219 protein-coding genes, 2 tRNA genes and 1 riboswitch (2 of these 222 only partly in view) are annotated in these 227,262 nt (G+C 55.9%); of the genes, 128 read left to right on the top strand and 93 right to left on the bottom strand.

Annotated elements, in window-relative coordinates:
• A protein-coding gene (locus M2418_RS08410; protein ID WP_192488686.1) for an NADP-dependent isocitrate dehydrogenase crosses the window boundary here: on the bottom strand, positions 1-52 show its beginning. The gene continues 1,163 nt to the left of window position 1, outside the view; only the first 52 of its 1,215 coding nucleotides appear in the window; its start codon is at positions 50-52; its stop codon lies beyond the left edge, outside the window.
• Positions 53-262: 210 nt separating this feature from the next.
• On the opposite strand from M2418_RS08410, the gene M2418_RS08415 reads away from it, so the two are divergent.
• The 4 genes from M2418_RS08415 (at position 263) to M2418_RS08430 (ending at position 3,220) form a co-directional block, all read left to right on the top strand.
• Positions 263-796, top strand: a complete 534-nt coding sequence (locus tag M2418_RS08415; protein WP_259145969.1) for a hypothetical protein — start codon at positions 263-265, stop codon at positions 794-796.
• 92 nt (positions 797-888) lie between these two features.
• A complete protein-coding gene (locus M2418_RS08420) occupies positions 889-1,734 on the top strand; it encodes an RNA methyltransferase (RefSeq protein WP_259145971.1) in 846 nt (281 codons plus the stop codon).
• Positions 1,715-2,518: a glutamate racemase gene (gene murI / locus M2418_RS08425; RefSeq protein WP_259145973.1), complete on the top strand. Its 804-nt coding sequence runs from the start codon at positions 1,715-1,717 to the stop codon at positions 2,516-2,518. The genes M2418_RS08420 and murI overlap by 20 nt, the downstream gene beginning before the upstream one ends.
• A gap of 63 nt (positions 2,519-2,581) precedes the next feature.
• Positions 2,582-3,220, top strand: coding sequence for a LysE family translocator (locus M2418_RS08430; protein WP_259145974.1), 639 nt, complete (start codon positions 2,582-2,584; stop codon positions 3,218-3,220).
• A gap of 71 nt (positions 3,221-3,291) precedes the next feature.
• On the opposite strand, the gene M2418_RS08435 is transcribed toward M2418_RS08430, so the two are convergent.
• Entirely contained in the window at positions 3,292-3,459 is a 168-nt protein-coding gene (locus M2418_RS08435; RefSeq protein ID WP_192488691.1) for a Thivi_2564 family membrane protein, read from the bottom strand.
• Positions 3,460-3,585: 126 nt separating this feature from the next.
• Here M2418_RS08435 and M2418_RS08440 point away from each other — a divergent pair, with 126 nt between their 5' ends.
• A complete protein-coding gene (locus M2418_RS08440; RefSeq protein ID WP_250981742.1) occupies positions 3,586-4,011 on the top strand; it encodes an OsmC family protein in 426 nt (141 codons plus the stop codon).
• 10 nt (positions 4,012-4,021) lie between these two features.
• Here the strand turns inward: M2418_RS08440 and M2418_RS08445 are convergent, their stop codons facing one another.
• From M2418_RS08445 to M2418_RS08455, 3 genes are read right to left on the bottom strand one after another with little or no spacing between them, the layout of a single operon-like run.
• Positions 4,022-4,528, bottom strand: coding sequence for a peptide deformylase (locus M2418_RS08445; protein WP_250981741.1), 507 nt, complete (start codon positions 4,526-4,528; stop codon positions 4,022-4,024).
• 40 nt (positions 4,529-4,568) lie between these two features.
• Positions 4,569-4,913 carry a hypothetical protein gene (locus tag M2418_RS08450; protein ID WP_250981740.1) on the bottom strand — a complete coding sequence of 115 codons (345 nt, stop codon included), beginning with the start codon at positions 4,911-4,913 and terminating at the stop codon, positions 4,569-4,571.
• Positions 4,913-7,225, bottom strand: a complete 2,313-nt coding sequence (locus M2418_RS08455; RefSeq protein WP_250981739.1) for an FdhF/YdeP family oxidoreductase — start codon at positions 7,223-7,225, stop codon at positions 4,913-4,915. Before M2418_RS08455 ends, M2418_RS08450 begins: the two co-directional genes overlap by 1 nt.
• Positions 7,226-7,626: 401 nt before the next feature.
• Between M2418_RS08455 and mgtE the strand changes: the two genes are divergently transcribed.
• Entirely contained in the window at positions 7,627-9,051 is a 1,425-nt protein-coding gene (gene mgtE, locus M2418_RS08460) for a magnesium transporter (protein WP_250981738.1), read from the top strand.
• A 182-nt stretch (positions 9,052-9,233) separates the two neighbouring features.
• Entirely contained in the window at positions 9,234-9,620 is a 387-nt protein-coding gene (locus tag M2418_RS08465) for a MerR family DNA-binding transcriptional regulator (RefSeq protein ID WP_192488697.1), read from the top strand.
• A gap of 51 nt (positions 9,621-9,671) precedes the next feature.
• Here M2418_RS08465 and M2418_RS08470 read toward each other — a convergent pair whose 3' ends face one another.
• Positions 9,672-10,643, bottom strand: a complete 972-nt coding sequence (locus M2418_RS08470) for a DUF1624 domain-containing protein (protein WP_259145977.1) — start codon at positions 10,641-10,643, stop codon at positions 9,672-9,674.
• Positions 10,644-10,706: 63 nt separating this feature from the next.
• On the bottom strand, positions 10,707-11,399 hold the full coding sequence (locus M2418_RS08475) for a DUF599 domain-containing protein (RefSeq protein ID WP_259145979.1): 693 nt from the start codon (positions 11,397-11,399) through the stop codon (positions 10,707-10,709).
• Between the two features lie 623 nt (positions 11,400-12,022).
• On the opposite strand from M2418_RS08475, the gene cobU reads away from it, so the two are divergent.
• Positions 12,023-12,544: a bifunctional adenosylcobinamide kinase/adenosylcobinamide-phosphate guanylyltransferase gene (cobU, locus tag M2418_RS08480; protein WP_259145980.1), complete on the top strand. Its 522-nt coding sequence runs from the start codon at positions 12,023-12,025 to the stop codon at positions 12,542-12,544.
• A gap of 44 nt (positions 12,545-12,588) precedes the next feature.
• On the opposite strand, the gene M2418_RS08485 is transcribed toward cobU, so the two are convergent.
• Positions 12,589-13,305: a hemerythrin domain-containing protein gene (locus tag M2418_RS08485; RefSeq protein ID WP_259145982.1), complete on the bottom strand. Its 717-nt coding sequence runs from the start codon at positions 13,303-13,305 to the stop codon at positions 12,589-12,591.
• A 70-nt stretch (positions 13,306-13,375) separates the two neighbouring features.
• On the opposite strand from M2418_RS08485, the gene ccoN reads away from it, so the two are divergent.
• Genes ccoN through ccoP form a run of 4 tightly spaced genes read left to right on the top strand, consistent with a single transcriptional unit; the run spans position 13,376 to position 16,772 of the window.
• Positions 13,376-14,998, top strand: coding sequence for a cytochrome-c oxidase, cbb3-type subunit I (ccoN, locus tag M2418_RS08490; protein WP_259145984.1), 1,623 nt, complete (start codon positions 13,376-13,378; stop codon positions 14,996-14,998).
• 11 nt (positions 14,999-15,009) lie between these two features.
• Positions 15,010-15,741 (top strand): cytochrome-c oxidase, cbb3-type subunit II, encoded by a 732-nt coding sequence (gene ccoO / locus M2418_RS08495; RefSeq protein WP_259145985.1) that lies wholly within the window; start codon positions 15,010-15,012, stop codon positions 15,739-15,741.
• 11 nt (positions 15,742-15,752) lie between these two features.
• On the top strand, positions 15,753-15,905 hold the full coding sequence (locus tag M2418_RS08500; RefSeq protein WP_250981733.1) for a cbb3-type cytochrome c oxidase subunit 3: 153 nt from the start codon (positions 15,753-15,755) through the stop codon (positions 15,903-15,905).
• A 3-nt stretch (positions 15,906-15,908) separates the two neighbouring features.
• Positions 15,909-16,772 carry a cytochrome-c oxidase, cbb3-type subunit III gene (gene ccoP, locus M2418_RS08505; protein ID WP_250981732.1) on the top strand — a complete coding sequence of 288 codons (864 nt, stop codon included), beginning with the start codon at positions 15,909-15,911 and terminating at the stop codon, positions 16,770-16,772.
• A 46-nt stretch (positions 16,773-16,818) separates the two neighbouring features.
• Here the strand turns inward: ccoP and M2418_RS08510 are convergent, their stop codons facing one another.
• Positions 16,819-17,169 (bottom strand): VOC family protein, encoded by a 351-nt coding sequence (locus M2418_RS08510; protein WP_192488705.1) that lies wholly within the window; start codon positions 17,167-17,169, stop codon positions 16,819-16,821.
• 13 nt (positions 17,170-17,182) lie between these two features.
• Positions 17,183-17,587: an SRPBCC family protein gene (locus tag M2418_RS08515; protein ID WP_259145987.1), complete on the bottom strand. Its 405-nt coding sequence runs from the start codon at positions 17,585-17,587 to the stop codon at positions 17,183-17,185.
• A gap of 130 nt (positions 17,588-17,717) precedes the next feature.
• Here M2418_RS08515 and ccoG point away from each other — a divergent pair, with 130 nt between their 5' ends.
• The 5 genes from ccoG to gndA all read left to right on the top strand — a co-directional run bounded on the left by ccoG (position 17,718) and on the right by gndA (position 23,837).
• Positions 17,718-19,304 carry a cytochrome c oxidase accessory protein CcoG gene (gene ccoG, locus M2418_RS08520; protein WP_259145989.1) on the top strand — a complete coding sequence of 529 codons (1,587 nt, stop codon included), beginning with the start codon at positions 17,718-17,720 and terminating at the stop codon, positions 19,302-19,304.
• Complete coding sequence (locus M2418_RS08525; protein WP_250981728.1) at positions 19,301-19,801, top strand: FixH family protein; 501 nt, start codon at positions 19,301-19,303, stop codon at positions 19,799-19,801. Before ccoG ends, M2418_RS08525 begins: the two co-directional genes overlap by 4 nt.
• Positions 19,798-22,119, top strand: a complete 2,322-nt coding sequence (locus M2418_RS08530) for a cation-translocating P-type ATPase (RefSeq protein WP_259145992.1) — start codon at positions 19,798-19,800, stop codon at positions 22,117-22,119. The genes M2418_RS08525 and M2418_RS08530 overlap by 4 nt, the downstream gene beginning before the upstream one ends.
• Positions 22,116-22,271: a cbb3-type cytochrome oxidase assembly protein CcoS gene (gene ccoS, locus M2418_RS08535; protein WP_192488710.1), complete on the top strand. Its 156-nt coding sequence runs from the start codon at positions 22,116-22,118 to the stop codon at positions 22,269-22,271. Before M2418_RS08530 ends, ccoS begins: the two co-directional genes overlap by 4 nt.
• Positions 22,272-22,406: 135 nt before the next feature.
• Complete coding sequence (gene gndA, locus M2418_RS08540) at positions 22,407-23,837, top strand: NADP-dependent phosphogluconate dehydrogenase (protein ID WP_192488711.1); 1,431 nt, start codon at positions 22,407-22,409, stop codon at positions 23,835-23,837.
• Between the two features lie 131 nt (positions 23,838-23,968).
• Here gndA and M2418_RS08545 read toward each other — a convergent pair whose 3' ends face one another.
• Entirely contained in the window at positions 23,969-25,015 is a 1,047-nt protein-coding gene (locus M2418_RS08545) for a LacI family transcriptional regulator (protein ID WP_259145993.1), read from the bottom strand.
• A 528-nt stretch (positions 25,016-25,543) separates the two neighbouring features.
• Between M2418_RS08545 and M2418_RS08550 the strand changes: the two genes are divergently transcribed.
• The 15 genes from M2418_RS08550 to lipA all read left to right on the top strand — a co-directional run bounded on the left by M2418_RS08550 (position 25,544) and on the right by lipA (position 41,547).
• Positions 25,544-27,994 carry a glycoside hydrolase family 2 protein gene (locus M2418_RS08550; protein ID WP_259145995.1) on the top strand — a complete coding sequence of 817 codons (2,451 nt, stop codon included), beginning with the start codon at positions 25,544-25,546 and terminating at the stop codon, positions 27,992-27,994.
• 152 nt (positions 27,995-28,146) lie between these two features.
• Positions 28,147-29,181, top strand: coding sequence for an L-glyceraldehyde 3-phosphate reductase (gene mgrA, locus M2418_RS08555; RefSeq protein WP_259145997.1), 1,035 nt, complete (start codon positions 28,147-28,149; stop codon positions 29,179-29,181).
• A 167-nt stretch (positions 29,182-29,348) separates the two neighbouring features.
• Entirely contained in the window at positions 29,349-29,696 is a 348-nt protein-coding gene (locus tag M2418_RS08560; RefSeq protein ID WP_192488715.1) for an RcnB family protein, read from the top strand.
• Between the two features lie 188 nt (positions 29,697-29,884).
• Positions 29,885-30,775 (top strand): VOC family protein, encoded by an 891-nt coding sequence (locus tag M2418_RS08565; RefSeq protein WP_259145998.1) that lies wholly within the window; start codon positions 29,885-29,887, stop codon positions 30,773-30,775.
• Positions 30,775-31,623 (top strand): 3-deoxy-8-phosphooctulonate synthase, encoded by an 849-nt coding sequence (gene kdsA, locus M2418_RS08570; protein ID WP_259146000.1) that lies wholly within the window; start codon positions 30,775-30,777, stop codon positions 31,621-31,623. Before M2418_RS08565 ends, kdsA begins: the two co-directional genes overlap by 1 nt.
• Before the next feature lie 144 nt (positions 31,624-31,767).
• Positions 31,768-33,042 (top strand): phosphopyruvate hydratase, encoded by a 1,275-nt coding sequence (gene eno, locus M2418_RS08575; protein ID WP_259146002.1) that lies wholly within the window; start codon positions 31,768-31,770, stop codon positions 33,040-33,042.
• A 172-nt stretch (positions 33,043-33,214) separates the two neighbouring features.
• Positions 33,215-33,532 carry a septum formation initiator family protein gene (locus M2418_RS08580; RefSeq protein ID WP_259146621.1) on the top strand — a complete coding sequence of 106 codons (318 nt, stop codon included), beginning with the start codon at positions 33,215-33,217 and terminating at the stop codon, positions 33,530-33,532.
• A 151-nt stretch (positions 33,533-33,683) separates the two neighbouring features.
• Positions 33,684-34,730, top strand: coding sequence for a pyruvate dehydrogenase (acetyl-transferring) E1 component subunit alpha (gene pdhA / locus M2418_RS08585; RefSeq protein WP_192488718.1), 1,047 nt, complete (start codon positions 33,684-33,686; stop codon positions 34,728-34,730).
• Between the two features lie 18 nt (positions 34,731-34,748).
• Positions 34,749-36,167 (top strand): pyruvate dehydrogenase complex E1 component subunit beta, encoded by a 1,419-nt coding sequence (locus tag M2418_RS08590; protein WP_259146003.1) that lies wholly within the window; start codon positions 34,749-34,751, stop codon positions 36,165-36,167.
• Positions 36,168-36,182: 15 nt separating this feature from the next.
• The gene (locus M2418_RS08595) at positions 36,183-37,526 is read left to right on the top strand and encodes a pyruvate dehydrogenase complex dihydrolipoamide acetyltransferase (protein ID WP_259146005.1); all 1,344 of its coding nucleotides are present in this window, start codon (positions 36,183-36,185) and stop codon (positions 37,524-37,526) included.
• A gap of 60 nt (positions 37,527-37,586) precedes the next feature.
• Entirely contained in the window at positions 37,587-38,237 is a 651-nt protein-coding gene (locus M2418_RS08600) for an SGNH/GDSL hydrolase family protein (RefSeq protein ID WP_192488721.1), read from the top strand.
• 89 nt (positions 38,238-38,326) lie between these two features.
• A complete protein-coding gene (locus M2418_RS08605) occupies positions 38,327-38,593 on the top strand; it encodes a YdcH family protein (protein WP_259146006.1) in 267 nt (88 codons plus the stop codon).
• A gap of 89 nt (positions 38,594-38,682) precedes the next feature.
• Positions 38,683-40,128, top strand: a complete 1,446-nt coding sequence (gene lpdA / locus M2418_RS08610) for a dihydrolipoyl dehydrogenase (RefSeq protein WP_259146007.1) — start codon at positions 38,683-38,685, stop codon at positions 40,126-40,128.
• A 66-nt stretch (positions 40,129-40,194) separates the two neighbouring features.
• Positions 40,195-40,443, top strand: coding sequence for a GlsB/YeaQ/YmgE family stress response membrane protein (locus M2418_RS08615; protein ID WP_259146009.1), 249 nt, complete (start codon positions 40,195-40,197; stop codon positions 40,441-40,443).
• Between the two features lie 132 nt (positions 40,444-40,575).
• Positions 40,576-41,547 (top strand): lipoyl synthase, encoded by a 972-nt coding sequence (gene lipA / locus M2418_RS08620; RefSeq protein ID WP_259146011.1) that lies wholly within the window; start codon positions 40,576-40,578, stop codon positions 41,545-41,547.
• 113 nt (positions 41,548-41,660) lie between these two features.
• On the opposite strand, the gene M2418_RS08625 is transcribed toward lipA, so the two are convergent.
• A complete protein-coding gene (locus M2418_RS08625) occupies positions 41,661-41,843 on the bottom strand; it encodes a hypothetical protein (protein WP_192488726.1) in 183 nt (60 codons plus the stop codon).
• Between the two features lie 192 nt (positions 41,844-42,035).
• On the opposite strand from M2418_RS08625, the gene M2418_RS08630 reads away from it, so the two are divergent.
• Together M2418_RS08630 and M2418_RS08635 are read left to right on the top strand one after the other, a co-directional pair.
• On the top strand, positions 42,036-42,605 hold the full coding sequence (locus M2418_RS08630; protein ID WP_405049407.1) for an AAA family ATPase: 570 nt from the start codon (positions 42,036-42,038) through the stop codon (positions 42,603-42,605).
• Between the two features lie 9 nt (positions 42,606-42,614).
• Entirely contained in the window at positions 42,615-43,064 is a 450-nt protein-coding gene (locus tag M2418_RS08635) for a type II toxin-antitoxin system RatA family toxin (protein ID WP_250981711.1), read from the top strand.
• Here M2418_RS08635 and M2418_RS08640 read toward each other — a convergent pair whose 3' ends face one another.
• Together M2418_RS08640 and M2418_RS08645 are read right to left on the bottom strand one after the other, a co-directional pair.
• A complete protein-coding gene (locus M2418_RS08640) occupies positions 43,065-43,568 on the bottom strand; it encodes a CinA family protein (RefSeq protein WP_259146013.1) in 504 nt (167 codons plus the stop codon).
• Positions 43,565-44,755: a bifunctional 2-C-methyl-D-erythritol 4-phosphate cytidylyltransferase/2-C-methyl-D-erythritol 2,4-cyclodiphosphate synthase gene (locus tag M2418_RS08645; protein ID WP_250981709.1), complete on the bottom strand. Its 1,191-nt coding sequence runs from the start codon at positions 44,753-44,755 to the stop codon at positions 43,565-43,567. The genes M2418_RS08640 and M2418_RS08645 overlap by 4 nt, the downstream gene beginning before the upstream one ends.
• 316 nt (positions 44,756-45,071) lie before the next feature.
• Here M2418_RS08645 and dusB point away from each other — a divergent pair, with 316 nt between their 5' ends.
• The 9 genes from dusB to M2418_RS08690 all read left to right on the top strand — a co-directional run bounded on the left by dusB (position 45,072) and on the right by M2418_RS08690 (position 57,268).
• Positions 45,072-46,058, top strand: coding sequence for a tRNA dihydrouridine synthase DusB (gene dusB, locus M2418_RS08650; protein WP_312945989.1), 987 nt, complete (start codon positions 45,072-45,074; stop codon positions 46,056-46,058).
• The gene (locus M2418_RS08655) at positions 46,055-47,203 is read left to right on the top strand and encodes a nitrogen regulation protein NR(II) (RefSeq protein ID WP_192488732.1); all 1,149 of its coding nucleotides are present in this window, start codon (positions 46,055-46,057) and stop codon (positions 47,201-47,203) included. Before dusB ends, M2418_RS08655 begins: the two co-directional genes overlap by 4 nt.
• Complete coding sequence (gene ntrC, locus M2418_RS08660) at positions 47,200-48,651, top strand: nitrogen regulation protein NR(I) (protein ID WP_250981708.1); 1,452 nt, start codon at positions 47,200-47,202, stop codon at positions 48,649-48,651. The genes M2418_RS08655 and ntrC overlap by 4 nt, the downstream gene beginning before the upstream one ends.
• Positions 48,652-48,785: 134 nt before the next feature.
• On the top strand, positions 48,786-51,041 hold the full coding sequence (locus tag M2418_RS08665; protein WP_250981707.1) for a PAS domain-containing sensor histidine kinase: 2,256 nt from the start codon (positions 48,786-48,788) through the stop codon (positions 51,039-51,041).
• Positions 51,031-52,395 (top strand): sigma-54 dependent transcriptional regulator, encoded by a 1,365-nt coding sequence (locus tag M2418_RS08670; protein ID WP_259146014.1) that lies wholly within the window; start codon positions 51,031-51,033, stop codon positions 52,393-52,395. The genes M2418_RS08665 and M2418_RS08670 overlap by 11 nt, the downstream gene beginning before the upstream one ends.
• Positions 52,396-52,447: 52 nt before the next feature.
• Positions 52,448-53,824, top strand: a complete 1,377-nt coding sequence (trkA, locus tag M2418_RS08675) for a Trk system potassium transporter TrkA (protein WP_259146016.1) — start codon at positions 52,448-52,450, stop codon at positions 53,822-53,824.
• A gap of 198 nt (positions 53,825-54,022) precedes the next feature.
• Positions 54,023-54,265 (top strand): RNA chaperone Hfq, encoded by a 243-nt coding sequence (gene hfq, locus M2418_RS08680; RefSeq protein WP_027673217.1) that lies wholly within the window; start codon positions 54,023-54,025, stop codon positions 54,263-54,265.
• A 180-nt stretch (positions 54,266-54,445) separates the two neighbouring features.
• Complete coding sequence (gene hflX / locus M2418_RS08685; protein ID WP_259146019.1) at positions 54,446-55,777, top strand: GTPase HflX; 1,332 nt, start codon at positions 54,446-54,448, stop codon at positions 55,775-55,777.
• 297 nt (positions 55,778-56,074) lie between these two features.
• Entirely contained in the window at positions 56,075-57,268 is a 1,194-nt protein-coding gene (locus tag M2418_RS08690) for a GGDEF domain-containing protein (protein ID WP_259146021.1), read from the top strand.
• 48 nt (positions 57,269-57,316) lie between these two features.
• Here M2418_RS08690 and mazG read toward each other — a convergent pair whose 3' ends face one another.
• Together mazG and M2418_RS08700 are read right to left on the bottom strand one after the other, a co-directional pair.
• On the bottom strand, positions 57,317-58,150 hold the full coding sequence (gene mazG, locus M2418_RS08695) for a nucleoside triphosphate pyrophosphohydrolase (RefSeq protein WP_259146023.1): 834 nt from the start codon (positions 58,148-58,150) through the stop codon (positions 57,317-57,319).
• Positions 58,151-58,181: 31 nt separating this feature from the next.
• On the bottom strand, positions 58,182-58,769 hold the full coding sequence (locus M2418_RS08700; protein ID WP_259146025.1) for a deaminase: 588 nt from the start codon (positions 58,767-58,769) through the stop codon (positions 58,182-58,184).
• 229 nt (positions 58,770-58,998) lie between these two features.
• On the opposite strand from M2418_RS08700, the gene cysG reads away from it, so the two are divergent.
• The 5 genes from cysG to M2418_RS08725 all read left to right on the top strand — a co-directional run bounded on the left by cysG (position 58,999) and on the right by M2418_RS08725 (position 63,980).
• Complete coding sequence (cysG, locus tag M2418_RS08705) at positions 58,999-60,471, top strand: siroheme synthase CysG (protein WP_259146026.1); 1,473 nt, start codon at positions 58,999-59,001, stop codon at positions 60,469-60,471.
• A complete protein-coding gene (locus M2418_RS08710) occupies positions 60,464-60,778 on the top strand; it encodes a DUF2849 domain-containing protein (protein ID WP_250981700.1) in 315 nt (104 codons plus the stop codon). The genes cysG and M2418_RS08710 overlap by 8 nt, the downstream gene beginning before the upstream one ends.
• 8 nt (positions 60,779-60,786) lie before the next feature.
• Entirely contained in the window at positions 60,787-62,457 is a 1,671-nt protein-coding gene (locus M2418_RS08715) for a nitrite/sulfite reductase (RefSeq protein WP_259146028.1), read from the top strand.
• A gap of 12 nt (positions 62,458-62,469) precedes the next feature.
• The gene (locus M2418_RS08720; protein ID WP_259146030.1) at positions 62,470-62,976 is read left to right on the top strand and encodes a DUF934 domain-containing protein; all 507 of its coding nucleotides are present in this window, start codon (positions 62,470-62,472) and stop codon (positions 62,974-62,976) included.
• A 191-nt stretch (positions 62,977-63,167) separates the two neighbouring features.
• A complete protein-coding gene (locus M2418_RS08725) occupies positions 63,168-63,980 on the top strand; it encodes a ferredoxin--NADP reductase (protein ID WP_192488744.1) in 813 nt (270 codons plus the stop codon).
• A 53-nt stretch (positions 63,981-64,033) separates the two neighbouring features.
• On the opposite strand, the gene M2418_RS08730 is transcribed toward M2418_RS08725, so the two are convergent.
• Positions 64,034-65,302: an MFS transporter gene (locus M2418_RS08730; RefSeq protein ID WP_259146031.1), complete on the bottom strand. Its 1,269-nt coding sequence runs from the start codon at positions 65,300-65,302 to the stop codon at positions 64,034-64,036.
• Positions 65,303-65,443: 141 nt separating this feature from the next.
• On the opposite strand from M2418_RS08730, the gene M2418_RS08735 reads away from it, so the two are divergent.
• The gene (locus M2418_RS08735; protein ID WP_259146033.1) at positions 65,444-65,947 is read left to right on the top strand and encodes a hypothetical protein; all 504 of its coding nucleotides are present in this window, start codon (positions 65,444-65,446) and stop codon (positions 65,945-65,947) included.
• 5 nt (positions 65,948-65,952) lie between these two features.
• Here the strand turns inward: M2418_RS08735 and M2418_RS08740 are convergent, their stop codons facing one another.
• The 6 genes from M2418_RS08740 to M2418_RS08770 form a co-directional block, all read right to left on the bottom strand.
• A complete protein-coding gene (locus M2418_RS08740; protein WP_259146035.1) occupies positions 65,953-66,264 on the bottom strand; it encodes a flagellar basal body protein in 312 nt (103 codons plus the stop codon).
• A 203-nt stretch (positions 66,265-66,467) separates the two neighbouring features.
• A complete protein-coding gene (locus tag M2418_RS08745) occupies positions 66,468-68,282 on the bottom strand; it encodes a methyl-accepting chemotaxis protein (RefSeq protein WP_310503184.1) in 1,815 nt (604 codons plus the stop codon).
• A 167-nt stretch (positions 68,283-68,449) separates the two neighbouring features.
• A complete protein-coding gene (gene gcvP / locus M2418_RS08755) occupies positions 68,450-71,314 on the bottom strand; it encodes an aminomethyl-transferring glycine dehydrogenase (protein ID WP_259146036.1) in 2,865 nt (954 codons plus the stop codon).
• Positions 71,314-71,676, bottom strand: a complete 363-nt coding sequence (gcvH, locus tag M2418_RS08760) for a glycine cleavage system protein GcvH (protein WP_259146037.1) — start codon at positions 71,674-71,676, stop codon at positions 71,314-71,316. Before gcvH ends, gcvP begins: the two co-directional genes overlap by 1 nt.
• Before the next feature lie 28 nt (positions 71,677-71,704).
• Entirely contained in the window at positions 71,705-72,844 is a 1,140-nt protein-coding gene (gene gcvT / locus M2418_RS08765; protein WP_259146039.1) for a glycine cleavage system aminomethyltransferase GcvT, read from the bottom strand.
• 153 nt (positions 72,845-72,997) lie between these two features.
• Positions 72,998-73,085: riboswitch (glycine riboswitch) on the bottom strand.
• Positions 73,086-73,206: 121 nt separating this feature from the next.
• Complete coding sequence (locus tag M2418_RS08770) at positions 73,207-73,398, bottom strand: DUF3008 family protein (protein WP_259146041.1); 192 nt, start codon at positions 73,396-73,398, stop codon at positions 73,207-73,209.
• 142 nt (positions 73,399-73,540) lie between these two features.
• On the opposite strand from M2418_RS08770, the gene M2418_RS08775 reads away from it, so the two are divergent.
• Positions 73,541-73,963: a hypothetical protein gene (locus M2418_RS08775; RefSeq protein WP_259146042.1), complete on the top strand. Its 423-nt coding sequence runs from the start codon at positions 73,541-73,543 to the stop codon at positions 73,961-73,963.
• Between the two features lie 84 nt (positions 73,964-74,047).
• Positions 74,048-75,049 (top strand): copper chaperone PCu(A)C, encoded by a 1,002-nt coding sequence (locus M2418_RS08780; RefSeq protein ID WP_259146044.1) that lies wholly within the window; start codon positions 74,048-74,050, stop codon positions 75,047-75,049.
• Positions 75,050-75,157: 108 nt separating this feature from the next.
• Here M2418_RS08780 and M2418_RS08785 read toward each other — a convergent pair whose 3' ends face one another.
• On the bottom strand, positions 75,158-75,448 hold the full coding sequence (locus tag M2418_RS08785; protein WP_192488753.1) for a hypothetical protein: 291 nt from the start codon (positions 75,446-75,448) through the stop codon (positions 75,158-75,160).
• A 152-nt stretch (positions 75,449-75,600) separates the two neighbouring features.
• Here M2418_RS08785 and crcB point away from each other — a divergent pair, with 152 nt between their 5' ends.
• The 5 genes from crcB (at position 75,601) to M2418_RS08810 (ending at position 79,159) form a co-directional block, all read left to right on the top strand.
• Positions 75,601-75,978: a fluoride efflux transporter CrcB gene (gene crcB, locus M2418_RS08790; RefSeq protein WP_250981688.1), complete on the top strand. Its 378-nt coding sequence runs from the start codon at positions 75,601-75,603 to the stop codon at positions 75,976-75,978.
• A gap of 71 nt (positions 75,979-76,049) precedes the next feature.
• Positions 76,050-77,042, top strand: coding sequence for an RluA family pseudouridine synthase (locus M2418_RS08795; protein ID WP_192488755.1), 993 nt, complete (start codon positions 76,050-76,052; stop codon positions 77,040-77,042).
• Positions 77,039-77,698 (top strand): HAD-IA family hydrolase, encoded by a 660-nt coding sequence (locus M2418_RS08800; RefSeq protein WP_259146045.1) that lies wholly within the window; start codon positions 77,039-77,041, stop codon positions 77,696-77,698. The genes M2418_RS08795 and M2418_RS08800 overlap by 4 nt, the downstream gene beginning before the upstream one ends.
• A gap of 12 nt (positions 77,699-77,710) precedes the next feature.
• Entirely contained in the window at positions 77,711-78,505 is a 795-nt protein-coding gene (locus tag M2418_RS08805) for an ATP12 family chaperone protein (RefSeq protein ID WP_259146047.1), read from the top strand.
• Positions 78,506-78,580: 75 nt separating this feature from the next.
• On the top strand, positions 78,581-79,159 hold the full coding sequence (locus M2418_RS08810; RefSeq protein ID WP_310503185.1) for a hypothetical protein: 579 nt from the start codon (positions 78,581-78,583) through the stop codon (positions 79,157-79,159).
• Positions 79,160-79,458: 299 nt separating this feature from the next.
• Here M2418_RS08810 and fghA read toward each other — a convergent pair whose 3' ends face one another.
• From fghA to lipB, 9 genes are all read right to left on the bottom strand, one after another.
• Positions 79,459-80,292: an S-formylglutathione hydrolase gene (fghA, locus tag M2418_RS08815; protein WP_259146049.1), complete on the bottom strand. Its 834-nt coding sequence runs from the start codon at positions 80,290-80,292 to the stop codon at positions 79,459-79,461.
• Between the two features lie 24 nt (positions 80,293-80,316).
• Entirely contained in the window at positions 80,317-80,979 is a 663-nt protein-coding gene (locus M2418_RS08820) for a DUF1345 domain-containing protein (protein WP_259146051.1), read from the bottom strand.
• A 21-nt stretch (positions 80,980-81,000) separates the two neighbouring features.
• Positions 81,001-81,441 carry a YaiI/YqxD family protein gene (locus tag M2418_RS08825; protein WP_250981683.1) on the bottom strand — a complete coding sequence of 147 codons (441 nt, stop codon included), beginning with the start codon at positions 81,439-81,441 and terminating at the stop codon, positions 81,001-81,003.
• Entirely contained in the window at positions 81,438-81,896 is a 459-nt protein-coding gene (locus M2418_RS08830) for a GNAT family N-acetyltransferase (RefSeq protein WP_259146624.1), read from the bottom strand. The genes M2418_RS08825 and M2418_RS08830 overlap by 4 nt, the downstream gene beginning before the upstream one ends.
• Positions 81,896-83,023, bottom strand: a complete 1,128-nt coding sequence (locus tag M2418_RS08835; RefSeq protein WP_250981682.1) for an S-(hydroxymethyl)glutathione dehydrogenase/class III alcohol dehydrogenase — start codon at positions 83,021-83,023, stop codon at positions 81,896-81,898. Before M2418_RS08835 ends, M2418_RS08830 begins: the two co-directional genes overlap by 1 nt.
• A 162-nt stretch (positions 83,024-83,185) precedes the next feature.
• The gene (locus tag M2418_RS08840) at positions 83,186-83,893 is read right to left on the bottom strand and encodes a hypothetical protein (RefSeq protein WP_259146054.1); all 708 of its coding nucleotides are present in this window, start codon (positions 83,891-83,893) and stop codon (positions 83,186-83,188) included.
• A 388-nt stretch (positions 83,894-84,281) separates the two neighbouring features.
• Positions 84,282-85,193, bottom strand: coding sequence for a DMT family transporter (locus M2418_RS08845; protein WP_192488894.1), 912 nt, complete (start codon positions 85,191-85,193; stop codon positions 84,282-84,284).
• An 87-nt stretch (positions 85,194-85,280) separates the two neighbouring features.
• Complete coding sequence (locus M2418_RS08850; protein WP_192488763.1) at positions 85,281-86,345, bottom strand: NAD(P)-dependent alcohol dehydrogenase; 1,065 nt, start codon at positions 86,343-86,345, stop codon at positions 85,281-85,283.
• Positions 86,346-86,422: 77 nt separating this feature from the next.
• Positions 86,423-87,145 (bottom strand): lipoyl(octanoyl) transferase LipB, encoded by a 723-nt coding sequence (lipB, locus tag M2418_RS08855; protein WP_259146056.1) that lies wholly within the window; start codon positions 87,143-87,145, stop codon positions 86,423-86,425.
• A gap of 191 nt (positions 87,146-87,336) precedes the next feature.
• Between lipB and M2418_RS08860 the strand changes: the two genes are divergently transcribed.
• Positions 87,337-87,421, top strand: a tRNA-Leu gene (locus M2418_RS08860).
• A 262-nt stretch (positions 87,422-87,683) separates the two neighbouring features.
• Here M2418_RS08860 and M2418_RS08865 read toward each other — a convergent pair.
• Positions 87,684-88,988, bottom strand: coding sequence for a DUF6161 domain-containing protein (locus M2418_RS08865; protein WP_259146058.1), 1,305 nt, complete (start codon positions 88,986-88,988; stop codon positions 87,684-87,686).
• 172 nt (positions 88,989-89,160) lie between these two features.
• On the opposite strand from M2418_RS08865, the gene recX reads away from it, so the two are divergent.
• Positions 89,161-89,751: a recombination regulator RecX gene (gene recX / locus M2418_RS08870; RefSeq protein WP_405049397.1), complete on the top strand. Its 591-nt coding sequence runs from the start codon at positions 89,161-89,163 to the stop codon at positions 89,749-89,751.
• A gap of 11 nt (positions 89,752-89,762) precedes the next feature.
• On the opposite strand, the gene M2418_RS08875 is transcribed toward recX, so the two are convergent.
• Positions 89,763-90,170: a c-type cytochrome gene (locus tag M2418_RS08875; protein ID WP_250981677.1), complete on the bottom strand. Its 408-nt coding sequence runs from the start codon at positions 90,168-90,170 to the stop codon at positions 89,763-89,765.
• 192 nt (positions 90,171-90,362) lie between these two features.
• Between M2418_RS08875 and M2418_RS08880 the strand changes: the two genes are divergently transcribed.
• Positions 90,363-91,259, top strand: coding sequence for a LysR family transcriptional regulator (locus M2418_RS08880; protein WP_192488767.1), 897 nt, complete (start codon positions 90,363-90,365; stop codon positions 91,257-91,259).
• Positions 91,260-91,298: 39 nt separating this feature from the next.
• On the opposite strand, the gene M2418_RS08885 is transcribed toward M2418_RS08880, so the two are convergent.
• Together M2418_RS08885 and M2418_RS08890 are read right to left on the bottom strand one after the other, a co-directional pair.
• Positions 91,299-92,174: a methylenetetrahydrofolate reductase gene (locus M2418_RS08885; protein WP_405049398.1), complete on the bottom strand. Its 876-nt coding sequence runs from the start codon at positions 92,172-92,174 to the stop codon at positions 91,299-91,301.
• A gap of 84 nt (positions 92,175-92,258) precedes the next feature.
• Positions 92,259-92,972, bottom strand: coding sequence for a formyl transferase (locus tag M2418_RS08890; protein ID WP_405049408.1), 714 nt, complete (start codon positions 92,970-92,972; stop codon positions 92,259-92,261).
• Positions 92,973-93,242: 270 nt separating this feature from the next.
• Between M2418_RS08890 and M2418_RS08895 the strand changes: the two genes are divergently transcribed.
• Positions 93,243-93,404: an entericidin gene (locus tag M2418_RS08895; protein WP_192488769.1), complete on the top strand. Its 162-nt coding sequence runs from the start codon at positions 93,243-93,245 to the stop codon at positions 93,402-93,404.
• Between the two features lie 96 nt (positions 93,405-93,500).
• On the opposite strand, the gene M2418_RS08900 is transcribed toward M2418_RS08895, so the two are convergent.
• Complete coding sequence (locus tag M2418_RS08900; RefSeq protein WP_259146061.1) at positions 93,501-94,214, bottom strand: ParA family protein; 714 nt, start codon at positions 94,212-94,214, stop codon at positions 93,501-93,503.
• 291 nt (positions 94,215-94,505) lie between these two features.
• Between M2418_RS08900 and M2418_RS08905 the strand changes: the two genes are divergently transcribed.
• Positions 94,506-95,189: a phosphodiester glycosidase family protein gene (locus tag M2418_RS08905; RefSeq protein ID WP_259146062.1), complete on the top strand. Its 684-nt coding sequence runs from the start codon at positions 94,506-94,508 to the stop codon at positions 95,187-95,189.
• A gap of 9 nt (positions 95,190-95,198) precedes the next feature.
• On the opposite strand, the gene M2418_RS08910 is transcribed toward M2418_RS08905, so the two are convergent.
• The gene (locus M2418_RS08910) at positions 95,199-95,549 is read right to left on the bottom strand and encodes a hypothetical protein (RefSeq protein ID WP_192488771.1); all 351 of its coding nucleotides are present in this window, start codon (positions 95,547-95,549) and stop codon (positions 95,199-95,201) included.
• A gap of 697 nt (positions 95,550-96,246) precedes the next feature.
• Here M2418_RS08910 and M2418_RS08915 point away from each other — a divergent pair.
• Both M2418_RS08915 and M2418_RS08920 read left to right on the top strand, forming a co-directional pair.
• Positions 96,247-97,650: an L-serine ammonia-lyase gene (locus M2418_RS08915; RefSeq protein WP_259146063.1), complete on the top strand. Its 1,404-nt coding sequence runs from the start codon at positions 96,247-96,249 to the stop codon at positions 97,648-97,650.
• Positions 97,651-97,772: 122 nt separating this feature from the next.
• Positions 97,773-98,210: a DUF1489 family protein gene (locus M2418_RS08920; RefSeq protein ID WP_192488774.1), complete on the top strand. Its 438-nt coding sequence runs from the start codon at positions 97,773-97,775 to the stop codon at positions 98,208-98,210.
• 234 nt (positions 98,211-98,444) lie between these two features.
• Here the strand turns inward: M2418_RS08920 and M2418_RS08925 are convergent, their stop codons facing one another.
• The 3 genes from M2418_RS08925 to M2418_RS08935 form a co-directional block, all read right to left on the bottom strand.
• A complete protein-coding gene (locus M2418_RS08925; protein ID WP_405049399.1) occupies positions 98,445-99,050 on the bottom strand; it encodes a transglutaminase-like cysteine peptidase in 606 nt (201 codons plus the stop codon).
• 574 nt (positions 99,051-99,624) lie between these two features.
• The gene (locus tag M2418_RS08930) at positions 99,625-100,236 is read right to left on the bottom strand and encodes a PilZ domain-containing protein (RefSeq protein WP_192488776.1); all 612 of its coding nucleotides are present in this window, start codon (positions 100,234-100,236) and stop codon (positions 99,625-99,627) included.
• 113 nt (positions 100,237-100,349) lie between these two features.
• Positions 100,350-100,904 (bottom strand): PAS domain-containing protein, encoded by a 555-nt coding sequence (locus M2418_RS08935; protein WP_259146064.1) that lies wholly within the window; start codon positions 100,902-100,904, stop codon positions 100,350-100,352.
• A 336-nt stretch (positions 100,905-101,240) separates the two neighbouring features.
• On the opposite strand from M2418_RS08935, the gene M2418_RS08940 reads away from it, so the two are divergent.
• Positions 101,241-101,990, top strand: coding sequence for a rhomboid family intramembrane serine protease (locus M2418_RS08940; protein WP_259146065.1), 750 nt, complete (start codon positions 101,241-101,243; stop codon positions 101,988-101,990).
• 133 nt (positions 101,991-102,123) lie between these two features.
• Entirely contained in the window at positions 102,124-102,558 is a 435-nt protein-coding gene (locus tag M2418_RS08945; RefSeq protein ID WP_250981670.1) for a CBS domain-containing protein, read from the top strand.
• A gap of 142 nt (positions 102,559-102,700) precedes the next feature.
• Here the strand turns inward: M2418_RS08945 and M2418_RS08950 are convergent, their stop codons facing one another.
• From M2418_RS08950 to folE, 3 genes are all read right to left on the bottom strand, one after another.
• On the bottom strand, positions 102,701-103,651 hold the full coding sequence (locus M2418_RS08950; protein ID WP_259146066.1) for a patatin-like phospholipase family protein: 951 nt from the start codon (positions 103,649-103,651) through the stop codon (positions 102,701-102,703).
• 113 nt (positions 103,652-103,764) lie between these two features.
• Entirely contained in the window at positions 103,765-104,220 is a 456-nt protein-coding gene (gene hisI / locus M2418_RS08955; protein WP_250981668.1) for a phosphoribosyl-AMP cyclohydrolase, read from the bottom strand.
• 38 nt (positions 104,221-104,258) lie between these two features.
• On the bottom strand, positions 104,259-104,885 hold the full coding sequence (folE, locus tag M2418_RS08960; protein ID WP_259146067.1) for a GTP cyclohydrolase I FolE: 627 nt from the start codon (positions 104,883-104,885) through the stop codon (positions 104,259-104,261).
• A gap of 277 nt (positions 104,886-105,162) precedes the next feature.
• On the opposite strand from folE, the gene M2418_RS08965 reads away from it, so the two are divergent.
• The 3 genes from M2418_RS08965 (at position 105,163) to thrS (ending at position 108,128) form a co-directional block, all read left to right on the top strand.
• Entirely contained in the window at positions 105,163-105,624 is a 462-nt protein-coding gene (locus tag M2418_RS08965) for an iron-sulfur cluster assembly scaffold protein (protein WP_259146068.1), read from the top strand.
• A 3-nt stretch (positions 105,625-105,627) separates the two neighbouring features.
• A complete protein-coding gene (yidD, locus tag M2418_RS08970; RefSeq protein WP_250981665.1) occupies positions 105,628-105,990 on the top strand; it encodes a membrane protein insertion efficiency factor YidD in 363 nt (120 codons plus the stop codon).
• A 122-nt stretch (positions 105,991-106,112) separates the two neighbouring features.
• A complete protein-coding gene (gene thrS, locus M2418_RS08975) occupies positions 106,113-108,128 on the top strand; it encodes a threonine--tRNA ligase (protein ID WP_259146069.1) in 2,016 nt (671 codons plus the stop codon).
• 107 nt (positions 108,129-108,235) lie between these two features.
• Here thrS and M2418_RS08980 read toward each other — a convergent pair whose 3' ends face one another.
• A complete protein-coding gene (locus M2418_RS08980; RefSeq protein WP_192488786.1) occupies positions 108,236-109,213 on the bottom strand; it encodes a hypothetical protein in 978 nt (325 codons plus the stop codon).
• A gap of 108 nt (positions 109,214-109,321) precedes the next feature.
• Between M2418_RS08980 and M2418_RS08985 the strand changes: the two genes are divergently transcribed.
• From M2418_RS08985 to M2418_RS08995, 3 genes are all read left to right on the top strand, one after another.
• Positions 109,322-109,897: a nitroreductase gene (locus M2418_RS08985; RefSeq protein WP_250981663.1), complete on the top strand. Its 576-nt coding sequence runs from the start codon at positions 109,322-109,324 to the stop codon at positions 109,895-109,897.
• 4 nt (positions 109,898-109,901) lie between these two features.
• Positions 109,902-110,501 carry a flavin reductase family protein gene (locus M2418_RS08990; RefSeq protein WP_259146070.1) on the top strand — a complete coding sequence of 200 codons (600 nt, stop codon included), beginning with the start codon at positions 109,902-109,904 and terminating at the stop codon, positions 110,499-110,501.
• 272 nt (positions 110,502-110,773) lie between these two features.
• The gene (locus M2418_RS08995) at positions 110,774-111,913 is read left to right on the top strand and encodes a DUF2336 domain-containing protein (protein WP_259146071.1); all 1,140 of its coding nucleotides are present in this window, start codon (positions 110,774-110,776) and stop codon (positions 111,911-111,913) included.
• Between the two features lie 22 nt (positions 111,914-111,935).
• On the opposite strand, the gene M2418_RS09000 is transcribed toward M2418_RS08995, so the two are convergent.
• On the bottom strand, positions 111,936-112,373 hold the full coding sequence (locus tag M2418_RS09000) for a hypothetical protein (RefSeq protein ID WP_259146072.1): 438 nt from the start codon (positions 112,371-112,373) through the stop codon (positions 111,936-111,938).
• A 119-nt stretch (positions 112,374-112,492) separates the two neighbouring features.
• Between M2418_RS09000 and M2418_RS09005 the strand changes: the two genes are divergently transcribed.
• Positions 112,493-112,948, top strand: coding sequence for a GNAT family N-acetyltransferase (locus M2418_RS09005; RefSeq protein WP_259146073.1), 456 nt, complete (start codon positions 112,493-112,495; stop codon positions 112,946-112,948).
• Positions 112,949-112,996: 48 nt separating this feature from the next.
• Here the strand turns inward: M2418_RS09005 and M2418_RS09010 are convergent, their stop codons facing one another.
• Positions 112,997-114,202, bottom strand: a complete 1,206-nt coding sequence (locus M2418_RS09010) for an AI-2E family transporter (protein WP_250981658.1) — start codon at positions 114,200-114,202, stop codon at positions 112,997-112,999.
• A 232-nt stretch (positions 114,203-114,434) separates the two neighbouring features.
• Here M2418_RS09010 and M2418_RS09015 point away from each other — a divergent pair, with 232 nt between their 5' ends.
• The 3 genes from M2418_RS09015 (at position 114,435) to M2418_RS09025 (ending at position 117,296) form a co-directional block, all read left to right on the top strand.
• Positions 114,435-116,159 carry an ABC transporter ATP-binding protein gene (locus M2418_RS09015; RefSeq protein WP_259146074.1) on the top strand — a complete coding sequence of 575 codons (1,725 nt, stop codon included), beginning with the start codon at positions 114,435-114,437 and terminating at the stop codon, positions 116,157-116,159.
• A gap of 204 nt (positions 116,160-116,363) precedes the next feature.
• Positions 116,364-116,624: a hypothetical protein gene (locus M2418_RS09020; RefSeq protein ID WP_259146076.1), complete on the top strand. Its 261-nt coding sequence runs from the start codon at positions 116,364-116,366 to the stop codon at positions 116,622-116,624.
• Between the two features lie 27 nt (positions 116,625-116,651).
• A complete protein-coding gene (locus tag M2418_RS09025; RefSeq protein ID WP_259146630.1) occupies positions 116,652-117,296 on the top strand; it encodes a cobaltochelatase CobT-related protein in 645 nt (214 codons plus the stop codon).
• A gap of 317 nt (positions 117,297-117,613) precedes the next feature.
• On the opposite strand, the gene parE is transcribed toward M2418_RS09025, so the two are convergent.
• Positions 117,614-119,695, bottom strand: coding sequence for a DNA topoisomerase IV subunit B (gene parE, locus M2418_RS09030; RefSeq protein WP_259146077.1), 2,082 nt, complete (start codon positions 119,693-119,695; stop codon positions 117,614-117,616).
• Between the two features lie 175 nt (positions 119,696-119,870).
• Here parE and M2418_RS09035 point away from each other — a divergent pair, with 175 nt between their 5' ends.
• The 4 genes from M2418_RS09035 to M2418_RS09050 all read left to right on the top strand — a co-directional run bounded on the left by M2418_RS09035 (position 119,871) and on the right by M2418_RS09050 (position 124,077).
• Positions 119,871-120,752 (top strand): alpha/beta hydrolase, encoded by an 882-nt coding sequence (locus M2418_RS09035; RefSeq protein WP_259146078.1) that lies wholly within the window; start codon positions 119,871-119,873, stop codon positions 120,750-120,752.
• Positions 120,753-120,989: 237 nt separating this feature from the next.
• Positions 120,990-121,760, top strand: coding sequence for a triose-phosphate isomerase (tpiA, locus tag M2418_RS09040; RefSeq protein WP_250981653.1), 771 nt, complete (start codon positions 120,990-120,992; stop codon positions 121,758-121,760).
• Positions 121,761-121,863: 103 nt separating this feature from the next.
• Entirely contained in the window at positions 121,864-122,295 is a 432-nt protein-coding gene (gene secG, locus M2418_RS09045) for a preprotein translocase subunit SecG (RefSeq protein WP_192488795.1), read from the top strand.
• Positions 122,296-122,439: 144 nt separating this feature from the next.
• Positions 122,440-124,077 carry a CTP synthase gene (locus M2418_RS09050; protein WP_310503186.1) on the top strand — a complete coding sequence of 546 codons (1,638 nt, stop codon included), beginning with the start codon at positions 122,440-122,442 and terminating at the stop codon, positions 124,075-124,077.
• A 992-nt stretch (positions 124,078-125,069) separates the two neighbouring features.
• On the opposite strand, the gene M2418_RS09055 is transcribed toward M2418_RS09050, so the two are convergent.
• The 4 genes from M2418_RS09055 to bcp all read right to left on the bottom strand — a co-directional run bounded on the left by M2418_RS09055 (position 125,070) and on the right by bcp (position 129,180).
• Positions 125,070-125,480: an NUDIX domain-containing protein gene (locus M2418_RS09055; protein WP_259146079.1), complete on the bottom strand. Its 411-nt coding sequence runs from the start codon at positions 125,478-125,480 to the stop codon at positions 125,070-125,072.
• A gap of 59 nt (positions 125,481-125,539) precedes the next feature.
• On the bottom strand, positions 125,540-127,039 hold the full coding sequence (locus M2418_RS09060) for a DEAD/DEAH box helicase (protein WP_259146080.1): 1,500 nt from the start codon (positions 127,037-127,039) through the stop codon (positions 125,540-125,542).
• Between the two features lie 271 nt (positions 127,040-127,310).
• Positions 127,311-128,585: a M23 family metallopeptidase gene (locus M2418_RS25685; RefSeq protein ID WP_310503187.1), complete on the bottom strand. Its 1,275-nt coding sequence runs from the start codon at positions 128,583-128,585 to the stop codon at positions 127,311-127,313.
• Positions 128,586-128,706: 121 nt separating this feature from the next.
• A complete protein-coding gene (gene bcp / locus M2418_RS09070) occupies positions 128,707-129,180 on the bottom strand; it encodes a thioredoxin-dependent thiol peroxidase (protein WP_259146081.1) in 474 nt (157 codons plus the stop codon).
• A 116-nt stretch (positions 129,181-129,296) separates the two neighbouring features.
• Here bcp and M2418_RS09075 point away from each other — a divergent pair, with 116 nt between their 5' ends.
• Positions 129,297-132,692, top strand: coding sequence for a DUF3971 domain-containing protein (locus M2418_RS09075; protein ID WP_259146082.1), 3,396 nt, complete (start codon positions 129,297-129,299; stop codon positions 132,690-132,692).
• A gap of 370 nt (positions 132,693-133,062) precedes the next feature.
• Here the strand turns inward: M2418_RS09075 and tyrS are convergent, their stop codons facing one another.
• The gene (gene tyrS / locus M2418_RS09080) at positions 133,063-134,316 is read right to left on the bottom strand and encodes a tyrosine--tRNA ligase (RefSeq protein ID WP_250985854.1); all 1,254 of its coding nucleotides are present in this window, start codon (positions 134,314-134,316) and stop codon (positions 133,063-133,065) included.
• 141 nt (positions 134,317-134,457) lie between these two features.
• Between tyrS and M2418_RS09085 the strand changes: the two genes are divergently transcribed.
• A complete protein-coding gene (locus M2418_RS09085) occupies positions 134,458-135,579 on the top strand; it encodes an anhydro-N-acetylmuramic acid kinase (RefSeq protein ID WP_259146083.1) in 1,122 nt (373 codons plus the stop codon).
• Between the two features lie 35 nt (positions 135,580-135,614).
• Entirely contained in the window at positions 135,615-136,097 is a 483-nt protein-coding gene (locus M2418_RS09090; protein WP_259146084.1) for a hypothetical protein, read from the top strand.
• A 79-nt stretch (positions 136,098-136,176) separates the two neighbouring features.
• Here the strand turns inward: M2418_RS09090 and M2418_RS09095 are convergent, their stop codons facing one another.
• A complete protein-coding gene (locus M2418_RS09095) occupies positions 136,177-136,929 on the bottom strand; it encodes an SDR family NAD(P)-dependent oxidoreductase (RefSeq protein WP_259146086.1) in 753 nt (250 codons plus the stop codon).
• A 108-nt stretch (positions 136,930-137,037) separates the two neighbouring features.
• Between M2418_RS09095 and M2418_RS09100 the strand changes: the two genes are divergently transcribed.
• A complete protein-coding gene (locus M2418_RS09100) occupies positions 137,038-137,940 on the top strand; it encodes a LysR family transcriptional regulator (RefSeq protein ID WP_259146087.1) in 903 nt (300 codons plus the stop codon).
• Positions 137,941-137,996: 56 nt separating this feature from the next.
• Here the strand turns inward: M2418_RS09100 and M2418_RS09105 are convergent, their stop codons facing one another.
• Positions 137,997-138,860, bottom strand: a complete 864-nt coding sequence (locus M2418_RS09105) for a DMT family transporter (protein WP_259146088.1) — start codon at positions 138,858-138,860, stop codon at positions 137,997-137,999.
• Positions 138,861-138,945: 85 nt separating this feature from the next.
• On the opposite strand from M2418_RS09105, the gene M2418_RS09110 reads away from it, so the two are divergent.
• Both M2418_RS09110 and M2418_RS09115 read left to right on the top strand, forming a co-directional pair.
• The gene (locus tag M2418_RS09110; RefSeq protein ID WP_259146089.1) at positions 138,946-140,364 is read left to right on the top strand and encodes a PLP-dependent aminotransferase family protein; all 1,419 of its coding nucleotides are present in this window, start codon (positions 138,946-138,948) and stop codon (positions 140,362-140,364) included.
• Between the two features lie 116 nt (positions 140,365-140,480).
• Complete coding sequence (locus M2418_RS09115) at positions 140,481-141,566, top strand: MerR family transcriptional regulator (protein ID WP_259146090.1); 1,086 nt, start codon at positions 140,481-140,483, stop codon at positions 141,564-141,566.
• 73 nt (positions 141,567-141,639) lie between these two features.
• Here the strand turns inward: M2418_RS09115 and M2418_RS09120 are convergent, their stop codons facing one another.
• The gene (locus M2418_RS09120) at positions 141,640-144,027 is read right to left on the bottom strand and encodes a penicillin-binding protein 1A (protein WP_259146091.1); all 2,388 of its coding nucleotides are present in this window, start codon (positions 144,025-144,027) and stop codon (positions 141,640-141,642) included.
• A gap of 186 nt (positions 144,028-144,213) precedes the next feature.
• Between M2418_RS09120 and M2418_RS09125 the strand changes: the two genes are divergently transcribed.
• Complete coding sequence (locus M2418_RS09125; RefSeq protein ID WP_259146092.1) at positions 144,214-144,435, top strand: hypothetical protein; 222 nt, start codon at positions 144,214-144,216, stop codon at positions 144,433-144,435.
• A gap of 180 nt (positions 144,436-144,615) precedes the next feature.
• Here the strand turns inward: M2418_RS09125 and M2418_RS09130 are convergent, their stop codons facing one another.
• The gene (locus tag M2418_RS09130; RefSeq protein WP_259146093.1) at positions 144,616-145,371 is read right to left on the bottom strand and encodes an SDR family oxidoreductase; all 756 of its coding nucleotides are present in this window, start codon (positions 145,369-145,371) and stop codon (positions 144,616-144,618) included.
• 70 nt (positions 145,372-145,441) lie between these two features.
• Between M2418_RS09130 and M2418_RS09135 the strand changes: the two genes are divergently transcribed.
• The 3 genes from M2418_RS09135 (at position 145,442) to M2418_RS09145 (ending at position 148,934) form a co-directional block, all read left to right on the top strand.
• Positions 145,442-146,068 (top strand): TetR/AcrR family transcriptional regulator, encoded by a 627-nt coding sequence (locus M2418_RS09135; protein WP_259146095.1) that lies wholly within the window; start codon positions 145,442-145,444, stop codon positions 146,066-146,068.
• A 137-nt stretch (positions 146,069-146,205) separates the two neighbouring features.
• A complete protein-coding gene (locus tag M2418_RS09140; protein WP_259146096.1) occupies positions 146,206-147,807 on the top strand; it encodes an EAL domain-containing protein in 1,602 nt (533 codons plus the stop codon).
• A gap of 65 nt (positions 147,808-147,872) precedes the next feature.
• Positions 147,873-148,934, top strand: a complete 1,062-nt coding sequence (locus M2418_RS09145) for a YwqG family protein (RefSeq protein ID WP_259146097.1) — start codon at positions 147,873-147,875, stop codon at positions 148,932-148,934.
• Positions 148,935-149,168: 234 nt separating this feature from the next.
• Here M2418_RS09145 and M2418_RS09150 read toward each other — a convergent pair whose 3' ends face one another.
• Positions 149,169-149,846: an alpha/beta hydrolase gene (locus M2418_RS09150; protein WP_192488811.1), complete on the bottom strand. Its 678-nt coding sequence runs from the start codon at positions 149,844-149,846 to the stop codon at positions 149,169-149,171.
• A gap of 212 nt (positions 149,847-150,058) precedes the next feature.
• On the opposite strand from M2418_RS09150, the gene M2418_RS09155 reads away from it, so the two are divergent.
• The 7 genes from M2418_RS09155 to sufA all read left to right on the top strand — a co-directional run bounded on the left by M2418_RS09155 (position 150,059) and on the right by sufA (position 157,244).
• On the top strand, positions 150,059-151,228 hold the full coding sequence (locus M2418_RS09155) for a cysteine desulfurase family protein (protein WP_259146098.1): 1,170 nt from the start codon (positions 150,059-150,061) through the stop codon (positions 151,226-151,228).
• 144 nt (positions 151,229-151,372) lie between these two features.
• Positions 151,373-152,842, top strand: a complete 1,470-nt coding sequence (gene sufB, locus M2418_RS09160) for a Fe-S cluster assembly protein SufB (protein ID WP_250985867.1) — start codon at positions 151,373-151,375, stop codon at positions 152,840-152,842.
• A 72-nt stretch (positions 152,843-152,914) separates the two neighbouring features.
• Positions 152,915-153,670: a Fe-S cluster assembly ATPase SufC gene (gene sufC / locus M2418_RS09165; protein ID WP_192488814.1), complete on the top strand. Its 756-nt coding sequence runs from the start codon at positions 152,915-152,917 to the stop codon at positions 153,668-153,670.
• 23 nt (positions 153,671-153,693) lie between these two features.
• Complete coding sequence (gene sufD, locus M2418_RS09170; protein WP_259146099.1) at positions 153,694-154,968, top strand: Fe-S cluster assembly protein SufD; 1,275 nt, start codon at positions 153,694-153,696, stop codon at positions 154,966-154,968.
• Positions 154,961-156,211: a cysteine desulfurase gene (locus M2418_RS09175; RefSeq protein WP_250985869.1), complete on the top strand. Its 1,251-nt coding sequence runs from the start codon at positions 154,961-154,963 to the stop codon at positions 156,209-156,211. The genes sufD and M2418_RS09175 overlap by 8 nt, the downstream gene beginning before the upstream one ends.
• Before the next feature lie 11 nt (positions 156,212-156,222).
• Positions 156,223-156,603 carry an SUF system Fe-S cluster assembly protein gene (locus M2418_RS09180; RefSeq protein WP_192488817.1) on the top strand — a complete coding sequence of 127 codons (381 nt, stop codon included), beginning with the start codon at positions 156,223-156,225 and terminating at the stop codon, positions 156,601-156,603.
• A 254-nt stretch (positions 156,604-156,857) separates the two neighbouring features.
• Positions 156,858-157,244: a Fe-S cluster assembly scaffold SufA gene (gene sufA / locus M2418_RS09185; protein ID WP_192488902.1), complete on the top strand. Its 387-nt coding sequence runs from the start codon at positions 156,858-156,860 to the stop codon at positions 157,242-157,244.
• A 790-nt stretch (positions 157,245-158,034) separates the two neighbouring features.
• On the opposite strand, the gene M2418_RS09190 is transcribed toward sufA, so the two are convergent.
• The 4 genes from M2418_RS09190 to M2418_RS09205 form a co-directional block, all read right to left on the bottom strand.
• A complete protein-coding gene (locus M2418_RS09190; protein WP_259146100.1) occupies positions 158,035-158,652 on the bottom strand; it encodes a GntR family transcriptional regulator in 618 nt (205 codons plus the stop codon).
• Between the two features lie 119 nt (positions 158,653-158,771).
• Positions 158,772-159,977, bottom strand: a complete 1,206-nt coding sequence (locus M2418_RS09195; RefSeq protein WP_192490940.1) for an ABC transporter permease — start codon at positions 159,975-159,977, stop codon at positions 158,772-158,774.
• Complete coding sequence (locus M2418_RS09200; protein ID WP_259146101.1) at positions 159,967-160,686, bottom strand: ABC transporter ATP-binding protein; 720 nt, start codon at positions 160,684-160,686, stop codon at positions 159,967-159,969. The genes M2418_RS09195 and M2418_RS09200 overlap by 11 nt, the downstream gene beginning before the upstream one ends.
• A gap of 16 nt (positions 160,687-160,702) precedes the next feature.
• Positions 160,703-162,007, bottom strand: a complete 1,305-nt coding sequence (locus tag M2418_RS09205) for an efflux RND transporter periplasmic adaptor subunit (protein ID WP_259146102.1) — start codon at positions 162,005-162,007, stop codon at positions 160,703-160,705.
• 303 nt (positions 162,008-162,310) lie between these two features.
• On the opposite strand from M2418_RS09205, the gene M2418_RS09210 reads away from it, so the two are divergent.
• Positions 162,311-162,589: a hypothetical protein gene (locus M2418_RS09210; protein WP_259146103.1), complete on the top strand. Its 279-nt coding sequence runs from the start codon at positions 162,311-162,313 to the stop codon at positions 162,587-162,589.
• Here M2418_RS09210 and M2418_RS09215 read toward each other — a convergent pair.
• The gene (locus tag M2418_RS09215) at positions 162,568-163,512 is read right to left on the bottom strand and encodes a sensor domain-containing diguanylate cyclase (protein WP_259146104.1); all 945 of its coding nucleotides are present in this window, start codon (positions 163,510-163,512) and stop codon (positions 162,568-162,570) included. The two genes, M2418_RS09210 and M2418_RS09215, sit on opposite strands and share 22 nt — an antisense overlap.
• 397 nt (positions 163,513-163,909) lie before the next feature.
• Between M2418_RS09215 and M2418_RS09220 the strand changes: the two genes are divergently transcribed.
• Entirely contained in the window at positions 163,910-164,122 is a 213-nt protein-coding gene (locus M2418_RS09220) for a hypothetical protein (protein ID WP_192490944.1), read from the top strand.
• Positions 164,123-164,327: 205 nt separating this feature from the next.
• Positions 164,328-166,145, top strand: a complete 1,818-nt coding sequence (locus tag M2418_RS09225) for a PAS domain S-box protein (RefSeq protein ID WP_259146105.1) — start codon at positions 164,328-164,330, stop codon at positions 166,143-166,145.
• A gap of 71 nt (positions 166,146-166,216) precedes the next feature.
• Here M2418_RS09225 and M2418_RS09230 read toward each other — a convergent pair whose 3' ends face one another.
• Both M2418_RS09230 and M2418_RS09235 read right to left on the bottom strand, forming a co-directional pair.
• Positions 166,217-167,206, bottom strand: a complete 990-nt coding sequence (locus M2418_RS09230) for an NAD(P)H-quinone oxidoreductase (protein ID WP_259146106.1) — start codon at positions 167,204-167,206, stop codon at positions 166,217-166,219.
• A gap of 8 nt (positions 167,207-167,214) precedes the next feature.
• Positions 167,215-167,766: a hypothetical protein gene (locus M2418_RS09235; RefSeq protein WP_259146108.1), complete on the bottom strand. Its 552-nt coding sequence runs from the start codon at positions 167,764-167,766 to the stop codon at positions 167,215-167,217.
• Between the two features lie 150 nt (positions 167,767-167,916).
• Here M2418_RS09235 and M2418_RS09240 point away from each other — a divergent pair, with 150 nt between their 5' ends.
• The 5 genes from M2418_RS09240 (at position 167,917) to M2418_RS09260 (ending at position 172,899) form a co-directional block, all read left to right on the top strand.
• Positions 167,917-168,846, top strand: a complete 930-nt coding sequence (locus M2418_RS09240; protein ID WP_259146109.1) for a LysR family transcriptional regulator — start codon at positions 167,917-167,919, stop codon at positions 168,844-168,846.
• Positions 168,847-169,039: 193 nt separating this feature from the next.
• Positions 169,040-169,948 carry a glycine betaine ABC transporter substrate-binding protein gene (locus tag M2418_RS09245; RefSeq protein WP_405049409.1) on the top strand — a complete coding sequence of 303 codons (909 nt, stop codon included), beginning with the start codon at positions 169,040-169,042 and terminating at the stop codon, positions 169,946-169,948.
• A 91-nt stretch (positions 169,949-170,039) separates the two neighbouring features.
• The gene (locus M2418_RS09250) at positions 170,040-171,164 is read left to right on the top strand and encodes an ABC transporter permease (RefSeq protein ID WP_259146636.1); all 1,125 of its coding nucleotides are present in this window, start codon (positions 170,040-170,042) and stop codon (positions 171,162-171,164) included.
• Positions 171,161-172,099: an ABC transporter ATP-binding protein gene (locus M2418_RS09255; RefSeq protein ID WP_259146111.1), complete on the top strand. Its 939-nt coding sequence runs from the start codon at positions 171,161-171,163 to the stop codon at positions 172,097-172,099. Before M2418_RS09250 ends, M2418_RS09255 begins: the two co-directional genes overlap by 4 nt.
• Before the next feature lie 29 nt (positions 172,100-172,128).
• Positions 172,129-172,899 carry an ABC transporter permease gene (locus M2418_RS09260; RefSeq protein WP_259146638.1) on the top strand — a complete coding sequence of 257 codons (771 nt, stop codon included), beginning with the start codon at positions 172,129-172,131 and terminating at the stop codon, positions 172,897-172,899.
• Positions 172,900-172,942: 43 nt separating this feature from the next.
• On the opposite strand, the gene M2418_RS09265 is transcribed toward M2418_RS09260, so the two are convergent.
• Together M2418_RS09265 and M2418_RS09270 are read right to left on the bottom strand one after the other, a co-directional pair.
• On the bottom strand, positions 172,943-174,148 hold the full coding sequence (locus M2418_RS09265; RefSeq protein ID WP_259146112.1) for a cytochrome-c peroxidase: 1,206 nt from the start codon (positions 174,146-174,148) through the stop codon (positions 172,943-172,945).
• The gene (locus M2418_RS09270; protein ID WP_259146113.1) at positions 174,148-176,811 is read right to left on the bottom strand and encodes a TonB-dependent receptor plug domain-containing protein; all 2,664 of its coding nucleotides are present in this window, start codon (positions 176,809-176,811) and stop codon (positions 174,148-174,150) included. Before M2418_RS09270 ends, M2418_RS09265 begins: the two co-directional genes overlap by 1 nt.
• Positions 176,812-177,288: 477 nt before the next feature.
• Here M2418_RS09270 and M2418_RS09275 point away from each other — a divergent pair, with 477 nt between their 5' ends.
• The 4 genes from M2418_RS09275 (at position 177,289) to M2418_RS09290 (ending at position 180,200) form a co-directional block, all read left to right on the top strand.
• Positions 177,289-178,704, top strand: a complete 1,416-nt coding sequence (locus tag M2418_RS09275; RefSeq protein WP_310503188.1) for a cytochrome ubiquinol oxidase subunit I — start codon at positions 177,289-177,291, stop codon at positions 178,702-178,704.
• Positions 178,694-179,698 (top strand): cytochrome d ubiquinol oxidase subunit II, encoded by a 1,005-nt coding sequence (gene cydB / locus M2418_RS09280; protein ID WP_250985885.1) that lies wholly within the window; start codon positions 178,694-178,696, stop codon positions 179,696-179,698. The genes M2418_RS09275 and cydB overlap by 11 nt, the downstream gene beginning before the upstream one ends.
• A complete protein-coding gene (locus tag M2418_RS09285) occupies positions 179,698-179,823 on the top strand; it encodes a DUF2474 family protein (protein WP_250985886.1) in 126 nt (41 codons plus the stop codon). The genes cydB and M2418_RS09285 overlap by 1 nt, the downstream gene beginning before the upstream one ends.
• A gap of 98 nt (positions 179,824-179,921) precedes the next feature.
• A complete protein-coding gene (locus M2418_RS09290) occupies positions 179,922-180,200 on the top strand; it encodes a hypothetical protein (RefSeq protein ID WP_250985887.1) in 279 nt (92 codons plus the stop codon).
• A gap of 424 nt (positions 180,201-180,624) precedes the next feature.
• Here M2418_RS09290 and M2418_RS09295 read toward each other — a convergent pair whose 3' ends face one another.
• From M2418_RS09295 to M2418_RS09310, 4 genes are all read right to left on the bottom strand, one after another.
• Positions 180,625-180,963: a hypothetical protein gene (locus M2418_RS09295; protein ID WP_259146115.1), complete on the bottom strand. Its 339-nt coding sequence runs from the start codon at positions 180,961-180,963 to the stop codon at positions 180,625-180,627.
• Positions 180,964-181,120: 157 nt separating this feature from the next.
• The gene (locus M2418_RS09300; protein ID WP_259146116.1) at positions 181,121-181,429 is read right to left on the bottom strand and encodes a type II toxin-antitoxin system RelE/ParE family toxin; all 309 of its coding nucleotides are present in this window, start codon (positions 181,427-181,429) and stop codon (positions 181,121-181,123) included.
• The gene (locus M2418_RS09305) at positions 181,430-181,708 is read right to left on the bottom strand and encodes a type II toxin-antitoxin system ParD family antitoxin (protein ID WP_259146640.1); all 279 of its coding nucleotides are present in this window, start codon (positions 181,706-181,708) and stop codon (positions 181,430-181,432) included.
• Between the two features lie 283 nt (positions 181,709-181,991).
• Positions 181,992-182,067 (bottom strand) — tRNA-Lys (locus tag M2418_RS09310).
• A gap of 178 nt (positions 182,068-182,245) precedes the next feature.
• On the opposite strand from M2418_RS09310, the gene M2418_RS09315 reads away from it, so the two are divergent.
• Together M2418_RS09315 and M2418_RS09320 are read left to right on the top strand one after the other, a co-directional pair.
• A complete protein-coding gene (locus tag M2418_RS09315) occupies positions 182,246-182,992 on the top strand; it encodes a cytochrome c biogenesis CcdA family protein (protein WP_259146117.1) in 747 nt (248 codons plus the stop codon).
• Between the two features lie 44 nt (positions 182,993-183,036).
• Positions 183,037-183,984: an AEC family transporter gene (locus M2418_RS09320; RefSeq protein WP_259146118.1), complete on the top strand. Its 948-nt coding sequence runs from the start codon at positions 183,037-183,039 to the stop codon at positions 183,982-183,984.
• Between the two features lie 232 nt (positions 183,985-184,216).
• Here the strand turns inward: M2418_RS09320 and M2418_RS09325 are convergent, their stop codons facing one another.
• Positions 184,217-185,419: a UbiH/UbiF family hydroxylase gene (locus tag M2418_RS09325; RefSeq protein ID WP_259146119.1), complete on the bottom strand. Its 1,203-nt coding sequence runs from the start codon at positions 185,417-185,419 to the stop codon at positions 184,217-184,219.
• 204 nt (positions 185,420-185,623) lie between these two features.
• Here M2418_RS09325 and pcsA point away from each other — a divergent pair, with 204 nt between their 5' ends.
• From pcsA to M2418_RS09375, 10 genes are all read left to right on the top strand, one after another.
• Positions 185,624-186,349, top strand: a complete 726-nt coding sequence (gene pcsA, locus M2418_RS09330; RefSeq protein ID WP_250985892.1) for a phosphatidylcholine synthase — start codon at positions 185,624-185,626, stop codon at positions 186,347-186,349.
• A 165-nt stretch (positions 186,350-186,514) separates the two neighbouring features.
• Complete coding sequence (locus M2418_RS09335) at positions 186,515-188,089, top strand: ABC transporter ATP-binding protein (RefSeq protein ID WP_259146120.1); 1,575 nt, start codon at positions 186,515-186,517, stop codon at positions 188,087-188,089.
• Positions 188,079-189,167: an ABC transporter permease gene (locus tag M2418_RS09340; RefSeq protein ID WP_259146121.1), complete on the top strand. Its 1,089-nt coding sequence runs from the start codon at positions 188,079-188,081 to the stop codon at positions 189,165-189,167. Before M2418_RS09335 ends, M2418_RS09340 begins: the two co-directional genes overlap by 11 nt.
• Entirely contained in the window at positions 189,167-190,087 is a 921-nt protein-coding gene (locus tag M2418_RS09345) for an ABC transporter permease (protein ID WP_259146122.1), read from the top strand. Before M2418_RS09340 ends, M2418_RS09345 begins: the two co-directional genes overlap by 1 nt.
• A 106-nt stretch (positions 190,088-190,193) precedes the next feature.
• Complete coding sequence (locus M2418_RS09350) at positions 190,194-191,267, top strand: BMP family ABC transporter substrate-binding protein (RefSeq protein WP_192490962.1); 1,074 nt, start codon at positions 190,194-190,196, stop codon at positions 191,265-191,267.
• A 325-nt stretch (positions 191,268-191,592) separates the two neighbouring features.
• Positions 191,593-192,315 carry a FadR/GntR family transcriptional regulator gene (locus M2418_RS09355; protein ID WP_259146123.1) on the top strand — a complete coding sequence of 241 codons (723 nt, stop codon included), beginning with the start codon at positions 191,593-191,595 and terminating at the stop codon, positions 192,313-192,315.
• A 165-nt stretch (positions 192,316-192,480) separates the two neighbouring features.
• The gene (gene glmU / locus M2418_RS09360) at positions 192,481-193,842 is read left to right on the top strand and encodes a bifunctional UDP-N-acetylglucosamine diphosphorylase/glucosamine-1-phosphate N-acetyltransferase GlmU (protein WP_259146124.1); all 1,362 of its coding nucleotides are present in this window, start codon (positions 192,481-192,483) and stop codon (positions 193,840-193,842) included.
• Positions 193,843-193,944: 102 nt separating this feature from the next.
• Positions 193,945-195,771 (top strand): glutamine--fructose-6-phosphate transaminase (isomerizing), encoded by a 1,827-nt coding sequence (glmS, locus tag M2418_RS09365; RefSeq protein ID WP_259146126.1) that lies wholly within the window; start codon positions 193,945-193,947, stop codon positions 195,769-195,771.
• Complete coding sequence (locus M2418_RS09370) at positions 195,768-196,271, top strand: GNAT family N-acetyltransferase (RefSeq protein WP_259146127.1); 504 nt, start codon at positions 195,768-195,770, stop codon at positions 196,269-196,271. Before glmS ends, M2418_RS09370 begins: the two co-directional genes overlap by 4 nt.
• Before the next feature lie 37 nt (positions 196,272-196,308).
• Complete coding sequence (locus M2418_RS09375; protein WP_250985899.1) at positions 196,309-196,962, top strand: DUF502 domain-containing protein; 654 nt, start codon at positions 196,309-196,311, stop codon at positions 196,960-196,962.
• Between the two features lie 251 nt (positions 196,963-197,213).
• Here M2418_RS09375 and M2418_RS09380 read toward each other — a convergent pair whose 3' ends face one another.
• Positions 197,214-197,501 carry a hypothetical protein gene (locus M2418_RS09380; RefSeq protein WP_259146128.1) on the bottom strand — a complete coding sequence of 96 codons (288 nt, stop codon included), beginning with the start codon at positions 197,499-197,501 and terminating at the stop codon, positions 197,214-197,216.
• A 15-nt stretch (positions 197,502-197,516) separates the two neighbouring features.
• Complete coding sequence (gene recG, locus M2418_RS09385) at positions 197,517-199,622, bottom strand: ATP-dependent DNA helicase RecG (RefSeq protein WP_259146644.1); 2,106 nt, start codon at positions 199,620-199,622, stop codon at positions 197,517-197,519.
• 318 nt (positions 199,623-199,940) lie between these two features.
• Here recG and M2418_RS09390 point away from each other — a divergent pair, with 318 nt between their 5' ends.
• Complete coding sequence (locus M2418_RS09390; RefSeq protein WP_259146129.1) at positions 199,941-200,237, top strand: succinate dehydrogenase assembly factor 2; 297 nt, start codon at positions 199,941-199,943, stop codon at positions 200,235-200,237.
• Between the two features lie 144 nt (positions 200,238-200,381).
• Complete coding sequence (gene mfd, locus M2418_RS09395; RefSeq protein ID WP_192490971.1) at positions 200,382-203,879, top strand: transcription-repair coupling factor; 3,498 nt, start codon at positions 200,382-200,384, stop codon at positions 203,877-203,879.
• 4 nt (positions 203,880-203,883) lie between these two features.
• On the opposite strand, the gene M2418_RS09400 is transcribed toward mfd, so the two are convergent.
• The 4 genes from M2418_RS09400 to M2418_RS09415 form a co-directional block, all read right to left on the bottom strand.
• The gene (locus M2418_RS09400; protein ID WP_259146130.1) at positions 203,884-204,885 is read right to left on the bottom strand and encodes a hypothetical protein; all 1,002 of its coding nucleotides are present in this window, start codon (positions 204,883-204,885) and stop codon (positions 203,884-203,886) included.
• 168 nt (positions 204,886-205,053) lie between these two features.
• Positions 205,054-205,998 (bottom strand): DMT family transporter, encoded by a 945-nt coding sequence (locus M2418_RS09405; protein WP_259146131.1) that lies wholly within the window; start codon positions 205,996-205,998, stop codon positions 205,054-205,056.
• Between the two features lie 56 nt (positions 205,999-206,054).
• Positions 206,055-206,726: a DsbA family oxidoreductase gene (locus tag M2418_RS09410; RefSeq protein WP_259146132.1), complete on the bottom strand. Its 672-nt coding sequence runs from the start codon at positions 206,724-206,726 to the stop codon at positions 206,055-206,057.
• Positions 206,727-206,875: 149 nt separating this feature from the next.
• A complete protein-coding gene (locus M2418_RS09415; RefSeq protein ID WP_259146133.1) occupies positions 206,876-208,705 on the bottom strand; it encodes an extracellular solute-binding protein in 1,830 nt (609 codons plus the stop codon).
• Positions 208,706-208,981: 276 nt separating this feature from the next.
• Here M2418_RS09415 and M2418_RS09420 point away from each other — a divergent pair, with 276 nt between their 5' ends.
• Entirely contained in the window at positions 208,982-209,629 is a 648-nt protein-coding gene (locus M2418_RS09420; RefSeq protein ID WP_192490976.1) for an invasion associated locus B family protein, read from the top strand.
• A 144-nt stretch (positions 209,630-209,773) separates the two neighbouring features.
• Here the strand turns inward: M2418_RS09420 and hspQ are convergent, their stop codons facing one another.
• The 4 genes from hspQ to M2418_RS09440 form a co-directional block, all read right to left on the bottom strand.
• On the bottom strand, positions 209,774-210,103 hold the full coding sequence (gene hspQ, locus M2418_RS09425) for a heat shock protein HspQ (RefSeq protein WP_192490977.1): 330 nt from the start codon (positions 210,101-210,103) through the stop codon (positions 209,774-209,776).
• 49 nt (positions 210,104-210,152) lie between these two features.
• On the bottom strand, positions 210,153-211,091 hold the full coding sequence (locus tag M2418_RS09430; protein WP_259146134.1) for a DMT family transporter: 939 nt from the start codon (positions 211,089-211,091) through the stop codon (positions 210,153-210,155).
• Positions 211,092-211,252: 161 nt separating this feature from the next.
• Positions 211,253-212,662, bottom strand: a complete 1,410-nt coding sequence (gene glnA / locus M2418_RS09435) for a type I glutamate--ammonia ligase (protein ID WP_192490979.1) — start codon at positions 212,660-212,662, stop codon at positions 211,253-211,255.
• A gap of 74 nt (positions 212,663-212,736) precedes the next feature.
• On the bottom strand, positions 212,737-213,075 hold the full coding sequence (locus M2418_RS09440; RefSeq protein WP_007753933.1) for a P-II family nitrogen regulator: 339 nt from the start codon (positions 213,073-213,075) through the stop codon (positions 212,737-212,739).
• Between the two features lie 347 nt (positions 213,076-213,422).
• Between M2418_RS09440 and M2418_RS09445 the strand changes: the two genes are divergently transcribed.
• Positions 213,423-214,898: an NAD(P)H-hydrate dehydratase gene (locus M2418_RS09445; protein WP_259146137.1), complete on the top strand. Its 1,476-nt coding sequence runs from the start codon at positions 213,423-213,425 to the stop codon at positions 214,896-214,898.
• 92 nt (positions 214,899-214,990) lie between these two features.
• On the opposite strand, the gene M2418_RS09450 is transcribed toward M2418_RS09445, so the two are convergent.
• The 3 genes from M2418_RS09450 to znuA all read right to left on the bottom strand — a co-directional run bounded on the left by M2418_RS09450 (position 214,991) and on the right by znuA (position 217,731).
• Positions 214,991-216,028 carry a GlxA family transcriptional regulator gene (locus tag M2418_RS09450; protein ID WP_192490981.1) on the bottom strand — a complete coding sequence of 346 codons (1,038 nt, stop codon included), beginning with the start codon at positions 216,026-216,028 and terminating at the stop codon, positions 214,991-214,993.
• A 193-nt stretch (positions 216,029-216,221) separates the two neighbouring features.
• Positions 216,222-216,461, bottom strand: coding sequence for a hypothetical protein (locus M2418_RS09455; RefSeq protein WP_259146138.1), 240 nt, complete (start codon positions 216,459-216,461; stop codon positions 216,222-216,224).
• A gap of 238 nt (positions 216,462-216,699) precedes the next feature.
• Entirely contained in the window at positions 216,700-217,731 is a 1,032-nt protein-coding gene (znuA, locus tag M2418_RS09460; RefSeq protein ID WP_259146139.1) for a zinc ABC transporter substrate-binding protein ZnuA, read from the bottom strand.
• A 102-nt stretch (positions 217,732-217,833) separates the two neighbouring features.
• Between znuA and M2418_RS09465 the strand changes: the two genes are divergently transcribed.
• From M2418_RS09465 to M2418_RS09480, 4 genes are read left to right on the top strand one after another with little or no spacing between them, the layout of a single operon-like run.
• Entirely contained in the window at positions 217,834-218,832 is a 999-nt protein-coding gene (locus tag M2418_RS09465; protein WP_259146141.1) for a metal ABC transporter ATP-binding protein, read from the top strand.
• Positions 218,825-219,652 (top strand): zinc ABC transporter permease subunit ZnuB, encoded by an 828-nt coding sequence (gene znuB, locus M2418_RS09470; RefSeq protein WP_259146142.1) that lies wholly within the window; start codon positions 218,825-218,827, stop codon positions 219,650-219,652. The genes M2418_RS09465 and znuB overlap by 8 nt, the downstream gene beginning before the upstream one ends.
• The gene (gene zur, locus M2418_RS09475) at positions 219,649-220,053 is read left to right on the top strand and encodes a zinc uptake transcriptional repressor Zur (RefSeq protein ID WP_192490985.1); all 405 of its coding nucleotides are present in this window, start codon (positions 219,649-219,651) and stop codon (positions 220,051-220,053) included. The genes znuB and zur overlap by 4 nt, the downstream gene beginning before the upstream one ends.
• Before the next feature lie 19 nt (positions 220,054-220,072).
• Entirely contained in the window at positions 220,073-220,579 is a 507-nt protein-coding gene (locus tag M2418_RS09480) for a GNAT family N-acetyltransferase (RefSeq protein WP_259146145.1), read from the top strand.
• A 23-nt stretch (positions 220,580-220,602) separates the two neighbouring features.
• Here the strand turns inward: M2418_RS09480 and M2418_RS09485 are convergent, their stop codons facing one another.
• From M2418_RS09485 to M2418_RS09515, 7 genes are all read right to left on the bottom strand, one after another.
• Complete coding sequence (locus M2418_RS09485; protein WP_259146146.1) at positions 220,603-221,130, bottom strand: gamma carbonic anhydrase family protein; 528 nt, start codon at positions 221,128-221,130, stop codon at positions 220,603-220,605.
• Positions 221,131-221,199: 69 nt separating this feature from the next.
• On the bottom strand, positions 221,200-221,889 hold the full coding sequence (locus M2418_RS09490; protein ID WP_259146148.1) for a fumarylacetoacetate hydrolase family protein: 690 nt from the start codon (positions 221,887-221,889) through the stop codon (positions 221,200-221,202).
• A 54-nt stretch (positions 221,890-221,943) separates the two neighbouring features.
• Complete coding sequence (glp, locus tag M2418_RS09495; protein ID WP_259146149.1) at positions 221,944-223,158, bottom strand: gephyrin-like molybdotransferase Glp; 1,215 nt, start codon at positions 223,156-223,158, stop codon at positions 221,944-221,946.
• 2 nt (positions 223,159-223,160) lie between these two features.
• Positions 223,161-223,652, bottom strand: a complete 492-nt coding sequence (gene moaC, locus M2418_RS09500; protein WP_259146150.1) for a cyclic pyranopterin monophosphate synthase MoaC — start codon at positions 223,650-223,652, stop codon at positions 223,161-223,163.
• 12 nt (positions 223,653-223,664) lie between these two features.
• Positions 223,665-224,480, bottom strand: coding sequence for an indole-3-glycerol phosphate synthase TrpC (trpC, locus tag M2418_RS09505; RefSeq protein ID WP_259146151.1), 816 nt, complete (start codon positions 224,478-224,480; stop codon positions 223,665-223,667).
• Positions 224,481-224,509: 29 nt separating this feature from the next.
• Positions 224,510-225,523 (bottom strand): anthranilate phosphoribosyltransferase, encoded by a 1,014-nt coding sequence (gene trpD, locus M2418_RS09510; RefSeq protein WP_250985490.1) that lies wholly within the window; start codon positions 225,521-225,523, stop codon positions 224,510-224,512.
• Between the two features lie 21 nt (positions 225,524-225,544).
• On the bottom strand, positions 225,545-227,262 hold the 3' portion of the coding sequence (locus M2418_RS09515; protein WP_259146154.1) for a SurA N-terminal domain-containing protein. The gene runs 175 nt beyond the window's last position; only the last 1,718 of its 1,893 coding nucleotides appear in the window; its start codon lies off the right edge, out of view — the gene reads right to left on this strand; the stop codon is at positions 225,545-225,547.

Genomic DNA, 227,262 nt, shown 5'->3' on the forward strand with positions numbered 1-227,262 from the left:
TTTCGTCGCCGTCGAGATCGACAACCGGATTTGCAACCTTGATCTTTGCCATGAATTCCTCGCCATGAATGAGGCGGAACAAGTCCGCGGTATCGGAAAAATATCCGGTGCGGCTATAGCATCGCATGCGCCGTCCGCAAAGGCTTGGAGCATGTTTTTCTGCATGGCTGCCCAAATGAAGTTGGGTGGGTGACAAATGACAGGATGGGAATACAGTCTGGCGAATCATTCCTTCATCGTCGATTTGCGACCGGACATTTTTATGCGCACTTTTTTCACTGCCACCCTCGTTTTTCTAGCCTCAAGCTGCGCATTCGCCGCAGATGCGACGGCGCCCGTGCGTCAGGTGATGGATATCACCGTCAAGAACTGGTCCGGTGAGCAGGAAGAGTGGAAATACATTTTTGACGAGGACATGCTGAACAGCCTGTTCAGTAAGAAATTCGTCGAAACCTACCATCAGGCGGCAAAGAAGCCGGCCTATGACACAGAAAACAACGAGCCGGGCGATCCCTTTGGCTACGACGTGGTGACCAGTTCACAGGATGGCTGTCCAATACAGGAACTGGCGATCGCACCCGCTCAGCCAAAGGATGGCGGCGTCAATGACGTCAAAGTCAGTTTCAAGCTGTGGTCCTGCATGGACGAAAACGACATGAAGAACATGGTCAACGAAGTGCATTTTGATGTCATCGAAGAAAACGGCAAACCTGTCATCGATGACATTCACCGGGTTGGCGACGACGGCACGGATTCCCTGGTTGTCGAGATGGATGGCATCATCAAGGGTGAATAGTGCCGGTCTTCAATTGGCCTTTTTCCGCTGCACACTTTGATTTGCGCTGCATTTTGTGCCAGTGAAGCGCCCGTGTAATCTGGAAGAAGAATATGGCTGGTACCAATAGCGAGCTGGAACTTGTGGCAGAAGGCCCGGCAATCATCCTCGTTGAACCGCAACTGGGCGAAAACATCGGCATGGTTGCCCGTGCCATGGCTAATTTTGGCCTGGCGGAACTGCGTCTGGTCAACCCGCGGGATGGCTGGCCAAGCGAGAAGGCCCGTGCTGCGGCCTCCAAGGCAGATCATGTGATCGACGGCACGCGGGTGTTTGCGACGCTGGAAGAAGCGATTGCCGACCTGAATTTTGTTTATGCCACCACTGCCCGTGAACGTTACGGCTTCAAGCCGGTGCGCGCACCTGTTGATGCCGTTGCGACGCTGCGCGGTAATTTCGTTGGCGGCGAAAAGACCGGCATTTTGTTTGGTCGTGAGCGCTGGGGTCTGACCAATGAAGAAGTGGCGCTTGCCGACGAGATCGTCACATTCCCGGTCAATCCAGCCTTTGCATCGCTGAACATCGCGCAAGCGGTGCTGCTGATGTCCTATGAGTGGATGAAGTCTGGCATGGAAGACGTGTCTTCGACGCTTTTCCAGCCGATCGAGCAGCGGCCGGCGACAAAAGAAGAGCTGCATGGCCTTTACGAACAGGTGGAAGAAGCGCTGGATGCCCGCGGTTATTTCCGCCCCGAAGGCAAAAGGCAGCGCATGACTGAAAATCTTCGTGCCGTTCTGTCCAGACGCGCGCTGAGCTCGCAGGAGATCAGCGTTTTGCGTGGCGTGTTCGGCACCTTTGACCGTTACACGCGCAACTCGCCGCGTGGAGCTTTTTATCAGCCTCCCAACAACAATGCCGGCGGCAAGGGCGTTTCGGAAGATGACAGCACAGACGCATGAGCTGAAACCAATTCTGGTTTTTGATTCCGGAATTGGTGGCCTGACGGTTTTGCGCGAAGTTCGCGTTCTGATGCCGGAGCGCGAATTCATCTATATTGCCGATGATGCCGGTTTTCCCTATGGCGGCTGGGAAGAAGAGGCGCTGAAAGAGCGCATTCTGGCGTTGTTTGCCCGGTTGCTTGTCGAGCACGATCCCGAGGTCTGCGTCATTGCCTGCAATACCGCTTTTACGCTGGCCGGTGCGGCACTGCGTGAAGCATTTCCTGCCATGACCTTTGTCGGTACCGTACCGGCGATCAAGCCTGCAGCAGAGCGCACACGCTCCGGCCTTGTATCGGTTCTTGCCACGCCCGGCACGGTCAAACGTGCCTACACGCGTGACCTCATCCAGTCCTTTGCCACCCAGTGCCATGTGCGACTGGTCGGTTCTGAAAATCTGGCCCGGATGGCGGAAAGCTGGATCCGGGGTGAGCCGGTATCGGATGAGGCGGTGATGGCTGAGATCGCACCGTGTTTTGTCGAGCAGGAGGAGCGCAAGACCGATATCGTCGTGCTGGCCTGCACCCATTACCCGTTCATGTCCAATCTGTTTCGTCGCTTAGCACCTTGGCCAGTGGACTGGCTGGACCCGGCTGAAGCCATTGCACGGCGGGCACGCCATCTGGTGCCGCTGGTTCAGGGTGCCGAACATCCCGATGGTTTTGATGTGGCGATTTTCACCTCGGGCAATCCAGATTTTGCTACCCGTCGCCTGATGCAGGGCTTTGGTCTGCGCGCCCAATAAACGGCGCTTGAACTTCAGTTAAAATGGTGGCTTGGTGGCGTTTCTCTGGAGCGAGGATTTGCCATGCCGTTTGAAAACTGGATTGCGTTTGCTGCTGCGTCAATAGTCATGCTGGCCATTCCCGGGCCAACCATTCTTCTCGTCATTTCCTATGCGCTTGGCCATGGCCGAAAGGCCGGTACGGCAACGGTTGCCGGTGTGGCGCTGGGTGATTTTACGGCGATGACCGCCTCCATGCTGGGTCTTGGTGCCTTGCTGGCCACGTCTGCTGCATTGTTTACGGTGCTGAAATGGGTGGGTGCGGCCTATCTGATCTATCTCGGTATCAAGCTGTGGCGTGCGCCTGTTATTGGTGGCGATGCCTCACAGGGCGATGTGACGGGCAAGGAAAGGCCGATGCGGATATTCCTGCATACCTATATCGTCACTGCGCTCAACCCGAAAAGCATCGTGTTTTTTGTGGCGTTTCTGCCGCAGTTTCTGGTGCCGACGCTGCCATGGCTGCCGCAAATGGTTATCTTTGAAACGACGTTCCTGGTGCTCGCCATCATCAATGCGGCACTCTATGGGCTGCTGGCGTCTGCGGCGCGTAACACCATTCGCAAACCATCAGTGCAAAAGGTGGTCAATAGAACAGGCGGAAGCCTGCTGATTGGCGCCGGCTTGCTGACGCTGGGTTGGAAGCGGGCGGCAAATATCTGAAATTCAATTTAAATAAAAAAGAACAGGCGGTGTTATTGCCGCCTGTTCTTTTTGTTTCCTGTCGCGATCGATCAGAATACGGCGAGATATTTCAGAAGCGAAATAATACCGATAATGATGACGATAACCTGGACGATCTGCTTCGCGCTGCCAGCAATTGGCAAGCGAGCGACCAGCCATAGAATCAGCACGATAACAAGAAACGTGATCAAAATGCTGATGAGGGTGGATGTAACCATTGGTCCCAGCTCCTTTAATTGTCCAACGGTTCTTGACCGTTGCGTATCAAATGCGTTCATCACCACATTGGTTCCATTGCGGACAATACAATTGAAAAAAATCCTATCGGCCGACGGAGACAACACATGACCCAGGTAAAAGTGAAAACAAGGCCCACGGGCGCAACGGCCGTTCTGGCAAGAATGGGCCAGCCGGACCTGACAACGCCAACCGGCGGCACGCTTGGCGTCACCACCAGCGCTTCCGATCCGGGCTTCAATCCGATTGATCTGCTTTATTCATCGCTGGCGGCCTGCATGGTGCTGAGCGCGCGCATCGCAGCCAGCAAGCTCGGCATCCTCGACAGGTTTGAGAACGTGACGGCTGAAGTAACCGGCGAGAAGGCAAAAACGGAACCGTCCCGCATCGAGACCTTCCATATCGCGCTTGATATCAAGGGTAATTTTAACGACGACGAGCGTCAGGCCATCGGCCATATGGCGGAAGATATCTGCACCGTCAGCAACACGCTGCGTGGTGCTGTGTCCTTTGACCTAACGGTTAAAGCGTAATCGTCTCTGCTTATGATTTTGGTGCGTGAGCGGCCTTTTGCCATTTGCGCACCAGACGGTCTCTCTTGAGGCGCGACAGTTTCTGCAGCCAGAAAATACCATCAAGCTGATCGATTTCATGCTGGATGCAGATGGCATGAAATCCCTCTGCCTCTTCTTCGTGAAATGCCCCGGTGATATCCTGATAACGTACGCGAACGGCCGCTGGGCGTTCCACTTCCTCCGTATAGCCGGGCATCGAAACGCTGCCCTCAGTGTGACGCATGGTGTGTGCGGACTGCGAGAGGATTTCCGGGTTGATATAATTGCGGACGCCGTCCTGTGGCGACAGTTCCAGCACAAACACCCGCTGAAATACACCAATATGGGCAGCCGTGATGCCGACGCCGGGCGCGGCGCGCATGGTATCCAGCAAGTCGGTGCACAGCGTTTTTACCGCATCGTCAAACACCGTCACCGGCTGGCAAGGTGTAGAAAGCCCGCTATGCGGGTAGGGCAGAATGGGCCTGATTGCCACTGTATGCTCCGGTTTTGCGCCTGATAAAACCCAGAAGGCGTCAGGCTTGCGGTGTCATGTTTTCGATGTCATGCGAGGTTCCAGAGGTGGCATAGGCGACCTCGGTCAGTTCCTTACCAACAGCTGATAATTCCACAAAGGTTCTTTGTGTCCGGTCATCACGTTTTGTCACGGCAAGGAAGCGGCCAGACATGGCGGTGATTTCACGTAACACCAGCGCATGGGCAATGCCGAGCTTTTTCGACAGGCTGCGGCTGTCGGAACCGATGCCGAGGTGAATAGCGCACAGAAGTGCGGCCCCGGTGGTGTCCAAACCATCCAGGGCCGTTTCCATGACCTTTTCCACCATCGCCATGAAGCGTTCGGCGGAAGTATCTTCAGACATTATGCAGCCTCGGTATCAGCCTCGATGCGCAGACGAACCGACACCAGAACCGACTTCGAGGTTGGGGTGAAGCTGCCTTCGCCGTAGCTGTGCAGTGGCACAAGCACGTTCAGTTCCGGGTAATAACCGGCAATGCTGCCTTCTGGAATGTTGTAAGGTACAAGGCGGAAGTTTTCGGCAATTCGCTCAATGCCATCGCCATATTCTCCGACAACATCAACGCGCTGCTTGGCCTTCGCGCCCAGCTTTTCCATGTCCTTTGGGTTCATGAACACGACCTGGCGTTCACCGTAAACGCCACGGTAACGGTCATCCATGCCGTAGATGGTGGTGTTGTACTGGTCATGGCTGCGGAATGTCTGCAGCACGAAGATGCCTTCTTCGCCAAGCGCCTGCTGGTGCTCGGTTTTTGCCGGCAATTCGCCGGTAAAGAAGGTTGCCTTCTTGGCTGGTGTGTTCCACTCGCGCTCTGCGGCGGCGTTGCGCAGGTGGAACCCACGCGGCACGCGCACGCGCTCATTGTAGTTCTCAAAGCCCGGCAGGACACGCTCGATCATGTCACGGATCAGGTCGTAATCTTCGGCCATGGCGCGCCAGTTGACATGGGCGTTGCCAAGCGTTGCTTCGGCAATCCCGGCAACGATTGCAATTTCCGACTTCAGCTCTGGCGAGGCCGGCGTGTTGATGCCGCCGGAACCGTGAACCATGCTCATGGAATCTTCCACGGTGATGATCTGCGAGACGCCCTTGGAATTACGGTCGATTTCCGTGCGGCCAAGGCATGGCAGAACGTAGGAGACCTGACCCGGCACCAGATGCGAATGGTTGAGCTTGGTGGCGATGTTGACCGTCAGGCGTTGCTTTTCAAACGCCTTGATGATCAGCGGGCTGTCCGGTGTGGCGCGCAGGAAGTTGCCGCCCAGCGCGATGAAGGTTTCGGCAGTCCCGTCCAGCATGGCGCTAATGGCTTCAACCGTGTTGTGGCCGCGATTGCGCGGCATTGGCACGCCTAGTTCTTTCTCAAGCGCGTCCAGCAGGGCAGGTGGTGCCTTTTCATCGATACCAACTGTGCGGTCGCCCTGCACATTGGAGTGGCCACGCACCGGGCAAAGGCCCGCACCTGGACGACCGATATTGCCGCGCAGCAATATGAAGTTGGTGATTTCGCGGATGGTGATGACAGAATGTTTGTGCTGAGTAATGCCCATCGCCCAGGTGGCGATAACGGCATTCGACGTCATATAGATGTTTGCGGCTTCTTCGATCTGCTCGCGGGTCAGGCCAGACTGGTCGAGAATGGCATCCCAGCTGGTGGCATCCACGGCGGCACGGTAGGCGTCAAACTCGACAGCGTGTTCGTTGATGAAGTCGTAATCGATGATGGCGGGCTGGCCAGCGGCACGTGCTGCGTCATCGGCGGCAAAGATAACCTTGCTCATGCCGCGCACGGCAGCCATGTCGCCGCCCTGGCGTGGCTGGTAATAGTTGGTGGCGATCTTGGCGCTGCCGCCGGTGATCATCTCAACCTTGTCCTGCGGGTCGGTAAAGCGCTCAAGGCCCTTTTCGCGGATCGGGTTGAAGACAACGATGCGGGCACCGCGAAGGGCTGCACGGCGCAGGTCACCCAGCATGCGCGGGTGGTTGGTGCCGGGGTTCTGGCCAATGCAGAAAATAGCATCGGCATGTTCGAAGTCTTCCAGCAGAACTGTGCCCTTGCCAACGCCGACGGAAGCCTTCAGGCCAACGCCGCTGGCCTCATGGCACATGTTGGAACAGTCAGGGAAGTTGTTGGTGCCGTAAAGGCGGACCATCAGCTGATACAGGAAAGCTGCTTCGTTGGACGCGCGGCCGGATGTGTAGAATTCGGCGCGGTTGGCATCTGGAACGCTTTTCAGCACCGAGCCGATTTCGGCAAAGGCTTCGTCCCAGGACACGGCGACATATTTGTCGGTGGCGCGGTCATAACGCATCGGGTTGGTGAGGCGGCCTTGCAGCTCAAGATCGTAATCGCTCCAGCCACGCAGTTCAGTGACGGTGTGTTTGGCGAAGAAGTCGGGCGGGACGCGCTTTTCAGTTGCTTCCCACGCCACGGCCTTCACGCCATTTTCGCAGAATTCGAAGGAGGAACCGTGCTCCGGGTCACCCCAGGCGCAGCCTGGACAGTCAAAGCCATCGGGCTGATTGGCTTTGAGAAGGGTACGGGCGCCGGATATTGGTGCGCCGGATTCCAGCAGTCTCTTGCCAACACTTTTCAGTGCGCCCCAGCCGCCAGCTGCGGAGGATGCCTTGCCGATGAAATCCATCTTGCCCATGAACGTGGTCTTTCCCAAAAATTATTCTTTAGCTCTTTGTTTTTTTGCATGTCGTTATCGCAAAACCGCTGAACACTTTTGCGCGACATGCTTCAGCGCAATTCCTGCGCCTTCTGGTCGCATTGCCTCATTGGCAATCTCTTGTTGTATTCTCCAGATTCCCCCATGTGTACCATATGTCAACTTGTATCTTAGTCTGAGTTTTTCAACTCTTGGTCATCGGCGTCGCGATTTCGTCGCAGGAATCTGTTTAAAGCGGTTGTTTATGACCGCATGATATTGTCTCTCCGATCAAAATTTTCCTTGGCATCCATCTTGCCTGATCGTTGACAATGCGGTTTTAAGAGCCATTCTCCAGCCAGCCCGTAATTCGGGACATTCACGTAAAACAGGGGGCGCCAATGACTGATGTTGACGACGATCGTCACGAGCCTCTCGATGTGACACCTTCCAATAAAGCCTCTGACATTTATTCGGATGACGGCTCTATCCGCTCCGACTTTTTGACCATGGTTGGTGCAGCAATCGCCGATCGTGACCTGCTGTTCCTGCGTAAAAATGTCGCAAGGCTGCACGAGTCCGAATTGGGCGATCTGCTCGAATCAATCCTGCCGGAACAACGCCATGCGCTGGTGCGGTTGCTGGGTGACGACTTCGACATGACCGCCTTGACGGAGGTCGATGAGGCCATTCGTCTGGATATCGTTGAGCAGATGCCGAATGAGCAGATTGCTGCCGGTATCGGTGAACTGGATTCGGATGACGCGGTCTACATTCTGGAAGACCTTGACCACGCGGACCGCGAAGAAATTCTCGCCAAGCTGCCGTTTACCGAGCGTGTCAGGCTTCGCCGTGCGCTGGATTATCCGGAAAGCTCTGCCGGTCGTCGTATGCAGACCGAGTTCGTGGCCGTGCCGCCATTCTGGACGGTTGGCCAGACCATCGACTACATGCGCGAGGAAGAAGAACTTCCCGAAAGCTTCACCCAGATTTTCGTGATCGACCCGACTTTCAAGCTGGTTGGCGCGCTTGATCTCGACAAGCTGCTGCGGTCCAAGCGGCAGGTGAAGGTCGAAACGATCATGCATGAAACCAACCACCCGATTGCGGCGGAGATGGACCAGGAAGAGGCCGCGCAGCTGTTTGAACAGTATGACCTTCTGTCCGCTGCCGTGGTGGATGAGAACGGCCGTCTGGTCGGCGTACTGACCATTGATGACGTGGTTGACGTTATCCAGGAAGAGGCGGAAGAAGACTTGCTGCGCCTTGGTGGTGTCGGTGACGAAGAACTGTCTGACTCCGTTGCCAGCACGTCCCGCTCACGTATGCCGTGGCTTGCCGTCAACCTGTTTACCGCATCGATGGCGGCCTCCGTCATCGGCCTGTTTGACGCGACCATTGAAGAGATCGTCGCGCTTGCCATTCTAATGCCGATCGTGGCGGGCATGGGCGGCAATGCCGGTTCGCAGACCATGACGGTGTCTGTGCGGGCGCTTGCCACCAAAAACCTCGATATTCACAATGCCAGACGTATTATCCGTCGTGAGGCGGGCGTTGGTATTCTCAATGGCCTGCTGTTTGGCTGTACCATCGGTACGTTGGCTGCCCTTTGGTTTCACGATATCCAAATCGGTGGCATTCTGGCAGCGGCCATGATGATCAACATGTTTGCCGCGGCACTGGCCGGAATTCTCATTCCGATCGTGCTGGACCGTTTTGGCGCCGACCCGGCGGTGTCTTCAGCGGTGTTTGTGACCGCAGTGACCGATACGGTGGGCTTCTTCTCGTTTCTCGGTCTTGCGACCTGGTGGTTCGGCATACATTAGCGACGCTCACGTGCAGGAATTGTTTGCACAATTATGGGTTTCAAGTCCTTGTTTTTGCAAGGGCTGGTATTCTTGTGTTGAAGGCGAGACGTCGCGATTATGTTAGGTGAGGATCAATTGTAAAATTGACTTTTACGTGAAGGTCAATATACTCAATTGCCTGACATGAAGCGGATCGGCACGTGAATAAATATTATAGCATCACAGAGCTTACACGGGAATTTGGTGTTTCGACAAGAACGCTGCGTTTTTACGAAGACGAGGGGCTCATTCATCCTGAACGTCGTGGTCGCACCAGATTGTTCAGAATGGCCGACCGCAGGCTTATTCAGGAAATTCTCAGAGGCCGTCGTATCGGCTTCACCATCGCAGAAATCCGCGAAATCATTCAGGTCTACAAGGAGCCGCCGGGCGAATCCGGCCAGCTTGAGATGCTGATGAAAAAGGTCGATGAGAAGCGCAATGAACTGCGCCAGAAGCGCAAGGACATTGAAGAGACGCTGGCGGAACTCGACAATGTCGAAGAAGCCTGTCTGACCCGACTTGCGGAAATTGGTGTCGGCACCTGACCGTTTCGAAATTCGGATAGTGTGAAGCCGCTGTTTGTCACAGCGGCTTTTTTATTGCTGTACTTCCTGGGCGCACATAAATGAGATGTCGCCCATCTTTACCTGTTCCTGCTCGTTGACCTTGTTGGCCATCATATTGTCGAAGATACCTTCGGCCTGTAGCTTTTCCAGCTTGCAGCCACAGAAGCTTTCACAAATCTCAGTGCCGTTTTCGCTGTTGACGCATGAGCGCATGCAGAGGTTCTTGTATTGCTCTACCATGTCGACCGGTGGGGGCGGTGCAATCAGCGATGCGAGATAAACAATACCAACCAGAATGGGCTGGTGGATCAGGTAAAAGGCAAGGCTGTGTTTGCCGGCAAGGGCCAGCGGATTGCGCGGGTGGCTTGGGGTGCGGAAACGATCAAGCCAGCCAGCGGGTAGGGCGATTTTTGCAGCGCTGAGGCCGAGCAGAAACGGCGCAAGCCACGGCAGCAGCGGCACATAATCATTGGAGCGCGGCATGACCGGCGAAAGGCCGATCCAGAGCAGCCATGGCGTGCTGAAAATATCCGCCGTCAGATAAAACGGTGCGGCAAGTGCCGCCGCGGCAACGATCAGCGTCACGACGACAGGCAGTCGCAGGAACAACAGGCCAACAAGGCTTGCGGCGGCGATATTATGCAATATGCCGAAAAAGATCATGCCATCAGGCGTCGCAATGGCCGTTGCAACGGTGATTACCACGGCAGCAGCAGCGATCATGGCAAAGCGTTTGCGGAAAGACGGCCAGTTTATGCCTTTGGAATGGGCGAGATACAGGCTGAAACCGGCCAGAAACAGGAAGCTGCTGGCAATACCGCGCGCATAGATCTTCCAGAGGCCCTGGGTTGCGGTGCCCGACTCGAGATAACCGAACAGCTCCAGATCCCAGGTGAAGTGGTAGGATGCCATGGCAATCAGGGCAATGCCGCGCAATGTATCGAGTGCGCCGATCCGGCCTTTCGGGGCGGGTGGCGTTGTCCCGGTGATCGCTTCGGTCATTCTCTCATCCCTGATTTTGTCGTTCTGCAAAGATTACCGCAACGCCTTCAAAGTGAGGCAATTTCAAGGCTGTTCATCTTCCATGATCGCCAGACGTGCTTCGGAGAAAAATTGACGGCGTGTCAGTACCGCGATGATGAAGAGCGTGCCACCAATGAACACGTAAGGGCCGATGAACCAGCCGAGATAACCGATCGACAGAAAAATGGTACGTAGACCATCATTGAAGTTTTTGGCGGCGATGATGTTCATGCGGATGACGTTTTCGGCGGCCTGTTCTGCTGCGCGTCGGTCACCCAGACTGTCCTCGACCATCGGAATGGCGCCAAACAGAATGGTGCAATAGTTGAAAAGGCGGTAGGACCAGCCAAATTTGAAAAAGGCATAACCGAAGATGGTCGTCAGTCCGATGACCTTCATTTCAAAGGCCGTGCGTCCGGCATAATGCACAAAGGGCATGTCCTTGAACACGGATTCAACCTGATCTGTCGCACCCAGAAGCGCAAAACAGCCACCAATCGCAAAGATCGAGGTCGAGGCAAAAAAGGCGGTGCCATTCTGCAGGCCGGCCATGATCTGCGTGTCGATCATTTTCAGGTCACGGCGCAGCGAATTGTAGATCCATTTGCGGCGGCGCTCGGCCATGGCCTGGTTGAGGCTGAGGCGCGCAAAACGCGGCTTGCCTGATGTCAGCCAGGCGTAACTGCTCCAGGAGAGGATGAAGATTACAAAAGCCGTATAGTCGATAATTGTCATGATGTTGTGAGACCGCCAATCGAATCCGTGCCGCTTCAGACCGGGCGATAATGGCCGCATGCGGTCCGTCAGGCAATGTGCTGACATCATCTATCTCAACGGACTGAAAAAACGGTGTCTATTTTGTCGGTGAGATGGTTCGCGATAAAAATGCAAAAAACGACAAAGTTTTTTCGAATGTGAGTCGCTTGCTAACTCTCCGGTAAGAATGTCTGGTTAATTGTAGTCGTGCAGACGGCGAGGCCGTCAGTCCGGCTCCGGAAAAGGTATTGCGTACCGGTCGCCGTTGCCTCTGTTCGAGGTGTTTTCAGGAGGCGTGCAAGCTTGATGGCTCGCGCGCTTTTTGATTTTTATCTACTCCCAGATGTCATTGACACGCGCCCAGCCTGATCCTAGATTTTGGTTGTCCGGACCTTTTGCTGCTGGCCTTCAGTTTCCTTGCGGTTTGTAATGGTGCAAACCGGGGAAATGACAGCAAGCAGACAAACCGGCGTGTTGAGCATGATCGACCGGGGGACGCCTCCTATCTACGAATCGTCCCTTTTCATGGCTTGATGCAATGGCCCTGCGCCTACGCGCATTGGGGTCCGGACATAATTTCATACATTGCAGAGCGGATTTTCATGTCGCACCAAAATCGAACGGTTCTTGTGCTGGGTGGTGCGCGTTCCGGCAAATCCTCCTTCTCCGAACAACTGGTTCTCTCAAGCGGCCTCGACGCCCATTATGTGGCGACCGGGCGTGCCTGGGATGATGAAATGCGAGAGCGCATTCGTGAACACCAATCCCGGCGTGGCGCTGTCTGGACCAGCCATGAGGAGCCGGTTGATCTGGTGGGTCTGCTGCAAAAGATTGATGATCCCAAACGGATCATTCTCATTGATTGCCTGACATTGTGGGTCACAAACCTGATGATGGACAACAGGGATATGCCAGCCGAATTCGAGGCTCTTTGCCGTCATCTTTCCGTCGCCAAGGCGCAGCTGGTGTTTGTGTCCAATGAAGTCGGACTTGGCATCGTGCCTGACAATCGTATGGCGCGAGAGTTTCGTGACCATGCTGGCCGCCTGCATCAAAATGTGGCCGAAGTTGCCAACGAAGTTTATTTCATCGCGGCTGGATTACCCCTTAAAATGAAGGGGTAAGGTCGGGTTCCTCATATTTTGAATCGGGTACTTAAGTTTTTGATTCAATGCGTCTGTTCGTTTTCCAGTTCTTCGAGAAGACAGTCGCTTTCAAAGGCTATATGTCGACGCGTTGCTTCAAAAAAACCACGCAGCATGTAGCCGACCGCCTCCATGTTGACCGGATTGCCCGAGCCGACCTTCAGCAGGGCATCAGTCAGTTCTTCGGCAAAACATTCATCCTCGAAATGCTCAAAGCGCAGACGTTCCAGCGTTTCAGAACGAGCGCGCTGGCCGGTGCGGTGTTCGATCCAGGGAAACAGCACGGTTTCCTCATAATGGTGAGCGCCGCGGATGACGGGTCCAAGCGCCTTGGCGGCATAGATGCATTTTTGCCGGTTGACGTTGGAGGGCAGGGAATCTGCGATCTCTTCCAGTTCCCGGCACAGTGCCAGCTGTTCCGTATGCGCCCGGCGCAGCCAGTCCAGTTTGGGGAAATCCTTTTCCGACCGCGAAAGCGGGGTGATGGTTTCCTGTTCAGGTCGCCCTGAAAGATTACCTTTCTGTGCCATGGTCATGACCTCGTTCTTGCCCTTCAAGCGCAAGACTGGCTGCGCTGCCACGCCTGTCGTGCGGCACGATGTCCCGAAGGACGCATCCAGTTGCGAAAATGCCGCTATTTCCAGTTCGTTTCTATTTCTCCCACAGTCTGCCGCGTCTGCCTTGATTTGGATCAAGGTAAGTTTGGCCCGCGAATGGCACTTCTCCAAACGACGCGACATGCCGCACGACTCTGCACAGGGCAGATGTCTGGCCGCGTCGGATCAGCCAGGACGTTGGGGGAAACCAACAATGAACTACACTTTGGAATTCGTGATAGTGGCTCTGGGAGCCTTTATTGCGTTGCTAGGGGCGGCATTCGCCCATGATAATCAGTTTGCATCCCACATGTGGGTGCTGTTTTTCGTGCTGCTCATCGGCGCGATCGTGTTGTTGCGACGCACATCCTTTGCGCCGATCGATGCTGCCGCCAAGCAGCGTCAGCAGTCGGAGTATTTCGATGAAGTCATCAAATACGGTGTCATTGCCACCGTGTTCTGGGGCGTTGTCGGTTTCCTCGTCGGTCTGATCGTTGCGCTTCAGCTGGCATTTCCCGACCTGAACATTGAGCCATGGTTCAATTTCGGTCGTGTACGCCCGCTGCACACCTCGGCGGTTATCTTTGCCTTTGGTGGTAACGCGCTTATCGCGACGTCTTTCCATGTGGTTCAGCGCACATCGCGTGCACGCCTGTTCGGCGGTAACCTCGGCTGGTTCGTTTTCTGGGGCTACAACCTGTTCATCGTCATGGCCGCGACCGGCTACCTTCTCGGCATTACGCAGGGCAAGGAATATGCCGAGCCGGAATGGTACGTCGATATCTGGCTGACAATTGTCTGGGTCTGTTATCTCATTGCGTTTCTGGGCACGATCCTGAAGCGCAAGGAACCCCACATTTACGTGGCCAACTGGTTCTACCTCGGCTTCATTGTCACCATTGCCATGTTGCATATCGTCAACAATCTGGCGGTGCCGGTGTCGTTCCTCGGCGTGAAGAGCTACTCGGCCTTCTCGGGCGTGCAGGATGCTTTGACACAGTGGTGGTACGGCCATAACGCCGTGGGCTTCTTCCTGACCGCCGGCTTCCTGGGCATGATGTATTATTACATTCCCAAACAGGTTAACCGTCCGGTCTATTCCTACCGCCTGTCGATCATCCACTTCTGGGCCCTGATCTTCATGTATATCTGGGCTGGCCCGCACCACCTGCACTATACGGCGCTGCCGGACTGGGCGCAGACACTGGGCATGGTGTTCTCGGTCATGCTGTGGATGCCTTCGTGGGGTGGCATGATCAACGGTCTGATGACGCTTTCGGGCGCATGGGACAAGATCCGTACCGACCCGGTCGTTCGCATGATGGTTATGGCGGTTGCCTTCTACGGCATGGCAACATTTGAAGGTCCGGTCATGTCGATCAAGGCCGTCAACTCGCTCAGCCACTATACCGACTGGACCATTGGTCACGTTCACTCCGGCGCGCTTGGCTGGAACGGCATGATCACCTTCGGCGCTCTCTACTACATGGTGCCAAAGCTGTGGAACCGCGATCGTCTGTATAGCCTGCAACTGGTCAACTGGCACTTCTGGCTGGCCACACTGGGTATCGTTGTCTACGCGGCTGCCATGTGGGTTGCCGGTATCCAGCAAGCTCTGATGTGGCGCGAATATGATGCGCAGGGCTTCCTGGTTTACTCGTTCGCAGAATCTGTGGCGGCCATGTTCCCATACTACGTGCTGCGTGCCGGTGGCGGTCTGCTGTTCCTCAGCGGTGCAATCATCATGGCCTACAACATTACCAGAACCATTCTCGGCCATCAGCGCCAAGAGGGTGTTCGCCAGGATGCCGCGCCTGCGCTGCAACCGGCTGAGTAAGGAGTTTGACGATGTCTATTCTTGATAAACACGGCGTCATCGAGCGTAATGCAACATTGCTTCTGGTGGGATCGCTCGTTGTGGTCTCCATCGGCGGTATCGTTGAAATCGCACCGCTTTTCTACCTCGAAAACACCATTGAAAAGGTGGAGGGCATGCGGACTTACTCGCCGCTCGAGCTGGCCGGACGCAACATCTACATTCGTGAAGGGTGCTACACCTGCCACAGCCAGATGATCCGTCCGTTCCGTGACGAGGTCGAGCGTTACGGTCACTACAGCCTTGCCGCTGAATCGATGTACGACCATCCGTTCCAGTGGGGTTCCAAGCGCACAGGGCCAGATCTCGCCCGCGTCGGTGACCGTTATTCAAACGAATGGCATGTGCAGCATCTGGTCGAGCCACGCTCTGTCGTGCCGGAATCGGTGATGCCCAGCTATTCCTTCCTGAAGGAAACACCGCTCAAGATCACCGACGTTTCAATGGAGCTCAAGGCCAACCGTGCCGTGGGCGTTCCATACAGTGACGAGATGATCGAAAACGCCGCTGCCGATCTTGCCGCTCAGGCTGATCCGAATGCGGATACTTCAGGTATCGAAGCGCGCTATCCCAAGGCAAAGCTCGGTGACTTCGATGGCGACCCAGCCAAGCTGACGGAGATGGATGCTCTGGTTGCCTATCTGCAAATGCTCGGCACGCTGGTCGATTTCTCGACCTACGACGATGCCGCTGGCTACCGCTAAGGAGAGATGACATGGAAACCTACACAGCCATGCGTCACTTCGCGGACAGTTGGGGCTTGCTGGCCATGACACTGTTCTTTCTTGCGGTCGTCCTCTTCACATTGCGTCCCGGTGGCGGAAAGCAGGCCAAAGACGCAGCCAATATTCCTCTCAAGGAGGACTAGGATATGTCGGAAAAACACATTGACGAAATTAGTGGCGTGGAAACCACCGGTCACGAATGGGATGGCATTCGTGAGTTGAACAACCCCATGCCACGCTGGTGGGTATGGTGCTTTTACCTGACGATCATCTGGGCAATCGGTTACACGATTGCCTATCCGGCATGGCCTTTGTTGACCGAAAACACCAAGGGCCTGCTTGGCTGGAGCAGCCGCGCTGACTTTGCCGGTGAAATGGTGGAAGCCAAGACGGCGCAGAGCGTCTACCTCGACAAGATTGCCGCATCGTCGCTGGCCGACATTCAGGCCGACAATGAGCTGTTGCAGTTTGCCGTTGCCGGTGGTTCTGCCGCGTTCAAGGTCAACTGCATCCAGTGCCATGGTTCAGGTGCTTCGGGTGGTGCAGGCTTCCCCAACCTCAACGATGACGACTGGCTGTGGGGCGGTAGCGCGGACGACATCTACACAACGATTACCCATGGTATTCGTTTTGCCGATGATGATGATACACGCCTGTCGGAAATGCCGGCCTATGCCGACATGCTGCAGTCGCAGGAGATCAAGCAGGTTGCAGCTTATGTCGTCAGCCTGACCGGCACCCCGCGTGATGCCAGCATGGTTGAACCAGGCAAGCAGATCTTTGCCGACAACTGTGCTTCGTGTCACGGCGAAGATGCCAAGGGTAACCGCGAGTTTGGTGCACCAAACCTTGCCGATGCCATCTGGCTGAAGGTTGAAGGCGAAGACGGCATTGCCGCACAGGTCCGCGCACCAAAGCATGGCGTGATGCCTGCCTGGGGCGAGCGCCTTGGCGATGCCACCGTCAAGCAGCTGGCACTGTTCGTGCACTCGCTGGGTGGTGGTGAATAACCACCCGTCCAGACAATGACAAAAGGGCCGCTTTCGCGGCCCTTTTTTAGTTTGCGGTCCAGACGGCCAGTTCGTAACCGTCCAGATCCCTGAAATGGAAACGGCGACCACCGGGAAACTCGAAAATATACTCGACAATGGTGCCGCCAGCTTTTTTGATAGCTTCCAGCGTTGGTTCCAGATTATCGGCGTAAAGAATGACCAATGCGCCACCGTCAGCCTTGACCGGTGCCGTTGTGGTAAAACCGCCCGTCATGTTGCCATCGGAAAACTCGCAATATTGCGGGCCGTAATCCTTGAACTGCCAGCCGAATACGGTGCCATAAAAGGCCTTGGACGCTTCGATGTCGCTGACGTTGAATTCGACGTAATTGATGGTGTTGTTTTTACCGGCCACGGCAGGTCTCCAATCAGGTTGTTTCCAGCAGTTTTTTTAGCGATATCAGATCCTTGTAGACGAGATCCGCATCATTTTTAAAGTCGTCATCACTCATGCCCGGCAGCTGCAGGACGGTAAAGGCTATTTCACAGCCGTCGCCGTTTGGCGTGACCCTGAGGGCATTATAGACTTCCAGGCCATCCGGCATGGTGACGACATGGTCGATAACGCCGAGGTCATTTGGTTTTGCGAATCGCACCGTGACATTGCCGAGCGGCCCCGAAGCGATCCAATCGTCACCCTGCGGCGTAAGGCCGCTGGCTAGGCCCGCGGCCCATAACGGCATTTTTGAATGATCGGACGCGAACGCATAAACGGCCGTCCATGGGCGATTAATCGTCAAATGCACGATCTTTGCGGTCATACTATCGGGCATTGCGGCCTCCTTGCTGCGGGGCGACGTTCAAACCTGCCACATGCGCCACTTTGTCCATGCTTGACTTAAGTCAAGGATGAAACGGCTGCGAAATGAGAAAAGGCAAATACAGAAATCTGGATATTGCCCCATGAACCTCTACAACGCCGAGCAGGATAGCAGTCGGCCCGCGAATGTCGAACAGCTTGACGCTTTACCTGTCAATTCCGCCAAAATTCGTCAGCCACTGTATGAAGCCCGCAAGAAGATCTTTCCGAAGCGGGTTGAGGGGCAATTTCGCCGTTTCAAATGGATCGTGATGCTGATCACGCTCGGCATCTATTATCTGACGCCATGGATCCGCTGGGACCGTGGTGCCTATGCACCGGATCAGGCTGTTCTGATCGATATTGCCAACCGCCGGTTCTATTTCTTCTTTATCGAAATATGGCCGCAAGAATTCTTTTATGTTGCCGGCCTGCTGGTCATGGCCGGCTTCGGGTTGTTCCTCATCACGTCGGCCGTTGGCCGCGCATGGTGCGGTTATACCTGTCCCCAGACCGTCTGGGTCGACCTCTTTCTGGTGGTCGAGCGGGCGGTCGAAGGTGACAGAAATGCCCGCATGAAGCTGGATGCCGCGCCGTGGAGCTTCGACAAGATCCGCAAGCGCCTGCTCAAACATTCGATCTGGCTTGTCATCGGTGTTGCGACCGGCGGTGCCTGGATTTTCTATTTTGCGGATGCACCAACACTTGCCATGGAGTTCATGACGGGCCAAGCCGCCATGGTAGCTTATTCGACCGTCGCTACGCTGACTGCCACCACCTATATTTTCGGCGGTCTGATGCGCGAGCAGGTCTGCACCTACATGTGCCCGTGGCCACGTATTCAGGCTGCAATGCTCGACGAACATTCACTTGTGGTGACCTATAATGACTGGCGCGGCGAACCACGCTCACGTCATTCGAAAAAGCTGATTGCCGCCGGGGAACCGGTGGGAGATTGCGTGGACTGCAATGCCTGCGTTGCCGTCTGTCCCATGGGCATCGATATCAGGGACGGGCAGCAGCTGGAATGCATCACCTGCGCGCTGTGCATAGATGCCTGTGACGGGGTCATGGACAAGATTGGCAAGCCTCGCGGGCTGATCGCCTATGCCACACTCAGCGAATATGAAGCCAATATGGAGCTGGCAACCGGCAACAGCACACATCCGATCAAGCCATCGAATATTCGGGATCAGGATGGCAAGTTCGTGGATGCCATCAGGCACTTCAACTGGCGTATCATCTTCCGTCTGCGTACCCTTCTTTACATGGGCATCTGGTCGGCTGTCGGCCTGGCCATGCTGTTTGCGTTGGCGACCCGTGATCGTCTGTCGGTCAACGTGCTGCATGACAGAAACCCGCAATATGTACTGGAATCTGATGGTTCGATCCGTAACGGCTACACGGTTCGTTTGTTGAACATGGTGCCGCAGCCGCGCCAGATCACGCTATCGATCGAAGGCGTGCCGGAAGCGCTCATGAAGATCAACGGTGTGCAGGATGCGCCATCGCGCTCGTTTACCGTGATGGTCGAGCCGGACGAAGTCACGACGCTGAAAGTGTTTGTGACGCTGCCGGGCAAGGCAATCACCTCGACCTCAGAAGATTTCGATTTCATTGCGGTCGACAATGAAATTCACGAAACTGCCCATTACAAGGCCGTCTTTATTGCTCCGGGAGCTAAGAAATGAGTGCTGAACAACAAAAACAACAGGGTTTCGTTTTTACCGGCTGGCATATGCTTGCAATCATGGTTCTGTTTTTCGGAACCATCATCTCGGTCAACATCACCATGGCCTGGAATGCGGTGACCAGCTGGAGCGGTCTTGTCGTGCCCAATACCTATGTGGCAAGCCAGCAGTTCAACGGCAAGGCGGCGGCTGCCAAGGCGCGTGCTGCCTCCGGTATCATCGGTAAGCTTGAGGTCAAGAACGATATTGCCCGCTACGAGATTTCGCATCCCGAACGCGGTGCCATCGATACCGACAGCGTGACCTTGCATTTCCGCCGTCCGGTTGGTGAAAAACAGAATTTCGACATGGAACTGCAAAAGGCCGAAACCGGTGTATTCTCGGGCCAGCATGACATTCCCGGTGGTCACTGGATCGTTGAGGCGATTGCCATGAAAGACGGCAAGGTCATCGTGCATGAGGGTGAACGCATTGCTGTAACGGGAGACGTGCAATGAGCTGCTGTGCACCGGGTACAGAAAGCGCGCTGGAGCAGGCCGGTTTCAACCGCACCCTGCCTTCATCGGAAGAGTTGTTCCTGGCAAGCCGGGACCTGGGGCAGGGGCTGCGCCAGACCGATCTCGGCGTTCCCGGTGTTTATTGCGGTGCCTGTATCACGACCGTCGAAGGCGCTTTGAGAAAGCTGCCGCAGGTTGAGAAGGCACGCGTCAACCTGTCTTCAAAGCGTGTTTCCATCGTCTGGAAGGAAGAAATTGACGGCGTGAAGACCGATCCGGTCATTCTTGCGCAGGCGGTGGCCTCGACCGGATATGAAACGCATCTGTTCACATCGTTGCAGGACAGCTCTGATGAGTTGCGCAACCAGTTGATCCGTGCGGTTGGCCTTTGCGGTTTCGCCGCCGTCAACATCATGCTGTTGTCTATTTCTGTCTGGTCGGGCGCCGATGCCTCGACCCGTGACATGTTCCACTGGATTTCGGGTCTGATTGCGGCCCCGGCGCTGATCTATGGTGGCCGTTTTTTCTACCAGTCGGCCTTTAATGCCTTGAAACATGGCCGTACCAATATGGACGTGCCGATTGCTCTGGCCATCACGCTTTCCTATTCGGTGTCGGTCTGGGAAACCATTCACAGCGGCCCACACGCCTGGTTTGATGCCACCGTGTCGCTGCTGTTCTTCCTGCTGATTGGCCGCACGCTGGATCACGTCATGCGAGACCGTGCGCGTTCGGCCGTTGCCGGGCTTGCACGGCTATCACCGCGTGGTGCCACGGTGCTGATGGAAGACGGTTCGCGGGAATATCTTCCAGTGACCGATATCGTGCCCGGCCATCACATTGCCATTGCTGCTGGCGACCGGGTGCCGGTTGACGGCCGTATCCTCAGCGGTACCAGCGATCTCGATGTGTCTATCGTCAATGGCGAAAGCGCCCCTTTGACAGTCCGTCAGGGTGACGCGGTTCAGGCCGGTACACTTAATCTGACCGGTGCACTGGTAATCGAGGCAACCGCGCTGGCAAGGGATTCGTTCCTGTCGGAAATCATCGGCCTGATGGAAGCTGCCGAAGGTGGTCGGGCGCGTTATCGCCGTCTGGCTGACCGGGCTGCCCAATATTATTCGCCGGTGGTGCATTTGCTGGCGCTGACGGCCTTTATCGGCTGGGGTGTGTTCGGCGGGGACTGGAAACAGGCCATGCTGATTGCCATTGCCGTTCTGATCATCACATGCCCTTGTGCGCTTGGTCTTGCCGTACCTGTCGTGCAAGTGGTTGCGGCTGGTCGGCTGTTCAAGCACGGCATCATGGTCAAGGATGGTTCGGCGATGGAGCGCCTTGCCGAAGCGGATACGGTTTTGTTCGACAAGACCGGTACGCTGACACTTGGTCGGCCACAGCTGGTCAATGCCAGTGAGATTGCACCTTCGCTGATGAAGACCGCCGCCGGCATTGCCGTCAATTCGCGGCACCCGCTGTCGCAGGCTTTAGCCCGTTCGGTGGATGGCCCATTGCCGGTGTTTGCCGGCGGTCGTGAAATTCCCGGTGCCGGTGTTGAGGTGGAAACCCCTGATGGTCTTTATCGTCTCGGCAGCAGGCGTTTTGCGCTGCCTGACACGGCAGGTGATTCGAACAGTGACTTTGCCTCGTCTGAAGTGGTGCTGTCGCTTAATGGCCGTGAACTGGCGCAGTTCCGCTTTGAAGATACGGTTCGTCCTGGCGCGGCGGAAGCCGTTTCGAGACTGCTTGGCGACCACATGAAAAGCGAAATCGTCTCAGGCGATCGTCCGGCAGCGGTTGAGACACTGGCGCGGCGGATCGGCATCACGCAGTGGAATGCCGGACTTGCTCCAGCCGAGAAAGCCGCCCGCTGCACCGAGCTTGCCGAACAGGGCCGGAAGGTGCTGATGGTGGGCGATGGCATCAACGATGCCCCGGCACTTGCCGCAGCCCATGTGTCGATTGCGCCGGCAACGGCGGCGGATATTGGCCGTCAGGCCGCAGATTTCGTGTTCATGCAGGACAATCTGAGTGCGGTGCCGTTTGCGGTCGAGGCATCACGCAAGGCCGGACGGCTGATCCGCGAGAACTTTGCACTGGCCATCGGCTACAACATCATTGCCGTGCCAATTGCGCTTGCCGGTTACGCCACGCCGATGATTGCCGCCATTGCCATGTCGACGTCGTCGATTATCGTGGTAGCCAACGCATTACGTCTTAACAGCCTTGCAAATACTGCACAGGCCGATATTGCCAGCAGCAATCGCAATATCAAAACGGACGATGCTAACGGCGTGGAAAAAGGAGCGCGTTTCGCATGAACATGCTTTCGTTTCTTATTCCAGTTGCCTTGTTTCTCGGCGGTTTGGGACTTTTTGCTTTTCTCTGGTCGCTGAAAAGCGGCCAGTATGAAGACATGGATGGGGCCGGCTGGCGGGCGCTGGATGACGGAGACGACCACCCTGCGAAGTAAAATTTGCCTGCCTTATTTGAAGGCAAAGATGATTTTCGTCATCAAAATATAATCGTTTCGTTCATGTCCAGCCTTGCCGTTTTCCATTTACAGTGCCACAACATGCGCCATTGAACGAAAGATGGAGGCACATCCGTGGAACAGGCAGAAATCGGTTTGATCGGTCTCGGTGTCATGGGCTCTAACCTTGCCCTGAACATTGCAGAAAAGGGCAACAAGATTGCCGTATTCAACCGCACCCCGGAGGCAACACGAAAATTTTACGCTGAAGCCGGTGAATTGCAGGGCCAGATCATTCCTTGCGAAACAATCGAGGAATTCGTCGCTGCTATTCGTCCGCCGCGTCCGATCATCATCATGATCAAGGCCGGTGACCCGGTTGACCAGCAGATGGAAATCCTGAAGCCGCATCTGGCTAATGGCGACATCATGATCGATGCCGGTAACGCCAATTTCCGCGATACGATTCGCCGCTTCGACACCCTGAAAGACACTGACCTGACCTTTATCGGCATGGGCGTGTCCGGTGGTGAAGAAGGCGCACGTCATGGTCCTTCGATCATGGTTGGTGGCACGGAAGACAGCTGGAAGCGCGTTGAGAAGGTTCTGACCTCGATCTCCGCCAAGTACAATGATGATCCGTGCGTTGCATGGCTCGGCAATGATGGCGCAGGCCACTTCGTCAAGACCATACACAATGGCATTGAATATGCCGACATGCAGATGATTGCCGAAATCTACGGCATCCTGCGCGACGGCCTCAAGATGAGTGCAGCTGAAATCGCTGACGTGTTCGCGACCTGGAACAAGGGCCGCCTGAACTCCTACCTCATCGAAATCACTGAAAAAGTGCTGCGCGCAGCAGACCCGATCACCGGCACGCCGATGGTAGACCTTATCCTCGATAAGGCTGGCCAGAAGGGTACTGGCAAGTGGTCGGTTATCGAAGCGCAGAACATGGGTGTTGCTGCAACGGCTATCGAAGCTGCTGTTGCTGCGCGTATCCTGTCTTCGCAGAAGGACGAGCGCGTTGCAGCAGAGAAGATTTTCGGCCTGCCGGACGTTCTGCCAGCACCTGCTGACAAAAAGGCGTTTATTGCTGATCTGGAAAGCGCGCTTCTGGCCGCCAAGATCGGTGCTTACGCGCAGGGCTTTGCCATCATGTCTGCGGCGTCCAAGGAGTTCAACTGGAACCTGCCAATGCCAACCATCGCCCGTATCTGGCGCGCAGGTTGCATCATTCGTTCGCAGTTCCTTGATGAAATCACATCGGCTTTCACCAAGGATCCGGATGTTGCAAACCTCATCGTGACACCTGCCTTCGCGCAGATGGTCAAGGACACCGACAAGTCGCTGCGTTCGGTTGTTTCCTACGCCACCCTGTCGGGTCTGCCGGTTCCGGCACTGGCATCGGCGCTTGGTTACTTCGACGCTTATCGCCGCGGCCGTGGCAGCGCAAACCTCATCCAGGCACAGCGCGACTTCTTCGGCGCACATGGCTTTGAGCGTACCGACGGCGTGGATAAGCCACACGGCCCATGGGGCAGCGGTGCTGACATATTCTAATATGATTTCTCCTGGGGGCGATTATCGCTTCCGGGAGAATGACCTGTTGGAAAGTCGACTTTAGATACAAAAATGGCCCGCTTGTCGGGCCATTTTTATTGCGATTTTGGAGATGTTGAACTGTCGCGGTTTCAGTCTGGGAAAGCGCGCGACCAAACCGGTTTGCTGAGACTTTGCAGCTGGGCCGGTGGATTGCCGCCAATGCTGGCCAGAACCGCTTTGGCAAGCTCGCGGCCCGCCTCACGCACATCTTCATTGATGGTGTAGATTTCCGGGCGGATCCAGTTCAGGAACTCCGCGGATTGTTTTGAAATCATGTCGAAGTCGACACCGAGCTTTTTGCCGGCTGCTTCAAAGCCGGCAATCAGCGCAATGGTGGAGCTGCCGCTGATCGAGATGAAACCATCCGGCGGGGTGGCTGAGCGCATCAGCTGTTCGCCGTGATTGCGGGTTTCCTCAAGATTGGTTTCGATGGTCACATGATCCAGCGGTACTTCGCTGATGCCGAAGTCCTTGATTGCCCGGTCAAATCCAGCCCGCGCATGATCGTGGAAGGACAGTTTTTTCGGCGGCAACAGGATGGAGATGCGTTTGCGACCCTTTTCGACCAGCTTCTTGACGGCTTCGTAAGCGAACGCCTCGTTGTCGAAGTCGTGGTAGGGGTGGACGATATTCATGTCCGTTCTGCCGTGGGTGGAAAAGGGCATCTTGCGGTCGGTCAGCAAGCGCACGCGCTCATCCTTCGGCTCGATACGCGAAATGATCACGCCATCGGCAGAGCCGGTGTCGAGAATGTAGCGGATCGGTCCCATCGGGTCCTTGCTGTGGGAATGCGGCATGACCACAAGATGATATTGTGTTCCGGCCAGTACTTCGGAAATGCCGAACACCATCTGGCTGGTGAAGCCCATCAGCTCTTCTTCGATGCTCAGCACCAGAGCGATAACGTTGGTTTTGCCGGTTCTGAGGCGAACGCCGGCGCGGTTTGGCTGGTAGCCGATCTGATCGGCAATAAGACGGACACGTTCCTTGGTATCGGCGCCAATATCCGGCGCATCTTTCAGCGCTCGCGACACCGTGGTTATACCCAGCCCGGTCATCTGGGCGATGGTTTTGAGAGTGGGTCTCTCATTTGGCGCCAGTGTGATAGCTGCCGGTGGTGTCACGCTTTCGTTCATTTGGAATCAGTGGCCGTATAGGTATTGAATGAGAGTGAAAGCCATGAAGCCGGTTCCAGTAGAGAACGCGGAGCAAGGCGCGACGTATTTCCATGCCTGTCATCACGCACTGCCGAACCTCATTTCAGACGTATGGCATTCGGGCAAACCGAAAATCATCCGATTTTCCGGTCCGCGACGCTAAGTAAAACAGGTTAGTTTGTTCCCGAAAAATTCGGCTTTGCCGAAGCCGCCCATATTTCGCAGGGCCAGTTGCAAATACTGTATAATATTTTTTTCAATTTGAAAATATAAACAGCCGCCTAACCGATATGATCGTCCGCCGTTGCTGTTGATTTGCAACACATATTCGCTCGTGGACGCGGCGGCTGGCGGAACCCGTCCTTGCTGTTTGCATTTTTATCTGTAACGTTTCCGCCCGGTTGGCCAACGATGAGGAGGACGTCGTAGGATGGCTTTGATGTCCATAACTGTTGTTAGTCACCTGGCACCGGGCCATCCGTTGATGATTCTAGTACAGGACTTCCCATGACTTCGCACGAATCCGCAAACATGATCGATCTTTCCGGCGAGTGGTCTCTGACCTCCGCTGATGGCGCCCACAAGACGATCATGAGCTTGCCGGGAGACGTCCATTCTGCACTGCTTGCGGCCGATCTCATTCCTGACCCGTATCGTGGCCGCAATGAAAATGACGTGCAATGGGTGGCGCAGCAGGACTGGATTGTGGAGCGTCGTTTTACCATCAATGAGGTGGATGCATCCTGGTATCTGGATATCGATAATCTCGATACGGTGGCCGTGGTGTTTTTGAATGATGCGCCGGTGCTGAGTGCCGACAATTGTTTCCGCCGGTATCGACCGGATGTCTCAAAGGCACTGCAGCAGGGTGAAAATGTCATTCGTATTCATTTCCATTCCAGCATCCGGGCAGGTGAGGAACGGCAGGCCAAACAGCCGTTTTACGTGCCGTATCACACTGGCAATTCGCCGATTGCCAATGGCAACATGCTGCGCAAACCGCAATCGCATTTCGGCTGGGACTGGAACCTCGCCATTGCACCTTTGGGTTGCTACGGCACGATTGCGCTGAAAAAGCTGGACAGCGCGCGCGTCGAACATGTCGTGACGCACCAGTTGCATGTCGACAGCGGCGTTGAGGTGCATGTGGCGGTAACATTGTTTGCGGCAGAACCGGTCATCGTGCCGCTGCATCTGTCACTGGGTGATGACAGATTGCGTCTGGATATTGGCGTTTCAGCTGGCGAGACCGTGGTGCGGCATGTGTTCCATGTCGAAAACCCCAAGCTGTGGTGGCCAGCGGGCAGTGGAGAACAGGCGCTTTACGAGTTGAAGGTTGAACTGCCCGACGAGACTATTGTCAGGCAAATTGGTTTGCGCACAGTGGAATTGCTGACCGACAAGGATGACGCGGGCAGCCGGTTTGCCTTCCGCATCAATGGCCGTGAGATTTTCTGCCGAGGCGCCAACTGGATACCGGCCGACGCGTTGTTTTCGCTGACGTCGCAGGACAAGACAGAAGATTTGTTGTGCTCGGCCGTTGAGGCCAACATGAACATGATCCGTGTCTGGGGCGGCGGATTTTACGAGGCGGACTGGTTCTATGATCTGTGCGACCGGCTTGGACTTATGGTGTGGCAGGACTTCATGTTCTCCTGCAACCTTTACCCATGCACCGACGATTTCCTCGAAAATGTCGACAAGGAAGTCGATTATCAGGTGCGCCGCCTGTCATCACATCCCTCCATTGTTTTGTGGTGTGGCGACAATGAGCTGGTCGGCGCGCTGACATGGTTCAAGGAGCCGCTGGAAAACCGCGACCGGTATCTGGTGGCCTATGACCGTCTGAACCGCACTATTGAGACCGCCTTGAAGAAAGCTGCGCCAGAGGCAATCTGGTGGCCATCCAGCCCGGCATCGGGATATCTCGATTATGGCGATGCATGGCATGCCGATGGTTCGGGCGACATGCATTACTGGTCAGTATGGCACGAGAACAAATCCTTCGACAATTATCGGTCGATCCGTCCGCGCTTCTGCTCGGAATTCGGTTTCCAGTCCTATACGTCGATGAATGTCATCCGCAGTTACGCCGATGACAAGGACATGAATATCTCGTCGCCTGTCATTGAGCATCACCAGAAGAATGTCGGTGGCAATGAGCGGATTGCCGGCACCATGTTCCGTTATTTCCGCTTCCCAGGGAGTTTCGACAACTTCGTTTATCTCAGCCAGGTGCAGCAGGCGCTTGCCATCAAGACCGCCGTTGAATTCTGGCGTTCGCTGAAACCTCACTGCATGGGGACATTGTACTGGCAGCTGAATGACACATGGCCGGTCGCCTCATGGTCGAGCCTTGATTATGGTGGTAGCTGGAAGGCGCTGCACTATCTGGCCCGACGGTTTTTCCAGCCTGTATCGGTGGCTGCCATTCCTGGAGATGATGGCCAGACACTTGCGTTCTCGATGGTCAATGACACCACGGAGAATGTTGCTATCGACATGAATGTCTATGTTATGGGACTGGATGGCGAACGCATTCCACTGCGCTCTGCCAATGGTGAATGCGGCACTAATGCTGCCGCGACACTGCTTGAGGTGAAACTGTCCGATATTCCGGCCGATGCCATTCTGGTCTGGGACTTTATTGCCTCCAACGGCATGACGGGCGAGGGACATCATGTGCCTGATACTTACAAGATGCTGGATTTCAGACCGGCCGGGCTGGAAATTGAAACGGCGACACTGGCCAGTGGTCAGGTGGAAATCAGCGTGCGGGCCAGTGGTCTTGCGTTGTTCGTGATGCTGGAAAGCGATGTACCGGGCCGTTATTCGGACAATGTGTTTGATCTCTCCGCCGGCGAAGTGCGCAAGATCATCTTCACGCCAACCCGGAAAAGCGAGGATAATTCTACCCCGCAATTCCGCATTTATGATCTCTATTCCAGCTACGTGTGAAAGCAATTTTTCGCCACAGGTTGAAATGAAAACGGCCTGTGACTAGTCTGTACTTGGTGAACCGGTGCCCGTTTGTATCGGTTCATTTTCATGACGCCACCGACCATTTTCCGGACGGGGGCGATTACCGAACATTAGAGGAGGAGAGGCGCATGGCCTGGCAACCGGCTGAAAACCGTTATGCAACCATGAAATACAATCATTGCGGCAAGACCGGATTGAAATTACCTGCCATTTCGCTCGGCCTGTGGCATAATTTCGGTAACGATACCCCACACTCGACCAAGCAGGATATCTGCCGCACGGCGTTTGATCTGGGCATTACCCATTTCGACCTGGCCAACAATTACGGCCCGCCTCCCGGCAGCGCCGAAACGGCATTTGGTGAAATCCTAAAAACTGATTTTGCCGGTTACCGTGATGAACTGATCATCTCGTCCAAGGCCGGTTACAACATGTGGCCAGGCCCTTACGGCGAGTGGGGCAGCCGCAAATATCTGATTTCGTCCTGCGACCAGAGCCTGAAGCGCATGGGTCTCGACTATGTGGATATTTTCTATTCCCACCGTTTTGACCCGGATACACCGCTTGAGGAAACCTGTGGTGCGCTTGATCATATCGTGCGCTCCGGCCGCGCGCTTTATGTCGGCATCTCGTCCTACAATTCCAAGCGTACCCGCGAAGCGGCTGCGATCCTGAAGGATCTCGGCACGCCATGCATCATTCACCAGCCGAGCTACTCTATGCTCAACCGCTGGATTGAAGAGGATGGTCTGGTCGATACGCTGGAAGAGCTGGGCATTGGCTCCATCGTGTTCTCGCCGCTGGCGCAGGGCATGCTGACCACCAAATATCTCGGTGGCATTCCAGACAGCAGCCGTGCAGCACAGGGCAAGTCGTTGAACCCGAAGTTCCTCAACGACAAGAATGTCGAGAATATCCGTGCGCTCAATTCGCTGGCTGAAAAGCGTGGCCAGACACTGGCGCAAATGGCCATTGCCTGGGTTCTGCGCAACGGCCGCATCACCTCGGCACTGATTGGCGCCAGCAAGCCGGAACAGGTGATCGATTGCGTCAAGGCGCTCGACAAACCGGATTTCACGGCGGAAGAACTGGCGTTCATCGATGCCCACGCCAAGGAAGCAGATATCAACCTTTGGGCCAAATCTGCTGAGTTGAAGAAGTAAGTCATGGATACGCCCGGGCCTTGAAATCCGGGCGTTTTCACATCAATCAATGCTTGAGGAATGGTTCTCAAGTGTTAATAATCATTACTAAAATGTAATTTAAAATTCAGTTTTCATTCATCCTTGGGGTCTTAGGTTCGAACCATCGAAACGCTGAGGAAACCCCAATGAAAAAACTTTTTGCTACGCTTCTTGCCGCTACTGTATTGGCCGCGCCTTTGGCTGCCGAGGCACAGAGCCGTTACGACAATGGTCCCCGTCATGACCGTGGCCGCAATGAGCGTGTGGTCATTGAACGGCACGTTGAAAAGAAGGTCATCGTCAAGAAGCGCAACTGGAAGCGTGGCGAGCGGCTCTCGTCTGCACAGCGCAACCATTACATCGACCAGCGCGAGTACCGCCGTTACAAATTGCGCGAGCCAAAGAGAAACGAGCGCTGGGTACGCGTTGATAACCAGTTCCTTCTGGTCAACGCATTGACCGGACTGATCGTTGGTCTGTCGGCTGCACGCTGATTGGTCCGCACAAATCTGACAGTTTTGGATCCCCGATGCGCCTGCGTCGGGGATTTTGTTATTCCTGCATTGCACAAATAATCGAAACGCGATGATATGCGCGCAGCACGTGTTCATACAAATGTCGCCAATGGGTATTCTATCTTGGCAGTTAATTGATCTCTCCCTTTTTAAATTTAGGAGATGCCGTGTTTTCTGCTGATTCTGCGATTACGCAGTCTGTTGACCATCTGGTGTTGCCGGTTTCCGGCCTGGAGTCGACGCGCGACCGTTTGGTATCGCTTGGTTTTACCGTTGCTGCGGATGCCCGACATCCGTTCGGCACCGAAAATGCCTGTGTGTTTTTCTCTGATGGTACCTATCTTGAGCCGCTGGCGATCGGCGACAAGGCGGTCTACAAATCCTCCATTGATGCGACCAACAGTTTTACCCGGCGCGACCAGCTGTTTCGCGCCGCCCGTGGTGCAGAAGGTTTCAGCGCCATTGTTGCCAAGACCTCCGATGCGGTGAGTGACCACGCCCGTTTTGAGGCTCGCCACATGTCGGCTGGCGGCATGCTGCAATTTTCACGACCGATGAAAAAGCCTGACGGCACGACGGGTGAGGGACGTTTCCTGCTGTCTTTTGCCGCCGAGGCGCGCATGCGGGCATTTTTCCTGTTTTCCTGCCAACGGTTGGTGGCGTTGCCGGTCGATCGTTCCGCCCTTGAAAAACATGCCAATGGCGTGAGCGGCATTGGTACGATCATCCTGTCTGCCAAACGGCCAGCAGATTACGCTGTGTTGATTACGGCGGTTTTCGGCAAACCTCCACAGCTGCTTGCTGACGGCGTGACGTTTGAAACACGCAATGCCCGCATCACCATTCTTACCACCGAAGTGGCACAGGCGCTGCCGGGAATGGAGGATGTTGTCATTCCCCATGAATTATACGGTGCCGGTATCGTCTACACAGTTGCCGATCTTGCCGTGACAGAGGCGCTTCTTGCTGCTAATGGCGTGGCATCTACACGCACGGGCGGCCGCATAACGGTAGCGCCTGCTTCTGGACAAGGCGCATTTTTTGCGTTCGAGGAGTAATGTCTGTCATGAAAAACAAACTGGACGTGGTCGCTGGTGAAGGCGCGGGACAGGTGGTGTTTTGCAACACCAAACAATTCTCGCTGATTGCCGGTCCGTGCCAAATGGAAAGCCGCGATCATGCCTTCATGATTGCCGGTACGCTGAAAGAACTGTGCGCCAAGCTCGGTCTCGGTCTTGTCTACAAGTCGTCCTTCGACAAGGCCAACCGCACATCACTGTCGGGCAAGCGCGGCATCGGCCTTGATAAGGCACTCGACGTGTTTGCCGACTTGAAAAAAGAATTCGGCTTTCCTGTTTTGACCGATATCCACACCGAAGAACAATGCGCCATCGTGGCACCTGTTGTCGATGTGCTGCAGATACCTGCTTTCCTTAGCCGCCAGACGGACCTGCTGGTGGCGGCCGCCAAGACCGGCCGTGTCGTCAACGTCAAGAAGGGCCAGTTCCTGGCGCCTTGGGACATGAAGAATGTTCTGTCCAAGCTGAATGAAAGCGGCAACCCCAATGTGATGTTGTGTGAACGCGGTGCGTCGTTCGGTTACAACACGCTGGTGTCAGACATGCGCTCGCTGCCAATCATGGCATCGCTTGGCGCACCTGTTATCTTTGATGCGACTCACTCCGTGCAGCAGCCGGGCGGGCAGGGTGGCTCCACCGGTGGCCAGCGTGAATTCGTGGAAACACTGGCGCGTGCGGCGATTGCCGTTGGTGTTGCCGGCGTGTTCATTGAAACCCATGAAGACCCAGATAATGCGCCGTCCGACGGCCCGAACATGGTGCATCTGAAGGATATGCCACGTCTGCTGGAAAAGCTTCTGGCCTTCGATGCTATCGCAAAGGCCTGATATGCCCAGCTTTTGCTGCACTTTAACTTAAAATTGAGCTTAATTGCGTGGCGGCGTCCCTCATCGGGATTGCCGTCATTGTAATTTCTTGCCCATCCGCTAAGACAGGCTCAGAACGACTGTTCCATTCCCAAGGGAGAGACCATGACCGCTATTACCGATATCATTGCACGTGAAATTCTCGACAGCCGTGGTAACCCGACCGTTGAGGTCGATGTTTACCTCGAAGACGGCTCCATGGGCCGCGCTGCTGTTCCGTCGGGCGCCTCGACAGGTGCACACGAAGCTGTAGAACTGCGTGATGGCGGCAAGCGTTACCTGGGCAAGGGTGTTGAAAAGGCTGTTGATGCAGTCAATGGCGAAATCTTTGATGCTATTGGCGGTTTCGACGCCGAAAACCAGATCCAGATCGACCAGATGATGATTGCCCTGGATGGCACACCGAACAAGTCCCGCCTCGGCGCCAACGCCATTCTCGGCGTTTCGCTGGCGATTGCAAAGGCTGCTGCCGAATCGTCCGGCCTGCCGCTGTACCGTTATGTTGGTGGCCCGAACGCCCATGTTCTGCCGGTTCCAATGATGAACATCATCAATGGCGGCGCACATGCCGACAACCCGATCGACTTCCAGGAATTCATGATTCTGCCAGTCGGCGCTGACAACATTCGTGATTCCGTCCGTATGGGCGCAGAAATCTTCCACGTTCTGAAAAAGGAACTGGCAGCGCAGGGCCACAACACCAACGTTGGTGACGAAGGCGGTTTCGCACCGGGCCTCAAGAGCGCGCCTGAAGCTCTCGACTTCATCATGAAGTCCGTTGAAAAGGCTGGTTACAAGCCGGGCGACGACGTTTTCCTTGGTCTTGACTGCGCATCGACCGAATTCTTCAAGAACGGCAAATACGAGATGGAAGGCGAAGGCCGCACGCTCGAGCCGGAAGCCATGGCTGATTACCTTGCCGAACTGGCTGCCAAGTACCCAATCATCTCGATCGAAGACGGCATGGCTGAAGACGACTGGGACGGCTGGAAGTACCTGACCGATAAGATCGGCTCCAAGGTTCAGCTGGTTGGCGACGATCTGTTCGTGACCAACTCTGCGCGTCTGCGTGACGGTATCAAGATGGGCGTTGCCAACTCGATCCTCGTCAAGGTCAACCAGATCGGTTCGCTGTCCGAGACGCTCGACGCTGTCGAGACTGCACACAAGGCCGGTTACACGGCTGTGATGTCTCACCGCTCCGGTGAAACTGAAGATTCGACCATTGCCGATCTCGCAGTTGCCACCAACTGCGGTCAGATCAAGACCGGTTCGCTGTCGCGCTCCGACCGTCTTGCCAAATACAACCAGTTGATCCGCATTGAAGAAATGCTCGGTCCACAGGCGTCCTATGCAGGTCGTTCGATCCTGCGCGGTTGATATCTGCGTCTGGTGACATGATTTTTAAAAAGCCCGTGCCTTCTGGTTCGGGCTTTTTTGTTCCCGTCTGGCTTGAAAATATCAGACCAAACTCGGCTCTATGGTCAACGGATGGTTAAGCAATCCGCGTTACTGTTGCGAAAAGGTAATGCGTTTCAAGGCTTTTTCCGGAATGTGGACACGACATCACAAGAAAAGAAAATTCGGGCGTTTCGTCGTGCCCGCTATCACAGTCGCTTTTCTCTCTTATTTTGGCTACCACTGCATCCATGGTGAATATGGACTGATTGCGACCGAGCGTTTTGAACGCCAGCGCCTGGCCAGAAGCGGTGAGCTTTCACGCCTGACCGAAACCCGTGTTGCCCTTGAACGTCAGGTTGAAGCATTGAGCGATGGTTCGCTCGAGCGGGACATGATTGACGAAATTGCGCGCTACCAACTGAATGTGTCCCGCAGCGACGAAATTGTCATCCTGAATGGATATTTTTGATTAACTCAATTCAAGTTAATCAACTTTTTCTGTTGAAAATCAGCTATTTAATTTGAATACGAGCCATGCATTTATGGCATTGCTGTGGCGCGCTTTCTTGCATATTGTACGCGCCACATGAACAAGCAACCGGCAACTCAGGGAGGGATCAATGGCGCCACGTAAAACCGCGTCCGTATCCGGCCGTAAGACGACGGCGAAAGCCGCCGCAAAGGACTTCACCGGAAAAAATGCAGCCGAATTCGGCAAAGACGAAGAGCTTCATGCCTACAAGGAAATGTTGCTGATTCGCCGTTTCGAAGAAAAGGCTGGCCAGCTTTACGGTATGGGCTTCATCGGCGGCTTCTGTCACCTTTACATCGGTCAGGAAGCTGTCGTTGTCGGCATGCAGATGTCCCAGCAGGAAGGCGACCAGGTTATCACCGCTTACCGTGACCACGGCCATATGCTGGCAGCTGGCATGAGTGCCCGTGGTGTTATGGCCGAACTCACCGGCCGTCGTGGTGGTCTGTCCAAGGGTAAGGGCGGCTCCATGCACATGTTCTCCAAGGAAAAGCATTTCTACGGTGGTCATGGTATCGTTGGTGCGCAGGTTTCGCTCGGCACTGGCCTTGCGTTTGCAAACCACTACCGCGGCAATGGCAATGTTTCCGTGACGTATTTCGGTGACGGCGCTGCCAACCAGGGTCAGGTTTACGAGAGCTTCAACATGGCAGCTCTGTGGAAACTTCCGATCGTCTACATCGTGGAAAACAACCGTTACGCCATGGGTACCTCGACTGCCCGTGCAACGGCACAGTCCAACTACTCGCTGCGCGGTGAATCTTTCGGTATCCCTGGTATCCAGGTTGACGGCATGGATGTTCGCGCCGTGAAGGCTGCTGCTGACGAAGCGCTTGAACATTGCCGCTCCGGTAAGGGTCCGATCATTCTTGAAATGCTGACCTACCGTTACCGTGGTCACTCGATGTCTGACCCTGCAAAGTATCGCTCCAAGGAAGAAGTGCAGAAGATGCGCTCCGAGCAGGATCCGATCGAACAGGTCAAGGCACGCCTCCTTGAAAAGGGTTGGGCAAGCGAAGACGAACTCAAGGCTATCGACAAGGATGTCCGTGACGTCGTTGCCGACAGTGCCGACTTCGCCCAGAACGATCCGGAGCCGGATGTATCCGAGCTCTACACCGATATTCTGCTCTGATCCGGGGAGAAAGAATCCATGCCTATTGAAATTCTTATGCCTGCACTTTCCCCGACCATGGAGGAAGGCACGCTTTCCAAGTGGCTCAAGAAAGAAGGCGACAAGGTTACCTCCGGTGACGTGATCGCTGAAATCGAGACCGACAAGGCAACCATGGAAGTGGAAGCTGTTGACGAAGGTGTTATCGGCAAGATCCTGATCGATGCCGGTACTGAAAACGTCAAGGTCAACACGGCGATTGCTGTTCTGTTGCAGGACGGCGAAAGCGCTGACGCCATTTCTTCTTCAGCACCGAAGAAGGAAGAGCCGAAGGCTGAGGCTTCTGCCTCTGACGCTGCTGGCGGCAAGGCACGCGAAGCAAGCGAAGAGCCATCTGCTTCCAAGGACGCTGCCAAGGTTCCTGCTGCTCCAAAGATTGAAGTTGCTGCTGACCCGGATATTCCGGCTGGTACAGAATTTGTGTCCACCACTGTTCGCGAAGCTCTTCGTGATGCGATGGCCGAAGAAATGCGCTCTGACGAAAAAGTCTTCGTCATGGGTGAAGAAGTTGCCGAATACCAGGGCGCCTACAAGATCACTCAGGGTCTTCTGCAGGAGTTTGGTGCAAAGCGCGTTATCGATACGCCAATCACCGAACACGGCTTTGCCGGTATCGGCGTCGGCGCTGCGATGACTGGCCTGAAGCCAATCGTCGAGTTCATGACCTTCAACTTCGCGATGCAGGCCATTGACCAGATCGTCAACTCAGCTGCCAAGACGCTCTATATGTCTGGTGGTCAGATGGGCGCGCCAATGGTGTTCCGTGGTCCGTCGGGCGCTGCTGCGCGCGTTGGTGCACAGCACTCGCAGTGCTATGCCGCATGGTACAGCCACATTCCTGGCCTCAAGGTCGTCATGCCGTACACGGCTGCTGACGCCAAGGGTCTGCTCAAGGCTGCTATCCGCGATCCAAACCCGGTCATCTTCCTTGAAAACGAAATCCTGTACGGTCAGAGCTTCGATGTTCCGAAGCTGGATGATTTCGTGCTGCCAATCGGCAAGGCACGCATTCACCGCCAGGGCAAGGATGCGACCATCGTTTCCTTCGGTATCGGCATGACCTATGCGGTCAAGGCTGTTGCCGAACTCGAAAAGCTCGGCATCGACGTCGAACTGATCGACCTGCGCACCATCCGTCCGATGGACCTTCCTGCCGTTATCGAGTCCGTCAAGAAGACCGGCCGTCTGGTAACCGTTGAAGAAGGCTTCCCGCAGTCATCGGTTGGTGACTTCATTGCAAACCAGGTTCAGCGCGCTGCATTTGACTATCTGGATGCGCCGATCCTGTCGATTACCGGTAAGGATGTTCCAATGCCTTACGCGGCCAATCTCGAGAAGCTGGCTCTGCCGAACGTGGATGAAGTCGTACAGGCCGTCAAAACCGTCTGCTACAAATAAGGGGAGGGCGTTTCGATGCCTATCAACATTACAATGCCTGCCCTGTCTCCCACGATGGAAGAGGGTAATCTCGCCAAGTGGCTGGTCAAGGAAGGCGACAAGGTTGCTCCCGGCGACGTGATTGCCGAAATCGAAACCGACAAGGCAACCATGGAAGTGGAAGCTGTCGATGAAGGCGTCGTTGCCAAGATCGTGGTTCCAGCTGGAACCGATGCGGTCAAGGTCAACGCACTGATCGCCATTCTTGCTGAAGAAGGTGAAGATGTAGCGGCTGCGGCCAAGGGTGGCGATGCTGCCCCGGCCAAGGCTGAGGCAAAGGCAGAAGCACCGAAGGAAGAAAAATCCGAGGCTGCGCCTGCTCCTGCCGCTAACGCTGCACCTGCTGCGGCACCGGCACCTGCTGCCAAGGCTGAACCGTCTGGCGAACGCGTTTTTGCGTCGCCACTGGCACGCCGTCTGGCCAAGGAAGCTGGTCTTGATCTGTCTACGGTTTCCGGTTCCGGTCCACGTGGCCGTATCGTGAAGTCTGACATTGAAAAGACCGTTGCGTCCGGTGGTGCAAAGGCTGCTCCGGCAACCGCTGCTGCTGCCGCTGCTTCGGCACCTACCGCTGCAAAGGGCATGAGCGAAGAGGCCGTTCTCAAGCTGTTCGAGCAGGGTTCTTACGAACTTGTGCCACATGACGGCATGCGCAAGACCATTGCTAAGCGCCTGCAGGAATCCAAGCAGACCATTCCGCATTTCTACGTTTCCGTGGATTGCGAACTGGATGCCCTGATGGCACTGCGCGCCCAGCTGAATGCTGCTTCCCCTGAAAAGGATGGCAAGCCGGCCTACAAGCTGTCGGTCAATGACATGGTCATCAAGGCGCTTGCCCTTGCCCTGCGTGACGTTCCGGATGCCAACGTATCCTGGACCGAAACCAACATGGTCAAGCACAAGCATGCTGACGTTGGCGTTGCCGTGTCGATCCCCGGTGGTCTGATCACCCCGATCGTTCGTCAGGCTGAGCTTAAGTCGCTGTCTGCCATCTCCAACGAGATGAAGGATCTCGGCAAGCGCGCCAAGGAGCGCAAGCTGAAGCCTGAAGAATATCAGGGCGGCACGACTGCCGTGTCCAACATGGGCATGATGGGCGTGAAGAGCTTCTCGGCTGTTGTGAACCCACCGCATGCCACCATTCTGGCTGTCGGTGCCGGTGAACAGCGTGCGGTTGTCAAGAATGGCGAGCTCAAGATCGCCAATGTCATGACGGTCACATTGTCCACTGACCACCGTTGCGTTGATGGCGCGTTGGGTGCTGAACTTCTCGGTGCTTTCAAACGCTACATCGAAAACCCGATGGGCATGCTGGTTTAAGAAAAGAGCAGAGCCGAAAACCGCATATGGTTTTCGGCTCGCTGTATTCAGGAGCTGCACGTGACGAAGACTGTTCTTTGCTATGGCGATAGTCTGACATGGGGTTATGACGCGGCCAATATGGGGCGTCATGCGATTGATGATCGTTGGCCGACTGTCTTGCAAAAGGCATTGGGCAATGACGTTGTTGTCATCGCCGAAGGCCTGAACGGCCGTACCACTGTTTATGACGATAACCTGTCTGACTTTGATCGCAATGGTGCACGCACCTTGCCAACGCTGTTGCACAGCCATGGTCCGCTTGATCTCGTCATCATCATGCTTGGCACCAACGATTTGAAACGTGGCCTTGCTGGCGGCGGTTTTGCCGTTGCTGCGACAAGCGGCGTTAAAAGGCTCGTCAGCCTGGTGCGCCGTCACGAATGGCATTTCGGCTCGGATGAGCAACCGGAAATTCTGATCGTTGCACCGCCACTGATCTGCGAAACCGCAAATTCCTATTTCGCGGCAATGTATGCGGGTGCGGTTGAGGAATCCAAGATGCTTGCCTCGCTTTACCGCGATCTGGCGGACGAGAAGGAATGCGGCTTCTTTGACGCCGGTTCGGTCTCTGTTGCCACACCAATTGATGGCGTGCATCTGGACGCAGAAAATACCCGTGCGCTTGGTCGCGGCCTGGAGCCGGTCGTGCGCATGATGCTTGGATTGTAATGCAATTTGACAGGTTTTGATAAGGATCAAGGAGCGAATGCAGCGGGCGTCTAGCCTGACCGTATCAACCGCAAAACGGAGGTTACGGCATGTCGAACACACCGCACCAACTGCCCGAGGAATTTGCTGAATATGTCAGCCTCATTCGCCATCTGCGCGAGCGTGACGGACACTTTCACAGGATCAGCGCCGCTTACGAGGCGCTAAACCAGAAAATTCACCGGGCGGAGACAGGTATCGAGCCATGTGATGATTTTCATATGGCCGATATGCGCAAGCGCAGAATGGTCCTGAAAGACGAAATATACGGGATGCTGACAGCGGCCGAGCCAATACCGGAAGATTTCGGACAATAGGCTTCAAGCCCAGGCTTTGCTCCCGACAAAAGGGTGGAATGCGAATGCCTCGCGCCACCTCAAAAATGAAACAAGGAGTGATAGCCTAAATGTCGAACGCCTATGACGTCATCATTATCGGTTCCGGTCCCGGCGGTTATGTCACTGCCATTCGTGCTGCCCAGCTTGGTTTGAAGACGGCCATTGTCGAGCGCGAGCATCTGGGGGGCATCTGCCTTAACTGGGGCTGCATTCCAACCAAGGCACTGCTGCGCTCTGCCGAAGTGCTTGATAATGCCAATCACGCCAAGAATTACGGTCTGAAGCTGGACGGCACCATCACCGCCGACGTGAAGGAAGTTGTTGCACGTTCGCGTGGCGTTTCCGCTCGTCTCAACGGTGGCGTTGCCTACCTGATGAAGAAGAACAAGATCGACGTGATCTGGGGCGAGGCAAAGCTGACCAAACCAAACGAGATCGTTGTCGGCAAGACGGCCAAGCCTGCCGTTCAGCCACAAAACCCTGTTCCAAAGGGCGTTCTGGGTGAGGGCACCTACACAGCCAAGCACATCATCGTTGCCACAGGTGCACGTCCGCGTGCGCTGCCAGGCATCGAGCCGGATGGCAAGCTGATCTGGACGTATTTCGAAGCGATGAAACCTGACTTCATGCCGAAGTCTATTGTCGTGATGGGCTCCGGCGCCATCGGTATCGAATTTGCGTCCTTCTACCGCTCCATGGGCGTTGACGTGACCGTTGTCGAACTGATGGCCAATGTCATGCCGGTCGAAGATGCGGAAATCTCCGCTTTCGCCCGCAAGCAGCTTGAAAAGCGTGGCCTGAAGATCATCACCGAAGCCAAGGTTTCCAAGGTCGAAAAGGGTGCAAACTCGATTACGGCGCATGTTGAAACCAAGGACGGCAAGATTCAGCAGATCACGGCTGATCGCCTGATCTCGGCTGTTGGCGTGCAGGGCAACATCGAAAACCTTGGTCTGGAAGCACTAGGCGTCAAGACGGATCGCGGTTGCGTGGTCATTGACGGTTACGGCAAGACCAACGTGCCGGGCCTTTACGCCATTGGCGACGTTGCCGGTCCTCCGATGCTCGCCCACAAGGCCGAGCATGAAGGCGTGATCTGCATTGAAAAGATTGCCGGTCTGCCGAATGTTCACCCGATGGACAAGAGCAAGATCCCAGGCTGCACATACTGCAACCCGCAGGTCGCTTCGGTCGGTCTGACGGAAGCCAAGGCGAAAGAACAGGGCCGCGAAATCCGCGTGGGCCGTTACTCCTTCGCGGCCAACGGCAAGGCAATCGCGCTGGGTGAAGACCAGGGCATGATCAAGACCATCTTCGACAAGAAGACCGGTGAGCTGATCGGCGCGCACATGGTTGGTGCAGAAGTGACCGAACTGATCCAGGGCTTCGTGGTGGCGATGAACCTTGAAACCACAGAAGAAGAACTGATGCACACGATCTTCCCACATCCGACCCTGTCGGAAATGATGAAGGAAAGCGTGCTGGACGCCTATGGTCGCGTTCTGAATGCTTGATTGAAATCTGCCGCTCCCTATCTGGAGTAAATCCTTTTGGGGAGCGGAACTTTAACGGAGTAGGTCATGGAAAGTGTTGGCTGGATTGGTGCAATTATCATTGGTGGTCTGGGCGGATGGCTCGCAGGCAAGCTGATGGATATTCGCTTCGGCATTTTCATGAATATTATCCTGGGTATCGTCGGTTCTGTTGTGGCTGTTGCCGTGCTGCGCCAGTTCGATGTTTTCGTGCAGGATAGCCGTCTGGGCTATTTCATCACCGCGTTTCTTGGTGCCAGCCTGTTGCTGTTTGTTGCCAAAATCGTCCGGCGGTAAATCAAGACAGGACAGGTTGTTTCACGGCAACGTGTCCTGAGACCCATTATTTTAGGCCCTTCCAGAAAATCCCCTTACAGTTTTTCTGGAATTGTTCTAATCAGCCGTAAAACTCGGTGAAAGCAGGTTTTCATGGTCACCATTCTCGACAGGACTTCGCAGGAAGAAAAGCGTGTTCGCCACCCGGAAAAGGCTCACAAGCCAGATACCGAGGTTGCGCGCAAACCTGAGTGGATTCGCGTCAAGGCGCCGACCTCGAAAGGGTATCAGGAAACCCGCGAACTGGTTCGTTCTCACAAGCTGGTGACAGTGTGCGAAGAAGCAGGCTGTCCCAACATTGGCGAGTGCTGGAGCAAGAAACACGCGACATTCATGATCATGGGTGAAATCTGCACCCGTGCCTGTGCTTTCTGTAACGTGTCGACCGGCAAGCCGAATCCACTTGATCAGAACGAGCCTGAGAACATCGGCAAGGCCGTCAAGCAGATGGGTCTGTCTCACGTCGTTATCACCTCCGTGGACCGTGACGATCTGGCTGATGGTGGCGCTGAACACTTTGAAAAGGTGATCTGGGCGATTCGTGCGGCATCGCCTGGCACAACCATCGAAATCCTGACGCCAGACTTCCTGAAGAAGCCAGGCGCGCTGGAGCGTGTTGTTGCGGCCAAGCCTGACGTGTTCAACCACAATATGGAAACCGTGCCGGGCAATTACCTGACGGTTCGTCCGGGTGCGCGTTACTTCCATTCGGTACGTTTGTTGCAGCGGGTGAAGGAACTGGATCCGACCATGTTCACCAAGTCCGGCATCATGGTTGGCCTTGGCGAAGAGCGTAACGAAGTGCTGCAGCTCATGGACGACCTGCGTTCTGCCGATGTGGATTTCATCACCATTGGCCAGTATCTGCAGCCGACCCGCAAGCACCACAAGGTCGAGAAGTTTGTCACGCCGGAAGAGTTCAAGTCTTACGAGACTGTGGCTTACACCAAGGGCTTCCTGATGGTGTCGTCCAGCCCACTTACCCGTTCTTCGCACCATGCCGGTGATGACTTTGCGCGTCTGCGTGCCGCACGTGAGAAGAAGCTTCTCGTTGCTGCCGAATAATCGGGACAACGGCCTGATCAGGACAATAAAAAAGCGCCTCAAGGGCGCTTTTTTTATGGGGTGCATTTCCGCTTGTCAGTCGGCTGCCACATCACAGGCGGCAGCCTTTTGCGTCATGCTGTGGTTTCTTCTTTCGCGGTGGACTCGCCACGCTTGCGCTTGCGAAGTGTCGGCTTGTTCTCGCGCGCTTCACATTTGGCAACATCGATAAGATAGGCCAAAACAGGCATGCCATTCATCGATGCCAGTTGCTTTGCGGATTCAAGAAGGTTGATGATATTTGAAAAATCGTCCATCGGCTCACTCGGCAGGTCAAACCTGAATTGTTGTTAAGGCAAGTATTCTTCGGATGTCCGATACAGAAACAAGTTGGGAGGCTTGCCTCGTTTGCACCCAAAAGATGTACTCATTGTGGCAAATCAATAGCAATCCTGTAGGCATGGTTGCAATAGTCAATTTCGGGAAGCTGCATTGAGGTGAGGGGTATGATGCAGAAAATTGATGAAGCGCAAAAAGCGGCAAGTCTCATTCGACAGGCATCCCGCATCATGGTGGTTGGCTGCTCAGGTGGCGGAAAAACAACGCTTTCTCTCAAGCTGGCCGCAAAATTCGGGCTGGAATATCAGTCGATCGATCGTGACATCAGGTGGTTACCCGGTTGGCAGCAGCGGGACAGGGTTGAGCAGCACGCATTGCTCGAAGAGCTGATTGCGCGGGATCGCTGGGTGATGGATGGCAGCAATCCATCGACCTTTGACATTCGTTTGCCACGCACCGACATCGTCATCTGGGTGCGCATGTCGCGCTTTGTGTGCCTGACCGGCATTGCCCGCCGCGTGGCACGTTATTATGGCACAGTCAGGCCGGCTATGGCGGATGGCTGTGCGGAGCCTTTGCCGGACGGGGAGTTCCTGGAATATATCTGGAACTTCGAGAAGAAATACGCGCCGGCTTTCTTGCGCAATTTTGAACGATACGGCCCCGATGTGCCGATCTTTCAGGTGAAATCACGCCGCGACATGCAAAGGCTTCTTGATATTCTGATGCTCGCAGATTAACTGCGGACTATGCCGCAGTTTGAAACCAGTCGCCCCGTCAAGCATTCCCCAGAACGCATGTATGCTTTGGTTGCCGACGTTGAGCGATACCCCGAATTTCTGCCTCTGTGCGAAGGCCTGACCGTGCGTTCCCGCAAGGAACGGGACGGCAAGGCGCTGCTGATTGCGGATATGACGGTTGGTTACAAGGCGATCCGCGAAACCTTCACCACACAGGTTCTGCTGAATGGCAATGATCTGGCCATTGATGTGAAATATCTCGATGGCCCATTTAAATATCTCGATAATCGCTGGCGCTTCGAGCCAATGGACGATGGCGGTTGCTCGGTTCACTTCTTCATCGATTACGAATTCAAAAGCCGCATTTTAAGTGCCGTCATGGGCACGATGTTTGACCGGGCCTTCCGGATGTTTGCCGAAGCCTTCGAGGCGCGGGCCGACAAGATTTACGGCACCTGATTATTTTGCTCCAGACACGTCCAGCAGCATTTCCAGTGCCGTTTTGACGGTGGCGAGACGCACTTGATCACGACCAATGTCGCCGTAGCGCATTTCGCGGTGCAGGATCGCGCCGTTGCGGCTCATCGCCGCCAGATGCACAAGGCCAACCGGCTTGGCGTCAGAACCGCCGCCCGGACCGGCAATGCCGGTGACCGCCACGGCGTGGCTGGCCCTTGAGCGCAGCAGCGCACCCTGGACCATCTGCAATGCGGTCTCTTTCGACACCGCGCCGAATGTTTCAAGCGTTTTGTCTTGTACGCCCAGCATGTCGGCCTTGGCCTTGTTGGTGTAGGTGACAAATCCCCGGTCGACCACAGCGGATGAACCGGCGATTTCGGTCAGTGCGCCGGCAATCAGACCGCCGGTGCAGCTTTCCGCCGTCGAGACCATCTCGCCACGGGCCGTGCCGTGCGAGATCATCTTTTGCGCCAATGCTGCGATATCGTCCGGGAAGATGCTCATGCCTGGCGGCCTTGATAGACCACGGTCGCAGTGGCAATGGCGGCAATGCCTTCCTTGCGGCCGACAAAGCCGATCTTTTCATTGGTGGTGGCTTTGACCGAGCAACGGTCCAGTGTGATGCCGAGAATTTCCGACAACATTTCGCGCATGGCCTGACGGTGCGGGCCGATCTTCGGTTCTTCGGCAATTAGCGACACATCGGCATTCATGATGGTGCCGCCATTTCCGCGCACGACGTTGGCAGCATGTTCCAGAAAGATGCGCGATGCGGCACCCTTCCACTGCGGATCGGATGGCGGGAAGTGGTCGCCGATGTCGCCTGCGCCGCAGGTGGCCAGCAGGGCATCGGTCAGCGCGTGCAGGGCAACGTCAGCATCCGAGTGTCCCATGAGTTTCTGGTCATGGGGAATGAACACGCCGCACAGGGTCACGCCATCACCTGGCTCAAGCTGATGAACATCATAGCCGTTACCTGTGCGTACATCCGGCAGTGCCTGGGTGAGTTTTTCATCGGCCATGGTGATATCCCGTTTCAAAGTCAGTTTTACATTGTCGACCAGCCCTTCGACGAGCTTGACCGGCAGCCCCGCCCATTCGGCAATCGAGGCATCGTCGGTAAAGTCATCCCGTCCGGAAGAGGCGGCCTGTTCGTGGGCGTGCGTAATTGCCTGATAGGCAAAAGCCTGCGGTGTCTGGGCGGCGTAAAGGCCAGCGCGCGGTACGGTCTCTTCGCTGTAACCGGCGGCCGAGCCACGCTTCAGCGTATCGGTGACAGCAAGCACGGGCAGGGCGCTTTGGGCACCTTGCGACAGCGTGTTGGCCACGCGGTCCAGAAGATCGTGATCGATGAAGGGCCGCACGGCGTCATGGATCATGACGTGGCTAAGGTCATCCGGCGCCATGGCTTTCAGGCCAGCGAGGACGGATTGCTGGCGGGTTGCGCCACCAAGCACGGTGCGAATGCGGTCGCCTGCATCGAGGCGTTGCAGCACGGGGGCAATCAGGTCCTTGTCGTCTGGATGAATGACCACGGTGATGGCAGGGGATTTTGCCCAGGCCAAGAAAACCTCAAGCGTGTGCTCAATGACGGGCTTTCCTCCAATCAACCGGTATTGTTTCGGTCCATCCTGCGGGGAGCCTGCCCGTTCGCCACGGCCAGCGGCAACAATAATGACGCCGGTTTTCATGCTGTCTGTCTCACTTCTCTCATCAATTGATCCAAGATGCTGTCTGCTCGTAAAGGAGTTGACTTGAGCGGTCCAGAGTCCCAAACAACAAAAGGCTTTTGCAGCCTTGGCGTTGCTTGGTCAAAGGCTTGAGAGTAAATCGATCATTTGCCCGGTTTTTAAGATCACGCGCGTCGTTATCACGCCTCTGCAATCCCTGATCTTTATAAAAGCAGCACATTGCCGTGTGAAAGTGCTTGGCAACTGCGCAATATATGTCTAAAAATAATGCAAAGCATAATTCTGCACGAAAGATCATCAATTGCCCATCCCGGAGTTGTCAGCGCCTTTTAATATCGGCTCCGTAACCGTTCGTAACCGGGCTGTCCTTGCGCCTATGTCGGGGGTAACTGATCTGCCGTTCCGGCAGATCGCCTGGCGTTTCGGTGCCGGGCTGGTGGTAACGGAAATGGTGGCAAGCCGCGAGCTGGTGGCCAACCGTGGTGAATCCTGGGCGCGGCTGAGAAACGCAGGCATGACGCCGCACATGGTGCAGCTGGCCGGACGTGAGGCGCACTGGATGGCCGAGGCTGCCAAGATCGTTGAAGCCAATGGCGCAGATATCGTCGATATCAATATGGGCTGTCCAGCCAAGAAGGTGACGGGCGGTTATTCCGGCTCTGCGCTGATGCGTGACCCTGACCATGCGCTGACGCTGATCGAGGCGACAGTCAATGCCGTCAAGGTTCCAGTAACATTGAAGATGCGTCTTGGCTGGGATGAGAACTCCCTCAATGCGCCAGAGATCGCACGGCGTGCACAGGATGCGGGCGTGCAGCTGATTACCATTCATGGCCGCACCCGCATGCAGTTTTACGAGGGACGGGCCGACTGGGATGCCATTCGCGCCGTTCGTGATGCCATTTCCGTACCGTTGATTGCCAATGGCGATGTCGAGACGGTGGAAGATGCCAAGGAAATTTTGCGCCGCTCGGGTGCCGATGCGGTGATGGCGGGACGTGGCGCACAGGGCCAGCCGTGGTTGCCAGCCGTGCTTGCCGGACATGACGGCCCTGCGCGACAGGATATCGCAGCCCTCGCCGTTGAACATTATGAAATGATGCTTGAGTTTTATGGGCTTGAGGCAGGGTTGCGCCACGCGCGCAAACACCTTGGCTGGTATCTGGAAAGGTTCGCGCCGCACATGGCGGGACAGGACAAGGCAACGATCATGACATCGAAAAATGCAGCGCAGGTCACGCAGATGGTGCGTGCTGCTCTGGAAGAAGGCGCAGCATTGTTTGCTGCAAGGAAGGCAGCATGACTGTTCCGACACATGATCCGGCAGCCAGCAATGCGCTTGCCATGGCTGTTCTCAACGCGGTGCAAAATCCGGTGGTTCTGGTTGATGCCGAAGGATTCATCGCCTTTGCCAACTGGGAAGCGGAAGCGTTTTTTGGCGCCAGTGCCGCCCATCTGGCACGGTACCGAATCTCGACCTTCATTCCGTTCGGCAGTCCGCTGCTGGCGCTGATCGAGCAGGTGCGCGAACGTCGCGCGCCGGTCAATGAATACCGCGTGGACCTGAGCTCGCCGCGGCTTGGCCAGGAAAAGCTGGTTGACCTTTACGTGGCACCGGTTGTCAGCGAACCCGGCTCGGTGGTTGTGGTGTTTCAGGAACGTTCGATGGCCGACAAGATCGACCGTCAACTGACCCATCGTGCCGCTGCCCGTTCGGTGTCCGGCCTTGCCTCGATGCTGGCCCACGAAATCAAGAACCCGCTTTCGGGCATTCGTGGTGCAGCACAGCTTCTCGAGACATCGGTTGCCGATGATGACCGTGCGCTGACACGCCTGATCTGTGACGAGACCGACCGTATCGTGTCGCTGGTTGACCGTATGGAAGTGTTTTCCGACGAGCGTCCCGTGGACCGCGTTCCCGTCAACATCCACTCGGTGCTGGATCACGTGAAGGCTGTTGCCAAGGCGGGCTTTGCCCGCAACATCAAGATCAGCGAAAATTACGATCCGTCCTTGCCGCCGGTTTATGCCAACCGCGACCAGCTCGTGCAGATTTTCCTCAATCTGGTCAAGAACGCCTCCGAGGCGATTGGCAACCAGCAGGATGGCGAAATCGTTCTGACCACAGCTTACCGTCCGGGCATCCGGCTTTCGGTTGCCGGAACGCGTGAGCGTATTTCGCTGCCGCTTGAGTTTTGTGTGGTGGATAATGGTCCCGGCGTTCCGTCGGACCTTTTGCCGTATCTTTTTGACCCGTTCATTACCACCAAGACCAATGGCTCCGGCCTCGGTCTGGCGCTGGTGGCCAAGCTGATTGGTGCCCATGGCGGCATTATCGAATGCGACAGCCAGAACCATCGCACAACATTCCGTGTTCTCATGCCCGTTTCACCGGAAATAGCGCAGGAAGAGCGTACAATTCCGAACCCGACAGGAAATACCCCATGACAGCGACGATCCTTGTGGCCGACGATGACGCGGCCATCCGCACTGTGCTTAACCAGGCTCTCAGCCGAGCCGGTTATGACGTGCGTATTACTTCCAATGCCGCCACATTGTGGCGCTGGATTTCTGCAGGTGAGGGGGACCTGGTTATCACCGACGTGATAATGCCTGACGAAAATGCATTTGACCTGCTGCCACGCATCAAGAAGGCTCGTCCCGAACTGCCCGTGCTCGTCATGAGTGCGCAGAACACCTTCATGACGGCCATCAAGGCGTCGGAAAAGGGTGCCTATGATTATCTGCCAAAGCCATTCGACCTGACTGAGCTGATTGCCATCATTGGTCGCGCCCTGGCTGAGCCGAAGCGCAAGCCTGCCAAGCTGGATGACGACATGCAGGACGGCATGCCGCTGGTCGGCCGCTCCGCTGCCATGCAGGAAATCTACCGCGTGCTGGCGCGTCTGATGCAGACCGACCTGACGCTGATGATCACAGGTGAATCCGGTACGGGCAAGGAACTGGTGGCACGGGCGCTGCATGATTATGGCAAGCGTCGCAACGGTCCTTTCGTGGCGATCAACATGGCGGCCATTCCGCGTGACCTGATTGAATCCGAACTGTTCGGCCACGAAAAGGGTGCCTTTACCGGCGCACAGAACCGCTCCACCGGCCGGTTTGAGCAGGCCGAAGGCGGTACACTGTTCCTCGATGAAATTGGCGATATGCCAATGGATGCACAGACCCGACTGTTGCGGGTGCTGCAGCAGGGCGAATACACCACTGTTGGCGGTCGTACACCGATCCGCACCGATGTCCGCATTGTTGCTGCCACCAACAAGGATCTGAAACAGTCCATCAATCAGGGTCTGTTCCGTGAAGACCTTTACTACCGCCTTAACGTGGTGCCGCTGCGCCTGCCGCCGTTGCGTGACCGTGCAGAAGACATTGCCGATCTGGTGCGCCACTTCATCCAGCAGGGTGAAAAGGAAGGACTTGAAGGCAAGCGATTCGAAACCGAAGCGCTGGAACTGATGAAGGCCTATGCCTGGCCTGGCAACGTGCGCGAGCTGGAAAACCTTATTCGTCGTTTGATGGCTCTTTATCCGCAGGAAGTCATCACCAAGGAGATCATCGATTCGGAATTGAATTCCGATGTGCCTGAACGTCCGATGGACAAGATGAATGTCCGCACCGGTACGCTAACAATCTCGCAGGCCGTGGAAGAAAATATGCGCGAGTATTTCTCCGGTTTTGGGGACGATTTACCGCCTGCTGGCCTCTATGACCGTGTCCTGCGCGAGATGGAATATCCGCTTATTCTCGCGGCTTTAACGGCCACGCGGGGCAACCAGATCAAGGCAGCCGATCTTCTCGGTCTCAACCGCAACACGTTGCGCAAGAAAATCCGTGAGCTGGGTGTCTCGGTGTATCGTAGCTCGCGTACGACCTGAGATATTGACAGGCGCGAAATTCTCGTTGCATTTTCGCCACATTGTGTTGCTTGAAAAACACGCGGGACAATTTCATCAGAGTGATTCCGCTGTCAGGCTGCCATTGGACAAGTGGCTGCAATCAGGAGAATTGAATGCGAACACCTGCCGCCGACTACGCTGCGGACAGTGACGTGAGTGATGCAAGTGTGAAAGACCGGCGCATATCCTTTGCGTTGCCCGGTCTTTTGCTGGCTGGCGCTGCGCTTTCGTGCGCCATCTTCTCCCTGTTTATTCTCGTTGGCCTGACCCCCATTTCGCCAACATCCAACGTTGTGATTGGCCTTGGTGTCATCAACGGCTTGTTCGTGCTTGGCCTGATGTATCTGATCGGTCGTGAAGTCAGCCGTCTGCTGAAAGCCCGCCGGGTGGGACGCGCCGCTGCGCGCCTTCATATCCGCATCGTTGTGCTGTTTTCGATTGTGGCGATTACACCGGCGGTTCTGGTGGCGATTTTTGCCAGTATCACCCTCAATGCCGGTCTTGATCGCTGGTTCTCGATCAGAACCCAGTCGATTGTGGAATCCTCCAGCAATGTGGCGCAGGCCTATATGATGGAAAATGCCTCCTATGTTCAGGGGCAGACGCTTTCCATGGCCAATGACCTCGAGCGCAACCGCGCTCTTTTCTATCTCGACCGTACCGGTTTTGTGGACCTGCTGACACGGCAGGCGAAGGGCCGTGGGCTACTTGGCGCGTTTTTGGTGCGTGAAGATGGCGATGCCATCGTGCAGGCAAATATCGAAACGGAAAAACCACTGCCAGCCATTCCGCAGGATGCGTTGGAAAAGGCCGCTGCCGGTCAGCCGACGCTTATTCCGCCTGGCATTACCAACCTGGTTGGCGCCATCATCAAGCTCGACAGCATCGGTGGCACGTTCCTTTATACCGTGCGCGCGGTTGACCCGAAGGTCATGGTCGCCATGCGGTTGATGGATGAAAACCGCGATGAATACAAAGCCATGGAGGCGGGCCGCGCCTCGTTGCAGGTGGCCTTTGCGATTCTTTATCTCGGTTTTGCGCTAATCGTGCTGCTGGCCGCCATCTGGACCGCCATTGCGGTGGCCGACCGTATCGTGCGGCCGATCCGCCTGTTGATCGGTGCGGCTGACAGTGTGGCAACCGGCAACATGAATGTGCTGGTGCCAGTGCGCGCCGTTGACGGCGACGTTGGAAGGTTGTCGCGCACCTTCAACAAGATGATTTCGGAAATCCGCACCCAGCAGCGCGAAATTCTCGAAGCCAAGGACGATATCGATGCACGCCGGCGCTTTATCGAGGCTGTGCTGTCAGGTGTGACAGCGGCGGTTATCGGTGTGGATGAGGACCGGCAGATCACCATTGCCAATCCATCGGCCGAGGATTTCCTCGCCATGCCATCCGACAAGCTGATGGGCGTGAAGTTGGGTGATGCAGCGCCTGAGATCGATCAGGTGGTGACTGAGGCTGCCGTCTGGTCGCGTGGTGAGTTCCACAAGCAGATCAACATCATGCGACGTGGCAAGGAACGGGCGCTCAACGTGAAGGTAACGCGCGAAGCGGCCCGTGACGCCTATGTCATTACGCTTGATGACATTACCGATCTGGTGATTGCGCAGCGCTCTACCGCTTGGTCGGATGTGGCGCGCCGTATTGCCCATGAAATCAAAAACCCGCTGACGCCGATCCAGCTGTCTGCCGAGCGCATCAAGCGCCGCTTCGGCAAGCAGATTGCCGATGAGGATCGGCAGGTCTTTGACCAGTGTACCGACACGATCGTGCGCCAGGTGGGCGATATCGGCCGCATGGTCGACGAGTTCTCGGCGTTCGCACGCATGCCGAAGCCGACAAAGGAAAAGTCCGATCTACGCGATATTCTGAAGGATGCGGCATTCCTGCGGGAAATTGGCGCAAGCCACGTGAAGATCAGCACCGAACTGGGTGAAGATGCCCAGAACGGGTTGTTTGATGCACGTATGCTGGGGCAGGCTTTTGGCAATCTGATCAAGAACGCTGTCGAGGCGATCGATGCCATTGACGTTGATGGCGGCGAGCGTCGTGAAGGCCGAGTTCTGGTGCGCAGCCAGTTCGATACGGATCACTTCGTGGTTGACGTCATCGACAACGGCCGTGGCCTGCCAGCTGAAAATCGGCACCGCATTCTGGAGCCCTATATGACGATGCGGGACAAGGGCACCGGCCTTGGTCTGGCAATCGTCAAAAAGATTATTGAAGAGCATGGCGGGCAGATCGAACTGCATGATGCACCCGCCGATTTCGACCATGGCCATGGTGCCATGATTAGAGTGATTCTGCCGCATCTTGATGCGACCGAAGCAGCAAGTGACAAGGAAGTGGCCTATGGCGTCTGATATTCTGGTCGTGGATGACGAAGCTGACATTCGCGAGATTGTTGCGGGTATTCTGTCCGATGAAGGGCATGAAACACGTATGGCGCATGACGCCGACAGCGCGCTTGCAGCGATTTCGGAACGCGTGCCGAGGCTGGTGTTTCTGGATATCTGGATGCAGGGCAGCCGTCTTGACGGTCTGGCATTGCTGGATGAAATCAAAAGCCGCCACCCGGACCTGCCGGTGGTGATGATTTCCGGTCACGGTAATATCGAAACGGCCGTCAACGCAATCAAGCGCGGTGCGTTTGACTTCATTGAAAAGCCGTTCAAGACCGACCGCCTTATTCTGATTGCTGAACGTGCGCTGGAAAACTCCAAGCTGAAGCGTGAAGTGCAAGAACTGAAAAAGCGCACCGGTGATTCGGCGGAACTGATCGGTGCGTCGCTTGCCGTATCGCAACTGCGCCAGACCATTGATCGTACAGCCCCGACCAATAGCCGTATCATGATCCTTGGGCCTTCCGGTTCCGGCAAGGAGCTTGTGGCGCGCATGATCCACAAGAAGTCCAGCCGTGCTTCCGGCCCGTTCGTGGCGCTGAATGCCGCGACGATTACGCCGGACCGCATGGAGATTGCGCTGTTTGGCACCGAAGGTCAGCCGGGACAGCCGCGCAAGATCGGTGCGATGGAAGAGGCGCATCGCGGTATTCTCTACCTTGATGAGGTCGGGGAAATGCCACGCGAAACACAGAACAAGATCCTGCGCGTGCTGATCGATCAGCAGTTTGAACGTGTGGGTGGCGGCAAGCGGGTGAAGGTGGATATCCGCATCATCTCGTCGACAGCCTATAATCTTGAAAGCCTGATTGCCGAAGGGCGTTTCCGCGAAGATCTCTATCACCGTCTGGCGGTGGTGCCGGTCAAGGTCCCTGCCTTGTCGGAACGCCGAGAGGATATTCCTTATCTGGTCGACATGTTCATTCGCCAGATTTCCGAGCAGGCCGGTATTCGCTCACGCAAGATTGGCGATGATGCGATGGCCGTGCTGCAGAGCCATGACTGGCCCGGCAATATTCGCCAGCTGCGTAACAATATCGAGCGGTTGATGATCCTGGCGCGTCCTGAAGGTGGTGATCCGACGATTACTGCCGACATGCTGCCGTCCGATATTGGCGACATGCTACCGAAGATTTCCGCGCAGGGTGATCAGCACATCATGACGCTGCCACTGCGTGAAGCGCGTGAAATGTTCGAGCGGGATTATCTGGTGGCGCAGATCAACCGGTTCGGTGGCAATATTTCCCGCACGGCAGAATTTGTCGGAATGGAGCGTTCCGCACTGCATCGCAAATTGAAATCACTCGGCGTATAAGCATCGGGAAGGCACGCGATCTGCGTGTCGATTCGGCGGGTGAAGAGGTATCATGAAGGTCATCATTTGTGGTGCGGGGCAGGTTGGCTACGGCATTGCCGAGCAGCTGTCGCGGGAAGACAATGAAGTCTCCGTCATTGATACATCCGCCGCGCTGATTACTGCCATTACCGAGACGCTCGACGTGCGTGGTTATGTCGGGCACGGCGCGCATCCTGACATGCTGGCCAAGGCCGGTGCCGATCAGGCCGACATGATCATTGCCGTGACGTTGCACGACGAAATCAACATCGTTGCCTGTGAGGTCGCACATGCACTGTTCAGCGTGCCGACCAAGATTGCCCGTATCCGTGACCAGAGCTATCTGCAGCCGGAATATGCCGACCTGTTCAGCCGCGAAAACATGTCGATCGACGTGACGATTTCGCCGGAGGTTGAGGTCGGTAAAATGGTGCTGCGGCGCATCGCCTTTCCCGGCGCCAATGACGTTGTGCGTTTTGCCGACGACAATATTTCCATGCTGGCAATTGAATGCATGGAAGACTGCCCTGTCATCAACACGCCTCTGCACCAGCTGAGCAGCCTGTTTCCGGATCTGATTGCCACTGTGACCGGCATCTACCGTAACGGCCTGCTGATCGTGCCACGCTCCTCCGATCAGTTGCGCACCGGTGACTTGGCCTATGTGATCTGTCAGCGCCAGCATGCGCGCCGCACGCTTGGTCTGTTTGGCCATGACGAGCAGGAGGCGCGGCGCATCATCATCGCCGGTGCCGGTAATATCGGCCATTACGTGGCCAGCAAGATCGAGGAATTGCAGCCCAATACCAGGGTCAAGATCATCGAATTTGATCGTGAAAAAGCAGTCACAGCGTCTGACCTGTTGTCAAAGACCATTGTTCTCAATGGTTCTGTGGTCGATCAGAAGATATTGCTGCAGGCCGATATTCAGGATGCAGACCTGATCGTAACGCTGACCAACAATGACCAGACGAATATTCTTGGTGCGGTCATGGCAAAGCAGCTTGGCTGCAAGTCAAACCTCGTTTTGTTGAACAGCACGTCTTTCCATGATGTGACGAAATCACTTGGCATTGATGCCTTCATCAATCCGCGTGCCGTGACCATTTCGCGTGTGTTGCAGCATGTGCGCAAGGGGCGCATTCGCTCGGTCTATTCGGTGCAGAAGGGCTCTGGCGAGGTCATTGAGGCCGAAGCACTGGAAACGTCACCATTGGTTGGGCAGATGTTGCGTGACCTCGATTTGCCTGACGGTATCCGTATTGGTGCCATCTATCGTGAAGGCAAGGTGCTGCGTCCGGATGGCTCGATGAAAATCAAGGCCAGGGACCGGGTTGTGCTATTTGCCGCCGCAGATGCGGTGCGTGATGTGGAACAATTGTTCCGGGTGTCGATACAGTATTTTTAGGCTGGTTTTTCTTTGCGGAATTGGTGCATCATATGTTGCTGGCGAACCATTCCGTACGCTTTCGACATTGCGCAAAATTGCGCGATTTGGTACCAGAGTCGCGGACGAGGGTTATGAGGGGTTGAACCTACTCAACCAGCGGTTATTGATTGATTATTTTCCGGCGTTTTTGCCGGCAAGAAAGAAAGAAGCGGCGCCATGGCGGAACGTTCTCAGAATTTGCAAGATCTCTTCCTTAATACCGTTCGCAAACAAAAGATTTCGCTGACGATTTTCCTTATCAATGGTGTGAAGCTGACGGGTGTTGTCACGTCGTTTGACAATTTCTGCGTTCTTCTTCGTCGTGATGGCCATTCGCAGCTTGTTTACAAGCACGCGATTTCGACCATCATGCCCGGTCAGCCGATGCAGATGTTTGAAACCGAAGAGGGTGCTGCCTAAATATAGGCTGACCTCGCGGTTAGAGCGTTAAAAACATAGCGATCCAAAAGGGCAAGGGAACGTTTAGGCGTGTTTCCCGTTTGCCCTTTAGGCGTTTTCTAGACAGGATATAAGACCATTTCGACACGCGACACATCAAGTGAATCCATTATTCCCGAACTGGAAAAGCATCGGGACGATATGCGCGCGGTGGTGCTGGTGCCGGTTCTCAAGCAGGGACGTGAGTCAAAAGACCCTTCGATAATCGTCGCTCCAGTGCGCTCCAGCGATGCAAAGCTGGAAGAGGCAAAGGGTCTGGCGCTCGCCATTGATCTTGAAGTTGTTGCCGGTCTGGTCGTCTCAGTGAACCAGCCGCGCCCGGCCACTCTGTTTGGCACTGGCAAGATTGAAGAAATCAACCACCTGCTGAATGAGCATGATGCCGGCCTGGTCATCGTCGACCATCCTCTGACACCGGTGCAACAGCGCAATCTTGAAAAACACTGGAATGCCAAGGTCATTGACCGTACCGGCCTCATTCTGGAAATCTTTGGACGTCGTGCATCCACCAAGGAAGGCACGCTGCAGGTTGATCTTGCCCACCTGAACTACCAGAAGGGCCGTCTGGTCCGCAGCTGGACCCACTTGGAGCGTCAGCGCGGTGGTGCCGGTTTCATGGGTGGTCCAGGTGAAACTCAGATCGAAGCCGACCGTCGTCTGTTGCAGGATCGTATCGTCAAGCTGGAACGTGAACTGGAACAGGTTGTTCGCACGCGCCAGCTGCACCGTTCAAAACGCCGCAAGGTGCCGCATCCGATCGTCGCGCTAGTGGGCTATACCAATGCCGGCAAGTCAACGCTGTTCAACCGCATTACCGGTGCTGGCGTGCTGGCCGAGGACATGCTGTTTGCCACGCTTGACCCGACGCTGCGTCGCATGAAGCTGCCGCATGGCCGCACCGTCATTCTCTCCGATACCGTGGGGTTCATTTCCGACCTGCCAACCCACCTTGTCGCGGCGTTCCGCGCGACGTTGGAAGAGGTGCTGGAAGCCGATCTCATTCTGCATGTGCGTGACATGTCGGACCCCGACAATGCCGCGCAGTCGGCTGACGTGCTGCGTATTCTCGCCGATCTCGGGATCGATGAGAAGGAAATGTCCGAACGCGTTGTCGAGGTGTGGAACAAGGTCGACAGGCTGGAAACCGAGGCCCATGACGCCATCATGCAGCGCGTGCAAGGGCGTGACAACATCAAGGCCGTATCGGCTGTGACGGGTGAGGGCGTTGATGCCCTGATGGACGAGATTTCGGTGCGTCTGTCCGGCGTGTTGACCGAAACGACGGTCATCCTGCCAGTCGATAAGCTTCATCTGCTTTCATGGGTTTATGACAATGCAATTGTCGATGAGCGTGAGGACCGTGAAGATGGTTCCGTCGCGCTTGATGTGCGCATGTCGGAAGCGCAGACCGCGCAGCTGGAACGCAAGCTCGGCAAGGTAGCGATAAGCGAGCCCGAGGAATGGGAGCGGTAATCACCGCTTCCAACACACATTCACAGGATAAACTTGCAGACAGGCTTAACGAAGTGCATGGGACTGGTGGCGTGATCGCTGTGCAGATAGTTTTATCTTAAAACAAAGAGTTAGCGCTCAATGTTGATATATCAGAACCGCTGTTGGGGCATTTTTCGCCTCCAGCGTGTGCGGCTGATATTGTCAAATCCCGGTTGTTTTTTCTATTTTTTTACTTTTTTGCGCAACGAGGTTTTATCGGTTGTGGTTTGGGAGGGCCTTTCTGATAATAGGCATACTGTACCGATGAGTTTTTGAATGACTGAACCTCTTGATACGCAAACCGTCCTGCTGCTGCACCAGATGTCGTTTTTTGTCGGTGCGCTGTGTTTCCTTTACGTGCGCTCACGCTCGTCTGGCAATATTGGTCTCGGTCTTCTGTCGATCGGTTTTTTCCTCAGCGCCCTTGCTTCAACCTTTGTGATTTTTGGACGCAAGACGCCCGAGCAGATCTACTTGTGGTCGGTGGTGGCGTTTATGGCGGGTGCGATTGGTTATGCAGTCTTCGTCGTGGGCGTGTGCCGCGTCAGCAGCCAACGCAAAAGCAACCGGCAGTGGCTGGTCATGCTGGTTCCCATCATAGGTACAGGTTTTCTGGTTGGTGCCGCTTGGTATATGGTCGCCGAACTGCGGGCGAGCCTTTATAATGCACTGGCCGCGATGTTGTTGTTGATTGCCGCATTTTGCGTGTACCGCGACCGCATGCTGGAGAAATTGCCAGTGCGCGTGGTGCTGAGCCTTGCGCTTGCAACCTCCGCCATGCTGCGGATCATGGCCATTGTCGGGTATCAGTTTCCAACGGTTGCAATCATTGCGCCGACCAACGCGTTTTTCCTGTCGATTGTCTGCCACTTTGCCATTGCGGTTTTTGTGATGGCGTTGGTCAAGGAACGGGCCGAGGCAGACTTGCTGCGCCTTGCCAACATTGATGCGCTGACCGGCATTTCCAACCGTCGTTCGTTTTTTGAAAGACTGCCGGAAACGCTGCGGGTGGGTGATGCCATCGTCATGGCCGATATTGATCACTTCAAGAAGATCAACGACACGCATGGCCACTTGGCTGGCGACGAGGTACTGGCGCGGGTGGCGCAGGAACTGTCGGCCATGCTGCGCCCCAATGATGTGATTGCCCGGTTCGGCGGCGAGGAATTTGTCATTTTCCTGCGTGCTTCCGGCAAGGACAATCCTGCCATCCTGGCCGAGAAGATACGCACCTGCGTCAGCGCCATCATTCACACAGCTGAAGACAAGGAAATATCGGCCACTCTCAGCATGGGCATTGCCGTGTGCGAGGAGAAGGTGAGCTTTGCCAAGCTGCTGTTGAAAAAGGCCGATATCGCCCTTTATGCGGCCAAGGGTGCCGGACGTAACCGCCTGACGGTGTTCCGTTTGCAAGACCTTGAGCCGGTGGAGGCTGGATCGGCTGACGCCATACGCACAGCAATCTCCTGATATGGCACCTATGGCCCGTCACCGGGCCATAGCGGTAGATACACGCAATCAGTCCAGTTGCCGCTCGATAGCCTTGGCCGCCTGCCACAGCGCTTCCATGCGCTCAAGGCCCGCGTCTTCAAGGCGCTCATTATTTGATTCAAGGCTTTGTTCTATGTGGTTGAAACGGCGACGGAACTTTGTGTTCGTTCCTCTCAGCGCCGTCTCAGGATCCGCACTGACATGGCGTCCGATATTGACCAGTGCAAAAATCAGATCGCCGAGTTCGTCAGCCACTTTTTCCGGTTTGCCAGATGCCAGCGCCTCGCGCAGTTCTGCCACTTCCTCCTCGATCTTGTCGAGGATCGGTTCCGGCTTGGACCAGTCGAAACCGACCCGTGCAGCCTGTTCCTGCAGTTTCAGTGCTTCGGTCAATGCCGGCTGGCTGCGGTGGACATTGCCCAGGAAACCGGCCTTGAAATCCTCGGTGATACCACGCTTGGCGCGGCGCTCCGCACGCTCGCGCTTCTCGGCGGCCTTGATGGCATCCCATTGCAGTTTTACCGTTTCAGGCGTGTCCGCGTCGGACACGGCAAAGACATGCGGGTGCCGGCGGATCATTTTTGAGGTGACGGCATGAACCACGTCACCAAAGGAAAACTCACCCATTTCCTCGGCAATGCGGGAATGGAATACCACCTGCAGCAGAAGGTCACCGAGTTCCTCGCAAAGATCATCCGTGTCCTTGCGTTCGATAGCGTCTGCGACCTCATAGGCTTCTTCGATCGTGTAAGGTTTGATCGTTTCAAAGGTTTGCACGATATCCCACGGGCAACCGGTTTCCGGCTGACGTAACGCCTCCATGATCTCGATGAGGCGGGAGATGTCCTTCGAGGCTTCCATGCTGCTGCTTTCGGCTATGTCCGTTACGGGGTCAGTTAAGGGGAATGTCGTTGTCGGTTTTGGAGGATTGGTAGGTGTCGGAAAGGCTGTTGTAAATCGCCTTGATGCGATCTGTCTGCGCTTTCAGCTGCGCGCGGGCCGGTTCGGCCTCGCTGTCCACAAGGTCGGCAATGAAATAGGAATTCCAGAACGCATTGTTGCGGCGATATCCGCCCGGTTCGAGGCCAAAAACCTCCTTCAGGATTTTCAGGTCATGTGGAATGGCGAAGGCATCGCGTGAATCCTCATGGCTGAAGAAAGAGTAGAAATTATCAAATCCCGCCCAGGTGATGGCCGACATACACATGGTGCAAGGCTCGTGGGTAGACAGGAAAATCAGGTCCTTGGTGTTGAGCTTTTCACCCATCTCGTAGAAGCGTTTCAAGGTGTGAACCTCACCGTGCCACAGCGGGTTTTCAAGCTCGTTATTGGTCTCGGCAATCACCAGCGACAGGTCGGATTTTCGCAGGATGGCGGCGCCAAAAACCTTGTTTCCGGTCGCGACACCTTTTGTCGTGAGCGGTAATATGTCATGCTCGATAACATCGAGAAGGCGGGACGCAAGTGTTGTGGTTTCCACGGTTTCATTCCTCGAAATTTGTCCCCGACCATATTCGCGTTTTGCCTAAAATGTGAAGCAAAAACATCGGTTTTTCGATGGATTTAGGGCTTTTTAGGCGTATGTTTTAGGGAGGGTTGGTTAGTTATCCTCAAAAGCCAGCAATCGCAGAAAAGAAAAATCCAGCTATTGGGTTAGGTGGAATTTCTGTTTCTTCAAGTATTTGGCCGGATCAGCGATACTTTGAAACATGTATCAGGACAGTGCCTCCCCATATGCCAGTGACCGGCTTTCAACCTTTCCCGCCTTCTTCAAGGTGGAGGGCAAGTGCGTTGCCGTGTTTGGCAATGGCGATGAGGCTTTTGCCAAGGTCCGCCTGCTGTTGAACACCAATGCCGGTATCATCGCCTATGCCGATCAGCCGGAAGCAGACTATGCCGGTTTTCTGCGTGAGCATGAAGGCCGTGGTGTGCAGCATGTGGCGCAGGCTTTTGTCCCTGATGTGCTTGCTGGTGCATCGCTGGTTTTTGCCGCCACCGGTGACGGTGCGCAGGACCGCGCCATCGTCGATTCTGCCCGTGCAGCCCGCATTCCGGCCAATGCTGTCGACCAGCCTGATTATTGCGATTTCTTCACACCAGCACTGGTGTCGCGTGCACCGGTGGCCATTGCCATCGGCACGGAGGGTGCAGGCCCGGTTCTGGCGCAGATGATCCGTGCGCGCATTGACCAGATGCTGTCGCCATCGCTTGGTGCCCTGGCGCGTCTGGCTGTCGAATATCGTGATGCGGCTGAAAAGCTGGTGCCGAAGGGTGCCTTGCGACGCAGCTTCTGGCGTCAGTTCTTTTCGGGTCCTGTTGCCGACGCGGTTGCTGTCAATGATGGCGCTTCGGCGCGCTCCGAGGCCAACAGGCTGCTGAATACGGCTGGCAACGCCAAGGGTTATGTCTGGCTGGTGGGTGCCGGCCCAGGTGCCGAAGACCTTTTGACGCTGCGGGCGCAGCGCGTGCTGATGGAAGCCGATGTGATCGTTTATGACGCGCTTGTTCCGCAGGCTGTTGTCGATATGGGCCGGCGTGATGCCGAGCGTCTGTCGGTTGGCAAGCGCAAGGGCTGCCACAGCAAGTCGCAGGACGAGATCAACAAGTTGCTGGTGCAGTTGGGACTGGAAGGCAAACGTGTGGTGCGCCTGAAATCCGGCGATCCCCTGGTCTATGGCCGTGCGGCCGAAGAAATGGCGGCACTGCGTGAAGCCGGTATTTCCTACCAGATCGTTCCGGGCATCACCTCTGCCTTTGCTGCAGCTGCCGATTTCGAACTACCGTTGACCCTGCGTGGCGTTGCCTCCTCGCTAATCTTCACCACCGGCCATGATCTGACCGGCGATATCCTGCCGGACTGGGCAAGCCTTGCTGTGTCAGGTGCGACGGTTGCCGTTTACATGGGGCGTACAGTTGCCGCCTCTGTGGCAACCCGTCTGATGAATGCGGGGCTGGCTGCGGAAACCACTGTGGCGGTTATTGAAAATGCAAGCCGAAGCGATAAACGCCTGTTGCACGGCACGTTGAACGATTTGCCCGACCTCGAATTCCGGGATGAACTGACAGGTCCTGTCATGGTTATCATTGGGGAAGCGGTTGCTGGCGCGAATTTTGAGAGATCCGAGGCTCTGGCCCTGTCTGGCCGGGTCGCGGATCGCAAGAAGGAGTATGAAAATGGCTGACAAGGTTCTGACTGCGAACCGGCTGGGCGATGGCATTGCCGTATGGCTTGATGCCAATGGCACATGGACGGAAGACCTGCAGGCGGCCTTTGTTGCCCGCCACGCCGAAGCGGTTGCTTCGCTGGAAGAGGTTGGCAAACGCGACTTTTCCGCAAACCGTGTGGTCGATGTCAATCTGGTTGATGTCGCCGAACAGGATGGCCGTCTTTGGCCGACGCGTTTGAGAGAGCGCATTCGTGCCGCTGGCCCGACCATTCATTATGCAGCGGGCTTCAAGCCTGCCGATTCCGCCTTTATTGCAGTCTGAGGAATAACATGTACCGCTACGACGAATTCGATCACGCTTTCGTAAAGAGCCGTGTGGACCAGTTTCGTGATCAGGTAGAGCGCCGCCTTTCTGGCGAATTGGCTGAAGATGCGTTCAAGCCCCTCCGACTGATGAATGGTGTTTACCTTCAGCTGCATGCCTACATGCTGCGTGTTGCCATTCCCTATGGTACGTTGAATGCGCGGCAGATGCGCATGCTGGCGCATATCGCCCGCAAATATGACCGGGGTTACGGCCATTTCACCACCCGCCAGAACATCCAGTACAACTGGCCAAAACTGTCGGATACGCCCGATATTCTGCACGAGCTTGCCAGCGTGGAAATGCACGCGCTGCAAACATCCGGCAACTGCATTCGCAATGTGACTGCCGACCATTTTGCCGGCGCTGCCGCCGATGAGGTGGCAGACCCACGGCCTTACGCGGAAATCCTGCGCCAGTGGTCGTCCGTGCACCCAGAGTTTTCCTACCTGCCGCGCAAGTTCAAGATTGCCGTGACCGGTGCCGAGCGCGACCGCGCCGCCATTCAGGTTCATGACATTGGTCTGCACCTGAAGAAAAACGACAAGGGCGAGATCGGTTTTGCCGTTTACGTCGGTGGCGGGCAGGGCAGAACGCCGATGATTGCCAAGAAACTGCGCGACTTCCTGCCGGAAGAGGACCTGCTGTCCTACATCACGGCCATCATGCGCGTGTATAACCTGCATGGCCGCCGCGACAACAAATACAAGGCACGCATCAAGATCCTGGTCCATGAAACCGGCACGGAAGAGCTGGCCCGTCAGGTGGACGAAGAATTTGCGCACCTGCGCAATGGCGAGTTGAAGCTGCCGGAAGCCGATGTTCAGGCCATCACGACCTATTTTGCCGCCCCTGACCTGCAGGCGCGTGCCGAGGGCTGGGAAAGCCTTGCCCGCTGGAAAAAGGCTGATCCAGCCTTTGCCCGCTGGGTGGATCAGAATGTACAGCCGCACCAGCACCCTGACTACGGCATGGTGACGATTTCCCTGAAGCCGATTGGCGGCATTCCAGGCGATGCGACCGATGCACAAATGGATATCGTGGCAGACATTGCCGAGGAATATGCGCTGGATGAGATCCGCATCAGCCATGAGCAGAATATCATTTTGCCGCATGTGGCGCTGGCCGATCTGGAGCCGGTTTACCGGGCTCTCGCCGAAGCGGGCCTGGCAACCGCCAATGCCGGTTTGATCACCGATATCATTGCCTGTCCCGGGCTGGATTATTGCGCGCTTGCCAATGCGCGTTCCATTCCCGTGTCGCAGGAAATCTCCACCCGTTTTGGTTCGCCAGAGCGTCAGGCGGAAATTGGTGAGCTGAAGATCAAGATTTCCGGCTGCATCAATGCCTGCGGCCACCACCATGTTGGCCATATCGGCCTGCTGGGCGTGGAAAAGAAGGGTGCGGAGCTTTACCAGATCACGCTGGGTGGTTCTGGTGATGAAAACACCTCGATCGGTGAAATCATCGGCCGTGGTTTCGAGCCTGAAAAGGTAACCGACGCCATCGAGACGATTGTCGACACCTATATTGGCCTGCGCCTGTCGAAAGAGGAGACTTTCCTTGAAGCCTACCGTCGTGTCGGGCAGCAACCTTTCAAGGATGCGCTTTATGGCACTGCGGCAGAAGCGGCATAAGGAAAATTGGACATGACAAAAATCTGGAACGAAAGCGGCTTTGTTGAGAACGACCCCTGGGTTATCGAAACCGAGGACGTAAAGGCCACGGACGATCAACAGTCGATCCTTGATCTTGATAACTTCCTTGTGAAGGTAGAGGAAAGCAATGACGTGAACCTTGGCGTGCTGATCAAGCCTGCCGATGATGTGTTGCGTCTTGCACCTTATCTGGACCGTATCGCGCTGGTCGCCATTTCATTTCCGGCCTATAATGACGGTCGCGGCTTTAGCCATGCCTCATTGCTGCGCTCGCGCCTTGGCTTTGCTGGCGAGGTGAGGGCGGTGGGCGATGTGCTGCTTGACCAGATTCCGCATATGTTGCGCACCGGTTTTTCCAGCCTGTCGGTGACCAATGAAACGGCGATCCGCAGACTGTCTGAACATCGTATTCCAGGCATTGATGTTCACTATCAGCCAGCAGTCAAGGAAGCTCTGACCACTGATTCATACAGCTGGCGTCGGCGTGCGGCAGTATGACATCTCGTATTTTGCAAGCCGAAGCTTAATTTTGGTGGGTGGTTTGCAACTGATCTCATGAAAACATGAGATTTTGGTGCATATTTTTCAAACGTAGACCAGCTATGACATTCCATGCCTTTAAAAGCGGCATGGAATGGTATAATTGCCCTGCAATATCCATCGTAGACCTGAAATGGACGGACCAACGCATGAATGCTCCAGCCAAGAATGAAGAATTCGCAGCCAAGATTCCGGACGGCGTTTACGCCGAGACGGTGATTTCGGTTGAGCATTATACCGACCGTCTGTTCCGTTTCCGCATGACACGCCCGGCCGGTTTCCGTTTCCGCTCTGGCGAGTTTGCCATGATCGGCCTGATGGTCGGTGAAAAGCCTGTTTACCGTGCCTATTCGATTGCCAGCCCGGCTTGGGACGAAGAACTTGAGTTCTTCTCGATCAAGGTGCCAGATGGTCCTTTGACCTCGCACCTGCAGGCCATCAAGCCAGGCGACACGGTGCTGATGCGCAAGAAGCCGACAGGCACGCTGGTGCTGGACGCGCTGACGCCCGGCAAACGTCTTTACATGTTCTCGACCGGTACCGGCATTGCGCCTTTCGCAAGCCTTATCCGTGACCCCGAAACCTACGAAAAGTTCGAGGAAGTCATTCTCACGCATACATGCCGTGACGTGGCTGAGCTGAAATATGGTTTTGATCTGGTCGAGGAAATCAAGAACCACGAGTTCCTGAGCGAACTGGTTGGCGACAAGTTGAAACATTACGCAACGGTGACCCGTGAAGATTATCCCTTCACCGGCCGCATCACCGATCTGATCGAAAACGGCAAGATGTTTGCCGATCTTGGTGTACCTGCGTTCGATCCTGAAATCGATCGCGGCATGATCTGCGGATCGTCCGCAATGCTGAAAGACACCAAGGAACTGCTGGAAAAGGCTGGCCTCAATGAAGGCGCCAACAATAAGCCAGCGGAATTCGTGATCGAACGCGCCTTCGTCGGTTGATCGACAAGACCTTGTGAATTGAAAAAGGAGACCTCGCGGTCTCCTTTTTGCATTCAGGCCGTTTCCGTATCCTTTGGCGGCACGATGTCGTGTCGGAACAGCAGGAACAAGGCGATAGCAATGGCCGCGATGCCGCCGCCAACAAGATGCGAAAGCGCATAACCACCCTTGGTGGTCAACCAGCCTGCAACGCCGTTGCTCAAGGAGGCGCCGATGCCTTGCAGTGTCATGACGCTGGCAAGGCCGACATTAAAGCGGCCCGTGCCTTTCAAAATACGTTCCACCGCAACCGGCGTGGCAATGCCCAGCAGGCCAGCACCAATGCCATCAAGCAATTGCACGGGGTAAATCACCCAGAACTGTTCGAAGGACGCGGCAAGCAGGCCGCGAATGGGCAAAGCGATCAGCGCAATCAGAAACACGGTCGACAGACCAAACCGGCGAATGAGCCACGGTGCTGCGGCTGCCACGAAGATCATGGCAAATTGCGCGACACCGGTAATGATGGCGGTGGTACGAAACGGCGAGTTGAGCTCAATGGCAAAATCCTGCGCGATCAAGCGGCCCATCGGTGCGTTGCCGAAGTGAAAAATCAGCAGGATGATGGCCAGGAAAATCAGGCCTTTTTCATTCAGCAATATCTTTATTCCGGACGGCCCCGGCTCACCCTTGTCCTCGGCCAAGCCGCGGGCAACCTTGTGATCAATGCGTTTCGGATCAATGGCAGCAATTGCGGCCAGTGCTCCGACAGCGGTGGCGATCATCAACCCGATGACACCCGAAATACCAAAGGCCGACACGGCCATATAGGTGGCAAATAACGAGACGAAATTGCCGCCATGGTTCCAGAACTCGTTGCGGGAAATCTGGCGTGGAAAGAGTTTCTCGCCAACAAGACCGAGCGTCAGGCCAGCAAGGGCGGGTCCTATGACTGCGCCAACAACCGCCGTCATGATTTGGCCGGTCCAAACAACTGCCTCCTTGGTAAAGATCAACGTGATCAATGCACCAACGGTGACGATGATGACCGGCACGGCAATCAGCAGCCGTTTCCAGGTCGAACTGTCGACCAGTGCCCCACACAGGGGCGTTGCTGCAAGACCGATCAGCCCGCCGACCGTTGCAATCAGGCCAAGCTGCATGGCCGACCAGCCATTGGTGGCGAGAAACGCATCCAGAAATGGCCCCAGCCCATCCCGCGCATCGGCCAGGAAAAAGTTCAGCACAGCCAGTGCCAGCAGTGAACGGTCAGAGATGCCGGAATGCGGGGTTTTGCCTAGGGATTGGGAGTCTGAGTGGATGGGTGTTGTTAGCGTTGTCATCGACAGCTCTTTCTGATGCGAGGCGAAGCTGGCGTGAAACGCGCGATTTTGAAATTGGTTGCTGTTACGGTTAACGCTTCTGTGTGAAGGAACTATCGGCACTGCTGGACGTTGGCTGTTCATGTGAAAAGGAACAGCGTCATGAGCTATAAGTTAGCATCGATCATTATGCTTGCCGCAGTTGTTGCTGCACCGCCCGCAATGGCGAATGAAAGCCAGTTTCTCGCTAGTCTTGGCGGCAGCTGGAAGGGCACCGGCACCGTGCGAATGCGAACCAATGCATCGCCGGTGAAGGTTACTTGCACATTCCAGTCCAATCCGGCGGGCCAATCGCTGCGCATGGAAGGCACGTGCCGTGGACTGGTGGTGGTCAAACGCGAGATATCTGCCGACTTGGCGGCCAGTGGCAACAGCTATAAAGGCAATTATGTTGGCCCGTCCGGCCGCCCGTCAGCGCTCAGCGGAAAACGTCAGGGTGATGCTATAAATCTGACCGTGCGCTGGAACCGTGAAATCAATGGCGACCGGGTGGCCAATATGACCATCAGCAAGGTGGGCAATAATGGCCTGCGCCTTCGTACCACCGACAAAGACGGTGCAAACGGAAAGAACGTTGTGACGAGCGATATTCAGCTGACGCGGTAAACGGTTCAGTCGCGCTTGATGGTGAGCAGCATGTTCCACATGTCTGCGCCGGTTTCAAAGACGAGCGCATTGGCGTTGAAGCCGATTTCGGCATTGATGCTATCAAGCATCTCGCTGGCGAGGTCGACGCTGACGCCATCGCTGGATGGGCTGATAGAATCGGAAACGCCACCAGAGGCACTGCTTGAAAAGCTGGTTTCAAGGCGGGCATAACCTGGCGTGCTGACATTGGCGACATTGTTGGCGGTCGCCGCAAGGCTTCTGCTATGGGCCTGCATGCCTGATAGAGCGTTGCTGGTGATTGCTGAAATGCTCATGCGTTGCCCTGCCTGTTCTGGCCCTATTTACCTGTCGTGCACATTAAGCGGCACGGCTTAGGGAAAGGTGAAGCGACGCGGTAAGCGAAATCTTGCTCGGTTTGGCGTCACTGTCGCAAAACAGGACATGTCCGTGCCGTGCACTTAAAAGAAAAGCGCCGCTGGTAAGGGCGGCGCTTTCTGTTTGGGCAGGAAGTTCTGTCTTACGCTGCGTAACGGCTTTGCGCGTAACCTTGCGTCTGCTGCTGGCCGAGCTTGAACTGGCTCATCAGCTGTTTCATGCGTGATGCTTCAGAGGCGAGTGTAGCACTGGCCGCATTGGTCTCTTCGACCATGGCAGCGTTCTGCTGGGTGACCTGATCCATCTGGTTGACGGCAACATTGACCTCGGACATGCCCGTGGATTGTTCACGCGACGATGTTGCGATGGATTCAACATGGTGGTTGATCTCGTCAATCATCTCCTCGATGGACTTCAGCGCGGTTCCTGTTTCGGAAACGAGCTTCACACCGTTTTCAACTTCGTTGCCGGAATTACGGATCAGTTCCTTGATTTCCTTGGCGGCCTGCGCGGAACGTTGTGCCAGTTCGCGCACTTCCTGCGCGACAACGGCAAAGCCCTTGCCAGCTTCGCCAGCGCGGGCAGCTTCAACACCTGCGTTCAGAGCCAGAAGGTTGGTCTGGAAGGCGATTTCATCGATCACACCGATGATGCTGGAGATCTGCGTCGAGGACTGGACGATTTTCTGCATGGCGGCCACCGCATTCGCGACCACTTCGCCAGACTTTTTAGCGTTTTCGTTGGCCTGTCCAGTCAACTTGCGGGCGTCGCTGGTGCGCTGTGCGGAGTTGGATACATTGGCGGTGATCTGGTCGAGCGCTGCTGCGGTTTCTTCCAGAGATGCTGCCTGCTGTTCGGTACGGCGCGAGAGGTCGGTTGCGCTCTGGCTGATCTCGAATGTACCGCTTTCAATGCTGAATGCGGCCTGGGTGATTTCGATCATGGTGGTGTTCAGCTGGCTGACAGCACTGTTGAGGTTGTGGCGCAGCGCATCGAAATCTGCCGAGAAGGGTTCGGTGATTTGGAAAGCAAGATCACCAGCAGCAAGGCGCTGCAGGCCTGTTGCAAGGCCCGATGTTGCGGCTTCAAGCCGTGCCTGGGCTGCGGCTTCCGCCTCTGCTGTCAGGCGTGCGCGTTCCTGCTCGGCGCGCGCACGGGCACCGGCGGCATCTGCTTCCAGTTGACGGTTGGTAATGGCAGATTGTTGGAACACGGCAACGGCAGCGATCATCTTGCCGATTTCATCTTTACGATCTTCGCCAAACAGCTTTACCTCAAGGTCGCCAGAGGCGATGCGGCGCATCAGGTTTTCAAGCCGCGACAGGGGTTTGGAGACTCCGCCGGTAACGACAGCTACCGAGAAACCCACGATGCCAAGTGCGACGAGGCTAAGAGCACTCATCCAGAAGAATATGGAATTCTTTTCCTTGAGCGTTGCCTGATAATCGGACTTTGCAGTTTCGATTTGCAAATTGATCAGATCGTTGATCGGGCCGGAAAGCGGGTCAATCGTCGGATAGAGCTTGGTGCGGCTGAACATCACCAAAGACTGCATGTCGCGCTTTGCAATGATTTGCGACAATTCGTTCAAGACAGGGCCGGATTCGGCAAGATGCGCTTTGAATGTCGTCGCAAGATTTTTTTCCTCCGGCGTCATGTAGCTGCTCTCGTAAGCACTCCAAGCCTTGTCAATGTTTGACTGAGCGCTTGCCAGACTGCTGCTGCCGTCCTCCCAGCTCATTTCACCACCAGCGATTTTGTGCGTGGTGTCGACAATATTGACGGCATACATGTCTGCAACCATCTTGAGCTGGGCCATTGGCTGAATTCTGTCTTGCAGCAATGAATAAGTGCGCTCGGAAATGGTGGAAATACTGAAAAATGAAACAGCAACGATTGTGGCAATAGCTGCCGATAGCATCGAGATGCTTGCAATTAGCTTGAAGCGGATAGACATATGCTTGGGATCCACAGGGAGGGAAGTAGGAGGGGATATGCTGTGGATATAATTAGTTATATTTGTTTTATCGTTTGTTAATGAAACTAATTTTTTGGGAGCGCTGTTCTGCAGTGAGCTATGCTTTGCGCTAAAAAAAAGGCCCGCCAGAGGCGGGCCATTTCATTTTATTCTGCAGCTTCCTGGTACTCGCTCATCGGCGGGCATGTGCAGATGAGGTTACGGTCACCATAGACGTTGTCGATGCGGTTGACCGGCGACCAGTATTTGTCGATGCGGAAGGCGCCGGGCGGGAAGCAACCCTTTTCGCGGGAATAAGGACGATCCCATTCGCCAACCAGATCTTCCACCGTGTGCGGCGCATTCTTCAGCGGGTTGTTGAGCTTGTCGCTGCGGCCTTCCTCGATGTCGCGGGCTTCCTCACGGATGGCCAGCATGGCATCGCAGAAACGGTCGAGTTCTGCCTTGGTTTCCGATTCTGTCGGCTCGATCATCAGGGTGCCGGCAACCGGCCAGCTCATGGTCGGTGCGTGGAAACCGCAGTCGATCAGACGTTTTGCCACGTCATCCACCGTCACGCCGCAGCTATCGACCAGCGGGCGGGTGTCGATGATGCACTCATGCGCTACACGGCCGGTCTCGGACTTGTAGAGCACATCGTAAGCGCCCTTGAGGCGGGCCGCGATGTAGTTGGCGTTGAGGATGGCAACCTTGGTTGCCTGCGTCAGGCCTTCACCGCCCATCATCAGGCAGTAACTCCATGAGATCGGCAGGATCGATGGTGAACCGAACGGTGCAGCAGAGACCGCGCCTTCACGACCATCGCTTGCCACGTGACCGGGCAGGAACGGTGCAAGATGTGCCTTGACGCCGATCGGTCCCATGCCAGGACCACCACCGCCATGCGGAATGCAGAAGGTCTTGTGCAGGTTGAGGTGCGAGACGTCTGAGCCGATGTCACCTGGGCGAGCAAGGCCGACCATGGCGTTCATGTTGGCGCCGTCGAGATAGACCTGGCCGCCATGCTTGTGGGTGACATCGCAAATTTCGCGAACCGTTTCCTCAAACACGCCGTGGGTGGACGGGTAGGTGATCATGCAGCATGAAAGGTTTGCCGCATATTGTTCAGCCTTTTCACGGAAATCATCGATATCGATGTCGCCGTTTTCGCGAACCTTGATTGGTACAACCTTCATGCCAACCATTTGTGCCGACGCCGGGTTGGTGCCGTGCGCGGAGGTTGGGATAAGGCAGACGTCGCGGTGCGTGTCACCATTGGCGAGGTGATAGTTGCGAATGGTCAAAAGGCCGGCATATTCGCCTTGCGCGCCGGAATTCGGCTGCATGGAGAAGGCGTCATAACCGGTGACCGAGCACAGCTTTTCGGAGAGATCATCGATCATTTCCTTGTAGCCCAGCGCCTGGTTGGCCGGGACAAAAGGATGGATGTCGGAGAATTCCGGCCAGGTGATCGGTAGCATTTCGGCTGTTGCGTTCAGCTTCATGGTGCAGGAGCCGAGCGGGATCATTGAGCGGTCGAGCGCCAGATCGCGGTCCGAAAGGCGGCGGATGTAACGGGTCATCTCGCTTTCGGCGCGGTTCATGTGGAAGATCGGATGCGTCATGTACTGGCTGGAGCGCAGCAGATCCTTCGGCAGACGGTAATCAGCGTCAAAATCTGCAACAACAAAGTTGCCGCCAAATGCGCGCCAGACTGCTTCGAGTGTTGCCGGGCGGGTACGCTCGTCAAGGCTCATGCCGATCTTGGTGGCACCGACCTTGCGCAGGTTCACACCTTCGGCGACGGCTGAGCGCATGATGACGCCCTGCATGTGGCCAACATCAACGGTGATGGTGTCGAAGAAGGTTTCCGGCTCGATGGTGTAACCAAGCTTTTCCAGACCCTTGGCCATCAGAACAGCCTTCTTGTGGGTCTGCTGGGCAATGGCCTTGATGCCCTGTGGGCCGTGGAACACGCCGTACATCGATGCCATGACGGCCAGAAGCACCTGCGCGGTGCAGATGTTGGACGTGGCCTTTTCGCGGCGGATGTGCTGTTCGCGGGTCTGCAGCGACAGGCGGTAGGCGCGGTTGCCGCGTGCATCGACCGATACACCGACCAGACGGCCCGGCATGGAGCGCTTGATGGCGTCCTTGACCGACATGAAGGCGGCGTGCGGGCCGCCGTAACCGACAGGTACGCCGAAACGCTGCGAGGAACCGATAGCGATATCGGCGCCCATTTCACCCGGAGATTTCAGCAGCGTCAAGGCCAGCAAGTCGGTGGCAACGGCCGCAATCGCGCCGGTTTGGTGCAGACGGGCAATCAGGCCGGAGAAGTCAGTGACGTGACCGTGGGTGCCGGGATACTGGAAGATTGCGCCAAACACGTCGACCGGGTCCAGATCGGTGAACGGGTTGCCGACAATGACTTTCCAGCCAAGTGGAGCGGCACGGGTTTCGATCAGCGCAATGGTCTGCGGATGGCAGTTTGCATCAACGAAGAACGATGTTGCCTTGGACTTTGCAACGCGCTGGCACATGGCCATGGCTTCGGCGGCAGCGGTTGCTTCGTCGAGAAGCGAGGCGTTGGCAACGTCAAGTCCGGTCAGGTCGCAGATCATGGTCTGGAAGTTCAGGAGCGCTTCAAGGCGCCCCTGCGAAATCTCCGGCTGGTAGGGCGTATAGGCCGTGTACCAGGCCGGGTTTTCCAGAATGTTGCGCTGGATAACAGGCGGCGTGATGGTGCCGTAATAGCCCTGACCGATCAGCGAGGTCAGAACCTGGTTCTTGTTGGCGGTTTCGCGCAGGCGGTCCAGCGCTTCACGCTCGGACAGTGCCGCACCCCAGGTGAGCGGGGTTTTCTGGCGAATGGAGGAGGGCACGGTGGCATCGATCAGCGCATCAAGGCTGCGATAACCGATAACTTTGAGCATTTCCTCCATTTCAGCTGGCGACGGGCCGATATGACGACGGTTTGCGAAGTCATAGGGCTGGTAGTCGGTGAACTGGAAATCAGCGGGCGTTGTCATTACGCAATCAGCTCCTTGTAGGCTGCTTCGTCGAGCAGCGCATCAGCATCTGACGGGTTGGTAAGTTTCAGCTTGAAGAACCAGCCGGCACCCTGCGGGTCGGAGTTAACGAGCGAAGGGTCGTCAACGATTGCCTGGTTGATCTCGGTGATTTCGCCATCAAGTGGACAATAAACGTCTGATGCAGCCTTCACGGATTCAACGGTTGACGCTTCGCCATTCTTTGCGAATGTCGCGCCAACTTCCGGCAGTTCGACAAACACGAGGTCGCCCAGCTGTTCGGCAGCGTGGCTGGTGATGCCAACAGTGGCAACGCCGTCTTCAAGTTTCAGCCATTCGTGTTCAGCGGTAAATTTCAACATGGTTCTCTCCGGGAGGTCTTGAAAGAGTTTATCGTTTGTAAGTCGGTGTGATGAAGGGCAGCGCCGCGACCGATACGGGCAGATACTTGCCGCGAACTTCGGCGAAAATTGCGGTGCCAGCAGCCGAGTATTCCTTCGGTACGTAGCCCATGGCAACAGGACCTTCCACGGAAGGACCAAAACCACCTGAGGTCACTTCACCAATTTCGGTCTTGCCTTCAGCGTCTGCAAACAGCTTGGCATGGCCACGAACCGGAGCCTTGCCTTCGGGTTTAAGGCCCACGCGGCGGCGCGATGTGCCATTTGCCTGTTCCGTCAGAATGCGCGATGCGCCGGGGTAACCGCCTTCGCGTTCGCCACCCGCACGTCTGGCCTTTTGAATGGCCCATTCCAGTGCAGCCTCGATTGGCGAAGTGGTGGTGTCGATGTCGTTGCCGTAAAGGCAAAGACCGGCTTCCAGACGCAGGCTGTCGCGTGCACCAAGGCCAATCGGCTCACAGTCGGGATGCTCAAGCAGTGCCTTGGCAATAAATTCCGCCTTGTCGGCCGGTACGGAGATTTCAAAACCGTCTTCACCGGAATAACCGGAGCGGGAAACGATGCAGGACACGTCAAGCAATGGCACTTCACGCACATCCATGAATTTCATGCCGGAAACACCGGCCCACAGCTCTGCCAGAACTGCTTCCGCGCGCGGGCCTTGCAGGGCAATCAGCGCGCGGTCATCAAGAAGAGTAATGTCGCAGCTGTCGGAAAGATGCGCCTTCATATGCGCTAGATCGGCGTCCTTGCAAGAAGCGTTGACGACGACAAACAAATGATCACCCCGGTTGGTGATCATCAGGTCATCGAGAATACAGCCATTGTCATCGGTGAAGAAACCGTAACGTTGGCGGCCTTCTTTCAGCGCCAGGATATCAACAGGAACCAGCGTTTCCAGCGCAAGCGCTGCATCTTCAACCTTGCCGGATTTTGCCTTGATGATGACCTGACCCATGTGGGACACGTCAAACAGACCAGCAGAGGTGCGCGTCTGGATATGCTCCTTCATGACACCGGCTGGATATTGCACAGGCATGTCATAACCGGCAAATGGCACCATGCGGGCGCCAAGCGACAGATGCAGGGAATGAAGCGGGGTGATTTTAAGCTCGGCGGTATCGTCCAAAAGACGCCTCCAGGGTTGCGCGAAAACGCGCGGGCTCGTGTTTTGGCGCAAATGCGCCGGTTCAAGAGCCCCCTCTGTCCTTGTCGCCTGAGATTGTTATCCCTTCGGCGAGCCTATTCCTTCATGCAAAGGCGGCTTCTCTCCAGAGTCATGCATTCCCCGCTGGTCCTTTTGCCTGAGAGTTTCCGGGGCGGTTGCTCCTTCGGCACCGCACCTAAGCGGCTTCTCCCAGCGGTGAAGTTTGCTCATTATCTGTGAACCCCGTGGCTTGGCAAGGACCAAATGCCGCAGGCGAACAGATAATTGTCGTCGTGACGTTACCCAAGCATTTTTACGCGTGCGTCACAAGGTGGGCTATCGGCTCAATCTTTTTTATCGACATGCTCCGGCAGACCCTTATGGTCGGTGGAGGCGAACTCCTCAAGTTGCTTTTTTGTCATGGACTTGGCCATTTCTTTTGAAGCGCCTTGTAAGGACGATTTCTTGATCTCACCGCGCTTGGCGGCGAGGGCAGCGCCTGCTGCTTTCTGCTGTGCCTTGGATTTTGCGGGCATGATTTCATCTCCTGAAACTGCACATTGATGAAATTAAAAGCCGTGGGAAAACCAATTGTTCCTTTTGCAGGACACGTTATAAATCGTGCGTGTTTGATTTGCGGCAAAAAGCAGAGAGCGCTTTGCTGTAAACAGGTGGGCCATGAACAAGAGATCAAAATCGACAGAGAGGTTTGTGCGCATTTTCTGCGCCATCCTGATGCTGTCGCTTGGATTTGCCCACAAGCCGGTTGAGGCGGCAATTACCGCGCCGGTGCTGGATGAAAGCTATCGTCTGCCAGACGGTACTTTTGCCGAAATATGCTTTGGTCATGATGGCGAGGATGCGCCAGGCGCAACCGTTGGTCATGCCGGTGATCCCACTGGCCACCTCGATATCAGCGGCAAGCTGTTCTGTGAGGCTTGCCTGCTTGCCTCATCCATTTTGCTGCCGCTGCCGGACGAAGAAGCGTGGCTTGTCACCAGCTTTACCTGGCTGGACAATACACCAGCCCCGCCGCGTTTCCTTGCCGATACCACTGTTCTGGAAAGATCCCGAGCCCGCGCACCTCCCTTTTTCATCTGATCCGTTGTTACGCATTGAATGAAAACGCCTGTTTTGGGCATAAGGCGGCAGATGGTCCGGGGGGCCGGCCGCAGGGATAACAAGATGAAAAAGATTAGCGTTCTGGCCTATGCCACATTGCTTACTTCGGTTGCTGCAACACAGGGCTTTGCCCATTCTACCTTCGTCAATGAAAATGCGACGGCGGAGAGCACATTTGTCGCTGCTCTTCAGGTACCGCATGGCTGCGATGGTGGTCTCGCCACCACAGAGGTTCAGGTACAGCTGCCGGAGGGTTTCATTTCCGCCAAGCCACAGCCAAAGGCTGGTTGGGAGTTGGAAATCATCAAGGGCGATTACCAGAAGGCCTACAGCAACCACGGCAAGGAAATCAAAAGCGGCCCGGTTGAGTTTCGCTGGAAGAACGGCAATCTGCCGGACGAGTTTTACGATACCTTCGTTTTTCAGGGCAAGATATCAGGCGTAGAGGCGGGTACCGACCTGCCGTTCAAGGTCAAGCAGCTGTGCGGCGACAAGGGCACCGTTGTCTGGGATCAGGTGGCTGAAAAGGGTGCGGACCCGCATTCGCTCGCCAATCCCGCTCCGGTTTTGAAGGTGGCCGCCAAGGCCGAGCATGGCGGTGGTCATGATCATGGTGCGGCACCTGCCGGACATGGCGCTGATCATGCTGCGGCTGCCGTCAAGGTTGGTGATCTCGAAGTGGCTGGCGGTTTCTCCAAGGCCATGTTGCCGGGCCAGCCGGTTGGCGGTGGTTTTGTAACCATTACCAATTCCGGCAAGGTCGATGACAAGCTGGTATCGGCGGTATCAGATGTCGCTGGCCGTGTTGAGTTACATGAAATGGCCATGCAGGGCGAAGTGATGAAAATGCGCAAGCTGGATGACGGCATTACTGTTCCGGCAGGCGAGACGGTTGAGTTAAAGCCCGGCGGTCTGCACTTCATGTTCTTTGAAGTCAAAAAGCCGTTTGCCGAAGGTGACACTGTGCCTGTTACCCTGACCTTCGAAAAGGCAGGCAAGGTTAACATTACCCTGTCGGTGCAGAGCGCCAAGCCAGGTGAGGCCAGCGAACACAAGCACAACTGAGGCATTACTCTGAGAAGTCAGAGTGTTGTTAAAAACAAGAAGCGCCGTAGAAATCTCTCCGGCGCTTTTCTCTTGGGGGGGATTTAAAACGGGCAGTCCTTACGTGGCCTATGCGGCCTCGTGTTTGCTTTCATTATCCTCATAGGCTTCTTGAACCTGTTCATAGGTCGCCTGGGGATTCTGATGATGGCTGCTGGTCAGGAAATAAAGCGCCAATGATGGTGGTTTGACCACGTTGATGAGCGCGCGCAGTTGTTGGTCGCTGCCTTGCTCCACCCGGCGAGCAAGCGCATGGATCGCTTCTTCCACGACCGTCTTTTTCGGTTCGCGTTGAGCCGGCTTTAACGCCTCCATAGCGTATGCGGCAGTATTTGCCGAAATGCTTAAGACCTGCGTCATGATCTCTTTCCACTATCTGACAATCTTGACCATAGTTCATCCTATGTCCTGCAAGTTGCATTCCTGCTAAATCTCGTGGTTGTATTTTAGTAAAATTGGATTTTGTTTGGCGTGGTGTATCGGGACGAAACGCATTGAATTATGCTGCAAGCATGATTCATGTTTTACTTGTTGCCATTGGCGGTGCAGTCGGTTCTGTTGCTCGTTATTTCGTGAACCTTTGGGCGTTTCGCCTGTGGGGTGCACATTTTCCGTGGGGAACGCTGGCCGTGAATGTTGTCGGCGGCCTGGCAATTGGCTTCTTGTCGGAAGTGATTGCGCGCAAGTTCAATGCGTCCACGGAAATGCGGCTGCTGGTCGTGACCGGCGTGCTGGGAGGCTTCACGACCTTTTCTTCATTCTCTCTTGATGCTGTCGGCCTGTTTGAGCGCGGGGAAATGGCACTTTCGGCGGTTTATATTGTTGCCAGTGTCGTTATTTCAATTCTTGCGGTTTGCGTCGGGCTGGCCTTGGGCCGCGCTTTGTTTTAAAGGCTCGTTCTAAATAATAGAGCCTGCCGGATAATTGGTGCAGGCAGAACAAACGAGACTGGAATTTTCCCATGGCAGGTATCGAGCATATCAAGGTTGAAGCCGATGAGGCTGGTATGCGGTTGGACCGCTGGTTCAAGGTGCATTATCCCGGCCTAGGTTTCGGTCAATTGCAGAAGCTGATGCGCTCCGGCCAGGTGCGCGTTGATGGCGGACGTGTAAAGACCGATGCCCGCGTGCAGCCAGGCCAGATGGTGCGCGTGCCACCGATCGATTCTGATGCCAAGGTCAAAGGCGGGCCGATTGGCTCCAAGGACCTCAAGCACGCTGAAGACGGTGAGCTGCTGCGTCGCATGCTGCTGCATGAAGACGACAAGGTGTTCGTGTTCAACAAGCCGGCCGGCATTGCCGTGCAGGGTGGTTCGGGTGTTACACGCCATATAGACGGCCTGCTGGAAGCCTGGGTCAGCCCGAAGGGTGAAAAACCGCGCCTCGTGCACCGTCTCGACCGTGATACGTCAGGCGTGTTGGTTGTTGCCCGTACACGCGGTGCCGCGCAGAAGCTGACGGCGGCGTTTCGTGAGCGTGACACCAAGAAGACCTACTGGGCCCTGGTGCGGGGCGTGCCGCGCAAACATCAGGACAAGATTTCAAGCTGGCTGGTGAAAGAGCAAACGCCGGATGGCGACCGCATGCGTGTTGCCACCCATGGTGAGGAGGGTGCCGACCACGCCATTTCCTATTACCGTGTGATCGATACGGCCGCGCAGACCATGGCGTGGCTTGAGATGGAGCCTTATACCGGCCGTACGCACCAGCTTCGCGTTCACGCCTTGCAGATGGGCCATCCGATCATTGGCGACCCGAAATATTATATCGATGATCCCAACTGGGATTTCCCCGGTGGTGTTCAGAAGCGCCTGCATCTTCATGCCCGCCACATCGACATTCCGCATCCATCCGGTGGTCGTCTGCGCGTATCGGCACCTTTGTCACCACACATGGTGCAAACCTGGAACCTTCTCGGGTTCGACCAGGCTGATGGCGACAAGGACGACGAATGAAACTGGTACTTTTCGACTGTGACGGCACACTGGTTGACAGTGTGAAGCTCATTCATGAAGTCATGGCGCGCACGTTCGTACATTTTGGTTATGATCGCCCGACCATCGAGCAGACCAAGTCGATTATCGGCCTGACTCTGGATATTGCGATTGCCCGTATGCAGGGCAAACCGCATGTCGATGATGAAGCAACGGCAATGACCGCGCATTACAAGTCGATCTTTTCGGAAACGCGCGCCGAAGAGGGGCTGCAAGAGCCTTTGTTCGACGGCATTTCCGAGATGATTGCCGCGCTTGCGACACGTGAAGAAATCCTGATGGGTGCGGTGACCGGCAAATCCCGCCGTGGCCTGAACCTGATCATGGACACGCATGGTTTTCGCAAACATTTCATCGTGTCGCGTACTGCTGACGACTGCCCGTCGAAACCGCATCCGGGCATGGTGACCGAATGCTGTGACGAAACCGGCATGGTGCCAGCCGATACGATCGTGATTGGCGATGCCATCTATGATATGCAGATGGCAAAGGCTGCGGGTGCCACGGCAATTGGCGTGGCGTGGGGATATGCCAGTGAGCCTGAGCTTTGGGCGGCCGGTGCCGATGCCGTTGTTGCTCACCCCAGAGAAATACCCGGCTATATCAAGGCGAATTGACGAGGCTTAATCATGCGTGATCTGTTGAACGATCTGACCGAAGGCTTGAGCCATCCGGACCCTATTTTGCGTGCGCAAATCCAGATGCAGAAACCGCTGCCAAAGCGCTTCTACAAGGAGGTCACGGTTGGCGAGGCCGAAGACGGCCAGTTCTCGGTGTTGCTGGATGGCAAGCCAGTTCGTACGCCGGCCAAGAAGCCGCTGGTGGTGCCGACACAGGCACTTGCTGACCTGCTGCGTCTGGAATGGGATGCGCAGAAAGAGGTCGTCAACCCGGCGGTGATGCCAATCACCCGCACGGTCAACACGGCGATTGACGGTGTGGCCATTGATACGCAGGCGGTGTTTGAAGATATCTTACGTTTCTCATCGAGCGATCTCCTGTGCTACCGCGCCGGTGAACCGCAGGAGCTTGTGGAGCGTCAGGGCGATCTGTGGGATCCGGTTATCGACTGGGCCGCGAACAATCTCGGCGCACGCTTCATTCTGGTGGAAGGCATTATTCATCAGGAACAGCCGCGCGAGGCCGTTGCCGCCTTTGCGGTGACGCTGCGCAAATACGATACGGCCCTTGAGTTGGCAGCACTGCACACCATGACCACCATCACCGGTTCGGCCATTCTGGCGGTGGCCTTTGCTGAGGGCGCCTGGAGCCTGGAAGACATCTGGACCTTTGCCCATCTGGACGAAGACTGGACCGCCGAACATTGGGGCGAAGACGAAGAGGCCACGCAGCGGCGTGCTCACCGCCTTGTGGATATGCAGGCCGCAGCCGATGTTTTTGCATCGCTGAGAAGCGGTTCTTAACGCTTCCGTAACCCTAACGGGAAATCATAGCGGCATATTCCCAGGGACGGGGTTGTCGTTATTATGAGACGTCAGTTGCAGCGCATCACAGCGTTCTGGTCGGTTTTCGTGTTCGGAAACCGGGCGGGAATTGCACGCGCGCATACTTCTGGTTCAACAGACGTTTTCGGTTTTTCCGTGCTGCGTTCCGGCGCGTTTCTAGTGTGTTGTCTGGCGTTGATGTCGTTTCGGCTAATGCCTGACGATGCCGATAAAAACAGGCTGGTCTATGATGTGCGCGGCGCCTTTGTTGCCGCCCAGCCGGAAATTTCGCACCGTCTGATGCAGATGGTGCATTCCTACGTTTCTGAATCGATCGATGTCACCAGCCGCGCCACTGTGCGGCCGCGTGTGGTGCTGACCATTCGTCTGGCATCGGTGAAAAAGGAACCGTTCCTGCTGGGCGCACGCTCATCGGCACGGGTCGTGGTGCGGGCCGCGTCGGTGACGACGGGGGAAGTGATTGCCGAGGCGAAGTTTACCGCCACGGTTTACGGCCTGGACAAGGATAGCCTTGAGGGTGATCTGGCGTATGGCGTTGCCTCGCGGGTCATTCAGGAATTCCAGCTGGCCAAGCCAGCGCCGGCAACGCTGGCGACCGCGCTTTTTCCTTGAAATAATAGCTGCTTATATCGTGTTCATCGCGCTTACGTTTTTGCATAACGTAAGGTTAGCTGCCTGTGAGCGCATATCTATGTGACGCATGCTTGCGCCACTCTTCCTCTTGCCTGTCCTCGGGTATGACCCGAGGGATGTCACAGGGATCCAGTCGCCGCGCAGACGCGCGACGAAAAGAGTATATTTTCCATCCCAAGTCCTTGGGATGACTAGATTCCCGCACCACGTGCGGGAATGAGGGGCCTTGGTGGCGCAACGGCATTCAGAAAGTCGTGAGCCAAGCAGCTATCCGCCAATCAGCCCAAACGTTCAGCATGCCATTTCAGGTGATCATCCATGAAGGTCGAGATGAAGTAATAGGAGTGGTCGTAACGCTCGTGCATGCGCAGCGTGAGGCCGATGTCCGTTCCCTGGATGGCTTCTTCAAACAGCCATGGGCGCAGGCCGGTTTCAAGGAAGCTGTCTGCCTTGCCCTGATCGATCAGGAATTCAGGGAAACGCGCGCCGTCCTTGACCAGTTCGCAGGCGTCGTATTTGCGCCATGTCGCCTTGTCTTCTCCGAGATATTTTTCCAGTGCCGGTGCCGACCAGTCAGCGCTTGTTGGTGCAACGATTGGTGCAAAGGCCGAGCAGCTCTTGAAACGTTCCGGGTTTTTCAGGGCGATGGTCATCGCGCCATGGCCACCCATGGAATGGCCAAAAATGCCCTGACGGTTCATGTCGATGCGGAAATGCTGCGAGACGAGGGCAGGCAGTTCCTCTGTGATGTAGGTGTACATCTGGAAATGTTCGGCCCAGGGCTTTTCGGTGGCATCCAGGTAGAAACCAGCGCCTTTACCCATCTGCCAGTTGGTCAGTTCGTCCGGCACGTCATTGCCGCGCGGGCTGGTATCCGGGCAGACGACGATCAGGCCCAGTTCCGATGCCATGCGGCGGTATTCGCCCTTTTCCATGACGTTGGCATGGGTGCAGGTGAGGCCGGAGAGATACCAGACAACAGGGCAAGGCTCCGAGATCGCCTTCGGTGGCACATAGACCGCAAAGGTCATTTCGGATTTGCAGCTTTGGGAATCATGGGCAAATACGCCCTGCATGCCGCCGAAAGATGTGTTCTGGGAGATGATTTTCATGCAATTTTCCTTGGGGTATAGGGATCAACCGGCCAGTGACACCGCAGCGTTGACGAAGGCTGCGACAAGCACGGTGTTGAAGAAAAACGAAACGATGGAATGGGCAAGCGTTGCCTTGCGCATTACCGTGGTGGTGACACCAACGTCGGAGGTTTGCGCCGTCATGCCAATGACGAAGGCGAAATAGAGAAATTCATAAACGCCGGGTTCTTCCGTGTCTGGAAAATCCATGCCGCCCTTATGTTCGGTATGGCCAGCGCGACCGGCCGGGCGCCAGAACAGATGGGCGTAATGCATGGCGGCCATGGTGTGGATGGTGACCCAGCCAAGCAGCACGGAAGCAAATGCCATGGCAAGTGCTGGCACTGTTTCACCTTCTGCGTGGTTCAGGGCAAAAAACAGCGAGACAACCGACACGGCAACGGCAACCAGCGTCACGGTAATGATTGCAATGGCCGGCGCATCATCACTATCGGCATGGGCTTTAAAATGGGCTGCCGTCAACAAATGCAGGCGTCGCGCGATCTGCGCCAGATAACTTAAGAAAAAGATCAGCGCGGCAATTTCGATGGCCAGTTCGGGGATCAGGTAAAGGGAGACGGGCAGGGAGAGCGCCGCCAGCAAAAGCGCGATCAGGAATGGGCGATGACGCCTGTCTATGCCGTGCCGTTTTCCGCCTTCACGCATGGCTTTCCCCTGTTTGCAGGTTTATTTTTTGACCCTGCGGCAAAGACGGTCAAGTGTCTCGAGAAAAGCTGAGCGGTCACGCGGGCTGAAAACCGGGTTGTAACCCTTGCTTTCGCCGGTTTCGCGCAGGTGCTGGCCAAGGTCACGCATGGCGGTTGCCATGCCGATATTGGCAACATCAAATATCCGTCCGGTCGGGCCTGTCACCAATGCGCCTGCGGACACGCAGCGTCCGGCCAGTGGCACATCGGCGGTGACAACAATGTCACCGTCCTTGGCGCGTTCGGCAATCCAGTCATCGGCGGCGTCAAAGCCGTTGGATACGATGACATTCTTTATCATCGGATCACGCGACGGGCGCAGTCCTGAATTGGCGACGAATGTCACTTCCAGACCGTGCCGTTCGGCGACTTTGAGGATTTCGGGTTTGACCGGGCAGGCATCGGCGTCAACATAGATCATGGTACAGACCGTATCATGTCGACGTGCGGAATGCCGTCCTCGACATATTCTTCCGATGTGACTGTAAAGCCGAGCGACCCGTAAAAGCGCTGCAAATGGCTTTGCGCCGATATCTCAATGGCCTCGCCGGGATATTCGCGTTCGCAGGCGATAATGGCTTCCCGCATCAGTGCTTCGCCGAGTTTCTTGCCACGGTGATCGGGCGACACGGCAACGCGGCCAATGCGCGGCAGCACCTCATTTGAGGGGCGCCACAGCCGCGCGCAGGCCAGCAACTCGTTACCATCCATCAACCGCAAATGCAGGCAGGCGATGTCATTGCCATCCAGCTCCGGGTAGGGGCATTCCTGCTCGACAACGAACACATCCACGCGCAGTTTCAGCATGGCGTAAAGTTCGATGGCGGAGAACTCGTTGAGCCTCCGCACATCGACCGTATAGGGTTGCGAGGTAATCAATAAACCACCACGCCGCGAATGCTTTCACCGGAATGCATCAGCTCGAAGCCCTTGTTGATGTCTTCCAGTGGCATGGTGTGCGTGATCATCGGATCGATCTGGATCTTGCCTTCCATGTACCAGTCCACGATCTTCGGAACGTCGGTACGGCCACGGGCGCCACCAAAGGCAGTGCCCATCCAGTTACGGCCGGTGACCAGCTGGAACGGACGGGTGTTGATTTCCTGGCCCGCGCCGGCCACGCCGATGATGACAGACTTGCCCCAGCCGCGGTGCGATGCTTCCAGCGCCTGACGCATGACCTTGGTGTTGCCGGTGCAGTCGAATGTGTAGTCCGCGCCGCCAATCAGGTCGCCGTTACGCTTGGTCATGTTGACGAGGTAAGGCACGATGTCGTCACCGACTTCCTTCGGGTTGACGAAGTGCGTCATGCCGAACTTTTCGCCCCATTGCTTGCGGTCATTGTTGATGTCAACGCCGATGATCATGTCCGCACCGGCAAGGCGCAGGCCCTGCAGCACGTTGAGGCCAATGCCGCCGAGACCGAAAACGATCGCCGTCGAGCCAATCTCGACCTTGGCGGTGTTGATGACCGCACCGATGCCGGTGGTGACGCCGCAACCGATGTAGCAGATCTTGTCGAACGGCGCGTCGGGGTTGACCTTGGCCAGCGCGATTTCCGGCAGAACCGTGTAGTTCGCGAAGGTCGAGCAGCCCATGTAGTGGTGGATCTTGTCCTTGCCGATCGAGAAGCGCGAGGTGCCGTCAGGCATCACGCCCTGACCTTGGGTGGAGCGAATCGACGTGCAGAGATTGGTCTTGCGCGACAGGCAGGAGTAGCACTCGCGGCATTCCGGCGTGTAGAGCGGAATAACGTGGTCGCCCTTCTTCACCGAGGTCACGCCGGGGCCAACGTCAACAACAATACCGGCACCTTCGTGGCCGAGGATGGCCGGGAACAGGCCTTCCGGATCAGCGCCCGACAGCGTGAAATCATCAGTGTGGCAGATACCCGTTGCCTTGACTTCGATGAGCACTTCACCGGCGCGTGGGCCGTCAAGCTGGACGGTCATGACTTCGAGCGGTTTGCCTGCCTGCACGGCGACTGCTGCGCGTACATCCATCGGGTATCTCCTTGAGCGAATTGTTATATGTCAGACTTTTGCCTGAGCTTGTTATTCTAAACAAGGCGAAAAATGCAAAAAACTAATTCGTTATAAGGCAATAGCGGGGTTTCATGCGCCCCGTGCGAAGCTGGACCAAAGGATGTCGCACGGGGGTGGGTTTCAGGCTTTGGCGGCGTCGCTAAACAGCATGTCGGAATTGAGTTGCAGCCAGCCATTGCTTTGCATGCGGGAGGATTTGCGGGCTGACAGGGTTTTGACGGTTTCCATCAGTTCCACCCAGTCGGGATGGTTGCCATCTTCTTTGACGGCGTTATCGATATGGCGCAGCACTGCAAGCTCGGCTGCCTGGAGGGATGTTTCAGTTGACTGCAATGGCAGGTCGATCAGGCTGGCAATATAGTCCATGTCCTGCGCGGTAATGACCGCATCATCAGAACGGAAATCTGCATAGGCGCCCTTGCGGGCAATAATGGCCAGCCGCAACTGGTTGAGCGCCAGCACCCGCAGTGACACCGGTGTATAACGGGCCTTGCGGATGATGTTTTGTAACAGTGCCAGTTTCAGCTTGTTGTGAATAATGCCTTCCGGCGCAAAGGTCGCAACAAACCAGTCGGCATTGTAAGTATCCATCGACCCTTGCGGATAGCTGTGAAAGACAATGAAGTCAGTCAGGCTATCGACAAAAAATCTTGCCCAGCCGTCCGAGTCGGGAGAAATCGTCCGGTTCAACGCAATAAGTGCCGTAACGTCTGCTGTTGTCTTGATGCCGTCTGGAAATGCTCGTTTTCGTAAAAAGGTCGTATCATCAATGTAACGCTGCCCTGTTTCCTCGCCGGGAAGCGGGAAAGCAGCACCCATATTATTCATCTTTCGTCTCTCCGTTTCATCATGAAACTGGGCAAAGCGTAGATGCGAACGGTTTACGAGATGCCAATAAAGACGGCTAATGAAGCCTTCACATTTCAGGTAAAATTTGAATGATCTGTTGTTCTTGTGCCAGTCCGAGACGCGGGCTTCTGTGACCGTAAAAGACTGTTTCAATGCCTGTGACATTGAGAGATCAACGGGAGAAATGCACAAAGATATTTGAGAGAAATAGTACCGCACCTTTCTGCTTAATAGTGCGGATCGCCAGCAAACCGGATGATTTTTTCCGGTTTTTTCCTTGTCGAATCTTGTCCGTTATCTTGTGCAACAGCTATCTTGCTGGTGTCGGGAAATGAATTTTCCTCCCATTCATATGCCGATTTATCCGTCAGGTGGCGCGAACACGCTCCCGCCAGATGATGAAAAGGCCCGATGCAACGATGATAAGGATGCCGAGCCACTTGGATGGGCTTGGGAAATCACTGAACAGAACGAATCCCAGCGCCGTTGCCGAGATGATTTCGAAATACTGGAAGGGCGCCAAAAGCGAGATTGGGGCGAGTCGAAACGCTTTGACGACCAGCAGGTGCATATAACCGGAGATCGCGCCGAGCAGAATCAGCAGCAGCCATGCCTGGCTGTTACCAGGCAGTGATATTTCAAAATCCACGTCGCCAAGCGAATGGCCAATGCCAAGCGCCACCGCCATGAATAATGTGCCGCCAATGCCGGCCATGGTCTGCATGGTCAAAGGTGTGTCGCCATCACCCATGGCGCGGTTAAGGAACAGGTAGAGTGTAAAGAGGAATGCGCATGCCACCGGCAGCAGCGACTTCAGACCAAAGATTTCAAAACTTGGCTGAATGACGATCATCGCCCCGCCAAAACCGATGACGATGGCCAGCCACCGCCGCCAGCCAACCTTTTCGCCCAGAAATAGTGCGGACATCATGGTCAGCATGAAGGGCTCAACAAAGTAGATGGCAAAGACGTCTGCCAGCGGCATGTATTTGACCGCCACGAAAAACATCAGGCTGGCGGCGGCATGCAGCACACCGCGAAACAGGTTGAGAAACGGCCGGCGGGTAGACAACAGCGCTTTGGGCGACACGGCCAGCAACAGCGGCAGCGTGCAAACCAGCTGGAAAAAGAAACGGTAGAAGGTGACCTGGCCCGGTGACATGCCGCCATAGGTGGCCATGTATTTGGCAATGGCATCCATGGCTGGCAAGACCACCATGCACCCGGCCATGATCATCATGCCACGAAAAGAATTGCTGCTGGAATTATCCTGCGTCATTGCCATGTCTGCTGCCACCACATTTGCTGTTTGTCATCACCGAACAGCAGCGGCAGAAAAAGGGGCGCTGGTTGCGCCCCTTGTTGCTTATGCAGCCTGTTTGGGCAAACTCTTCATATCAATGACGAAGCGATAACGCACATCGCTTTTTATCATGCGTTCATAAGCATCGTTGATCTGATCGATGTTGATCATCTCGATTTCGGCGGCAATGCCCTTCTGGGCGCAGAAATCCAGCATCTCCTGTGTTTCAGGAATGCCACCGATCATCGAACCGGCAAAGGTCTTGCGGCCGGGAATAAGGCTGAAGGCATGAACCGATAGCGGCTTTTCCGGTGCGCCAACCTGCACCAGCGCGCCATCGCGCTTGAGAAGCGCAAGATAGGCATTGATATCGTGGTCGGCGGCAACCGCATCGATGATCAGATCGAGGCTGGAAGCGGCCTTTGCCATCTGGTCTGCATCACGCGACACGATCACCTCGTGCGCGCCAAGCTTCTTGGCGTCATCGGCCTTGGAAGGCGAGGTGGTAATCATCACAACCGTTGCGCCCATGGCATTGGCGAGTTTTACCGCCATGTGGCCAAGGCCGCCGAGACCAACAACACCAACCCGCTTGCCGGGGCCAGCCTTCCAGTGACGCAGGGGCGAATAGGTGGTGATGCCGGCGCAGAGCAGCGGTGCAGCGGCTGCTGCATCCAGAGTTTCTGGAATACGCAGCACGTAACGTCTATCGACAACGATATGGCCAGAATAACCGCCAAGTGTATGGGCATTGCCACCCATCGCCTTGTCGGGCGCATTATAGGTGCCGGTCATGCCGTTTTCGCAATATTGCTCCAGACCTTCACGGCAGCTGTCGCAGGCGCGGCAACTGTCAACGATACAGCCAACGCCGACGCGGTCGCCCTGTTTGAGGTTGGTGACCTTGGCGCCGATGCGGCCAACACGACCGATGATTTCATGGCCGGGCACGCAAGGATAAAGGCTGCCCGCCCATTCGCCGCGTGCCGTGTGGATATCGGAGTGGCAGACGCCGCAGAATTCGATTTCAATTTCAACATCGTTCTCACCGGGATCGCGGCGTTTGATCGAGGCGAGTTTCAGAGGGGAAGAACCGTCGTCACAGGCATAGGCTGATGTTGTGAACATGATTGTCTCTTTCCTTATGGGGTTGTTGTAAAATCGAAAGGAGCGGGCCGGGTCCTCCACCCGTTATCAATCAGTTTTCAGGCCGTCTCGTTGATCGTCTCGCCAAACACTTCCTCAAAGGACTGGCGCAACAGCGGGTCGACATCGCTCACCATCACCAGGAGACCCAGATCCACCAGGCTGGTGACGCCGAATTCCGAAATGCCACAGGGCACTATACCGGAAAAATGTGACAGGTCAGGATCGACGTTAATGGCAAGCCCGTGGAAACTTACCCACTTTCGCAAGCGAATGCCAAGGGCAGCAATCTTGTCTTCGGCAATACGTCCATCCAGCAGGCGAGGGCGCTCCGGCCGCTGCACCCACACGCCAACACGGTCTTCCCGACGTTCGCCGCGCACATTCATCTTGTCCAGCGTGCGGATAATCACTTCCTCAAGACAGCTGACATAGGCGCGCACATCCTGACGGCGGCGCTTGAGATCCAGCATCACATAGGCAACACGCTGGCCGGGGCCGTGATAGGTATATTCGCCACCGCGCCCGGTCTGGTAGACGGGAAAGCGGCTTGGCTCCAGCAAATCGGCTGATGTTGCGCTTGTGCCGGCCGTATAAAGGGGCGGATGCTCCAGAAGCCAGACCAGTTCGTTTGCCTTGCCCTCTGAAATGGCGCCGACGCGAGCTTCCATCTCGGCCATGGCCTCTTCATAGGGCACGGGACAGTCCGAGATTCGCCACTCAACAGGCGCTGACTCGACCGTTGGCAGCATTGTTTTTTCAAAATCGGTGCGTGTGAGCATAATATGCGTCCTTTCCACAGCCTTTTCGCAGAATGATTATAGGGCTGCAAGGCCCGGTTTCCGGGCTTCTTGAATGTAGGAATTCACCTTCAGATTTTTAATTTCAAAAAACTGTCACGACACACTTGTGTACCGGAAATGCTTTTGCTACATGCTCGTTCGTCGCCGCAAGGACGACACTCTACCACGATGCGGTCGTGGCGGAATTGGTAGACGCGCAGCGTTGAGGTCGCTGTGGGGCAACCCGTGGAAGTTCGAGTCTTCTCGACCGCACCAATTAAATCAACGACTTGTTGGTTTAAAAATAAAAATGGCGGCTCTGCCGCCTTTTTTATTGCCTAAATTTCAGAGCCTCTTTTCTCCCAGAAAATGATGATTGTGCGCTGCCGAAGGGTGGGTGTTTTGGGCTGAAATGTTTTCAGCAAAATTGTAGTTACGCTGGTTCGAAAATCCGCAGTGCTAAGACGGCAAAGTCATGCATCCAGAGTGGTGGATGCATGGTCTCCTTGGACTTGTCTGCAGCCAAAAACGTTGCTGTTTAAGATTTGGCCCCCATGATTTTTCCATGAAGGCCGGCATTAATAGCCTCGGTGAAATCCGGAGGTTCAATGCCGTCCGGGCCATGGCCAGGAACCGGGCGGAATATTGCCCATAACATCATGGGTAGTGCACGTTCATCTGTCATGCCATCGCCGGTGAGTGAGTAGTAACTATCCATGATGGTGGCGCGCTGATCAGCGTCATCCATGATGACCAACGACCTCATTAGAATTCGAACTGCTATTTTTAACGTCCAGAAGTAAGAAACTAGGGGTACGGCCACGATTCCTATGCGCGCAAGTTGTAGTCCGATTGCTCCAGCAGGACTACTTTGAAGGACAAGGGTTTTGATGTTGAGTGGGATTAGGAAATCAATGATAGCCTGACCCTTAAAGATCAAAATCAAAAAGGCAGCAAGCATCAGGAAAATTATAAAAACTCCTGCGCCAATCAGAGTCAGTTTCGCTCTACGCTTTACGTCCTGCCATCGCTGAGTGACATGTTTGAGTTTTAGGCGTTCTTCAACTGTGGTTTTGTGATTTTCTAATTCTTTTGTGAGGTCGAACTGAAGGTTTTCAATTTGTTGCCGAACTTGACCACTGATGAGTTGCGCGTTTTTGAGAGCCTTTTTTTGTTTTTCTTCAGTTGTCTCAATGGATCTTTGAGCCTGAACAATCTCAGTTCGTAACTCGCTTATAGAATTTGAATGAGTTTCTCTTTGGCTTTTTAGCTCAGTATTTGCGTCTAAGAGATTTTTTCTTATATCTTTTAAAATATTGTTTAGCGGGTTTATTTGTTTTTCGAAATTAGAAATTTCTGATTTGTAGTATAGATACTCCATTGTGTATGTCAGGTAAGCAGCGTTGTTGTTTATGTCTACGCGAAAATCAAGCGTCGGTACGCGAGAAACCTCGAATCCGATGGCTGCGATCAGGAAACTTCCTATAGAGTCCATCTCCTCAGGAGAATTTTCTTGCGCAGCAATATTTACGCTAGAAAAAAAGCTTTCAACATCAGATCTGTTCAGAGACGGCATTGTGATATCGGTAGTCGTGCCGATCTTGCTGTTTTTGATGTGGTTCTGATCTTTGTTAAATAATCTGTCCTGAATTGATCTAATAACGTTATCAATGTCTTCGTTTCTAAAAACGATCATTAAAGCTGTAGATATCAGTTCTTCGTAGAGTTGTCTTTGCTCAAAGAAGTTAGCGACTTCGTCGAGTGTATCTTTTCCTTGTTCGCGTATTTTTTCTTTGTTCGATAAAATTTGAACTACGTCGTGCTTGAATTGTTCAACGTTCATTTGGTCCCCCTGCGCTTTTTTTCTTTTAATGTTTAGCGACTATGAGGGCAGCATTCGAGTTTGCATCTCCACAGGTTTTGCAGCTTTTGTGATCAATTTTTAATCAGAGATGGCTCTTCCAATTGCATTTTCTTTCAGGATTGGCTCTCATGAAACTAGCTTCTACTAATCCATGAACCTCCGTGCGAATCCCGTGTTTGAACCTGAACCACCGCCAATCTTTGATGATGTGCCCGATACCGTGCCGACCAAGCGCATGTTGTCATGGGCCAAGAACTCGACGCTCTACCGTTTGCAGCGGCAGATCATGTCCGAGCAGCAGTTGGCCACTGCCATCAAACGCAAGGCGCAAAAGAAGTTCGAGGGCATAACGCCGGAGCAGGTGCAGGCCTTGGCGGATGCGGCGGTCAAGATCGGCTATGATCTCAAAGCGCTGGATGATGAGGTCTTTGCCGGTATTACCACCCGCAATGCAGTCAGAAACGGCAAATCCCGGCGGATGATTGCCCAGAAACTGTCGATCAAGGGCGTGGCATCAGAGACGGCAGCCGTGGCGCTGGATGAGGCGGATGATCTCTACGCTGCTGTGGTGTTTGCGCGCAAACGGGCATTTGGGCCGTTCCGGCGTGTCGATCTCGATGAAAAACGCCATGGCAAGGAAATGTCGTCCTTTGCGCGCAGCGGCTTCAGCTTCGATATTGGCAAGAAGGTATTTGCCATGAGCTTTGAGGATGCCGAAGAGGTTCTGGCCAACGGCCCGTGATCAGCCTCTCTTTATGGTTTCGGTGCCTGTTGTTCGGCAGACTGTTCTTTCAGATAGGCGATGAGGTCATCGACCTTGTCCTCGGTCCAGAAGCCGAAAAACCGCATCGACGTGCCGGGCAGGAATTTCTTCGGGCTGGCCAGGAATTGCGACAGCTGATCCTCTGACCACACTAGGCCATTGGCGCCTGCATCTTTCATCGCCTGCGAATAGGCTTTGTAGTCCTCGATTGACCCGGCAGGCCTGTCCATGATGCCGACCAGATGCGGTCCCATGCGGTTGCTTGGCTGTTCAATGGCATGGCAGGGCGCGCAGATGCTGAACACCTGTTTGCCACGGGCCGCATCACCTTCGGCATGGGCCGGTATAGAAAAACAGAGCAGACAGGCTGTTGTCACCAGCAGGGTACGGCGTGTCACGTCACGGTCTCCATTTGCGTTTCATCCTTGTCATATGAAAATTCCGGCCGGCATGTGAAGACGCTGCGGTGTCGTGCGACGTTTTACCACGAGTGGTTTTTAAAGTCGTGATGCCGTGGTGTGGCCGATATTGAAGTTCAGAAAAAATAATAGTAAGGTCGCTTCGTTCAAATTATTTTGAAGGCGCGTTTCATGACCGTTCCGTTTCGCCAGCCCTTGCCGTTGCTGGACAATGATATTCTGAGAACGTTTGTGGCCATTGCCGAAACGGGCAATTTCTCCACGGCGGCTGAGGTGGTGTTTCGCACGCCCTCGGCGGTCTCCATGCAGATCAAGAAACTTGAGGAGCAGTTGCGCACCACATTGTTCCTGCGCGACGCGCGTTCCGTAACGCTGACGGCGCATGGCGAAATGCTGCTGACCTATGCGCGGCGGATGATTGCGCTGTCCAACGAGGCGGTCTCGCGTTTCATCATGCCGGAGCTGTCAGGCGTCGTGCGGCTGGGGGCGCCCGAGGATATTGGTGAGCGTGGGCTGCTGCCGGGTATCCTCAAGAGCTTTGCGGAAGTGTTTCCCGGCATCATGGTGGATGTGACGATTGATTCCAGCTCCAGCCTTTATAAGCGTATGGATGAAAAACGTCTGGATCTGGCTCTGGTCAACTGTGCTTCACACCCGCTGCGCAACACCGGTGAGGTGATGATGCGTGAAAGGCTCGTCTGGGCCGGTGCGAAATGTGGAACGGCGCATCTGCGTGACCCGCTGCCGATTTCCATCTGGGAAGATGGCTGCATCTGGCGTTCCGACGCCATTACCGCGCTCGATAAACGCAACCGCTCTTACCGCGTTGCTTATCTGAGCGGCCACACCATGGCGCAGCATGCGGCAATTGCCGCCGATCTCGCCATTGCGCCTTTGCCGCGTTCTTATGTGCAGAATGACATGGTCATTCTGGGCGATAAGGAAGGGCTGCCGGAACTTGGCTGGTTCGATATTCGTCTGCTGGTTTGCGACAAGCCATCCCGTCCGATTGAGACGGTGGCGGAAAGCATTCGCAATGCCTTTGCCGAACTGGTGAAATCGGTCTGAGTGATCAAGCATCGCTTATGACGGCGATGCGCGATCATTTTATAGAGTAGCAGCGCCCTGGGTGGGGGAGAGAGAAGGTGGCCATGTGCCGCGCTCTCGCAACCACTGCGCCGAATTGACCAGACCACCAAATGGGAAAACATGCATTTGGCGGATGGCGCTGTCAGGATTGTTGAGCCAAAAATCCTCAATCGGTTTCACCACGCCCTCAGGAGAATGGCGGGTGGCAAGGGCGGTCAGCGACAGGGCGTTCTTGCGCAGATAAGCAATGGAATTGCCGACGCCGCACAAGGCTGCATATTTAATGAGTGTGGTCACCTTCGCCGGACCTGCCACACCAATGTGGACGGGCAGGGTAATGCCCTGTTGTTTCAGCGTTTCAGACCAGTTGATGAATTTGTCTGGTGCAAAGCCGAACTGGGTCAACAGGCGCAGTTCAGTGCCGCTGGTGTCAGCATAAAGTTGTTTCTGCTGTAGAGCCTCCAACGCAACCGCGTCATTAAAGTCCGGGCTTCCCTCGGGGTGGCCGGCAACAGCCATGCGGTTGATGCCGTATTTTTCAAACAGGCGGCTGTTAATCAGATCCATGGCGCTGGTGAATTCACCCAGCGGTTTTGGCACACCACCCCCGATGATCAGCACATCTTTGACGCCAGCTTCGCTGGCTGAGCGTTTGATACGTGTTTCCAGCAACTCGCGCGATGGCACGCGGCGCGCTGCAAAATGCGGCACAGGTTCATAGCCCAGATCGCGCAGCCGCTTTGCCGCGCCGATCATGGTGTCCAGCGGTTCGGTGCCGATATCCGTCAGATAGACCGACGTCCCCTCGGGAAACAGGCCGGGCAAGTCTTTCGATTCGACTGCCTGTTTGGGGGAAACTTCGATGGAGGCTGCGATTTGTTTCAAGGTGTGCACATTCCTTTTTGTGAAACATGCCTGTTTCTATTGGATGCTTCTTTAATTAACACGACACTTCTATTGTAGAAATGCGACTGGCGACTACCAGATATTCCTTTTTATGCCGTGCCACAGCCAAATCCACACCGGTGGAGGGAAACGCAGCACGGACTTCCCTGCCGGATGATACGGTTTCAGGGTGCCCGACAGAGCATCTTCGATGGCAGAAATGGCGATGCCCGTGGAAACCGCCGTCAATAAGAGCGGGTAGGTGGCCATGGTATCGGCCTTATCAGGTGTGGTGCGCTGCTCGTACAAAGTGCCGCCGGTATCCACGCCCTTGTCGACCAGATGCACCGTTGCGCCAAAATTGCCGGCGTCATGTTCGACCAACGACCAGTAACCACCCATCTGGCCACGATACATCGGGTTGATGCCCGCATGAAAATTGATGACCGGGCATGGTATCGCTGCCAGGGTTTTTTCCGAAAGAATACGGCAGGAAATGGTGAAGACCACATCGGGTCTCACTGCTACCACCGCCCGGCGACATTCGTCACTGTTGAGTGACAGGACGTTGATGACAGGAATATCAGGGTTTTCGTCAGCTTTCAGGCCCTGCTGCGCAATGATTTCAGCGGAGCGTTTGGCAGCGACAGTCTTGTAAAGCCGCGAGGCAATCATCGTTGCCAGTTGTCCAAAAGCATTGATCCAGCCAAGACGTCTGGCGCGACGTTTTACAATCGAGCCTTTTGATTCCGGCTGTTCCTGGATGATGTGAATATCAGCAAAACGATCTGACAAGGCGTTGATCATCACCTGCGGGTTGAGACCGCCGGCGGTCAATATAACGATCCGGCCCTGCACGGCTGCGGGTTGCAGCTTTTGCACGTCATCTGTCTCATTATCCGGCATCCAAATGCTCCACTGTTTGGCCAGCAGATTGCGCATGTTGTTTCAAAAATGAATTAAGCGCGCAGAGGTTTTATTTTTTCTTGTCGCCGCGGGAACCAAATGCACATCGCGACGTTACGCTTCCGCAAGTTCCAACGTTCCTTTTGAACGTCCTACACGGGGAGACATCTTATGACATCACGTAAACTTACCGCCATCGTTACTGTTCTCGCTGCCGTCACCATGCTGAGCGCCTGCGGCAATACAATTCGCGGCGTTGGCAGAGACACAGCAAATGCTGTTGATGCAACGCAGGATGCCGGTCGCAGTGTAGACCGCGCAGCATCGCGCTAAAATCTCCAGGAGATGCGGCAAACAAAAGCACCGCCTGACGTCTTTCGAGGGAACGTCGGCGGCGTTTTTGAAGTCATGGTCAGGCCGTCTGAGAAATCAGGCGGCTTTTTTCGTTGTTCTGGAAACAGCAGGCACGGACTTTGCGGTGGCTCTTGGTACAAGGGCCAGGATTTCGCTGGCGAGTGCAAATGCGTTGTCTTTGGCTTTGTCCAGATTGCTGACGCGTTCCGGGTCCATGCTATCAAGCGAACCGCCGGATACAAAGATGTCGCGGTAGGCAGCACGTTCAATCAACGGAGTGTCGAGAACATGGACCTGGCGCTCGGCCAGAAGGCCCTTGACCGCCTGCATGGAGCGGGTGGTGATGATTGGGCTGATGCGCGTCAACACAACCGAATGCGGAATGTGGATGTCGCATTTTTCGGACAGGTCTTTCATCAGTTCAAGAATTTGCGCGCCGCCAATGGCGTCCATGGCGCAACCCTGAACCGGCACCATCACGTGGTTGGCAAAACCGATTGCCTTGGCCAGCAGTGGCGAGCGGCCACCGTGCAGGTCGATCAGGATATAGCCGCCGCGTTTTTTGGCGCTCTTGATGCAGTCTTCAATATTGTCGTCGGTGATACCGGATACCACGGAAAGATTCTTGGGTGCTTTTGCAAGGGCATGCCAGCGCGATACCCACTGCTGAGGGTCCGCATCCATTAGGGTTACACGGTGGCCAAGCCGTGCAAGTTCACTGGCCACAATAACGGCAACTGTTGTTTTTCCAGCGCCACCCTTTGTATTTGCAATAGTAATGATTGGCATAATATCTGAACCCCTAGATGTGTTCGAGCCTTCTCATCGCCCGTTAAAGGCACCTTGGTCATTCATGGTGCTGAAGCGGAGTAAGCATTAATCATGGTTAACAGCTGGTTAATTTTGACGCCTCGAAACCCGCAGATTTTGCTTTTGTTAACCACTATTGACGCATTCTTACCGCCAACCCGCCAGATTTGGCGGGTATCACACAGATGAAATGGGAGGTTTGGCGCGTTGGTTTGGTCGAGACTGGCAGTTGTTGCAGGGTGTTTTTTGCTGGCGGGTGGAGTGAATACGGTGGCCGCATGTGAAGATATTGAACATGCAGGCGCAAATTACACCGTCTGCACCTTTGACCCGCACACTGATTCTATCCGCATTTTTGACCGCGACCCTATAACAGGCCAGTTTTTTGGCTCCTTTGCCAATCTGTCTTCCTCCCTTTGGGGACGTGGACTGTTCACCAGATTTGCCATGAATGGCGGCATGTACCACCGCAACCTGTCACCGGTCGGTTTATATGTGGAGTATGGGCGGGAGCTGAAACGCATCAGCACCGGTTTCGGCTGGGGCAATTTTCACCTGAAACCAAACGGGGTGTTTTACCTGCAAGGCGATAAGGCAGGGGTGCTGGAAACAGATGCCTATGTGAAGAGTGGCATAAAGCCTGATTTTGCCACCCAGTCCGGGCCGATGTTGCTGATAGACGGTAATGTGCATCCGCGCTTTCTGCCGGAAAGCGACAGCTTGAACCGTCGTAACGGTGTGGGTGTGTCAGACGATGGCAAGGTGCATTTTGTCATCGTCGACGCACTGGTGCGGTTCTATGATTTTGCGACGCTGTTCCGTGACAAGCTGAATGTGAAAAACGCGCTGTACCTGGACGGTTCTATTTCCAGTGTCGAAATACCCGAGCGCAACCGGCGCGATGATCATTCGCCGCTGGGGCCGATCATCGCGGTGGTCGAAAAGATGCCCTAAGGTTTGGGATCAGAGTGCAGATTTCGGGTAGGCTTTTTCAAGTCCGCCCGATTTGCCAAGACCTTTCTTGAAGGCGGCAAAGGCCGGATGCTGGCTGGAGCGCGAAACCTCGTTCAGGCGGATCTGCAAACGGGCGGGTGCATTGGTGCCAAGCCACTCCCCACCGGTTTCTAGTTTCAACGAGTTCAGGAAGCGCGCCGCCGACTGCTGCTCAAGGTAAAGCTGCAAACCGCCAAGCAGGCTTTCGTCCTGCTGGGCATTCTCCATCAGCAGTTTCAGCCATGCCTGATCCTCGCCCGACAGGCTGGTCAATTTCGCTGCAACGGTGTCGCGGTCTGGAAAAGAAGGGGAAGCCTGCATGGGAATGCCTCTGATGTTTAAGCCAACGAATCCGAATTAGAAAATACCGGACGCTCTGGCAAGTGCGGGAATTGGCAACGACTACAGGTGTATCACAACGATGCATTATAAAGTCTCTGGTTGTGCAAAACTGGTCGCCTGTCACAAAAAGTGGGTCGGTTGGTTACACTTTGGACCAAAATGAGACATTTCCACTCTCATAAGGCGAGCGCAAAAGCCCCTGTAACGGCTTGATTTTTCTTATACCCATGCGCCAAGGGCATGGCTGCTTTTCAAAATTGCCTCCATTTCGCCTTCTTTTGCAATTGCATCTGTCGTGAGATTTTAATAAATGCTTCACCAACGGCGACCGCAGTGAATGCGGGCCGGAGAGTAAACAAGCTGGAGTAATCATGGAAGAAACCGCTCAGAAATCCTGCTGGGGTGTAACTATTCGCGCACTCGCAGGTTTTGCCGCTTTTCTCGCATTGACGTACATTTTTGGCAGCCCGTAATAGTCTCTCGTATTTTAGTTCTTTTAAAAAACAGCATGGCCCCAAGCCATGCTGTTTTTGTTTTCAGAGCCATGTTGTCTGCGGCCACGCCGCTTTGGCGCTGATATGTCGCCACGACCACAGCGTCTGACGCTAATCGATGGCGAATGTCTTCGCTTTGCGCTAAAATGATTGCCGTCAATGCAATTGAATAAGGCGTAGCAATGTTTCTTTCGGTCTTCGACGTCTTCAAGATCGGTATCGGTCCGTCCAGTTCTCACACCATGGGCCCGATGTCGGCGGCAAACCGTTTTCTGGCGCTGCTGCTGACGGATGACTGGCCCAAACCCGCCACCGCAGTTGTCAGCCACATCAAGGTCAGCCTGCACGGCTCACTGGCCTTTACCGGCATTGGCCACGGCTCCGGTCGTGCGGTCATTCTGGGACTGGCGGGTGAAAAGCCGGATACGGTGGATCCTGACGCCATGGACGGCATCATCGCCAAGGTCGAGGAAACCGCTCAGGTCTGTCCGCCCGGTCACCCGGCCTATGGCTTCAAGCCGGATGAAGATCTGGTGTTCGACAAAAAGAACCCGCTGCCCGGCCATGCCAATGGCATGACGTTTTCGGCGCTCGACAAGCAAGGTCGCGTGCTGTTGAAGCGAATCTATTATTCGATCGGCGGCGGTTTTGTCGTCACCGACACAGAGCTTGAGGCGCTGCGCAACGGCGGCAGTGATTCTACTAAGACCGTGCGCGTGCCGTATCCTTTCTCTTCGGCACGCGAAATGCTGGAGATGGCACGCAGTTCCGGCCGCACCATTGCCCAGATGAAACGTGCCAATGAAGAGATCATTGTGTCGCGTGATGAGCTGAATGCCCGTCTCGACCAGATCTGGGACGCAATGAATGGCTGTATCGACCGTGGTTTGCGCAATGAAGGCATCATGCCTGGCGGCCTCAAGGTAAAACGCCGTGCCCACGACATTCATGAAAAGCTGAATGTTGAATGGCGCAGCAATCGACCCAATCCGCTGCTCGCCAATGACTGGCTGAGCGTTTATGCCATGGCCGTGAACGAAGAAAACGCTTCCGGTGGCCGGGTCGTAACAGCCCCCACCAATGGCGCTGCCGGTGTGGTGCCGGCGACCGTGCGTTATTTCCGTCATTTCCACGAGGATGCGTCGATTGATGACGTCAGGGACTTCCTGCTGACGGCAGCGGCGATTGGCGGCATCATCAAGCACAATGCCTCTATCTCCGGTGCCGAGGTTGGTTGCCAGGGTGAGGTTGGTTCTGCATCGGCCATGGCGGCTGCCGGTTTTGCTGCCGTGCTGGGTGGTTCGCCCGAACAGGTGGAAAATGCCGCTGAAATCGCGCTTGAACACCATCTGGGCATGACCTGCGACCCGATTGCCGGTCTTGTGCAGATACCGTGCATCGAGCGCAATGCGCTCGGTGCGGTGAAGGCGGTTACTGCCGCTTCGCTGGCGCTCAAGGGCAATGGCGAACATTTCGTGCCACTGGATGCCTGCATTGAAACCATGCGTCAGACCGGCAACGACATGAGCGAGAAATACAAGGAAACCTCGACCGGCGGTCTTGCCGTCAATGTGGTGGAGTGCTGAGTTTAAAGGGACGGCACTGCCGACCTTTCCTGTCGCACGCCATGGGGCGTGCGGCCAAAGGCTTTGTTAATAAGATGCCGACATGTCTTGACGACTGCGCCAAATAGGCATTGATGAAGACCATGGCACTTCATCTTCTCAAATTATGCGTTGGCGCAGATTCGCTTCAGGATTTGCGGGATTGGGTTTCTCAGCGGTCGCTGCTGGCCATTGCTGCCGGGCTTGAGCCGCACAGCATTCACACCACACGCATGATCCCCAAGCGCGTTGAAGAGCTGCTGGATGGCGGCTCTCTTTATTGGGTGATCAAGGGGCAGGTTCTGGCGCGCCAGCGTTTTCTCGATATCAAGACCTTCAAGGGCGATGACGGCATTTCCAGATGTGATCTGGTGCTGGGACCGGAGGTCATTGAAACATCGCCTGCACCGAAGCGGCCGTTTCAGGGTTGGCGCTATCTGACATCAGAAGATGCGCCGCGTGATCTCGGTGGTTCGGATGGCGGTGCGGATGATCTTCCCTCTGATCTGAAGCGCGAACTGGCCGAACTCGGCCTACTTTAAAGCCTGTCACCAAAAGATGACATGCGGCTGAAACAGCCTGCAATCGCACTGTCGTGCCCAGATTATCCCGTGATTTCGGCAGTTTACTGACCCCAAAAAAAAGAGTGAGCCGGTTCCGGGGCAACGGAACCGGCTCATGGCTCGGTCAGGGGACGGGGTAGGGGGACGGACCGGGCCAATTCCTCTCAAGTATAGGTTTCATCCCAAACCGGCCTGCGGTCCGGGATGACATTGTTAGTTGATACCGCCTACGGCTGTTGCGCGGCCATCCTGGATCTTTTCCCACCGGGCCGGATTGCCGGCCGACTGGCGCTTCAGATAGGTGTATTCGGTTTCCGACCAGTCCATGACCCGGTTGCGCATGTTGTCGAGAATGAAGTCACCATGGTCTGTCCGCACGGTCAGCACGGCATGGCCTTCGCCATTCGGCTGCAGAACGACTGTGATCAGCAGGTTGGAGGCTTCGATGCCCTTGTTCATCAGCATCTTGCGCTTCAGAAGAACAAAGTCTTCGCAGTCACCCACTGTCGTCGGGTAGGCCCAACGTTCTTCCACACCATAGACTTCCATATCGGTCATTGGAGTAATGGTGGTGTTAACGGTGTAGTTGACGTCCAGAATCATCTTCCAGAGGTCTTTGTTCAGTTTGAGCGGTCCGCGATCAGCCGATGTGGCGACGCATTCGCTTTTGTAGGTCTGGCAGAATTCGTAGTGGCCAATTGGCGGATTTGCTTTTCCGATAATACGCATTGCGGCGGCTGGCGAAGCATATGCCTGAGATGTGAAGGCCATCATAAAAAGTGTAGCGGCCAAGAAACCAAGTTGTTTTTTGTTGTTCATTACCTGTCTCCCGTGTTGAGGAGACAATCGCATGCAAATTTTTAGGTCACGCAAATATTGCCGCGTAAATTTGATGTTGTTTTTCTGAAATTCTTCGACTTATTTGAATTTATATTTAAGCGTATTTGAGCTTTATTTTATGCGTATTTGACTAAAATTTTAGCGAATTTCAGAGGTCGCATTGTCGGTTATTTTCTGCTTATCTCTCTGAAAAAGAATGATATTTGCCTTTTTGTGGCCTTGGTGTCCGAGCGATGAAGTCTGGCCAGAATGCGCCAAAATGGGTCAATGTGATGGTGTGCGTTTCTGTTTTTTGCGGAAATATACTTGCAAAAACACCATGTGGCACAGGCAAGGTGAATTTTGACCGCAAAAAATATTTTGATGTTCTCGAAAAAAAACATCAAAGGCCGTTGATTGGATGTGTGGGGTAAAAACGGTCTGTTTTCTGCCAAAACCTGCATCAGACTGGCACAGGCGGTCACAGTTCGGCATCGCGCGTTAGGTTATCGGCAAAAGAAAAGGCCGCATTGCGGCGGCCTTGATGTGGTCAGATCTGGTGAGAGCGGATCGCTTAAAGGAATTCCAGCAGCGCATCGCGCGACTGTACCCGATCGAATTCGATCGCGACACCTTCCATGAAGTGGCGCACGATGCGGCCCTTCATGGCGCCAAGTCTGACGATGGTGCCCATGGCGGGGCGATCGTCAACTTCGATGGCGGCACCGGACAGTGAAAGGTCGATGATGCGGCATAAAACGACGTTGCCATCTTCCAGAGTCAGTTCGGCGCGTGATTTGCGCGGCGCCAGACGATCGTGGCGACGATCTTCCGGCAGGCCGAGCTCCTGGCGCTTGGCAATCCATGCCAGCTGCGCAGAAAGTTTTTCCCGTTTGCGTTCGGTCGCGGTAATCGAAATCGTAAAACCGGACGCGTAAATCGCAGTAATCTTGCCTTCAAGTCTACCAATGTGCTGCAGGTAGGCGATAACGCGATCGCCCTGATGTCCCATCGCCGCGCAGGTGAAGTGCGCGATTTCCGAAGTCATGTCCGTGATGGTGCAGTCATATTCCTCATAGTCCGGCAGCATGATGCGGCCCGACAGATTGACGGACACAGTCTGTACCTCGCGCACCGGGTGCGCGGGTTCTGCATGTGCAAAGCTGGTGGATTTAACTGAAAACATCAATATCGCACTATGGTGATTGAACAGTGCATCTCTACTGCTGTCGAGTTAACAGACCGTTCTACTTTTCGACATGAATGCAACTGTTATGCAATAAAACCAAAATTCTCGCCTCACGCGTGGTTTTTCAGGGGAGTTTCCGTCGAAACGCTCTCCAAAATACGACAGGTTTCCGGGATTAGCGTCGCCACTGGCCTAATATAGACATGCTTGCGATTTTGCGGAAACAGGCCACCGATCAATCGTGGCTCGGACGGCTGGGATGATCTGAGCGGTAACAGCAACATTTCATAACTGATGTCATCATCTGGTGACTGGCTTTTGGATAGCTCGGTTGAGTCCTGCTGTTCCACGCCGCGTACCGTGAGGATGGCAGGTATTTCCCGGTGCATCACCGTCTTGGCAATTGTCACCATGCTTTGCGCATTTTGCGGTAGCCAGAGTTTGGAAAATTCAGTCTTGTGCAGTTCCCGTCCGAAAATCGAATACAGACGTGTTCCGGTAAGCCGGAAAACGGGTGATGTCTCGGCCTCGTCCGACAGGATGAAAAGATCCGGCAACAGATGGCGGATTTTTTCAGGTTCAATGTTTTGACGTACCGGGGCGGGTGTGTCACCGCGCAGGTCATTCCAGTACGAATATAGCTCCATGCTTGCTACAATGTTCATGGATCGCCTCCATATGTCTCATTCCAGCACAGGGGACACTGGTTCTGGTGGTCTTAAGGATAGCGATGCCAGTTTCGTGCCACGGGGAAATTAAGGTTAATGAATGGTTTAGATTGAGTTCGGCTGACCGACGTGGCATTGAGATCCTGTCATTTAAGGGGAAACTCTTTCAGCACAGATTTACGGGGCGGGTTAAAACCGGGGGCTCCGAAGCCGTCCTGCCAGTCAGGGCGGCTTTTTTTTCGTTCAATGGTCCTGTATGCCGTTGATGAACCGACAGTTTTGTTGCCGACGCACCGGGTTTTGACTGGGCGGTTCGGGTAAAAGGGTGAAGTGATGACAGATAATCGCGACGATGTTCCTTCCGCAGACCAAGCGCCCGCTGAAAGACCGTCAGAACCTGTCTTCAATCTGCCGGGCTTGCTGGTCATCACCCTTGCGCTTCTGGCCGTTGTTTATCTGGTTGGTGAGTACCTGCTGTCGGACGATGGTTATGCCTGGTACCTGTTCACCTTCGGCTTTATACCCATGCGCTACGTTGTTCCGTTTTCGCAGCAGGGCATGGAGTGGCTGTGGACACCGATCACCTATTCGCTGATGCATGGCAGCACCATGCATATCGTGTTCAACGGTCTGTGGTTGGCCGCCTTTGGCACGCCGGTCATGCGCCGCATCGGTGCCGTTCGCTTCATTCTTTTGTGGTGCCTCAGTGCTGCGGCGTCGGCTTTCGGCCACGCTGCCCTCAACTGGCATGACATGACCGTACTGATTGGTGCGTCGGGTGTGGTGTCTGCGCTGATGGGGGCTGCCTGCCGGTTTGCATTTCCACCGCATGGTGGCGGTTTTAATCCGGCGCTTGGCCATCTCTATCCACGCCAGAGCATTATTGCAGCCTTCATGAACCGCACAGTGGTGATCTTCACGGTCATGTGGTTGCTGGGTAACGTGCTGGTGGCGGTTGGCGTGCCGATTTTCGGCGATGCTGCAGGCGCTATTGCCTGGGACGCGCATATTTTCGGTTTCGCGTTCGGCTTCCTGCTGTTTGACCTTTTCGATCCGCTGCCACGGCAAAAACACCGCCTCTGAGATCACAGACTGCATACGTATTGTTGGAAGTTGTGTCTTGCATTCCACCGCATGCAAGCGCAGCATTGCTGTGCCGTGGGTATGGAATAGGGGAGCTTCCATACCGGAACCGGTGGATTTTGAGGAGGAATATATGCCGATATTCGTGAAGGATTTGCTGGATGCGAAAGGTCGCGACGTTGTAACCGTATCGCCTGATGTGACGATTGCTGAAGCAGCCAAAACATTGAATCATCACAAGATCGGTGCTGTCGTGGTTGTGGATGCCAAAGGTGGCATCAAAGGCATTTTCACCGAGCGCGATATGGTGCGCGCCATTGCCGGCAAAGGTGCTGCGTCACTGGAAGAAAAGGTTTCCGGCGCGATGACCAAAAACGTGATTCGCTGTCAGGAGACATCGACCACCGACCAGCTGATGGAAATCATGACCGGTGGCCGCTTCCGCCATCTGCCGGTGGAAGACAATGGCAAGATTGCCGGAATTATCTCGATTGGTGACGTGGTCAAGGCGCGCATTGGCGAAGTCGAGGCTGAAGCTGAACAGATCAAGGCTTATATAGCCGGATAAATAGTGGCCCGAAACATGCTCTCGTGGTCATCCTCGGGCCTGTCCCGAGGATCTAGTCACGCCTGCGCAAGTGTGAGGTTTGTGGCTGATTGGGTTAGGTCCTCGGAACAAGCCCGAGGATAACGGCTGACGCTGAACCCAATCAACGCATCAAAACCTGCTGCATGCGTTGCAGTTCTGGAATTCGGGCACGTGTTTCCTCGTAACCACGGGTTATGGCTTCGCCGGCCCGGTGGAATTCCGACAGGCCGATATCATTGATCCGTGGATGCAGTGTCAGGTCCGGCGGATCGCCTGCCAGACGAGAACGGGAAATACGGTCCTGAATGATGTTGAAAGCCTGCACCATTACGCCCGGCAGGCCGGGGCGCTGCGCGGAGGTCGGCACGGGCAGTGGCGTCGCACCGGGTGCGCCCGCACCATGTTTGACCACGGCCGAACGCCCGAAAATGTCGTAGTTGAGGTTGACGGCAATGACCAGCGGTTGCTCATGCGCGCGGCAGACTGACACTGGCACCGGGTTGACCAATGCGCCATCAATCAATGTGCGACCGTTACAATAGACCGGTTCGAAAATGCCGGGCAATGCGTAGGATGAGCGCAATGCGGTGATCAGATCGCCTTGATGGATCCATACCTCATGGCCGGTCGTCAATTCGGTGGCGACCGCCACGAAAGGACGGTCGAGGCCTTCAATCGTCAATCCCTCAAGATGTTCCTGCATACGTTTGGTCAGGCGCATGCCACCAAACAGGCCACCGCCGCCAATCGTCAGGTCGAGCAGGCCGGCAATGCGGCGCATGGTCAGGGAGCGGGCAAAACTTTCCAGCTCATCCAGTTTGCCAGCGAGATAACAGCCGCCGACCAGCGCGCCGATCGACGTGCCGGCAATCATGCCAATCTTGATGCCTGCCTCATCAAGGGCGCGCAGAACGCCAATATGCGCCCAGCCGCGGGCAGCACCGCCGCCCAGCGCCAATGCAATACGTGTATCGCCCCGCAGTTTGGCTTCGTTTTCGGGAAATGTCGGCTCATTACCATCAATTGTGGATAATGTGCCGCTGTTGCCGCGATTGATACCCCACCCCAACATCGCTACGACACTCCTCCTGCACATTGCGAACAAGCGTCATTAAACGCTTCTGCGGTTTCAAAACGGTTATCGCATCGAAACCGGGCAGCAGAATGGAGAAATAACGTCAGGTGTTATTTGTCGCTGTAAACGGTTGCCGGATCGAAATGCCGTTCATTATCGGTAATTTTTGTAACAGCCTCGCCATTTTCAAGGGAGACAGTACGATAAAAACACGACCGGCGGCCAGTATGGCAGGTTGCGTCATGACCGGCCACGGAAACCTTGAGCCAGATGGCGTCCTGATCGCAATCGGTGCGGATTTCGCGCACGGTCTGCAGGTTGCCGGAGGTTTCACCCTTTTTCCAGATCTTGCCACGTGAGCGGCTGAAATAGTGGGCGACACCGGTTTCCAGTGTCAGGGCAACGGCTTGCGCATTCATGTGGGCAACCATCAGCAATTCGCCATCGGTCGCGTCGGTGACAACGGCGGTCACCAGGCCATGGGCATCAAACTTCGGGGTGAAGCTGCCTGCGCCTTCAAGAATGGTTTTGTCGCTTGCGGGCAGGGGAAATTGTGTGCCGGTCATGTTTATACCACTGTTCAGGAGGTGGCGAAAAGCCGCGTTTAGCGGCTGCGCACCATTGTCATGAAACGAACCTGCTCGGCAGGGTCTGTCTTGAAAGTGCCGGTGAAGCTGGTGGTCAGGGTTGAAGAACCCTGCTTCTGCACACCGCGCATGGACATGCACATATGCTCTGCATCAATCATCACGGCCACGCCGCGCGGTTTCAGAATGCCATCAATCGCGCTGGTGATCTGTGCCGTCATGTTTTCCTGCGTCTGCAGGCGGCGACCAAAAATCTCGACCACGCGGGCAATCTTCGACAGGCCAAGAACACGGCCGTCAGGCAAATAGGCAACATGGGCCTTGCCGACGATTGGCACCATGTGATGCTCACAGTGGGAGAAGAATGGAATGTCGCGCACCAGCACGATGTCGTCATAACCGCCGACTTCCTCGAAGGTCGTACCGAGAACCTCTTCCGGTTCCTGTGCGTAGCCCGAAAAAAGCTCGCCATAGGCTTTGGCGACACGGCGTGGGGTGTCCAGCAGGCCTTCGCGGTCCGGGTTGTCACCGGCCCAGCGCAGGAGAACCTTCACTGCTTCTTCGGCTTCTGCCTGTGTCGGACGCATGATTTCAACGTCAGACGTTGCGCCGGCAGCAGGAAAATTCTTCACAATGGCATCCATCTTCTATCTCCCGATGCGGTTAAAGGCCGCACCTGAACTATGCAACGTGCGTGGCCATTTCCCACGCACTGTCTGCTATCTGGTTGTTTTGCACCGTTTTGGCAAGCGCTAACCCTGTTTTTCGATCAATTCAGCGGAATTTCACGACGGCTTGATGATGACGGGGCAAAATAACATATAATGTATTGGGTTGGGCAGAAAAGCCGTGCCAAGGGTGACGCTGTGTTTGAAAAAGATAACCGGTTTGACCTTTGGGCGTGCTGATACAGGTTGGTTGATGGACGATATTTACAACAACAAGATACTGGCTTTTGCCGGAAACATTCCGCTGACCGGCCCGATGGTCGATGCGGATGCCAGTGCGCAGAAACATTCGAAACTGTGTGGCTCCCGGGTAAAAGTGTATCTGAAAGTGGAAGATGGTGCCGTCAGTGCCTTTTCGCACGAAGTGAAAGCCTGTGCGCTTGGGCAGGCGTCTTCCTCCATCATGGCGCATCATGTGGTGGGTGCCAGCGTTGATGAACTGCGTCAGGCGCGGCTGGATATGCTAGCCATGCTGACCAATGGCGGTGATGGCCCTATCGGTCGGTTTGAAGACATGCGGGTGCTGAAGCCTGTCAAGGATTACAAGGCCCGCCACGCCTCCACCATGCTGACTTTTGATGCGGTGGTGGATTGCCTTGACCAGATCGCAGCTCATCAGCCCGAGGCTGTTTCAGCCGCCACTGTTGCGGGCTGAGCCATGTGTGGCGCGCCCGGCTGCAACCACGAACCGCAGCCAACTCCACGCAAGACTGCCTCGCGCAACTGGCAGGGACCGTTTCGCAAGACGCCTGGACGCCTGCTCGGCATGGCGTTCATCCGCTTTTACCAGCTGACCTTTTCCGGTTTCATCGGCAATTCCTGCCGCCATATCCCGACCTGTTCGGAATATGGTTATGAGGCGATTGCCCGCCACGGCTTTTGGGCCGGGGGATGGCTGACGCTGTTTCGCGTGGCGCGTTGCGGGCCGGGTGGCACCAGCGGTCTTGATCCGGTGCGCGAAACGCTTGGGGCAAACCAGCACTGGTGGGCACCCTGGCGATATTGGTCGCGTCGCCACTGATCGCATCTTTACCCTTTGCAGGAACGGCGCTAAAAGGCCTGCCAGATAAGTAAGGACTTACTTATCACACGTAAAAACCACCCGCATTGGTTGGCGGGACTGGATCAAGGAGCATTGATATCATGTCAGCAGCTATTTCCCTTACATTTCCCGATGGATCGGCCCGCGAGTTTGCGCCTGGCACCACAGGCCGTGACGTCGCAGAATCCATCTCCAAATCCCTGGTCAAGAAAGCGGTTGCCATCACCATCGATGGTGAGTTGCGCGACCTGTCTGACGTTGTGACTGCTGGCAAAATTGAGATTGTGACCCGCACCGATCCGCGTGCGCTGGAGCTTATCCGCCACGACGCAGCCCACGTGATGGCTGAAGCTGTGCAGCAGCTGTGGCCCGGCACGCAGGTGACGATTGGCCCGGTTATCGAAAACGGCTTCTATTACGACTTTGCCAAGAACGAACCTTTTACGCCTGAAGATCTGCCGAAGATCGAAGCGAAGATGAAGGAAATCATTGCGCGCAATGCTGCCTTCACCAAGCAGGTCTGGTCGCGCGACAAGGCGAAGGAAGTGTTTGCTGCCAAGGGCGAAAGCTACAAGGTTGAGCTGATCGACGCGATCCCGGAAGACCAGGATCTCAAGATCTATTACCAAGGCGATTGGTTTGACCTTTGCCGCGGCCCGCACATGGCCTCTACCGGCCAGATCGGCACGGCGTTCAAGCTGATGAAGGTTGCCGGTGCTTACTGGCGTGGTGACAGCAACAATCCAATGCTGACACGTATCTACGGCACGGCCTGGGCAACACAGGAAGAGCTCGACCGTTACCTGCACATTCTGGCCGAAGCTGAAAAGCGCGACCACCGCCGTCTTGGCCGCGAAATGGATCTGTTCCATTTCCAGGAAGAAGGTCCGGGCGTGGTGTTCTGGCACGGCAAGGGCTGGCGCATGTTCCAGGCTCTGACAAGCTACATGCGCCGTAACCTTGAAGGCACCTATCAGGAAGTCAATGCACCGCAGGTGCTGGATGCGTCGCTGTGGGAAACCTCCGGTCACTGGGGCTGGTACCAGGAAAACATGTTTGCGGTGAAGTCGGCCTATGCCTTCACGCACCCGGAAGACAAGGAAGCGGACAACCGCGTCTTTGCGCTGAAGCCGATGAACTGCCCGGGTCACGTGCAGATCTTCAAACATGGCCTGAAGTCCTACCGCGAACTGCCGGTACGTCTGGCGGAGTTTGGTACCGTTCACCGTTATGAGGCTTCTGGCGCTCTGCACGGCCTGATGCGCGTCCGCGGCTTTACGCAGGACGACGCGCACGTTTTCTGCACGGAAGAGCAGATGGCAGCGGAATGCCTGCGCATCAACGAACTCATCCTGTCGGTCTACAAGGACTTCGGCTTTGATGAAGTGGTGGTGAAGCTGTCCACACGCCCTGAAAAGCGCGTTGGTAACGATGCCCTGTGGGATCGTGCTGAAAGCGTGATGATGGATGTGTTGAAGACCATCGAGGAACAGTCGGAAGGCCGCATCAAGACTGGGATTCTGCCGGGCGAGGGCGCGTTCTATGGTCCGAAGTTCGAATATACCCTGCGCGATGCGATCGGCCGTGAATGGCAGTGCGGCACGACGCAGGTGGACTTCAACCTGCCGGAACGTTTTGGTGCCTTCTACATCGACCAGAACTCGGAAAAGACCCAGCCAGTGATGATCCACCGCGCGATCTGCGGTTCGATGGAACGCTTCCTTGGCATTCTGATCGAAAACTTCGCCGGTCACATGCCGCTGTGGTTTGCACCTTTGCAGGTTGTTGTTGCGACGATTACCTCCGAGGCTGACGATTACGGCCGCGAGGTTGCCGAAGCGCTGCGCGATGCCGGCATGACGGTTGAAACCGACTTCCGCAACGAGAAGATCAATTACAAGGTGCGCGAACATTCTGTCACGAAGGTTCCTGTCATTATCGTTTGCGGACGGAAGGAAGCCGAGGAACGCTCGGTCAACATCCGCCGTCTTGGCAGCCAGGCGCAGACATCCATGTCGCTGGAAGAGGCAATCACCAGCCTCGTTGACGAGGCAACACCGCCAGACGTCAAGCGCAAGCGCGCAGCCAAGGCTGCCCGCGTAACCAGCGCAGCATGAAACAGAAACGGCGCCGAAAGGCGCCGTTTTCATATCTGCTGTTAGTGTCTGATTTTGATGATGTCTCTGCGCGGTGATGCCACGGGAGACTTGACGTTACGTCAGGATCAGAAGTCGCCGCTGCCGTCGTCGGTGTTTTCAGGCTCCTTCATCAGCACTTCCACGTCGGTATCGTGGCTTGCCTCAACGGTGAAATTGCTCTGGTAGACCTTGTCCTTGTTGCGGGCGATGGCGGTATATTCGCCTTCAGCCAGCACCATGGTGGAGAAGGCGCTGACGCTTTCGCTAACGATATCACCGCCGCTGGTCAGAACCGACCATGCGGTATCGGCAATGGCTTCGCCGCCTTTTTCAGACACCAGTTTCAGCGTTGCCTGTGCTGCGTGGTGCTGCAAGGTTGCTTCGGTCAGCTTGCCGGCTTCAACCTGAATATCGGCACGGACAACGGCGTTGATGCCGCCATATTCCGACACGACGTGATAGGTGCCGGCATTCAGGCGGATGATGGTGTTGGGCTTGACATCGTTCATGACCAGCTTGCGCTCGCCATCGTCGCTGACGTCAGAGGAATAAACCGAAAATTTCAGCAGGTTTCCGGGGATCTTGCGGTCTGTCCCGGCCGTTGCATTGAGCACGAAGCCGCCCGCATCAAGAATGAGAACCTGCTTGTCGACCTTGCCGGACATCGGGACAACCAGCTTCTTTGTGACGCCAGCGCGGCCAAAGGTAACATTGATGAAATAGTCACCGGGCAACAGGTGGAAGGTGGCGGTGCCGCCTTCGGAACTGGCCAACATCGGCAGCTTGCCATCTTCACCGGGAATAGGGCTAAACACGCGCCAGGCAAGACCTTGCTGCATGGCCTCACCATCACCGGTCAGCTTGGCCTCGAGAATGACATCAGATGCGGTTTGTGCCGGTTCGCTGGCCGATGGCGGCGTGAAGGCATTGAGCTTTGGCATTTTGGCGGTGCCGCCAAGCTGCTTGAAACCCTGGAACGCATCATTGGCAAAAACGGCATGAGACGGCATAACAATTGCGCCGACCGCGATTGCCAGACTTGCCGCAAATTTGATGGCTTTCATGATTGTTACCAATTGACTTCTGTATTTCCGGGGACCACTTGAAACCGAAGGTCATGGCTATTTCAAGACCCATACCCTTACATGCCACAGCAATGGAAGACCGTTATCATGAAAAGTGACATCACGCTTCTGGATTATCTCAATGTCCGTCGCTCAATTCCCGCTTTCCAGCTTTCAGAACCTGGCCCGGAAAAGGCCGAGATTGAAGAAATCTTGCGCCTTTCGGTGCGTGTGCCTGACCATGGCAAGCTGGCCCCTTGGCGTTTTATCGTTTACCGCGGCGAGCAGCGTGAGAAACTGGGACGTGAGATGCTGGAGCTGGCGCTGGCTGACAAGCCGGAGATGAGCGACGAACAGAAGCAGGTGGAACTGACACGCTTTACCCGCGCCCCGGTTGTTGTTGCTGTTATCAGCACCGCCGGTCCGCATGTGAAAATCCCTGAATGGGAGCAGATCATGTCGGCTGGTGCAGTGTGCCTTAACCTGATCATGGCGGCCAATGCCCATGGTTATGCGGCCAACTGGTTGACCGAATGGATGGCATTTGACGCCAAGGCATGGCCAGCACTCGGCATTGATGCCAGCGAAAAGGTTGCGGGCTTTATCCATATTGGTTCCACGACATTCCCGCCGGTTGAACGTCCGCGCCCCAACGTATCAGATGTAGTGACCTGGGTGGGCTAAGGGTATGTTCTACGAGACAGCAGCGAATGCTCACGGCCTGCGACATGATCCATTCAAGGCGATTGTCGCACCACGGCCGATTGGCTGGATTGGTACCAAGGGTAATGACGGGTCTTTTAACCTGTCTCCCTATTCCTTTTTTAACGTTGTCTCGGACAATCCCAAAATCGTGATGTTCTCGTCCAGCGGTCGCAAGCACAGCCTGCGCAATGCCGAGGAAACAGGTGTGTTTACCGCAAGTCTCGTCAGCAGAGATCTGGTGGAAAAGACCAATCTTTCCTCACGTGCGGTCGACTACGGCGTCGATGAGTTCCAGCTTGCAGGCCTGACCTCTAAAATGGGCCGTGTGGCGGAGGCGCCTTTCGTTGCTGAAGCCCATGCGGCGCTGGAGTGCCGTGTCACGCAAATCCTGCAGCCGGTTGGTCTTGACGGTGAGGCGGCGGATAGCTGGATGGTGTTTGGGCAAGTGGTTGCCATTCACATTGACGATTCGATCATCCGCGATGGTCGTCTCGACATGGGCCTTGCCCGGCCGATCGGCCGCATGGGTTATATGGATTATTGTGATGGCGGTTCGGATGTTTTCGAGCTGCAAAGACCATAGGATGTTCGCAATGCGCTGAAACCCTTGGGGATTCAGTCTGTTGCGCTCGATGCCTTCCATGAAATCAGGACGCCGGGATGCTTTACCGCATTGCCGGCGTTTTTGTTTTCTTGCGCAAATTCTTATGGTTTTGCAGCCGTTAACAAGCATGGTGAACCAAACGTAAACCATTTGCTCCTAGGGTGCATGAACGGGCAGAGATGAGGCGGGACCGTTTTTCGTACGCTTCTCCTGTTCGGCCTGAAATGTGGTGATGTATTCAAGAGGCTGCTGTGATCGTTAAGGCATTCCTTCGCTGGTCTGAGACGGCAAAAGTTGCAGATAGAGCTAGTGCAGCCAATGCTCTTGGTCGCGCCTATCTCGTCGAAGGCATGAACAAGGAACAGCATGAGGCCGCCTATATGGCGTTGACCTATCTGCTGGATGATCCGTCGCCACGCGTGCGTCTTTCGCTTGCGGAAGCCATTTGTGATTCTCCTGTTGCGCCACGCGCCATTGTTTTTGCGCTGGCCGAAGACCAGCCGGAGATTTCCGGCACTGTCATCATGCGCTCGCCGGTTCTGCGCGACATGGATCTGGTTGATCTTGTCGGCCGTGGTGATGTGGCAACCCGTTCCTTTATCGCTGCACGTCCTTATCTGAGCCGTGGCGTGTGCGCCGCGCTGGCGGAAGTCGCCGATCTCGGCGAACTGTTCATTCTGCTGGAAAACGAACTGATTGATATCTCGCGCATTTCACTGCGCCGTATTGTCGAGCGTTTTGGCGAACAGGCCGAAATTCGCAACCTGCTTCTGGAGCGTGATGACCTGCCAGCTGACGCCCGCCATGCGCTGTTGAACCATGTCGGCAGTGCGCTTGCCTGTTCTGATCTGGTCAATGCCTTTGTCGACCGCTCGCGCATTGATTACGTCATTCGTGACGCCGGTGACACTGCAACCGTTGAAATTCTTGCTTCGGTGCCACAGGCCGATATGCCCGCCTTTGTCGACCATCTGCGCAAAAGCGGTGAGTTGAACCCGGCATTGCTTATTTATGCGCTGTGTGCCGGTCGCCTGAGCTTCTTCAGTGAAGCCATGTCCAATCTGTCACAGTTGGATGAAAAGCGCGTACGCTCCATTCTGGCAACTGGTCGCGTGCCGGCAGTGCAGGTGCTTTTCCATTCTGCCGGGCTGTCGAAAGACATCTGCGCCGTGTTTGTGGATGCAACGCTGTTGTGGCGTGATGCGGCGCAGTCGATTTCCGGCGTGGCGCTGGAAGATATTTGCGGCAATCTTGTTGCCAAGTTCCGTGCGCGTCACGGGCTGCCAGCGGTCGTCGATGAACTTCTCGATATGCTGGAAAAGCTGCAGATGAACGAGCAGCGCCAGAGAGCGCGCTCTTATGCCAGCGGCCTGATGATTGATGCTGCCTGATCCTGATTTTTGGTGAAACGCCTTATTTGGTAAAGCGTTTCGCCATCCAGGAATAACTGTCTTCAACAATTCGCACCGGTTTGACAAACAGGTTTTTGACGCCTTCCGTTGATGGAAGAATACGTCTGACGCGGGTAATGGCCTGTGCGGTCAGGGACTGTTCGTGTTCAGCCGTCATCGGTGCCTGTCCGTCAGCCTCGACATGCGCTTCTGCCGTCGTTGCGGCATCTGTGGCCTTTGGCTCGCTTGTCGGGGCGCTAGCTGTCTGGGCATCCGGTGTCTGGCACACGGCAACGACAACCGGGTAGGGCGCATTGGCGTAATTGCCCAGTTCCTTTTCGGAAGCGGCATCACACAGCTCGATACTGGTCCATTGCTGCTGCAAGGTGGCCACGTGATGGCAATCGACGGCGCTGTCGTCGCAGCCAAGAATGGTCATGAGGACAAAGGCTGTTTTCATATCTCTGGCTGCCTTGAATGATGAAATCGCACCGTAGAAACTGTATTTTGGGAATTGCACGCCAATTGCAGTTACAATAGGGCAGAGGAATTCTCACAAAACAGACGTGGCATAATTTTATGACGATCTCAATTCAGCTGGAACAGGCCGATCAACCGGATATCATCACGCTGCTGGAAATGTCGGACGCCTATATGGCGTCGCTCTATCCCGCGGAAAGCAATCACCTGCTTGATGTCACCACCCTGATGAAGCCGGAGGTTTCGTTTCTGGTGGCGCGCAAGGAGGGGCAGATTGTCGGCTGCTGTGCGCTGGTGTCGCAGGATGACGGTTTTGCAGAGATCAAACGGATGTTTGTCGACCCCAATGCTCGTGGTTTGAAAATCGGGCAGAAGCTGATGGACGCTATTGAAACGCTCGGTCGTGATCTTGGCCTGCGGGCCATTCGTCTGGAAACCGGTATCAGCCAGCCAGCAGCGATTGGTCTCTACCGCAAGGCGGGTTTTGAGGATGTGCCGGCCTTTGCGCCTTACCAGCCTGACCCGCTCAGTCTTTTTATGCAAAAGACCCTCTGAATGACAAAACCCGCTAAATCAGGTTTAGCGGGTTTTCTTTTGGGGCGTTTAAGAGGCCGCTTTTCGAAGTGGCGGCGGTGGTGCCTGTGTACCGTCAGTCGATGCGGATATGTCCACGGTCTCTGCCGGAGTGGATGACAGTTCCACCTCACGCACCCATTCACGCCAGATGGCAACCAGAAGCGCCATCAGCACCGGACCGATGAACAGGCCGAGGAAACCCATGGTTTTCACGCCGCCAACCAGACCGAAGAAGGTTGGCAGAAAGGGCAGCTTGATCGGGCCACCGACCAGACGCGGACGAATGGTCTTGTCAACAATGAACAGTTCCACCGAACCCCAGACGAACAGGCCAACACCGGCTGCGACCGAACCACTGGCCACCAGATAGATCGACACCAGCGTAAAGGACAGCGGTGCGCCACCAGGAATAAGCGCCATGACGCCGGTCAGCACACCGAGTGTGACAGGCGAGGGTACACCAGCAATCCAGTAGGCGATGCCGAGAATGATACCTTCACCGATCGCGATCAGCGTCATGCCTGTGACGGTCGAGCTGATGGTGGCCGGTACAACGCGCGAAATCCGCTCCCAGCGGGTTGGCAGAATGCGCTCGCCGAGCAGGTCCACCTGTTTGGAGAAGGAAGCGCCGTTGCGATAGACGAAGAACAGCGCAATCAGCAGAAACAGCAGCGTCAGGATAAGGTGGAAGGCGCCATTACCGGCGGCCAGAACGGCGCGGTAGATGTTGCCGATGTTTGCGCCACTGACCAGTTGAATGACCTCACCGATCGCACCTGGCGTGCCGATATATTTTGTCCATTGTTCTGTCAGCCATACGCCAACACCCGGCATGCCGGAAATCCATGCCGGTACCGGTGCGCCATACCGGTTTGCCTCAACCGCCCAGCCAAACCATTCGCGAATTTCACTGGCCGTATAGGACGCGGCAATGACGATTGGCACGATCAGGAAGGTGATGATGAGAATGATGGCAATGGTGGCGCCAACGGTTGTGTTGCCGCCGACATTCTTCAGCAGCTTTCTGTAAAGCGGCCAGCTTGCAAAGCCGATGACCAATGCGGCCAGCACCGGCACTAAAAAGCCGTGAAAGAAGTAGATACCGGCAGCGACGATCAGAATTAGAAGCCAGCGAGCAGCGGATATGGAAGGTATGAGCGCCATACGGGACGGCGTGACAGGGCCGAGCCATTTCTGCTCGCTCTGTGGTCTATGGGTGTCTGCGCTGCTCACAACGAATGTCTCTTTCGCATTTCGAAATGTTTCCCTTCAGTGTCACACGGCGACGTTGTTTTGTGCAAACCTTAAAGGGTCATTCCATCGTTTTTATTGTCCTCACTTAATATAGTGAAGGATTTTGGTAAAAATAACGCAACACCCTTGGCTCAAATATATAAATATGACAATTACCCATCACTTTTCGCATGCTGCGATGTGATTGCGGCGACTACCGGAAGTAGATGAGATGCTGAAGCGGTTCTTTTCCTATTATCGCCCTTACCGGGGTTTGTTCATAATCGACTTTTCCTGCGCCGTGTTATCCGGCGTGCTGGAACTCGGCTTTCCCATGGCCGTCAAAGCGTTCGTGGACATTCTTTTGCCGCAGGGTGACTGGCCGGTTATCTTGCTGGCGTCGATCGGATTGCTGGTGGTTTACGTGGTCAATACAGGCCTGATGGCAATCGTAACCTATTGGGGACATATGCTTGGCATCAATATCGAAACCGATATGCGCCGGCTGGCCTTTGACCATTTGCAGAAACTGTCCTTCCGCTTTTTCGACAATCAGAAGACCGGCCACCTTGTTGGCCGCCTGACCAAGGATCTGGAAGAGATTGGTGAGGTGGCCCATCACGGCCCTGAAGACCTGTTCATTGCCATCATGACCTTTATCGGTGCCTTGTTGCTGATGATGTCGGTTAACGTGCATCTGGCGCTGATCACTGCCGCTGTGGTGCCAGTGACCGCCTGGGTGACCAGCCGTTACGGTGGCCGCATGACGCAGAACTTCCGCGCACTTTACGGCCGGGTTGGCGACTTCAATGCCCGCATCGAGGAAAATGTCGGCGGCATGCGCGTTGTGCAGGCTTTTGCCAATGAGGACCACGAGCGCAAGCTGTTTGAGACCGACAACCAGAACTACCGCACCACCAAGCTGAATGCTTATCGCATCATGGCGGCCAGCACGTCGCTCAGCTACATGAGCATGCGTCTGACGCAGATGATCGTCATGATTGCTGGCGCCTGGTTCGTGCTGAAGGGCGACCTGACCAATGGTGGTTTCGTTGGCTTCCTGCTGCTGGTTGGCGTGTTCTTCCGTCCGGTTGAAAAGATCAACTCGGTTATTGAGACCTATCCCAAGGGTATTGCCGGTTTCCGTCGTTTCCTGGAGTTGATGGAAACTGCGCCGGATATTGAAGATGCACCCGACGCCATTGATGCACCGGCGCTGCGTGGCAATATTTCCTACAGCAATGTCGGTTTCAGCTACAGCGACAAGCGCGACATTCTTCGTGGCATCAATCTTGACATCAAGGCCGGGGAAACCGTTGCTTTTGTTGGTCCCTCGGGTGCCGGTAAAACAACGCTTTGCTCGCTGCTACCGCGTTTTTATGACGTAACGTCAGGTTCGATCTCGATCGATGGCATCGACATCAGAAAGATGAAACTATCGTCTCTGCGCAGCCAGATCGGTATCGTGCAGCAGGATGTGTTCCTGTTTGGCGGTACGGTGCGTGAAAACATCGCTTACGGACGCCTTGGTGCGACCGAGGCCGAGATCAAGAGTGCGGCGGCGCGCGCCAAGCTCGACACGGTCATTGCCGCCATGCCGAACGGGCTGGATACGGTGATTGGCGAACGCGGTGTGAAACTGTCCGGTGGCCAGAAGCAGCGTCTGGCGATTGCCCGCATGTTCCTGAAAAACCCGTCCATCCTTATTCTGGACGAAGCGACATCGGCGCTGGATACGGAAACCGAACGGGCCATCCAGCAATCGCTGGCCGAGCTTTCCAAGGGCCGCACCACACTGGTTATCGCCCACCGCCTGGCAACCATCCGTGATGCCTCGCGCATCGTGGTGGTGGATGAAACCGGCATTGCCGAAACTGGCAACCACGAACAGCTGATCGAGGCAAAAGGCCCTTACAGCCGTTTGCATGCGGCACAGTTCGGTCTGGCTGGCGCGTGACGCCTGCCTGAACCACGTGATTTGGAAATGATGAAGCCGGCGTGGTCCTGATGGAACATGCCGGTTTTGCTTTTTGGGGTTAGACGAAGTGCGCAACAACTGCACCACATCGCAGCCTGGCTTTGGCTCATGGGTGTTCTCTTGCCTCATGGTCCTATCACTGCCAAAAACGTACAACCCTGTTTTCTCAACTATGAGTCGTGCATGTTGCAGTTTTTGAAGCGATTGAGCCGATCTTCTAAACCGCGTAGTGACGCCGTTGAGGCACCGGTCGACCCCAAGGCGTACCGGGTGTTTACCCGTGAGTTTGACGTGGTTACCCACGCTGGCGAATTGAGTTCAGTGATTGGGCCGATGTCTGGCGAGGAAAAGGCTGATCTCAGGCAGGCGTTTGATACGTTTAAGGACGCATTGCTAGGCTGGAAGACGAAAGCGCGGATCGCCAGTCTCGAAGCGTCAAACTAGCTGAGAAACGTCAAAACGACGGAAGATCTGGAAAATACCGTCGTCACAATCCTTGTTGATCACTCCAGATCGATGGCCGGTCGCAACATGCTGCTGGCCGCTGCTGCGTGTCAGATTGCCATGGAATTTCTGGGCGCGATGAATGTCAAACTTGAAGTGCTCGGTTTCACCACGGTTGGCTGGCGGGGCGGAAAGTGCAGACGATTGTGGGAGCAACAGGGCAAGCGCGCGGCGCCTGGTCGCTTGGCTGAAACGCTTCATATCATCTACAAATCTTCTGAACTCGCCTATCGCGAGGGCAGGGCATATCTGTTGGAGCCGATGCTTCGGCTCGGCCTGCTCAAAGAAAACATCGACGGCGAGGCGATTGAATGGGCCATATCAAGGCAAATGGATATCCAGGCTGAGCGACGCATTGTCGTTGTGCTGTCAGACGGGGTGCCCTGCGATGACGCGACACTGTCAGCCAATGATACAAACTACCTCAGTCGCCATCTCAAGCAGGTGATCGCCCAGACCGAGATGCAAGGTGCCGTTGAACTGGTCGGTGTCGGCGTCGGTTACGACGCCTCGCAATATTACCGTACCTCGGCCCGGATTGATGAAATCGATGATCTGGGAACTACGCTGATTGATGTGTTGCGTGAAGCGCTGAAAAAGGATTTTGCTTGAAGCGGTGAGGGGCGTTCCGCCCCGCGCAGATCTGTGATGACTGGGTTTCTAACGGTGATAGGGGCTTTTACCATCATCACGTCTCGTGTTCACGTCATCCTAGGGCTTGTCCCTAGGATCTAACCACATCTCGTCAAACGAAACTGATATGGCTGGGTGGTTAGATCCTCGCCACAAGGGCGAGGATGACGCCAAGAAGATAGCGCTCGCGCGAGCACAGCAATATGCACCCGAAAATGGCGCGGCGGACTGTTTTTACAAATAGATAAGCCGCAGCGGCTGTTACCCCGAAGCGTTGGCGCTTCGGGGCATATGACTTAGATGTCGAGGTTTTCGGCGAAAGCGGCGCGTTCCTGAATGAAGCGGAAGCGGGCGTCAGCCTTGGTTCCCATCAGGTTATCAACGGCCTCCCTGGTGCCTTCGAAGTCGACGTCATCGATGACGACGCGCAGCAGGGTACGCTTGGACGGATCCATGGTGGTTTCCTTCAGCTGCGCGGGCAGCATTTCACCAAGACCTTTAAAGCGGCTGATTTCCACTTTGCCACGGCCCTTGAACTCTGTTTCCATCAGTTCGGTACGGTGGGCATCGTCACGCGCATAGGCCGATTTTGAGCCCTGCGTGATTTTGTAAAGTGGTGGCACGGCCAGATACAGGTGGTTGCCACGGATCAGTTCAGGCATTTCCTGATAGAAGAAGGTAATCAGCAGCGATGCGATATGCGCGCCGTCGACGTCGGCATCGGTCATGATGACGATACGTTCGTAACGCAGGTCTTCATCACGATATTTGGTGCGCGTGCCGCAGCCGAGCGCCTGAATGAGATCGGCAATCTGCTGGTTGGCGGACAGCTTTTCACGGCTGGCGCTACCCACGTTGAGGATTTTACCACGCAGCGGCAAAATGGCCTGATTGGCGCGGTTACGGGCCTGCTTGGCGGAACCGCCAGCCGAATCACCTTCCACGATAAACAGTTCAGCGCCTTCGGCGGTGTTTTGCGAGCAGTCTGCCAGCTTGCCGGGCAGGCGCAGCTTGCGCACGGCCGTCTTGCGGTTGACTTCCTTTTCCTTGCGGCGACGCAGGCGCTCTTCCGCACGCTCGATCACCCAGTCGAGCAGTTTTGCTGCTTCATTGGGGTTGCCAGCGAGATAATGGTCGAACGGGTCACGCAAGGCGTTTTCAACGATACGCTGTGCTTCGACGGTTGCGAGCTTATCCTTGGTCTGGCCGACAAATTCCGGTTCGCGAATGAACACCGACAACATGCCGACGGCCGAGATCATCACGTCATCGGTGGTGATCTGCGCTGCACGCTTGTTCTGCGTCAGTTCGGCATAGGCTTTCAGCCCCTTGGTCAGCGCAATACGAAGACCGGCTTCGTGTGTGCCGCCCTCAGGGGTCGGAATGGTGTTACAATAGGAATGGATCTGTGTATCGCCACCATACCAGGTGACCGCCCATTCCATGGCGCCGTGGCCGCCGGTCTTTTCCGTCTTGCCGGAGAAGATTTCGCGCGTAACGGTGAAATCCTTGCCAAGCGTTGCGGACAGATAATCCTTCAGACCGCCGGGGAAGTGGAAAACAGCCTTTTCCGGGATTTCGCCACCGGCCTGTACAACGCCGGGATCGCAGCTCCAGCGAATTTCCACGCCGCCGAAAAGATAGGCTTTCGAGCGGGCCATGCGGAAAATGCGAGCCGGATCAAACCTGGCGTGATCACCAAAGATCTGTGGGTCGGGGTGAAACTTGACGCGTGTGCCGCGACGGTTGTGCACATCGCCCAGCTCTTCCAGCGGGCCCTGTGGCACACCGCGAGAAAAACGCTGGCGGTACAGTTTGCGGTTACGGGCAACTTCGACCTCAAGCAGGTCGGACAGTGCGTTCACAACGGAAACACCCACGCCGTGCAGACCGCCCGAGGTCTCATAGGCCTTGCCGTCGAATTTACCACCGGCATGCAGCTTGGTCATGATGACTTCAAGCGTCGACTTGCCCGGCACCTGCGGGTGGTTTTCGACCGGGATACCACGGCCGTTATCGCTGACAGTCAGGTTGCCCTGCGTATCCAGATGCACTTCAATGAAGTTTGCATGTCCTGCAACCGCTTCGTCCATCGAGTTGTCGATGACTTCGGCAAACAGGTGGTGCAGCGCCTTTTCGTCGGTGCCGCCAATATACATGCCCGGACGCATACGGACCGGTTCAAGCCCTTCCAGAACACGGATCGACGATGCACCATAGTCATCGCCGGATGACGATGCCGGAGGTGCAACGGACACCGCTGACGGCTTGCTGTTGGTGTTAGCAGCAGGTGCAGGCGTTTCATTGACTGTAGTGCCGGTATCCGATGGCTCTGTCACCACCGGGATACTTGAGAATAGATCGTTACCGTTATCCATGTTGCCTAATCGTTGTCGTGCGCCATCTTATGGCCATCCGAATCAGCGCGATTTTGCCACAAATGCCAATCGAGCGCGATTCCGCGCAATTTATCAGGGTTTTTCCGGATGAGGATTGCGCTGCCTTACCGTCAATGGCAAGGGAGTGGCTGTCAATCAAAATGGTTTTCGCTGCATGTCCACAGTTCATTTCGCATTTTTCGTGTTTCTTGTCACGGTATTTGGGGCTTCAACCTCCTCGGCGCAAGGCTCTGATGGTCCGCTGAAACCCTATAAGGACAACCTGTTTTCGCGCCAAAGCGTGCTGGAACAGGCCGATGGCGGTCGTTACGAAACGATCGATTACCAGGAATTACGCGACATCAACGAGCGCGATGAAATCCCCGAACGACGCGTCAAGCGCAGCTATGTCACGCCGATTGCCAGAAAGGCGCAGGCGCTGGAAACGGTGCAGGCTGACAGCCGCACCATCGAGGTGGGACGCACCGGACAGGCATCCGGCCAGACCTTTACGGTGATCTTCATTCACGGTCGTGGCGGTGATCGCAGGCTTGGCATGAATGATTACAGTTTTGGCGGCAACTTCAACCGGCTGAAGAACCTGGCGCTGGACAATGGCGGCACCTATTACGCCCCCAGTGTCAAAAGCTTTGACGCGCAGGGCGTGGCCGATGTGGCGGCGCTGATTTCCCATGCGCGCCAGCAATCTGGTGGTCGTCCGGTTATTCTTTCCTGCGCCTCGATGGGCAGCTTCATTTGTTATGGCATCAGCCGTGACGCGCAGGCGGTGGCCAATCTGCAGGGCATGGCACTTTTGGGTGGGGCGCCTGACCCGGAACTGCCGACCAGCGCTGCGGCCAAGGCAAAATTGCCGATCTGGTTTACGCACGGCGCCAATGACAGTGTCTATAAATCCGGCGACCAGGTGTCCATCTACCGGCAATTGCTGAAAGCCGGACAACCGGTTCGTTTCACCATGTTCCAGACGGGTTCGCATGGAACACCGGTGCGCATGAGCGACTGGCGGGCAATTCTAAACTGGATTTTGGTGCAATAAATCGCCGCAGGGCGTTTTTGACATTAATTTGAACGCGCCATAGGCAATTTTAACCAATGTTTTGAACCAAATTTCTTATTTCCTGTACCAATTGTTTCCCGATACAGCTAATGGGAGAGATGAGGGGGAGGCGGTACTGGATTTCATGCGCTTTACACCCCTGAATTGGTTCGTATGTGACGTTTGGTTGCCCTCTATTTTTGCTTGAGGGCGTACAAGAGCAGGAATGGAAATCTCATGACCCCTGATGTTCGCCCGCTTGTTGCGGGAAACTGGAAAATGAATGGAACTCGTTCTTCGCTGGATCAGATCAAAGCGATGGCGCAGGGCGTTAAAGGTCCGCTTTCTGACAAAGTGGAAACACTGATTTGCCCTCCCTCTACGTTACTTTACGTTGCGACAGCTCTTTGCGACGACAGCCCGCTGTTGATTGGCGCGCAGGATTGCCATGAAAAGGAATCGGGTGCCCATACCGGTGATATCTCTGCCGAGATGATTGCCGATTGCTTTGGCACGCATGTCATCGTTGGCCATTCCGAACGTCGCATCGACCACGCGGAAACCGACCATCTGGTCCGCGCCAAGGCACAAGCCGCCTATGCAGCCGAGCTGGTGGCTATTGTCTGCATCGGTGAAACCGCAGATGAGCGCAAAGGCGGCCAGACGCTCGATATCTTGAAGCGCCAGCTGTCCGGCTCTGTTCCTGACGATGCCAATGCACAAAACACGGTTATTGCCTATGAGCCTGTCTGGGCCATCGGTACCGGCCTGACGCCAACTGTGGATGATGTGCGTGATGCCCATGCCTTCATGCGTAACGAGCTTGTGGCGCGCTTTGGTGACGAAGGAAAACGCGTTCGTATTCTCTATGGCGGTTCGGTAAAACCCTCCAATGCATTGCAGCTGATGGGCGTTGAAAACGTCGATGGCGCATTGATTGGTGGTGCAAGCTTGAAAGCCGATGACTTCCTCTCCATCTACGCTGCTTATGAGCAATTGACCGCCTGATGTTCTTTAAGGTGTGTTGGGGGCTTGGAATACGCGCCTAGCTCATGTAAAGAGCGGCCAACATGTTTTTGACTGTGTCCGTTAAGGGCAAGACTGGATTACCATGCAGACCGTTTTGATTGTCATCCATCTCATGATCGTGCTGGCGCTTGTTGGCGTGGTGCTGATTCAGCGTTCAGAAGGCGGCGGCCTTGGTATTGGCGGCGGTTCCGGCTTTATGTCGGCCCGCGGTACGGCCAATGCCTTGACGCGTACAACCGGCATTCTTGCTGCGTTGTTCTTCCTGACGTCTCTGGGCCTTGGCCTGTTGACCCGTTATGAAGCGCGTCCGACCGACATTCTCGATCGTATTCCTGCAACGCAGGGTCAGGGCAACGGCATTCTCGATACGCTCGGCCCGGCAACGACACCTGCCGCACCTGCACCAGCTGGTAACGGCGTTCCTAACAGCTCTGAAGGGGCAGCAGCTCCGGCGCAATCAACACCAGCGCCTGCGGCACCTGCCGACCCGACAGCAGTTCCGACCGGTCAATAATCCCGGTCAGCGCATAACACTCCGGCAGGCCAAAACCTGCCGGTTTTCTTTTGTCCATATTCCGGCCGGTTGCCTCGTTTTCCACGTGTGATTTCGGGGTTCGAAAAATTTGGGCTGGCGGAATCAATAAAATGAAGGTATCCGGTGAATCCCATGGCGCGATATGTATTCATCACAGGCGGCGTGGTCTCTTCCCTTGGTAAGGGCATTGCAGCCGCAGCACTCGGAGCATTGTTGCAATCCCGTGGATATCGGGTGCGGCTTCGTAAACTCGACCCCTATCTCAATGTCGATCCCGGCACCATGAGCCCGACACAACACGGTGAAGTGTTTGTGACGGACGACGGCGCAGAGACCGATCTTGATCTTGGTCACTATGAACGTTTTACCGGACGTTCTGCCACCAAGACCGACAACATCACCACGGGTCGCATTTATAAAAATATCATCGATAAGGAACGTCGTGGTGACTACCTCGGCGCGACAGTGCAGGTCATTCCGCACGTTACCAATGAAATCAAGAACTTCGTGATCGAAGGCAATGACGAATATGATTTCGTCATCTGTGAGATTGGCGGCACGGTGGGCGACATCGAAGCCATGCCGTTCATGGAAGCCATTCGTCAGCTTGGTAACGACTTGCCACGTGGCACTGCCATTTACGTTCACCTGACATTGATGCCGTATATTCCGGCAGCAGGCGAGTTGAAGACCAAGCCAACACAGCATTCCGTAAAGGAACTGCAGGCACTTGGTATTCATCCTGACATTCTGCTGGTGCGTGCAGACCGCGAAATTCCGGAAGCGGAACGTCGCAAGCTTTCCCTGTTCTGCAATGTGCGCGAATCTGCCGTTATTCAGGCGCTGGATGTAGCAAACATCTATGACGTGCCGATGGCCTACCACAAGGAAGGTCTCGACAATGAAGTGCTCGCTGCCTTTGGCATCGAGCCTGCACCAAAGCCACGCCTTGAGCAGTGGGAAGAGGTTTGCAACCGTATCAAGACGCCTGAAGGCGAAGTTACGATTGCCATCGTCGGCAAATATACCGGCCTCAAGGATGCCTATAAGTCCCTGATCGAAGCCCTGCATCACGGTGGCATTGCCAACCGGGTCAAGGTCAAGCTGGAATGGATCGAATCCGAAGTCTTCGAAAAGGAAGACCCGGCGCCGTATCTGGAAAAGGTCAATGCGATCCTGGTTCCAGGCGGCTTTGGCGAGCGTGGTTCGGAAGGCAAGATCAAGGCGGCACAGTTTGCGCGTGAGCGTAACGTTCCTTATTTCGGCATCTGCTTTGGTATGCAGATGGCGGTTGTGGAAGCTGCACGTCACCTGGCTGGCATCGAAAACGCATCCTCGACCGAGTTTGGCCCGACCAAGGAGCCGGTTGTTGGCCTGATGACCGAATGGGTCAAGGGCAACGAACTTGAGAAGCGTTCATCCAAGGGTGACCTTGGTGGCACGATGCGCCTTGGCGCATACAAGGCTGCGCTGAAAAAAGACACCAAGATTGCCGATATCTATGGTTCGACCGATATCTCCGAGCGTCACCGCCACCGTTACGAAGTGAACGTGGACTATAAGGAACGTCTGGAGAAATGCGGTCTGGTATTCTCGGGCATGTCGCCTGACGGTGTTCTGCCGGAAACGGTTGAATATCCTGACCATCCTTGGTTTATCGGCGTTCAGTACCATCCGGAACTGAAGAGCCGCCCGCTCGATCCACATCCGCTGTTTGCCAGCTTCGTTGAAGCGGCGCTGGAGCGTAGCCGTTTGGTCTGATTTTCACAGACAGATATGACATTTAAACGCCGCCCGACAGATATGCCGGGCGGCGTTTTTTTGTTTTTGATGGGGAATGAGGGAAATACATTTTCAAATGCACGCATTGATTGATTTTGTGTGTGGGTCTGATAAGTCCGAAACGATATCGGCGTGACTTATCAATGAGGGGCACAGTGGACGAATACCGAGAAATATGGACCGATGCCGACTTTGACGACATGAGGTCGTCCGACGCGACGCTATATTCCATGGATATGCCACGGGATGGAACTCTCTCCTTCGACATAGATCATCTCTTCAAATGGCACCACGTGGGGGATCGGTGCGAAGGTTGGGACATTGCTCCCTGCACTCTGAGATTTGAGAATGTATCCGGCTTGAATGCATCTTTGAATTGGATGAATTTGGGCCATACGATCTATGGTTATCCCAGCATTCATTACATCACTCGCCGCAACGCTAGGCCAACGTCCAATGGCAAGTTAACTGTCTGGGATTACGAAATCCTACTCAATTTGGGGGAAATTCATTTCAGTTCGACTGGTTATAAACAGACGCTGCGAAGCCCGGCTGTCTTTTCTGAAACACAGGATCTTCCTAGGGCCACTTGGCGCCCCTAACCTCTACCCTTGTGGGAGAGGAAGAAAAATCATGGTCTTGGCTTTAGCCAAGTCATAGATTTTTCAGGTGAGGGGTTGGTGTACCTGCACACCGTCAATTGTTTGATGCGGACGCTTCTCACCAAATATCCCTCAACGCTGATTGTCTGGCTCCAACCGTTCCCACACGCGGCCCTCATGCCTCGTGCTTGTCACGGGGATGCAGGTCAGTCCCAGTCCTGGAGCTGTCTTTTGACGCGCAGACGCGCGTCTGCTGGATCCCTGTGACGGGCACGGGAAGAGGGTGGTTGAGGTGACTGTCGCGGCAAATGACCCTGCCAAGCGATAAACGTCAATGCAGATGTACGACGGCCTGCAAGGCAATAAACCTCAATGCAGATGCGCGAAGGCCTGAGCGGCAAAGACCGACATGGGTTGCGGCAGGTTGTCGAGATCAAACCAGCCGATTTCAGACAGCTTGTCCGGTTCCGTCAGTATGGCGTCACCAGAGGCGTCATCGGTCACGTAGATAAACGCGACCCAGTGCTGTTTTTCGTCGGGAATGATCTGTTCGGTCACGCAGAGGAAGGAAACTTCGCCGATTTGCAGGCCGGTTTCTTCGTTGGCTTCTCGCCGTGCCGCTTCAAAGGCCGGTTCGAGGTGATCCACCTTGCCACCGGGAATGCTCCAGTGGCCGGATTCCGGTGCTTTCATGCGACGGCAAAGTAAAACCTTGCCGTCACGTCTTATAACAAGCCCACAGCCGACGCCGGGAAAATTAATGCCGGGAAGACCGTTCATTCCATTCTCACTTACATGTTTTCCAATCAGCCTTAAGGCCAACAGGATATTGCGACCAATCAGGCCTTGGCGTTGGCCACAATCAGCATGAAGGCAGGAATGTCGTCGCCGAAACCGACAGGTGTCGGGCCATCATCATTGTCACGATAGTGGCGGCGGCGGTCGCGGTTGTCATTATTGGCGTTGTCGCCATTATTCTGACGGTCAAAATGACGGGGTGCCCTGTCAGTTCTCTGTTCGGATTTCACCCTTGTCTCTCCCGTAGGTTCTGGTGTTGTAACAACGACTGCTGCCGGTTGTTCGGCTGGTGCTGCTTCGCTCGGACGGCGGGGTTTCTCGCGGCTCTTGCTGCGATCACGCTCCTTGCCACCACGGCCGCGCTTCTGGCGGTCATTGTCGTAGCTTTCCATCGGCTCGGGCAAAGCGGTCAGGTCACCGCTCATCCATTCGAGTTTTTGACCGGTCATCTTCTCGATGGCATCAAGGAACTTGGTGTCTTTTGCTGTCACAAGGCTGAATGCCTTGCCTGAACGACCGGCGCGGCCGGTTCTGCCGATACGGTGTACGTAATCTTCAGAATGGATCGGCAGGTCGAAATTGAAAACGTGGCTCACATCAGGAATGTCGAGACCGCGTGCAGCAACGTCGGATGCGACGAGCAGCTTGAGATTGCCTTCCTTGAAGCTGGCCAGCATATTGGTGCGCGAACGCTGGTCCATGTCGCCGTGCAGGGCACCAACGGAAAAACCATGACGATCCAGCGAACGGAACAGATCTGCAACGTCTTTTTTGCGGTTGCAGAAAATGATCGCGTTCTTCAGGTCGTCTTCTTCGCTCTTGATCAGATCGCGCAGCACAGCTCGCTTCTCGTAATCCTTGGCGTTGGCCGCAACGATACGCTGCGTCACCGTCGTGGCGGTCGAAGAGGGCTTTGCCACTTCGATGCGGACTGGGTTTTGCAGGAAGCGGTCGGCCAGCTTCTGGATTTCTGCCGGCATGGTGGCCGAAAAGAACAGTGTCTGGCGTGTGAACGGGATCATCTTGGCGATGCGTTCGATATCAGGGATAAAGCCCATGTCCAGCATGCGGTCGGCTTCGTCGATGACCAGAATTTCAACGCCGGTCATCAGCAGCTTGCCGCGCTCACAGTGGTCGAGCAGACGGCCGGGGGTGCAGATCAATACGTCTGCGCCACGCTCCAGCTTGCGGTCCTGCTCTTCAAATGAAACGCCACCAATCAGAAGCGCAATGTTGAGCTTGTGATTCTTGCCGTATTTTTCGAAGTTTTCGGCAACCTGTGCTGCCAGTTCGCGTGTCGGCTCGAGAATGAGCGTGCGCGGCATTCTTGCACGGGCGCGGCCCTTTTCAAGCAGTGTCAACATAGGTAGCACGAAAGACGCTGTCTTTCCTGTTCCTGTCTGCGCAATGCCACAGATATCGCGGCGCTCAAGCGCCGGAGGAATTGCGCCAGCCTGAATCGGCGTCGGTATTGTGTAACCGGCATCCGTAACGGCGGAGAGGACTTTCGGGCTCAGGCCCAGATCAGAAAATGTTGTCAAAGGAAAATTGTTTCCATTCGAATTGGCAGAACGCTGCGTCACACCGCCGGAACGTTAACGGCGATTGGGCGCGGCATAGGCCGAAATTGGCTGAAAGTCAAGGAATTCGCCACAATTGGCGGGACTGAAGGTCACATATGTTAACGCTTCGCAACTGTATTTGTGAAAAACAATTTGCAAGCACCGCATTTGGCGCGTTGACGACGTTTTTCAGCCTTTCACCATGCGGAGAGATTTTGCCGGGAAACCGCCAGCATAGCCGGCGGAATAGTTAGTTCAGGTAGGATTGCAACTTCACGCCCGCGCTCAGGAAACGCATCGGGTCGATCGGGCTGTCGTTGCGACGTACTTCGTAATGTACGTGCGGGCCGGTGGAGCGGCCAGTGCTGCCTGCGCGGCCAACAATGTCGCCAGCTTCAATAGTGTCGCCAACCTTGACGAGGATGGCTGACATATGTCCGTAGCGTGTGGTGATGCCCTGTCCGTGGTCGACCTCGACCATGTTGCCGTAACCGCCGGAATTGGCGGCAACCGTCACGGTGCCCGCGCCGGTCGACCGCACGTTTGCACCGGTCTCTGCCTGAAAATCAATGCCTGCATGCAGGGCCGGGCGACCAAGAAACGGGTCCATGCGGTTGCCAAAGCGGCTGGTGATGTTGCGGCCCGGGGCAGGGTTGCCAAACGGCAGCTCACCTGCAGTACTGCGCATGATCTCAAGCCGATTGAGGGCCACATCAAGATCATTCATCGAATTTTCGAAAATGCTGCCATTGGCGTCCTGCGGTTCGACGAAGGGACCACCGATGCCGGATGGCTTGAGGTCATCGATCTTGATGCCGGTGCGGGTCATGATCGCCGCCATTTCCTCGGTCTTCTTGTCGGCGCCACGGGTCAGTTGGGTGATTCGGTGCAGCTGGTCCTGTTCGATTGTCTTGAGCGATAGCGTGACCTTGGAAAATACCCGGTCGGCTCGGTCCGACGAGTTTTCGCCAACAGGGGCATAACCAAGGGCGGCGACTGCTGCAGGCGTTACTGCCTTTTTCGAGGTACCGAGAAGGTTTTCAATGGCGTTTACGCCGCCAGACAGGCTGGCCTGTTTGCCCGGTGTTGCTGTTGCGGATGGTTCTTCCGTGCCAAGGCCGGATTCTTCGGCGCGCTCCAGCAATCCGCCAAGGCGGCTGTGGCGCGAGGTGAGGGCGGCCTGCTGCTCGAAAAGCTTTTCCACTTTCTGTTCAACCACTTGCTGGTCCAGCAGCTGGCGTGATGTGACGCGGTCGATCTGGGCGCGCAGTGCAGAAATGCGGTCTTCATAGTCGTGTTGCATACGGGCCTGATGGGCAATGGTTGCGCCAATCAGGTCATCGCGGAAAATCAGATAAGCGGTTGCAGCAAGATAACCGATGCCGAGAACGCAGACGAAACACAGTGTCATTGCTGCCATCCACGGGCGGATGGTCAGGTGGCGCACATGGTCACCACTGGCAAGGATCAGCACATGCTGCTTTTTTTGCTTGCCGAATGTACGGTGCTCTGCGGGATGAGCCAAAATCACGTCCTCAGCGGTTTCGTTATGCTGAAGGATGGTATTTTGTTATGGTTAATGAAGTTTTGATGCTGCCGGTATTTATGGGGTAAACACCGGCAGAAATGCTTATTTGAAGAACCTTTTAGGCGCTCAGGCCCTGTGCTGCTTCAAGCACTTGCTGGGCGTGGCCAGCCACTTTCACCTTGTTCCAGACGTGGGTAATCTTGCCGTCAGGCCCGATCAGGAATGTGGTTCTTTCCACGCCCATGTACTTTTTGCCGTACATGCTTTTTTCTTTCCACACGCCATAGGCTTCCAGCGTGGCTTTGTCCTCATCGGAGGCCAGCATCACGGTCAGCGCGTGTTTGGCAGCGAATTTGTCGTGGCTTTTGACCGAATCAGGCGAGATGCCGATAACCACGGTATTTGCGGCCTCAAACTGCGCCGCAAGGGCGCTGAAATCGATTGCTTCGACCGTGCAGCCGGATGTGTCGTCTTTGGGATAAAAGTACAGGGCCACATTTTTTCCCGAAAGAGCCGATAAAGTAACAGTTCCGGCCCCGTTTTTAGAAAGCGTGAAATCGGGTGCCTTGTCGCCGACAAGCAAATCTGCCATGAGCTTAACCTTATGTTTCGCCTTGGTGTTGAGGATTATTCCTATCAACCGTTATAGACTGCAACGAAAACCGTCCAGTGCCTGGACACGATGTTTCAGGAGACGAGCGCGGACGAATGGCTGAGATTCGCGGCGAAAAAGTAAAATTTCGCAAGCAGGATATTATTCCGCTGCACGATCTGCCTTCTGCGAAAGCGGAAGAACCCCTTATCGTGCATTGCCCGCCGCCACGGTCCGTCAGTCGCGTCTGCCTGAAATTTGTCACCGGCATTTTTGTTGTGGTGTTTCTGTTCTTGGGCGGCGTTGTCGCCGCCATTGAAACCGGCTCGGTCGACGGCATCTTGTCCTCGCAGGCTGAAATGGCGCTGAAGCGGGCGATTGACCCGCGTTACGAGGCGCGCATCGGTTCTACCGCCATCCGTTTTGTCAAAGGGTTCCGGTTGGCGCTTGAGGCGCGTGACGTCGATATTGTCGATACGCAAGGCCAGAAACACCTCAGCCGCGCTGCCGTCATTCGTATGGCGTTAAACCCGATGGCGTTGCTGACCGGCCAGATTTCGCTTGAGAGCATCGATGCCTCGTCGCTGTCGCTGGACGTGGCGTCGCTGCCGGCCGGCAAACCGATTGATATCTCGACCTGGCGGGTGGATGCCATTCCTGAGGTGCTGGAAACGGCATTTGGTTCGCTGGATGGCATGTTGTCCAATTTTGAGCGGGCAGGCACCGACCGCATCAGTATTGACGGTATCTCGATCACCATTCCGAAAAAGGACGGCGGAAAACCGCTGTTGTTTGACGTTCGACAGATGGCGATGACCCGCAATCCACAGGGCGGCTATAATCTGGACGGTGAATTGGCCTTCAATGGTGAACTTGCCGCCTTCTCTTTGTCGATTGAGAGTGCGGGCGGCAAGATAACGGCGTTTGAAGCCAATCTGGACGGGCTTGATCTCAATCCGCTGACCATCCGGCGCGATCCGGAAGGTTTCATGCACGAGGGGGCCGACCTCAAGGCCGGTGTTCGCATTATCGCAAAACGCCAGAGCCCCGAGGTGGCGCCGCTTTTGAGCGTGATGTTGGGTGTCGGTAATGGCAGCCTTTATATTGGCGGTGAAGAACAGCTGGTTTCCACCGGCCGCATGACCGCACAGTATGATTTTGAGAAACGCGAAATCGAAATTGCAAAGTCGCGGCTGGAGCTGGAGCGTACCGTCGTTCCGTTTGAAGGCAGTATCAAGGATACGGCAGACGATCAGGCGCAGCAGGGTTTTGATCTGGCGCTGTCTGTTACCGACGGTATTGCGGCGGCCGCTATGTCTGGCGAAGCGCCTGTGCCCTTCGGGCTGACTGCAAATGGCCAATATCTCAAGGCGACCAAAGAGCTGAATGTGCCGTCGCTTTATGTGGCGGGGCCGCTGGGTGATATGGCCGGATCGCTGAAAATCCGCTTTGCCGAGCAGGGATCGCCGGAAATCAGCTTTGGCGGACAGATTCCCAAGATGGAGGCAACCGCAGTCAAGCAGCTGTGGCCGTTCTGGATGGCGCGCAAGGTGCGCCCGTGGGTGGTTGGCAATATTTTTGGTGGCACCGTTACCAATGGTTCGATTGCGGTGTTTATCCCGCAGGGCAGAATGTGCGGCATCGGTTGCCCGCTGGAACTGCATGACGACGAAATCCAGATCCAGTTCGATATCGAAAATACCCGGCTCAACATAACAGGTGATATTCCGCCGCTGCGTGATGCGGTGGCGCATTTCAATCTCAAGGGCGAGAAGGTTGATGTAACGGTTGCCAAGGCAACGTCCTACTTCCCGTCCAACCGTTCGCTGGCGGTGGAAAGCGGCCGTTTCACCATACCGTCGACCTATGCCAAACCGCTGATGGCTGATCTTGACCTGTTCGTGTCCGGCAGTGCCGATACGATCGCGGAAATGGCCAATTTCAAACCGATCAATGCCTTGAAGGATACGACCTTTAAACCCGAGGATTTCCGGGGCAATGTGAAGGCGCAGGTCAACGCAACCTTCGGTCTGCTTAGCAGCCAGAATCCGCCGCATCCGGCATGGGCGGCCAGCCTGACGCTGGACAATGTCTCGTTGGCAAAACCCTTTGCCAACCGTCAGGTGGCCGATCTGAACGGTGCGCTGAACATCGACAACAATGTTCTGCGCCTGCAGGGCAACGGCAAGGTCGATGATGTGGCGATGGACATCAACCTGATCGAACCCCTGAGGGACAGCAGCAAGATTGCCCGTGAATTTTCGTTGAAGGCGGTGATTGGCAATGATCAGATTGCCAAATTTGCGCCGGGGCTTGGCAGTATCGTCAGCGGACCGATAACGATGCAATTGGATGGCAAGGGTGAAACCGACCAGACCATCCGGCTTGATCTGACCAAGTCGTCGCTGACCGTTCCCGGTATTGGCTGGAGCAAGGGTCCGGGCGTCAAGGCGGACGCGACCTTCCATATGCAGTCGGATCAGGGGCGGGTGTCGATCCGCGACTTTGAGTTGAAGGGCGATGGTTTCGGTGCCAAGGGCAATCTGGAACTGGCGCAGGGCGGGCTGGTTTCCGCTGACTTCTCGCATATGAAACTGTCGGCGTCTGATGACTATGCCGTGCAGATCAAGGCCGCCAAACGTGATTATGTGGTGACGGCCTCGGGCAAGTCGGTTGATATCCGGCCGCTGATTGCGCGTATTCGCAGTTCAGAAAAATCCGGTTCTGACGACGGTGCTGGCGACATAAAGATCAATGCGCGGTTTGACCGGGTGATCGGGTTCAACAATGAGGCCCTGTCCAACGTCACATCCAACGTCTTCCTGCGCAACGGTAAACTCAACTCCCTGCAAATGGACGGTGTCACCGACAGCCGTCAGGCAATTGTCGCGCAAACCAGTGCCGGTGGCGGACGCCAGACCATCAACCTGACCAGCAGCGATGCCGGTGCCATTATCCGTTTCGCCAATATCTACACCCGCATCAATGGCGGCCTGCTGAACATCGTGTTCAACACCGTCAATGGTGATGACTGGTTCGGCTCTGTCGATATGCGCAACTTCTCTGTGTCGAACGAACAGAAGCTGCAGGACATTGTTGCGACGCCGGTTGGTCAGGACGGACGCAGCCTCAACAAGGCGGTGCGTCGGGACATCGACGTCAGCTCGGAAAAGTTCCAGCGTGGTTTTGCCCGCGTCATTTATGGCGGCGGCGCGCTGAATGTCGAAAATGGCGTTGTGCGTGGCGAGCAGGTGGGTGCGACCTTCCAGGGCACGCTGAAGGACGCCAATGGCAATATGGACATGACCGGCACGTTCATGCCTGCCTATGGCCTCAACCGGCTGTTTGGCGAACTGCCCTTCATCGGCGTCATTCTGGGCAATGGCCGCGACCGTGGTCTGCTGGGCATCACCTTCAAATTGTCTGGCCGTTCCGACACGCCACGGCTGACGGTCAATCCGCTGTCGCTGATTGCACCTGGCGTTTTCCGGCAGATTTTCGAGTTTCAGTAAACGAGAGTTTCAGGCCTCACCCGCATTTCCAGCAGTTGGGCTTTGCTTCAAGATGTTGAAATCGCTTCCTCTCCCACGAAGGGATGATGGGCGGTGCTGCGCCGTTTTATTATCCCGTTACGCTCTCTGTCTGGCCTCGGCGGCCCAGCCCCCCACTCCTCATTCCTGTACTCGTTACAGGAATCCAGTCGACGCGCGTCTGCGCGGCGGAAAGGGGTTTTTCATCCCAAGGACTTGGGATGGGCCTGGATTCCCGCAACAAGTGCGGGAATGAGGGAGGCTGGGGTGAGCGTCGGTTTTCAAACTGTGCGTCCCAAACAAAAAGGCCGCTTGCGCGGCCTTTCCATCCATCATTCATGGGTGCTGACCATCAGGCCGGGCGAACCAGAATGTGCTTTTTCTTGCCCAGCGACAGCTTGATGACATTGTCTGCCGTCACGTCGCCCGTGCCGATGATCTGACGTTCGTCGGACACGGCGTTGTCGTTGATGCGCACCGCACCACCCTGAATGTGGCGGCGGGCTTCGCCATTCGATGTGGCAAGGCCAGCGCGAACGATCAGCGACAGCAGGCCAAGACCGGCTTCCAGCTCGGAAGCAGGAACCTCGATCGACGGCAGGTTATCGGCCAGCGCGCCTTCTTCGAAAGTCTTGCGCGCGGTTTCTGCCGCTTCTTCGGCAGCCGTGCGGCCGTGCAGCATGGCGGTGATTTCGGTCGCGAGGATTTTCTTGACCTCGTTGATCTCGGAACCAGCCAGCGCCGAGAGGCGAGCAATTTCGTCCATCGGCAGCGTGGTGTAGAGCTTGAGGAAGCGGGAAACATCCGCATCCTCGGTGTTGCGCCAGTACTGCCAGAAATCATAGGCCGACAGCATGTCCGGGTTCAGCCAGACAGCGCCGTTCAGCGACTTGCCCATCTTGGCACCGGAGGCGGTGGTCAGTAGCGGCGAGGTCAGCGCGTAAAGCTGCGGTGTACCCATGCGGTGACCAAGGTCGATACCGTTGATGATATTGCCCCACTGGTCGGAACCGCCCATCTGGAGGCGGCAACCGTAGCGCTTGTTCAGCTCCACGAAGTCGTAGGCCTGCAGGATCATGTAGTTGAATTCGAGGAAGGACAGCGACTGCTCGCGGTCAAGGCGTGTCTTGACGCTGTCGAAGGACAACATGCGGTTGACCGAGAAGTGACGGCCGACATCGCGCAGGAATTCCAGGTAGTTGATGTCACGCAGCCAGTCGCCGTTGTTGATCATCAGCGCAGGCTTGCCGGACTTGTCGTAATCGAGATAGTTGGCAAACACGCGCTTGATGGAGGCGATGTTGCTTTCAATGGTGTCGATGGTCATCAGCTGGCGGGCATCATCCTTGAAGGACGGATCGCCAACCATGCCGGTGCCGCCACCCATCAGCGAGATCGGCTGGTGGCCGGTCTGCTGCATCCAGTGCAGCATCATGATCTGGATCAGGCCGCCGGCGTGCAGGCTAGGTGCTGTCGGGTCGAAGCCTATATAGGCGGTCACGGTTTCCTTGGCGAACAATTCGTCAAGACCTGCCTCGTCGGAGATCTGGTGAATGAAGCCGCGCTCATCGAGCGTGCGGAGGAAATCGGACTTAAACCTGGACATAACCTTTTGTTCTCTCTGGTGTCATGTTTTCAAGTGCTGGCAAGCAGCAAACGCCGGGGCTTTAGCATTGTTTTTTGAATTGTGCACCAGTTTCAGCCATGAATGTTAAAAACGAATCCTTGATCAGGCAGGAGTAGCGGTGTGGGCACTATAAAAACGGCAATTGGCCTGATGAGCGGCACGTCGATGGACGGCATCGACATTGCCATGCTGCGCACCGATGGCGACTCATTCGTCGAGCGTGGACCAAGTGGTTATTTCCCCTATGACGCCACCCTGCGGGCCAAATGGCAGCAGGCACTGGTCACTGCGAAAAAGATCAATGAGCGTCGCGAACGGCCGGATGATTTGGCCGAGGCCGAGGCGGCGCTGACGCTGTGCCATGCCGCCGTCGTGCAATCCTTTCTCAAGCAGAATGGTCTGGTGCCCTCGGATGTCGATGTCATCGGTTTTCACGGGCAGACGGTTTTGCACCGGCCTGACGATGCGCTGACGGTGCAGATTGGCGACGGTCCGCTTCTGGCGTGTGAAACCGGTATCGATGTGGTCTATGACATGCGCGCCAATGACATGGTACATGGCGGGCAGGGCGCTCCGCTTATCCCGGCCTATCACGCTGCCCTTTCGGCCAATCTGCCGGAGGCTTTTGAAACACCTGCGGTCTTCGTCAATATTGGTGGCATTTCCAACCTGACCTTTATCGGCAATGGCGGCGCACTTGTGGCTTTTGACGGCGGTCCCGGCAACATGCTGATCGACCAGTGGATGGAGGCGCATACCGGCCAGACCTTTGACAAGGGCGGGCAGGTTGCGGCCAAGGGCAGTGTCAACGCGGCGTTGAGCGAACGTTATATGGCAAGCCCGTTCTTTTCGGCCAACCAGCGGCGGTCGCTCGACCGCGGTGATTTTCTGCCGCCCCAAAACGGTGAAATCTCGCTGGAAGATGGCGCGCGCACGTTGTCTCATGTTACGGCAGCCGCCATTCTCAAATCCGCGACCTATCTGCCCGACCATGCCAAGACCTATATTGTCTGCGGCGGCGGACGCCTGAACCCGGTGATCATGGCGGAGTTTGCCACGCTTGCTGCTGAAAAGGGTGCCAAGGTTGTTTCGGCAGAGGCGGCCGGTTTTGATGGCGGCGCGATGGAGGCTGAGGCCTGGGCCTACCTTGCCGTGCGCTCGCTGCGCGGTCTGCCGCTGACATACCCTGGCACAACCGGTGTCAAGGAACCGGTGAGTGGCGGGGTTCTGGCAAAGGCATGAGGTTCTGGCCGTTCCAAAGACGTGAGAAAGTCCCGATGCCCAAAGACCGTATCGATGATTTGCAGCTGCACATTGAGACCCTTTGGGCCAGTATCGGTATGACTGCGGCTGTGCCGATTATGCGACGCCCTCAGGATGATGGCAGCCCGCATGTGGAAATGCGTGGTGACCTCTATGATATCGTTATTACCGAACGTGGATCGGAAAATAAGCGTATTGCCGGTCTTACACTCAACGATGCAGCGCGCTGGTTTGTGTTCGTCATGGCGGTTGGCCACGGCCAGAAAGAAGAACTGGAAAACCGCCACGTACCTGACGATGCGCCTTTGCTGGCATCTGGGCTGAAGGATCACGGTTATTCCCGCTGGAACTGGATGGCACCAGCAATCGAGATCATGGCTAAAATTTCACCGGAGTTTGGCGTATGGGCTGAGGATTATTACGGCCAAGTGCTGAAGCTCGCTCCGCTTGAGGCGTATGAGAAACGCAATTCCCGCTACCCATTGCCTGTTGAATAGTGCTGTGCCTGTCGAATAATGCGGTCGAGGAGGGTGTTGCCACCCTCCTCGTAACCTGTTGCTCAAATTCCTGATGTGGTCAAATCTGCGCCTGACCACCATCAACGAACAATTCGATGCCGTTGACGAAGGAGGCTTCGTCGGAGGCCAGGAACAGCACCGCTTTGGCGATTTCTTCCGGTTGGCCGATGCGACCGGCGGGAATGAGGCTGGACAGGTAGTTCTTGGTGTTTTCGGCACTTTCGCCGTTGCCGAACAGTTCATTGAGGCCGGCGGTGTCGGTCAGGCCGGGGCTGACGGCGTTGACGCGGATGTGGCGGTCCTTCAGGTCCAGGATCCAGTTGCGGGCAAAGTTGCGCACTGCAGCCTTGGTGGCAGAGTAGACGCTGAAGGCCGGTGTGCCTGATATGCTTGTTGTCGATGATGTCAGGATGATCGAGGCACCATCACGCAGCAGGGGCAGAGCCTTTTGTACCGTAAACAGCGTGCCCTTTACGTTGGTATCGAAGGTTTTCTGGTAATGCTCTTCGGTGATGGCACCGAGGGCTGCCATTTCACCGCCGCCCGCATTGGCAAACACCACGTCAATCTGGGCATGTTTCTGCTGTACGGCGTCATAAAGGCGGTCGATATCGACCAGCTTGCTCATGTCGGCCTGCACGCCAGTAACACGGCCACCAATTTCCTTGATGGCGGCATCCAGTGCATCCTTGCGGCGTCCGGTGATGAACACGAATGCGCCCTGCTGCGAGAAGGCTTTTGCCGTGGCGAGGCCAATGCCGCTGGTGCCGCCGGTGACGATTACAACCTTGTTTTCAAATGTCTTGCTCATTGTCTTGTCTCCTTGTTGACGACCCGTTGTCGTTGGAATGAACATGACAGCAGAACGATGATGCAAATAGTCAGCAAAACTGTTACCCATCGTTCCGTATGGAGAACGATGATGCGATCTGATCTGAATGATCTCGTGTATTTTGCTGAAGTGGTCACCCATGGCGGGTTTGCAGCGGCGGGCCGGGCACTGCGGGAGCCGAAGTCAAAGCTGAGCCGCCGGGTTGCCGGGCTGGAGGCGCGTCTCGGTGTGCGGCTGATCGAAAGATCCAGCCGGCGCTTTCGGGTGACCGATGTCGGGCAAACTTTCTATGAGCGGTGCAAGGCGATGCTTGAGGAGGCGGAACGCGCCGAAGCGCTGGTCGCAGAGGCGCAGTCCGAACCCCATGGGCTAATTCGCATGAGTTGCCCGACCGGTCTGGTGGAACCGATCTCTGCGCTGATAACCCGGTTTCTCGGGCAATATCCCAAGGTGAGGCTGCAACTGGTGGCGATTGACCGCCCGGTCGATCTTATCGAGGAACGTATTGATATTGCGCTGCGTGTCCGCACGTCACTGGACGGTGATGCATCGCTGACCATGCGCTCGCTTGGCAATTCGGTGCGTATTCTGGTTGCAAGCCCGCAACTGGCCGGACGCATTGGCGAGATCGACCAGCTTGCTGCGCAGGCGACACTGTCGACCACCGACGATCATGGCGAGGTCGACTGGTTTCTGGAAACCGATGATGGGCGCAGCCACACGCTGCGACATGAACCACGAATGGGTTGCGCTGATTTTACCGCTGTGAGAGCAGCGGCCATTGCCGGGCTTGGTGTGGCGCTATTGCCTGACCATACCTGCCGTCAGGCGCTGGACGAGGGCAGGCTGGTGCGCGTGCTGCCAGCATGGCGCGGCGTGAAGGGGCTGGTGCATCTGGTTTTCACGACACGGCGTGGCCTGCCGCCGGCGGTGCGCAAATTCATCGACAGTCTGGCGGCGGAATTTCCCAAGGACGCCTTGGCGCGCTGATGGGAAAATCCAGCCAGCCACCCCTCAAAAAAGAGAGTGGAGGCTGGCGGAATGGCTTACCGTGCGAAGTGTTTGGCGCCCGCCACGCAGGCAATGACGGCAACCGTTACGGCAAGCATGCCCCAGGTTACCGGTTCGTTGAGCAGGGCTGCGGCCAGCGCAAGACCAAGGAAGGGCTGCAGCAGTTGCAACTGGCCAACGGCGGCAATGCCACCCTGCGACAGGCCGCGATACCAGAATACAAAACCAATCAACATGCTGAACAGCGAGACGTAAGCAAGTCCGATGAAGGCGGGCATGTGAATGTCTGAAAATGTCGTGGGCATGTAGAGAAAGGCAGCAGGCAGCATCAACGGCAGGGACAGAACCAGCGCCCAGCAGATCACCTGCCAGCCGCCCAGCGTGCGTGACAGTCTGCCGCCTTCGGCATAACCCAGACCGCAGACGATGACGGCGGCCACCATCATCAGGTCACCAAATGGCGACACACTCAGTCCCTGAAATAGTGCAAAACCGGCAACCAATGTGCTGCCAAGAATGGAAAAGGCCCAGAAGGCTGGCTTGGGTCGCTCGCCGCCACGGATTGCGCCAAAGACCGCGGTTGCCAGCGGCAGCAGCCCAATGAACACGATGGAATGTGCCGAAGTCACGTGTTGCAGCGCCAGCGCCGTCAGAAGCGGAAAGCCGACCACCACACCACCGGCCACCACGGCCAGTGACACCAGTTCGCGGGGTGACGGACGTTTCTGTTTCAGCGCCAGCAAAAAGGCGAGCGCCAGCAGGCCAGCGATTGCGCCACGTGCCACGGTCAGAAACACCGGGTCAAACTGCATGACGGCCACACGGGTGGCCGGAAGCGACCCGCTGAAAATGACCACGCCGATGAAGCCGTTGATCCAGCCCGCACTTGTCCGTTCCATAATTCACTCCATTCATTGTCTCCCTGTTATCCAGCAAAGCCTTGGCGACACCAGTTACAGTCTGGTACAGTCTGCCGAAACTGTTATGGACACAAAGGCAGTACAGATGGCGGAAAATGCCAAGGGGCAGACACGGGTAGCCAGCGTCATGTCGACGATCCGCCAGCGGATTGCCGGGCGATCACTCACGCCGGGTGCAAAGCTGCCTTCAGTGCGGCGGCTGGCCTCAAGCCTCGATGTTTCGACGTCAACCGTGGTGGAAGCCTATGACCGGCTGGTGGCGGAAGGTGCCATCCTGTCGCGTCCTGGGTCCGGCTTTTATGTCGCCAGTCAGGTGGCGCCGTTCACGCTGACGCAGGCCGGCCCAAAGGTTGACCGGGCGGTTGACCCGTTCTGGGTGTCGCGCCAGTCGCTGGAAGCCAATGATGATAATCTCAAGCCCGGTTGCGGTTGGCTGCCGCCATCCTGGCTTCCCGAAGACAGTATCCGGCGGGCGTTGCGCACACTGTCGCGGGCTGACGGCGCAACACTTGCCGATTATGGTTCACCGCTTGGGCTTCCTGGGCTTCGTCAACTGGTGGCCCGGCGCATGGCCGAAAAGGGCATGGAGGCATCTCCCGACCAGATCATGCTGACGGAGTCGGGAACGCAGGCCATTGATCTCTTGTGCCGTTTCCTGCTGGAGCCGGGGGATACAGTGCTGGTGGATGATCCCTGTTATTTCAATTTCCATGCGCTGCTGCGCGCCCACCGTGCTAAGATTGTCAGTGTGCCCTATACGCCGAACGGGCCATCTATCGACGCCTTCGCCACTACGGTCAGCGAGCACCGTCCGCGCCTCTACATCACCAATTCCGGCATACATAATCCCACCGGTGCGGCACTTTCGCCTGTCACCGCGCACCGGGTGCTGAAGATCGCCAATGAGTTCGATCTGACGATCATAGAGGATGACATCTTCTCAGATCTGGAGCAGGTGCCGGCACCACGACTTGCGGCCTTTGACGGTCTGGACCGGGTCATCCACATCGGCAGTTTTTCCAAGACGCTTTCGGCCTCGGCGCGCTGCGGATTTGTTGCGGCAAAACCGGAATGGATCGAAGGGCTGACTGATCTGAAGATCGCCACGTCCTTTGGCGGTGGCCGCATGACGGCGGAACTGGTTTTGAATGCGCTGAGTGACGGCAGCTACCGCAAACATCTGGATGCGACGCGGCTGAGACTGAGCCAGGCAATGAATGACGTGTCGTCCCGGCTGGAAAAACTTGGCGTGACGCCGTGGATCAGGCCGACGGCCGGCATGTTTCTGTGGTGCCAATTGCCTGACGGGGCGGATGCAACAGATGTTGCCCGGGCAGCGCTTGAGCGCAAGGTGGTGATGGCGCCGGGCAACGCCTTCAGCCTTAGCCAGTCGGCCACCAGTTTCATGCGTTTTAATGTGTCGCAAAGTCTCGACCCACGGGTGTTTGAGGTGCTGGGCGATATTCTCAGGCGGCGAGTGTAACGGAAACGCATTGGCGCGGTGCCAGGCGCCAGCACGCAAAAAACCGTAAAAAGCCTCTTGCGCCGTACCCAACGTCATACCTTACATCAGGGGCATGATTGAGCGGGAACGAGTGCATGCATATGGCAGCAAGCGATGAAAATTTCGAACTGACGGCGGCGCAATGTGCGCGGCGTGTCGGCATTTCGGTGCGCGCCTTGCGACACTACGAACAGGCCGGAATTATCAAACCCCGCCGGACCGACAAGAACTGGCGTCTCTATGGCGCGAGGGAAGTCGCACGTCTCTATGAAATTCTGACGCTGAAACATCTTGGCCTCAGCCTGCAGGAAATTCGCGGCATTCTGGTTGGCAGGACCACCGATCTCGCTGGCTTGCTTGGCATGCAAAGCGAGACGCTGCAGGCGCAGCTGGAGCGCGCACAAAACAGTCTGGCCACCATCAATACGCTGCGCGGCAAGATCGCGGCTGGTGGCGATCTGTCGATTGAAGATCTGTTGAAACTGACCAAGGAGGCAAACATGGCTGACATATCGCCCGATGCCGTGGCATGGCGCCGTTATGAACAGGCGCGGCCGCGCAGTGAAAAAAAGATCGATCCGTCGCTCTATGGCCAATATGCCGGAAATTACGTGCTGGACGGGCTGGGTTACGTCATCACGCAGAAAGACGGCAGGCTTTTTACCCGCATGACAGGGCAGCCGGAGCTGGAAATCTTTTCTGAAGATGTCGACCGGTTTTTCTACAAGGCGGTTCAGGCGCAATTGACCTTTACCCGCGATCACACCGGTGCCGTTACCGGGCTGGTGCTGCACCAGAACGGTTATGAGCAGGCAGCCCCACGGGTGCAGGAGGTCGTGGTCAGCGAGCTGGAAAAAGGCCTTTCCGAGCGGGTGAAAAACCGTCAGCCATTTGAAAACAGCGAAGCGCTGTTGCGCCAGCTGATTGAGCAGCACCAACGTGGTGAGCCGGATTACGAGCGGATGAGCCCGCTTCTGGCCCAGGCAGCCAGCGAGCAGATCGATGTCATAAAGGCTGATCTGGCACGGCTGGGGCCTCTTCGTGACATCAGTTTCAAGGGTGTCTCAGCCGAGGGCTGGGATGTCTATGATGTCAGGTTTGAAGAGGGTGAATTGGAATGGCGGTTCACACTGGCGGCGGATGGCAAATTTGCCGGTATCCTCATCCGTCCGCCACTGTGAGTGCCGTTATGAGTGTGGTTTCGACGCTGGTCTCTGTTGTGGTTGAGATTGCGCGCCTGTCGCAAACTCTTTTCTAGAACAAGCCGACGGCACCCTCGCGCAGGATCTTCTCCGTCTGCGGGCTGGCAACCAGCGGTGACGATGCACCATCATCCTCCAGCGTGGTGAAATATGTGGCCGGTGTTGTGCCCGGTTTGAACATTTCTTGCACGCCGTCTGGATCATCCTGCGTGGTTGCCATGCCGGTGGTGCGGCTGATCAGATAGGCGCTCATGCCAGCGGGAACGTGGAAGTTTGAGACAGGCACCTTGTCCAGCGCCTCAGACATGAAGTCATTGAACACAGGTGCTGCCAGTCCGCCGCCGCTGCCGGCACGGCCAAGGCTGCTTGGTTCGTCAAAACCGATATAGATGCCGGTGACCAGTTCCGGCGTAAAGCCGACGAACCATGCATCATGGTTGGCATTTGTCGTGCCGGTCTTGCCAGCGACCGGGCGACCAAGCTTGACGTGGCGCGAGGCTGTGCCACGTTCAACCACGCCCTGCATCATTGATATGGTCTGGTAAGCGGTCATCGGGTCAAGCACCCGCTCGCGCGTATCGGTCAGTTCCGGTTCCGACTGTCCATCCCATTTTTCGACGTTGCAGTTGTCACACTGGCGCTGGTCCTGACGGAACACTGTCTTGCCGGTGCGATCCTGCGTGCGGTCAATCAGGCTTGGCGTAACCTGCAAACCGCCATTGGCAATCACCGAATAGGCGGCGACCATTTTCATCAACGTGGTTTCACCTGAACCAAGCGACATCGACAGGACCGGCGTGCGGTGGTCGTAGATGCCCAAACGGTCCGCGTATTCCATCACGGTGTCCATGCCGACGGCATTGGCAAGTTTTGCGGCCATGACATTGCGGGAATGTTCGATGCCGAAACGTAGCGTCTGCGGCCCGGCATAGCTGTCGCCGTCATTCTTTGGTGCCCACACCTGATCACCGAGGCGGAATTCGACCGGTTCGTCACGGATAACGGTGGCGGGAGAAAAACCATTGTCGAGGGCGGCAGCATAAACAATCGGCTTGAACACCGAGCCGGGCTGGCGCAGTGCCTGCGTGGCACGGTTGAATTGCGACTGGGTGTAAGAAAAGCCACCGACCATTGCCACGACGCGACCCGTCTGTGGCTGCATGGAAACCAGGGCGCCCTGCACCTTGGGAAACTGCCGCAAACGATAGTCGCCGGAGGACTGTTTCTCGACCAGCACCACGTCACCGGCTTTCAGCAAGTCGCGGGGTTTCTTTTTGCCCAGCGCCCATTTCATGCCGGCCGCAGCAAGGCGAACACGGCTGTTATCGGCGTCCTTCAGGGTCAATTCAGCGTCGTCAGGGCCAATGGCATTGACGATTGCAACGGACCAGTCCGGTACATCAGTATCGGTCTTGATCTTGGCAAATGCCTCCTGCCAATTTTTGACGAGATCGATATGGTCAATCGGGCCGCGATAACCGCGCTGTTCATCATAGGCGAGCAGGGCGGTTTGCAGCGCCGAGCGGGCCTCACGCTGCAATTTCGGGTCAAGCGTGGTGCGGATGGAATATCCGCCCTGATAGAGCGCCTGTTCGCCCAGTTCGTCGACCATGGTCTTTCTGACGTCATCGATGAAATAACCAGCCTCGGCAAATCTGGTCGGTGCCGGTTGGCGGACCACGCCAAGCGGTTTCTGTTTTTCAGCCAAGGCAAGATCGGCGGCGACGTAACCGTTTTCCACCATGCGGTCGATCACCCAGTTGCGCCGTTCCACTGCCGCCTTCTCGTAAAGGAAGGGGTTGTAGTTGGACGGACCTTTGGGCAGTGCGGCAAGATAGGCTGCCTCGGCAATGGAGATTTCGCTGACCGGTTTGCCGAAATAGGTCAAAGCCGCCTGGGCAATGCCATAGGAGCGCTGGCCGAAGAAAATCTGGTTCAGGTAAAGCTCGAGAATACGATCCTTGGAAAACGTGCCTTCCATACGGATCGACAACAGGGCTTCCTTGATCTTGCGGGTCATGGTCTGGTCGGAGGTCAGCAGCAGGTTCTTGGCGACCTGCTGGGTAATGGTGGACGCACCAACCATACGTTTGTCGCTGCCCATATTCGTCAGGTTGACGGTGATGGCGCGCGCCAGACCAATGAAGTCCAGACCGTTATGCTGGTAAAAATTCTTGTCTTCTGCGGAAATGAAGGCCGCCTTGACGCGGTCCGGCACCGACTGGATGGGCAGGAACAGCCGTGGTTCAGAGGCAAACTCGGCGACCACATCACCATTTGATGCGTAAAGCCGCGACTTCAGCGGCGGGGTATAATCCTGCAAGCTGGTATAATCGGGCAGGTCCTGCTGAACCGTGGCAACCAGCACGGCAACGCCAGCGGCGCAAAGCAGCAGGCCCATACAGGCAATGGAAAAGAAGTAACCGAGAAGTCTGAACAACTGTATTCTCACTTGCGGGAATTTGCGGGCTTGCCGGCGGCCATTCAGCCGCGGGCGAGGTCACCGGGGAAACCGGTGATGTGTCATTGCGATCATCATTGCGGCGGGGCTGAACGATTTGAGGCGTTGCGGCCGCACAGCAGGTTTCACGTCGAGTTCACGAAGTGAACTTTCGCAGCAGCGCTGGTGGGGGCGCAGAAATCACGGACGAACGAAGCCCGAAAACGCATCGTCATATTGTCACTGTTCTTTCTCGGCATTGATGGTGTCATCGGTGGAGGCCAGATCGGTCAAGGTCTTGCAATGCTGATGTCACCGGTTGGGTGGGGCCGACACGATTGCCGCGTCGCGCCCGAGATGGCGGATCGTCATGGCGAAATCTGGGCAACCGAGATCAATAGGGTGTGACTTTATGCTGAATCCACAGGATAATCTGAGCTGGATCAGGTGAGGCAAAACGCGCCATGCTTGACGGTGGATCCGGGCGCAGTCAGTTCCCGTCACAAGGGTTTTTCCAACGAAACGATAAAGCCGCAATGCTGTTGCGGCCTTTGTTTTGTTGCTTCCGGTTTGCATGAGAACCGTGCCTTACTCGCCCTTCGACCAGGCAATGGCGTCCACGCCAGCTGGCAGGACAGTTGGGCAGGCCGGGTCAGTTACAGCACGGAAAACCGCTTCTGCTACGTCCTGCGCCGTGGTCACGGCACTGGGGTCATGTGCTTGCATCTGCGCCAGCGTCTGCTGCGCAAAGTCCTGATAGGCAGGGGGAAACCAGCCGCGTTTTGCGATCATTTCCTGCGCATTCGAGGCAAAGCTGGTCGATGGCGCGAGACCGGGAACAACAACGCGAGCCTGAATGCCGAATTGGGCAAGCTCTGGCACTGCAGCCTCCGTCATGGCGGTCAGTGCCGCCTTGCTTGCGCGGTAGACGGACAGAAGCGGCACCGGTTTGTAGATGGTGCTTGAGCTGACATTGACGATGACGCCGGAGCGGCGCTCACGCATGCCTGGCAATACTGCCTGCATCATGGCCATGGCGCCAAACAGATTGGCTTCGAAAATCTCGCGTGCCGTATTGAGCGGAGTGCCTTCAATGGCGTTCAGCCAGCCGATGCCGGCATTGTTGACGAGGACGTCGACTTCACCTGCCTTTGCGACGGCGTCAGTAATGCTGTTCGGATCGGTGACGTCGAGTGGCAAGACATGCAGCGCATCGGAGGCTGGAAGCGTGCTGGCCTCAGGATTGCGCATGGTGGCAAAAACCTGCCAGCCCTTGTCGAGGAAGTGTAGTGCGATTTCGCGGCCAAACCCGGTCGAGCAACCGGTTATGAGAACGGTGTTCATGAAATAATACCTTTGCTTTGGAAGGACCATTTCAATATATGAATGTTTCCTCAGGTTTGGTATTCGCATCATGAACAGGCTCGGTCCAACGCTGCTAAAGCCCAGAAAAGCGCCGAAACAGACGCGCTCTGTCGCCACGATAGAGGCCGTTCACACCGCCACCATTCAGGTTTTATTGGCCGAGGGGGTGGCGCGTCTAACCACGACACGGGTGGCGGAACGGGCCGGTGTCTCAATCGGCACTATGTATCAATATTATCCGCACAAACAGGCGCTGTTGTTTGCGATTGTCGAACAGCAGCTAGAAACGGTGACAGCCTTCATGCTGGCGGCGGCCGAGCGGCTGCATGGCAGGCATGTCGGGGACGTTGCTGAAGGTCTGGCCACCGCTTGGCTTGACGTCAAGACCTCCGACAGCCAGGCCTTCCGGGCTATCTACAGCATCGCTGCCGAGTTTGATCTGGCGGAAGGCATGGGGCGGGCACTCAAACATATGGCTGAGGTGATGTCTCAATTGCTGGCAGCCGCACCGGATGCCAATTTTGAAGATTGCGATGCTGTTGCCTTCATGCTGGCATCAATGATTGGCGGTTCGGTGCGCACGGTGATGGATGCGGCGGCGTCGGAAGAAAACCTGATGCGCCTGCGACGCGAACTGCCCTTGGCCTGCCGCGCCTATGTGACGGCAGCGCGATAATCTGTTCTGGGCTGAAAGTCGACCCGCAGGAAAAATAACAAAATTCAATTCTGAGAAGCTAAGGTAAGATTATAACAACCGGAAATGGATAAATAGAGCACGGTTGCGTTGATCCCGATGTTTTCAAGGAAACAGACATGCGGCGAAACAGTGTTCTGGCAGTTGCATTCGGTCTGGCGATCTGCGCCGGCGTTTTGCCGCTCCTCGCCGCCTACTACATTTCGCGTGAACGGGCATTCTTGCTAGAACGTCGCCACCTTGCCGATTATGCCGAATGGACGTTGCAGCGCGCCGATCTGAATATTTCCAGAGCCAGAACTGCGCTAGAGACCGTGATGTCAGAACAACGCGAGACCTGTTCGGCCGCCGATATTACGCGTCTTCAGGAGATCACCACAGCAACCCTGTCTGTTGAGGAAATTGCCATCACCAACGGTGGTCGCGTGATTTGCAATAGTTGGGGACCAATGCGTGATGAGGAGCATGTTAGCGGTGAGCCGATACCGCTCTCAGGCGGTTATATGTTGCGTCTGAACGGTGGTGGTCTTTCGGATCCCTCGCAGGGCATGCTGGTGGTCAGCCATGGCGAGTTTCATGCGCTGTTAAAACGTGAACGGTTGGTGGATGTGTTGCATGACACACCGATGCTGCTTGGCATTGCATCACTGTCCGGCCAGCTGATCATGGTGTCCGGTGACGTTGACCCGGCGCTTGTCTCGCGGTTGGTCAGCCAGCAGGTCAGCGGCTTCAACGAAAGTGAAGTGTTTTCATCGCGCCGTGGCAAGGACTTTGCCGCGTTTGCTATCTCCAGCCGCAGCGTGGTTGATTGGCGAACGGACGGACAACTCTGGAAGATGATTCCAATCGGCATTGGCGTGTCTTTGGCGCTGATTGCGCTGGTTGTCTGGATATCGCGGCAACGCCTGTCACTGGCCGGTGAGTTGATGACAGGCATTCGCCGCAAGGAGTTTGTCGCGCACTATCAGCCCATCATCGAATTATCGACTGGACGTTGCGTCGGTGCCGAAGCGCTTATCCGCTGGCCACGACCCGATGGCTCGACCGCCAGGCCAGACCATTTCATTCCGTTTGCTGAAGATCATGGGATGATTGGCCAGATCACCGAACTTGTGATCGGCAATGTCATTGCCAACATGAAGACGGCGCTGGTTGAGCATCGCGACATGCATATTGCCATCAATCTTTCTCCTGAAGACGTGGAAAGCGGTCATTTCCTGACGGTGGTATCCGACGCATTGAAACACACCGGCATAGAGACCTCGCAAATCTGGCTGGAGGTAACGGAACGTGGTTTCATTCACGCCGATATTGCCCGCGCGACACTGACCAAGGCGCGCGACGCCGGTCATGTGATTGCGATTGATGATTTCGGTACCGGATATTCCAGCCTTTCTTTGCTGGAAAGCCTGCCGGTCTCGGTGCTGAAAATCGACAAGTCCTTTGTCGATGCGATTGGCCAGAATGCCGCCACCAGTCTGGTGACCCCACATATCATCGAAATGGCCCACAGCCTGAAACTGAAGATGGTGGCGGAAGGCATTGAGACCGTGGAGCAGGAGGCCATCCTTGTGCAGTCGGGCGTGCAATATGGGCAGGGCTGGCTATACTCCAAGGCGCTGCCCTTCGATGAATTCATGGCCTTTTACAAAAAGCGCAATGCCGGCCTTGAGGAGGGCGGCGCTGCTGTGCCGGTCGGTGCCGCGTCCGGAAATGTGTAAAAACTGAGAGCGGCAGCGGTTGGGGTGATCCAGCGTTCACCGCAACGCTCTCAAGGAAGGTGATCATGCAGACAGAAGCTTTTCCTGATAATTCTGATGACTTGCGGCGTTCCCTTGAGGAAACCGGTCTTCAACCTGATGTCATTTCGCATCTGGTTGCGCAGGCGCGTGCCGCCATTCTGTTGAGCACGAGTGAAAGCGACGAGGATGACATTCCGCTTGGAGCATCCAAGATCGGCGGCCGGCCGGACCTGCCACGTGGCATGGCATGGCCAACACGGCCAGCCTATCCCGATGCGGTGGCAAGAGCCTCGGGCCATCGCAAGGAAGCGGAGCGACTGTTGGCAGATTCCAAAAAACCGCGCTCATGGATGACACCGGAACAGGGCGAACGGTTCAGCGCCGAATACAAGGCCAAGGCCGATGCGATAGAGACAGAGTTTCCTTTGGCGTTTCTAGGCCAGATCAATCTTGCCGAATTGTCTGTTGAAAGCGGGTTTGATCCGATGTTTCCGAACAAGGGTCGTTTGCTGCTGTTTTACGATTACTGGGAACAGCCGGAAGATTTTACGCCGGAATCCTCTGTCGGCTGGCAGGTGCTGTTTGATGAAACGCCTCAGGATGCGCTGGTGCGGACAGACATACCATCAGCTTTGACTGGCATTTCCGATGATCAGTGGTCGTGTGTGTTCAAGGCAGCGCGCATTTCGACGCGTAGCATCCTCACGCCCATTCCACCGAATGATAAGGGTTGGGATGCCTTTTCCTTGGAAGATGACGAGGCACTCGATGAATATCAGGAGTGGTTATCACAGTTCGGAACGCCAGACATGGAAGGGCGCGACAACCATCAGTTCGGCGGCTTTCCGCAGACTTTGCAAAATGGTCTGCAGGCCACTGCGCAGTTGGTGACACATGGCCTGAACTGCGGCAGAAGCGAGGTGTGGAAGACCGGTGAGGCAAAGGAACTGGTCAAATCGGCTGGCGAATGGCGGTTGGTGATGCAGCTTGGCGTGGACACGCATGCCGGTATTCCATCACCCGGCGCCTATTACGTGATCATGCGCGATGAGGACATTGCCGCACGCCGTTTTGATAGGGCAAGGATTACCTATCAGTGTGATTGAGAGGGGGCGTATCACGCGGCCCTCATTCCCGTGCTTGTCACGGGAATCTAGTCGACGCGCGTCGGCGCGGCGAGAGGATGTCTTTTCAGCCCGAAGACTCGGGCTGGCCTGGATCCCTGTCACAGGTACAGGGATGAGGGAGGTCGGGGCTACGTCATAGGCCAAACAATCACCCAAACAAAAAGGCCGCAACGATGTTACGGCCTTTCTGCATGTATCAGTTCTTGGCTTCGCTTAGCGAATACGCTTGGCGGCCGGTTCCGGCACCAGTTCGCCATTCAGGCGGCGGTCGAGGTAGTCCTCGCACTCGGCCATCAGCGTATCGACCTTGGCGTTGAAGAAGTGGTTGGCACCCGGCACCGTGCGGTGGGTGATGAGAATGCCCTTCTGGGTCTTCAGCTTCTCAACCAGATTGTTGACGTCCTTTTCAGGCGCAACCTTGTCCGAATCGCCATTGATGATCAGACCCGAAGACGGGCAGGGTGCCAGGAACGAGAAGTCGTAGGTGTTCGGCTGCGGGGCAATCGACATGAAACCTTCGATTTCTGGACGGCGCATCAGAAGCTGCATGCCAATCCAGGCACCGAAGGAATAACCGGCGACCCAACAGCTCTTGGAATCTGGATGCAGGCTCTGTACCCAGTCCAGTGCCGATGCGGCATCCGACAATTCGCCCGCGCCGTGGTCGAATTCGCCCTGGCTGCGGCCGATGGAACGGAAGTTGAACCGGAGCGTGGTAAAGCCGCGCTTCTGGAACATGTAGAACAACTGATAGACAATCTGGTTGTTCATGGTTCCGCCAAACTGCGGATGCGGGTGCAGGATAATGGCGATTGGGGCGCTTTTTTCTTTCGATGGCTGGTAACGGCCTTCGAGGCGGCCGGCTGGGCCGTTGAAGATGACTTCGGGCATTGATACTCCGGTCGTGTTTTCTGTTCCAAATGATTTTCAGGGCGCAACAAGACTTGACGTGGTGTGTCAGGTTTTCTAGAACCCAGTTTAGAACAATTCGAAACTATTGCGTGTTTTGAACACTTGAACGTGTCATAAGGCAATGGTGGCTGAAATTTCAAGGAAAATGCGCTGCGGCGTAAACGGGAAGTAGAGAAGCAGGTTCCTCAGATATGGCAAATACATCGCGCATATATCTGGATTGGAATGCGACGGCACCGCTTTTGCCGTGCGTTCGCGATGCCCTGCTGCATGCTTTCGATCTCTCGGGAAATCCGTCGTCGGTCCACAAGGAAGGGCGTGCCGCCCGTATGGCAGTCGAATCGGCACGCCGCAATGTGGCAAATCTGGTCGGTGCACAGGCGTCGCATGTGGTGTTTACCAGCGGTGCCACCGAGGCTGCCAATTTGGTGCTGACGCCGGATTACAAGATGGGTCGCTCCGCTTTGCGGATTGGCAGGCTTTATGTTTCGGCAATCGAACATCCCGCCGTGCGCGAGGGTGGCCGGTTTTCCAAGGATAACGTAACGGAAATTGCTGTTACGTCAGATGGTGTTCTGGACCTCGACGCGCTGAAAAAGCTGCTGGAGGACCATGACAAGACAACCGGCCTGCCCATGGTTGCGGTGATGCTGGTCAATAACGAGACCGGTATCGTGCAGCCGGTGGCAGAAGCCGCAAGACTGGTGCATGCCGCCGGTGGCCTGATGGTGGTCGACGCCGTACAGGCTGCGGGACGCCTGCCTATTGATATTCAGGCGCTGGATGCCGATTTCCTGTTTGTCTCCTCGCACAAGATTGGTGGCCCCAAAGGGGTTGGTGCTCTTGTCACGCGCGGTGAAGCCATGATGCCGAAGGCACTTATTCATGGTGGCGGGCAGGAAAAGGGTCATCGCTCTGGAACGGAAAACACAACGGCGATCATCGGCTTTGGTGCCGCTGCCGCTTTTGTGCTTGACGAACTTGTCGAACGCAATGCCGCAATTGCGACCTTGCGTGAGCGTCTTGAAACCGGCATGCGCAAGGCCGCGGTGGATGTCATCATCCATGGGGCCGAGGTTGAACGGGTGGCGAATACGACTTTCTTCACCCTGCCAAGTCTCAAGGCGGAGACAGGGCAGATTGCCTTTGATATTGAAGGCATCGCGCTGTCTGCAGGGTCGGCGTGTTCGTCTGGCAAGGTGGGCGAAAGCCATGTGCTGACGGCGATGGGTAAAGACCCGAAGCTGGGTGGCTTGCGCATCTCTCTCGGTGTTTCGACATCTGAGGCCGAGATTGACCTGGCGCTTGCCGCATTTGAAAAGATCGCCAGCCGCAGGAAACCTGCCGGGCAGGCGGCCTAAAGTGAATTGAATTTGCGGAAAGTCAAATTTTCGCTTGCCGGAACTGGTGAAAAACGCCATCCGGACAACTACATCAAGGCGGACTAATCCGTCTTAACGTTGACAAGCCACCGGACCTTGGATCCGGCGAGATTGGAGAACGCAATGGCTGCGGTGCAGGAAACAATCGATCAGGTACGCCAGATCGATGTCGACCAGTACAAATACGGGTTTGAAACCCATATCGAAGTAGACAAGGCCCCGAAGGGACTGTCTGAAGAGGTGATCCGTTTCATTTCTGCCAAGAAGCAGGAACCGGAATGGATGCTCGAGTGGCGTCTTGACGCCTATCGTCGCTGGTTGACGATGGAAGAGCCGACCTGGGCACGTGTGAGCTATCCAAAGATCGACTTCAACGATCTCTATTATTATGCCGCACCAAAGAACATGACCGGCCCGATGTCGATTGACGATGTCGACCCGGAACTGATCAAGACCTATGAAAAGCTTGGTATTCCGCTGCGTGAGCAGGAAATTCTGGCTGGCGTGCAGACCTCGAGAGTTGCCGTTGATGCGGTGTTCGACAGTGTGTCCGTTGTGACGACCTTCAAGGAAGAGCTGAAAAAGGCCGGCGTGATCTTCATGTCGATTTCTGAAGCCATCCGCGAACATCCTGACTTGATCAAGAAGTATCTCGGTTCGGTTGTTCCAACCACCGACAACTTCTATGCGACGCTGAATGCGGCGGTGTTTACCGACGGTTCCTTCGTGTTCGTGCCAAAGGGCGTTCGCTGCCCGATGGAGCTTTCGACCTATTTCCGTATCAATGAAAAGAACACGGGCCAGTTCGAACGCACGCTGATCATTGCCGAGGACGGCGCTTACGTGTCCTACCTCGAAGGCTGTACAGCTCCACAGCGCGACGAAAACCAGCTTCATGCTGCCGTGGTCGAGCTTGTGGCGCTTGATGATGCCGAAATCAAATATTCTACCGTCCAGAACTGGTATCCCGGCGACAAGGACGGCAAGGGCGGTATCTACAACTTCGTGACCAAGCGTGGCGACTGCCGTGGCAACCGTTCGAAGATTTCCTGGACGCAGGTTGAAACCGGTTCGGCGATTACCTGGAAGTACCCATCGTGCATTCTGCGTGGCGATGACAGCCGTGGCGAGTTCTACTCGATTGCGGTGTCCAACGGTCACCAGCAGATCGACAGCGGCACCAAGATGATCCACCTCGGCAAGAACACGTCGAGCCGTATCATCGCCAAGGGTATTGCGGCCGGTTTTTCGGAAAACGTCTACCGTGGTCAGGTGTCTGCCCACCGCAAGGCAACCAACACCCGCAACTTCACCCAGTGTGACAGCTTGCTGATTGGCGACAAGTGCGGCGCGCATACCGTGCCTTACATCGAGGCAAAGAACTCGTCCGCTCACTTCGAGCACGAAGCAACAACCTCGAAGATTTCCGAAGACCAGCTCTTCTACTGCCTGCAGCGCGGTATTCCTGAGGAAGCGGCGATAGCGTTGATCGTCAATGGCTTCGTCAAGGAAGTCATTCAGGAGCTGCCGATGGAATTTGCCGTTGAAGCACAAAAGCTGATCGGCATCTCGCTCGAAGGTTCCGTGGGCTGAGCCTTTTACGAATACGACCCTGAGTGCGCGGCTTTCGCGCACCATCGATCACACTATTCTTAGGAAAACATCATGCTTGAAATCATCGACCTGCACGCAAAGATCGCAGATACCGAAACCGAAATCATCCGTGGCCTGAACCTGAAGGTTGCGGCCGGCGAAGTGGCTGCCATCATGGGCCCGAACGGTTCCGGCAAGTCCACGCTGTCCTACATCCTGTCGGGCCGCGAAGATTACGAAGTGACCTCCGGTGACATTCTTTATAACGGCGAAAGCATTCTGGAACTCGACGCTGCAGAGCGTGCGGCTAAGGGCGTTTTCCTGGCCTTCCAGTACCCGGTAGAAATTCCAGGTGTTGCCACCATGCAGTTCCTCAAGGTTGCGATGAACGAGCAGCGCAAGGCACGTGGTGAATCCGAACTGACAACGCCTGACTTCATCAAGCGCGTCAAGGAAGCTGCTGGCGATCTGAAGATCGACATGGACATGCTGAAGCGTCCGCTCAACGTCGGTTTCTCCGGCGGTGAAAAGAAGCGTGCGGAAATCCTGCAGATGGCACTGCTTGAGCCGAAGCTGTGCGTTCTCGACGAAACCGACAGCGGCCTCGACATCGACGCGCTGAAGATCGTGGCTGACGGCGTCAATGCCCTGCGGTCTCCTGACCGTGCGACCGTTGTCATCACCCACTATCAGCGCCTGCTGGACTACATCGTGCCGGATACCGTCCACGTTCTCTACAAGGGCCAGATCATCCGCAGCGGCGACAAGACGCTGGCGCACGAACTGGAAGCCAACGGTTACGCCGACATCATCGGTGAAGCAGCCTGATCGGGCGCGAAAGGGATGATGCGATGAATATTCAAAACACAAACAGGCAAACAGCCGCAGAGACTGCGCTTGTTGAAGCCTATACCGCGCAACTGGGCGATCTGCCGGGCAACGGTGCCGTGATTGCAGCGCGTGACAACCTGCTGGAAAACCTCAAGACGCTTGGTCTGCCGACCCGCCGTATCGAGGCCTGGCACTATACGGACCTCAAGACGCTGCTGCGTGCCTTGCCTGACACCGTGCCGGTTCCGGTTCTGTCTGCTGCTGCCCCAATCGTTAGCGGTTCGCCTGTCATCGCGTCCTTGCAGGGCGTGGCGGCAAAGGGTGTGACAGCCGAAGGTTTTTCCGTTTCCAGCTTTGGCGAAGCCCTGCTTGACGGTTCTGCCGCAGCCGGTCTCAGCGAACTGGACAAGGACGATGTCATTGGCCGTATCAACGGCAGCTTCGTGCGCGACGGTTTTGTGGTGGACATTCCCGCCAATGCCGAGATTGAAACACCGATCGAAATTCAGGCGATCCACGGCGGTGGCCAGGTTCACAACCGTTTTCCGGTCCGTTTTGGCGCTGGCGCCAAGGCAACCATCATTGAGCGTCACCTTGCCGCGACGGAAGACGGCGCATTCGTGTCCTCGATCAGTGACATCACGCTCGAAGACGGCGCGGAAGTCACCTGGGTTCTGCTGCAGCAGCAGGGCGCGGCTGACACCCATCTTGGCCAGTTGCGCATCCGCATGGGTGCGGATGTCAAGCTGCGTCTGTTCTTCATCAATGCCGGTGGCAAGCTGGTTCGCCAGGAACTGCGCATCGATGTTGAAGGTGAAGGCAGCGATCTGATCGTTCGTGGCGTTAACCTGCTCGGCGGCGAAACGCATACCGACGTGACCATGGTTCTTGGCCATAACGTACCGAACACGACCTCGACGGAAATTTTCCGCAACGTCGTGTTCGACCGTGCCAAGGGCATTTTCCAGGGCATGATCCGGGTTGCTCCCGACGCCCAGAAGACCGATGCCAAGATGGCGTGCAACACGCTGCTGATGTCTGACGATGGCGAGTTTTCGGCAAAGCCGGAGCTTGAAATCTTTGCTGACGACGTTCAGTGCGGTCACGGCGCGACGGTTGCCGATATCAGCGACACCCATCTCTATTACCTGATGGCGCGCGGTGTCCCTCGGGCAAAGGCACGTGCCATGCTCGTCAACGCTTTCGTTGCTGAAATCGTAGAAGAACTGGAAGATGAACACCTGGTAGAGGCGTTGGAAACCATCATTTCCAATTGGCTGGAAAATCATGCCTGATAGCGAACGCGCCGCAGTGGTGGCCCCTTATGACGTTGAAGCCGTGCGCCGGGATTTTCCAATCCTGTCGCGCGAAGTCTATGGCAAACCGCTTGTCTATCTCGACAACGGCGCGTCCGCACAAAAACCACAGGTCGTGATCGACGCGGTGTCGCATGCCTATTCGAATGAATATGCCAATGTCCATCGCGGCCTTCATTTCCTGTCCAATGCCGCAACCGATGCGTATGAAGCGTCGCGCGAAAAAGTGCGCCGCTTTCTGAATGCCGGTTCGGTGGATGAAATCATCTTCACCAAGTCGTCGACCGAAGCGATCAACACGGTTGCCTACGGTTACGGCATGCCAAAGATCGGCGAGGGTGACGAGATCGTCATTTCGATCATGGAGCACCACTCCAACATCGTTCCCTGGCATTTCATTCGTGAACGCCAGGGCGCCAAGCTGGTCTGGGTGCCCGTTGATGACGAGGGCGCCTTCCATATCGAGGCATTTGAAAAAAGCCTGACCGAGCGCACCAAACTGGTTGCCATCACGCATATGTCCAATGCGCTGGGTACCGTGGTACCGGTGAAGGAAATTTGCCGTATTGCGCATGAGCGCGGCATTCCGGTGCTGGTGGATGGCTCTCAGGGCGCTGTCCATATGCCCGTCGACGTGCGTGACATTGACTGCGACTGGTATGTGATGACCGGTCACAAGCTGTATGGGCCGTCGGGGATTGGCGTTCTCTACGGCAAGGCTGACCGTTTGAAAGAAATGCGCCCGTTCATGGGTGGCGGTGAAATGATCCTTGATGTGTCGGAAGACATGGTCACCTACAATGATCCACCGCACCGTTTTGAAGCTGGCACACCGCCTATCGTGCAGGCAATTGGCCTTGGTTACGCGCTTGATTACATGGACAATCTCGGCCGCGCTGCCATTGCTGCGCATGAGGCAGATTTGGCCGCTTACGCCAAGGAACGCCTACAGGCGATCAACTCCTTGCGGATTATTGGCGATGCCCCCGGCAAGGGTGGTATATTCTCGTTCGAGCTTGCCGGTATTCACGCCCATGACGTTTCCATGGTCATTGACCGGCGCGGCGTTGCCGTGCGGGCCGGAACACATTGCGCCATGCCGCTCTTGAAAAGGTTCGGCGTGACGTCCACATGCAGGGCATCCTTCGGTCTTTACAATACACGGGCCGAGGTTGATGCACTGGCCGATGCGCTGGAATATGCGCGCAATTTCTTTGCCTGAGGATCAGGATTATGAGTGCCGAAACAAGCGAAAAGACTGTCGATATCGTAGAAACTTCATCCGCTTCGTCCATCTCGCCGGCCGAGCTGGCGCGTCTGAGCGATGACGTTATTGCTGCGCTGAAAACGGTTTACGACCCTGAAATTCCGGCAGATATTTTCGAGCTTGGCCTTGTCTATAAGATTGATATCGAAGACGACCGCATGGTCAAGATCGTCATGACGTTGACCGCGCCCGGTTGCCCGGTGGCTGGCGAAATGCCGGGCTGGGTGGAAAATGCCGTTGGCGCCGTTGAAGGTGTATCCGGCGTTGAGGTGTCGATGACGTTTGATCCCCCATGGACACCCGACCGCATGTCCGAAGAAGCCCAGGTTGCCGTTGGCTGGTACTAAGCCACGCTGGGTTCTGGCAGTTTAGATTGATGCCAGTCTTGCGAAATCAGGTTGCTGGTTTCGCGGGATTTACGAGTAGCGATACAGTCTCACCCATTTTTGACGAATGCCATCTCTTGATATCAAGGGGGGCTAGGGCTAAATTCAGTGTATGAAAACATCGGGCCTTTACCCCGGTGGTATTTTAATAGCGTCGCTTCCAGACAATACGCTTTGGTGTTTTTGAAGGTTCGATGCGACAGGAGAATGAGCCAATGGGCTTTGCCGTGATGACTATGACCGAGGCCGCCGCCAACCGCGTGAAGGCTATTGTCGCCAATTCCGGACCAGATGCGCTGGGTGTTCGCGTCGGTATCAAAAAAGGTGGCTGTGCCGGCATGGAATACACCATCGATCTGGTCAAGGAACCTGACGCCAAGGATGACCTGATCGAGTCTGCAGGTGCCAAGGTCTGGATCCAGCCATCTGCCGTGCTTTATCTTCTCGGCACCCAGATGGACTTCGAAGTCACAAAAATGCGCTCTGGCTTCATCTTCAGTAACCCCAACCAGACATCAGCATGCGGTTGCGGTGAATCGGTTGAGCTGCAGGCAGCAGACCTTGCCGAGCTTGCCAAGCAGCGCGAAGCGGCCACCGCCTGATTTTATTGTTGCCCCGGGATTAAAACGGGTAGCGATTTTCATACCAGGGCCTGTCCCTGATATCGCCCGCACTTCCTCAAGCGTCGCTAATTTGGTTTGCGTGATTGGATCCTCGGGTCAGGCCCGAGGATGACGCCGAGACAATGGTTGGCGCAGGGGTCTCAAAAAACTCCCCTCATACCTCTCCTTGGGTCACGTCCGAGGATGATGGTGGATAGGGTAGACATTTCAATTCCTGCGATTTTGAATGCCCGCGTGTCACCAAAACCTCCCTCATTGCCGTGCTCGTCACGAGAATCCAGGCCAGCCCAAGTGCTTGGGCTGAAGAGACTCTTTTGTCGCGCGGACGCGCTCCAATAGATCTCTGTGACGAGCACAGAGATGAGGGGAGGTTGGGGCAAAGGTTTCCGCGTAAAGCCAAGGCATCGGGTTCACCCCTCAGTTGCAATTTCTAACACTTAAGGGCTTTGCGCGCTTCAAGATGTTGAAATCGCTTTCCCTCCCACACGGGGAGAGATGGGTGGGCGCCGCGCCATCCAGCAAGTCAGAACCAGTTGAGACTGATGTGATCTTCCGATGTAATGCCCTGTTGTCGAGATGGTGCACGAAGGAGCCGCTTGCGCCCCTACCTCTACCCTTGTGGGAGAGGAAGAAAAATCATGGTCTTAGCTTGCTAAGTCATAGATTTTTCAGGTGAGGGGTTATGTACTTGCACACTGCTCACTGCTCACTGCTTGGCATCGACACGACGCTAGCAGACGTCAACCACCTCAACCACTCAACCACCCACTTACGTTGTTGCGTGATGCGACAGCAGCTTTGTATCTGCCTGTTCGGCCCGTTCTGGATTGCCATCCAACAAGGCGTTGATGATATCCAGATGCATTTGCACTGCGGTTTTAAGTGCCGAGGTATCGGCGGATGAAAACCATATACGTCGGAAATGCGTTTGCAGCGGCCACAGCGACGAGGCTATAAAATTGTTGGGGCAGGCCTCGGCAACAATTTCATCGAGATGTTTGTCGGCCTCGTAAAAGGCGAGGATGTCGTCATTATCAGAGGACTGCACCATTTTGCCAGAACAGTCTTCCAGTGCGCGGCGCAGCGGCTCACAGATGTTCTGTGCAGCAAGGGCAACCGCCATTGGTTCAAGCTGACAGCGCGCTTGAAGGATGTTGTTGCGGTCCATGGGGTTGATATGGGTAATCTGCAGGCCAACACGCGGCCGCACGCGAATGAGATTTTCCCAGGCCAGCCTCTGGATGGCCTCCCGCACCGGCGTTCTGCCGTGACCGGTCAGTTCGATAAGCTGTCTTTCGTTTACGATAGCACCGGGTTCTACACCCAGTGTAACAATGAGCTTTTCAAGGGCCAGATAGGCAAGGTGGCTCTGCGAAGCCTGCGTCATGAAAGTCGATTCTTTATTGCACTCGCTCCAGTAGTGGCACGAAGGCCTGCGACATGCAATATTCCGAACTGCGCATATAAGCTTGTGTCACACAGTCAGGATTAAGCCGACTTGCTCCATTATTCGTGTCGCAGTGCCTCGATCGGACTAAGACTTGCGGCGCGGCGGGCCGGGAAATAACCGAAAACCACGCCGATAGCGGCTGAAAACGCAAAGGCCAGGAAGATGATGGACGGGCTTGCGACAAAGGGCACATTGAGGAAGCTGACAACCGCATAAGCGAGGCCGAGGCCTGTCAGAATGCCAACAATGCCGCCAAAGGCCGACAGCATGACGGCCTCCACCAGAAATTGTCGCAGAACCTGCGTTTCAAGAGCGCCGATCGCCAGACGAATGCCGATTTCACGGGTGCGTTCGGTGACCGATACCAGCATGATATTCATGATGCCGATACCGCCGACCAACAGGCTGACGGCGGCGACCGAGCCAAGGAGACCGGTCAGCAGTGTTGTTGTGCCAGTCATGGCCGAGGCAATCTGCGTCATGTCATTGACGGAAAAATCGTCTTCGCGACCAATGACGATGCGGCGTCTCTCCCGCAGCAGCGATTCCAGATCGGACTGAACTTTCGATGTTTGCACACCATCCTGCGCCGATACCATGATGCTGGATATGGTGCTGGTGCCGCCAATGCGGCGTTGATGAATTTTCAGCGGCATCAGGATGGTATCGTCCTGATCATCGCCCATGCCAGACTGGCCCTTGGTGGCGAGAACGCCCACCACCGGACAGGAGATGTTGCTGACGCGCACGCTCTGGCCAATCGGGTTGCTGTCGCCAAACAGTTCCTTGCGCACGGTCTCGCCAAGAATACAGGCAATCTGGCCGCCACGTTCCTCGGCTGGGCTAAAGTCACGACCCAGTGACAGTGGCCAGTCCTGCGCAATCAGGTAGTCGTTTGTGGTGCCAAGTGCACTGCTGGAATGGTTCTTGCCGCCAAAAATTGCGGTTGCCGTGCTGCGGTTGACCGGTGCCACGGCACGCAGGCCGCTGATCTGGTCACGCATGGCTTGCACGTCATTGTCGTTAAAGCGTTTCGCCTCTGTACTTGCGCGGCCAGGACCAAACTGGCCGGGGCGCACAAACAGCATGTTGGTACCCAGCCTTGAGAGTTCGGATTTTACCTGCGCCGTTGTGCCATTTCCAACCGTGACCATGGCGATAACTGCGGCCACGCCGATTACCACGCCAAGAACCGTGAGGAACGAGCGCAGCAGGTTGCGGCTGATGGCGCGCATTGCCAGTTTGATAGTTTCAGGAAACACGGGCGGGCTCTCCATGGGTGTTGATGCTGTCGGACGCCAAATGGCCATCAACGAAGCGCAGCAGACGCTTGGCGTAGGCGGCAATATCGTCTTCATGGGTGACCATGATGACGGTGATGCCCTGTTCACGGTTCAGTTCCGTAATCAGTTCCATGATTTCAACGCTGGTCTTGGTGTCGAGATTGCCGGTCGGCTCATCGGCCAGCAGAACGGCGGGATTGGTGACAATGGCGCGGGCAATGGCAACGCGCTGTTGCTGGCCACCGGATAGCTCCTGCGTGGTGTGACCTTCGCGTCCCTTCAGGCCAACCCTTTCCAGGGCGCGCATGGCCATCTGGCGGCGCTCATGGGCCGGTGTGCCACGATAAACCAGCGGCAGTTCGACATTTTCCACCGCAGAGGTTCGGGGCAGAAGATTGAAACCCTGAAACACGAAGCCCAGCATATGACGGCGCAGCAGCGTCAATTGACCACCGGAAAAACCTGACGTCGATATGCCCTGAAACAGGTAATCGCCCGATGTCGCCACGTCGAGACAGCCGATAATGTTCATGGCGGTGGATTTTCCGGAACCGGACGGACCCATGATGGCCACGAATTCATGTTCGTGAATGGCAAGGTCGACACCGGCCAGAGCACGGATGGTCGCTTCGCCCATGCCGTATTCCTTGACCACGTTGCGAAACTCTATGAGGGGAGCCGTCTGCATGTCTGGCACCTTCCGTTCAGTTCCTGCGGGCAATGGCGTCGGTAATCAGTTCATCATCCGGTTGGATGTTGCCGGATTTTACCACGGTGAACTGCCCGTCTGTCGATCCGGTTTCCACACGCTCGGAGACCGGCGTGCCGTTTTTCAGCACCCACACGGTGCGCTGGCCAGCCGCGGCACTGGCGCTGTCACCACCGCGGCCACCACCACGCCCCATGCGTGGCGGACGAAACAGGCTCATCAGACCGCCAGCGGAAGAGGCATTCTGTCGCGGCGGGCTGTAACGCAGCGCGGCGTTTGGAATGAGCAGCGCGTCCTTGATCGATTCCACCACAATATTGGCGGTCGCTGTCATGCCGGGGCGCAGTTTCAGGTTGCTGTTATCAACCGTCAGGATGGCCTTATAGGTCACGACATTGGCCACGGTTTCAGAGGCGTAGCGCACGGTCTGGATTTCGGCCGGAAAACTTTCTTCCGGGTAGGCATCAACGCTGAATGTTGCCTGCTGACCATTGCTGACCTTGCCGACATCTGCCTCGTCGACGGCCACCTGCAATTCCATTTCCCGGAGGTCGCCGGCCATGGTGAACAGAACAGGGGCATTCAGTGACGAGGCAACGGTGGCACCGGGGTCAACGTCACGCGTCAGGATGACGCCGTTGATTGGCGCGACGATCTTGCCTTTGCCCAGGTTCAGCTCGGCCAGACGCAGATCGGCTTCGGCAGACAGCACGGAGGCCTCATTGACCTCCAGCGTCGCTGCAGCAGAATTGTAGTTATACTGGGCTGCATCCAGATCCTGTTGGGTAGAGACGCGGTTCTGCACCAGGTTTTTCAGACGGTTCAGCGATGTCTCGGCCGAGCCCAGTTCTGCCTTGGCTTTCAGCACACTGGCCTTGGCGGATGCCAGCTTGGCTCTGGCGCTTTGCACGTCGGCTTCCAATTTGTTGGTGTCGAGTTCCAGCAACACGTCGCCGGCCTTAACCTCGCTGTTATAGGTCACGTTGACCTTGCGGACAGTACCAGACAATTCGCTTGAGATATCGACCTGATCGGTCGGTTGTACCGAGCCGGTGGAGGTGACGATGACCGACAGGTCATCCTTCTTGGCCGCCGTGGTGGTGTAGGTGTAGGTGGAGCCGCTGGAGGCGGAGAAATAATAATAACCACCTGCGGCCGCAATGATAATGGCAGCACCAAACAGGTAGGTGTATTTGCGGCTTTTACGACGTTTCGAGCCCGTAGACGCAAGTATCTCCTGCAGGCTGGGCTGCGTAGAGGCGCTCTTGGTCTTGTCGTCGATATTTTCCCGCTTGTTCATCGCGTCCGCCTGTAAAAAAGAATTCCTGAAATCAATGCTCTTGAAGATTGACCGGAATTTGCTCGCTCTATCTTACATTGATGTAGGGATGGCAGTTACACAGGTCACGGGGTTGTAAAAGTGAAATCTTGGTAATGTTACATTTGCAGTTGTACCAGAGCCGTCGTGACGCTGTTACTGAATGGATTTCGTTGCTTTCTGCCAATTGAAGACGGGAAAATTGCCGCTATCTAGATATCAGGGTGTTTTATCGATGCGGACACGCACCGAAAGACGAGATGTCAGCAGCGCATGGAGATATGAGTGACGGAAGACAGCAGCCACATGCGACGCAATGAGACACCGCCGGTACGCCGCCGCAAGCCGCTGTGGCCGTGGGTGGTCTTGCTGGTGCTGACACTGTGCGCCATATACACCTACACTCAGGTCACCCACATCATCGAGACGATACGCCACGAAGTACCGCCGGAGTTCTGGGATATCATCGAATGGATGTTGCGCCAAAGCGGCGTGATCCCTGACAATGGCAGGCAGGCACCGGACTTTGCCATGGGGTTTTTTCAGCCCGTACGTGCCGCGTAATTCAAAGCACCAAATTCGCTTGCTGCAATCGAATTGAGGGAGGACCTGATGTCCACGATCTTACCGCTGGACTTGGCGTCATACATCAGCTTGTCGGCCTGATCGAGAAGGACGTCGAAGGTCATGCCGGCCTGGGCCTCGGCAATGCCGATGGCTGCACCCACCTGCACCATCTTGTCATCAATGGTGACGTGCTGGGCGATCTGGGTGCCGAGATCAAAAAACCGCAAGGCGGAAAATTCGAATGCGGCCGGGATAACTGAAACGATTGCAAATTCGTCACCGCCGAGACGGGCAATAAAGTCGCCCTTGCTGGTCCAGCCACGCAGGCGATCGGCAATAACACGCAACAGCTTGTCACCAATCGAGTGGCCGTGCTGGTCATTGACCTGCTTGAAGCGATTGAGATCGATGTAGGCAAGCGTGATCCGGCAGCCCGGTTCAAGCGTTGCCAACGCCTGACGCAGGTAACTTTCAAACGAGGCGCGGTTCTGTAGCCCCGTCATTGAATCCACAAAAGCTGCTTCCATGATGGCGCGCTCATAAGCCTTGCGCTCGGAATTGTCGAGAATGATTTCAATGTCGAAACTCTCGCCATCAATGCGGCGGCGCTGTGCACTGATCAATCCGGGAATGACACGGCCGCTGGAATGCAGCATGTCCACTTCGGCAAGCTCGTAAAACCCTTGCGTGTCGAGCAGATGCAGTCTTTTCATACGGGCAGGATCGTCGAGCGGGTAGGGCAGGTCGTTGCCCAGTGACTGGCCGTTCAACTCTTCCCAACTGCGGCCAACCAGCCGCAGATAGGCCGGGTTCACCTTGATGTAACGGGAATCGTGATCAATCGTGGAGATGGAAAATGGTACTGGCGAAAGATCAAAAAGCTCTTTCAAGGCTGCGTCCAGAACGCTTTCTGAAATCATCTGCCACACCTGTATCCGCTGAAAATGACTGAGTTATCGTCCCGCAGTTTGCGGCAGGTCGATTCGGTTGCGCACGTATAAGCATGCAATTTGCGCGCAAGACATTAATGATTGTTATATGACTGATACATAATTTTCAGGAAAATGGTGTCAGCACCATTAGTCGGCACAATACGTAATTGTGATCGAAGAAATTTCATCGTGCTGTTGGAAAAATTGATCGATAAAACAAATGGTTGCGGGCAATACAATAGGCCGCAGTTCGCCTAACCCCTAATATCACATAGACATAGGACACAATAAGCGTAAACTCCGCGCCATCGTTTCCAACCGATTTCGTAGGCGGTGACGACCGAGAGTTACTATGTGCTCCCGTCTGCAAAAGGAGGGCAGCCGCATGACATTTTCGTACAGCGACACTTTGAAGGACGTGCTTTACGACCGCGCTACCTTGTACAGCGGCAACGAACGGATTCGTCTCGATCTCATAGATCGTACGGTGCGTGCGGTGTCGCATATCGATCTTGGTGTCGACGCCAATATCGAGGAAGCGCTGTTCCATCTGATGGACCAGATCGCCGGTTCTGACGCGTCTAAGCCAACCTTGTGAGGGAACAAGGTTTTTCCTTGTCCATGTTGTGTTGTTACCAGGTTGTCAGTTGATGACCTGGTTTTTTGTTGTGCTGACTGTCACATCACGACCTTATTTTAACGATTTCATCCGCTCTCAAGCACCACCTTGTCGAAGGCTGGAAGTGCTGTCATGTTAATGACACTGTAACAGTAGCTGCGTGAGCCTTGCGACGATGCACCGAATGGGGGATGGAAGTCTGGCTGGGCAAGGAGAGGCAACGAATACCGTTCCTGTTGCCACCCTGCTGGACACTGTAGACTGGCGTTCGACACCGCTTGGTCCAAGGTCCGAATGGCCAGCCTGTCTGCATGCCGCCATAGACATCATGGTGCCCTCCCAGGCGCAGATCGTGATGTTCTGGGGGCCAGAATTCGTTGCCCTTTACAATGACGTTTATGCGCCGACCATCGGCGACAAACATCCGCATGCCTTTGGCCGGCCGGGTCGTGAATACTGGAGCGAGCTGTGGGACGACCTTGAGCCGTTGCTGAAGCGTGTGCTTGAGCATGGCGAAACGGTCGCTGCCAGGGATCGGCCGTTTTACATCGAACGGCATGGCTTTCCCGAAACCGTGTATTTCGACATTTCCTATTCACCGGTGCGGGATCTGGACAGAAATGTTGTTGGCGTTTTCTGCATCGTCAACGAAACCACGGAGCGGGTTAAGACCGATGCTGCGATGCGTGAAAGTGAAGAGCGCTTCCGGGCGATATTTTCACAATCAGCAGCCGGCATCGCGCTGAGCGATCTCACGGGAAAGCTGACCGACGTCAACCAGCGCTACTGCGAGATTGTCGGTCGAACGGCTGATGAGCTGATTGGTACGCAGATGCAGGACGTGACCTTTGCCGGGGACCTGCCAGCCAATGTCGCACTGTTTCAAAGACTGATCGAAACCGGTGAAAGTTTCGATATTGAAAAACGTTACCTGCGTCCTGATGGCAGCCTGATCTGGGTTGCCAATTCCGTCTCTGCCATCCGGGATGAAGATGGCGAGATAGAGCAAACGGTGGCCATCGTGGTCGATATTACTGAACGCAAGCGTGCTCAGGAGATTGAAAAACATCTGGCCTCGATCATTGGTTCTTCCAATGACGCAATCCTTGGCATTGATCTCGACATGACAATCACCAGCTGGAACGCGGCGGCGCAGCGGCTGTATGGCTATTACGAGGACGAAGCGGTTGGCCATTCGGTGTTGATGCTGGTGCCCGACGATCGCAAGGAAGAAGAGCCGTCGATCCTGCGGCAGATCAAGGCGGGGCGTATTGTCGAACCCTATGAGACAAAGCGCCTTCGCAAGGATGGCACGCTGGTTGACGTGTTGCTGAGTGTTTCTCCCATTCTCGACCCCTTGGGACATGTGATCGGCGCGTCAAAGGTTACGCATGATATCTCGACCCGCAAGGAGGCGGAGCGGCTGCAGGCCATTCTGGTGGGAGAGTTGCACCACCGCGTGAAAAATGTGCTGGCGACCGTCACGGCAATTGCCCGCCAGACCATGGGGCGCGACACGGCAAACCGAGAGGATGTGGAGGCCTTTACCAACCGTCTGTCATCGCTCAGCCGCGCGCAGGACCTGCTGCTGCACGGCGACTGGCAATATGCCGATCTCAAATCCGTGGTGATGCAGGCAATGGCGCCTTATGCGGTGGAGACATTTACCGTCAGCGGGCCCGCCGTGCCATTGCCACCCAAGGCCGTCGTCTCGTTGTCGCTGGCCCTGCATGAGCTTGCCACCAATGCCGCCAAATATGGTGCGCTTTCGGTATCCACAGGTCATATTACCGTCAGTTGGGACTATGACCGTTCAAGCTCGCATCTGCGACTGCAATGGCGGGAAGAGGGCGGCCCCGAGGTGGTAACACCAACCCGCAAAGGGTTTGGCTCGACACTGGTGGAGCGGTTGTTGACAGCCGAACTGAAGGGCTACGCGCAGATCTCCTACGAAGAAAGTGGTGTTATCTGCGTCGTGGAAGCGGACCTCTCACAAGTCTGATCGCAACCATCCAGGTTTCCATCCGTCGGCGTCGGTCATTTCGTCAGTGGCGGAATGGGACGTTGAATGTGTCAGGGGTGGAAACCTTCCAGCACGACCTTGCCGAACAAGCCGCCGGTTTCCATGCGCCGGTGTGCATCTGCCACCTGCGTGAAAGGATATACGGCGCCGATAACCGGGTGCACGGACTTGCCGAGCAAAGGCAGGACCTTGTCCCTGAAACGAGCGACCATCTGCCGTTTTTCTGTCCGGGACCGTGACTTCATGACCGTGCCGATAAGCTGCAAGTGGTTGTGCAAGACGACGTCCAGCGGGATGATGGCATTGTCTTCGCGGCCGAGCAACCCAACCTGAACAAGGCGGCCGCCCGGCGCAAGACCGCGGATGTTGCGGGCAAGGTAGGCACCGCCCACGAAATCGACAATCAGATCAACGCCATGCGACGCGGTTGCATCAATGACATCTGCCTCGAAATCGGAGCGTCGGTAGTCAAACACCGCGTCGGCACCGATAGACAGGACATTGTCTATGTTGGCAGAGGCGGCGGTTGCTAGAACATGTACCCCTGACGCTTTTGCCAATTGAACCGTAGCAGAGCCGATACCTCCGGCTGCGGCATGGATGAGCACGGTTTCGGCTGTGTCGACACGACCGAGGTGGCCAACAGCTTCCCAGCCGGTCACGAAGCTTTCCATAATAGCGGCCGCCTGCGTAAACGACAGTCCGTCAGGGATTTTGGCGGCCATACCGCTGTCGAGGCGGGCATATTGCGCATAGGCGCCGCCGCCGACAATGCCCATGACACGGTCACCGACGGCGAAACCTTGCACGGCGCTGCCCGTGGCCAAAACCTCGCCAGCGATCTCCAGACCCAACAAGGTGCTGTCGCCATAACACCGGGTACCATAGACGCCTTCGCGCTGGAGGATGTCGGCGCGATTGACGCCGGCTGCCATGACTTTGACCAGCAGATCGTCTGGGCGGATTTCAGGCCGTGGAGCATCACCGAGGTGCAGAACATCCGCACCTCCGAAGTCGTCAAACAGGACGGCTTTCATCATTCTGTCCCTTAGTTTGCCTGTGCTACGGCTGCCAGTGCCCGACGTGCGATGCTGGCAGCGAAAAGGGGTGTCTCACGGCTGTTATGGTCGCCACCTGCAGCCTGGCGTGCAGCGGCGGCGTCTTCATAGCTGACGCCGTGGCTTTCAATGAATGTCATGAAAGCATCGGTTGGATGGGCGGTGACACGATTTGTGTAGCGAGTGCGGTTTTCGCTGACCTTTTCGGCAATCAGTTCCCAGACCACGTTGACCTGCGTGCGACCGCTGGCGGTGAACACATCCGAGATGGAATTCATGCGGCAATAGGCGGGTTCTGCGACCTCTGCCACATAGTGCTGGACAACCAGGCCGGTGCCGATCTGCTCGACATTGATCGACATGCGGCGTCCGTCGTCTGTCCATGTGATGCCGGCGGCGATGTGGTCTGGTGCACAGCAGCGCAGATATTCGGCTTCCGGCAGCGTGAACAGCCAGTCAGCAATGTCGATCTTTTCAAAGGGGACGTCGATTTCTGCAGAATATGCCGATTGCGAGAGAATGGTATCGAGAACCTTGACCATGTTGTCATTCCTTCTGTTAAGTGAGCGTTGATTGCCCGTTGACGAGAAGGAATGTGCTCCGGATGCCCGCAAATGATAACGAACTGAATGCTCGAAACAGTTTTGCGCTGTAAGCAAAGATGACGGGGTCAAACGGGTAACGGGGCAGACATGAAAGATCCAAGGTTCGCGGAACATCTTGCCGTCTATGTCGATGTGGTGCGCACAGGCAGTTTTTCTGCAGCGTCGCGCCGGCGTGCCGTCACACCCTCTGCGGTGGTACGGCAGATCGATGCGCTGGAGCAGGATCTTGGGGTGACGCTTCTGGTGCGATCCACCCGGGCGCTGGGGCTGACAGATGCCGGGCAGCATTTATTTGACCGCGCACAACGGCTGCTTGAGGATTTGGCCGATACCCATGCCGAGGTCGCCGCCTTCGATAGCGAAGTGACGGGCACCCTGCGTGTTGCCTGTTTTCCGACATTCGGAAAACGGTATGTCATCCCTGTGATGGCGTCGCTGGCGCAACAACACCCAAACTTGCATGTGAAACTCGACCTTACCGAACGGCTTGCCGATCCCGTTGCCGAGCGGCTGGATCTGGTTATCAGGATGGGGGAGTTGCAGGACAGTTCGCTTATTGCCATGCGGCTTGCGCCGCTGACACGAATTCTGGTGGCAAGTGCGGACTATCTGGAAAAACACGGCGTACCGAGCACAGTTGCTGACCTGCGTACCCACCGCCTGCTCGACAAATTACATGGCAACGACCTGCTTGAATGGTCTCGTGTGCTGGGCTGTGCCGCAGGCGATGCGGCTGGCAAAGTGGTATTTCGCTGCGATGATTTTGAAGCCTTGAATGGCGCTGCCTTGACGGGAATGGGCATTGCGCTGTTGCCCAGTTGGGTGGCAGGGCCTTCTGTCAAATCGGGCGATCTCATACGACTTCCGCTTTCGGCAGAAGCATTTTCAGGAGAGCCCTGGAACGAAAATCCTTCCGGCATATATTTGTTGCGGGCACTTCAGGTGCCGTCGGCAAAAATCCGGGCTTTCACGGATGCGCTCAAATCCTTCATCGGCACGCCGCCCCGTTGGGATTGATGCCACCGTGCCTCGCTCCTGGAAGAGGTGTCTCTGCCCGGTGATGTGGCACTAGCAAGGGCGTTGTTGTCTCGCCGAAACAAAATGTGGCACGGTAGGGAACCGTAACGGCAGGTTTGCTGTTTACGCGCTGGTGAAAAACGGTTGTGTTCCGTTCGCAGCCGTTTTTGAAATCACAATTCCGGGGAGTCAAATTGTGAAAAGCCTTATCGTAGCCATTGCTCTTGCCGTTTCGCTGCCAGTTGCGCCAGCGTTTTCCCAAGTCGTTGTATCCTCAAAGATCGACACCGAAGGTGGCGTGTTGGGAAATATCATCCTGTCGGTCCTGAGCCATAACGGCATTGAGGTCAGCGACAAATTGCAGCTTGGCGCGACGCCAGTTGTGCGTGAGGCGCTGGTGACTGGCGCGATCGATATTTACCCGGAATACACGGGCAATGCGGCCTATTTCTTCAACCGCGCCGAGGACCCGATCTGGAAAGACGCGGCCAAAGCCTATGAAGAGGCTGCCAAGCTTGATCTGGAAGCCAACAAGCTGGTCTGGCTGACGCCATCCAGCGCCAACAACACCTGGGGTGTTGCCATCCGCAAGGACCTGGCCAACAGCGAAAAGATCATCACCTTCAGCGACTTTGGCAAATACATTGCCGGTGGTGGTCAGGTCGTGCTGGCGGCATCCTCCGAGTTCGTCAATTCCGCTGCGGCGCTGCCTGCCTTCCAGACAGCCTATGGTTTTACGCTGAAGCCTGACCAGCTGATTACGCTGTCGGGTGGTGATACGGCGGCAACCATTGCAGCTGCAGCCAACCAGACCAACAATGCCAATGCAGCGATGGTTTATGGCACGGATGGCGGCATTGCGGCCTCTGGTCTGGTGCTGTTGGAGGACGACAAATCCGTTCAGCCGGTTTACCAGCCAGCGCCGGTTATCCGCAAAGACATCCTCGACAAGAACCCGCAGATTGCCGAACTGCTGAAGCCGGTATTCGGTAAGCTTGATGCCGCAACCTTGCAGGAACTGAACGGACGAGTGCAGGTGGGCGGTGAACCTGCCAAGGCAGTGGCCACGGACTTCCTGACCAAAAATGGGTTCCTGAAATAAGCGGAGCCGACGCGACTTGGCCGTCATTAATCCTGAGAAGACCGGGTTTGTCGGGGTAAAACCTGACAAGCCCGGCATCGTCATTGCGCTTATGCTGGTTGCCGGTGCCTTCGGCCTGCCATTCGTCATCCTGCGGCCAAACCGCATTGTGGCGGGTGAGGCGCTGTCGATTTTCCAATCGCTGCCTGTGTCTTTGATGACGGCACTGGCCTGTCTTCTGGTGGTGACAGCGCTTGCCATGTCCATCAGAATATCGGCTGCGCTGCGGCTTGGGCTTGTTGCCGTGACACTGGCATTGTTGGTTGTTGCTGCCGGCATGGCTGCCAGTTTCGTGATGCCGGAAGGCAACAGCTATGCCCGTGTCTCGCCGGGGTCTGGCGTGTGGGTGCTGCTGGCAGCACTGCTGCTGGCCACTGCCGACTGTGTAACACGGCTTCGCCCACATCCGCTGTTTCGCATCGTGCTGCTGGTTCTCGGTTTTGCCGGTGCTGCAGCCGTGCTGATGACCGGCGTGTGGGACAATCTTTCGATCATGAAGGAATACGCCAATCGTGCCGATGTTTTCTGGCGCGAAGGTGCGCGTCACATCACGCTGGCGGTCGGATCACCGGCGGCGGCAATCGTGGTTGGGTTGCCGCTGGGCATTGTGGCGCACAGGGTAACGGCGCTGCGCAGTGCTGTTCTCAACACGCTGAACATGATCCAGACCATTCCGTCGATTGCACTGTTTGCCATTCTAATCGCGCCGCTTGGCTGGATTGCGGTCAATGTGCCCGGCGCGTCTGCGCTTGGTATTGCCGGTATCGGTGCAGCTCCGGCCTTTGTGGCGCTGTTTCTCTACTCCCTTCTGCCGGTTGTTGCCAACACGGTGGCGGGCCTTGCGGGGGTGCCGCAATCCATCACCGAGGCAGCGAAGGGTGTTGGCATGACGAGAGGCCAACGTCTGCTGGGCGTTGAAATGCCGCTTGCCGCGCCGGTCATCCTCACAGGAATTCGCATCGTCCTGGTTCAGAATATCGGCATGGCAACGATTGCCGCGCTCATTGGCGGCGGCGGTTTTGGAGTGTTTGTTTTTCAGGGTGTCGGGCAGATGGCCATGGATCTGGTGCTGCTGGGCGCGATACCCACGGTGGCACTGGCCTTTGCCGGTGCCATCATTTTTGACGCCTTGATTGAATTGTCTGCCAGAAAAGAAGGCGGGAGTGCCACAGCATGATCGAGATCGACCATCTGACCAAACGTTTTGAAGGTGCGGTTGCCGTCAATGATGTGTCCCTTACCGTCAAAGCGCATAGCGTGACGGTTATCGTGGGCTCCTCGGGCTCCGGTAAGACGACCTTGCTGCGGATGATCAACCGGCTGATCGAGCCAACCTCCGGCAGTGTGCGGATCAATGGACGCGACAATAAATCCATTGCCGGGCACGAACTGCGCCGCAGCATCGGTTACGCCATTCAGGGTTACGGCCTGTTTCCGCACCGTAGCGTTGCGCAAAACATTGCCACGGTGCCGCAGTTGCTGGGCTGGGACAAGGCACGGATCGATGCGCGGGTGCGTGAATTGCTGGAGCTTTTCCAGCTTGAGCCAGATGTGTTTGCCAAACGGTTTCCGCATGAATTGTCCGGCGGCCAGCAGCAGCGCATTGGCGTGGCGCGGGCGCTGGCGGCCGAGCCTGAACTGTTGTTGATGGACGAACCCTTTGGCGCGCTGGATCCGGTTATCCGCACCAGAGCCCGGCGCGACCTTCTTGATATCAAGGCGCTGTTGGGCACGACCATCATTCTAGTGACCCACGATATGGATGAGGCTTTTGCCATTGCCGACCATATTGCTGTTATGGACAAGGGCGTTCTCGTCCAATACGGCACACCGGCGGAGTTGGTGCACAAGCCGGCAACAGAGTTTGTCGCGGCAATGATCGGACCGGAGGAGCGGCCTTTCCGGTTGCTGGCATTACGGCCGGTGTCTGAGGCAATAGAGCAGGGTACTGCCGGGGGCGAGCCGATCCCTGCAGCACTCAGTCAGCGCGAAGCCCTGTCAAATCTTGTCTGGACGGGACGGCAGGAAGCCCCTGTTGCGAATGATGAGGGACAGGTGCTCGGCAAGGTAACCATGGCAGCACTTTGCCAGCAGGCTGCGGGCAGCTCATGACCATTCAAACAACGACCGCGACCAGCGAGATGAAGGCTGCAAAAATACCAACGCAGTGGCTGGCGCACGCATTGCGGGTGTTTGGTCTTGTGCTTCTGGTGGCATTTCTCGTGCAGCCACATTGGTTTGAACCGGTTTTCCGGCCGCTGGCGCCAGCCAATGCGCCTGCCATCTATACCCAGGCCGACTTGCTGGTGTTGACCGGACAACATCTGCGCACGGTGCTGATTGCCACGGTGCTGGCGAGTCTGCTGGCGATAACGCTGGCGATCATCGTGACACGGCCATCCTGCCGGGAGTTTCTGCCCTTGTCGCGTCTGGTGGTGAATACCGGGCAAACATTCCCCCCTGTTGCCGTGCTGGCGCTTGCGGTGCCGATGCTGGGTTTTGGTGAAACACCGACGCTTGTGGCGTTGTTTCTTTATGCGCTGTTGCCGATTTTCGAGAGCACGCTGACTGGGCTTGCCAATGTGCCTGATGTGACGAAAGAAGCGGCACGTGGCACTGGCATGACGCCTTGGCAAAGCCTTGTGAGCGTGGAATTGCCACTGGCCTTGCCGGTCATCCTGTCAGGCGTGCGCATATCGGTTGTCATCAGTCTGGCGACGGCAACGATCGGCTCGACGGTTGCCGCGAAAACGCTCGGCGAGGTGATTATTGCTGGTCTGCAATCCAGCAATATGGCGTTTATTTTGCAAGGCGGGCTGTTGGTTGGTTTGCTCGCGATATTTGTCTATGACGCCTTAATGGCGTTGGAACGCATGGTTACGCGTTGGCAGCATGTGTCCCGCTCACGCTAAGTGGGGCCAAATGTCAGGCCCCAACCGGTTGTTGAAACATGGTTCAGATCGCCTCAAGAAATGCAATCAGCGCTTCGCGTTCTCTTACCGTCAGTGAAAATGGCTTGAGGAACGGCGATGTCATGCCGGCATAGGGCATGAAGGGATTGGCGCGTTCCCGCTCGTTGCGTGGCCGCGTTCTGCCGCCACCCACTTCATAGAAACGCACGACGCGCCGCAAATCCCTGATGATGCCGTTGTGCATGTAAGGGGCTGTTTGCGAGACGTGGCGAATGCTGGGGGTTCTGAACCGGCCCACATCGAGCAACTGGTTGGTAATGGCATATCGTCCAACGTCCTCACGCGGACGGCCCAGCAACGAAAGCCCAAGATTGTGAAACTTGTTGTCGGTCAGCAGCGGACCATTGTGACAGTTGGCGCAACCACCCTTGGTGCGGAACAGATGCATGCCCCAAATCTGCTCATTATTGAAGGCGCGGTACTGACCCGACAGGAAACGGTCGAGCCGTGTCGGCTCCTCAAGCGTGCGCTGGAAGGTGGCGATGGCATCGGTCAGTTCTGCGGCTGTTGGCGTTGCTACGTTGTAGACCGCCTGAAAAGCTTCCTGATAATCCGGCCGTGCGGCAATCCGCTGTACGGCAGAGGCAATGTCGTGGTTTGCCATTTCGCGTTGGTCTGTCATGGGCATCAGCGCCTGTTCCTCCAGCGTCTCTGCGCGGCCATCCCAGAACAAAGTTGAGCGCAAACCGACATTGAACAATGGCGGGGCGTTGCGTTTTCCCTTGGCGCGGTCATGGCCGAAGGAGCTTTGCAGGCCATCGCCCCAGCCAAGCTCCCTGTTATGACAGTTCTGGCAGGAAATCTGGCCAGAGCGCGAAAGCTGAGGATCGCGGAACAGCTTGAAGCCAAGCTGAGCCTTGGCCAGTTGCTGGCCTTGCGGGCGGGGCGGTATTGGCAGCGGTGCCAGCTCTTCTGCTTTGATACCTGAAAATAGCGACAGCGGCGGAAAGTTTTCCGCCGGTTGTCGGTAGGCTTGTGCGAGGAACGACAGGTCGTGTTCGGTTGGATTTACTGGAAACTCGACCAGCAGATTTTGCCGGCGCTGTTCAATGGCCCGTTCTTGCAGCGCCGCCATCCGTTCTTCATTTGCCAGCCTGCGTCCCTTGGCAACCTCGTAGCACGAGATTGCCAGGATGACGGATGCAGCGATTGCACAAAAGACATAGAGCATTCTAAGATGCGTCGACATTAGAAGGTTGCCTTTGCACCTAGCCATACCATGCGGCCTGGGATCCATGGCTGGGCGGGTGTCGCGGTGCGATTGCCGGTTTCGTTGAAGGCGTTCTGCACCTTCATTTCCAGATCAAGCGAACCATACTTGGATTCGAAGGCGCGGTAATTTGCGTTCAAATCTACCGTTACGGCTGTTCGGAAGCGGAAATCCTCATAAATGTCATGCGACATGCCCAAACCTTCAGAACCCGCCGGCAATTTGCAGGTAGCTGTAGCACTGATGGATGGCGTGCAGAACGTTTCGGTATTGCGAACGCCGTCATAGGGGAGATTCATGTTGCCCGAGACGCCGAAGGTAAATCTGTCGTCAAACCAGGTGGTAACAAGGTCAAGCGACGTTCTGATGGGAATGTCCTTATTGCCCTGTGCGACCGCGAAGTCGCCCAGCGAATAGGACTGGTTGTTGTACCAGATGCGCGTGTCGGTCGGATCGTCGAAGTAACCGTTTGCGGTTGTTCTGCTCTTGGCCCAGGTCAAACTTCCGGACAGGCGTACGGTTTCCATATTGGCGTTTTGAAGCGCCCATGTCTTGCCATATTCAATGCTCGCGGAGTGGTATGAGGATTCACCCTCGTTGGTCAGTACTGAATTCAAGGTGGTGGATGCCGAAGACTTTTGGTATTGGTCCTTGCCCTGACGGTAGACATAACGCACACGCAGATCACCATCGAGCCAGGGGTCATTCCATTTTACCGCCGCAGTAAATTCATCATTGTAAGGCGTATCGAGATATGCGCCTTTGAACGAATAAAGGCGTCCGACAGCAGTGGGGTTACCCCAATTATTCACGAGGCCTGTCGTGGCGTTGTGTGAACGGGAATAGGCTTGCGCCTGCGGTATGCCGTCGCGAATGGCGTAATAAAGGGAATTGGCGTTGTAATAACGGTTGAAGCCGCCGGTGATCGACAGATCTTCAGTCGGTGATACGGTCGCGCTCACACGTGGCGCGAAGTTTAGATTTCCGAAATAGTCTTCATAACTGACATGCACACCGGCGCGCACATTCAGCCAGTCCCATGTCTGATCGACTTCAGCATAGCCATCAAACGCGTTGATCGCTGCTTTGTTGTGGTAGGCAGGCGACACCGTTTTGATACGTGTATATTGCTCATACGTGCAGGCCGTGTCACCCACCGGGCATGTGAATGACAAAGTTGGGGCGAGATTGAGCCGCGTAACGTTGTTTGAATACTGCGTGTATTCCTCTGCCTTCCGGTAAGCGTCTATTCTGCGGTAATCAAAACCTGTCGAGAACGTGCCGGCCAGAAAATCACCGTCGATATCTGCCTTGAACCCTTTTTCTTCCTGTCCTTGCGCCTTGTTACCAAAGCCACCCTCACGGCAAACCTGAGCGGTTCCTGTTAACTCGGCGGCCAATGGTGTCTGGCACCATGACAGCAGGTTAGGGTCGGTGGAGTTGAACCATGTCGTGGGATCATTGTTGTTGACGCCTGATCTCGCCCAAACGGTTCGGACATAAAAATTGTTGTCACCGCCATCATTTATGGTGCGGGATCTGTTGAAGTAGCTCTTCGCGTCGATTTTGACATTCTCAATGCCCAGTGGCTCGAAGACGATGGCATCGAGATCGTTTTCCCAGCGCAGTTGCGTGGTAAAGCTTTTGGTCTGCGCATAGATTTGTGCGCCACGAAAGGCATATGCGTCCCACTCTTGCTCATAATCAGTGTAGGAGCCATCCAGTGTAAACACACCAAAGTCGGTGTCGTGGCGGCTGGCAAGACGGTAGAAGTTATTTTCTGACACGTCCTCCGCAGTGTAACCATACAAGCGGTAATCCTTGACTTTGCTCGTATCGGCGGCAGAGCGGCTGTATTGACCAATCACCGCCCAATTGTCTGTTATCGGCACATTGACGGTGGCTGATGTTTTATAACGATAAAAATCGGGTGGCGGGTTGTTTTGTGGATTAAGCCCGTCTTTTGTGCCCAACACGTAGCTTGTTGTGCTGTCGCTTTCAAAACCATAACTGACCGAACCGGTGACCTTGTCTGTTTTGGGTTTTGCCAGTGTATATTCAACCACGCCGCCCTGGAACTGACCGTAGCGCGCCGAGACGTTGCTATCGAGGACGTTTACCTCATCCAGAAAGTCAGACGGGACGAACATCGTCTGGGAATGAAGGCCAAACACCGCATAAATATTGGGTGTCATTTCATAGCTTGGGAGATCACTAACGAATGACTCCTGCGATCCCGTGACAGTGTTAATGCCAATGCCGTTGAGAATGAAGTTGTTTTCATAGACCTTGGCGCCAGAGATCGACAACTCCTGCGGACGCAGGTTGATCATGTCCTGACCATCGACACCGGCATCATTGTCGGAATCGTTCTGATACTGGACATGGGGCAGGTTGCGCAGGATCGAGTTGGCATCGCCCAATCCTGTCACCTTATTGGAGATCAATGCGCCTTCAAGGGTCGTCGTGCCCGTATCCGATTTGCCTTTGCCACCGAAGCGCAGCCAGTTGGGTAGCTTGACAATGATGTCATCAAGAACCGTCGCGTTGGCTGGTGCAAGAGTTGTGTCCTGCGCCATGACAGGTGAAATGGAGACGATACCACCAACGGTAACAAGCAGGCACACGGAAGCCTTCGCCACGTGTCGTGACGTTTTAAAGTTCGGATACATGTTTGAAAAACCTCCAGAAAATTCTGCGTTATGGCGCGTTGGAGGTGGGATAATAAAATGTGACTGTATGAGTCAAGATTTCGCCGTAATAAATATGATATTTTGACACAACTTTGTCATGATGCGTTGCGCGAGCAACAGCCGGGCGAGGTGAAGTGACGCCTTGTAGTTGTTTGTCGTCGATTTTTATTTTCTAAAGTTGTGTGGTGTGGCTTTGCTATTGCGCTGAGTCTTGAGCGTGGCAACGCAACCGCCCCGCACCGGAAATCAATGCCATCGCGTTCTGGCTGGCGCCTTTTTACGTTTAAAATCTTTAAGCTGTACTTTCCGGCGCATAGCGTCACAATGCCACGCGCGCCAGATTACCGCGCGGTAATTGATCACAGCGCGTTCGGTTATTGTTTCAAATAGACCAGAGATCCATTTCACTCATTGATGGAGATCAAAGTGTTTGAAGGTTTCAGCGCCGAGATTCTGGCACGAATACAGTTTGCCTTTACTGTGTCGTTCCACTTTCTGTTTCCGGCGTTTTCCATTGGCACGGCGAGTTATCTTGCCGTTCTCAATGCGTTGTGGCTGTGGAAGCGCGATCCCGTTTATCTCAAGCTGTTCGAATACTGGAAACCGATCTTTGCCATTACCTTCGGCATGGGCGTGGTGTCCGGCATCGTCATGAGCTACCAGTTCGGCACCAACTGGGCGGTGTTTTCCGACAAGGCTGGTCCGGTGATTGGCCCGCTGATGGGATATGAAGTGCTGACCGCCTTTTTCCTGGAGGCAGGTTTTCTTGGTATTGCGTTGTTCGGGCGCAAACGTGTCGGTGATCGGCTGCACATGTTTGCCGTCGCCATGGTGGCCGTGGGTACCTTGATTTCCGCCACCTGGATCCTGTCTGCCAATAGCTGGATGCATACGCCGCAAGGTCACATCATTGGTGAAAACGGCCAGTTTCTGCCACAGGACTGGTGGAAGATCATTTTCAACCCATCCTTTCCGTATCGGCTCACCCATACCGTGCTTGCCGCGTTCCTGACGACGGCTTTCGGCGTTGGCGCAGTGGGTGCGTTCCATCTGTTGCGAGACCGCACGAATAAACAGGCGCGGGTGATGTTTTCCATGGCGATGTGGATGGCGGCACTGGTGACGCCGGTGCAGATTTTCGTTGGTGACCTGCATGGCATCAACACACTGGAGCATCAGCCGGCAAAGATTGCCGCCATGGAAGGCCATTATGAAAGCCATAATGGCGCGCCGCTCATTCTGTTCGGCATTCCCGATGATAAGGCCGAAGTCACCCGATATGCAGTCGAAATTCCAAAGCTCGGCTCGTTGATCCTCACCCATGATCTCAATGGCGAAATCAAGGGCCTGAAAGAGTGGGCTCCCGAGGACCGGCCACCGGCGCTTATTCCCTTCATGGCCTTCCGGGTGATGGTTGGGCTTGGCATGTTGATGCTGGGTGTTGGCCTTTGGTCGCTATTGGCCAGGTGGCGAGGCTGTCTTTACGAAAGCCGGTTGTTGCACCGTGCCGCCATCTGCATGGGGCCATCGGGTTTCATTGCGGTGCTGGCAGGCTGGTTTACCACCGAAGTCGGCCGTCAGCCCTATACGGTTTACGGGCTGTTGCGCACATCTGAGAGCCTGTCGCCGGTCGATGCGCCCGCTGTCGGTGCGTCGCTGATGGCCTTTATCGTGGTGTATTTCATCGTGTTCGGGGCAGGGGTCTTTTACCTGCTGCGGCTGATGTACCGCACGCCGGTACTGGATGAAGACCATGAGCTGGACCACGCCCCATCACGAGCAACGGGAATTACCCCGGCGATTGCTCATGAACTTAATGCGGGAGGCCGCCATGATGTTTGATCTTGCGTTTATCTGGGCGGCGCTGATCGCCTTTGCCGTGTTGGCCTATGTCATTCTTGATGGGTTTGACCTCGGCATTGGCATATTGTTTCCGATGTTCCCCAACCGGCATGACCGGGACGTGATGACCAATTCCATTGCGCCTGTTTGGGACGGTAATGAAACCTGGCTGGTGCTGGGTGGCGGTGGCCTGATGGCGGTGTTTCCGCTGGCCTATGCCACTGTGCTGCCAGCCCTCTATATGCCGATTATTCTGATGCTGCTCGGGCTGATCTTTCGCGGTGTGGCGTTTGAATTTCGTTGGCGCACCAAACGCGGCAGCATCTGGTGGGACGGAGGTTTCTTTGTCGGCTCCACCGTTGCGGCCTTCATGCAGGGCGTGGCGCTTGGCGCGCTAGTGCAGGGTATCAAGGTGGTGGACCGCGCCTATGCCGGTGGCTGGTGGGACTGGCTGACACCATTCAGCATCGTTACCGGCCTAGCGGTGGTCGTCGGTTACGCATTGTTGGGCGCCACGTGGCTCAACCTGAAAACCACAGGTGATTTGCAGGCCCGGTGCCGCAAACTCTCCATGGTCGCGGGTGTCGGTACGCTGCTTTTGATCGGCACTGTCAGCCTGTGGACACCGTTTATCGACCGCGTTTACTTTGATCGCTGGTTCGGTTGGCCAACGGCGTTTTTCTCGGCACTGGTGCCATTGCTGGTTGCCATCTGCGCATTGGCGCTGTGGCATGGCCTGACGCACGACAAACACCTGCAACCGTTTCTGGCGGCACTGGGACTGTTCGTCCTCAGTTTTGCAGGCATCGGCATCAGCTTTTACCCCTATATTGTGCCGGGTTCGCTCACCATCTGGGAAGCGGCGGCACCTGAAAGTTCGCTTGCCTTCCTGCTGGTTGGCGCGCTGGTGCTGATCCCCACCATTCTTGCCTATACCGGTTATGCCTATTGGGTATTTCGCGGCAAGATCGATCCGGAAGAGGGCTATCACTAATGGCTGACCCAGCACCTCAAGAACGTTTGCCCAAGCGCCTGCTGTGGTTTGCGGCGATATGGCTGGCCAGCGTGCTGGCGCTGACGGTGGTGGCCTATGCCATCCGGTTGATGATCATGCCATAGGGACCGTCAGATGGCGGGTGGGGCGGTACGCTCCATCCGCCATTTCTCGGAACCAAACACCTTCATTTGCTTTTACTGATATAGCAAGGGAGGAAGACATGTTTTCTAAACACGCAATTTCCACCGACCGAATAAGTACCGACACGTGGCTGAAGATCATGTGCGGATTGATGGTCAATGCGATGCTGTTTGGTGTCGGTGTTGTCACCACGCTGTCTATCCCGGCATTGGCGGAACACGCCAAATACCTGATCCCCGCCGTCGTCGTTGCCAGTTTTGTGCTGACACCTTTTCTGGTCGGCTTTTTCGCTCGCCGCATGCGCATCCGCAATTGGGGTGTCAAAGGCTGGCAGAAGGGCGACCTGATTTCTGGATAGAAGTCGGTCGCCAGCTGCGCCGTTTCCGCGGCAGGGTAACCCGTCGGCGGCCAGCTTATCTCGTGGTCTGGGTCGTCTTCGTTGTCTTTGCTGCAGCCGCGGCTGCCTTTGCTGCGTTCGATTTGGTGTAATCAAACTTGACTGGCTGGCGGTATGTCTGATTGGCTCTCGGGTTCGGTATCTTGTGATAAAATGCCAGCAGCGCCAGATGAAGCGCCATACCATCTTTCTTACGATCCCCGGTGACACTGCTGAGTTGCGTCGACGAAATATTACCCCGCGCATCCGTCTTGATCGTCACATAAACGGTATCGGAATGGACGGTCGTTCAGGCCTGAAGCAAAAGCGCCAATGCGCCAACAACGACTGGAAAACGGAATTTCATCTCAAAGGCTTTCTGAAGAATATGTATCCAGCGGAAGCATTATTTTGTGCCGGACGCACTCTTGGTTTTTTCCTTGGTATCTGCCGCGCTCTTTTCTTTGGTAGTGATCAGTGGTCTTACTTCACTAATTTCGACGGGCTGTCTGTATGTGTGCGAAGCTTGAGGTTGCGGAACCTTTGATTTGAAATAGTTTTTTGCCAAATTGACCGCATAGGCGTCTTTGTCCATGTCACCTGAAGATTTGGCGATTGTCGTTGATGCAAGTTTGCCCTTGGCATCCGTGTGCAACATCACCACCGTAAGCGTACTGTCTTTCGCTGAACATCCCTGCAGCGAAAGAGCCAAAGCGCCAACCAGTATCGGAAAAACAAACTTCATCTCAAATGCCTCTGAAAATACGCAAGCGGTTGTTATCGAATCATATCGCGATTTTCAGGTCTAGTAGTTTGTGGATTTGCAATCAGCAAGCGAATACGACAACCCTAGAGTTGTTTTCTGCTTTACCTTTTCGTGTCGATCCAAATGAGTGAGGAACTCATTCAGCGTTTGCGTCGCCAAATTCTTGGCCCTTGGCAAGAATGCGCAAAACCACCACACCGTCTTCCTCGACAATGAACGCCACACTGGCGCTGCGTTCAAATCCGATAATACGTAATCCGGAGCGAACGTCATCGCGGACCGTGCCGCGTTCGGGGAATACGTTTAACGAACTCAGAAAACCGCTGATGCGGTCAATGTAGCGGTCGGCGGTGACGGGTGAGCCAGACTTCTCAACGATATAGGCATGTATCTGCACAATGTCGGTCTGCGCCTCCGGCGATAGGCGCACAGTGTGATATTTCATTTAATCGCGGCCTTCGCCCTTGGCGATGCGGGCACGGACGTTCGCCATTCCTTCATTCAGTGAAACGGCACGGGTGGGATCAGTTTTGTGCGCGTCATAAGCTGGAGCAACCTCGTCACGTAGCCAGCGCTCTACCGCAGCGTCTCGCGCGGCAAGTGTACGCAGGCCATCACGAATGACTTCGCTTTCGGTGGCGTATTCACCGGAAGCAACTTTTGCTTTGACCATTTCAGCCATCTCGATGGGCAGGGTTATGCTGAGAGATTGAGTTGTGCGCATGATCGTCACTTTCGTTTCTGACGCCATTATATCACGCGACACGATTTAATCCTACGCCTCCGTGAGACAGAAGCGATGCCAATGAGAATCGTCGAGCAGAATCACAGCAGCAGGTCGCGGGTGATTCGTTTGTCATGATTGCGTTTTGGTGGAACGTGCCAGAGCGCGAATGGTGACCCAAGGCGGGTAGGGCCTGTAAAGCCGAAAAGGCTTATTGCGCGGTATGTGGGGATTGTTGTGGTTTATAGACTTGATTTGATATCAACCACTTCGTTGAGAGAAGTGGTGAGAGCACAGGGATTCGAACCCTGGACCTACTGATTAAAAGTCAGTTGCTCTACCGGCTGAGCTATGCTCTCCCTTGCAGTTCGTCTGCCCTGCGGAAGTGGGCGGAACATATTTACGGCCTCGGTTCGGGTCAACCCTCAAAAACAACTTTATTGCACTATTCCGCGTTTTTTTGTCTCACCCCCTAAAAGGTGATTGGCGAAGCAGTGATGCAAAGATTAAAACTCCTTGAAAAATACGGAGTTACACGTGTCCATCGCCGAAATTTCCCTGTTCAGTGCATTGTTTGCCGGTGCCCTGTCTTTTCTTTCGCCCTGTGTATTGCCGCTGGTTCCGCCGTACCTCTGTTACATGGCGGGTGTGTCGGTTGAGCAGTTCAAGTCGGAGAATGTGCAGGCGGAACCGCGTGTCAAATGGGCGGTGCTGCTATCGGCGCTTTTCTTCACGCTTGGTTTTTCTACTGTGTTTATCGGCCTTGGTGCGGCAGCCTCCAGCATTGGCATGCTGCTTCGCCAGAACCTCGATATTCTGGCAAAGATCGGCGGCTTGATCATCATCATCATGGGCCTGAACTTCCTTGGCGTGTTCCGCATCGGTATTCTGTCGCGTGAGGCGCGTTTTCAGGGCGGCGGCAAACCGGCGACGCTGTCTGGCGCCTATGTCATGGGCCTTGCCTTTGCCTTTGGCTGGACACCCTGCATTGGCCCGGTTCTTGGCGCTATCCTCGGTGTTGCTTCCATGCGTGATACGGTGGGTGATGGCGCCATTCTGCTGGCGATCTATTCGCTGGGTCTTGCTGTGCCGTTCTGGATTGCCGCTAGTTTCTCCAGTTCTTTCATGCGCTTCATGGTGCGTTTCCGCCGCCATCTGGGTCTGATCGAAAAGATCATGGGTGTGTTCCTGATCCTCACCGGTATTGCTTTCATGACCGGCTTTATCACCAACATGGCAATCTGGTTCCAGGAAACCTTCCCAATCCTGATGCAAATAGGCTAAGCGTCGCCCCGTCGATCCATCTCCCAATCGACGGGTAGGGTATTATGTCTGACATTATCAGTCTGTTGCTGCCGTTTTTCGGCATGATTCTCATTGGCTATGTCGCCGCGAAGTTGATCCGCCAACCGGCAGAGGCCATGGGCTGGCTGAATGTGTTCATCATTTACGCGGCCCTGCCGGCGCTGTTCTTCAAGCTGATTTCCAAAACACCAATGGAGCAGCTGGCGCGGATGGATTTTGTCGGCACCAGCCTGCTCGCCACCTATTCGATTTTTGCGTTGCTGTTCGTTATTGGTGTGTTCATTCGCAAAAACAGCGTAGCCGAGACCACGATCCAGAGTTTTGCCGGCAGTTACGGCAATATCGGTTACATGGGACCGGGGCTTTCGCTGCTGGTGTTTGGCGAGACGGCGGCCGTGCCGGTGGCGCTGATCGTCTGTCTGGAAAATGCCACGCATTTTATTGTGGCGCCGGCGATGATGGCGATTGCCGGAGGAGACAAACGTTCACCGTTGAAGCTGGCCGCTGACATCCTGAAAAAGGTACTGACCCATCCATTCATTCTGGCTGTCATTGCCGGGTTTCTGGCGGCCGGAACCTCATGGGAGCCACCTTTGGCCTTCCAGCGATTGATCGATTATCTGGCGCAGACGGCGGCACCCTGTGCGCTGTTTGCCATGGGGGTCACGCTGGCGCTGCGGCCGATCAAACGTTTGTCGGTCGAAATGGCCTATATCGTGCCGGCGAAGCTCATCTTGCACCCGCTGGTGGCCTATCTGTTCCTGACGTCGTTTGGCACATTCGACCCGATCTGGGTCTATTCTGCCGTGCTGCTGGCAGCCTTGCCGACGGCGACCAATGTGTTTGTCATCGGCCAGCAATATCAGGTGTGGCAGGAGAGGGCGTCCGCTTCGATCTTGATCAGCACGGTGCTGTCGGTCGTGACGCTGACCGCGGTGCTTTATCTTGTGCGGCAGCTTGCGGGGTCGTAATGCCTCGGCATTTTACGCCATGCTGTACCACGTACTCCTTCATTCCTGTGCTCGTCACAGGAATCTAGTCAGCCCAAGTCTTTGGGCTGAAAAGGCTTTTTGTCGCGCCGACGCACTCCGCTGGATTCCCGCAACAAGTGCGGGAATAAGGGAGGTCGGGGTTGGCATCCGAAGACATAAGCAACATTCGAAAGTGTCGTCTCGGTATTCAAGGGTGATCCGGTCGGCGGTCTTATCTTTTGAGACCGGCCCACAGCAATGACGGAATGGCTTTCAACCCACGGCCAGGCTCGATGCCTTCGCGCATGATGGTGCTGCGCAGTGGCGACAGGCCAGACAGCAGGTGCAGACCGGCGGCGCGCAACATCTGCACCGGCAGGAAAGACGACAGCAGCGAACGGTTGAGCAGGTCAACGCTCCAGGTGCGGCTCATAACATCCACCTTGCGGCGGCGCTCAAAGACGTTACCGGCATCGCCAGCAATCGGCTTGTCGGTAGAGGCGCCGAGAAGATCGGTCAAGGTCATGATATCGCGCAGGCTGAGGTTCAGGCCCTGCGCACCAATTGGCGGGAAGGCGTGGCCGGCTTCGCCAACCAGTGCCACGCGCCCCTTGCCAAAACGGTCGGCCGTCATGCTGGACAATGGCCAGCTCTGCACGCCGTCTTCCACCGTGACCTTGCCAAGCATGGATTGCATGCGCTGTTCGACACGGGCGCTCAATTCTTCTGTCGACAGTGCCAGCATCTCGGCTGCCTGTTCTGGTTTGACCACCCAGACGAGGCTGGAGCGGTTGCCCGGCAACGGCACCTGCGTAAACGGGCCGGTTGGGGTGTGAAACTCAGTCGAGACATTGCCGTGCGGCAATGTGTGGGCGAAGTTCATGACCAGCGCGGTTTGCGGGTAACCCCAGCTGCGCACGCCAATGCCGGCGGCATCACGCACCTTGGATTTGCGGCCATCGGCGCCAATCACAAACGCGGAAGTCACGGTTTCACCGTTGTCCAGCGTGATCTTAACCTGTTCCGGTGTCAGCTCTATCGTGTCGGCAACGGCTTCAATGACGGTGATGTTGGGTTCAATCGCAATGGCCTGTTCCAACGCGTCATTGAGCGGTTTGTTGGGAATGTTCCAGCCAAAGGCTGGCAGGCTGATCTCGGAGGAACGGAATTGCACGGTTGGCGCGCGCAGCAACCTGTCGGTGCCATCGATAATCTGCATGATGGACAGGGCGGCCGAGGACGGTTCGATATTTTTCCACAGGCCCAACCGGTCCAGAAAACGGATGGACTGGTCCATAAGTGCGGTGGTGCGCTGATCGTTGCGGGCAGTGTTTGGCGCAATGAGTGCGACGTGGCGGCCAGAACGCGCCAGTGCAATGGCTGCGATCTGTCCGGCAAGGCCAGCGCCAACAACTGAAATATCGTAATCCGTCATGGTCATTATCCGTTTATCTGCGCGTCAAGCATAAAGACATTGCCGTTTGAAATCCACTGCAACCGCTGTTTGTCTTATGCTTCTGTTCCTGTAACATGCTGTAAGATGCCTTAGGATAATACATTTTCGACGGTTGCATTGCGTGTTGAATGGTCGCATACCGGACGTGGACTGAAGATTGAAAAACGAGGCGCACCCGCAGTGATGAAAATATTCAAATACAAGCGCGTGCCCTATGCGGAAATCCGCGCTTTTTCCGTGCATATACTGACCGCATCCGGTTCTTTCCTGGCGTTCCTTGGCGTTGTTGCCGCCGCAGAACATCGTTTTGTCGATATGTTCTGGTGGCTTGGTCTTGCATTGCTTGTGGACGGTATAGATGGACCTATTGCCCGCAAGGTTCGGGTAAAGGAAGTTCTGCCCAATTGGTCGGGTGATACGCTCGACAATATTATCGACTACGTGACCTATGTGCTGTTGCCGGCCTTTGCGCTTTATCAAAGCGGCATGATCGGCGAACCCTGGTCGTTTGTTGCCGCCGGCATGATTGTTGTCTCGAGTGCCATTTATTATGCCGACATGGGCATGAAGACCGATGAATATTTCTTCTCCGGTTTCCCCGTGGTGTGGAACATGGTGGTGTTCACGCTGTTCGTCATCGATGCCAGTGCGATGGCCGCCATGGCCGTTGTCACCGTGTCCGTTGTCTTGACCTTCCTGCCGATCAACTTCCTGCACCCGGTGCGCGTCAAGCGTCTGCGCGGCCTCAATATGGCAATTTTCCTGCTGTGGTGCGCGCTTGGCGGTTACGCGCTGCTTCTGCACTTCGACACACCTGTCTGGGTCAGCACCGGCGTTGTCGTTTCCGGCATCTACCTCTACTGCATCGGTGGAATATTGCAGCTTTTCCCGTCGCTTGGCACCAAATAAGGCGCCTGCCGCTGCACATTAGGCTTAATAATGAAATTCTGTTGTGCATGGCAGCAAAGTCTTTATCAATAAGTCAAAAAACATATTGAGTAAGTGCTGAAACGTCGTAGAAAAGCATAGAGTTTGTTTTGTCAAAGCCTCGTAGAAGGCAGACGAAAGAGGGGAATGGTGACGCAATCGACCGCGCAGCAGAATGCGCCACTCTTAGCTGTTTCTCAGCTTTCCAAATATTTCGGCAATTTCGCAGCATGCAACGAAATTGACCTGACTGTTCAGCGCGGCGAAATTCACGCCCTTCTGGGTGAAAATGGCGCGGGAAAATCCACGCTCGTCAAAATGCTGTTCGGGGTGCTGGAACCGACAAGCGGCGACATTCTCTGGCACGGGAAACCGGTTCGCATCAGCTCGCCCGGCGTGGCGCGCAAAACCGGCATCGGCATGGTATTCCAGCATTTTTCGCTGTTTGAAGCGCTGACCGTTGCAGAAAACATTGCGCTGTCTCTCGATCCGGGCATTTCGATCAAGGAAATTGCCCGCAAGGCGGAAGAGCTTTCCAACGCTTACGGCCTGCCGCTCGACCCCAATGCCCATGTTGCCGACCTTTCGGTGGGTGAGCGCCAGCGCATCGAAATTGTCCGCGCATTGCTGCAAAATCCGGAACTGATCATTCTCGATGAGCCAACCTCGGTTCTGACCCCGCAGGAAGCCGACCGACTGTTTGAAACCCTTGCGAAACTGAAGGCCGAAGGCCGTTCCGTTCTTTATATCAGCCACCGTCTGGAAGAAGTGCAGCGCATCTGTGATCGCGCCACGGTGCTGCGGCACGGCAAGGTCACCGGCAGCTGTGACCCAAGGCAGGAAACGCCTGCCTCGCTTGCCCGCATGATGGTGGGCAATGACGTGGCGGGCATTGAGCGTGACGCCTATTGCACGCTGGGCGACAACCAGCTGGAAGTCACGGCGCTTTCGGTACCGGCCCGCACTCCTTTTGCAGTGTCGCTCAAATCCGTCACCATGAAGGTCCGCGCCGGCGAGATTTTGGCCATTGCCGGTATTGCTGGCAACGGGCAGGGCGAGTTGTTCGATGCGCTCTCGGGTGAATATCCCGTTGCAAATGATCAGGCGATCCTTATCAGGGGCAAGGCGGTTGGCCGCACCGGCATCAATGGGCGACGCCTTTTGGGGGCTGGTTTCGTGCCGGAGGAACGCCACGGCCATGCGGCGGTCACTGCACTCAGCCTGTCTGAAAACCTGCTGCTGGCCCGCCATCGTTCGGACGCCAAGAGTTTCCTCGGTGGTGGCCTGTTCAACGTCATCCGTTATTCCGCCATCAAACAGGCAACCAAGCGTATCTGTGACACCATGGATGTGCGTAAAAGTGCGGAAGACCCGGCAGCCGGTTCGCTGTCTGGCGGCAACCTGCAGAAATTCATCGTGGGACGTGAACTGGACCGCCAGCCATCGCTGCTGGTGGTGAACCAGCCGACCTGGGGTGTGGATGCCGGTGCAGCCAGCCGTATTCGTCAGGCGCTGGTTGATCTCGCCAAAAGCGGTTCTGCGCTTGTTGTCATCAGCCAAGACCTCGACGAAATCTTTGAAGTCGCAACCAACATTGCGGTTATCTCCGATGGCCGCCTGTCGGATGCCTATGCACGGGAAGACATGACGCGTGAGAAGATCGGATTGCTGATGGGTGGTCTGCACGAAAGCAAACCGGAGGCTGTCGCCCATGCGCATTGAGCTTGAAAGGCGCAGCGGCGTTTCCGCGTTCTTCGCGATTTTTTCGCCCTTGCTGGCGCTGCTGCTGACATTGGTTTTCGGCGCCATCATGTTTGCGATGCTGGGCAAGGACCCGTTTAATGCGCTCTACAGCTTTTTTGTAGAGCCGCTACTTGAAGTGTGGTCGCTGCATGAACTGGTCATCAAGGCCGGGCCGCTGATCCTGATCGCCGTTGGACTATCGATCTGTTATCGCTCCAATAACTGGAATATCGGCGCGGAAGGTCAGTTCACCATCGGCGCGATTGCAGGCTCCATTATACCGGTGCTCTATCCTGAATGGCATTCGCCGCTGGTGCTGCCGCTGATGATGATCATGGGCTTTATCGGTGGCGCGCTTTACGCCTCCATTCCCGCCCTGCTGAAGACCCGCTTCAACACCAATGAAATCCTGACCAGCCTGATGCTGGTCTATATTGCCCAGCTGTTTCTGGACTGGCTGGTGCGCGGTATCTGGCGCGATCCGAAGGGTTATAACTTCCCGCAAACACAGCCGTTTTCGAGTGACGCCGTTCTACCGGAACTGCTGTCATCCGGCCGTGCGCATTGGGGTTTCGTTTTCGCAATTGTGGCCGCCGTCGCGCTGTGGTTCATGATGCGCTACATGCTGAAAGGCTTCCAGATTGGCGTGCTTGGCCAGTCGGCACGGGCAGGCCGCTTTGCAGGTTTCTCGACGTCCGGCACGGTATGGTTCTCGCTGCTTCTGTCTGGCGCACTGGCGGGTCTTGCCGGTATTTCGGAAGTGTCCGGTTCGATTGGTCATTTGCAGCCGGCCATTTCGCCCGGTTACGGTTTTACCGCTATCATCGTTGCCTTCCTTGGACGCCTCAACCCGCTTGGCATCATTGCTTCGGGTCTGGTTCTGGCGCTGACCTATCTCGGGGGTGAAGCGGCACAGCTTTCTATCGGTATTTCGGACAAGGTGACCCGCGTGTTCCAGGGGCTGATGCTGTTTTTCGTGTTGTCCTGCGACACACTCATTCTCTACAGGATCCGCATCAGATTTAACCGGGGTGTATCCAGTGAGGGGGCCGTCTAATGGATATGGCGCAGGCGATACTTCTCACGGTCATTACCGCGGCAACACCGCTGGTGATTGCATCCCTGGGTGAACTGGTCACGGAACGTTCGGGTGTGCTGAACCTTGGCGTGGAAGGCATGATGATCATGGGTGCGGTCTGCGCCTTTGCTGCCGCCCACATGTCCGGCTCTCCCTATCTCGGAATTATCGCCGGTATTACCGGCGGCACGGTGTTTTCGCTGTTGTTCGGTTTCCTGACGCTGACGCTGGTCACCAACCAGGTGGCAACGGGTCTGGCATTGACCATTCTCGGCCTTGGCCTTTCCGGCATGCTGGGTGAAAGTTTCGTCGGCCTGCCGGGCGTTAAATTGCAGCCGATCGTCTTTCCGCTCCTGTCGGACATTCCATTCATCGGGCCTCTGCTGTTTCGCCAGGACCTGATCTTCTACATGTCGATTGCGCTGGTGGTCGGTATCAGCTGGTTCCTGTTCAAAAGCCGTACGGGCCTCAAGCTGCGGGCGATTGGCGACAGCCACGCCTCGGCGCATGCGCTTGGTATCAATGTGATTGCCACCCGCTATCTGGCCATCATGTTTGGTGGTGCCTGTGCGGGTCTGGCAGGCGCACAGCTGTCGCTGGTCTACACACCGCAATGGGTGGAAAACATGTCGGCCGGTCGCGGCTGGATTGCACTGGCGCTGGTGGTGTTTGCCTCATGGCGACCATGGCGGGTGCTGGCCGGTGGCTACCTGTTTGGCGCCGTCACCATTGGCCAGCTGCATGCGCAGGCCTTTGGCCTTGGCATTCCGTCACAGCTGCTTTCGGCCATGCCTTATGCGGCAACAATCATCGTGCTGGTTCTTATTTCCTATAATCGCCGCACCACACTTATCAATACTCCGGCATCGCTTGGCAAACCATTCGTGCCGGACCGGTAACAGCATTCGAAGCTTAAAACGCCTTGTCTTGGATGAAAAACAATGTCTTGGATGAAGAGACAATGCGTTTTGGAATAACTGCAATCAAACCACAGCAGGGGTAAAAATGAAGAAGTTCATTCTCGCACTCACCGCAACGGCAGCCGTTCTCGGCGGCCTGTCTTCGGCCGCTCGCGCCGAAGATCCAAAGAAGATCTGCTTCGTCTACGTCGGTTCCCGCACCGATGGTGGCTGGACACAGGCGCACGACATTGGTCGTCTCGAACTGCAGAAGCATTTCGGCGACAAGATCGAAACGCCTTTCCTTGAAAGCGTTCCGGAAGGTCCAGATGCCGAGCGCGCTATCGAGCGTATGGCCCGTTCTGGCTGCGAAATGATCTTCACGACCTCGTTCGGCTTCATGGACGCCACCGTCAAGGTTGCCGAGAAGTTCCCGAAGGTGAAGTTCGAACACGCGACCGGCTTCAAGACAGCTGAAAACCTGGCGACCTACAACTCGCGCTTCTACGAAGGCCGTTACATTCAGGGCCAGATCGCTGCGAAGATGTCGCAGAAGGGTGTTGCAGGCTACATCGCGTCCTTCCCGATTCCGGAAGTTGTGATGGGCATTGACGCCTTCGTTCTCGGCGCACAGTCCGTGAACCCAGAATTCAAGGTGAAGGTTGTTTGGGCCAACACCTGGTTTGACCCAGGCAAGGAAGCCGACGCTGCCAAGGCTCTTATCGACCAGGGCGTTGATATCCTGACGCAGCACACCGACACGACTGCTCCAATGCAGGTTGCGACCGAGCGTGGCATCAAGGCTTTCGGCCAGGCTTCCGACATGATCAAGGCTGGTCCTGAGACCCAGCTGACCGCGATTGTCGACACCTGGGGTGCTTATTACATCAAGCGCACGCAGGACCTGCTCGACGGCAAGTGGAAGTCGGAATCGGTTTGGGACGGCCTGAAAGACGGCATCCTGACCATGGCGCCTTACACAAATATGCCTGACGATGTGAAGAAAATGGCGGAAGAAACCGAAGCCAAGATCAAGTCCGGCGAACTTCATCCGTTCACCGGCCCGATCAAGAAGCAGGACGGTTCCGAGTGGCTGAAGGACGGCGAAAAGGCTGAAGACGGCGTACTTCTCGGCCTGAACTTCTATGTTGCTGGCGTTGACGACAAGCTGCCGCAATAATCTGCCGCAGTCATGACTACGAAAAGCCGCGCGTGATTACCCCGCGCGGCTTTTTGGCGGAAAGAGCCGCTGTTTGAATTTTGGACTGCCGATGCGGCCAAGTTGCCGATTGCAACCGGCTGGTGATTTTTGTTAGTTTTGCATCTTATTTGTTGAAATGGCGTTTTCTTGGCGTTGCTGATTACCAGTGTTACGACACGACTTTGGTTTGATAACCGACTGAATCGTTACAGATTGAGTGTGTCACACGGGCGATCCGGCAATCGAAACGTCCAATAATAATAATGGGGTCTGGTCTTTGGTTCGAGAAAATCTCGATAATGTCATGAAGGTGGCGCGTCCGCGCACCAGCCATGCGCAGGTCGTTCACAAGCTGGGGCAGGGCATTGTTTCCGGCGAATTTTCAGCCGGTGAGATTTTGCCCGGAGATGCTGAGCTTGTTGGCCGCTTCAAGGTATCCCGCACCATTCTGCGCGAGGCGATGAAAACCCTGACGGCCAAGGGCATGGTGGCGCCGAAGGCAAGAATTGGCACGCGTGTGACTTCGCGCGACAAGTGGAACATGTTCGACAGCGATGTCCTGCACTGGCACTTCGAGACCGGTATCAACACTGAATTTCTGCTGCATCTCTACGACATGCGGTTGGCATTCGAGCCCTTTGCGGCGTCGCTGGCCGCAACACATGCGTCTGATGCCGATCTTGTCAGGCTGGAAATGCTGGCAACCACGATGGGTGATCCTTCGTTTTCCAAGGAAAAGCGCGCCATTGCCGATATGGAGTTTCATATTCTGCTGGCAGAAGTGTCTGGCAATCCGTTCATGCGCACGGTCGGCACGCTGATCAAGGCGTCGCTGATCGGGATTTTCCGCATGAGCAATCCGGAAACCGACAGCAATGAGATTGCCGATGTTTCCCGTACCCATTTGCAGTTGGTGGAGGCGTTGCGCGCCCATGATGCAGCCAATGCCCGCAAGCAGATGGAAACGCTGATCGAGAATGGTCGCAACCAGATCATGTCTTTTGTGAATTCCCGCACGACCGCCTGATATTTGCGGATTATCCACGTTTTGCTGCCATTTTTAGAAGCCAAACGTGGATTTCTTAAGCTGTGCGCTGTAACTCATCACGCAAACGTATAAATACGCGAACTGAATGGTACTTGGATAAATGCCTGCCGGACGGGGTGCCCGTCGCTGCAGCATGGAGGTTTTATGGAACGTAGTTGTCTTTCTGTTATTCTGGCTGCGGGCGAAAGCACGCGCATGAAATCCTCCATATCGAAGGTTCTGCATCCCGTTGCTGGCCGGCCGATGATTGCCCATGTCATGCAGGCGATTGCAGGTGCTGGGGTCAGTACCGCAGCACTCGTGGTTGGCCGCGATGCCGAAAACGTCAGCAGGGCTGCCGAACGGCCGGATGTCGAGGTTGAATCCTATCTCCAGAAAGAGCGCCTTGGCACTGGCAACGCCGTGCTAGCAGCAAAGGCGGCAATCGAGCGTGGATATGATGACGTTCTGATTGCTTACGGCGATGTACCGCTGTTGACGTCTGAGACGCTGAATGCGGCGCGGGCAGAACTGGCGCAGGATGTTGATGTTGTGGTCATCGGTTTCCACACCGCCAACCCGACCGGTTATGGTCGTCTGCTGGTGGAAAATGGTGAGCTGGTTGCTATCCGTGAGGAAAAGGACGCCACGGACGAGGAGCGCAAGGTTACCTGGTGCAACAGCGGCCTGATGGCGATCAAGGGTGCCAAGGCACTGGACCTTTTGAACCGCATTGGCAACAACAATGCCAAGGGCGAATATTACCTGACCGACATCGTGGAAATTGCCCGCTCGCTGGGCGGCAAGACCGTTGCCATCGATGCGCCGGAAACTGAACTGACCGGCTGCAACAACCGCGCGGAGCTGGCCTATGTCGAGCGTCTGTGGCAGGAGCGTCGCCGCAATGAGCTGATGATTTCGGGCGTGTCGATGATTGCGCCGGAAACCGTATTCCTGTCCTGGGACACTGCGATTGGCCGGGACGCGCTGATTGAGCCGAATGTGGTGATTGGACCCGGCGTGACCATTGAAAGCGGCGCGGTTATTCACGCCTTTTCGCATCTGGAAGGTGCCTATGTCAGCGCCGGCGCCACGGTTGGTCCATATGCGCGGCTTCGCCCCGGTGCCAATCTGGCCGCAGATGCCAAGGTCGGCAATTTCTGTGAGGTCAAGAAGGCCGAGATCGGCGCTGGCGCCAAGGTCAACCATCTGACTTACATTGGCGACGCCTTTGTCGGCGCTGGCAGCAATATTGGTGCCGGTACGATCACCTGCAACTATGACGGCATCAACAAACACATCACCAGAATCGGTGAGGGTGCCTTTATCGGCTCTAACTCCTCGCTGGTCGCACCGGTCAGCGTTGGCGATGGTGCCTATGTGGCTTCCGGCAGCGTGATCACCGCAGATGTGCCTGCCGATGCGCTGGCGTTGGGCCGTGCGCGCCAGGAGATAAAGGAAGGTCGTGCAACGGTAATTCGTGAGCGGGCAAAGGCACTTAAGGCGGAAAAGAGTAAGAAGGCCTGACCTTCGTTACCGGCCGAAACCGAAAGTGACCGGCGACGGAATTGCGGATTTCCGCGAAATGATTAGGACTGGCGGCCATAGAAGTGCCGTATGGAGAATTGCATGTGCGGAATTGTCGGAATTGTCGGAACACAGCCGGTATCGGAGCGTCTTGTCGATGCGCTGAAACGCCTCGAATATCGTGGTTATGATTCTGCCGGTGTCGCAACCATTGATAATGGCGTGATGGCCCGTCGCCGCGCCGAGGGCAAACTTTTCAACCTTGAAAAAAGACTGGCCGACGAGCCTCTGCCAGGTAAGACAGGCATTGCCCACACCCGTTGGGCAACCCACGGCGTGCCGAACGAAACCAATGCCCACCCGCATTTCATTGATGGCGTCGCGGTTGTTCACAACGGCATTATCGAAAACTTCTCCGAACTGCGTGACGAGCTTTCCGCCGAAGGTGCTGTGTTTACCACCCAGACCGATACGGAAGTTGTGGCACAGCTGCTGGCCAAGTTTACCCGCGAAGGCCTTGGCCACCGCGAAGCCATGCTGGCCATGCTGAACCGTGTCACCGGCGCTTACGCACTGGTGGTGATGTTCCAGGATGATCCCGACACGCTGCTGGCCGCCCGTTTTGGACCGCCGCTTGCGGTTGGGTACGGCAAGGGTGAAATGTTCCTCGGTTCAGACGCCATTGCGCTGTCGCCGTTCACCAATGAAATCAGCTACCTGGTGGATGGTGACTGTGCGGTTGTGACCCATGCTGGTGCCGATATTACCGATTTTACCGGCAAACCTGTCACCCGCGCCCGCCAGATTTCGCAGGCAACCGCATACGTGGTCGACAAGGGCAACCACCGCCACTTCATGGAAAAGGAAATCTACGAACAGCCGGAAGTGATTTCGCATGCGCTGAGCCACTATGTGGACTTTGCTGCCGGCGCCATCAAGCCGATTGACCCGGCGATTGATTTCTCCAAGGTTTCCGGTCTGGCCATTTCCGCATGCGGCACGGCCTATCTGTCAGGCCTGGTTGGCAAATACTGGTTTGAGCGTTATGCGCGCCTGCCGGTGGAAATCGACGTGGCCTCCGAGTTCCGTTACCGCGAAATGCCGTTGTTGCCGACACAGGCGGCGCTGTTCATTTCGCAGTCCGGTGAAACGGCTGATACGCTGGCCTCGCTGCGCTATTGCAAGGATGCCGGTTTGAAGATTGGCGCCGTGGTCAATGTCAAGGAATCGACGATTGCGCGTGAATCCGACGCCATCTTCCCGATCCTGGCCGGTCCGGAAATCGGCGTTGCCTCGACCAAGGCGTTTACCTGCCAGCTCGCGGTGCTGGCTTCGCTTGCCGTTGCGGCAGGCAAGGCACGCGGCACCATTACGCCGGAGCAGGAAAAGGAAATCGTCAAACATCTCATCGAGATGCCGCGTGTGATGAGTTCCATTCTCAACAGCATCCAACCACAGATCGAAGCGCTGTCGCGTGACCTGTCACGCTTCAAGGACGTGCTTTATCTCGGCCGTGGAACCAGCTTCCCGCTGGCGCTCGAAGGTGCGTTGAAGCTGAAGGAAATTTCCTACATTCACGCCGAAGGTTATGCCGCTGGCGAGCTGAAACATGGTCCGATTGCGCTGATCGACGAGAATATGCCTGTCATCGTCATTGCACCGTATGACCGGTTCTTTGAAAAGACCGTGTCCAACATGCAGGAAGTGGCAGCCCGCGGCGGCAAGATCATTTTCATCACCGATGAAAAGGGTGCCGCAGCCTCCAAGCTGCCGACCATGGCAACGATCATTCTGCCGAATGTCGATGAAATCACCACGCCGATGGTGTTCTCTCTGCCAATCCAGCTGCTCGCCTACCACACTGCTGTGTTCATGGGCACGGATGTGGACCAGCCGCGTAACCTGGCAAAATCGGTCACCGTGGAATGATCATCCGTCCCGAAAAGCCTGCCGATGCTGAGGCAATCTCCGCAGTAACGCAAGCGGCGTTTCGGGACATGGAACAGAGCGATCAGACCGAGCATCTGATTATCGATCGGTTAAGGGCGGCAGACGCCCTGACCATTTCTCTTGTGGCGGAAGACAGCGAAGGCATTGTGGGACACATTGCCTTTTCGCATGTCAGCGTGGAAGGTGAAGGCAGTTGGTACGGGCTTGGCCCGCTGTCAGTTGCGCCGGAACGGCAGGGGCAGGGCATTGGCAGCCGTCTGGTAAAGGCGGGGCTGGATATGCTGGAGCGCATGCAGGCCGCAGGCTGCGTTGTCGCTGGCGATCCGGAGTTTTACGGCCGCTTCGGTTTTGTAAATTCCGAGACGCTGAACACCGACGGCATACCTAACGAATATTTCATGTTCGTCAGCTTGCATGGCAACAAGCCATCCGGCATTGTGCATTATCACCCGGGTTTTTACGGCGATGCGGGCACATAGTTGCAGGCGCAGATTGCCGCCACAAAATGAATGAGTAATGGCCGATAACCCCCTCAGAATTTCGCTTGCCTCACGTATCAGGAACAATTTCCTGACGGGCGTCATCATACTTGCGCCTGTTGCGATAACCATCTGGATTGTTTGGTCTTTCCTGCAGTGGGCAGATAGCTGGGTCAAACCCTACATTCCCGCACGTTACGACCCGGAGCAGTATTTCGACATTGCCATTCCAGGCTTTGGCCTGCTGATTGCGATGGTTGGCATTACCATCATTGGCTTTCTCGGCAACAACCTGATTGGCAAATGGGTTGTCGGTTTCAGCGAATCTCTCGTCAATCGCATGCCGCTGGTTCGCCCGGTCTATAAGAGCCTGAAACAGATTTTCGAATCCGTTCTGAAGGAGCATTCCAGCTCGTTCAAGAAGGTCGGCATGATCGAGTTTCCATCATCCGGCACCTGGGCGCTGGTATTCGTGTCGTCCGACGCCAAAGGTGAACTTGCCTATCGTTTTAACGAGATGGGGCAGGAAATGGTGGCTGTGTTTCTGCCGCCAACCCCGGTACCGACAGCGGGTTTCCTGCTGTTCGTGCCCAAGGACAAGATCATCATGTTGGACATGACGCCTGAAGACGGCGCCAAGTTGCTGATATCAGGCGGTCTGGTGGCACCTGACTTCAAGCTGCCGGGGTGATGGTGGCTGCGCTTGACTACGGAAACCACACGCTGATCTGACCCCTCACTTGCAATTTCTGACACTTAAGGGCTTCGCGCGCTTCAAGATGTTGAAATCGCTTTCTCTCCCACAAGGGGAGAGATAAGGCGGGTGCTGAGCCGCTTGCGCCTTTACCTCTACCCTTGTGGGAGAGGAAGAAAAATCATCACCTTAGCTTGCTAAATGATAGATTTTTCAGGTGAGGGGTTTTGCCATGGGGCAATTCAACCTCAGGAATAATCATCCTCGTCATAGATGTTGTCATTGTCCTGTTCGGCGCGCTCGCTGTTGGAGGAATAGAACACTGGCACGAACATGCGCATATAGACGAATTTTACCGTCCAGCCTTCGTCCTGCGCCTCTTTCCATTGTTTCTTGCGCTTCTTTTTCTTGCGGAACTTGGAGGCAATGGCCTTGGCTTCCGTGTGGCGGAAGCTGTCCGGTTGCAGGATGTTATCCGGCGAACAAAGGGCATAGCCCTTTGTATAGGCCGACGGCGGTCTGATATCTGTGGTCATGATGTTTTCCTGACATTACCCTGCATGCAGGAAGCGAATGGCCTCATCCCGGCGGTGAAGATAAAGAAGAACGCGCAAGTTCTGGCCACGCGGGCTGGTAAGCTCCGGGTCGCGGTCAATCATATAGGCGGCGTCCTTGCGGGCGATTTCCAGGAGGTCGGAATGGGCTTCGAGGCTGGCGATCTTGAAACCCGGCGTCCCTGACTGGCGGGTGCCGAGAACCTCACCTTCACCGCGCAGTTTCAGGTCTTCCTCGGCAATCAGGAAACCGTCTTCGCTGTCGCGCAGGATGGAAAGTCGCGCCTTTCCGGTTTCGCCCAGCGGCCCCTTGTAAAGCAGAATACAGGTGGAGGCTTCATCACCACGTCCGACACGGCCGCGCAGCTGGTGAAGCTGGGCAAGGCCGAAGCGTTCGGCATGTTCAATGACCATGATGGTGGCGTCGGGCACGTCAACACCCACTTCAACCACGGTGGTTGCGACCAGAAGCCGTGTTTCGCCATTCTTGAAGGCCAGCATGGCTGCGTCTTTTTCCGGACCGCTCAAGCGGCCGTGAATGAGACCGATCGGTGCATTGATGGCCTTTGAGAGAATGCCGTGGCGCTCCTCGGCCGACATCAGGTCGACTTCTTCTGACTCTTCGACCAGCGGGCAAATCCAGTAGGCCTTCTTGCCCTCTGCAATAGCGCTGCGCAGTCGGTCGATAATGTCGCCCAAACGTTCGGTCGGGATGGTCACGGTCTGGATGGGTTTGCGGCCGGCCGGTTTTTCCGTGAGCTTTGACACATCCATGTCGCCAAAGGCGGCCAGCACCAGCGTGCGGGGAATGGGTGTGGCAGTCATGACCAGCATATGCGGCGTGATGCCCTTGGCTGTCAGCCGCAGGCGCTGGTGCACGCCAAAACGATGCTGCTCGTCCACCACGGCTAAAAGCAGGTTCTTGTAGTTGACGCTGTCCTGAAACAGCGCGTGGGTGCCGATGATGATCTGCGCCTCGCCAGAGGCAATGCGTTCCTCAATCGCCTGGCGTTCCTTGCCCTTGGTGCGGCCGGTCAGAACCTCAACCGTGATATTGGCCGCGGCAGCAAATCGCGAAATCGTGGCGTGGTGCTGGCGGGCCAGAATTTCTGTCGGGGCCATCAGCACGGCCTGTCCGCCGGCCTCGACCACCGTTGCCATGGCCATCAGGGCCACAAGGGTTTTGCCGGCACCGACGTCCCCCTGCAACAGGCGCAGCATTCTAGTGTCACCGGCCATGTCTTTCAGGATGTCGTCGACTGCAGCCCGCTGGCTGTTGGTCATGGAAAAGGGCAAAGCGTGCAGGATGCTGGCGGCCATGTCCCCCTTCACGACCACAGGATTGCCCGCAACCTTGCGCAGCCTTTGGCGCACCAGGGTCAGCGAGAGCTGCCCGGCCAGGAACTCGTCATAAGCAAGCCTGCGGCGGCTGATCGACTGCGGATCGATATCCAGCCCATCGCGCGGGTCATGCAGCAGGCGGAAACTTTCTCGGGCGTCGTGAAAACCCTGTCGTACCATCAGGGTTTCATCAATCCATTCCGGCAAATCCGGCAGTCTGGTCACGGCATTATCTATGGCCTTGCGTAGCACCTTGGCGGAAAGACCTGCGGTCAGCGGATAAACCGGCTCGATCAGCGGCAGGTTTTCTGCCTCCGAGGCTTTGACCATAAAATCGGGATGCACCATGGAGGCGCGACCGTTAAACCAGTCGACCTTGCCACTGATCAGAACTTCCTCGTCAATCGGCAGCGCCTTCATCAGCCAGTCGCCCTTGGCATGGAAAAAGGTCAGCGCCAACTCGCCGGTATCATCATGAATGAACACGCGGTAGGGAACCGAGCGATTGCCGGGTGGTGGTGGCTGGTGGCGGTCCACACGTCCCTTGATGGTGACAATGGAGCCGGTTGGTGCCAGCGCAATGCCGGGCTGGTTTCTGCGGTCGATAACGCCTGACGGGGCGTGAAACAGCAGGTCGATGACACGGCAGTCATCGGCATTTTCGCGGCCCAGCAACCTTGCCAACAGGTCGGCAAGTTTCGGACCGACGCCCGGCAGTGTCGAGATGGAGGCAAATAACGGATCAAGCAGTGTTGGGCGCATGGCGGCAAAATCGGGGAAGGTGTCGTTCAATGCAAGAGCTGCCAGCAGATAAACAGCGTTTTTTCACCACCAGTTTGCGGATGTGACGCAAATAAATGCACAAAACAGGTTCCCAAACGTTCCTGTCCTGTTCTATAGGAGATCGAAATATATAAGGCATGAATTGAAGGGCACGCTGGCAGTTTGCATCCGGTTGTTTTCACGCAATGTTCGGCTGTTCCTGTTGTCTGTGATAACAACTGACAACAGGGGTGGAATGAAGCGGCAGATGGCATGACCGGATCGCGTATCGTGCACCCGTACAGGAAGGAAAATACGATGACAGGACTGGTGAGAAGCAGCGTGGACCTCGATGAGCGTCGCAGACGGATCCTCTACCGTTGCTGGCATCGTGGTATCCGCGAAATGGATCTGGTGCTGGGCCAGTTTGCCGAGGAAAACATTGCCGATCTTACGGATGTGGAACTGGACGAGCTGGAAGTCATTATGGACGAGGAAGACAATGATCTCGTAAAGATGGTGACGGAAGCTCTGCCTGTGCCAGAACGTTTCCAGACACCGCTGTTTGAACGCATTGCCTCCTACCGGCCAGACTTCGATCCGGTCACCAACTGATCAGGCCGGTTACCAACTGATCAGGGCTCGCCGCATGAAACGGCTTCATGCGTCACGCTTTAACTGTTTGTTTTTACGCATGTCGTTTCGCAAAAACCGTTCTGTTTTTCTGCGGCATGCGTCAAGTTTGTGAAGTACACGCCCATGATCCCCGGTTTTGACGCCAAGACAGTTCTTTCCTTCGATACATCCCTGACCATCGGCAATGTACCGTCAGGCATGGAAGCGATCTTGCTTGCTGAGATGGCGCGCACCGGGCAATCCATCGCCTATGTAATGTCGGATGGCCAGCGCATGGCCGATCTTGAGCAAATGCTGGGTTTCGTGGCACCTGACATTCCGGTGCTAACACTGCCTGCCTGGGATTGCTTGCCCTATGACCGCGTGTCACCCAGTGCCGACACTTCGGCAAGGCGGCTGGCGGCACTGTCCGGCCTGATCAGCCACGGCAAGAAACCGCATCCGGCCATCGTGCTCGTCACCGTCAATGCCATGCTGCAGAAGATGGCACCGCGCGACATCATTGAAAGTCTGGCGTTTTCGGCCAAGCCCGGCAACCAGATCCGGATGGATGACATTGCTGCACGGCTGGAGCGCAACGGTTTTGACCGTGTAGCGACGGTGCGTGAAGTCGGCGAATTTGCCGTGCGTGGTGGCATTCTCGACGTGTTCGTTCCCGGCACGGAAGAACCTGTGCGCCTGGACTTTTTTGGCGATACGCTGGAAAGTATCCGCACCTTCGATCCGGCCAGCCAGCGCACCATCGGACAGGCGCGTTCGCTGGATCTCAACCCGATGAGCGAAGTGACGCTGACACCGGATACGATTGCCCGTTTCCGCAAGAATTACCTGTCGCTGTTTGGTGCCGCGACCCGCGACGATGCGCTCTATCAGGCCGTATCCGAAGGCCGCCGTTATGCCGGCATGGAACACTGGCTGCCGCTGTTTTACGAAAAGCTGGAAACGGCCTTCGATTATCTCGCAGGCTTCCGCATCGTCACCGACCATACGGCACGCGAGGCGGCGGCCGAACGCTCCAAGTTGGTGCTGGATTATTTTGAAGCGCGCCGCACCTCCGGCGAGACCAAGGGCGCAACACAGGGCGCACCGTACAAGCCGGTATCCCCGGGCCAGCTCTACCTTGACGGAAAGGGCTTCGAGGCGACGCTGGAGGCCGTCAGCGCCATTCGCCTGACACCGTTCAATGAACATGATGTTGCCGGTCGGCCGGTTGCGACGCTGGATGCCCATACCGGGCCACGGTGGGCACGGCCCGTCACCGAAAATACCGATGAAGAGCGGGTCAACGTGTTTGATCTTGCCGTCAAGCACATTGCAGACAAGCGCGCCAAGGGCTGGAAGGTGCTGATTACCGGCTGGTCGGAAGGTTCTCTCGACCGCCTGTTGCAGGTGTTGAACGAACACGGTCTCGAAAAGATCAAGCCGATACAGGCGCTGAAAGAGGTAGACAAGCTCGGCAAGGGCGAGGCGGCGTCTGCGGTGCTAAGCCTTGAAGCGGGCTTTGAAACCGGCAATCTCGCTGTCATTGGCGAACAGGATATTCTCGGCGACCGTATGGTGCGCCGCTCCAAGCGTCGCAAGCGGGCCGCCGACTTCATTTCGGAAGTGGCCGGTCTCGATGTCGGTTCGCTGGTCGTGCATGCTGAACATGGTATCGGCAAGTTCGTCGGGCTTCGCACCATTGAGGCTGCGGGTGCGCCACGTGACTGCCTGGAACTGCATTATGCCGATGATGCCAAGCTGTTCCTGCCGGTCGAAAACATCGATCTTCTGTCGCGTTACGGTTCCGATGCTGCCGAAGCGCAACTCGACAAGCTGGGCGGTGGCGCCTGGCAGATGCGCAAGGCCAAGCTCAAGAAACGCCTTTTGGATATGGCTGGCGATCTTATTCGCGTGGCGGCCGAACGCATGGTGCGCAAGGCACCGGTGCTGGTGGCGCCGGATGGTCTTTACGACGAGTTTGCGGCGCGTTTCCCCTATGATGAAACCGAAGACCAGCTGAACGCCATCGATTCCATCCGCGACGATCTCGGTCTTGGCCGGCCAATGGACCGCCTGATTTGCGGTGACGTGGGCTTTGGCAAGACAGAAGTTGCGCTGCGTGCTGCTTTCCTCGCCGCCATGAATGGCGTGCAGGTGGCGGTTGTCGTGCCAACCACGCTGTTGGCCCGCCAGCACTTCCGTACCTTCTCGGAACGTTTCCGTGGCCTGCCAATCCGCGTGCAACAGGCCTCGCGTCTTGTTGGCACCAAGGAACTGGCGCTGACCAAAAAGGAAGTGGCCGAGGGCAAGACGGATATCGTCGTTGGTACCCATGCGCTGCTCGGTCAGGGCATCAGCTTTGCCAATCTTGGCCTGCTGATTATCGATGAAGAGCAGCATTTCGGCGTCAAACACAAGGAACGTTTGAAGGAGCTGAAAGGCGATATTCACGTGCTGACGCTGTCTGCCACGCCTATTCCGCGTACCCTGCAGCTGGCGATGACCGGGGTGCGCGAATTGTCGCTGATCACCACGCCGCCGGTTGACCGCATGGCGGTGCGCACCTTCATTTCGCCGTTTGACGCGCTGGTCATTCGCGAAACGCTGATGCGTGAACATTACCGTGGCGGCCAGAGTTTCTATGTCTGCCCGCGTCTGGCCGACCTTGCCGACATTCATGCCTTCCTGCAATCGGATGTGCCGGAGCTGCGTGTTGCCGTCGCCCACGGCCAGATGGCGGCCGGTGAACTGGAAGACATCATGAATGCCTTCTATGACGGCAAATATGACGTGCTGCTGTCCACCACCATCGTCGAATCCGGGCTTGATGTGCCGACGGCTAATACGCTGATCGTACACCGAGCCGACATGTTTGGCCTGGCGCAGCTTTACCAGCTGCGTGGTCGTGTCGGTCGTTCCAAGGTTCGGGCTTTCGCGCTGTTTACCCTGCCGGTCAACAAGGTGCTGACAACCATGGCCGAGCGCCGGTTGAAGGTGCTGCAGTCACTCGACACGCTGGGAGCCGGTTTCCAGCTGGCCAGCCATGATCTAGATATTCGTGGTGCCGGCAATCTGCTGGGCGAAGAACAGTCGGGCCATATCAAGGAAGTCGGTTTTGAACTCTACCAGCAGATGCTGGAAGAGGCGGTTGCCGAAGTGAAAGGCGATGACGATGTGCAGGAAAGCGGCTGGTCGCCGCAGATCTCGCTTGGCACATCGGTGATGATCCCGGAAAATTACGTGCCGGATCTGCATCTGCGCATGGGTCTTTACCGTCGCCTTGGCGAACTGACCGAGCTTTCGGAAATCGATGGTTTCGGTGCGGAGATGATCGACCGTTTCGGCCCGTTGCCAAAGGAAGTACAGCACCTGCTCAAGGTGGTTTACATCAAGTCGCTGTGCCGCACCGCCAATGTCGAAAAGCTGGATGCTGGCCCGAAGGGCGTTGTCGTGCAGTTCCGCAACCGCGAATTCCCGAACCCGGCCGGTCTGGTCGGGTACATCGCCAAGCAGGGCTCACTGGCCAAGATCAGGCCGGATCACAGCGTGTTCCTGACCCGCGACCTGCCGACGCCGGAAAAACGTCTGGCCGGTGCAGCCATGGTCATGACGCAACTGGCGGAACTGGCAAAGGGCTGAGAGACTATCGGGGCAGGGTGGCCAGCACCTTGCCTGCCCGGTCCAGCACTGTGCCATCAGGCGGCAGCAGAATGGCGTCATCCTCGACGCCTTCCTTCGGCGTCAGCAGCCAGGCATTTGGGTAACCGTCGCGGATATGGCGCGGATTAAAGCGGATGAGGGTGCCGGCAGGATAGGTATCTTCGCCAAAACTCGTGTCTTTGGCCAAGCTGCCGCTGCTGACTTCATAGAGTTTTTTGTGTTCGTCCAACATGATGCGCGGGCTTGAAATCTCCAGCCCGTCGACCAGCACGGTCTTGTCACGTGGTATGTCCATCACCCAGCGGTCGGTATCGGTAAAACCATCGGTGTAGACATTGCCGGTTGAGGTCCAGACTTCCGTGCCAGAGGGCAGGCTTATGCCATCTGCCACATTGCCTGCCGCCAGCACGCAGCGCTTGAAGGCTTTGACGCTGCCATCTTCATTCACGTCAAATTCCACTGGGGTTGTTGCCATGCAGGTCCAGCCCTGCTGTTCGCTCGTGCCTTCGCCGACGACCCGCATATTATCCGGCGCAAACCCGGTGACATTGTAGCTGTCGTCATATTTGATGGCGATGTAACGATCGACAGCCAGCGCATTGATACCGGCAATCTCGACCGGATGCGGGAAGGTGGCGCGGCCGAATGATTCCAGTTTCTGGGCCGCCGCCAGGCGCAGTTTGGTGCCTTCGGGCATGTCGATCTGGCCAATGCGCTGCGGCTTATCAAGCGTCGGCTGGAAATTTGTTTCCCGCTCCCTGTCCAGTGCGCGCAGTTCCAGCGAGACAGTAACGACATGGTAGATGGTGTAAATTGCCATGAATGTGGTCGTGCCATAGATCAGCATGGCGAGCATGGGCCAAGGCTTGTTGGTTTTGCGGAAAAACAACAGCCATATGGTCCAGACCAGCCAGACGATGGTGGCAAGGAAAAACAGGCCGAGAAGTGCCAGAAATTCTACGGAAGGAAGTGCGACGGGTATCATGACATGCCGAGGTGAGTTATGCGCTGACCCTCAACAGAGGGTATTGATGCACCTTGGTTTAAACGTCACGGCGTCTGATGGCCAGACCATCATAGGGCCAATGTCAACGGTGGGATTTGAACCCCGAAACCGTCATGGGTTTCGGGGCGCTGTGTTCAAAGCGAGCTTTCAGGCCTTGGTATCTGTGTCTTGGTTTTCCGGTGTGATCGCCAATGCGACGTTCTGATCGGCGGCAACCGAGCTTGGCAGCGGCGTGTGGCGCTGCTTTTCACGGATCAGCGTCAACATGCCGGAACCGATGATCAGCACGATGCCACACAGCATCCATTGGTCGACATGGTCGCCAAAGATCAGATAACCCAACAGAATGGCCCATAACATCTGGCTATATTGAGTTGGGCCAATCACCGTGGCTGGCGCATATTGCGCGGCATACATCAACAGCACGTTGGCAAGTGCCGCAAACAGGCCATATCCGGCGAGCCACAGCCATTGTTCGGCATTGGGTGGCTGGAAATCCGGGATCATGGCCAGACCACAGAGGAACAGCGTGCCGAGAACACCGGCGCCATAAAGCGAAATGTTCTTTTCCGACGGCCCCATGGCGCGGAAGATGACGATGGAGAGCGCACCGCTCAAGCCGCCGATGATCGCGCCGAGATGGCCGATCGACAGTTCACGGAAACCGGGGCGCAGAATGATAAGCACACCGACAAAACCGATGATGACGGCTGACCAGCGCTTGATGCCGACCTGTTCTTTCAGAAACACCACCGACATGATGGTGACGAAGGATGGTAACAGGAAGATCAGTGCAAAGGCTTCTGCCATTGAGAGGTGCGTAAAGGCGGTTACACTGCCAATGGCTCCCATGCCTGACGACACGAAACGAAGCAGCCACAGCGGCCGGTTGGTGGTGCGCAGCACATCGCGCCACTGATCTTTTCTTTTGCGCAGGAATGGAAGGGCAACCGTACCGAACACGGCACCAAAAAATGCCGATTCGATAGGGGAGATTTGCCCCTCGATCAATTTTACGCTGGCATCGCTCCATGCGAATGCGGCGAAGGACGCAAAGGCAATAAGAATGCCTTTCAGTGTGCTGTCGAACACAGGATCAAACTCGAGTTTTTAAGTACGGGGAGTGCCGACAGCGGGAGGTCTGACGGTCAGTTCAATTCCCTATGAGCCTGCTCTTTGAGTTTTGCAATCTCTTTAAAAGCATTGACCAAAACATCCGCAGTTTGTGCACCGCTTATAGCGTACTGATGATCTACAATGAAAAATGGCACTCCATTGACGCCCATTTGCTGCGCTGCATCAATTTCAGCGACAATTGTGTCCTTGTCGGCGTCGGATGCCAGCAGCTTTTCAACCACCTTGCGGTCCATGCCAGCCTGCTCGGCAATGTCGAGAAGAACAGCGTGATCACCGACATTGCGACCCTCTTCAAAGTTGGCCTTGAACAGCAGGGAAATGACCTTGTCCTGCAACTCGCGGTTCTCGGAATGAGCCCAAAGTGCGAGGCGGTGTGCGTCCAGCGTGTTGGGGCCGATCTTGATGGCGTCGAAGTCGAAGGCAATGCCGACTTCCTTGCCGAGATCGGTCAGGATGCCATGGGCCTTTTCAACTTTTTCCTTGCCGCCCAGCTTCTTTTCAAGCTCTACCTTCTGGTCCACACCTTCTGGCGGGTAATCCGGATTCAGGCGGTAAGGGCGCCAGTTGATGTCAAAACCGATCTTGTCCTGCACTTCTGCAATGGCCAGATCGAGCCGCGCCTTGCCGAGGTAGCACCATGGGCAGACCACATCCGAAACGATATCAATAGTAAGCCGCAGCATGGTGTTTCCTTACGTCAATTTTGTAATATGCAGGCATTTATGCATTTCAACGCCGCCATTCAACCGGTTACCTCTACGTAACCGCCCGGTTTTGCCTCATGGCTCCTGGTCCTGGAAGGCAATATTGCCGGGATTATTGGGCGCGCCTGTTATTGAGCTCTATTGTCCCACCATACCGGTTTTTGATAGCCGAAAAGTGGCGTTACATCCGGTTTGCCGAGATGTTTCCAGTGGGCCACCCACTGCGCGCCAATGTAATAAAGCGGAATGACGTAGTGCCCGGACACCAGCAGGCGATCATACCCGCGCACCGCGGCTTCAAAATCCTCGGTGGAGCGTGCCTGCAGCAGCGCCTCGATCATGCGGTCGATATCGGGGTCTGCCGCGCCGGCATAGTTGAAGCTGCCCGGCGCATCTCTGGAGGTCGAATCCCAGCGGTTATATTGCTCGATACCCGGGGACAGCGACGACGGGAACGAGCGGATGATCATATCGTAATCAAAATTGTTTGACCGGGCCTGATACTGACCGTCATCGACAGAGCGAATGGCCATGTTGACGCCAATCAGCTTCAGCGACCGCTGATAGGCCAGTGCAATGCGTTCCTGCGCCGGGTTCTGGGTCATCACCTCAAAGGCCAGTTGTCTGCCATTGGCATCGACCATGCGGCCACCGGTAATCTTGTAACCGGCCTCCTGCAGCAGATCCACGGCCATGCGCAGCACCTTGCGGTCGGCGCCCGAGCCATCGCTTACCGGCATCATATAGGTTCCGGCAAGTATTTCTGGTGACAGGCGCTTGGCGGCATCGCCCAGCAGGGCCAGTTCCTTTTCATTGGCCGGGTTGCCATAGGCACCCAGCGATGAATTTTGCCAGTAACTCTGGGTGCGACTGAAGGCGCCACCGAGAATGTTGCGGTTCAGCCATTCAAAATCCAGCACGTAAGACAGGCCTTCGCGCACCTTTTCATCGGCGAAGATAGGCTTGCGGGTGTTGAACACGAAACCGAACATGCCAGAGGGCAGGCGCGGTTCGAACACTTCTTTCAATATGTCGCCACGATTGGCGGCGGGGAAGTTGTAGGCGCTGCCCCAATGCGACGAATCGGCATTGCCATTAATGGCATCACCTTCCGGATACATGTCGATATCGCCCTTTTTGAAGGCTTCGAACATCGAATTGACCTGCAGGAAATAGGTAATGCTGATTTCGTCGTAATTATCGAAACCGACCTTGGACGGCACATCCTTACCCCAATAATTGGGGTCACGTTCCCAGATGATCTTTTCACCCGGGCGCATCGACTTGATCTTGTAGGGACCAGAGCCGACAACCGGGCCAAGGCCTGCCTTTTCAAAGGTTTCGGGATCGATGGCGTGTTTGGGCAGGATAGGCGTCGATGAGGCGAGAATCAGCGGTGTTTCGCGATTGGCCTTGTCGTTAAAGGTAAAACGAACGCCGTGTTCGCCAACCTTCTCCATTTTTTCCACCGCGGTCAGGCGGTTGTTGAAGGGCGGGCGGCCCTTCTCTTTCAACAGTTCAAGCGTGAACATCACGTCTTCAGGCGTCACGGGTTTACCGTCCTGCCAGCGCGCCTTTGGATTGAGGTTGAACTGGGTGTAGGTGCGCTCGTCGTCCCATTCGACACTTTCGGCCAACAGGCCGTAAAGCGAAAAGGGTTCGTCATTGGACCGTTGCATCAACGGTTCATAAAGCAGGTTGCCGAAATCAGGGTCCCACACGCCGCGTGCGGTGGTGCGCATGCCCCTCAAGACAAAGGGATTGAGGCTATCGAAGGTACCGACCACGCCATAGGCAATCTTGCCGCCCTTTTTAACGTTCGGGTTGACGTAAGGGAAGCTCTTGTAATCTGCCGAAAGGGCAGGTGTGCCGTGCATGGAAATGCCATGGACAGGTTCGGCCAGCGCTGCGCTGCTGAGCAGCAAGGCCGGAATGACAGCCATCAGGCATCTGCGCATTTCATTCTCCTATGCGGAAGTCGGTTGTCTGATTCCTGCGGAATTTACCACAGGCGTCGGTCTACAGACATGAATGGTCGGGAAATCTTAAGGCAGTCGTCAAAATTCTTAAAGAAATGCTGGATATCGACGCATTCGACATGTAACAGGTGTGCCAGAATTGGTGGGTCACGCATTTGCCTCAATTGAAAGACAGTTGAACAGGTAAGCGGATCGCGCCAACGACGGGCATAGGTTCAAAACTGACCCGACCGAATTTCAGGAGACGGAACTCTTATGATGTACAAGGCAAACAAGTTCACCCGGACAGCACTGTCCGCTCTCGTTCTTTCCATTGGCGCCGTTTCCGCCCCGGCTGTTTCCCAGGCTCAGCAGGCTGCGGCTCCGGCTGGCGCACCGCCACTTGGCTGGTTCAAGACTTGCTCCAAGCAGGAAGACAACGACGTTTGCGTCGTTCAGAACGTTGTTCTGGCGCAGAACGGCCAGATGATCACTGCCGTTGGCCTCATCAGCGTTACAGGCAAGGTAAACCGCAAGATCCTGCAGGTTTCCGTGCCGTCCGCACGTCTTATTCCTCCTGGCGTTATGATGCAGATCGACGGCGCCAAGGGCGTTCAGCTTGATTACGCAGTTTGCCTTCCAGACAAGTGCACCGCTGAAGTACCACTGACAGATGCGATGATCGCCAGCCTGAAGAAGGGCAACGAAGTGGTCTTCACATCGATCAACTTCCGCCGCGCACCAAACCCGATCAAGATTGCGCTGAACGGCTTCACCGGTGCGTATGACGGCGAAGCAATCTCGCAGTCGCAGTTGGCTGAAAGCCAGCGCACCCTGCAGGAAGGCATGCAGAAGAAGGCTGAAGAGGCTCGCAAGAAGCTCGAAGCTGCTCAGGAAGCTGCAAAGACTGCACCTGCACAATAATTCGTTTCGCAAGAGACAGAAAAAACCGGCCCCTGTGGCCGGTTTTTTTATGCGCGTTTTTTGGGGTGGGGAGCGTTGGGAGGGGTTATGCTTCCTGCCCGCGCGCCCACAAAAAAACCGGCCTGGGAGGCCGGTTCTGATGATTTAGTGCGACATGATCGGCTTGGGTTTCAAGTGGCCGCCGGAATCCGTATCGAAGATCCTGGTGATGTTGGGATTGCGCAGAGGCTTTCCACTATCGTCATGGATCAGATTCTGTTCCGAAACATAGGCGACATATTCCGTGTCATCGTTTTCGGCCAGCAGGTGATAAAAGGGCTGGTCGCGTTCGGGACGGATTTCTGCCGGTATCGAGTTCCACCATTCTTCCGTATTGGAAAATTCCGCATCGACATCAAAGATAACGCCGCGGAAAGGAAATATCCTGTGACGAACCACTTCTCCGATCGTGAATTTTGCATTTCTTTGCTTCATGGCTGAAACATCCTTTCGAAGAATAATTTGGGACGTCTTGCTGCAGATATCAAGTGTTTATGGTTTTTGGCCCTCTCATGCATCGCCCGATTGGCGCTGTTGCAAGAATAACGCCGCTCATGACAAGAACGATCCCTATGGCGTGATAGGTTTCGAAAGTTTCGGCAAGAAAAAGCCAGGCCAGTACGATGGAAATTGGTGGCATGATGTAGAGCGTCACACCCGCCGTGGTGGGTCCAAACACCCGCACCGTATGGGTAAAACACAGGAATGCCGCCAGTGAAGCGATGAGAATGATGCCGGCCATCTTCATCCATGCGGTGGCGGTAACCGGCAGGCTTCCGCCTTGCGCAAACTCCACCACCGTAATCGGCAACAGCACCAGGGCGCCTGATGCGGCAATCAGGCCAAACAGGCTGAATGACTTGAGCTTGTTGACGGCAGGTTTGCGCAGCAGCAGCGAATAGACCGCAAAGGCAATGGCGGCCGTCAAGATGCCGAAATCGCCAAGGTTGAAGTTGAGGTGCAGCAGCGCGTTGATATCACCCTTCAGCACAATGACGGTCACGCCGGCAAAAGCGATGATCATGCCGGCTACTTCCAGCGGGCGTATCGGCCGGTTCTGGAAAAAGCGCTGGAAGATGATGATGAACAGCGCCGATGTCGTGTAGATCAGCGTGCCGTTGGCAGCAGATGTGTAGTTCAGCGACCAGTAGACGACGCCACCGCAAATGCCCATGCCGAGAAAACCAATGACCAGCCACAACATGCTGTTGTTGCGCACGAAGTCGATGCAAGCCTTGCGGTCGGCATAAACGAAGGGTGCCATGATGAGTGCCGATGCGGTCCAGCGAATGAAGGCGGTGGTGAAGGGGGCGACTTCGCCAATCACGCCGCGGCCGAAAATGATGTTGGTGGCGAAACACAACGGCGCAAGAAGGAAGATGACCCAGTCTAACAGCCGGGGTTGCGAGGTTTCTGCGCTCATGTCTTGTATTCCACTTCAGGCAATGTCTGGCCATACGGCCAGTTCGCATGTCGGTCTGTGCGACCCACGAATAAGAATTGAATTGATGCCATAAAAAACGGCGGCCCGTGAGCCGCCGCTTAAAAAAGAAATGCGCCAGCAGAGCCAGCGCATATCCGTTATCAAGCCGAGTAGTACATGTCGAATTCGACTGGATGCGGGGTCATTTCGAAACGCATGACTTCCTGCATCTTCAACTCGATGAAGCTGTCGATCTGGTCGTCATCGAACACGCCGCCAGCCGTCAGGAACTTGCGGTCCTTGTCGAGGCTTTCAAGCGCTTCACGCAACGAGCCGCAAACGGTTGGGATCTTCTTCAATTCCTTTGCAGGAAGATCGTAGAGATCCTTGTCCATTGGCTTGCCAGGATGGATCTTGTTCTTGATGCCGTCTAGACCAGCCATCAGCATTGCTGCAAAACCGAGGTACGGGTTCTGTGTCGGGTCCGGGAAGCGGACTTCAACGCGCTTTGCCTTCGGGTTGGAGCCGAATGGAATACGGCACGAAGCAGAACGGTTACGAGCGGAGTATGCCAACAGAACAGGCGCTTCATAACCTGGAACCAGACGCTTGTAGGAGTTGGTTGTCGGGTTGGTGAAGGCGTTGATGGCCTTGGCGTGCTTGATGATGCCGCCGATGTAGTACAGGCAGCTTTCAGACAGACCTGCATATTCGTCGCCAGCGAAGGTTGGCTTGCCGCCCTTCCAGATGGACTGGTGAACGTGCATGCCCGAACCATTGTCACCGAAGATTGGCTTCGGCATGAAGGTTGCGGTCTTGCCATAAGCGTTGGCAACCTGGTGCACGACATACTTGTAGATCTGCATCTTGTCGGCGCTGTGAACCAGCGTGTCGAACTTCACACCAAGTTCGTGCTGGGCAGATGCCACTTCGTGGTGATGCTTTTCAACGACAACGCCCATTTCCGAGAGAACCGTGAGCATTTCGGAACGCATGTCCTGCAGGCTGTCGATTGGCGGAACAGGGAAGTAACCACCCTTGACGCGCGGACGGTGGCCGAGGTTGCCTGTCTCATAATCGGTGTCGTCGTTGGACGGCAGCTCGGAAGAATCAAGCTTGAAGCCGGTGTTGTACGGGTCGGCCTTGTACTTGACGTCGTCGAAGACGAAAAATTCTGGCTCAGGGCCGACAAAAACCGTGTCGCCGATACCGGATGCCTTGAGGTAGGCTTCTGCCTTCTTGGCAGTGCCGCGTGGGTCGCGGTTGTAGGATTCACCCGAGACAGGGTCGAGAATGTCGCAAAGGATGACCATGGTGGACTGTGCGAAGAACGGGTCCATGTGAACCGTCGCAGGGTCAGGCATCAGAACCATGTCGGATTCGTTGATAGCCTTCCAGCCGGCAATAGACGAGCCGTCGAACATTACGCCATCGGCAAACATGTCTTCGTCAACACAGACAACGTCCATGGTAACGTGTTGCAGCTTGCCCTTCGGGTCCGTGAAGCGCAGATCGACGAACTTTACGTCGTTGTCCTTGATCTGTTTCAAGATATCATTTGCAGTCGTCATTTTAAGGTTTTCCTTGAGTGTGGGATGACGAGGTGGCGATTTACCTGAGCCAGTTTCCGGACTCAGGTGCTTTTTTATATGGCGTCAACGCCCGTTTCACCTGTCCGGATACGGATGACTTCTTCTACATTCGAGACGAAAATCTTGCCGTCACCGATACGGCCTGTCTGGGCCGCATTTCGTATTGCTTCGATCACTGCATCTGCATTTTCGTCAGCCAAAACAACCTCGACCTTCACCTTGGGCAGAAAGTCGACGACGTATTCAGCACCGCGATAAAGTTCGGTATGGCCCTTTTGGCGACCGAAGCCTTTTGCTTCAGTTACAGTTATTCCCTGAAGACCGACTTCCTGAAGGGCTTCCTTCACTTCGTCGAGCTTGAAAGGCTTAATGATCGCTTCGATCTTTTTCATTTGAAAATATCTCTCCGCTTCTCCCGTTAAAGCAGGGTCTGCCCGCCTCCCGAACAGAATGCACATAGCATGCCAAATTGAAACGAAGATTTTGAATTTTTTCTCAAAAAAGCATCCAACGAATGTAGTTTGACCTGTTTTGCATCAAAAGACAGTACTGTTTTGCCAAAAATGGTGCGTTGATGTGTCATTATTTCGTATTTTCGATATGAATTTTCGCCGGTTTATATTTTGCTAATTGCATCGTCATTTGATGAAAATATAGTCAATTGCGTATAATTTGAGCGATGTGGCTTGCCTGTTTTATGCACATTGATTTGGCAGCCAAATTGCTATCAATATTCAGCATGAAGTTTTCCGCTCGCCATTGCCTTTATAACCCCGCCGCCATGACTGCCATCGACAAGGATGCTGCCGATAGCGGGCTTTACTCCTATGCGCTGATGGAGCGGGCAGGGCAGGCGATATCAGCACTGGTGCTGCGCCATTACCCGGAGGCTGGGCGTTACATCGTGCTGTGCGGGCCGGGCAATAATGGTGGCGATGGTTATGTGGCGGCGGCCGCCCTTGCTGCCTGCGGTGCTGCACCGATTGTTTTTCATTTTGCAGATCAGGACCGGCTCTGCGGTGATGCGCGGCGCGCCATGCTGGCGTGTCCCATCAAAAGCAAACCGATGGAAAGCTATACGCCTGAAGTCGGCGATGTGGTTGTTGATGCGTTGTTTGGGGCCGGATTGTCACGTGACGTGCCGGAAACCGTGGCCACGCTGTTTGAGACGATCAACGGCTTGCAGTTGAATGTGGTGGCTGCCGACCTTCCTTCGGGTGTCTGTGGCCGGCGTGGCACGATTTTGGGCGCTGCGCTGAAAGCCCGCCACACCGTAACCTTCATGGCGCTCAAACCCGGCCACCTGCTGATGCCAGGGCGGGAACTGGCCGGGGAGATCGAGGTGTTTGATATCGGCATTCCCCAGCGCATTCTGGAGCGACATAACGACCGGCTGGCGCAAAATGACCCGTTGTTCTGGCAGGACCATCTGGCGCATCCTGGTTCTGCTTCGCACAAGTTCACACGCGGTCATCTGACGGTTTTTTCCGGCCCGCAGTATGCCACTGGTGCTGCAAGGCTTTCGGCGGGTGCCGGTTTGAAAACCGGCGCTGGCCTTGTGACCGTTGCAGCACCGTCCGACGCCCTGCCGGTTCTGGCTACGACGCTGACCGCAGTGATGCTGACGGCAATCGACACTGTGCAGCATCTGCGGGATTGGCTGACAGACAGCCGTCATGCGACCTTTGTTATTGGTCCCGGTTTTTCTGATCTGCAGAAGATCCGCCAGTTCGTGCCCGAATTGGCCGACAAGGCACTGGTGCTGGATGCAGATGCGATTACTGCCTTTCGTGATGAGACGGATCTGCTGTTTGAGATGTTTGCCAAAGCGCAGGCACCACGGGTGATGACGCCACATGGGGGTGAATTTGCCCGGCTGTTTCCCGACATTGCTGGCGATGATCAACTGAGCAAGGTTGAGAAGGCGCGGGCAGCGAGCGCCCGTTCGCATGCGGTGGTGGTCTACAAGGGTGCCGATACGGTGATTGCCGCGCCGGATGGCCGGGCGCTGATCAATGCCAATGCGCCGCCCAATCTGGCGACGGCCGGTTCCGGCGATGTGCTGTCGGGCATTGTTGGCGGCCTGCTGGCGCAGGGCGTGCCGGCCTTTGAGGCGGCGGCAGCGGCAGTATGGTTGCATGGTGAGGCGGGGCAGAGGGCCGGTCACGGCAGTACGGCAGAAGACATTCTGGCCGCCGTCAAACCCTATTTGTAATGCGCCTTATCGTTATTTTCATTTGCGGCTTTTGCCGCTCTGCCCCTGTTGGTGTGGCCCATGTCAATCCGGGCCAATTCAGTATGTCAGGCTCAGTGCGGGCCGGACATGAAGGCAATTGGTTCCTTGCGCAGCGATGACACCACAATCTTGCGTTCCGCACGCTCCTGCTGCGGTGAACGATTGTAGATTTCGCGATAACACTTGGAAAAATGCGATGCGGAGACAAAACCGCAGGCAACGGCCACCTCGACCACCGGCATGGCCGACTGCACCAGCAGATGGCGCGCCCGGTCAAGGCGGATTTCAAGGTAATAACGGGCCGGCGAGCGGCCCATTTCCTGCCGGAACAGTCGCTCCACCTGACGGCGGGACAGATCGGCACCATCGGCAATATCAAGCAGCGACAGCGGTTCGGACAGATTGCTTTCCATCAGTTCGATGATCGACAGCACCTTGCTGTTCTGTACGCCCAGCCGGGCCCGCAGCGGCAGGCGCTGGCGGTCACGCGGGTTGCGCACCCGGTCCGTCAATTGCTGTTCGCAGACGCGGTTGACGAGGTTGTCGCCAAAATCCTGTCCGATCAGGTTCAGCATCATGTCCAGCGAGGCCGTGCCACCGGCGCAGGTGTAGATGTTGCTGTCGACCTCGTAGAGGTCGGCATAGACCTCGACCTGCGGGAAGTTTTCCGAAAAACCGGGCAGGTTTTCCCAGTGGATTGCGCAGCGCTTGCCATTCAGCAGGCCGGCTTGCGCCAGAATATGCGCGGCGGTACAGAGGCTGCCGACCGAGATGCCGCGGTTATAGGCTTCGCGCAACCAGGCATTCACGGACTTGTTGTGATACTGCTCTATGTCGATGCCCGAACAGACGATGACCATGTTGGAGCGCTTGTCACCGCTCAGATTGCGACGCTCGTCGGCAAGCGAGGTATCGACGTCAAGAGAGATGCCAGCGGAGGATTGGACCTTCAGTCCGTCAGCGGAGGCCAGCCGCCATTCATAGGCATCATAGCCCAGCATTCTGTTGGCTATTCGCAATGTCTCAACTGCGCCCATGAAGGGCAGCATCGTAAATTGAGGAACGAGAAAAAAGACTATCGAGCGTTTTTTCGGGCCGATTTTGCTCATAGTGTCCATGCTCCGTTGCGAAAGCACAATTCCTTGCTTGGAAACCTTGAACTGGATATCCAGATTGCGACATTATAATAGCAAACCACGCCAATGAGCGACAATTTTTAATTTTTATGCGGCCAAATTATACAGGCAAAATGCAACGCATCCAAAATAGGCAGCGGCGAGATTAAAATCGCGCCTTGAGAGTTCATTTTACAGGCATTTCCTGCGTTTTACACTCAGGATATTTGATGAATGGCAGATTGCCGCTGTCTGCATCTTTCACGCGAGAAACTTGATGCTTCTCAATTTGGCACAACGGGCCGGATTGCGTAAATGCGACATAGGCAATTGGGTTGTGCGCGAGGAGATGAATGGGGGTGTTGTGGTCATTTGCAGCCGGCTGTTGGATGGCCTTTCGCACGTTTTGCAATGTGGGACGGCCCATAGTTCAGCCCTCATTCCTGGGCTTGTCACAGGAGTCCAGGTCAGCCCCAGTCCTGGGGCTGAGAAGAGTTCTTCCCGTCGTGCAGACGCACGACGACTAGATTCCTGTGACGAGCACAGGGTGAGGGAGGCAGGGTGTCGAGCGTCGTGCCACAAAACACAAAAAAAAGCGCGGATGCCTGAACACCATCCGCGCTTTTTCGATCAGCCTTGGCTGCTCTTAACATCTCCACCGTATTTTAAGACAGGCAATCCTTGATAGAGGTGGCGATGCCGCGCATCAGGTCGAAATAGAGTGACGGGCCTTCCTTGAAGGTTGCTGCTTCCGGATCCAGCGTTCCCGACTTGGCGTCAGTGCCTTCGGTCACGACCCTGACCAGCTTCGGTTCAAACTGCGGTTCTGCAAACACGCAGGTCGCATTGAGGCTCTTGATCTTGTCGTGGATCTGGCGCACGCGGTCGGCACCGGGCATGGTTTCCGGGCTGACGGTGATGGAGCCGGCAACGCGCACCTTATAGCGGTGTTCGAAATACTGGTAGGCATCGTGGAACACCACGAATGGCTTGTCCTTCACAGGTTCAAGCGTCGTAGCAAGCTCGGTGTCGAGCTTGTCGAGGTTCTCCATCAGCTTCTTGGCGTTTTCCTGATATTTGGCGGCATTGGACGGGTCTGCCTGAATAAGCGTCGTTTCAATGGCAGCGGCCATGGCCTTGGCATTCATCGGGTCCAGCCACAGATGCATGTCATATTCGCCGTGGTCGTGACCAGCGTGATCATGCCCCTCATGACCTTCCTCGGCCTCGTGGGCGTGTTCACCGTCCTTGTGTTCACCTTCTTCATGCGCATGGTCGTGGCCTTCATCCCCATGAGCGTGCTCACCGTGACCTTCATCACCATGGTCATGGGCTTCAAAAGCGCCGCCTTCACGGAATTTCAGCTTTTCCAGACCCTTGGCATCTTCCAGTTCAATGACCGTTGCCTTGGTGGCCAAAGCCTCAAGGGGCTTTTCCAGGAAGGCTTCCAGACCATGGCCAACCCAGAACACCACATCGGCGTCTTGCAACGTCTTGGCGTTGGAGGGCTTCAGACTATATGTGTGCGGGGAGGCTGCGCCTTCAACGATGAGTTTGGGTTCGCCAACACCGTCCATGACCGCCGCGACCAGTGAATGAATGGGCTTTATAGACACAACGACATTGGGGGCAGCCATGGCGCTGGAATAGCTGAAAACGCTGGCAGACAGGCAAAGCAGGGCAGTGATTGAACGCATGTTGGACCTCTTGCAGACAGATGTAATGTTATTACATATATTGATGTGATGCTATAACGTATGCAATAAGCATCTGCAACAACGACTTTGGAAAAAAAACGAATGCTCCATACGGCAGGCAAAAACGACAACAGGCTGGTGCACCTTCATGGTGCCGGCATTTATCGCGGCAATCGCTGGCTTGTCCGCAATGTCGGTTTCTCGGTCGGGCGGGGGGAGATTGTTACGCTGATCGGCCCGAATGGGTCTGGCAAATCCACCACGGCAAAAATGGCGATCGGTGTGTTGAAACCATCGGAGGGCCGGGTGGAGCGCACTGGCGATCTGAAGATCGGTTACGTGCCGCAAAAGCTGTCCGTTGACTGGACAATGCCATTGACTGTGCGGCGGCTGATTACCCTGACTGGCAATCTGCCTGCCAAGGAGATTGACCGGGCGCTGGATGCGACCGGCATTCTGCATCTGTCGCGGGCCGAGGTGCAGCATCTCTCGGGCGGGGAGTTCCAGCGTGCGCTGCTGGCGCGTGCCATTGCCCGCAAGCCGGACCTGCTGGTGCTTGACGAGCCTGTGCAGGGGGTGGATTTCGCTGGCGAGATTGCGCTGTATGACTTGATTAAAAACATAAAGAAAACAACCAATTGCGGCATTCTGCTGATTTCGCACGATCTGCATGTGGTGATGGCCGAAACCGATACGGTGATTTGTCTCAACGGCCATGTGTGCTGCACCGGCACGCCACAGGCGGTCAGCCAGAGCCCGGAATATATGCGGTTGTTCGGCACGGCTGCGGCCAAGACGCTTGCGGTTTACAGCCACCATCACGACCATACCCATCTGCCTGATGGCCGCGTGCAGCACAGTGACGGTTCGATAACCGAACATTGCCATCCCGATGACGGACATCATCATGACGGCCACCATCATGGTGGGCATGACCATTCCGATCATCACCATGCCGATCATAACCATGCCCACACACATGCCCATGACGATGGTTGCGGCTGTGGAAACCATGATCACGTCCATAGTCATGGCGAAGGTCACGCCCATAACCACGACCATCAGCATCAGCAGACTGGCGGGAGCCACAAACATGTTTGACGACTTTTTTATCCGGGCAATCGTGGCTGGTCTCGGCATCGCCTTGATGACCGGCCCTTTGGGCTGCTTTGTCGTTTGGCGGCGCATGGCCTATTTCGGCGATACGATGGCGCATTCGGCACTGCTGGGCGTGGCACTTTCACTGATGTTTGAACTCAATCTGATTGTCAGCGTGTTCTTCGTCGCTACTCTGGTGTCGCTGCTGTTGCTGTTCTTGCAGCGCCGTCAGGCGCTGTCCGCCGACGCGCTGCTTGGCATTCTCTCGCATTCGGCGCTGGCCTTCGGTCTGGTGCTGGTCGCCTTCATGACATGGGTGCGGATCGACCTCATTGCCTTCCTGTTCGGTGACATTCTGGCGGTCACGACAAGCGATATCCAGATGATATGGGGCGGCGGTATATTGGTGATCGGCGCGATCATCTATCTGTGGAAACCGCTGCTTGCTTCTACCGTCAATGCAGAACTGGCCGAAGCCGAAGGTTTGAAGCCAGAGCGCACCAAGCTGTTTTTCATGCTGCTGATGGCGCTGGTGATTGCCATTGCCATGAAGATTGTCGGTATCATGCTGATTACGTCTCTGTTGATCATTCCGGCGGCGGCGGCACGGCGCTTTTCGTCCACACCGGAAATGATGGCGATTTTTTCAGCCCTGATCGGCATGGTGGCGGTGATTGGCGGCCTGTTTGGATCACTTCACTTTGATACGCCGTCCGGACCGTCAATCGTGGTTGCAGCGGTGGTTCTTTTTGTTCTAAGTCTGCTGCCGGCGCCCGGCAGAAACCGCGATGCCCGTCCATTGAATGAAGGAGGTTCATCATGATTACTCCAGCGCTGACCAAAAACCAGACGCTTGTGTTTGAAACGCTGTCCGGTTCGCAAGGGCCACTCAGTGCCTACAACATTCTGGACAAGCTGCGTGACCATGGTTTCCGTGCGCCGTTGCAGGTGTACCGCGCGCTTGAAAAGCTTGTGGAATTCGGGCTGGTACACCGGCTGGAAAGCCTCAATGCCTTCGTTGCCTGTGCACACACACAAACCGATTGCTGTTCATCGCACCACGGCACCGTGGCGTTTGCCATTTGCAATTCCTGTGGTCAGGTCAGTGAATTCCATGACCATGAGATCGACCATCGCCTGCAGACCTGGGTCAACGGACAGAAGTTCAAAGCGGAAAAGACCACGATCGAAATTCGTGGGCTTTGTGAGGCCTGTGCGGCCTGAGGCTGGCGGGAGCGGTGCATTGACCATACGGATTGCCCGCCCGTCTGAAGCTGCCATTCTTGCGGCCATATCGATCGAGGTATGGCTTGGCACCTATATCAGGCGCGGTGTGAATGCGTTTTTTGCCGACTATGCGCTGAGTGAATTTACTGCCGCACGGTTTTCTGCGCTTCTGGAAAATCCGAAAGAACATATCTGGGTGTCGGAAAACGAGGATGGTCTGGACGGATTTATCCGGGTCAGCGAAGGGCAGGTGGCACCGGTTGCCAACTGCTCAACAACCGAAATATCTACCCTCTATGTGCAGCCGCGTCATCACGGCAAGGGTATTGGATTGCAGCTGCTGGAAAAGGGATTGGCGTTTGCGCATCAATCCGGTAGCGCTTCTGTATGGCTGACGACAAACTCCGAAAATGCCCCGGCAATCGGCTTTTACCTGAGACAGGGGTTTGAAAAGGTCGGAACCACGGATTTCCGTATTCAGGATCAGGCCTATAGGAACGACGTGTTTAAGCGCGTCTTTTGATGGCTGTGGTGGCCTGACAACGTTCAGATCTCGTGCAGGTCTTTCGCAAACCGCTTCCAGTTGCCGATATATTTCTGCGCCGAGAGTTTCAGCCCGGCAATGGCATCATCATCAAGTGTACGAATGACGCGGGCGGGTGAACCGACAATCAGCGAATTGTCAGGAAATTCCTTGCCTTCGGTGATCAGCGCATTGGCGCCGACCAGGCAGTTCTTGCCGATCTTTGCGCCGTTGAGAATAGTCGCGCCCATGCCGACCAACGAGTTGTCGCCAATGGTACAGCCATGCACGATGGCGTGGTGGCCGATGGTACAACCTTCACCGATGGTGGCAGGAAAACCGGGGTCGCTATGGACCATCACGCCTTCCTGGATGTTGGTGCCGGCACCCACTGTGATCGGTTCGTTATCACCGCGCAGCGTGGCGCCAAACCAGATGCCGACATCGTCGTCCAGCGTTACCAAGCCAATGACATTGGCATCCGGCGCCACCCAGTAGCGGTCAGCGTCCGGCAGCGTTGGTGCGTTGTCGCCAAGGCGGTAAATCGGCATGATGTTTCTCCTCCCACATATCTCCCGAAACATGACACGGCTTCGGGATTAGGCTGTTCTCGCGACGGATCAAGCGACCTTGACGGTCAGTGTGCCGATGCCATCGACACCACATTCCATCACGTCACCGGCAACGATGGCGCCAACCCCGGCCGGCGTTCCGGTCATGATGACATCGCCGGGCGCAAGCACAAACAGCTTGGATAGTTCGGCAATGATTTCAGGCACTTTCCAGATCATCTGGTTGAGATCGCCAGACTGGCGGCGTGTGCCGTTGACATCAAGCCAGATCGCGCCGTGATCGAGGTGGCCGGCGTCGGTTGCAGCAACCAGTGCCGAGACCGGTGCAGAGGCTTCAAAGGCCTTGGCTGCTTCCCATGGGCGCGACATCTTCTTGGCAACGTCCTGCACGTCACGGCGCGTCATGTCGATACCGACTGCGTAACCCCACACGCAGTCCAGCGCGTCTTCAACGGCAATGTTGGCACCGCCATGTTTCAGCGCGACGACAAATTCCACTTCGTAATGCACGTTGGAAGACAGCGACGGATAGGGAAAGTCCTGACCTGCGGGCAGCAGGTTATCGGCATTTTTCTGGAAAAAGAACGGCGGCTCACGCGACGGATCATGGCCCATTTCAATGGCGTGGTCGGCGTAGTTGCGGCCAACGCAATAAACGCGGCGCACCGGGAACACGCTGTCCGTTCCAGCAACAGGCAAGGTCACCAGCTTGGGTGCGGGGATAACAGTCTCAGCCATGGAAATGTCCTTCCGAAAGGAGTGGCCCGAAGGGTGGGGCAAAGGGGCGGGGTATTAGATGCGAAGCAGAATAATCGGGCAGGGGTCTCCGGCCTTTAATGGCGGGGCGTTGGGCGGGCGCACAATCAGCGCGTGGGAATTGGCCAGCGTCTTCATCATCGATGAATCCTGCTTGTCGAAACTTTTTGCCACCAGCGTACCATCGTCACGGATGGCCAGCGTGGCACGCACGTAATCCTGCCTGTGGTCATTGGCCTTGAGGTCGGTTTCGGTTACGGCCTGAACCTCGCGACGGCGCGATGACGTGCGCGCCAATTTCTGCACCAGCGGCTCCAGAAACAGCAGACTGCACACAAGGCTCGCCACGGGGTTTCCGGGCAGGCCAAGCACCTGCATGGTATCGATGGCGCCGACCATCAGCGGTTTGCCGGGGCGCATGGCGATGCGCCAGAAATCCAGCTCCATGCCCTTGGCCTTGAGGCTGGCCTGCACCAGATCATGATCGCCGACCGATGCACCGCCCAGCGTTACCAGCACGTCGGCCTTGGCGGTTATGGCGCGCTCGATGGCTTTGCCGATCAGTTCCTTGTCGTCGCTGATAATGCCGAGATCCAACACCTCTGCACCGGCATTGCGGGCAATGGCCGCCACACCAAAGGTGTTGGAGGCAATGATCTGGTCGCTCTTTGGCACGCTGCCCGGCTGCACCAGTTCGTCGCCGGTGGCAAGAATGGCAACCAGCGGCTTGCGATAAACACGCAGTTCCGCATGGTTCATGCCAGCGGCAACCGTCACATCTGCAAAGGACAGCAGCCGGTCTTTTTGAAGAACCACTTCACCTTCCATGAAGTCCTGCCCCTTTGGGCGGATATGGCGGTCCCTGACCACTTCGAATGTGCTGCGGATCTGATTATTATCGAGCAGGTCGGCATCTTCCTGTATGAGAATGGTGTCAGCGCCTTCAGGCACCGGTGCGCCGGTGAAGATCCGCACCGCCTCACCCTTGCCCACCTTGCCGTCAAAGGCGTGACCGGCCGACGCCGTGCCGATGACGGTCATGACCGAACCGAGTTGAGGCGCGTCTTCGGCCCGCAGCGCATAACCATCCATGGCGGAGGAATTGAACGGAGGCTGGGTCAGCCGGGCAGTGACATCTTCGCCGAGAATACGTCCATCAGCATAGGCCAGCAGCACCGTTTCCGTTTCAACGACAGGCTTTGCGCGCGACAGCAATCGGTCCAAAGCGTCTTCTACTGGCAGCAATGACACGTCTAGTTCTCCTGACGTTTATAGTCCCCGGATTTTCCGCCGGTCTTTTCAGACACGACAATGCCGCCAATTTCCATGGCCTTATCAACCGCTTTGGCCATGTCGTAAATGGTAAGGCAAGTCACGGAAACGGCGGTCAACGCTTCCATTTCAACACCGGTCTTGCCGGTCAGTTTTACGGTGGCGCGCACGCGAAGGCCCGGCAGGTCATCGTCTTCGGTAATGTCGACGGAAACCTTGCTCAGCATCAGCGGATGACACAGCGGAATGAGATTGGATGTCTGTTTGGCGGCCATGATGCCGGCAATGCGGGCGGTGCCAATGACATCGCCCTTCTTGGAATCACCCTCGCGGATGATGCGCAGGGTTTCAGCCTGCATGCGCACGTATCCCTCGGCGCTGGCAACACGAACCGTTTCGTTCTTGTCACCGACATCAACCATATGCGCCTCGCCGGAAGCGCTGATATGGGAGAGTTTGTCACCTGAGTTCACGAGGCATGCCCCTTATTCTGCGGCCTGTATATTTGCCTGTCCGGTCAGCAATGTGTGGGTTGCAGCGGTCACGTCGTCCTTGCGCATCAGGCTTTCGCCGACCAGGAAGGTGCTGATGCCGACCTTCTGTAGGCGCAGGCAATCCTCATGGGTGAAGATGCCGCTTTCTCCGACCAGCAGGCGATCAGCAGGCACCATGCCGGCCAGCTTTTCACTGGTTTCCAACGTGACTTCGAAGGTGCGCAGGTTGCGATTGTTGATGCCAACCAGCGGAGAGGCCAGTTTCAGCGCGCGCTCCATTTCTTCGGCGTCGTGCACTTCCACCAGAACATCCATGCCAAGGCCAAAGGCCTCGTCTTCAAGGCGCTTTGCCTCATCATCGGACAGCGATGCCATGATCAGCAAAATGCAATCGGCACCCCAGGCGCGGGCTTCATGCACCTGATAGGTTTCAAACATGAAATCCTTGCGCAGCGCCGGCAGGCCGCAGGCGTCGCGTGCGGCCGTCAGGAACTCCGGCGCACCCTCAAAACTTGGCGTGTCGGTCAGCACGGAAAGACAGGCAGCATCACCGGCTTCATAGGCGCGGGCCAGTGCCGGCGGATCAAAATCCGGGCGGATCAGACCCTTGGACGGGCTTGCCTTCTTGATCTCGGCAATCAGGCCAAATTTGCCGTCGGCCTGTTTCTGCTGCAATGCCTTGTAGAACCCGCGTGGTGCGCTCTGGTCCTTGGCCATGGCCTTCAGATCGGCCAGAGAGACTTTTGCCTTGGCCGCAGCGATTTCTTCACGCTTGTACAGCTCGATCTTTTTCAGAATGTCGCTCATGGCTTTGTCTCTGGCCTTCGTGGCAAATATTACGCTTCGTTCGATACCGCGACCAGCCGCTCAAGCGCCAGCGTCGCATTACCATCGTCAAGGGAGGCAGAGGCAAGGCGCATGCCGTCAGCAATGGTGCCAGCCTTGCCAGAAATGACCAGTGCAGCAGCGGCATTGCACAGCGCGATATCGCGGTAGGCATTGCGCTTGCCAGACAGCACGTCGCGCAGGGCTGCGGCGTTGACGAGGCCGTCTCCGCCCTTCAAATCGTCCATCTGTGCAACCGGCACACCAAAATCTTTCGGTGTCAGCTCGAAGGTTCTGATCTTGCCATCTTCAAGGGCGGCAACATGGGTTGTGCCCGTGGTGGTGATTTCGTCCATGCCGTCGCCGTAGACGACCCAGATATGTTCGGAGCCGAGATCGCGCAGCACTTCAGCCAGCGGCACCACCCACTTGTGGGCAAACACGCCAAGCAGCTGCTTTTTCACGCCAGCCGGATTGGACAGCGGACCGAGCAGGTTGAAAATCGTGCGTGTGCCAAGCTCGACGCGCGACGGGCCAACATGGCGCATCGAACTGTGGTGCATCTGGGCAAACATGAAGCCGATATTGGCATTGGCAATGCAGTTCTCGATCTGCTGCGGGCCGTTATCCAGCTTGACGCCAAGATTGGACAAAGCATCGGCTGTGCCGGACTTGGAGCTGAGTGCGCGGTTGCCATGTTTGGCAACGGTCACGCCTGCACCGGCAACAATCAGCGCTGCCAGGGTGGAAATATTATAGGTACCGATGCCATCGCCACCGGTACCAACAATATCAACTGCCGTTTCAGGCGCTTTGACGGTGAGCATTCTGGAGCGCATCGATGACACGGCGCCGACGATTTCATCAACCGTTTCGCCGCGCACCCGAAGCGCCATCAGGAAACCGCCTATCTGGGAAGGGGTGGCTTCACCGGACATCAGAATATCGAAGGCGCTTCGAGACTCTTCCTTTGTCAGGCTTTCGCCGTTTGCCACCTTTGCGATAAGCGGTTTCAACTCAGCCATTTCAAAATGCTCCCCCCGGGATCAAAAACCAACCATTGCCTGATCGGCTGCGGCCTGGTTGATCGTCACACCATAATCGGACTGCAGACGGTTGACCATCTGATCCAGGATATCGTCGCCAGCGGCCTTCGCCATGGCAGTCAGCTGCTGGTCGTCATTGTTGAGTGCGTCGGGCAGGGCGTCTGCATCAACAGCTGTAACCTGCAACAGGATGCGGGATTCGCCATCGGCACCCGGAGTGCTGGCAGTGGCGCCAACCGGACCGGAGAAGGCGGCAGTCACAGCCTGGGCACCAAGAACGGCGTCCTCGCCGTTACGCTTCAGGCCAGTCTTGTTTTCAACCACAATACCGAGATCGTCGGCAATGGCTGCCAGTGTCTCACCCTTTTCAAGGCGGGCTTTCAGCTCGTCTGCCTTGGTGGCCAGTGCTGCCTTCTGCTGTTCGGCAGTCCAGTCAGCCTGTGCGTCTTCGCGAACTTCAGCCAGTGTGCGGTCACGCTCAGGGATGATCTGCTCAACGTCGAACCAGACATAACCTTCACGGCCAAGGTTGATTGGCAGTGATTCTGCGCCAGGCTCAGTCTTGAACACTTCGGTCACCAGCGAAGGTGCCGGCAGGTCCTTGACCGCATCACCCTTGTCGTCAAGACCGGTGGTGTCGACGGCAGCAACGGTAACGGCTTTGAGGTTCAGCTGGTTTGCAGCATCGGCCAGCGAGGAACCGGAAGCGCGCAGGTCTTCATAACGGTCATGAACGCTGTTGATCTGGTCTACGGCTGCGGCCGTTGCCAGTTCGGTTCTGATCTGCTCGCGGGATTCGTCGAGTGTCTTTACGGTTTCAGGCTTGATGCCGGATACGCGCAGGATAACCGGGCCAAAGGCGCCGCTGAGTGCGCCGGTTGCGCCGCCGTCCTTCTGGACAGCAAAAGCGTCGGCAGCAATCGACTGGTCAGGCATGGTGTCCTTGGTGAACTCGCCAAGCATCACGTCGTTTGGTGTCTTGCCCTGATCCTTCACGACCTGATCGAAGGTGGTGGTGCCTTCGCGCAGCTGCGTTGCAGCGGCGTCTGCCATTTCGCGATTCGGGAACACGATCTGTTCGATGGTGCGGCGGCCGGCGGTGCGGAAGCTGTCCTTGTGGCCGTTATAGTACTCATCGATCTGCGCTTCGGTCACAGCGGATGCATCGGCTATATCCGACGGTTCCAGCTTGACGTAGGAGAACTTGCGGTATTCCGGCGCGCGGTAACGGTTCTTCACACCTTCAAACCATGCAGCCAGGACATCGTCGGCCGGTGCCTTGACCGGGTCGATATTGGCGTTGGACAGAATGAGGTAGTCGATAGAGCGACGTTCATTGCGGTACTGCTTGAGCGCATCGACCAGCACTTTTGGTGCGGTAAAGCCATCCGATACGGCGTCAACGATCTGGCTGCGAACAGCGACCTTGCTTCTTTCCTGGATGTAATCGTCTTCGCGCAGACCGGAGTTGCGCAGACGCTCACTGAACAGGTTACGGTCAAACTGGCCGTTTACCGAGCGGAATGCCGGGTCTTCGGCGATCAGCGAGGCCAAACGATCTTCAGACAGACCAAGGTTCATGTCTTCGGAAAGCTGGTCGAGGGCTGCGCCGGCTGCAAGCTGGCTAAACACCTGACGATCAATACCGAAGGCCTTGGCCTGTTCGGTCGTCAACCGGGTGCCAAACTGGCGGCTCAGATCCGAGATCTGGCGCTGGT

It is taken from the genome of Rhizobium sp. BIGb0125 (assembly GCF_024810055.1).
Taxonomy (GTDB): domain Bacteria; phylum Pseudomonadota; class Alphaproteobacteria; order Rhizobiales; family Rhizobiaceae; genus Agrobacterium.

What these genes read in the sequence shown, in the direction of transcription:
- M2418_RS08415 (WP_259145969.1), top strand. Translation starts at nt 263, where the DNA reads ATGCGCACTTTTTTCACTGCCACCCTCGTTTTTCTAGCCTCAAGCTGC.
- M2418_RS08420 (WP_259145971.1), top strand. Translation starts at nt 889, where the DNA reads ATGGCTGGTACCAATAGCGAGCTGGAACTTGTGGCAGAAGGCCCGGCA.
- murI (WP_259145973.1), top strand. Translation starts at nt 1,715, where the DNA reads ATGACAGCACAGACGCATGAGCTGAAACCAATTCTGGTTTTTGATTCC.
- M2418_RS08430 (WP_259145974.1), top strand. Translation starts at nt 2,582, where the DNA reads ATGCCGTTTGAAAACTGGATTGCGTTTGCTGCTGCGTCAATAGTCATG.
- M2418_RS08435 (WP_192488691.1), bottom strand. Translation starts at nt 3,459, where the DNA reads ATGGTTACATCCACCCTCATCAGCATTTTGATCACGTTTCTTGTTATC.
- M2418_RS08440 (WP_250981742.1), top strand. Translation starts at nt 3,586, where the DNA reads ATGACCCAGGTAAAAGTGAAAACAAGGCCCACGGGCGCAACGGCCGTT.
- M2418_RS08450 (WP_250981740.1), bottom strand. Translation starts at nt 4,913, where the DNA reads ATGTCTGAAGATACTTCCGCCGAACGCTTCATGGCGATGGTGGAAAAG.
- M2418_RS08455 (WP_250981739.1), bottom strand. Translation starts at nt 7,225, where the DNA reads ATGGGCAAGATGGATTTCATCGGCAAGGCATCCTCCGCAGCTGGCGGC.
- mgtE (WP_250981738.1), top strand. Translation starts at nt 7,627, where the DNA reads ATGACTGATGTTGACGACGATCGTCACGAGCCTCTCGATGTGACACCT.
- M2418_RS08470 (WP_259145977.1), bottom strand. Translation starts at nt 10,643, where the DNA reads ATGACCGAAGCGATCACCGGGACAACGCCACCCGCCCCGAAAGGCCGG.
- M2418_RS08475 (WP_259145979.1), bottom strand. Translation starts at nt 11,399, where the DNA reads ATGACAATTATCGACTATACGGCTTTTGTAATCTTCATCCTCTCCTGG.
- cobU (WP_259145980.1), top strand. Translation starts at nt 12,023, where the DNA reads ATGTCGCACCAAAATCGAACGGTTCTTGTGCTGGGTGGTGCGCGTTCC.
- M2418_RS08485 (WP_259145982.1), bottom strand. Translation starts at nt 13,305, where the DNA reads ATGTCGCGTCGTTTGGAGAAGTGCCATTCGCGGGCCAAACTTACCTTG.
- ccoN (WP_259145984.1), top strand. Translation starts at nt 13,376, where the DNA reads ATGAACTACACTTTGGAATTCGTGATAGTGGCTCTGGGAGCCTTTATT.
- ccoO (WP_259145985.1), top strand. Translation starts at nt 15,010, where the DNA reads ATGTCTATTCTTGATAAACACGGCGTCATCGAGCGTAATGCAACATTG.
- M2418_RS08500 (WP_250981733.1), top strand. Translation starts at nt 15,753, where the DNA reads ATGGAAACCTACACAGCCATGCGTCACTTCGCGGACAGTTGGGGCTTG.
- ccoP (WP_250981732.1), top strand. Translation starts at nt 15,909, where the DNA reads ATGTCGGAAAAACACATTGACGAAATTAGTGGCGTGGAAACCACCGGT.
- M2418_RS08515 (WP_259145987.1), bottom strand. Translation starts at nt 17,587, where the DNA reads ATGCCCGATAGTATGACCGCAAAGATCGTGCATTTGACGATTAATCGC.
- ccoG (WP_259145989.1), top strand. Translation starts at nt 17,718, where the DNA reads ATGAACCTCTACAACGCCGAGCAGGATAGCAGTCGGCCCGCGAATGTC.
- M2418_RS08525 (WP_250981728.1), top strand. Translation starts at nt 19,301, where the DNA reads ATGAGTGCTGAACAACAAAAACAACAGGGTTTCGTTTTTACCGGCTGG.
- M2418_RS08530 (WP_259145992.1), top strand. Translation starts at nt 19,798, where the DNA reads ATGAGCTGCTGTGCACCGGGTACAGAAAGCGCGCTGGAGCAGGCCGGT.
- ccoS (WP_192488710.1), top strand. Translation starts at nt 22,116, where the DNA reads ATGAACATGCTTTCGTTTCTTATTCCAGTTGCCTTGTTTCTCGGCGGT.
- M2418_RS08545 (WP_259145993.1), bottom strand. Translation starts at nt 25,015, where the DNA reads ATGAACGAAAGCGTGACACCACCGGCAGCTATCACACTGGCGCCAAAT.
- M2418_RS08550 (WP_259145995.1), top strand. Translation starts at nt 25,544, where the DNA reads ATGACTTCGCACGAATCCGCAAACATGATCGATCTTTCCGGCGAGTGG.
- mgrA (WP_259145997.1), top strand. Translation starts at nt 28,147, where the DNA reads ATGGCCTGGCAACCGGCTGAAAACCGTTATGCAACCATGAAATACAAT.
- M2418_RS08560 (WP_192488715.1), top strand. Translation starts at nt 29,349, where the DNA reads ATGAAAAAACTTTTTGCTACGCTTCTTGCCGCTACTGTATTGGCCGCG.
- kdsA (WP_259146000.1), top strand. Translation starts at nt 30,775, where the DNA reads ATGTCTGTCATGAAAAACAAACTGGACGTGGTCGCTGGTGAAGGCGCG.
- eno (WP_259146002.1), top strand. Translation starts at nt 31,768, where the DNA reads ATGACCGCTATTACCGATATCATTGCACGTGAAATTCTCGACAGCCGT.
- M2418_RS08580 (WP_259146621.1), top strand. Translation starts at nt 33,215, where the DNA reads ATGTGGACACGACATCACAAGAAAAGAAAATTCGGGCGTTTCGTCGTG.
- pdhA (WP_192488718.1), top strand. Translation starts at nt 33,684, where the DNA reads ATGGCGCCACGTAAAACCGCGTCCGTATCCGGCCGTAAGACGACGGCG.
- M2418_RS08590 (WP_259146003.1), top strand. Translation starts at nt 34,749, where the DNA reads ATGCCTATTGAAATTCTTATGCCTGCACTTTCCCCGACCATGGAGGAA.
- M2418_RS08595 (WP_259146005.1), top strand. Translation starts at nt 36,183, where the DNA reads ATGCCTATCAACATTACAATGCCTGCCCTGTCTCCCACGATGGAAGAG.
- M2418_RS08605 (WP_259146006.1), top strand. Translation starts at nt 38,327, where the DNA reads ATGTCGAACACACCGCACCAACTGCCCGAGGAATTTGCTGAATATGTC.
- lpdA (WP_259146007.1), top strand. Translation starts at nt 38,683, where the DNA reads ATGTCGAACGCCTATGACGTCATCATTATCGGTTCCGGTCCCGGCGGT.
- M2418_RS08615 (WP_259146009.1), top strand. Translation starts at nt 40,195, where the DNA reads ATGGAAAGTGTTGGCTGGATTGGTGCAATTATCATTGGTGGTCTGGGC.
- lipA (WP_259146011.1), top strand. Translation starts at nt 40,576, where the DNA reads ATGGTCACCATTCTCGACAGGACTTCGCAGGAAGAAAAGCGTGTTCGC.
- M2418_RS08625 (WP_192488726.1), bottom strand. Translation starts at nt 41,843, where the DNA reads ATGGACGATTTTTCAAATATCATCAACCTTCTTGAATCCGCAAAGCAA.
- M2418_RS08630 (WP_405049407.1), top strand. Translation starts at nt 42,036, where the DNA reads ATGCAGAAAATTGATGAAGCGCAAAAAGCGGCAAGTCTCATTCGACAG.
- M2418_RS08635 (WP_250981711.1), top strand. Translation starts at nt 42,615, where the DNA reads ATGCCGCAGTTTGAAACCAGTCGCCCCGTCAAGCATTCCCCAGAACGC.
- M2418_RS08640 (WP_259146013.1), bottom strand. Translation starts at nt 43,568, where the DNA reads ATGAGCATCTTCCCGGACGATATCGCAGCATTGGCGCAAAAGATGATC.
- M2418_RS08645 (WP_250981709.1), bottom strand. Translation starts at nt 44,755, where the DNA reads ATGAAAACCGGCGTCATTATTGTTGCCGCTGGCCGTGGCGAACGGGCA.
- M2418_RS08655 (WP_192488732.1), top strand. Translation starts at nt 46,055, where the DNA reads ATGACTGTTCCGACACATGATCCGGCAGCCAGCAATGCGCTTGCCATG.
- ntrC (WP_250981708.1), top strand. Translation starts at nt 47,200, where the DNA reads ATGACAGCGACGATCCTTGTGGCCGACGATGACGCGGCCATCCGCACT.
- M2418_RS08665 (WP_250981707.1), top strand. Translation starts at nt 48,786, where the DNA reads ATGCGAACACCTGCCGCCGACTACGCTGCGGACAGTGACGTGAGTGAT.
- M2418_RS08670 (WP_259146014.1), top strand. Translation starts at nt 51,031, where the DNA reads ATGGCGTCTGATATTCTGGTCGTGGATGACGAAGCTGACATTCGCGAG.
- trkA (WP_259146016.1), top strand. Translation starts at nt 52,448, where the DNA reads ATGAAGGTCATCATTTGTGGTGCGGGGCAGGTTGGCTACGGCATTGCC.
- hfq (WP_027673217.1), top strand. Translation starts at nt 54,023, where the DNA reads ATGGCGGAACGTTCTCAGAATTTGCAAGATCTCTTCCTTAATACCGTT.
- hflX (WP_259146019.1), top strand. Translation starts at nt 54,446, where the DNA reads ATGCGCGCGGTGGTGCTGGTGCCGGTTCTCAAGCAGGGACGTGAGTCA.
- M2418_RS08690 (WP_259146021.1), top strand. Translation starts at nt 56,075, where the DNA reads ATGACTGAACCTCTTGATACGCAAACCGTCCTGCTGCTGCACCAGATG.
- mazG (WP_259146023.1), bottom strand. Translation starts at nt 58,150, where the DNA reads ATGGAAGCCTCGAAGGACATCTCCCGCCTCATCGAGATCATGGAGGCG.
- cysG (WP_259146026.1), top strand. Translation starts at nt 58,999, where the DNA reads ATGTATCAGGACAGTGCCTCCCCATATGCCAGTGACCGGCTTTCAACC.
- M2418_RS08710 (WP_250981700.1), top strand. Translation starts at nt 60,464, where the DNA reads ATGGCTGACAAGGTTCTGACTGCGAACCGGCTGGGCGATGGCATTGCC.
- M2418_RS08715 (WP_259146028.1), top strand. Translation starts at nt 60,787, where the DNA reads ATGTACCGCTACGACGAATTCGATCACGCTTTCGTAAAGAGCCGTGTG.
- M2418_RS08720 (WP_259146030.1), top strand. Translation starts at nt 62,470, where the DNA reads ATGACAAAAATCTGGAACGAAAGCGGCTTTGTTGAGAACGACCCCTGG.
- M2418_RS08725 (WP_192488744.1), top strand. Translation starts at nt 63,168, where the DNA reads ATGAATGCTCCAGCCAAGAATGAAGAATTCGCAGCCAAGATTCCGGAC.
- M2418_RS08730 (WP_259146031.1), bottom strand. Translation starts at nt 65,302, where the DNA reads ATGACAACGCTAACAACACCCATCCACTCAGACTCCCAATCCCTAGGC.
- M2418_RS08735 (WP_259146033.1), top strand. Translation starts at nt 65,444, where the DNA reads ATGAGCTATAAGTTAGCATCGATCATTATGCTTGCCGCAGTTGTTGCT.
- M2418_RS08740 (WP_259146035.1), bottom strand. Translation starts at nt 66,264, where the DNA reads ATGAGCATTTCAGCAATCACCAGCAACGCTCTATCAGGCATGCAGGCC.
- M2418_RS08745 (WP_310503184.1), bottom strand. Translation starts at nt 68,282, where the DNA reads ATGTCTATCCGCTTCAAGCTAATTGCAAGCATCTCGATGCTATCGGCA.
- gcvP (WP_259146036.1), bottom strand. Translation starts at nt 71,314, where the DNA reads ATGACAACGCCCGCTGATTTCCAGTTCACCGACTACCAGCCCTATGAC.
- gcvH (WP_259146037.1), bottom strand. Translation starts at nt 71,676, where the DNA reads ATGTTGAAATTTACCGCTGAACACGAATGGCTGAAACTTGAAGACGGC.
- M2418_RS08770 (WP_259146041.1), bottom strand. Translation starts at nt 73,398, where the DNA reads ATGCCCGCAAAATCCAAGGCACAGCAGAAAGCAGCAGGCGCTGCCCTC.
- M2418_RS08775 (WP_259146042.1), top strand. Translation starts at nt 73,541, where the DNA reads ATGAACAAGAGATCAAAATCGACAGAGAGGTTTGTGCGCATTTTCTGC.
- M2418_RS08780 (WP_259146044.1), top strand. Translation starts at nt 74,048, where the DNA reads ATGAAAAAGATTAGCGTTCTGGCCTATGCCACATTGCTTACTTCGGTT.
- M2418_RS08785 (WP_192488753.1), bottom strand. Translation starts at nt 75,448, where the DNA reads ATGACGCAGGTCTTAAGCATTTCGGCAAATACTGCCGCATACGCTATG.
- crcB (WP_250981688.1), top strand. Translation starts at nt 75,601, where the DNA reads ATGATTCATGTTTTACTTGTTGCCATTGGCGGTGCAGTCGGTTCTGTT.
- M2418_RS08795 (WP_192488755.1), top strand. Translation starts at nt 76,050, where the DNA reads ATGGCAGGTATCGAGCATATCAAGGTTGAAGCCGATGAGGCTGGTATG.
- M2418_RS08800 (WP_259146045.1), top strand. Translation starts at nt 77,039, where the DNA reads ATGAAACTGGTACTTTTCGACTGTGACGGCACACTGGTTGACAGTGTG.
- M2418_RS08805 (WP_259146047.1), top strand. Translation starts at nt 77,711, where the DNA reads ATGCGTGATCTGTTGAACGATCTGACCGAAGGCTTGAGCCATCCGGAC.
- fghA (WP_259146049.1), bottom strand. Translation starts at nt 80,292, where the DNA reads ATGAAAATCATCTCCCAGAACACATCTTTCGGCGGCATGCAGGGCGTA.
- M2418_RS08820 (WP_259146051.1), bottom strand. Translation starts at nt 80,979, where the DNA reads ATGCGTGAAGGCGGAAAACGGCACGGCATAGACAGGCGTCATCGCCCA.
- M2418_RS08825 (WP_250981683.1), bottom strand. Translation starts at nt 81,441, where the DNA reads ATGATCTATGTTGACGCCGATGCCTGCCCGGTCAAACCCGAAATCCTC.
- M2418_RS08835 (WP_250981682.1), bottom strand. Translation starts at nt 83,023, where the DNA reads ATGGATGTACGCGCAGCAGTCGCCGTGCAGGCAGGCAAACCGCTCGAA.
- M2418_RS08840 (WP_259146054.1), bottom strand. Translation starts at nt 83,893, where the DNA reads ATGAATAATATGGGTGCTGCTTTCCCGCTTCCCGGCGAGGAAACAGGG.
- M2418_RS08845 (WP_192488894.1), bottom strand. Translation starts at nt 85,193, where the DNA reads ATGACGCAGGATAATTCCAGCAGCAATTCTTTTCGTGGCATGATGATC.
- M2418_RS08850 (WP_192488763.1), bottom strand. Translation starts at nt 86,345, where the DNA reads ATGTTCACAACATCAGCCTATGCCTGTGACGACGGTTCTTCCCCTCTG.
- lipB (WP_259146056.1), bottom strand. Translation starts at nt 87,145, where the DNA reads ATGCTCACACGCACCGATTTTGAAAAAACAATGCTGCCAACGGTCGAG.
- M2418_RS08865 (WP_259146058.1), bottom strand. Translation starts at nt 88,988, where the DNA reads ATGAACGTTGAACAATTCAAGCACGACGTAGTTCAAATTTTATCGAAC.
- recX (WP_405049397.1), top strand. Translation starts at nt 89,161, where the DNA reads ATGAACCTCCGTGCGAATCCCGTGTTTGAACCTGAACCACCGCCAATC.
- M2418_RS08880 (WP_192488767.1), top strand. Translation starts at nt 90,363, where the DNA reads ATGACCGTTCCGTTTCGCCAGCCCTTGCCGTTGCTGGACAATGATATT.
- M2418_RS08890 (WP_405049408.1), bottom strand. Translation starts at nt 92,972, where the DNA reads ATGATCAACGCCTTGTCAGATCGTTTTGCTGATATTCACATCATCCAG.
- M2418_RS08895 (WP_192488769.1), top strand. Translation starts at nt 93,243, where the DNA reads ATGACATCACGTAAACTTACCGCCATCGTTACTGTTCTCGCTGCCGTC.
- M2418_RS08900 (WP_259146061.1), bottom strand. Translation starts at nt 94,214, where the DNA reads ATGCCAATCATTACTATTGCAAATACAAAGGGTGGCGCTGGAAAAACA.
- M2418_RS08910 (WP_192488771.1), bottom strand. Translation starts at nt 95,549, where the DNA reads ATGCAGGCTTCCCCTTCTTTTCCAGACCGCGACACCGTTGCAGCGAAA.
- M2418_RS08915 (WP_259146063.1), top strand. Translation starts at nt 96,247, where the DNA reads ATGTTTCTTTCGGTCTTCGACGTCTTCAAGATCGGTATCGGTCCGTCC.
- M2418_RS08920 (WP_192488774.1), top strand. Translation starts at nt 97,773, where the DNA reads ATGGCACTTCATCTTCTCAAATTATGCGTTGGCGCAGATTCGCTTCAG.
- M2418_RS08925 (WP_405049399.1), bottom strand. Translation starts at nt 99,050, where the DNA reads ATGAACAACAAAAAACAACTTGGTTTCTTGGCCGCTACACTTTTTATG.
- M2418_RS08930 (WP_192488776.1), bottom strand. Translation starts at nt 100,236, where the DNA reads ATGTTTTCAGTTAAATCCACCAGCTTTGCACATGCAGAACCCGCGCAC.
- M2418_RS08935 (WP_259146064.1), bottom strand. Translation starts at nt 100,904, where the DNA reads ATGAACATTGTAGCAAGCATGGAGCTATATTCGTACTGGAATGACCTG.
- M2418_RS08940 (WP_259146065.1), top strand. Translation starts at nt 101,241, where the DNA reads ATGACAGATAATCGCGACGATGTTCCTTCCGCAGACCAAGCGCCCGCT.
- M2418_RS08945 (WP_250981670.1), top strand. Translation starts at nt 102,124, where the DNA reads ATGCCGATATTCGTGAAGGATTTGCTGGATGCGAAAGGTCGCGACGTT.
- M2418_RS08950 (WP_259146066.1), bottom strand. Translation starts at nt 103,651, where the DNA reads ATGTTGGGGTGGGGTATCAATCGCGGCAACAGCGGCACATTATCCACA.
- hisI (WP_250981668.1), bottom strand. Translation starts at nt 104,220, where the DNA reads ATGACCGGCACACAATTTCCCCTGCCCGCAAGCGACAAAACCATTCTT.
- folE (WP_259146067.1), bottom strand. Translation starts at nt 104,885, where the DNA reads ATGGATGCCATTGTGAAGAATTTTCCTGCTGCCGGCGCAACGTCTGAC.
- M2418_RS08965 (WP_259146068.1), top strand. Translation starts at nt 105,163, where the DNA reads ATGGACGATATTTACAACAACAAGATACTGGCTTTTGCCGGAAACATT.
- yidD (WP_250981665.1), top strand. Translation starts at nt 105,628, where the DNA reads ATGTGTGGCGCGCCCGGCTGCAACCACGAACCGCAGCCAACTCCACGC.
- thrS (WP_259146069.1), top strand. Translation starts at nt 106,113, where the DNA reads ATGTCAGCAGCTATTTCCCTTACATTTCCCGATGGATCGGCCCGCGAG.
- M2418_RS08980 (WP_192488786.1), bottom strand. Translation starts at nt 109,213, where the DNA reads ATGAAAGCCATCAAATTTGCGGCAAGTCTGGCAATCGCGGTCGGCGCA.
- M2418_RS08985 (WP_250981663.1), top strand. Translation starts at nt 109,322, where the DNA reads ATGAAAAGTGACATCACGCTTCTGGATTATCTCAATGTCCGTCGCTCA.
- M2418_RS08990 (WP_259146070.1), top strand. Translation starts at nt 109,902, where the DNA reads ATGTTCTACGAGACAGCAGCGAATGCTCACGGCCTGCGACATGATCCA.
- M2418_RS09000 (WP_259146072.1), bottom strand. Translation starts at nt 112,373, where the DNA reads ATGAAAACAGCCTTTGTCCTCATGACCATTCTTGGCTGCGACGACAGC.
- M2418_RS09005 (WP_259146073.1), top strand. Translation starts at nt 112,493, where the DNA reads ATGACGATCTCAATTCAGCTGGAACAGGCCGATCAACCGGATATCATC.
- M2418_RS09015 (WP_259146074.1), top strand. Translation starts at nt 114,435, where the DNA reads ATGCTGAAGCGGTTCTTTTCCTATTATCGCCCTTACCGGGGTTTGTTC.
- M2418_RS09020 (WP_259146076.1), top strand. Translation starts at nt 116,364, where the DNA reads ATGTTGCAGTTTTTGAAGCGATTGAGCCGATCTTCTAAACCGCGTAGT.
- parE (WP_259146077.1), bottom strand. Translation starts at nt 119,695, where the DNA reads ATGGATAACGGTAACGATCTATTCTCAAGTATCCCGGTGGTGACAGAG.
- M2418_RS09035 (WP_259146078.1), top strand. Translation starts at nt 119,871, where the DNA reads ATGTCCACAGTTCATTTCGCATTTTTCGTGTTTCTTGTCACGGTATTT.
- tpiA (WP_250981653.1), top strand. Translation starts at nt 120,990, where the DNA reads ATGACCCCTGATGTTCGCCCGCTTGTTGCGGGAAACTGGAAAATGAAT.
- secG (WP_192488795.1), top strand. Translation starts at nt 121,864, where the DNA reads ATGCAGACCGTTTTGATTGTCATCCATCTCATGATCGTGCTGGCGCTT.
- M2418_RS09055 (WP_259146079.1), bottom strand. Translation starts at nt 125,480, where the DNA reads ATGAACGGTCTTCCCGGCATTAATTTTCCCGGCGTCGGCTGTGGGCTT.
- bcp (WP_259146081.1), bottom strand. Translation starts at nt 129,180, where the DNA reads ATGGCAGATTTGCTTGTCGGCGACAAGGCACCCGATTTCACGCTTTCT.
- M2418_RS09075 (WP_259146082.1), top strand. Translation starts at nt 129,297, where the DNA reads ATGGCTGAGATTCGCGGCGAAAAAGTAAAATTTCGCAAGCAGGATATT.
- tyrS (WP_250985854.1), bottom strand. Translation starts at nt 134,316, where the DNA reads ATGTCCAGGTTTAAGTCCGATTTCCTCCGCACGCTCGATGAGCGCGGC.
- M2418_RS09090 (WP_259146084.1), top strand. Translation starts at nt 135,615, where the DNA reads ATGCCCAAAGACCGTATCGATGATTTGCAGCTGCACATTGAGACCCTT.
- M2418_RS09095 (WP_259146086.1), bottom strand. Translation starts at nt 136,929, where the DNA reads ATGAGCAAGACATTTGAAAACAAGGTTGTAATCGTCACCGGCGGCACC.
- M2418_RS09100 (WP_259146087.1), top strand. Translation starts at nt 137,038, where the DNA reads ATGATGCGATCTGATCTGAATGATCTCGTGTATTTTGCTGAAGTGGTC.
- M2418_RS09105 (WP_259146088.1), bottom strand. Translation starts at nt 138,860, where the DNA reads ATGGAACGGACAAGTGCGGGCTGGATCAACGGCTTCATCGGCGTGGTC.
- M2418_RS09110 (WP_259146089.1), top strand. Translation starts at nt 138,946, where the DNA reads ATGGACACAAAGGCAGTACAGATGGCGGAAAATGCCAAGGGGCAGACA.
- M2418_RS09115 (WP_259146090.1), top strand. Translation starts at nt 140,481, where the DNA reads ATGCATATGGCAGCAAGCGATGAAAATTTCGAACTGACGGCGGCGCAA.
- M2418_RS09130 (WP_259146093.1), bottom strand. Translation starts at nt 145,371, where the DNA reads ATGAACACCGTTCTCATAACCGGTTGCTCGACCGGGTTTGGCCGCGAA.
- M2418_RS09135 (WP_259146095.1), top strand. Translation starts at nt 145,442, where the DNA reads ATGAACAGGCTCGGTCCAACGCTGCTAAAGCCCAGAAAAGCGCCGAAA.
- M2418_RS09140 (WP_259146096.1), top strand. Translation starts at nt 146,206, where the DNA reads ATGCGGCGAAACAGTGTTCTGGCAGTTGCATTCGGTCTGGCGATCTGC.
- M2418_RS09145 (WP_259146097.1), top strand. Translation starts at nt 147,873, where the DNA reads ATGCAGACAGAAGCTTTTCCTGATAATTCTGATGACTTGCGGCGTTCC.
- M2418_RS09150 (WP_192488811.1), bottom strand. Translation starts at nt 149,846, where the DNA reads ATGCCCGAAGTCATCTTCAACGGCCCAGCCGGCCGCCTCGAAGGCCGT.
- M2418_RS09155 (WP_259146098.1), top strand. Translation starts at nt 150,059, where the DNA reads ATGGCAAATACATCGCGCATATATCTGGATTGGAATGCGACGGCACCG.
- sufB (WP_250985867.1), top strand. Translation starts at nt 151,373, where the DNA reads ATGGCTGCGGTGCAGGAAACAATCGATCAGGTACGCCAGATCGATGTC.
- sufC (WP_192488814.1), top strand. Translation starts at nt 152,915, where the DNA reads ATGCTTGAAATCATCGACCTGCACGCAAAGATCGCAGATACCGAAACC.
- sufD (WP_259146099.1), top strand. Translation starts at nt 153,694, where the DNA reads ATGAATATTCAAAACACAAACAGGCAAACAGCCGCAGAGACTGCGCTT.
- M2418_RS09175 (WP_250985869.1), top strand. Translation starts at nt 154,961, where the DNA reads ATGCCTGATAGCGAACGCGCCGCAGTGGTGGCCCCTTATGACGTTGAA.
- M2418_RS09180 (WP_192488817.1), top strand. Translation starts at nt 156,223, where the DNA reads ATGAGTGCCGAAACAAGCGAAAAGACTGTCGATATCGTAGAAACTTCA.
- sufA (WP_192488902.1), top strand. Translation starts at nt 156,858, where the DNA reads ATGGGCTTTGCCGTGATGACTATGACCGAGGCCGCCGCCAACCGCGTG.
- M2418_RS09190 (WP_259146100.1), bottom strand. Translation starts at nt 158,652, where the DNA reads ATGACGCAGGCTTCGCAGAGCCACCTTGCCTATCTGGCCCTTGAAAAG.
- M2418_RS09200 (WP_259146101.1), bottom strand. Translation starts at nt 160,686, where the DNA reads ATGCAGACGGCTCCCCTCATAGAGTTTCGCAACGTGGTCAAGGAATAC.
- M2418_RS09205 (WP_259146102.1), bottom strand. Translation starts at nt 162,007, where the DNA reads ATGAACAAGCGGGAAAATATCGACGACAAGACCAAGAGCGCCTCTACG.
- M2418_RS09215 (WP_259146104.1), bottom strand. Translation starts at nt 163,512, where the DNA reads ATGATTTCAGAAAGCGTTCTGGACGCAGCCTTGAAAGAGCTTTTTGAT.
- M2418_RS09220 (WP_192490944.1), top strand. Translation starts at nt 163,910, where the DNA reads ATGACATTTTCGTACAGCGACACTTTGAAGGACGTGCTTTACGACCGC.
- M2418_RS09225 (WP_259146105.1), top strand. Translation starts at nt 164,328, where the DNA reads ATGGGGGATGGAAGTCTGGCTGGGCAAGGAGAGGCAACGAATACCGTT.
- M2418_RS09230 (WP_259146106.1), bottom strand. Translation starts at nt 167,206, where the DNA reads ATGATGAAAGCCGTCCTGTTTGACGACTTCGGAGGTGCGGATGTTCTG.
- M2418_RS09235 (WP_259146108.1), bottom strand. Translation starts at nt 167,766, where the DNA reads ATGGTCAAGGTTCTCGATACCATTCTCTCGCAATCGGCATATTCTGCA.
- M2418_RS09240 (WP_259146109.1), top strand. Translation starts at nt 167,917, where the DNA reads ATGAAAGATCCAAGGTTCGCGGAACATCTTGCCGTCTATGTCGATGTG.
- M2418_RS09250 (WP_259146636.1), top strand. Translation starts at nt 170,040, where the DNA reads ATGCTGGTTGCCGGTGCCTTCGGCCTGCCATTCGTCATCCTGCGGCCA.
- M2418_RS09255 (WP_259146111.1), top strand. Translation starts at nt 171,161, where the DNA reads ATGATCGAGATCGACCATCTGACCAAACGTTTTGAAGGTGCGGTTGCC.
- M2418_RS09260 (WP_259146638.1), top strand. Translation starts at nt 172,129, where the DNA reads ATGAAGGCTGCAAAAATACCAACGCAGTGGCTGGCGCACGCATTGCGG.
- M2418_RS09265 (WP_259146112.1), bottom strand. Translation starts at nt 174,148, where the DNA reads ATGTCGACGCATCTTAGAATGCTCTATGTCTTTTGTGCAATCGCTGCA.
- cydB (WP_250985885.1), top strand. Translation starts at nt 178,694, where the DNA reads ATGATGTTTGATCTTGCGTTTATCTGGGCGGCGCTGATCGCCTTTGCC.
- M2418_RS09285 (WP_250985886.1), top strand. Translation starts at nt 179,698, where the DNA reads ATGGCTGACCCAGCACCTCAAGAACGTTTGCCCAAGCGCCTGCTGTGG.
- M2418_RS09290 (WP_250985887.1), top strand. Translation starts at nt 179,922, where the DNA reads ATGTTTTCTAAACACGCAATTTCCACCGACCGAATAAGTACCGACACG.
- M2418_RS09295 (WP_259146115.1), bottom strand. Translation starts at nt 180,963, where the DNA reads ATGAAGTTTGTTTTTCCGATACTGGTTGGCGCTTTGGCTCTTTCGCTG.
- M2418_RS09300 (WP_259146116.1), bottom strand. Translation starts at nt 181,429, where the DNA reads ATGAAATATCACACTGTGCGCCTATCGCCGGAGGCGCAGACCGACATT.
- M2418_RS09305 (WP_259146640.1), bottom strand. Translation starts at nt 181,708, where the DNA reads ATGCGCACAACTCAATCTCTCAGCATAACCCTGCCCATCGAGATGGCT.
- M2418_RS09320 (WP_259146118.1), top strand. Translation starts at nt 183,037, where the DNA reads ATGTCTGACATTATCAGTCTGTTGCTGCCGTTTTTCGGCATGATTCTC.
- M2418_RS09325 (WP_259146119.1), bottom strand. Translation starts at nt 185,419, where the DNA reads ATGACGGATTACGATATTTCAGTTGTTGGCGCTGGCCTTGCCGGACAG.
- pcsA (WP_250985892.1), top strand. Translation starts at nt 185,624, where the DNA reads ATGAAAATATTCAAATACAAGCGCGTGCCCTATGCGGAAATCCGCGCT.
- M2418_RS09335 (WP_259146120.1), top strand. Translation starts at nt 186,515, where the DNA reads ATGGTGACGCAATCGACCGCGCAGCAGAATGCGCCACTCTTAGCTGTT.
- M2418_RS09340 (WP_259146121.1), top strand. Translation starts at nt 188,079, where the DNA reads ATGCGCATTGAGCTTGAAAGGCGCAGCGGCGTTTCCGCGTTCTTCGCG.
- M2418_RS09345 (WP_259146122.1), top strand. Translation starts at nt 189,167, where the DNA reads ATGGATATGGCGCAGGCGATACTTCTCACGGTCATTACCGCGGCAACA.
- M2418_RS09350 (WP_192490962.1), top strand. Translation starts at nt 190,194, where the DNA reads ATGAAGAAGTTCATTCTCGCACTCACCGCAACGGCAGCCGTTCTCGGC.
- M2418_RS09355 (WP_259146123.1), top strand. Translation starts at nt 191,593, where the DNA reads ATGAAGGTGGCGCGTCCGCGCACCAGCCATGCGCAGGTCGTTCACAAG.
- glmU (WP_259146124.1), top strand. Translation starts at nt 192,481, where the DNA reads ATGGAACGTAGTTGTCTTTCTGTTATTCTGGCTGCGGGCGAAAGCACG.
- glmS (WP_259146126.1), top strand. Translation starts at nt 193,945, where the DNA reads ATGTGCGGAATTGTCGGAATTGTCGGAACACAGCCGGTATCGGAGCGT.
- M2418_RS09370 (WP_259146127.1), top strand. Translation starts at nt 195,768, where the DNA reads ATGATCATCCGTCCCGAAAAGCCTGCCGATGCTGAGGCAATCTCCGCA.
- M2418_RS09375 (WP_250985899.1), top strand. Translation starts at nt 196,309, where the DNA reads ATGGCCGATAACCCCCTCAGAATTTCGCTTGCCTCACGTATCAGGAAC.
- M2418_RS09380 (WP_259146128.1), bottom strand. Translation starts at nt 197,501, where the DNA reads ATGACCACAGATATCAGACCGCCGTCGGCCTATACAAAGGGCTATGCC.
- recG (WP_259146644.1), bottom strand. Translation starts at nt 199,622, where the DNA reads ATGCGCCCAACACTGCTTGATCCGTTATTTGCCTCCATCTCGACACTG.
- M2418_RS09390 (WP_259146129.1), top strand. Translation starts at nt 199,941, where the DNA reads ATGACAGGACTGGTGAGAAGCAGCGTGGACCTCGATGAGCGTCGCAGA.
- mfd (WP_192490971.1), top strand. Translation starts at nt 200,382, where the DNA reads ATGATCCCCGGTTTTGACGCCAAGACAGTTCTTTCCTTCGATACATCC.
- M2418_RS09400 (WP_259146130.1), bottom strand. Translation starts at nt 204,885, where the DNA reads ATGATACCCGTCGCACTTCCTTCCGTAGAATTTCTGGCACTTCTCGGC.
- M2418_RS09410 (WP_259146132.1), bottom strand. Translation starts at nt 206,726, where the DNA reads ATGCTGCGGCTTACTATTGATATCGTTTCGGATGTGGTCTGCCCATGG.
- M2418_RS09415 (WP_259146133.1), bottom strand. Translation starts at nt 208,705, where the DNA reads ATGCGCAGATGCCTGATGGCTGTCATTCCGGCCTTGCTGCTCAGCAGC.
- M2418_RS09420 (WP_192490976.1), top strand. Translation starts at nt 208,982, where the DNA reads ATGATGTACAAGGCAAACAAGTTCACCCGGACAGCACTGTCCGCTCTC.
- hspQ (WP_192490977.1), bottom strand. Translation starts at nt 210,103, where the DNA reads ATGAAGCAAAGAAATGCAAAATTCACGATCGGAGAAGTGGTTCGTCAC.
- M2418_RS09430 (WP_259146134.1), bottom strand. Translation starts at nt 211,091, where the DNA reads ATGAGCGCAGAAACCTCGCAACCCCGGCTGTTAGACTGGGTCATCTTC.
- glnA (WP_192490979.1), bottom strand. Translation starts at nt 212,662, where the DNA reads ATGACGACTGCAAATGATATCTTGAAACAGATCAAGGACAACGACGTA.
- M2418_RS09440 (WP_007753933.1), bottom strand. Translation starts at nt 213,075, where the DNA reads ATGAAAAAGATCGAAGCGATCATTAAGCCTTTCAAGCTCGACGAAGTG.
- M2418_RS09445 (WP_259146137.1), top strand. Translation starts at nt 213,423, where the DNA reads ATGAAGTTTTCCGCTCGCCATTGCCTTTATAACCCCGCCGCCATGACT.
- M2418_RS09450 (WP_192490981.1), bottom strand. Translation starts at nt 216,028, where the DNA reads ATGAGCAAAATCGGCCCGAAAAAACGCTCGATAGTCTTTTTTCTCGTT.
- M2418_RS09455 (WP_259146138.1), bottom strand. Translation starts at nt 216,461, where the DNA reads ATGGGCCGTCCCACATTGCAAAACGTGCGAAAGGCCATCCAACAGCCG.
- znuA (WP_259146139.1), bottom strand. Translation starts at nt 217,731, where the DNA reads ATGCGTTCAATCACTGCCCTGCTTTGCCTGTCTGCCAGCGTTTTCAGC.
- M2418_RS09465 (WP_259146141.1), top strand. Translation starts at nt 217,834, where the DNA reads ATGCTCCATACGGCAGGCAAAAACGACAACAGGCTGGTGCACCTTCAT.
- znuB (WP_259146142.1), top strand. Translation starts at nt 218,825, where the DNA reads ATGTTTGACGACTTTTTTATCCGGGCAATCGTGGCTGGTCTCGGCATC.
- zur (WP_192490985.1), top strand. Translation starts at nt 219,649, where the DNA reads ATGATTACTCCAGCGCTGACCAAAAACCAGACGCTTGTGTTTGAAACG.
- M2418_RS09485 (WP_259146146.1), bottom strand. Translation starts at nt 221,130, where the DNA reads ATGCCGATTTACCGCCTTGGCGACAACGCACCAACGCTGCCGGACGCT.
- M2418_RS09490 (WP_259146148.1), bottom strand. Translation starts at nt 221,889, where the DNA reads ATGGCTGAGACTGTTATCCCCGCACCCAAGCTGGTGACCTTGCCTGTT.
- trpC (WP_259146151.1), bottom strand. Translation starts at nt 224,480, where the DNA reads ATGAGCGACATTCTGAAAAAGATCGAGCTGTACAAGCGTGAAGAAATC.
- trpD (WP_250985490.1), bottom strand. Translation starts at nt 225,523, where the DNA reads ATGGCTGAGTTGAAACCGCTTATCGCAAAGGTGGCAAACGGCGAAAGC.